Source organism: Microbacterium oxydans, assembly GCF_006540085.1.
Lineage (GTDB): Bacteria > Actinomycetota > Actinomycetes > Actinomycetales > Microbacteriaceae > Microbacterium > Microbacterium oxydans.
The window spans coordinates 55,469-246,421 of record NZ_BJOG01000007.1 but is presented as its reverse complement, the minus strand read 5'-3'; the positions used below and the strand labels follow the sequence as shown (position 1 = coordinate 246,421).

Below are 190,953 nucleotides of genomic sequence, written 5' to 3'. Positions count from 1 at the left end.
CCTGTCTCACGAGGGGGAACGAGGCCGCCGATCTGGGGAACGGCGGCCTCCCACCCCACCAATGCATGACCGGAGAGCGCAGAGCTGCGCGTCGCGCGCGGCGCCGTCTCAGACGAGCAGCCGTGGTCCTGACCACACGCGCGCGACGCGCAGTTCCGCATCCAGCAGCACGGCGTCGCCGAGCATCCCGGGACTGAGTCTTCCCAGGAAGGCGTCGCGCCCGATCGCACGCGCCGGGGTCTCGGTGAGAGCCCGGACGGCTTCCGCCAGGCTCGCCCCTGCCTGCACGGCGCGCTGCAGAGCCACATCCTGCGTCAGCGTGGAGCCGGCGATCGACCCGGTGTCATCGGCTCTCGCGACTCCGTTCTCGACCGTCACGCTCACCGCGCCGAGGTCGTAGTGGCCGTCGGCGCTTCCTGCGGCCGCCATCGCGTCCGTGATCAGCGCCACTCGTCCCGGCGCGGAGTCGAACACCAGCTTGATGACGTGCGGGTCGAGGTGGACGTTGTCGGCGATCGCCTCGAGGACCACACGGTGGTCTGCCGCCGCGGCGAGCACAGGTCCGGGGGCACGGTGATGGATGCCCGGCATCGCGTTGAACGCGTGCGTGAGGATGGAAGCGCCGGCCTCGAACGCCGCGACCGCCATGCTCGCGTCCGCGTCGGTGTGCCCGACCGCAGCCGCCGAACCGGCTGCGACGATCTGCCTGATCGCGTCGAGCCCGCCTGGAAGTTCGGGAGCGATCGTGACCTGGCGGATGGTGCCACGTCCGGCGTCCAGCAGTCGCGCGACGTCGGCGGTCGTCGGATGGCGCAGCAGTGACGGTTCGTGCGCACCGTGGTGACCGGGGTCGAGGAACGGACCCTCGAGGTGCGAGCCCAGGATGTCGGCATCCGTCTCGGTCAGGTCGGCGATCAGCCCGACGCTGCGGGCGAGCGAATCCAGCGACGCCGTGACCAGCGACACGACGGCGCGGGTCGTACCGTGCTCCCGGTGCAGATCGCGGCCGATGCGGATCGCCTCCGCCCCGTCGTCGAACGCCGCGCCGGCGCCGCCGTGGCCGTGGATGTCGACGAATCCCGGGGTGAGCAGAGCACCGGCACCGGCGACGGCCGTCGCGTCGACGACCTCATCCACGGACGCCCACCCCGGACCGGTCCCGCGCTCGGTCACGATGCCGTCGTCGATACGGACCCAGCCGTCCTCGACGATGTCGCCGTGGTCGACGATCCGTGCGGAGTGGATGACCAGCGAACCGGTCGCGGAGGAGTGGGTGCTCAACGTGCGCTCCAGGGGATCTCGTCTGCGGGGTGGAAGTCGACCCCCTCAGCCTTCCACAACGGGGCGAGCGACCCGACGCGCACGCGGAACGACTCCCACGCGCGTTCCGGTGCCTCTCTCGGCGACCAGGCGACCTCGGCCTGTGCGGCCGCGCGAGGAAAGACCAGCTGTTCGACCTCGTCGAGCGTGCGGGTGGTCTCCGACCACAGTGGAGCCTCGATGCCGAGGATCGCGCTGTCCGGCACGTCGAGGACGTCGGTGGGTTCCCACTCGTAGGCGGAGCGCACATCGATGATCGCTGCCCAGGTGAGGCCCAGCGGGAAGTCCTCGGTGTACTTCATGTCGAGATACGTGACGTCCGCCGCCGACATGATCAGGGCGCCGCCGCGCTCGACGAAGTGGGCGGCCTCCTCGGCGTGTGTGCCCCCGGGGGTGGTCTTCCCCCAGTACTGTCCGACCGTGCCCTCGGCGATGTGCGCCGCCGAGCCCATCTCGTGCCAGGCCACCGGGATCCTGCCGGCTTCCACGACGATCGCGGTCGCGCGCTCCGCGAAGAGATCGAAGTCGGCTTGAGGTGTTCCGAGGGACTCGTCGCCGCCGATGTGGATGTAGGGGCCAGGGGTCATCTCGGCGAGCTCACGCACGACGTCGCGCACGAAGTCGTAGGTGCGCTCATCGTGGATGCGCACGCTGGAGTGGCCGACCCCCCACCCCAGGTAGGTCTCACCGGCGACGGGGAGGGGCTGGCCGAGCCGCTCCGACTCCGCGATCAGGTTGTCGTTCAGCACGGGTGCCTCGACGAGCTCGGGGTAGGCGACGCCGATCGCGTGGGTGTGGCCGGGAAGGTCGATCTCGGGGATGACGATCATGTGACGCGAGGCGGCGTATCTCACGATCTCGCGGTAGTCGTCCTTCGTGTAGAAGCCGCCGGGGTCGCCGTCCGCCGAGGTGAGGGATGCCCGCTCGGTCAGCAGGGGCCAGGAGTCGATGTGCACGCGCCACCCCTGGTCGTCGCTGAGGTGCAGGTGCAGGTGGTTGAACTTGAGGGCGCTGGTGCTGTCGATGAACCGCTTGACGTCGTCGACGCCGAAGAAGTGACGCGCCACGTCGAGCATGACTCCGCGCCGCGGGAAGCGGGGGGAATCCGCGACGTCCGCGCCGAGCAGGCCCCAGCCGGACTCGTCCTGGCGCAGCAGCTGCAGCAGTGTCTGCACGCCGTAGAACAGTCCCGCCTCGTCGGCACCCACGACGACAGCCCGCTCGCCGACCTCGAGTGTGTACCCCTCGGGTGCGGAAGAGGTCGCATCGATCAGCAGCTCGATGTCGGCGGGCGCCTCGTCCGCGAGCGACAGGCGGATACCGCTGCGACGCTCGACCGCCTCGATCAGCTGGTCGGCAGCAGGGGAGGAGCCGAGAACACGCGTCGTCGCGGTGATCGGCATCCGTCCTTCGCGCGGGACGGCCGAAACGGGTGCGGGGACCAGAGGGAGAGGATGAGGAAGGACCATGAACAAAACCTACCCGTCGGTGTCGTCGAGGGGAATGGTCGAGATCGAATCGATTCTGCGACGATGGCCGGATCAGCAACGTGCGCGCCGGCTCTGATCGGCTATGCTCGTAACCGTCGCGACTGGCGTCTGGGTGGACTACCACCGGGGAGCGACTGACCACGGAATTCGACCGCGCGCCTGGGCCGATAGGAACACCCCTTTCGAATCCGTCGTCAAAAGGAGCACGTCATGACCGACCGTTACTTCAACGCCCCGCTCTCCGAGGTCGATCCCGAGATCGCCCAGGTGCTCGACCGCGAGCTGAAGCGTCAGCAGACCTTCCTCGAGATGATCGCATCGGAGAACTTCGTGCCCGTCTCGGTGCTGCAGTCGCAGGGCTCCGTGCTCACCAACAAGTACGCAGAGGGCTACCCCGGTCGTCGCTATTACGGCGGCTGCGAAGAGGTCGACGTGGCTGAGGAGCTCGCCATCTCTCGCGCCAAGAGCCTGTTCGGCGCGGAGTTCGCGAACGTCCAGCCGCACTCAGGTGCATCCGCGAACGCCGCTGTGCTGCACGCGATCGCCCGCCCCGGCGACACCCTGCTCGGCCTGTCGCTCGACCAGGGCGGCCACCTCACGCACGGCATGAAGATCAACTTCTCCGGTCGTCTCTACGACATCGTCGCCTACGGGGTCGACCCTGAGACCTCGACGATCGACATGGACGAGGTGCGTCGTCTCGCGATCGAGCACAAGCCCAAGGTGATCATCGCCGGCTGGTCCGCCTACCCGCGCACGATGGACTTCGCGGCGTTCCGTGCGATCGCCGACGAGGTCGGGGCGCTGCTCTGGGTCGACATGGCGCACTTCGCCGGCCTCGTCGCCGCAGGTCTGCACCCGAACCCGGTTCCTCACGCGCACGTGGTCTCGTCGACCGTGCACAAGACCATCGGCGGACCGCGCTCCGGCTTCATCCTCACCAACGACGCCGAGCTCGCCAAGAAGATCAACACCGCGGTGTTCCCTGGACAGCAGGGCGGGCCGCTCATGCACGTGATCGCCGCGAAGGCGACCGCCTTCAAGCTCGCAGGCACGCCGGAGTTCAAGGAGCGCCAGGAGCGCGTGCTCCGCGGTGCGAAGCTCATCGCCGAGCGTCTGTCGCAGCAGGACGTTCAGGACGCCGGCATCGCCGTGCGCTCAGGCGGAACCGACGTGCACCTCGTGCTCGTCGACCTGCGCGACGCCGAGATCGACGGCAAGCAGGCCGAGGACCTCCTGCACGACATCCACATCACGGTGAACCGCAACGCCGTGCCGAACGACCCGCGTCCGCCGATGGTGACCTCGGGTCTGCGCATCGGTACGCCCGCGCTCGCGACCCGCGGCTTCGGTGATGCCGAGTTCACAGAGGTGGCCGACATCATCGCGCTCGCGCTGCTCCCCGGTGCCGATATCGAGGCCCTCCGCGCGCGCGTGGACGCCCTCGCCGCCGCTTTCCCGCTCTACCCCGACCTGCAGCAGTAGCACCTCTCGCTCCTCGCTCCGCGAGTGCACGCGATATCGCCGAGTGCACGGCTCGTTCACGCGAACCGGCCGTGCACTCGCCGAGTACCGGTGCACTCGACGGGCCGAGTGGGGCGAGGGGGCAAGGTGAGCAGGAACAGGACACGACAGGGAAAGAAGGAAGAAGACATGACCGCGAAGATCCTCGATGGGAAGGCGGCCTCTGCGGCGATCCGTGCCGAGCTCACCGAGCGTGTCGCCGAGCTGAAGAGCAAGGGGATCACGCCGGGAATCGCGACGGTGCTCGTGGGTGCCGATCCGGCGTCGCAGCTGTACGTGGGCATGAAGCACCGGCAGTCCGAGGCGATCGGCATGAACTCGATCCAGCGTGAACTGCCCGCCGATGCGACGCAGGCCGACGTCGAGGCCCTGATCGACGAGCTCAACGCCGACCCCGCCTGCCACGGCTACATCGTGCAGCTGCCCCTGCCGAAGCACATCGACACGGACGCGATCCTCGAGCGGATCGACCCGGCGAAGGACGCGGACGGCCTGCACCCGACCAACCTCGGTCGGCTGGTGCTGAACGTCAACAGCCCGATCCACACCCCGCTGCCGTGCACGCCGCGCGGTGTGATCGAGCTGCTGCTGCGCAACGACTACGACCTCAAGGGCAAGCACGTCGTGGTGGTCGGACGCGGGGTGACCATCGGTCGCTCCATCGGCCTGCTGCTGACCCGCCGCGACCTCAACGCCACCGTCACACTCACCCACACCGGCACCGTCGACATGCCGAAGTACCTGCGTGAAGCCGACGTGATCGTCGCCGCCGCCGGGGTGAAGCACCTGATCCGCGCGGAAGACGTCAAGCCCGGAGCCGCCGTGCTCGACGTGGGCGTGACGCGCGAGACCGACCCCGACACCGGCAAGAGCCTCGTGTTCGGCGACGTCGCACCGGATGTGGCCGAGGTCGCGGGGTACATCTCCCCGAACCCGGGCGGCGTCGGCCCCATGACGGTCGCCCTGCTCATGACGAACGTCGTGGAGGCCGCGGAGCGGTCGCTCTGACGACGACCGAACTCGAAACGAGAAGCGCCCATCCTGGAGGATGGGCGCCTCTCGTCTTCGCGGAGCGGGGTCGAATCAGCCCAGCTCGTCGAGCATCCGACGCTGCTCGGCCGTCAGACCGTCTCCGAGCTCGTCACGTGCGGCTCGGGTCTCGGGGGTCTCGGGGACGGGCGCGGCGGCGGAGGGCGCGGTCTTCGTCCCGCCCTTCATCCTCGCCTGCACCGACTCGTAGATCTCGCCGGCCTTCGCCCGCAGGCGATCGTCGATCTGGTCGTAGATCATCCACCCGAACAGCAGCGCCAGGGGCGGCAGCACGAATGCCCAGAACCCGGAAGCGCGCACACCGCTCAGCCAGACCGTGAGCACCCAGATGATGAGTTCGACGAGGTACACCAGCACATACTGCACGATCTTCTCGCCGGTCTTCGTGCGCTCGGCCGCCGATTTCGCCGCCGATCTGCGGAAGGCCCCGGCGAGCAGGGGCTTCACGAACAGGGCGGCGAGAGTCAGGACGACCGATGCCCACAGGGCGTTGAGGCCGACGGAGACGCCCGGCAGCAGCAGACCGATCAGCAACAGGACCGCGACGTTGAACACGTAGAGCGCGGCGAACCGGACGATTCCGTTCTTCATGCGACCAGAATCCCACACCTCAGGGAGCGATCACCCCTGGGTCTGCAGGGTGCTCTCGATCCCGCTGATGCGGGCCTGCTCGTCGAAGCGGAAGCTCGCGGTTCCCGTGGCATCCGACACCGTCGCCCCGGAGAACGCCTCGTCCGTCCAGGTGAGGGTCCACCCCGCGAGACGCGCGAGGTCCCAGACCGCCGTGCGCGCGTCGGGGAGTGCCGTGGCGGAGAGGACACGGGGCAGTGCGATGACCGCATCCGCGACCGTGAGCGGTGCGAGCGGGGCATCGAGGAGGAACACGGCGCGGGTTCCGTTGCCGACCGGGGCGGAGTAGTACGGGGAGCGGCCAGTGAGCTCGACGGCGACACCGCCGATCGTGTGCGCAGCCTGAGCGATCCACGCGTCGTCGCCGGACACGCCGTCGGGGAACGGCACCTCCGCCGTCGTCAGTTCTGTGATCCCGTGCTCGCTGCCATAGGCGTGCAGCTGACCCGCGACGCCCTGCGGGTCGCCGCTCGGATGCGCCCAGGCCCAGAGGAGAGAGCGGGGGCCCGGCGCGATCGTCGCGATCAGGTGGGCGCGGGCGACCAGCTGGCGAGACGGATCCGCGTCGGACGTGAAGGTGATCGTGCCGGCGGCCAGGTCGGCGTCCCAGCGGTGCTCGCCGAGGGCGTCGGCAGCGGCGGACAGGGCGTCCTGACGGAGTGCGACGAAGAGAGCGGCACGATCGGCGAGGGGCTGGAGCGCGGCGAAGGTCATGCCCACAGTCTCGCGGTCGATGCTATGAATCCGCTCGCTCATACGGGGAGCGTCGCGGATTGCGGCCTGCCCATCCGCCACACGCTCGGCACCGCGAGCGTGACGAGCGCGACACCCGCGTAGACCGCCCCTGACGTGATCAGAACGGTCGCCGGATCCGCGTGCGTGATCAGCCAGCCGTAGACCAGGGTTCCGATCGGCATCACGACGAAGCTCCCGAGCATGTCGTAGCTCGACACCCGGGAGAGCTTCTCGCCGGGGATGTTCTCCATCATCGCGAGGTTCCAGCCGGTGCTGAACACCTCGGCGCCGGCACCCGCGATGAAGGCGGCCATGGCGAGCAGGACCACGGCGGGGTGGACGCCCAGCATCGTGACGGGGATCGCGAACGCGGCCATGCCGATCATCCCGTAGCGCAGCGGTCGTCGCAGCGGGAACCACATCAGCAGCAGGGTCATCAGCAGCACCCCGACGCCTTCGGCGCTGACCACCCATCCCCAGCCGGTGATGCCCAGCAGGTCGTTGTTCTTGGCGATGTACGGACCGACGACGCCCCACGCGCCCACATGGATGGCGTTCATGATCATGAACGCCAGCACGATCGTCCACAGCCACGACCGGCTCCAGAACTCCCGCCAGCCGATGCGGAGGTCGTGGAACATCGTGGTGCCGCCCGCGTGAGATGGCGGCGGGAGCTTCACGAGCGCCAGCACCGGGATCGCGATCACCCAGCCGGCGGCCTGCACCACCATCGCCCACGCCGGCCCTGCCGTCGCCACCAGGACGCCCGCGATGATCGGGCCGCCGATGGTCACGGCGGACCGCACGAAGGACAGCATCGCGTTCGCCTGCTGCAGGTGCTCCGGCGTCGTCAGCTGCGGGATGATGCCCTGCATCGCGGGCAGCACGAACGCCGTGGAGGCGCCGTTCACGATCGACAGCACGATGAGCAGGGGGATCGTGGCGGTGCCGGTGAACAGCAGAGCCGCGATCGTGCCGCTCGAGAGGATGTCGACCACGTAGCAGGCCTGGATGATCAGCGCACGGGGGAGACGGTCGGCGATCACTCCACCGAACAGCACGAACACGATGTTGCTGATGGTGAAGGCGGCGAGCACGAACGACAGCGACCTGGCGTCGTTGTCGATCTCGAGGACCGCGAACGCGAGCGCGATCGACGACATCGAGCCGGCGATCATCGTGATGGCGCGCGCCAGGAAGAACCAGCGGAAGTTGCGGTCCTGCATCGCGGCGAGCCCGCGGATCACCTCACGACCTCGCCTCTGTGCACCGGGCTATCCTGCCACGGCCTGTAGCCCTTCGAATCGCGCAAAGGGGTGCATCCAGGACCTGGATACGACGATGCGCGCGATTCGAACGGTCAGTAGCTGGCGCGGTCGGCGGCATCCACGGCGATGAAGCGGGCGGCCAGGGCCTCGGAGGCTCGGGCGAGCAGCGCCACGTCGGCTCCGACCGCCACGAAGTCGGCGCCCGCCGCGAGATAGGCATCGGCGGCCGTGGGGTCGAAGGCGTTCACACCCACGGCCTTGCCCGCAGCCTTGACGGCGGTGAAGACCCTCTCGACAGCGGCCGTGACCTCGGGGTGGGTCTGCTGGCCGAGCAATCCCATCGACGCGGAGAGGTCGGATGGACCGACGAACACCGCGTCCACCCCGTCGACCGCGGCGATGTCGGCGGCGGCTTCGACGCCCGCAGCCGTCTCGATCTGCACCGTCAACGACACGTGCTGCGCGGATTCCTGCAGATACCGGTCGACGCGATTCCAGCGGGCGCTGCGGGCCAGAGCGCTGCCCACTCCGCGCACGCCCTCCGGCGGGTACCGGGTCGCGGCGACGGCGGTGCGTGCCTCTTCAGCGGAGGACACCATCGGGACGATGAGGTTCTGCGCCCCGAGGTCGAGGACCTGCTTGATCGCGACGGTGTCATTCGACGGCACCCGCACGAGGGGAGCGATCGGGTAGGCGGCGACCGCCTGAAGCTGCACCAGCACGGACTCCAGCGTGTTCGCCGAGTGCTCCATGTCGATCAGCAGCCAGTCGAGACCCGACCCCGCGGCGACCTCGGCGAGCAGCGGGCTGCCGGAGCAGACCCACATCCCCACGAGCGATCGGTCGGAGTCGGCCAACTGCTCGCGGAAGGACGGAGCTAGACGAAGCGGCATGCGATTGTTCCCATCGGTCCGTAATCGCACAGCACCTCGTCGCCGCGCGACACCCACATCGGGCGTGTGAACGATCCTGCCAGGATGATCTCGCCCGCTTCGAGACGCGCGCCGTGCTGGTGGAACTTGTTCGCGAGCCATGCCACTCCGGTGGCCGGATGCCCGAGCACCCCGGCGGCGACACCGGTCTCCTCGATCTCTCCGTTGCGGGAGAGCACGCCGGGCACCCAGCGCAGATCGATCTCGTCCGGACGCTTGTGCACCGTGCCGAGCACCATCGCCCCGTAGGCGGCGTTGTCGCTGATGGTGTCGACGATCGTCCGGCCCTCGAGCTCGATGTGCGAGTTCAGCACCTCGAGCGCCGGCACCGCGTAGTCGATCGCCGCGAGAGCGTCCTCGAGAGTGCAGTCCGGCCCCTCGAGCGGCGTCTTCAGCACGAAGGCCAGCTCGACCTCGATGCGCACGTTCGAGAAGTGGTCGACGGGGATCGCGGCGCCGGACTCGTACACGGTGTCGTCGAACATGACGCCGTAGTCCGGTTCGGTGATCCCCGTCGCCTGCTGCATGGCCTTGGAGGTCAGGCCGATCTTGCGCCCCACGAGTCGACGTCCCGCAGCGATCTGCGAGTCCCTCCAGACGCCCTGGATCGCGTAGGAATCCTCGACCGTGGCTTCGGGGTACCGCGCCGTGATGCGCGGGATCACGCTGTGCGCGCGGTCGGCATCGGCGAGTTCTGCGGCGATCGCGGCGATCGTCTCCTCTGGCAGCATCGGATCCTCCTAGAGCTGGTGGCCGAGCTTGTACTCGCCCTGCTTGTACTCGGGCATGTCCTTGTCGTCTTCCGCTCGCGTGTAGGAGAAGCCGTCGGCACCGATGGTCACTGCCATCTCGCTGGAGTCGGTGCGGGCGACCACGGGCTGCGGGTTGCCGTCGAGGTCGAGCACCAGAGACGCATCCGTGTACCAGGACGGGACGACGGGGTTGCCCCACCAGTCGCGGCGCTGGTTGTCGTGCACGTCCCAGGTGATGACCGGGTTGTCGGGGTCGCCGGTGTAGTAGTCCTGCGTGTACACCTCGACGCGGTGCCCGTCGGGGTCGCGCAGGTAGAGGTAGAACGCGTTGCTCACGCCGTGACGGCCGGGACCGCGCTCGATCGAGTCGGAACGGCGCAGAGCTCCGAGCTTGTCGCAGATCGCGAGGATGTTGTGCTTCTCGTGCGTCGCGAAGCACACGTGGTGCATGCGGGGTCCGTCGCCGCCGGTCATGGCCGTGTCGTGCACGGTGGGCTTGCGGCGCATCCAGGCGGCGTAGACCGTGCCCTCCTCGTCCTGGATGTCCTCCGTGACGCGGAAGCCGAGGTCCTGCATGAAGCCGACGGCGCGCGGCACGTCGGGGGTGACCTGGTTGAAGTGGTCGAGCCGCACCAGCTCGCCGGGGATGTGCAGGTCGTACCGCCACGACATCCGCTCGACGTGCTCGGTGGCGTAGAAGAACTCGTACGGGAAGCCGAGGGGGTCGACCACACGCACCGAGTCTCCGATCCCCTTCACGAAGCCGCCCTCCTTGCGGCGCACGTCGCAGCCCAGCTCGGTGTAGAACTCGACGGCGCGGTCGAGGTCCTCCGGCGTGCGGACGCGGTACGAGAACGCGGCGACGGCGGCGATAGGCCCCTTTCGCAAGACGAGGTTGTGGTGGATGAACTCCTCGGTCGAGCGCAGGTAGATCGCCTCGTCGTCCTCCGCGGTCACGTACAGACCCAGGACGTCGACGTAGAACTGGCGCGACGCGGCGAGGTCGGTGACCACGAGCTCCATGTAGGCGCAGCGCAGGATGTCCGGAGGCGAGCTCTGCGGCGTCGCGATGGGGTTGTCCGAGCGGATCGGCGCCTCCTGGGAGACGTAGAAGCCCGAGGAGGTCAGGGTCATGTCGTCGCGGTGTGTCATGTCAGCGTCCTTGCTTACGGTTCCGGTCGCGATATTCCAGGGAATTCGGGCGAGAAGCCTGTCATATCGCGACCGGAGCGGAGGGGTTGTGGTCAGTTCTTGCCGAAGGTCGGGTTGTGCGAGTGCTCAGCGAGCGTGATGTGCACGCTCTGCTGGTCGGTGTAGAAGTCGATGGAGCGATAGCCGCCCTCGTGGCCGAGGCCCGATGCCTTCACACCGCCGAACGGGGTGCGGAGGTCCCGCACGTTGTTGCTGTTCAGCCACACCATGCCGGCCTCGACCGACTGCGCGAAGTTGTGCGCACGCTTGAGGTCGTTGGTCCAGATGTAGGCGGCCAGACCGTACTTCGTGTTGTTCGCGAGCGACAGCGCCTCGGCGTCGGAGTCGAAGGGCGTGATCGCGACGACCGGACCGAAGATCTCCTCCTGGAAGATGCGGGCATCGGGGGAGACATCGGCGAACACGGTCGGTGCGACGAAGTTCCCTTCCTCGAAGCCCTCCGGACGGCCACCGCCGGCGACCAGGCGGCCCTCGCCCTTGCCGATCTCGACGTAGCTCATCACCTTGTCGTAGTGCTCGGGGTGAACGAGCGCTCCGACCTCCGTGGCCGGGTCGTGCGGGTAGCCGACCTTGACGCGCTTCGCCTGCGCCGCGTAGCGCTCCACGAACTCCTCGTAGATCGACCGCTCGACGAGGATGCGCGAACCTGCCGTGCAGCGCTCGCCGTTCAGGGAGAAGACTCCGAAGATGGTCGCGTCGACGGCGGCCTCCAGGTCGGCATCGGCGAAGACCACGGCGGGCGACTTGCCACCGAGCTCCATCGAGAGCCCCTTGAGGAAGGGTGCCGCGTTGCCGAAGATGATCTGTCCCGTACGGCTCTCGCCGGTGAACGAGATGAGCGGCACGTCGGGGTGCTTCACCAGGGCGTCGCCCGCGTCTTCGCCGAGGCCGTTCACGAGGTTGAACACACCCTGGGGGAGGCCGGCCTCCTCGAAGATGCCCGCCCAGAGGGATGCCGACAGCGGCGTGAACTCGGCCGGCTTCAGCACGACCGTGTTGCCGGTGGCGAGGGCGGGACCGAGCTTCCAGGACTCGAGCATGAACGGCGTGTTCCAGGGTGTGATGAGTCCGGCCACGCCGATGGGCTTGCGGTTGACGTAGTTCATCTGCTTGCCCGGCACCTTGAAGGCGTCGTCGGACTGCGCGACGATCAGGTCGGCGAAGAAGCGGAAGTTCTCGGCGGCGCGGCGGGCCTGCCCCAACGCCTGCGTGATCGGCAGGCCGGAGTCGTACGACTCCAGCTCGGCGAGCCGGGCGTCGCGCGACTCCACGATGTCGGCGATCTTGTGCAGCACCCGGGAGCGCTCGCGCGGCAGCATGCGCGGCCAGGGACCTTCGTCGAAGGCGCGCTTGGCTGCGGCCACCGCGAGCTCGATGTCGGCCTTCTTGCCGGCAGCGGCCGTCGTGTAGGTCTTGTTCGTCACCGGGTCGAGCACGTCGAACGTGTCGCCGTCGACGGAATCCACGAAGGCGCCGTCGATGTAGTGCTGGATGCGGTCGGGGAGGTCGGCGGGGATGCGCGAATCGGTCATGAGGTTTCTCCGGTCGTCTGTGCGGAAGTCGTCTGTGATGAAGTCGTCTGAGCTGAGGTCGTCTGGGCGGAACGGGTGTGCAGGGCGTCGAGGAACGCGTCCATGGTGCGCCAGCGGTGGTTGCGCGCGGCGAGTTCGATCTCGAGCGGATCGGCGCCTGCTCGGATGAGGTCGAGGATCTCGGTGTGCTCCTCGACCGAGTGCTGAGCGCGCCCTGGAATCGAGGCGAAGGTCGTCTCGCGGATACCGGAGAGTCGCGACCAGCCGCGGTGTACGAGATCGAGCAGGTGCGGGTTGGGGCACGGCTCGAACAGCACCGAATGGAACTGGCGGTTGAGCTCGGTGAAGGCGTGCGCGTCGAGGTGGTCGAGCATCTGCGCCATCCGGTCGTTGATCCGGGCGGCCTCCTCGAGGGCCTGGTCGTCGAGCAGGGGAGCGGACAGGGCGGTGGCGCAGCCCTCGACGAGGCCGAGCGTCTGCATCGTGTGCGCGTACTCGCTCTCATCCACGAGGGTCACCCGCGCGCCGACGTTGCGCTCGAACGTCACGAGCCCTTCGGCCTCGAGACGGCGGATCGCCTCGCGCACGGGGACGACGCTCATCTGGAGATCGTCGGCGATGGATCCCAGCACCAGCCGGTATCCGGGGCTGAACATGTGTCCCGTGATGCGGGAGCGCAGCCACTCGTACGCGACCTCGGACTTGCTCGCGGCCGTCGTGGTCATCGTGTGCTCCCGTCGGACACGGCCTTCTCGTAGCGTGCCCGCCACTCGGCGTTCAAGGGGAAGAGGCCGTCGACCGGTTGTCCTGCGGCGACCTGCTCGGCGATCCAGGCGTCTTCGATCTCCTGCGCGACGGCGCTCGCCGCGACCTCGGCGGCCAGGGCCGGTGGGATCACGATCACGCCGTCGCTGTCGCCGACGATGATGTCGCCGGGCTGCACGGTCGCGCCGCCGCAGGAGATCGTGACGTCCACGTCCCACGGCACGTGCTTGCGACCGAGCACCGACGGGTGCGCGCCCTGCGAGAACACGGGAAGGCCGATCTCGGCCACCGCGTCGTAATCGCGGACGCCGCCGTCGGTGACGACTCCCGCCGCTCCGCGCACCTTGGCGCGCAGGGCCAGGATGTCGCCGAGCGTGCCCGTCGTGGCATCGCCGCGAGCTTCGATCACGATGACCTCGCCGTCCTCCACGGCGTCGAACGCCCGCTTCTGGGCGTTGTAGCCGCCGCCGTGCGAGGCGAAGAGGTCTTCGCGGAACGGGACGAAGCGCAGCGTCTTCGCGGTGCCGACGATCTTCTGTCCCGGGATGTTGACCGAGACCCCGTCGATGAAGCAGGAGTGGTGTCCGCGCTTGCGGAGCTGCGCCGAGAGCCCGGCCGTCGGCGCCTCCAGCAACTGTGCGCGCAGTTCAGGGGAGAGGCCGGGAGCCTTCTCGACGGGAGGCAGTCCTGCTTCCGCCCGCGAGCCCCATGCCTCGGTGCGCTGCAGGTCGTCCACGGCGGGGAGCGAGCCGATCTCTCCGTCGAACGGAGTCTCGCCCTGGGTCACGGTGGTGACGAGGCGTCCCGAGCTCGGGGCTCCCGGTGCATCCGGTGCGTCCACCTCGACCTCGACGACGTCGCCGGGGACGATGACGGATGAGCCGGCGGGGGTGCCGGTGAGGATCACATCGCCGGGCTCGAGCGTGAAGTGCTGGGAGAGGTCGGCGACGAGTTGGGCGAGCGGGAAGATCAGTCCTGCCGTGGTGTCGTCCTGGCGGAGTCCGCCGTTGACCCAGGTGCGCACGCGCAGCGCCGCGGGGTCGACGGTGCGGGCATCGATCAGCTCGGGGCCGATCGGGGTGTAGCCGTCGCCGCCTTTGGAGCGGACGTTCGAGCCCTTGTCGTTGGCGCGCAGGTCGTACAGGCCGAGGTCGTTCGAGGCGGTCACCCAGCCCACGTGGGACCAGGCGTCGTCGAGGGAGACGCGGCGCGCGGCCGAGCCGATCACGAGCGCGATCTCTCCCTCGAACGCCAGCAGCTCGGTACCGGCCGGCCGCTCGACGGTGCCGCCGGAGACGCCGACGGAGCTGGCCGGCTTGAAGAAGTAGGAGGGGGCGGCGGGGCGCCGGCCGCGCTGATCCGCTCGGGAGGCGTAGCTCAGGTGGATCGCGATGATCTTGCCGGGGCGGTCGATGGGTTCCGTCACGGGGCGCCTCCTCGCGCTGTCAGTGTCCTGCGCGACGCCTTGTGCGTCGTATTCGAAATCATATATTATCGGTTCACCCCTCGGCAAGCACTCCGGATTCACGTCCGTCGCGCGCCGTGACAATGCGGTCACAACCAAAGGAGACACCCCATGAGCGGGCAGTCACAGGCTGGGTTCACGCCCACCGGAACCATCGCGACAGCGGCAGACAGACGTCGTGTCGTGTTCGCCACCGTCGTCGGAACCACTGTCGAGTGGTACGACTTCTTCATCTACGCCACGGCCGTCGGTCTCGTCTTCGGCCAGCTCTTCTTCGCCCCGCTCGGCGAGAACAGCGCCCTGATCGGTTTCGCGACGGTCGGCGTCAGCTTCCTGTTCCGCCCCCTCGGTGCGTTCCTCGCCGGCCACTACGGCGACAAGCTCGGGCGCAAGACCGTGCTGATGTGGACGCTGATCCTGATGGGCGCGGCCACCGCCCTCATCGGCATCCTCCCCACCTACGAGACCATCGGGCTGATGGCGCCGATCCTGCTGGTGCTGCTGCGCATCGTGCAGGGCATCTCGGCGGGCGGCGAGTGGGGCGGCGCGGTGCTGATGGCCGTCGAGCATGCTCCCCGCAAGAAGCGCGGCATCTTCGGAGCGTCCCCGCAGATCGGCGTGCCCCTCGGCCTCCTGCTCGCCTCCGGTGTGATGGCGCTCATGACGGTGATCGCCCCCGGCGACCAGTTCCTCGCGTGGGGCTGGCGCGTGCCGTTCCTGCTGAGCGTCGTGCTGATCCTCGTCGGCTACTACGTGCGTCGCAAGGTCGAGGAGAGCCCCGTGTTCACCGAGCTCGCGGCCCGCAAGGAGAAGGCCAGGATGCCGATCGCGCAGCTGTTCCGCAAGCACCTGCTGCTCGTGATCGTCGCCGCGTTCGTCTTCGCCGGCAACAACGCGGTCGGCTACATGACCACCGGTGGCTACATCCAGGGGTACGCCACGGACCCCGCAGGTCCCATCGGCCTCGAGCGCGGCCCCGTGCTCTGGGCTGTCGCCGGGTCTGCGGTCACCTGGCTGCTCACCACCCTCCTCGCGGGGTGGCTCTCCGACCGCATCGGCCGCCGCACCACGTACATCGTCGGCTGGGTGCTGCAGCTGGTGGGTGTGTTCACGCTGTTCCCGCTGGTCAACACCGGTGAGATCGGGCTGCTGTTCACCGGACTCGCGATCCTCACGATCGGCCTCGGATTCACCTACGGCCCGCAGGCGGCGCTGTACGCCGAGCTGTTCCCCGCGAGCATCCGCTTCTCCGGTGTCTCGATCTCGTACGCGATCGGTGCCATCGCCGGCGGCGCGTTCGCCCCGACGATCGCGACGGCCATCGTGAAGGCGACCGGCTCGACGGGCGCCGTCACCTGGTACCTGGCCGGCATGACCGTGCTGGGCCTCGTCGCGACCCTGCTGCTGCGCGACCGCTCGGGCATCCCGCTCGGACCGGATCACGAGGAGGAGCAGTCCGTCAGCCCGATCTACGGACTCGCGAAGGCCTGAGCCGCGCCGCTCGTCGACCTGCTCCCGTCGCGCTCCCTGTCATCTGCCCTACGGCGACCGACCGGAAGCGCGGCGGGAGTGTTCGTCTGTGCGCGGTCTCGGCGGAGCCGGACGTCAGCCGTCGAGAGCGTCGCGGATGTCCGATGCTGCACGCTGGAGCCGTGCGGCGATCTCGGCGTCGTCGAGGTCTGTGGACACGTGCACCACGGCGATCGCGGCGGGGCGCTGTCCGCGCAGGGCGAGGGGGACGGCGACGGCCTGCACCGTGGGGATGACCTCGTCGTGGCTCGTCGCATAGCCGCGGATGCGGGTCGACTCCACATCGCCGGCGAGGGTCGGCGGCACGACGTCCGGCCATTCAGCCTCGGGGAGCAGCGACAGGATGGCCTTGCCGGGTGCGCCGACCGTGACCGGGTGACGGGCGCCAGGGCGCTGGGCGACGCTTGCGACTGCATGTCGGGGCTCGACGCTCGCGAGGGTGATGCACTCCTCGCCGTCCAGCACGCCGAGGAAGCAGGTCATGCCGAGCTCGTTGGCGATGGCCGTGAGCTCGGGGAGTGCCTCGGCCTGGAGGTCGTGCGCGACGCCGGCGGCGAGTGCGGCCATCCGGGCGCCGAGGCTCACGGCCCCTGCGGCATCGCGCGTGACGAGACCGTGGTCCTCCAGCGTGCGCAGCAGTCGATAGGCGATCGAGCGGTGCACGCCGAGGCGGGACGCGAGCTCGTCGATCGACAGGGGCGTGCGGGCATCGGCCAGCACCTCGAGGATCCGGATGCCGCGGCTCAGAGTCTGCGAAGCGGGAGAGGTGGTGCTGCCGGGCATGGGGGCACTCCCTTGCGATGACGGACGGCGCGGTTTAGGCTGTATTCAATAGTAGAACTCTCTGTTCGAATATAGAACACGCCTGTTCTTCGCGCAACAGCTCCTCACACACGACCCGAAGCGTATGACCCGACGCGCTTGACCCGACGCGCTTGACCCGACGAAGACGTCCGGAAGGAATCGACGACGATGCAGTTCCACCACCACGGCTATGTGTCCGCTGACCCGCGTGTGCAGGACGCCGCCGGCATCGGCTCAGCCCGCCCCACCGACCTCCCTGACGAGATCGACGTGCTCATCGTCGGATCGGGGCCTGCAGGAATGCTGCTGGCCGCCCAGATGGCGCAGTACCCCGAGATCTCCACCCGCATCATCGAGAAGCGCGACGGCCGCCTCCCGCTCGGCCAGGCCGACGGCATCCAGCCGCGCAGCGTCGAGACGTTCCAGGCGTTCGGGTTCGCCGAGCGGATCATCGCCGAGGCCTACAACATCGGCTGGATGAACTTCTGGGGCCCGAACCCCGACAAGCGCGACGAGATCGTCCGCACCTCCCGGACGGCCGACTACGCCTACGACATCTGCGAGTTCCCGCACCTCATCGTGAACCAGGCGCGCGTGCTCGACTACTTCGCCGAAGCCGCGGCCAACGGCCCGGGGCGGATCGTGCCCGACTACGGGATCGAGTTCACCGGGCTCACGGTCCACGACGAGGGGGAGTACCCGGTCGAGGTGGGGATCCGTTACGTCGCCGGTGAGCGCGCGGGCGAAGAACGCACGATCCACGCGAAGTTCGTCGCCGGGTGCGACGGCGCACGCAGCGGTGTGCGACAGGCCATCGGCCGCACGCATGTCGGCGCCTCCGCCGCGCATGCCTGGGGTGTGATGGACGTGCTCGTGAACACCGACTTCCCGGACTGGCGCACCAAGTGCGCCATCAACTCGGAGGCGGGCAACATCCTGCACATCCCGCGCGAGGGTGGATACCTCTCGCGCATGTACATCGACCTCGGCGAGGTCGCGGAGGACGACGACCACCGGGTGCGCCAGACGCCCATCGAGGAGATCATCCGTCGCGCCAACGCGATCCTGCACCCGTACACGCTCGACGTGCGCGAAGTGGCCTGGCACAGCGTGTACGAGGTCGGCCACCGCGTGACCGACGGCTTCGACGACGTCATCGACGGCTCCGGACGCACACCCCGCGTGTTCCTCACCGGCGACGCCTGCCACACGCACAGCGCCAAGGCCGGGCAGGGCATGAACGTCTCCATGCAGGACGGCTTCAACCTCGGATGGAAGCTCGGGTCTGTGCTCACGGGCCGCGCTCCCGAGGCGCTCCTGGCCACGTACGGCGCCGAGCGACGCCCCGTCGCCCAGCAGCTGATCGACTTCGACCGCGAATGGTCGAGCCTGATGGCCCGCAAGCCCGAGGAGATCTCCGACCCCAACGAACTGGCCACGTACTACCTCGCAACGGCCGAGTTCCCGTCCGGGTTCATGACGCAGTACACCTCCTCGATGATCACGGGGACCGCCGCGCACCAGGCGCTGGCGCCCGGCTACCCGCTGGGCAAGCGGTTCAAGTCGGCCGAGGTCGTGCGCGTCGGCGACGGCAATGTGGTGCACCTCGGACACCACGCGAAGGCCGACGGGCGCTGGCGCGTGTACGCGTTCGGCGACCGCACCGGCGAGGCGCTCGCCGCCTGGGCGGAGCAGGCCGCTCCGCTGTTCGCGCGCTTCACTCCGACGAATGCCGACGTGGATGCGATCTTCGACGTCAAGGCCGTCTACCAGCAGCCCTTCGAGGAGGTCGAGGTCACCTCGGCACCCGAGCTGTTCCAGCCGAAGACCGGCCCGCTCGGACTCACCGACTGGGAGAAGGTCTACGCGGCGGGCCCCAGCAAGTGGACGGAGACCGACATCTTCGCAGCGCGTGAGCTTTCGCGCGACGGTGTGGTGGTCGTGGTGCGCCCCGACCAGTACGTGGCGGCGATCCTGCCGCTGGACGACACGGCAGAGCTCTCCGAATTCCTCGAGGGGGCGCTGCTCCCGGCACGATGAGCCGAGGGTCTCGACATGACACGTGTCACGTCGAGGAGATGACACCGCCCTCCGGACTCCTCGTCGGCATCGGACGAGGCTGGAGGCATGGACGACACCTCTAGGGACGGATCGGCGACGCGGGTCATCGCGCGACCGGCTTCCGCTGCCCCGATCGATGACCCCGTGGTGCTGGAGCTCAGCGCCGTGAGACGACACTTCGGCGCAGGGGAGCGCCGTGTACAGGCCGTGGACGGGGTCGACCTGTCCATCCGGCGGGGCGAGGTCGTGGCACTGCTGGGACCGAACGGGGCAGGCAAGACGACCACGCTCGACATGCTGCTGGGCCTCACCGAACCGAGCAGCGGCACCGTCCGCGTGCTCGGGGTGACTCCGGATCGTGCGACCTCCAGCGGTGCGATCGGCGCCGTGCTGCAGACGGGCGGATTGCTGGGCGACCTCACCGTCGGGGAGACCGTGCGCCTCATCGCCTCCCTCTACGGAGACGAGGCGCGGGGGAGGGTCGACGAGGTCATGGCGCGCGCCGACCTCACCGCTCTCGCCCGCCGACGGGTGTCGAAGTGCTCGGGTGGCGAGCAGCAGCGCGTGAAGTTCGCGCTCGCGATGATCTCCGACCCCGACATCCTGGTGCTCGACGAGCCGACGGCGGGGATGGACGTCACGGCCCGCCGCCACTTCTGGGACGTGATGCGTGCGGATGCCGACGCCGGCCGCACGATCGTCTTCGCCACCCACTACCTCGAAGAGGCGGAGCAGTTCGCTCGGCGGACCGTCGTGATGCATCGCGGAACGGTCGTCGCCGACGCCCCCACCGCGCTGCTGCGCGCCAGCCTCGGGGAGCGGACGGTGTCCGCCACGGTCGACGACGACCCGACCGCGCTCGTCGCGACGCTGACGTCGACGGAGGGGATCGCGGCTGTGCGTGTGGACGGTGATCGTCTCAGCCTGCGCGCGACGGACTCCGATGCGGCAGCGCGGATCCTCCTCGCCGGCGGCGCGCACGACCTCGAGATCGCCGCCCCCACCCTCGAAACCGCCTTCACGGCTCTGACGGAGAACTGACATGCTCGTCTCACCCACCATGCTGCGCATCGAAGGCGTCCGCCAGCTGCGCAACCCCTACACTCTCGCGTTCACCCTGGCGATGCCCGTCGCGATGTACCTGCTGTTCGGTGCCGGGATGGGATACGGCTCGCTCTCTGCCGGCCACGGGAACGTCTCGTTCTACGTCATGACCTCGATGGCCGCGTACGGCACCGCTGTCGCGATGAGCTCGCTCACCTCCCTCGCGGCGACCGAGGCGAAGCAGGGGTGGGGACGGCAGCTCGCGATGACCCCGCTCACCACCGCGGGGTATGCGCTGACCAAACTGCTCACTGCCGTGTCCTTCGCCGCGCTCGCCCTGGTCGCGGTGTTCGTGGCAGGGATGATGACCGGTGCTCAGGCCGAGGACGCCTGGCGGTGGGTCGCGACGGCGGGCATCATCCTCGGGATCGGTCTCATGTACGGGCTGTTCGGCCTCGGCGTCGGACTGTTCTTCAGCTCGGACTCGGCCGCGGCGCTCGCTTCCATCTCGATGACGTTCTTCGCGTTCTTCGGCAACGTGTTCATGCCTCTCGACGGCGTGATGCTCGACATCGCCCGGTTCACCCCGCTGTACGGCTTCGTGGCGCTGAGCCGCTGGCCCCTCACCGACGGGGTGCTCACGACGGGGCAGACCGATCCGCTGTGGATGCTGTTCCTCAACGCGGCCGTCTGGCTCGTCCTCTTCGCGCTCCTCGTCGCGATGGGAATGAAGCGCTCGCGGGCGCGGCAGTAGTGGCACGCGGCGACACTAGGTTGGACGGATGACCCCGCACGAGAAGCGCACGACGAGCCGCGCCACGGGAAAGGACCCGTGGGCGCGGTTCGGCTGGCTGATGGCGGTGGTCTGGCTGGTGTTCCTCGTCTACCCCGTGATCGCCCTGCTCGGTTCCGAGGCGCCCCTCGCCTGGGTGGTCGGGGGATGGGTCGCTCTGGTGACGTTCGTCGTGCTGTACGTCACCGGGTTCATGCACGGCATGCGCGGGGGTGGCGGGCTGGGGCGCACTCCCTCGAAGCGGCAGTGGGCCACGTTCGCCGCGCTCATCGTCTGCGCATTGGTCTCGGTGCCGGCCGAAGGCGGATCGGCGCTCAGCTTTCTGCCTTTCATCATGTCGTTCGCGTCCTACGGCCTGACGCGCGTATGGCACTGGATCACGACCATCGCGGCGGTCGCCGTGACGGCGCTCTGCGTGTTCCTGCTCCCGGGCGGGCTGAGCTACCTGTCGGTGCTCGCGATCGTCGCGCTGCTCGGTGTGGTCAACACGGTGTCGACGTGGCTCATCCTGCGTTCGGCCGAGGCGGAGCGGCTCGGTCTGGAGCTCGCGACCAGCGAGGGACGCGAAGCCGTGGCCCGCGATGTGCACGATCTGATCGGGCATTCGCTGACGGTGGTGGGTCTCAAAGCGCAGCTGGTACGGAGGCTCATGGACTCCGACCCGGAACGCGCCAGGGCCGAGCTCGCAGACATCGAGCGGTTGACGGCCGAGGCGATCGCCGGAGTGCGCTCGACGGTCGCGGGCGCGCGGGCGACCACCCTCATCGAGCAGCTCGCTTCCTCGCGGGATTCGCTCCGCGCGGCGGACATCGAGCTGCGGGTCGAGGGGGAGCCGGAGGCGCTGTCGCCGGTGCAGGCCATCACGGCGAGCTGGATCCTCCGCGAGGCGACGACCAACGTCCTGCGGCATTCGGGTGCCCGCACCGTGCGGGTCATCCTGTGGCCGGGACGGCTCGCCGTGGAGGACGACGGAGTGGGCATCGGCGCGGGTATCGCCACCGCAGAGGGCAACGGCATCCGCGGCATGCGGGAGCGCGCGGCGGCTGCGGGGGCGGCGTTCGCCCTCGGCTCGACCGAGAAGGACGGAACCCGCGTGGAGGTGACATGGTGACGGCGCCTGACGATGGGTCCATCCGATTGCTGATCGCCGACGATCAGGCGCTCGTGCGTGGTGCGCTCGGTGCGCTGCTCGACCTCGAGCCCGACCTGACCGTGGTCGGCATGGCCTCGGACGGCGCGGAGGCCGTGCGGCTCGCTGAGGAGCTGCACCCCGACGTGTGCCTGATGGACATCCAGATGCCGGGCATGGACGGTGTGGAGGCGACGCGGCGGATCAGACAGGTGAGCACGAGGACGCGCGTCCTCGTGGTGACCACCTTCGCACGCCCGGGCTATCTGCGCTCCGCGTTGGACTCCGGGGCGAGCGGATTCATCGTGAAGGACACTCCCGCCGAGACGCTCGCCGACGCCGTCCGCCGCGTGCATTCGGGTTTGCGGGTGCTGGATCCGCAGCTCGCCGCCGACGGCCTGTTCGACGGAGCGAATCCGCTGAGCGACCGGGAACGCCAGGTGCTGCGACTCGCCGCCGACGGACGCTCGGCGGCCGCCATCGCCGCCGAGGTGTTCCTGTCGGCCGGCACCGTGCGCAACCACCTGTCCGCTGCCATCGGCAAGACCGGTGCGGCCAATCGTGCGCAGGCGGTGCGCATCGCGCTCGACAAGGGGTGGATCTGACGCCGAGGCTCGCGGCGGCTCCACACCGCGTCTCGGTGTCCTTGCGGTCTCGGCGTCCATGCACGATCGGCGACTGTGCAGTGTCGGTGTCTCTGCGGTGTCGGTGGCCCCGCGTACCGTGGGTGCCGACGGGCGACGGAGCCCGACAGGAGGAGTGCGTGATGGACTGGAAGATCGAACTCATCTTCGTGCCGGTCACCGATGTGGACCGGTCCAAGGAGTTCTACGAGAGGATCGGATTCACCCCCGATCACGACCAGACGCCCGTCGATGGGCTGCGCTTCGTGCAGATGACGCCGCCGGGGTCCGCCTGCTCGATCGCGTTCGGCACCGGGCTGGGCATCGAGCTCGAGCCGGGACAGCAGAACTCGATCCAGGTCGTCGTCCCCGATGCCGACGAGGCGCTCGCGCACCTGCAGGGGCTCGGCGTCGAGGCCCGTGGCGTCCAGGACCTCGACTGGGGACGGTTCGTGTCGTTCGACGATCCCGACGGGAACACCTGGACGCTGCAGGAGCTGCCCGACTACGGCGCCTAGGGGTCCGGCACGGCAGCAGGCCGGCTCGGCTACGACGGATCCGCGACCACTTCGATCTTGAAGCCGGAGGCGTTCTCGAACCAGCCCGCGTAGTGCTGGTCGCCGCCGGCGTGCGGGTAGCGCTCCGCATACAGTGGTCGCCAGCCGTGGCGCTCGGCCTCGGCCATCAGCGCATCCACCGCGGTGCGATCACCGCCCTGGAATGCCAGATGGTTGAGGCCGGCGCGTCGACGGTCGTGCGCGGAGCTCGACAGGTTCGGAGACATCGTGAGCGTGAGATAGCTGCCCCCTGCGGCCCACGACTCGCCGCCGCTCCATTCGCTCGTCAGGGAGAACCCCACGCGCTCGAGGATCCACCGCCACTGCGCGCGCACATCATCGAGGTCGGCGATCCACAGCTCGACGTGATGGAGACCAGGCATCGTCCGATTCTGCCATTCACCTCACGGTCACGGTCCGGTCATCCGGCGGCCGTAGCTTTCGATGCGCCACGTCGTCGAAAGGACCTTCTCGTCATGACCTCCGCCACTCGGCCGAAGCGGGGGCTCCTCGCCCTGCTCGGCACCGGCATCGTTCTCGCCGGTCTCCTCGTCGTTCCCGCCGCTCAGGCGGCGGAAGGGATGCTCACGCTGGACACGCCCCGCATCGGGGTCGACGAGACGGTCACGTTCTCGTTCGACGCCGGCTCGGCGGTCCACGATCGCAACTGGATCGGGATCTATCGTGACGGCGCGGTGCCCGGCGGTCCGGCATCCCTCGACTGGCGATACGTCGCAGACCAGACCGGCCAGGTCACGTGGAACGCCTCGCGTCGGGACGGCTGGACCCGCAACTCGGCGACGATGGGGGCGGGCGAGTACGACGTCTACCTCCTCGAAGACGACGGCTACACGGTGCTGGCCGGGCCGATCGATCTCACCGTCACGGACGAGGAGGCGCAGCCGGTCGCCCCGGCCGCCCCGAAGCCCGAGGTCGGAGGGAAGAGCGGCCTGAACGTGCTCACCTTCAACGTCTGGCACGGGGGCACCCAGGTGGCCGACGGTGCGCGTCAGATCGCCGATGTCATCACGCAGACCGACGCCGACGTGACGTTCCTCCCCGAAGTGGGTCAGGCGCCCGCTCAGGTCGCCGCACTGCTCGGCTACCAGCACCTCACGGCGACCGACACCGGGATCGTCTCGCGCTACCCGATCGTCTCCACCGACACGATCGGCCGCTGGTGGTCGAAGGCGGTTCTCGACGTGAACGGATCGGAGGTCGTGGTGTACGGCGGCCACCTGGAGTACCGCTGGTACACCACGTACCTCCCGCGCGGCTACGGCGGGGAGATCCACGGCGACTGGCCGGCCGGGTGGAACACCTGGAACAAGCTCGACGCCCCGGTGACCGACGTCGAGGCCATCCTGGCGGCGAACGCGCAGTCGGGCCGACCGGCCGCCGCTGCCGAGCTGCTCGCCGACATCGCCGCAGAGCGCACGACTGGACGGATCGCCATCGTGGGCGGCGACTTCAACGAGCCGCCGTCGCAGGACTGGACCGCGGCGACAGCCGAGCTGTTCGACCACAACGGCGTCGTCGTTCCCTGGCAGACGACGCAGACGCTGCTCGACGGGGGACTGGTCGATGCCTTCCGCACCGTGCATCCCGATCCCGCGGCGAATCCGGGCTTCACGTGGCCGTCGGACAATCCTCTGTTCCCCACGTCATCTCTGACCTGGGCTCCCGACGCCGATGAGCGCGACCGCATCGATTACGTCTTCGCCACGCCGGACGAGCGACTGTCGATCGACGGAGCGAGCGTGGTGGGACCGCAGTCGACGATCGTGCGCAATCAGCGTGTCGTCGACGACAGTGCCGATGAGATCCTGACGCCGGATGCCGTCTGGCCCTCCGACCACAAGGCGGTGCTGGCGAACTTCACCGTCTGCGGCGGCGGGTGCACGACGCCTGAGCCCGAGCAGCCGACCGTGACGCTCGCTTCGGCATCGGTCGCCGCGGGCGATGCGATCACGATCTCCGGCGCCGGCTTCCGCGCCGCCACAGCGCTGCGGATCGAGCTGCGTTCGACGCCGGTTCCGCTCGGTGCCGTGACGACGGACGCGACCGGCGGGTTCCGCGTGACCGTGACCGTTCCGGCCGATACGAAACCCGGCGCCCACAGCATCGTGCTCATCGACCCGGACGGCGTGGAGACGACGGCGGCGATCGCCGTCACGGCTGCGCCCGGTGGCACACCTCCCGGCGGCGGCACCCCAGGCGGAGGCACTCCCGGTGGTGCTCCGGGTGGTGCTCCCGCCGACGGGTCGGGGAACGCGGGTTCCGGCCCCGGCACGACGAGCAACGGCGACCTCGCCGCGACAGGAGCCGACAGCGTCCCGTTCCTCCTCGCCGGGGTGCTGCTGCTGGCAGTCGGAGCGGGCCTCGGCATCGCGCGCAGGCGCCGGCGTCTCGGGTGATCGACTGAACGACGCTCGGGTGCGACGAGGGGGTCGGCACGACGTTCGCGTCGTGCCGACCCCCTCGCGTTTCCGACTGTCCCGCGACGTCAGGAGTTCACGCGGATGATCTCCTGCTGGTACGGCGCGATCACATCGCCCGAGACGCGCAGATCGAGAAGCAGGAAGGGCCGTGAGGACGGGTCCTCCTCGACCCAGTTGGCGAGACGGTCGAGATCGGAGAGCGTGCGCACCACGACGCCCTCTGCGCCGACGGCCGCACCGAACGCGGCGAAATCGACCTCGGGGATGCGCATCGGTCCTTCCGCCAGTCCCTTGAGACCGTAGAGGTTGACCTCGGCTCCGTAGGCCGCGTCGTTCCAGACCACCGCCATGCCGCGTCCTCCAGCCGCCCGGACGGCCGACTCCAGATCAGCGATGGCCATCAGCCCGCCGCCGTCGCCGGAGGTGAGTACCACGGTGGACTCGCGGCGCGCGAGAGCGGCCCCGACCACGCTCGGCCAACCGAGCCCGATCGACTGGAAAGCGGTGCCGACCATCATCATGCGGTCGGGGGCGGCGACCGGCCAGTACATGTTCGCCCACCCGATGAAGTGCCCACCGTCCGACACCACGACGCGGTCTTCCGGCAGCAGCTCGGCGATGCGACGAGCGGCGGAGCGCGGGTCGAGACGCCCGTCGGGGGCTAGGTCGTCGCCGCGGTCGTAGGTGCGTGCGGCCGCCACGTCCACGCTCTCGCGCCAGGAATGCGCCGAGCCGGCGTCTCCGATCCGCGCCACGAGCTCTTCCGCGGCGAGACGGGCGTCCGCACGGACGAAGCCTCCGACGTGGGCGTGCGTCGCCGCCGCCGCGATGTCGATCTGGAAGACCCGGGTCCCCGGCGCGAACAGGTCGCCGAAACGCATCGTGAACTGGTTCAAGCCCGCTCCGAAGACGACGGCGACGTCTGCAGATCGCACGAGCTCCATCGCTCCGTCCGCCCCGAAGCCACCGGTCACACCGAGGTCGTACCTGGTGTCGGGGAACACTCCGCGGCCCAAAGCGGAAGAGGCGGTGAGAGCGCCGGTGGCCGCGGCCAGCTCTCCCAGCGCGGTGCTCGCACCGGACAGCCACGCGCCGCGACCGGCGAGCAGGAACGGGCGCTCTGCCCCGGCCAGGGCGGTGGCGATCTCGTCGAGCATCGCATCGGCGAATTCGCCGCGAGGGGCGAGCGGGGCCGGGATCCGGGGTGAGGGGGCCTCCGGCACCTCACCGGCTTCGAGCGCTGCGACGTCATAGGGGATCGCGAGGACGACGGGCACCCGGTACGTGAGGGCGTGCTCGATCGCGATGACCGTGGTGGCGGCGGCGTCGGCCCGTCCGACCGTATAGGTGCGGGCGCCGACGGCCGAGGCGAGGGCGATCTGATCGACGTCCCACGGGCGGGGGCCGGACGTGGGCTCATCGCCGACGACCAGCACCAGAGGCACCCGCGCCTGCACGGCCTCGGCGAGGGCGGTCAGCGTGTTCGTGAAGCCGGCTCCGTACGTCGAGGTGCCTGCGGCGATGCGACCCGAGGTGCGGAAGTGGGCGTCGGCTGCGACCACAGCACCCTGCTCGTGACGGACGGCGGTGAACACCGCATCCGTCTGCGTCTCGATCGCGTCGAGGAAGTAGGCGTTGCCGTTGCCCATCACCCCGAAGACGGCATCGATGTGCTGGGCGAGGGTGAGGGCGACATGGGCGGACACGGAGGGCATGGGAAAGCCTTTCGAGACAGGGACGGAGGAACTGCGGGATCCGTATGTGTCTCGCCTCCGCGTCTTCGCGAAGTGCTTCGTGCCTCTTTTTCAGGCACCGGCCTGGCCGGACCAGCTCAGTCTATCGGCGAGCGGGCCCGCAGAGATGCGGGAGAATGCAGGAATGACTGATGCGGAGATCGAGCGCGAGACACTCACCTGGGACGGCTTCGGGGAGGCGACGCGCGATCTGGCACGAAGCATCCTGGACAGCGGCTTCATGCCGGAGGTCGTCGTCGCCATCGCCCGGGGCGGCCTGCTCCCGGCAGGGGCGATCGCCTACGGGCTGGGCGCGAAGAACTGCGGCGCCATCAACGTCGAGTTCTACACCGGCATCGGCACGGTGCTCGACGCGCCCGAGGTGCTGCCTCCCGAGCTCGACATGGCGTACCTCGATGGCCGCCGCGTGCTGCTGGTCGACGACGTCGCCGACTCCGGACGCACGCTCGCCCTGGCCGTGCAGCTGCTGAAGGACAAGGGCGCCGATGTGCGGTCGGTCACGATCTACACCAAGCCCTCCACGATCATCCAGCCCGACTTCGCATGGAAGGACACCGACCTCTGGATCAACTTCCCGTGGTCGTTCCGCGGCACCGTGCGGGAAGAGGACCTGGGACTCGCCCCGTCGGCCTGAATGCCGTCGGCCTGGACGCGGTCCGTCTGACTCGCGTGGTTCGTCAGCCGCGCAGCAGGGAGCGCAGCGTCTGGATCGTGTCGGCTTCGGCCGGCGACTTGTCGGGCCGATAGCCCTTCACCCGGGCGAAACGCAGCGCGACACCTCCCGGATACCGCGGAGAGCGCTGCACGCCGTCGATGGCGATCTCGACCACGACATCGGGGCGCAGGAACACGGTCGACGCCGTGCGGTGGGTCTCATGCTCGGGGAACTCCTCGGTCTGCCAGCGCAGCAGCTCGTCGGTGAGGCCCTTGAAGGTCTTGCCCACCATGACGAATTCCCCGGCGTCGCCGAACTCGCCGTCGGGGTCGCGCGCACCCAGGTGCAGGTTCGACAGCCATCCCCGGCGGCGGCCCGAACCCCACTCCGCGCCGAGCACGACGAGATCGAAGGTCAGCACGGGCTTGACCTTGACCCAGGACTTGCCCCGACGGCCGGCGGCGTAGGGGGCGTCGAGACCCTTGACCACCACGCCTTCATGGCCGGCGGCGAGGGCTTCGTGCGACAGCTGCTCCGCGGCATCCGGGTCGTCGGTCACGATGCCGGGCATCCGCCAGTCGCCGGCCACGCGCTCGAGCTCGGCGAGGCGGATCGAGAGCGGCTCGTCGATCAGGTCGCGTCCGTCCACGTGCAGCACGTCGAAGAACCATGGCCGCAGCACCAGTTCGCGGGAGGCATCGGCACCGAACCTCGACATCGTCTCCTGGAAGGGCCTGGGCCCACCGTCTTCGTCGAGCGACAGCGTCTCGCCGTCGAGGATGACATCGTCCACGGGGAGAGCGCGCACGATCTCGACGAGTTCCGGTACGCGGTGGGTGATGTCGGCCAGGCTCCGCGTGTAGACGCCGACGTCGTCGCCGTGACGGTGCACCTGGATGCGAGCACCGTCGAGCTTGTACTCCACCGACGCCGTGCCGGTGATCTCGAGTGCAGCCGATGGCGTCGCCGCGGTGGAGGCGAGCATGGGAAGGACAGGGCGACCGACTTCGAGGCCGACCGCGTCCAGCGCGTCTGCGTCTTCGGTGAGGGCGACACGAGCGGTCTCGCCGAGATCGCCGGAGAGCATGGCGGCGCGGCGCACGAGGGAGAGTGGCCGGTCGGACGCTTTCGCGACCGCGTCGAGAAGGACGCCGGACAATGCCCCGGTGCGAAGCTCGCCGAGCATGGCGCGGACGAGGAAGTCCCACTCGGCGGCCGTCGCTCGCGAGCCGAGCTCGCCGAGGATCCCGGTGCGGGCTGCCGCGGAGCCTGATCCGGAGGCGGCGGCGAGGGCGGTGAGTGAGGCATCGACGTCGCTCACCGTGAGGGTGGGATCTTCCGCATGCGTGATCTCGATGGCGGCGAGTCCCCGCCAACCGACGCCGAGCCGTCCCTGGCGCGGAGCGGCCAGCAGGAGCCCCATGACGGCTGGGAGCTCGTCCGCTGCGGAACTCGCCAGCAGCCGTGCGAGGGCATCGATCTTCGTGAGGCGGGACGCCGTGGCGGAGACCTCTTCTGCCGTGGAGACGACCTCGGAGAGCATCATCTCCGTATTGTCGCATCGGCCTCCGACGCTGGAGACGACGCTGCCGAAGAACGGGAACCCGGGCGTCAGCGCCCGCGGAACTCGGGCCTGCGCTTCTCCTGGAACGCCGCGAAGCCCTCGCGATAGTCGTCGGTGTCGCAGAGCGCGGCCTGTGCGGCGTTCTCGATCCCGACCGCATCCCACAGGGCGAGTCGCTCGTCGCGGATGCGGGCGATGAGCTCCTTGCTCGCGAGGAACGCCGCCGTCGCACCGCGAGCGGCGGCGGCGGCCGCGTCGGTCGTGGCCTGCACCACCTCATCATCGGGGAACACGCGGGAGAACAGGCCGGACGCCACGGCCTCGGTGCCGCTCATCAGGCGTCCCGTGTAGATGAGGTCGAGCGTCTTGTGCGCGCCGAGCCGATCGAGGAAGAGCGCGTGTCCGCCGGAGTCCAGCGTCGCACCGAGGGCGGCGAACGGGGAGCCGATCTTCGCCGATTCCGCCACGTAGACCACGTCGGTCGCGATCAGCAGGCCGAGGCCCACGCCGAGGCAGGCGCCGTGGGCGACAGCGAACGTCGGCGCGGGGAACCGCGACATGCGCTGCAGCAGAGGGGTCACCAGACCGCCGAGATAGCCGAGCACATCGTCGTCCCGTGGGTCGACGCCGGAGATGTCACGCCCCGCGCAGAACGCGCGCCCCTCGCCACGGAGCACGAGTGCTCGCACTCCCGCAGCCTCGGCCTCGACATAGGCGGCATCCAGTTCGGCGAGTGCCCTCTCGTCGAGAGCGTTCAGCTTCGATGGCGCGTCCAGCACGATCGTGGCCACGTCGTCGGCGATGGTGAGGTCGATCATGGGCGCTCCTCGATCAGACGTCGTAGTCGACGACCACGCGGTCGCTGGTGGGGTGGGACTGGCAGGTAAGCACGAAGCCGCGCTCGAGCTCGTCGGGCTCCAGGGCGTAGTTCTCGGTCATCGTCACGCTGCCCTCGATCACGCGTGCGCGGCAGGTGCCGCAGACTCCGCCGGCACAGGCGAACGGAGCGTCGGGCCGTACGCGCAGTGCCGCATTGAGCACCGACTCCCTGGCGTCGACGGGGCTCTCCACGGTCGACGAGACGCCGTCGAGAGTGACCTCGATACGCACCGTCTTCTCGCCGGCACGCACCTGCACCGGCCGTGCCGCGCGCACGGGTTCATCACCCGTCGTGAACAGCTCGAAGCGGATGTGGGAGCGGTCGACACCGTGGTCGGCCAGCACCTCGCGACACAGGTCGACGAGAGCGAGAGGGCCGCACAGGAACCATTCGTCGACGGTCGACGGGGGGATGAGGGTCGCCAGGATCGTGCGGAGCTTCTCCTCGTCGATGCGCCCGGAGAGGACGGGAGCGGCCCGCTGTTCACGGGACAGCACATGGTGCAGCACGAGTCGGGTGGGGTAGCGGTCCTTGAGGTCGGCGAGATCTTCCAGGAACATCACGTCGAGCGTGGCGCGGTTCGTGTACAGCAGGGTGAATCGCGACGTGTCCGACCGGGTGAGCACAGTGTGCGCGAGGGCCATCAGCGGCGTGATGCCGGAGCCGGCCGCGATCCCCACCACGTGCCGGTCGTCGAGGTCGGGCAGAGCGGAGGTGAAGGTGCCCTGCGGGCTCATCACGTCGATCTCGAAGCCGGCGTGGAGACCGGTCTGCGCCCACGTGGAGAAGAGACCTCCCTCGTCCCGCTTCACGGCGACGCTCAAGCGCGTGTCCTGACCGTCGCCGCGGTGTTCCGGGGCGCGGCACAGCGAGTAGGAACGCCGGACTTCGACGCCGTCGAGTGTCGTGCGCAGCGCGACGTACTGACCGGGCAGGTGGTCGTACTCGTCGGCGAGGGCGGCGGGAACCGTGAAGGTCACCTCGACAGCGTCGTCGGTGAGCGGGCGCACGTCTTCGACCGTGAGGGTGTGGAACCGGGCGCGCTTGCGGGGTGCGGTCTCGCGGGGCGTCGTCGCCTGCGGGATGGGCGCTGGCGCGGAGGTGAAGAGCGACATGTCAGTGCACCTTGAAGTGGTCGAAGGGTTCGAGGCAGGCGCGGCACTCGAACAGGGCTTTGCATGACGTGGAGCCGAAGTGGGAGACCTCGCGCGTGTCGAGCGACCCGCAGCGGGGGCAGCGCACGCTCAACGCCAGGCGGATGGGGCCGGTCGACACGGCGGCGCGGCCCGAGGGCGGTGCGATGCCGTACTCGGCGAGCTTGCTCTTGCCCGCCTGTGTCATCCAGTCGGTCGTCCAGGCGGGGGAGAGGACCAGGCGCACGAACACCTCGTCGAAGCCGGCGGCGGTGAGAGCCAGGACCACATCGTCGCGGATCGTGTCCATCGCGGGGCAGCCGCTGTAGGTCGGGGTGATGTCGACATGCACCGCGGTGCCGTCGACCTCCACCGCGCGGAGCACACCGAGGTCCTCGATCGTGAGCACAGGAACCTCGGGGTCGGGCACGGAGGCAGCGATCCGCCACGCGGCCTGCGTCGGCGTGAGAGTCACCATGTCGCCCCCGGATGTCTGCGGGCGAGCACCTGCATCTCGGGGAGGATGTGGCCGAGCGGGGTCGCGTGCGCACCGGTGCGCCCGCCGGCCGACGACGACATCACGGCGGGCACCGAGAGCTCCGCTTCCGCGAACACCGTCTCGACCACGCCGTCGAAAGCAGGCCGCAGCGTCGACGGCACCACGGCCGCGTCGCCGAGCCGCGCGATCAGATCGTCGTCGCGGAACAGCTCATCGACGTACGGCCACACGTCGCCGAGTGCGCGGATGATCCTGGCGCGCGACTCCTCCGTGCCTCCGGCGAGACGCAGGATCCACTGCACGGCGTGGTCGCGGTGGTAGTCGACCTCCTTGAGCGACTTCTCCGCGATCGCGGCGAACGTCTCGTCGGTGCTGCCGCGCAGGGCCGAGTACAGCTCGAACATGTACGTGGCCACCACGAACTGGCGAGCGATGGTCTGGGCGAAGTCTCCGTTGGGCTGCTGCACGATCCATGCACAGCGGAAATCGGGTTCGTCGCGGAAGAAGGCCAGATCGTCTTCGCTGCGCCCGTCGAAGGACCCGGCGTAGTGGAGGAACGAGCGCGCATGACCGAGCAGGTCGAGGGCGATGTTGCCCAGGGCCACGTCTTCCTCGAGCTCGGGAGCGCGGGATATCCACGCGCCCAGCTGCTGCGAGAGGATCAGCGCGTCGTCGCCGAGACGAAGTGCGTACTCCGCCACGTCGGCCGATGCGGCGACCGCGCCGGTGCCTGACAGCTCCTGCGCCAGGTCGAGTTCGTCGACCGAGACGTTCCCGTGCACGTCGATGTCCTCGTGCACCGTCTCCGCGTGCACCGTCTCCTCGTGCACCGTGTCCTCGTGCACCGTCTCCTCGTGTGCCGTGCTCACAGGTGCGGCACTCCCTCTGAGGCGGTGTAGTACGCGGCGTGGCGGTAGTTCTTGCCGGCGGGACTCTCGAAGTAGGCGCCCTTGGCGTCGGGGTCGCTCGTGGTGATCGCGTCTGCGGGGGCGACCCAGATCGAGACGCCCTCTCCACGACGCGTGTACAGGTCGCGCGCATTGCGTATCGCCATCTCGGCGTCCGGCGCGTGCAGCGAGCCGACGTGCACGTGGCTCAGCCCGCGGTTCGCTCGGACGAAGACCTCCCACAGCGGCCAGGGCTCGCGCTCGTCGGCGCCGGGCGTCGCCATCACGCCACCGCCTTCGTCTTCAGCGACTGCTTGCGCGCGTACTCGGCCGCGGCCTCGCGCACCCAGGCGCCCTCTTCATGAGCCGTCCGGCGGTGTTCGAGTCGTTCGGCGTTACAGGGCCCGTTGCCGCGCACCACCTCGAAGAACTCGTCCCAGTCGATCTCGCCGATCACGTACTGCCCGCTCTCCTCGTCGAAGTGCAGGTCGGGGTCGGGCAGCGTGACGCCGAGGATCTCGGCCTGGGGCACGAGCATGCCGACGAAGCGCTGGCGCAGCTCATCGTTGGAGAACCGCTTGATCTTCCACTTCATCGACTGCGCCGAGTTGGGGGACTGGTCATCGGGCGGCCCGAACATGGCGAGGCTCGGCCAGTACCAGCGGTTCACCGCATCCTGAGCCATCGCGCGCTGCTCCTCGGTGCCCTGCATCAGGGTGAGCAGGATCTCGAAGCCCTGACGCTGGTGGAACGACTCCTCCTTGCAGACGCGCACCATGGCGCGGCCGTAGGGGCCGTAGGACGCCCGGCACAGCGGCACCTGGTTGCAGATCGCGGCGCCGTCGACGAGCCAGCCGATCGCGCCCATGTCCGCCCAGGTCGGGGTGGGGTAGTTGAAGATCGACGAGTACTTGGCCTTGCCGCTGATGAGCTGGTCCATCATCTCGTCGCGCGTGGTGCCGAGGGTCTGGGCGGCGGAGTACAGGTAGAGGCCGTGACCGGCCTCGTCCTGCACCTTGGCCATCAGGATCGCCTTGCGCTTGAGGCTCGGCGCGCGCGTGATCCAGTTGCCCTCCGGCTGCATGCCGATGATCTCGGAGTGCGCGTGCTGCGAGATCTGCCGCACCAGTGTCTTGCGATAGGCGTCGGGCATCCAGTCGCGGGGTTCGATGCGCTGCTCGTTGGCGATGAGCTCGTCGAACAGGCGCTCCTCATCGGAGATCTCGCCCACCAGGGACAGGTCTGCAGGACTGGTCATCATCGACTCCTCGGCATCGGGCCATCTTTACTGACCGATCGTTTGGTAATTCTGACACAGTGGACTGCCGGATTCAAGACGGCGGGGTCAGCGCGAGCGGGAGATCAGATCGAGGAGGGCGCGGCCGTACGCCTCTGAGGGGTCGGGGTGCTCGAAAGCGAGCAGCTCGCCCCCGATCTTGATCTCGACGCGGAAGGAGTCCTCGAGGCGCACCAGCGAACGGAACGTGCCGCGGAGCAGATCGCGAAGCTGGTCCTCCCGCGGCAGCCATACGGCGTCCGCGAGCGTCACCGCGTCGAGCGCCCACTCCGTCGTGCCGTTGAACGCCAGATCGGTGCCGCTCGGCGTCTGACGGGCCTCGATCGTCATCTCACTCACGGTGAAGACGTCGGCCTCCGCTTCGAGTTCCACGTCGTCGGGGAGATCGAGCTGGAAGCGGTCGCCATCGGCCGGATGCCAGATCAGTCCGGTGTCCCGCAGGGCGACGGCGAGCTCGCGTGTGATCATCCCCTCACGCTAGACGACGGCACTCGCGCGGGGCCCGGCGAACCTGTGCAACGCGACCACGGGTGTCGGAGGTGTGGGGCAGAGTGGGGGGATGACCGCCGACGCCGCTGCAGCATCCCCCGAGGCCGCCGACCTCCGCGAGTCCGCCCGTGCCGCGCTGCGCGAACTCGTCGGACGCCCGGATGCCGATTTCCACGACGGACAGTATGAGGCGATCGAGGCGCTCGTCGAAGGGCGCCGCCGCGCGCTCGTGGTGCAGCGCACCGGGTGGGGCAAGTCCGCTGTCTACTTCGTCGCCACGCTCCTGCTGCGTCGGCAGGGGGCGGGCCCGACCGTGCTCGTGTCTCCGCTGCTCGCCCTCATGCGCGACCAGATCGCCGCCGCCGAACGTGCGGGGGTGCGGGCCGTGGCGATCAACTCCACCAATGCGCACGAGTGGTCGGATGTGCTCGCGCAGCTCGATCGCGATGAGGTCGATGTGCTGCTGGTCTCTCCCGAGAGGCTCAACAACCCCGCCTTCCGTGAGCAGCAGTTGCCGGCGCTCGTCCGGCGCATCGGGATGCTGGTCGTCGATGAGGCGCACTGCATCAGCGACTGGGGGCACGACTTCCGTCCCGACTACCGCCGCCTGCGCGACCTGATCGCCCAGATGCCGCCTGACGTGCCGGTGCTCGCGACCACGGCGACCGCCAACAGCCGTGTCGTGGCCGACGTGGCCGAGCAGCTCGGCAGCCTCCGAGCGGACGACGGGACGGCCGCCGACGCCGATGCGGTTCCGGTGCTCACGATCCGCGGGCCGCTCGCCCGGACGTCGCTGCGACTGGGAGTGCTGCGCCTGCGCGATTCGGCGAGTCGCCTCGCCTGGCTGCTGAGCCACCTCGACGACCTTCCCGGTTCCGGCATCATCTACACATTGACGGTCGCGGCCGCCGTCGACACCGCACGCCTGCTGCGTGAGCACGGCCACGACGTGCGTGCCTACACCGGGCAGACCGACCCCGACGAGCGCGCCGAGTCCGAGGGGATGCTCAAGCGCAACGAGGTCAAGGCTCTCGTCGCCACGAGCGCGCTGGGCATGGGGTTCGACAAGCCCGATCTGGGTTTCGTGCTGCACCTGGGCGCGCCGTCTTCCCCCGTGGCCTACTACCAGCAGGTGGGTCGTGCCGGACGTGCCAGCGAGAGCGCGGACGTGCTGCTGCTCCCCGGCGTCGAGGACCGTGACATCTGGCACTACTTCGCGACAGCTTCGATGCCCGATCGTGAACGAGCCGAGCGGGTGATCGGGGCCCTCGGCGACGTTCCGATCTCGACGCCGGCGCTCGAGGCGATGGTCGACATCCGCCGCACGCCGCTCGAGTTGCTGTTGAAGGTGCTCGACGTCGACGGGGCGGTCCGGCGCGTGCAGGGCGGGTGGGTCGCGACCGGTGCACCCTGGAGCTACGACGCCGAGCGGTATGAGCGCATCGCCGCCGAGCGTGTGGCCGAGCAGCAGCACATGATCGAGTACGAGCAGACCGACGGGTGCCGCATGGAGTTCCTGCAGCGCGCGCTCGACGACGACACGGCCGCTCCGTGCGGGAGGTGCGACAACTGCGCGGGGGAGTGGTTCCCGCGGGAGATCGGCGCCTCCGCGAGCTCGCAGGCCGTGGAATCGCTCGACCGCGTCGGAGTGCCGATCGAGCCTCGTCGTGCCTGGCCGACCGGTGCGGACCGGCTGGACGTGCCGGTCAAGGGGCGCATCCCGGCAGACGAGCAGGCGAGTGAGGGGCGCGCACTCGCGCGTCTCACCGATCTGGGCTGGGGCGGGGCGCTGCGCGAGCTGTTCGCGGCCGGGGCGCCCGATGCCGCGGTGACACCGCAGCTGCTGCAGGCGTGCGTCCGCGTGCTCGCAGGATGGGGGTGGGAGGAGCGCCCCGTGGCGGTGGTCGCGATGCCCTCGCGCTCGCACCCGCTGCTGGTCGACTCGCTCGCGCGCGGACTCGCCGATGTCGGGCGCCTGCCGTATCTCGGGCCGCTCGAACTCGTGGGAGGAGGGCCTTCCGGCGGGCCGGGTGGGAACAGCGTCTTCCGCCTCGCGGGACTCTGGGAGCGCTTCAGCGCTCGGCATCTGGATGTGCCGACCGGGCCGGTGCTGCTCGTCGACGACCTCGTCGACAGCCGGTGGACGATGACCGTCGCGGCGCGTGAGCTCCGTCGTGCCGGGGCGACGGGCGTGCTGCCCTTCGCGCTGGCGCTGCGCGGCTGACAGCCGGCCGTCGGGGTGGCGCTGCGTGGGACAGGTGTCAGTCGTCGGCGGGCGCGATGCGCGGGGGCCAGGCGGTGGCGCCGAGTTCGCGTGAGATGTTGCGTGCCGTCTCCCGCAGTGCGTTGAGGATCGCATCCGACGTCGGCGCTTGCGAGGTGGGCAACACGACGGCGACCGCGGCGACGATGTCGTTCGACGCGTCAGCGACGGGGGCGGCGATCGAGGACTCGCCGAGGACGGCCTCGTCGAACTCCCCGGCCATGCCGCGTTCGGCGATCGACGGCAGCTCCAGCGTCAGGCGCGCCACGTCGGTGACGGTGTCGCCGGTGAGGCTGCGCAGCGGCTGTTCGAAGACGCTCTGCTGGAACCCGAGGTCGTAGGCGAGGAGCACCTTGCCCATCGCCGAGGCGTGGGCGGGGATGGCGACACCGGTCTCGAGCATCTGCTGGCTGTCATCGGGGCGCAGATTGTGGTGGATGACGAGCACATCGGTGAAGTGCGGAGCGCCCAGCCGTACGGACAGGTCGGTGCGGCGTGCGAGCTCCTGCGTCCACCGCATGGCTCTGGCGCGCACGTCGAGGGTGTCGAGGTAGACGTTGCTCAGGCGCAGCAGGGTGGGGCCGAGCATGTAGCGCTGGCCACCCCGCTCTTTCGCGACGAGCCCGTGCGCGCGCAGCGACTTCACGATCCCGTGCACGGTCGACGGCGGCAGGCCGAGGGCTGCAGAGAGGTCGGTGATGCCGAGGTGGCGTGCTCCCTGGAGCAGTTCGAGGATCTTCGCCGCGCGGTCGATCGCCTGGATCACGGGGAGGGCCTCCTTCCGGTGCGTCGTCGAGCCGGTGTCGATGGAGCCGGGCTTCACGATTGATCTTGACAACCCGGCAGGCTCCGAGCATATTCGACATTAACGAATTGCTTTCGGATTTCTGCGAAAGAGTCCGCGAAAGATCAAAGGAGATCGAACGATGAAGAAGCTCATCAACGCCCCGGAAGACGTTCTCGTCGAGTCGCTGAGAGGCGTCGCGCTCGCTCACCCCGAGCTCTCCGTCGACCTGGAGAACCACGTCATCACGCGCGCCACGCCCAAGGCGCAGGGCAAGGTCGCGATCGTCTCCGGCGGAGGCTCCGGCCATGAGCCGTTGCACGGCGGTTTCGTCGGCACCGGGATGCTGGACGCCGCTGTCGCCGGAGAGATCTTCACCTCACCCACCCCCGACCGCGTGCAGGTCGCGACCAAGGCCGTCGATCGCGGAGCGGGTGTGCTCCACATCGTGAAGAACTACACCGGTGACGTGCTGAACTTCGAGATGGCCGCCGAGCTCGCCGCCATGGACGGCATCGAGGTGGGCAGCATCACGGTGGACGACGACGTCGCGGTGCAGGACTCCCTGTACACCGCAGGACGCCGCGGGGTGGGCCTCACCGTGCTGCTCGAGAAGATCCTCGGGGCGGCAGCGGAGGAGGGGCGCGACCTCCCGGCCGTGGTCGAGCTGGCGAAGAAGGTGAACGGACAGGGCCGCTCGATGGGAATGGCCCTCACCAGTTGCACGGTGCCCGCAGCGGGCAAGCCCACCTTCGACCTTCCGGACGATCAGATGGAGATCGGCATAGGGATCCACGGGGAGCCGGGTCGGCATCGCGAACCCCTCGCCCCGGCCTCCGAGATCGCCCGGCAGCTCGTCGAGCCGATCCTGGCCGACATCGACGGCACCGGTCCTGCGATCGTGATGCTCAACGGCATGGGTGCGACCCCGCTGATCGAGCTGTACCTCATGTACGGCGAGGTCGCCGCGCTGCTGGAGAAGGCCGGAGTGCAGGTCGCCAGGAACCTCGTCGGCAACTACATCACCTCGCTCGACATGGCCGGGTGCTCGGTGACCCTGCTCAAAGCCGACGATGAGCTGCTGCGGCTGTGGGATGCCCCGGTGAACACCCCCGGTCTGCGATGGGGCGTCTGATGGCCGCGGTCGACACCACGCTCCTCGCCGACTGGATCGCACGCTTCGGCGCCGCCGTGACGGAGAAGCGCGACTGGCTCACCGAACTCGACTCGGCCATCGGCGACGCCGATCACGGGGCCAACATGGCTCGGGGCATGGGCGCTGTCGGCGAGAAGCTGTCCGCCGGCGCGCCGGCAACGGTGGACGAGCTCCTGAAGACGGTCGGCATGACGCTGGTGAGCTCGGTCGGCGGTGCCAGCGGGCCTCTGTACGGCACGTTCTTCCTCCGCATGGGCATGGCCGCGGGTGCCGTGTCCGATCTCGACGGCGACGCTCTCGCGGCCGCACTGCGGGCAGGACTCGACGGTATCGTCGCGCGCGGCAAGGCCGAGGCGGGGGACAAGACGATGTTCGACGCGATGGCGCCGGCGGTCGACGCGATGGATGCCGCGCTCGCCGCGGGCGCCTCCGTCTCCGACGCCGCCAGAGCCGCTGCGGATGCCGCGGCGGCAGGTCGGGACGCCACCCTCCCTCTCGTCGCCCGGAAGGGCAGGGCGAGCTACCTGGGCGAGCGCAGCGCCGGACACCTCGACCCCGGAGCGGCCTCGACGGCGATCCTCTTCGAGACGCTCGCCGAGACGATCGAGGACAGCGCCAGATGATCGGCATCGTCGCCGTCTCCCACAGTGCACGGCTCGGGGAGGCGGCGCTGGAGCTCGCCCTGCAGATGGTCCACGACGGCGAGGTGCGGGTGCGGGTCGCCGCCGGCGCCGGAGTCGACGCCGAGGGCGTACCGATCCTCGGTACGGACGCTGTCGCGGTGTCCGCCGCCATCGATGAGCTCGCCACGGAGTGCGACGGCGTCCTCGTGCTCATGGATCTGGGCTCAGCCGTGCTCAGCGCGGAACTCGCGGTGGAGCTGCGTTCGAGCGACGTGACCGTCCGGCTCGCTCCCGCACCCTTCGTGGAGGGGCTTCTCGCCGCTGTCGTGTCCGCTGCGGCGGGCGGATCGCTCGACACCGTGGCGGCTGAGGCCTCTACGGCCCTGGCGGCGAAGACCGGCGCCCTCGGTGTCGAGGAGGCGCACGAGGCGGAGACCTCCGATGCTCCGAAGGACGATGACGCGCAGGTGCGACGAGTGCGGGTCCGCAACCCGCAGGGGATCCATGCGCGTCCTGCGGCACTGATCGCGAAGGCGTCGTCCGGCGCGGATGTGCGCGTGCGCCGGCTCCCCGACGGCCCCGACGCGTCGGCGGCGAGCCTGACGCGGCTGCTCGTGCTCGGTGCGCGGCAGGGGGACGAGATCGAGCTGACTGCACGGGGCGATGGGGGAGAGGAGGCGCTGGATCGCCTGGTCGCTCTGTTCGATGACGGCTTCGGGGAGGGGACCGAGGAGACCGGACCCGATGGCGACGCGACTTCGACCGCGATCGCACCCGCACCCGGTCTGCCGACGCGCGCGGATGAACCGAAATCGCGTGCGCAGGAGGAGCCGACGCGAACCGTCGCGCCGGGCGCCGTGCTCCGCGGGCGCGGGGTGAGCTCCGGCCGGGCCGCCGCCCCCGTCGTGCATCTCGCACCGCCGCTTCCCGAACCCGATCCGGACGTGCTGGTGCCCCCCGCCGACCGCGATTCCGAGGTGTCGGCGATCGAGTGGGCCGCCGTCGCGGTCGCCGATCAGCTCCGCACACGCACGGCGCAGGCGACGGGAGAGACCAAGGCCATCCTCGACGCCTCGCGCCTGCTGGCCTCCGACCCCGAGCTGGTGTCCGAGGCGACGGCTCTGGTCCTCTCCAAGGGGCGCACCGCCGCCCGTGCGGTCTGGGAGACCGCCGTCGTCCACGAGAAGGCTCTCGCCGCGCTGGGGGGTCGGATGGCCGAGCGCATCGCCGACATCCGCGATGTACGCGACCGGATCATCGCCGAGATCCTCGAAGTCGACATGCCGGGTGTCCCCGAGCGCGACGATCCCTTCGTGCTGGTGGCCGCCGACCTCGCTCCCGCTGACACCGCTCTGCTCGCCGGGGGCCGATGCGTCGCCCTCGTCACGGTCCAGGGCGGACCGACCTCGCACACGGCGATCATCGCGCGCTCCCTGGGGCTGCCGGCTGTCGTCGGTGTCGTCGACGCCCAGGCGATCCCGGTGGGGACGATGGTCCTCGTGGACGGCGACCGCGGCACGGTGGAGGTCGCCCCGGCGGAATCCCGCGTCGCCGAAGCGCGCGCCTCGGCGACCGCTGTCGACTTCGACGGCGTCGGAGCGCTCTCCGACGGGCAGCGCATACCGCTGCTCGCCAACGTCGGAGGAGCGGCGGACGCGACGGTGGCGGCCTCGGCGCATGCGGAGGGCGTTGGACTCTTCCGCACGGAGTTCTGCTTCCTCGACCGCGCCGAGGCGCCGAGCATCGACGAACAGGTGACCGCCTATCGCGGCGTGCTGTCCGCCTTCCCCGGGCGCAAGGTCGTTGTGCGCACCCTCGACGCGGGGAGCGACAAGCCCCTTCCCTTCGCCAACTCCGACAGCGAGGACAACCCCGCGCTCGGCGTACGCGGGCTGCGGATCGCCCGACGCCGACCGCAACTTCTCGATGATCAGCTGGTCGCCCTCGCGCGAGCGGCTGCGGCGGAAGCGGCGGAGGTCGAGGTGATGGCTCCGATGGTCGCGACGGTCGACGAGGCCAGGGACTTCGCCGAACGCTGTCGGTCCGCGGGGCTCGACAGGGTCGGCATCATGATCGAGACCCCGTCCGCCGCACTGCTCGCCGCGGAGCTGTTCGAGGTCGTCGACTTCGTGAGCCTCGGCACCAACGACCTCGCCCAGTACACGATGGCGGCGGATCGGCTGCTCAGCGATCTGGGCGACCTCAACGATCCGTGGCAGCCTGCAGTGCTGCGACTCATCGCCGCCGTCGGTGCCGCAGGTCGGGCTGCCGGAAAGTCGGTGGGCGTCTGCGGCGAAGCAGGCGGCGACCCCGCGCTCGCTCCGGTCCTGATCGGCCTCGGGGTGACGTCGCTGTCCATGGCGCCGCGATCGCTCGGTCGCGTGGCCGCGCGCCTGCAGGAGTTGTCCGTCGATGACTGCCGACGAGCCGCGGAGGCAGCAGTCGGTGCGAGCTCTGCGGATGCCGCGCGCGCAGCCGTCTCCTCGACTCTCGTCGAGGAGTGAACGAAACGGTCCTGCCACGTCGTATGCGCACCTCGGCATGCGTTTCGTTCCATTCTGATATGGACATGGTCCAGAAGCGTGAGGGCGATGGATCCGGCTCTAGGCTCGTCAGCGAGGGGGCGTCGATCGTGGCGTCGCGAGCAATCGGAGGGTCCATGTCCACACGGTGGTCGTCACGAACTGTCCTGGGAGTGCTCACGGCGGGGGCGATCATCGCCCTGTCGGGGTGCGTGCCCGCACCGCAAGCCACACCGAAGCCGACTCCGGCAACCGAGAGCCCTGCTCCGGCGCCGTACGACGGTCCGACGGTGTTCGTCGGAGACCAGCTCGACTGGTTCCTGACGAGCGCCGACGAGATCGCCGGTCTCCTCCCCGACGTCGGCGACGTGGGGTCGCCGTCACCGTCGCTGATCCAGATCTCCGACGGAGGCGGCCCCGAGCTCTCGCCGGCGATCTGCAACCTCTTCCTCTACGAGCCTTCCCAGGCGTCGATCGGCGCGCGTTCGGTCACGTGGACCAGCTCCCTCCCCGATGGGCGGGACGGCTGGATGCATGTGCTCCAGTTCGCGGACGAGGCGACGGCGCAGGGGCTGATGGACCGGTACGTCGAGGTGGCGAAGCAGTGTGCGGACTTCACCTACGGCAGCGGCGCGTCGACGTTCGATTCGACCACGCTCGACTCCGGGGATGGGATCCGCGCCGTCACCGGAGCATTGGTGCTCGACGACGGACTCGGCGGCGGACACCGGCTCTACCAGGGGTACGCGTCGGTCGGCAACGTCCTCGTGAACTTCTGGCAGCCGTTCACCGGCGACGCCGCCTTCGACGCTGAGCGGGCCGCTGCGTTCCTGAGCGACCAGGCGTCCGACGCTCGGTCGCAGCTGATCGAGGAGTTGACCGCGAACCCGCCGGCGCCCGCAGCGACGCCGCCTGCTGTCGACCCTTCTGCGGCGTGGAGCAGCTGGCAGGTGAGCGCTACCGGGATCGGGCCGATCGTCCTCGGCTCCGACCTCGACGAGGCCATCGCGGCCGTCCCGGGAGCGACGGTGATCAGGCCGGAGTGGGACGGAGGGCAGACGCGGATCGTCAGTCCGGACGGTTCGGCCTCTGTGCTGTTGTGGACCGACGCGGGCGACTCCGTCGTCGATGCCGCATCCATCGGTTCCGCGAACGTCGGGAACGAGCCCCAGGAGGATCCTGCCGCGTTGCCGACGGCAGGCGAGGTGCGGATCGGCGACACCGTCGGCGAGGCCGAGGATGCGTTCCCCGGGGGCACGGCGATCCGTATCGTGTCCTCCGGCGAGTACTTCTATCAGTGGACGACGCGCGAGGGGGCGGCGATCCGGTTCCGCGTCGATCGCGACGCCGGCGACCCGAGTGCCGTGATCACCGGCATCCTGACGGAGGATACGACACTGCGCCGGCTTCCCGACTTCAGTTGAGGGGTTCGTCCACAGGCCGGGATCCCGGAGCAGACGAGGCTGACCTGCTTGACTAACTGAACGATCGGTCGGTTAGTATGAGCGGATCGGGTACCGCAGGTGCAGCGCCCGAACCCGCTCGACGAGGAGGTCGACGATGACGGAAGCGACGGCGCGGACGACGGACGACGCGCGCCCGAACCGCGCGATGATGGAGCGCGACCGCGCCTCGGCTTCGCTGGGCCTCGTGGTCGAATGCGATGACCCCGGCCACGCGGTCGTCTCGATGCGCGTGCGGGACGACATGACCAACGGCTTCCACATCACCCACGGCGGCTTCGTCTTCGCCCTGGCGGACACCGCCTTCGCGATCGCGTGCAACGAAGACGACAGGGTCACCGTGGCCGCCGGCGCGGACATCTCCTTCCTGAAGCCGACCGTATCGGGACAGACCCTCACCGCCACCGCCGTCCGACGGTCGCTCAGCGGACGCTCCGGCATCTACGACGTGACCGTGGTCGACGAACGGGGCGATCCCGTCGCCGAGTTCCGCGGGCGCTCCCGCACCACCAGCCAGACCTTCTGAATGCTCCGGAGAACCTCGTGTCGATGACGACCGCAACACCCTCCCACGTCCACCCGCCCGCATCCGCCGAGCTCGACGCGGAAGAGCGGATGTCGCGCGACGAGATCGCCGCGCTCCAGCTCGGTCGACTCCAGCAGACCGTGCGCCACGCCTACGCGAACGTGCCTCTCTACACGCGCAAGTTCGACGAGGCCGGCGTGCACCCGGACGACATCCGCACGCTCGACGACGTGCGGCTGCTTCCCTTCACGACCAAGGCGGATCTGCGCGAGACCTATCCGTTCGGGATGTTCGCTGTGCCGATGTCCGACGTCGCCCGCATCCACGCCTCCAGCGGCACCACCGGCCGCCCGACGGTCGTCGGCTACACCAGAGGCGATCTCCAGCGGTGGGGCGCGCTGGTCGCGCGTTCGCTGCGAGCCAGCGGCATCCGCCCCGGCATGAAGGTGCACAACGCCTACGGCTACGGACTCTTCACCGGCGGGCTCGGCGCACACGCGGGCATCGAAGCGCTCGGCGCGACGGTCATCCCGATGTCCGGCGGCCAGACCGCACGCCAGGTGCAGCTGATCCTCGACTTCGAGCCCGACGCGATCCTGTGCACGCCCAGCTATCTGCTGACGATCGCCGATGCGATGGCCGCGCAGGGAGTCGACCCGCGCTCCACCTCGTTGAAGGTCGCGGTTCTGGGAGCGGAGCCCTGGTCGAACGAGATGCGTCACGAGCTCGAGCAGCGCCTCGGCATCGACGCGCTCGACATCTACGGTCTCAGCGAGGTGATGGGGCCCGGTGTGGGCAACGAGTGCCTCGAGACCAAGGATGGTCCGCATGTGTGGGAGGACCACTTCCTGCCGGAGATCATCGACGGAGAGAGCGGCGCCGTGCTGCCGGACGGCGAACTCGGGGAACTCGTGTTCACCTCTCTGACCAAGGAGGCGTTCCCGGTCATCCGCTATCGCACCCGCGACCTCACCCGCCTGCTTCCCGGGACGGCCCGGGCCGGGATGCGGCGGATGGAGAAGATCACCGGCCGCAACGACGACATGATCATCCTGCGGGGCGTGAACGTGTTCCCCACGCAGATCGAGGAGCTGGTGCTGGGGATCGAGCAGCTGACCCCGCACTTCATCCTCGAGCTGTCGAAGGCGGGGCGCATGGACACGCTGAAGGTCCGCATCGAGCGGCACCCCGACCTGTCCGTCGAGACCTGCCGCAGCGCCGCGGAGGTGCTGGCGCAGCGGATCAAGATCTTCGTCGGATCGACGGTGGCCGTCCAACTCGAGGAGCCGGGAGCGCTGCCCCGGAGCGAGGGGAAGTACAAGCGGGTGTACGACCTGCGCTGATGCGGGCGATGCGGGGATTGACACGGAGAGCCGTCGCGCCCGCCTCGCGGTCGGTGCTCCCGCCCGCCCGCCGCTTCGAGTGCGAGACTGTGGGGTGATGTCCGAGATGCAGAGCACGCGACGAGGCCGACCGGGGTACGACCAGCAGGGGATCCTCGCCGTCGCCGTCGCCGCGTTCAACGAGTACGGGTACGACGCCACGTCGATCGGGATGCTCGCCGAGCGCCTCGGTCTGTCGAAGTCGGCGATCTACCATCACTTCGGCTCGAAGGACGAGATCCTCGACCTCGCTCTGGACGCGGCGCTGAGCGGCTTGGAAGCCGTGGTGGACGGCCCGATTCCCGACTCGGCTGCCGCTCAGGGGGCATCGAGCGCGGTCGACCGGCTCGAGCAGGTGCTGCGCGGCGCCGTCCGGGTGCTCGTGGAGCAGCTGCCGGCCGTGACGCTGCTGCTGCGGGTGCGGGGCAACACCGAGGTGGAGCGCAGGGCTCTCATCCGTCGCCGGGCGTTCGACCGTCGGATCACCGCTCTCGTGTCTGAGGCGCAGCGCGAGGGGGAGCTGCGGGCCGACATCGACGCGAGTGTGGTGGCGCGTCTGGTGTTCGGGATGATCAACTCGATCGTCGAGTGGTATCGGCCCGGCGGGCGCGAGGGCGCCGACCGTCTCGCAGACGACGTGGTGGCCATCGCCCTGGACGGCTTGCGCACGGACGATGGCGCGGGAGCCGCGGTCGTCTGACCGGGGCTCCCGCGCTCAGCGTCACGCCGCCGCACGCTCCTTCGCCACCAGGGTGAGCACGTCGTACGTGGCCACGATGTCATCGTGCTGGTTCTTCAGCACCGCATCCCACCGCACCTCCCCGTACTCGTCGGTCTCCCTTGGGGTGATCTGCTTCGCGGTCAGCTCGACCCTGATGTCGTCGCCGGGGGAGACGGGCGTGACGAATCGCAGATTCTCCAGCCCGGAGTTCGCCAGCACGGGGCCGGGAGCCGGGTCGACGAACAGTCCCGCAGCCCACGACACCAGCAGGTATCCGTGCGCCACGCGTCCGGGGAAGAACGGGTTCGCGGAGGCAGCGTCCTCGTCCATGTGCGCGTAGAACGTGTCGCCGGTGAACGCCGCGAACGTCTCGATGTCGTCGAGGGTCACCGTGCGCGAGCCGCTGGCCACCTGATCGCCGACGTGCAGTTCGGCCAGCGACTTTCGGAACGGGTGCACGCCGTCGCCCCGCTCGTACGGGCGCGAGCTCGCGCCCTGGTGCCAGACTCCCGTGAGCGCGGTCATCATCTCCGGGGAACCCTGCACCGCGGTGCGCTGCATGTGGTGCAGCACCGCCCGGATGCCGCCGAGCTCCTCACCTCCGCCCGCGCGGCCCGGGCCACCGTGCACGAGGTTCGGGAGTGGAGAGCCGTGCCCCGTCGAGGTGCGGGCGTCGTCCCGGTCGAGGAAGAGGACGCGCCCGTTGTAGGCGGACATGCCGGTGGCGAGGGCGACGGCCACCTCGGGGTCGTGCGTCGCCACGCTCGTCACGAGCGAGCCGCCGCCGCGAGCCACGAGGCTGCTCGCCTCGTCGAGGGTGCGATAGCCGACGATGCTCGACACGGGTCCGAACGCCTCGATCTCGTTCACGGCGGGGCTCGTGGGATCGGGGAAGCGCAGCAGCATCGGCGCCACGAAGGCGCCGTCGGGGGCTGCTCCTTCGGTGCCGTCGGCATGGCGGACGATCGGCGCGTCGGTCGTGCCGATCACCAGTTCGCCGCCTCCGGCCTGCAGGCGGTCGACCTGGCGCAGCACCTCCTCACGCTGCGCGGTGGAGGCGAGCGGGCCCATGGTCACCCCTTCGGCGCGCGGGTCGCCGAGGATCACGCGCGACGACAGCCGCTCGCGGACCGCGGCGATCACGTCGTCGACAGCTTCCGCCGGCACGATCGCCCGGCGGATCGCGGTGCACTTCTGCCCGGCCTTCGTGGTCATCTCGGCGACCAGCTGCTTGACGTACGCATCGAACTCCGGCGTGCCCGAGACGGCATCCGTTCCGAGGACCGACGCGTTGATCGAGTCGGTCTCGCTCGTGAAGCGCACCCCTCCCGTCTGCACGGCATCGTGGGCACGCAGGCTCTCGGCGGTCGACGCGGAGCCGGTGAAGGCGACCAGATCGCCCAGCCGCAGTTCGTCGAAGAGACCCGGCACGCTGCCGGAGACCAGCTGCAGCGACCCGTCGGGGAGGAGCCCCGATTCCACCATCACGCGCACCATGGCCTCGGCGAGGTATCCGGTGGGGGTGGCCGGCTTCACGACGGTGGGGACGCCGGCGAGGAACGCGGGTGCGAACTTCTCGAGAGACCCCCAGACCGGGAAGTTGAAGGCGTTGATCTGCACGGCGACGCCGCGGAGTCGCGTGTAGATGTGGCGGCCGAGGAACGAGCCGTCCTTGGAGAGGTTCTCGACACCCCCGTCGACGTACACTTTCGCGTTGGGCAGCTCGCGCCGGCCCTTGCTGGAGTACGCGAACAGCACGCCGATCCCGCCGTCGATGTCGACCCAGGAGTCCTGCGCTGTGGCACCGGTGCGGCTGGACAGCTCGTACAGCTCGGCCTTGCGCTCGGTGAGGGCGAGGGCGAGCTGCTTGAGCACCACGGCGCGCTGATGGAAGGTGAGCTCTCCCAGCGACGCCTGTCCCACGGTGCGGGCGTGGTCGAGCACGGGCCCCAGATCGAGCCCGTCGGTCGAGACGCGGGCGACGACCTCTCCCGTTGAGGCGTCACGGACATCCGTGGCCTCGGCGTCGGACGACGGCGTCCACCACGCTCCCTCGACGTAGCTGGGGAGGATCTCGATCATTTCTGTTCCCTTCCTGAGGCGTCCCATTCGTAGAAGCCGCGTCCGCTCTTGCGGCCGAGGTGGCCTTCGGCGACCAGGCGTCGCAGCAGGGCCGGAGGTTCGAAGCGCTCACCCAGCTGTGCGGAGAGGTACTCGGCGATGCCCAGGCGCACGTCGAGGCCCACGATGTCGGTGAGCCGCAGCGGACCGACGGGGTGCTTGTATCCGAGCGTCATCGCGGCGTCGATGTCCTCGGCGGAGGCCACACCTTCCTCCAGCATGCGGATCGCCTCGAGCCCGATCGCGACGCCGAGGCGGGACGACGCGAATCCGGGAGCATCGGCCACGACGATCGGTGTCTTGCCGATGGCGGCCACCCAGCCGCGGGCGGCATCGACGAGCGCAGGAGCGGTGCTCGCACCATGGACGATCTCGACGAGGGTGGAGGCGGGCACCGGATTGAAGAAGTGCATGCCCAGCAGCCGCGAGGGGCGATCGAGCACCGCGGCCAGCTCATCGATCGAGATGGACGAGGTGTTCGAGGCGATGGCGGCGTCCGGTGCGATCTGCGCCTCGACCCGACGGAGCGCGTCGACCTTGAGGGCGAGGTCCTCCGGAACGGCTTCGACGACGAGCGTGCACTGCGCGAACAGGGCGGCATCCGTGCCCGTGGTCAGGCGCGCCCGATAGGCCTCGGGGGAGTCGAGGGCCGTGCCGCGTGCGACCGAGGCGTCGATGGACTCGAGCACGCGTGCCGTGGCCGCCTCCGCCGCGTCGGCGTCGCGTTCGACGATGCCAACCCGGGAGCCGGCGAGCAGGAAGGCGTGCGCGATGCCCGCGCCCATACGGCCGCCGCCGAGCACCCCCACCTGTTCGGGCGCGATGAACGTGCTCTCGGTCATCGGTCTCTCCGTTCGAGGAAGTCGGTCATCCGTCGGAACTTCTCCGGGCTCTCGAAGAGCTCGGCCTGGGCTTCCAGATCGGCGGCGGGGTGGTGGTCGCGGGGTGCCCGGAACACCCGCTTGGTCGCGATGGTCGCTGCGGGGTCGTTGCGGGCGATGCGGTCGACGAGGGCGTGGGCGGTCGGCAGCAGGTCCGTCGTCTCGTGGATCGCCGAGACCAGCCCGATGCGCAGCGCCTCCTCTGCCTTCACCGTGCGACCCGTGAGCAGCAGCTCGATCGCCCTGGCGTCGCCGACGATCTCCTTGAGACGCCAGCTCGCGCCGGCCGCTGCGAGGATGCCCAGCCCGGTCTCCGGGTTGCCGATCGCGAGCGTCGGCGTCCCGATGCGGATGTCCGCCGCGTAGGCGAGCTCGGCTCCACCGCCGAGCGCGTAGCCGTCGATCGCCGCGATGACGGGCATCGGCAGTTCGGCGAGTCGGACGAACGCGTGAGCGTTGATCCCGCGCAGCGCGTCGGCGGCACGCCGTTCGCGCAGTTCGGCGATGTCGGCACCCGCCGCGAAGACCCCGCCGGCGCCGGTGAGGATCAGCGGGAGCGGCACGGTCTCCAGCTCGGTGCACAGCGCGTGCAGCGCGTCGATCGTGGCCTGGTCGATCGCGTTGCGCTTGTGCGGCCGATTGAGGGTGGCGACCACGCGGTCGTGACGCCTTTCGACGAGGAGGGGTTCGTCGTGCGCCTGCGTATCGCCGAGGGGAGACCGCGGCATCACACCTTCTCCACGATCAGAGCAGCGCCCTGGCCGACGCCGACGCACATGGTGGCGAGTCCGTAGCGGGAGCCCTCGCGCTCCATGCGTCCGAGGAGCGTGACCAGAAGGCGGGAGCCGGACGAGCCGAGCGGGTGACCGAGCGCGATCGCTCCGCCGTCGGCGTTCACGCGGGATTCGTCCAGCCCGAGGCGTCGGAGGCAGGCGATGGACTGGGTGGCGAACGCTTCGTTGAGCTCGACGGAGCCGATGTCGTCGATGGAGAGCCCGGCGCGCTGCAGCGCCTTCTCCGTGGCGGGCACCGGTCCGAGGCCCATGATCTCGGGCGCGAGTCCTGCGCTGGTGCCGACGACGATCCGCGCCCGCGGTGTCAGCCCGTGCCGCTCGACCGCATCCGCGCTCGCGACCATGATCGCGGAGGCACCGTCGTTGAGCGCGCTGGAGTTTCCGGCGGTGACGACCTGACCGCCCGCGACGACGGGCCGCAGTCGGGCGAGGCCTTCGAGCGTCGTCTCCGGTCGAGGGCCCTCGTCCACGAGCACCTCACCCGAGCCGACGGGGACTCCGACGATCTCCGCCTCGAACCGTCCGTCTGCGATCGCCGCGGCGGCCCGTTGCTGCGAGCGCAGGGCGAACGCGTCCGCCTCTTCGCGTCCGATGCCGTCGACGCGCGCGACCTCCTCCGCGGTCTCCGGCATCGTGTACGTCGCCTTCTCGCGGGCCAGGAGCCGCGGGTTCGGGAATCGCCAGCCGATCGAGGTGTCGAAGGCGGCGCCGGGCTTCGCCCATGCCTTCTCGGGCTTGGCCTGCACCCAGGGTGCGCGGGTCATCGATTCGACGCCGCCGGCGATGATGAGGTCGGCGTCGCCGGCTCGGATCGCCTGAGCGGCGATCGTGACGGCGGACATGCCGGAGGCACACAGTCGATTGACCGTGATGCCGGGGACGCTGTCGGGAAGGCCGGCGAGCAGGACCGCCATCCTGGCGACATTGCGGTTGTCCTCGCCCGCCTGGTTCGCGGCGCCGAGGATGACCTCGTCGATCTCGGCCTGGAGGGGGTCGACGCCTGCGCGTCGCGCGGCCTCGCGGACGACGATCGCTGCGAGGTCGTCGGGACGGACGGAGGCCAGGGCTCCGCCGTAGCGACCGACCGGGGTGCGTACGCCTCCGACGAGGTAGGCCTCGGTCATGCGGAACTCCTGACTGCGTTGTCTCGACGGGTTGCCCGTTGTCCGGACGATCGGCCCGAATTACTGACCGATCGTCCGGTAATTATGTCACAGGTGTGGCCGGCGCCGCGATCGGGGCGGCTTCAGCTGAGCAGGTCCACGCCCTTCGTCTCCTTGACGAGCGAGACGCCGATCAGCGAGATCACGGATGCCACCGCGATGTACACGCCGATCGTCCAGGCCGCGTGGAACTGGTTCATCAGCGCCTCCGCGATCATCGGCGCGAACGCTCCGCCGAGGATCGCACCGAGGGCGTAGCCGATGGAGACGCCCGAATAGCGCACGTTCGCGGGGAACATCTCCGCGTACAGGGCTGCCTGCGGGCCGTAAGAGAGTCCGAGCGCGAACGTCATCACGAACAGTGCCACGAAGTACCAGAGGATGTTCGCGGTGTCGATGAGGAACCACATCGGCACCGCCCAGAGTGCGAGCGCCACGTAGCCGATCTGGAACGTGCGGATGCGGCCGAGCCGGTCGGAGAGGTGTCCGCCCCACAGGGTGAAGATGAGCCACCCGAACGAGGCGAGGGTGGTCGCCAGCAGCACCGGGGGTCGGTCCATGCCGAGGGTGGTGACGGCGTAGGTCGCGAAGAACGCGATGAGCAGGTACCCCGCCGCGTTGTTCGCGATGAAGATGATCGCGGTGAGGACGACCTGCTTGGTGTTCTGACGGAAGAGCCGGCGCAGGGGAGCGGATGCCTCCTTGCGGCGGCGCCGCAGGTCCTCGAACACCGGGCTCTCATCGACCGCGCGTCGGATCACGTAGCCGACCGCGATGAGCACGATCGAGAGCAGGAAGGGGATGCGCCAGCCCCACTCGAGGAAGGCCTCCGGCGACATCGAACTGGTGAGCACCCACAGGGTGGAAGTGGCAAGGATCATGCCGACGGGGACGCCGATCTGCGGGAACGCCCCGAAGAGTCCTCTGCGGCTGTTCGGCGCGTGCTCGACGGCCATCAGGGCGGCTCCGCCCCATTCGCCACCCGCGGAGAATCCCTGCACGATGCGGAGCAGGATCAGCAGGATGGGCGCGGCCACGCCGATCGCGGCATACGTCGGAAGGAGGCCTATCAACGACGTGGACAGGCCCATCATGACGAGGGTGAGCACGAGCATCTTCTTGCGACCGAGCTTGTCGCCGAGGTGGCCCGCGACGATCGCGCCGAGCGGGCGGAAGAGGAAGGAGATGCCGATTGTCGCGAACGAGAGCACCTGGGCGAAGCCGGGGTTCTCCTGTGCGATCGGAGCCAGGAAGAGGGGCGCGAGCACCAGCCCCGCTGCTTGCGCGTAGATGAAGAAGTCGTACCACTCGATCGACGTGCCCACGAGGGTGCCGGCGAGTACGCGCCGTTCTTCGGCGGGCATCCGTGTGGGCGAGGTGCGGTCGGAGACTGCTGACGTCATGCGAACTCCATTGTTCTGCGATTCCGGGGGAGAGCGCTGTACGGCGCTCGGCGACTTTCATAACCGAATGATCGGTCAGTAATTGCCGAGCGTACCGCATCGGGGTCGCGTGGAACGTATGCGTTCGAGGGCATGCGATCGGTCTCGGTCTGATCTCGACACGGTCGCCCTTCTCGCGCCATCGAGTCCGGGAACCCTACGATCAACGCAGGGGGCGCCGGATCGGCGCTGTATGACACATCGGAGGGTTCGCATGGCGCGTTCTGGAATCGCTCGCATCCACGTCGGAGGAATAGCGGTCGCCGCACTTCTCGTGCTCTCCGGCTGCGCGCCGGGGGCCGATCCCGAGCCGACCGCTGCTCCGGAGACGACGTCGCCACCGGAGCCCTATACGGGGCCCGCGATCTTCGTCGGTGAGGAACTGGAAGGATTCCTGTTCACCGCCGACGAGATCGGTTCGCTCCTTCCCGGCTCGACCGACATCGGTGAGCCGTCCTCCGTTCTCGAGCAGATCTCCGATGGCGGCGGCCCGGCGATCGTCCCGGAGGTCTGCGGCGCGCTGTTCGCCGAGCAATCGTTGTGGAGCGTCGGGTCGCGCAACGTGTCGTGGACGACGACGGCCGACTCGGACTATCGCTTCGGGCAGATGCTTGCTCTCCAGTTCGCCGATGAAGCGCATGCACAGGCGCGACTGGACCAGCTCGTCGACGCGGCGGCACAGTGCGCGAGCTTCGACTACAACGGCCCTGCCTCGTTCGAATCCGTCACTCCCGCGGCCTCGGACAACGTGCGCGCACTGGCCGGCACGTTGACGCTGCCGGAGATCGAGGGGGGATGGTCGACGTTCAGCGCCTACGCCACGGTCGGGAACGTTCTCGTGCAGGTATCGCAGTCGCTCGACGGAGAGGCCCGGCCGGATGCCGAAGCCGTCGCGGAGAAGCTCCAGGAGCGAGCGGAACAAGCTCGCGCCGCGTTGATGGACAAGCTCACCGCGAACCCCCCGACGGAGCAACCGGAACCTGCTGAGAATGCCTCGGCCCCCTGGGGTGACTGGATGATCACGGCCGGCGGTGTCGGGCCGATCCGTCTCGGAGACCCCGTCGACGAGGCGATCTCTGCGGCGCGAGCGGCGCAGGTGATCCCCCCGCCCTTCCCGGGAGACCCCTCGAAGCTCGTGAACGACGCGGGCACGAGCTCGATGCTCGTCCAGGCGACCGAAGACGGCGCCGCCGTCGCATCCGTCACCGTCGGCGACGCCCGCTCCGTCTCCGGGACGACTCAGGTCGGCGCGGACCTCCCGGCGATCGACGGACTTCGCGTGGGGGCTCCGGTCGCGGACGCGGTCGCGGCGTACCCGCAGGGCACGACGGTCTCGGTCGTCTCCTCCGAGGAGCATTGGTACGACATGGCGTCGCGCGATGGTCGATTGCTGCGGTTCCATGCCGATCGCGATGTCGAGGAGCCGGGCGCCACGATCATCGGCATCACGGTGGAGGACGCCACGAAGCGTCCGCTCGTGTTCGGCTGACCCGGAGGCGCGGCTCAACCGAGCGCGCAGCGCCTACACCCTCCCGAATGCCCGCAACGGATGCTCGATGAGTTCGGTCACCCGGCGCAGGAAGCCCGCGGCGTAGCCTCCGTCGCATACCCGATGGTCGAACACCAGCGAGATCTGCACGATGCGGCGGGCGACGATCGCTCCGTCCACGACCCACGGGCGCTCGATGATCCGGCCGATCCCGAGGATGGCCACGTCGGGGTGGTTGATGATCGCGGCTGAGCCGTCAACGCCCAGGCCTCCGTAATTGTTGAGCGTGAAGGTCGATCCCCGCAGCCGCTCCGGTGGCATCGCGCCGGAGCGGGCCGTGGTGGTGAGTTCGCGCAGCGCCGAGTCGAGCTGGGTCACGGAGAGGGCATGGGCGCGGGGGACGACCGGGACCAGGAGCCCTCGTTCGGTGTCGGCGGCGATGCCGAGGTTCACTCCGTCGAAGGAGAGGATCTCGTCCCCGTTCTCGCTGAGGCGCGAGGCCAGCACGGGGTACTCCTCGAGGGCGAGCAGGACGAAGCGGGCGAGCAGTGCGGTCACCGACGGCGCCTTGCCTCCCTCCGGAGCCATCCGCGCACGCAGATCCCACAGCTCGGTGGCGTCGACATCCACCCAGACCGTGGCCTCGGGGATCTCGGACCGGCTGCGGGAGAGCTTCGCGCTGACAGCCTTGCGCAGCGGCGACATCCGCTCGCGCGCGCGCACCTCGAGACCGTCGACCGTCTCGCCTGCTTCGGGGCCCACGCCTGTTCCTGGCGTCGTCCGGCCGCTGTCGTGTGCGGAGGCGCCGTCGGCCACTGCGTCGACCGCGCCGTCCACCGCGGCACGCAGCACGTCGGCGCGGGTGATGGCACCATCGGCGCCGGTCGCTGTGATCGAGTGGACGTCGAGACCGAGGTCTCGCGCGAGACGACGCACGAGTGGGGAGCGTACGGCGACGGGGCGCCGCTCGGACGATCCAGCGGGCGAAGTGCCCGCAAGCGTCCCCGATGCGGAGTGGATCGTCGTCGATGCGGGGTGAATCGTCGTCGATGCGACCGGGGGGCGCCGCCGCCCCTTGGTCGCACGAGCGGTGGTGCCGTAGCCGATGAGGACGTTCCCTGAGCCCGCGCGTTCCTCCTCGCGGTACGCCTCGTGCTCGGGCTGGGCCGGTGGAGCGGGAGTCGCCGGTGATTCGGGAGCCGCCGCGGAAGACGGGGAGTCCGCCACCTCGAGCACGGGGGCGCCGACGTCGATCGTGTCCCCGGCGGTGCCGTGCAGAGCCGTGATGACTCCGGCGAACGGCGACGGCAGCTCCACGATGCTCTTCGCGGTCTCGACCTCGGCGATCGGCTGGTCCGTCACGATGGTGTCGCCGACCGCGACGAGCCACTGCACGAGTCCGGCCTCGGTCAGCCCCTCGCCGAGGTCGGGCAGTCGGAACACCCGCGTGCCCGTCTGCGGCTTCACCGGAGTGCTCATGATTCGTCCTCCCAGTGCAGGGTGTCGATCGCATCGAGCACGCGGTCGACGTCCGGCAGGTACCAGTGCTCGAGCTTCGGAGGTGCGTAGGGCGTGTCGAATCCGGTCACCCGTCGCACGGGCGCCGCCAGGTATTCGAAGCAGCGCTCGAACACGCGTGCCTGGATCTCGGAGGCGACGCTCACGTAGCCCGGCGCCTCCGCGATGACCACGGCACGGCCTGTCGACTTCACGGCGGCCGTCACGGTGGCGTCGTCGAACGGCGAGAGGGAGCGGACGTCGACGACCTGCACGCTCCGCCCCTCCGCAGCGGCCACCTCGGCGACCTCCAGTGCGAGCGGCACGGACGAGCCGTACGCGAGGAGCGTCACATCCGTGCCGTCGCGGGCGATACGCGCCGAACCGAGCTCCGTGGTGACTGAGGTGTCGACCTCGCCCTTGCTCCAGTACAGCTTCTTGGGCTCGAGGAAGATCACCGGGTCGGGCGAGGCGATGGCCGCACGCAGCAGGGAGTACGCGTCCTGCGGAGTGGCCGGGCTGACGACCGTGAGGCCGGGGGTGTGGGCGTAGTAGGCCTCGGACGAGTCGCAGTGGTGCTCGACGCCCCCGATGCCGCCCCCGAACGGGATGCGGATCACCAGGGGCATGCGCATGCCACCGCGCGTGCGGTTGCCGAGCTTGGCGACATGGCTCACGACCTGTTCGAACGCGGGGAGGGCGAAGGCGTCGAACTGCATCTCGATCACGGGGCGCAGCCCGTTCATCGCCATCCCCACCGCGGTGCCGACGATCCCGGACTCCGCGAGCGGAGTGTCGAAGCAGCGGTCCTCACCGAAGCGTGCGGTGAGTCCATCCGTGATGCGGAAGACGCCACCGAGGGCTCCCACATCTTCGCCGAAGACCACCACGTCCGGATCCGACTCGATGGCGTCGGCCAGTGCCCTGTTCAAGGCGGCGGCCATGGTCATCGTGGTCGTCGTGGTGACTCCGCTCTCGATGCGCGTGTCGTCCTGTGCGATCGTCATCGGTGGCCTCCGGTCGTGGCGTGCTCGGCGTCGGCGAGACGCGAGCGTTCGATCTCGTCGCGCAGCAGGTGCCACTGCTCGTCGAGCTGCGGGGAGCGGGTCGCGGTCACGAAGCGGAACAGGTCTTCGGGATCGAGGTCTGCGTCGGTGTTCAGCGCTGCCCTCATCGCCGCCGCGATCTCCTCGGCACCCGAGGCGAAGCGCTCCTCGGCGGCGGCGTCGAGCGCCCCTGTCGCAGTGAGATGCGCGCGCAGGCGCAGGAGCGGGTCGCGGGCGAGCCAGGCCTGCACTTCCTCGCGCTCGCGGTAGCGGGTGTCGTCGTCGGCGTTGGTGTGCGCCTGCATGCGATAGGTGTGCGCCTCGACCAGGGAGGGGCCGCCGCCGGCGCGGGCGCGGTCGACGGCTTCCGTGAGCACCGCGAGGACCGCGGCCACGTCGTTGCCGTCGACGCGCTGCCCCGGCATGCCGTAGCCGACCGCCTTGTGTGCCAGGGAGGGGGCAGCGGTCTGCCGGGAGAGGGGCACCGAGATGGCGAACTCGTTGTTCTGCACGAAGAACACGACCGGGACATGGAACACGGCGGCGAAGTTCATCGCCTCGTGGAAGTCGCCCTCGCTCGTGGCACCGTCGCCGCAGAGCGCGAGCACGACGGTGTCCTCACCGCGGTGCTTCGCCGCCTGCGCGAAGCCGACCGCGTGCAGGAGCTGGGTCGCGAGCGGGGTGGCCTGTGGGGCGACGCGGTGCGCGCGCACGTCGTAGCCCGAGTGCCAGTCGCCCTTGAGGAGCACCATCGCCTCAGCGGGAGCGATGCCGCGGGCGATCACCGCGACCGAGTCGCGGTACGTGGGGAAGAGCCAGTCGGTGTCACCGAGCACCATCGCCGCTGCCACCTGGCATGCCTCCTGACCATGTGACGAGGGGTAGACCGCGAGGCGGCCCTGGCGGACGAGCGCGCCCGCCTGGTCGTTGATGCGTCTGCCTTCGACGAGCCCGCGGTAAGCGGCGAGCAGGACGTCGGCGGCGGGGAGCGCGTATGCCTCGTCGGGGAGGGTGGTCCCGTCCTCGTCGATCAGTCGTACCGCGGTGTCTCGCGGGAGCATGTCATGGGGGTGCATCCGTCCGCCTTCCTTGCCGAACTCGATGAGGACAGCATGCCGCGCATGCGACAGTCATCCAAGAACCGCTGCGCAATCATGGACGATTGCGCTCGCCGTGTCAGAATGGCCTCCGAAGTGTCAGTATTTCCCGGAGGAGAGAGGGGTGCCATGGCGGCGCTCGACGACACGGATCGCGCGATCCTCGCTGAGCTGCGGCGGGATGCTCGCGCGTCGATGACCGCGATCGCCGAGTCGGTGCACATCTCCCGCGCCGGAGCGCACGCGCGGATCAAGCGACTCACCGACACCGGGGTGATCACGGGGTACACGGTGCGCACCGACCCCGTACTGCTCGGACACCACGCGAGCGCCTATGTGACGCTCGCGATCGAGCAGGCCACGTGGCAGGAGGTGAGCGCGCGGCTCAGGGTGATCCCCGAGATCGAGCACATGGCTCTGGTCGGGGGCGACTTCGACGTGCTGCTGCTCGTGCGGGCCAACGACGCCCGCGACCTCCGTCGCATCGTGCTGGAGGACATCCAGGCGATCCCGTCGATCCGCTCCACACGGACGATCCTGATCTTCGAGGACTCCGACCTGGTGTGAGGGTTCTCCTGCGACCGGGGTGCGGCGGAGGTTTTCGGTGCGGATGCTGGGGTGGTGTGGAGGGCTGATCGCGGGTCTCTTGGTGTGAAGGAGGAGTGTCTCGAGCGTACTGGAATATCGCCCTGAACAGGGGTAATCGTGCCTCGAAATGTCGGTGGCCCTCTATTGAATCGTCGTATGGAAAGCACCCCGGCAGCGGTTCTCGACGACACGGTCGTCGCTCTCGACGCCGTGCTCCAGTCCGGCGCCATGGGCGCTCTCGATGCAGGAGAGATGATGGACCTGCTGCGGGTCGTGGGCGAGATCCAGCGACGCGTGGAGGCCGTGGTCGTCGAGGCGGTGGCGAGCGTCGATCAGCGTCCTGACAGGTCGGGGGAGCCGGCGTTCTGCGGACGGTACGGCTGCCGCTCGATGAACGAGTTGCTGCAGCGTGTGCTCCGCACCGACGCGGTGGGTGCCGCGCGCCTTGTGAAGGGCGCGCGCTTGGTGCGACGCGATGTCGACCTCTCCTCCGGAGAGTGGCTGCCGGCGCGGTGGCCGGCGCTGCGCGAGGCCCTCCTCGACGGGGCGATCGGCGTGACCGGGTTGCTGGCTGCGACGGGGCCGATCGAGCAGGCCGGTCCGCGCGTGCGCGTCGCCGACCGGTGGGAGGCGGACGCGTATCTGGCGGGAGTCGCTCGTGGCGCGGAGAGCGACGACGGTGCCGAGAACGAGCCCGGTCCGGCACCGACGCCCGAGGATCTGCGGGTGCAAGCTCAGCTGATCGTGCAGTACCTGGACCCGGACGGGGCGGAGCCGGCTGAGGACATCGCGTTGCGGGCTCGCGGGGTGGTGCTGGGGCGCGCCAAGGACGGCGTCATCCCGTTTCGCGGCGCGCTGCTGCCGGAGGTCGCGGGGCAGCTGCAGCGGATCTGGGACGCGTATCTGAACCCGAGGGTCGACGGTCCGCCGCTTCCCGGTGTCCACTTCGTACCGTCCGCGGAGCTCGAGGAATTCGTTGCCGGGAGTCCGCATGCCCCGGTGTCGCCGGATGACGATGTGCTTCCGTCCGGGGACCCTGGCGGGATGATCGACGCGCGCACGCGGGCACAGAAGCAGCACGATGCACTCGCGGCGGCCCTGGGCATCGCGGCCCGACACGACGAGATGCCGCGGCTGGGCGGTGCTGCCCCGACTCTCGTGGTCACGGTCGGTGCCGAGGATTACGCCACGGGGCGGGGCTGGGCGCGGGTCGACGGGGTCGACACGCCTGTCTCGACCCGCGTCGCCGCGCACACGGCGTGCGGCGGTTCGATCCAGCGGGTCGTCTACGGGGCCGGAGGAAGGATCGTCGGGCTCGGGTCGAGCGACCGGATCTTCACTCCGGCGCAGCGCCGCGCGATCTGCGTGCGGGACCGCGAATGCCTCATTCCCGGGTGCCACGTCCCGGCCGCCTGGTGCGAGATCCACCACGTCACGGAGTACGCCCGTGGGGGTTCCACCCACACCGACAACGGGGTGGCGCTCTGCTGGCACCATCACCGCACGTTGGACACCTCAGGTTGGCAGATCCGCATGCGTGGGGGAGCGCCGCAGGTGCGAGGGCCGGCCTGGTGGGACCCGGCGCGGCGATGGCGCACGCCGCGACCGGCGACGGGGACTCGAGCCGATCGCGGGAGGCCTGCTCGCCGCGCACCTGCCAGCGGGCGCATCGTTCGCGCGAGGACATCTTCGGCGCGCTCCGCGACAAGTGCGGCGGGAAGGGGCATCCGAGAATGAGAGGAAGACCGGCGGCCACTCCGCCATCGGTCAGCGCCACGCTCGAAGGAGAGACACCGATGTCCGATTCCGCAGCTTCCGCAGCCGCCGCGCTGCTCGACCGCATCCAGGCGCCGGAAGGCGAGGGCCGTGAGATCCCCGATGCTGCGACCCGCGAGGTCATCGGCCGTGCACCCGTCGCCGCCGTGGACGACCTCGACGACGCGATCGCCCGTGCGAAGGCTGCGCAGCCCGCGTGGGAGGCGCTCGGTCACGAGAAACGGAGCGAACTGCTCCTGGCCGCGGCCGACGCGATCGATGCGAACGCCGAGGGTCTGGCCTACCTCCTGTCGCGGGAGCAGGGGAAGCCGCTCAACGGCCCGAACGCGCGGTTCGAGCTCGGTGCCTGCTCGGCATGGCTGCGCACCAATGCCAGCACCGTGCTCGAGTCGCAGGTGCTCGTCGACGACGAGACGCTGCACGCCGAGCTCGTCTACAAGGCGGCTGGTGTCGTCGGAGCCATCGGGCCGTGGAACTGGCCGCTCATGATCACGATCTGGCAGATCGGGCCGTCGCTGCGGATGGGCAACACGGTCGTCGCGAAGCCCAGCGAGTACACCCCGCTGAGCGTGCTCGCGATGATCGCGGTGATGAACGAGGTGCTGCCGGAGAATGTGCTGCTCGGCGTCTCCGGAGACCGTGAGGTGGGCGCTCGCCTCGCGTCACACCCCGACATCGCCAAGATCATGTTCACCGGCTCGACAGCGACCGGTCGCCGCATCATCGAGAGCTCCGCAGGCAACCTCGCCCGCCTCACGCTGGAGCTGGGCGGCAACGACGCGGGCATCGTGCTTCCCGGCACGGACGCGTCGGCCATCGCCGAAGACCTCTTCTGGGGGGCGTTCATCAACACCGGACAGACCTGCGCAGCCATGAAGCGCCTCTACGTGCACGACTCCGTCTACGACGAGGTCGTGGACGCACTCGCCGCGATCGCCGAGCAGGTGCCGATGGGCAACGGACTCGACGAGGGCAATGTGCTCGGACCGCTGCAGAACCGGCCGCAGTTCGACATCGTCAGCCGCCTGGTCGACGATGCGAAGAGCCGCGGTGCCCGGATCGTCACCGGCGGCGAGCCGGCATCCGACCTCGGCGAGCTGTTCTACCGGCCTACCATCGTCGCCGACATCGACAACGATGCGGCGCTGGTGCAGGAGGAGCAGTTCGGTCCCGCACTCCCCGTCATCCGCTACAGCGACGTCGACGAGGCCTTCACGCTCGCGAACGCCCTCGACGTGGGCCTTGGCGCCTCGGTGTGGGCCAGCGACCCGGAGGAGGCCCGCGCCGTCGCTGCGCGCATGCAGTCCGGCACGGTGTGGATCAACTCGCACGGTGGGCTGCACCCCATGGTGCCGTTCGGCGGTGTGAAGAGCTCGGGCTACGGGCTGGAGTTCGGCGTCGAGGGACTCAAGTCCGTCGCCGTCACCCAGGTCGTCTCCGGACCGGGCCGGAAGGCCTGAGCGTGACCGCGGCGAACAGCGGCGCGGTGCGCTCCGCCATCGTCGTCGGGGCCGGCACCTCGGGCGCCATCGTCGCCCGGCGTCTCGCCGACGCCGGGGTCGCCGTCACGCTCGTCGAGGCCGGCGGCTACGACACGAACCCGGCCATCCACGACCCGTCGCGGGCGGGGGAGCTCTGGCACTCCGCCGAGGACTGGGACTTCTTCACCGTGCCGCAGCCGCACGCGGCCGGTCGACGTCTGCATCTCCCTCGCGGCAAGGTCACCGGCGGCTCGCACGCGCTGAACGCCATGATCTGGGTGCGCGGCGCGGCCTCCGACTACGACGCGTGGGAGGCCGCCGGCGCGACGGGATGGGGCTGGGCCGAGGTCGAGCCGATCTACGACGCGATCGAGAACGACCTGCTGCCCGTGACCGACGATTATGCGCTCTCGCCCATCCAGGCTTCGATCATCGACGCCGCCGTCGAGGAGGGGCTGCCGCGCAACCCGAACTACAACGGGGGCACGCTCGACGGGGTCTCACAGGAGCAGGTCACGATCAAGGACGGCCGTCGGGTCAACACCTGGACGGCCTACGCGCAGCCCGTCGCCGACCGGATGACGATCCTCACCGGCCGCGCCGTCCACTCCGTGATCGTGCGCGACGGGCGCGCGGTCGGCATCCGGCTGGGGGAGGGCGATGAGACCGAGGAAGTGTTCGCGGACGAGATCGTCCTGTCGGCGGGAGCGCTCGGCACGCCCGTCATCCTGCTGCGCTCGGGCATCGGTCCCGCTGACGAGCTGAGTGCGCTCGGCATCCCCGTCGTGCACGACGCCTCCGCTGTGGGCAAGAATCTGCACGACCACCTCCTCTCCCCGGTGATCTTCGCGACCGAGAAGAAGCCCATCGGCCCGCCGCAGTCGGGGGTGTCCGTCACGCAGAGCCACCTGTTCTGGCGCAGCCGCGACGGCCTCGCGCAGCCGGACACGCAGCCCATCCACTTCTCCGTGCCGATGTGGGGCGACCTGGAACCGCGGGGCGACGACGGGTTCACGCTCATGGCGGGCCTGGTGACGCCGTACAGCCGCGGCGAGCTGCGCCTCACCGGTCCCGGCCTCGACGACCTGCCGCACATCGACCTGGCGGCACTGGAGGATCAGCGCGATGCCGACGCCCTCGCCGCCTCCGTGCGCCAGTGCCGCCGCATCGGCGCACAGCCTGCGCTCGCCGAGGAGTGGGGAGCGGTGGAGGTGTACCCCGGGCCGGACGTGACGGACGACGATGTGGAGGACTGGGTGCGCCGCACGGCCATCACCTACCACCACCAGGTCGGTACCTGCCGCATGGGCAGCGACCAGGAGTCCGTGGTCGATCCGCAGCTCCGGGTACGCGGGATCGACGGGCTGCGTGTGGTCGACGCCTCCGTCATGCCGACCGTGCCCACCGGCAACACCAACGCGCCTGCGGCCATGATCGGCGAACGCGGCGCGCGGTTCATCCTCGCAGGCTGAAGGCAGGACGACGGATGCGATCAGCGGGCGGGCGGGACGGAGGGGCGACGGAGCGTCGACAGCAGCGCGTCGAGGCCGTCGTTCAGCCGCCCGTCGCCCGCCGAGTCCGGCATCAGCACCGAGATCATCTGCCACCCCGCATTGCGCGACGCGATCTCGTTCACCGCGGTCTCGATGTCGATGCCGTCGGCGAGCTCGCCGTCGTCCCTGGCCTCGATCAGACACTGGCGGAACAGGTCCCGCCAGTGCAGGTTGTTCACGCGGTGGATCCTGGTGACCTCGTCGTCCTGCGACGCGTGATCCCAGAACGCGATGACCACCTTGGCGTACAGCGGGCCGTTCGGGCTGTAGGGGAGGATCTCCCTGCACATCCGCTCCAGAGCCTCGAGTCCTCGGACGCCCTCGATGCGGGCGTGGATGCGGTCGTTGGCGAGCGAGTACAGACGGAGGAACGCCGCCGTGAGGACGCTCCTCTTGTCGGGGAAGTACCGGGCGATCGCGCCATGCGCGTAGCCGGCCTCCGTGGCGATCTCGCGCATCGTGAGGTTGTCGAAACCGACGCGGATGATCACCTGTGTCGCCGCATCGGCGATGTGGGTCCTGCGTTCCTCATGGTCGACGATCTTGGGCATCGCGCCCCCCTCTCCGGTCCTGCACTCTTACATCCACGATTCTCCATTTGCTGTTTTTAGTCACCAAACGGTGACTAATGTAACCCGATCGTAATCAACAAAGCACTAAGCGCGACTACGATCTTTAAAATCACCAACCGGTGACTAACTCGAAGAGGAGTTCTCATGAACGTCACAAGACTCGCACGTCGCGCCTCCGGCGCCCTCGTGGTGGCCGGGACGCTCGCGCTCGCAGCCTGCACCTCCGCCCCCGCGTCCTCCTCCGGCGGCGACGGCGAGCTGACGACGCTCAAGGTCGCGACCATCGGCCTCGTCTCCGACGGGGCGCTGATACGGGGACAGGAGCGGGGCTTCTTCGAGGAGGAGGGGCTGAAGCTGGAGACCTCGGTGGTCGCCAACCCGCCGGCCGGACTCGCCGCCGCGCAGGGCGGACAGGTCGACATCGCGTACGCCCCCAGCATCCCGCTGCTGAACGCACTCAGCAGCGGCGTCCCGCTGAAGGTCGTCGCACCGGCGGACGGATTCGTCGCCGGAGCGGCTGACGCCGAAGACCCCGCGACCGTCGACGACACCGGTCTGTTCGCCTCCGCCGCCAGCGGCATCTCCTCGGTCGCGGACCTGAAGGGGGCGACCATCGCCATCCCCGCGCGCAAGGCGCAGCTCGAAGTCGTCATCTCCGATGCCCTCGACCGTGCCGGCGTCGATCCCGGCTCGGTGGAATGGGTCGTCCTGGACTTCACCTCGGCGGTCGCCGCGCTGCAGAGCGGCACGGTCGATGCGGCGGGTCTCGTCAGTCCCTTCACCGCGGAGGCGGATGCGGCGGGTGCGGTGCAGCTCGACTCGCCGTCCGTCGGCTTCTTCGAGGAGGGCGCCGTGGGGCTGTGGACCGCGGGGGAGAGCACGATCGCGGCGAAGGCCGATGCCATCGCCGCCTTCCAGCGCGCTGTCGCCAAGAGCAACGCCTACGCGAACGAGCACCCGGAGGACGCGATCCAGGCCGGGATCGACGCCACAGGCTCGACGCTGACGGTCGACGACGTCAAGCTGCCGTTCTGGCCGGCCGAGGTGGCGCCCGTGGATCTCGAACGCGTGAACGACAAGCTCGTCGCCCTCGGCTTCCTCGCGGCTCCGGTCGACCTCGAAGGCGTCGTCCTCGCCGCCGGATGATGCTCATGAACCGCTCTTCTCTCCTCCCGCCGCTCATCGGAGCAGCCGGCGTCGCCTCGGCGCTCGCGCTCTGGGAATGGTCGGCGACCGCCGGGCCGCTCGCCGGGTCACCCCTGCCGGCAGCCACGGCCGCGATCGGCGAGGCGATCCGTCTGCTCGGAACCCCTGCGACGTGGACGGCCCTCGGTGACACGCTCACGATGGCCCTCGTCGGACTCGTCTTGGCGATCGTCGTCGGTGTCGCCCTCGGCGTCGCGATCGGCACGTCCCCGCTCGCGATGCACGCGACGCGGGTGCCGCTGGAGTTCCTGAAACCCATCCCGCCGATCGTGATCCTGCCCGTCGTCGTGCTGGTCATGGGGCCGACGGCGAGCATGGGCATCTTCCTGGTGTTCTTCGGCTGCTTCATCGCGATCGCCGTGCAGGCCTCGGCCGGCGTCTTCGACACCGATCCGGTCGCCAGGGCCACCGGACGCTCGTACGGCATGGGAAGAGCCGAGATCCTCGGCCGGATCGTGCTCCCGAGCGCGCTGCCCTACATCGGCACGGCCGTGCGGGTCGCCGCACCGACATCGCTCGTGGTCGCGGTGGTGGCAGGACTCCTCGGGGGAGGGCCGGGTCTCGGCCAGAGCCTGCTGCTGTCGCAGATCACCGGCAACCAGGCGCAGCTCTTCGCGTACGTGCTGATCCTCGGCGTGCTCGGCCTGTTGATTCAGGGACTCAGCCAGTGGGGCGAGCGCACGCTCCTGCACTGGCATCCGCAATACCGGAAGCAGGTCGTGTGATGACCCTCACCTCGTCGATCCAGACCCGAACCAGGCTCGCTCGACGACGCGGCCAGGACGGACTCCCGCGCGGCGTTCTGCTCGGTGCCGAGATCGCGGTGCCCGTCGCGCTGCTGGCGCTGTGGTGGTTCGCCTCGGCCGGGTCGACCAACGCGTTCTTCCCGCCGCTGCAGACGATCCTGCAACGGCTCTGGCAGCTCGCGCAGACGCCCGCCTTCCTGCTCGACGTCGCCTCGTCCGTGGGCAACCTGGTGGTGTCCTTCCTGCTGGCGACCGTGATCGGTGTGCTCGTGGGGCTGCTGCTGGGCCTCGTCCGTCCGCTGAGCTGGTTCGCCGAGCCGACCATCCACTTCTTCCGTGCGATCCCGCCGGTCGCGCTGGTGCCGATCTTCGTCTCGCTCATCGGTTTCGGCACCGAGACGCGCATCCTCTCCATCACCCTGGCCGCGGTGTTCCCCATCCTGATCTCGACGATCGACGGCGTCCGCGCCGGCGAGCCCACACTCGAGATGGTGAGCCGCGTGTACCGGCTGAGCGCCGGCGAGCGGCTGTTCTCCGTGATGCTCCCCGCTGCGAGTCCGCGCATCCTCTCCGGGATGCAGGTCAGTCTGATCACGGCGTTCGTCGTCATGATCGCGAGCGAGATGCTCGGCTCCTCGACGGGGCTCGGAGCGGCGACCCTGCTCGCGCAGCAGTCCTTCGCCATCCCGGACATGTGGGCCGGGATCCTCGTCCTCGGCGTCATCGGATACACCGCGACCGCCGTGTTCACCCTCTTCCGGCGCCGCGTGCTGCGCTGGTACATCGCCTCCCAGCAACAGGAGAAGAACGCATGACCACCACCACCGTCACCGCGCCGGTGCGCCTGAGCGTGCAGGGCCTCGCGAAGTCGTACGAGACGAAGGCGGGTCCTGTGCCCGTGATCGCCGACCTCACCTTCGACGTGCACGCCGGGGAGGTGTGCTGCATCGTCGGTCCCTCCGGCATCGGCAAGACCACCCTGTTGAAGTGCCTCACCGGGCTGCAGAGCATCACCGCCGGGAGCGCGGCCATCGACGGGACCCCCATCGACGGCCCTCCCGAGGAGATGGCGCTCGTGTTCCAGGAGTACACCCGGTCGCTGATGCCGTGGCTCACGGTCGAGAAGAACGTGCGCCTGCCGTTGAAGCATCTGCGCCTGCCCGCCGCGGAGCGCGAGGAGCGCATCGCTGCCGCCCTCTCCGCCGTCGGACTGTCCGGTGCGGAGTCCAAGTTCCCCTGGCAGCTGTCCGGCGGCATGCAGCAGCGCGTCGCGATCGCGCGGGCGATCGCCTACCGGCCGGAAGTGCTCGTGATGGACGAGCCCTTCGCCTCGGTCGACGCGCAGACGCGCTTCGAGCTGGAGGACCTGTGCCTGCGCATCCGCGAGCAGTTCGGGATGACGATCGTCGTCGTCACCCATGACATCGATGAGGCGGTCTACCTCTCCGACCGTGTGGTGGTGCTCGGCGAACGCCCCGCGAAGGTCACCGAGATCATCGAGATCGACTTCAGCGGTCATCGTGATCAGCTCACGACACGAGCCCTCCCGGTGTTCGCCGAGCTGCGCACCCGCATCTTCGAGCTCATCCGGAAGGCGGGCTGAATGTCCGTGTCGTACGAAGCCCGTGGATACGAACGGTTCCAGGGCCGCGCCGAGGAGTTCACCTCGTCCTCCGAGCCCTGGTGGCCGGAGCCTCGCCGCGCGAGAGTGGGGGCTCCGAACGTGATCGTGATGCTGATCGACGATCTGGGCTTCAGCGACCTCGGGCCCTTCGGCAGCGAGATCGACACCCCGCGCATCGACGCGCTGGCCGCCGACGGCTGGGTCTTCACGAACTACCGCACCGCTCCGATGTGCTCCCCGGCCCGCGCCGCCCTGCTCACGGGCCTGAACCCCCACCGTGCGGGCTTCGGCTTCGTGGCGCACGTCGATCCCGGTTACCCGGGGTTCAGCTGCGAGCTGCCCGCCGACGCCCCGACCCTCGCCGAGTCGCTGCGGGCAGGGGGATACGCGACGTTCATGGTCGGCAAGTGGCACCTGACCCTGGAGTCGAGCCTGCACGACGGAGCCGACCGTCGCACGTGGCCGTTGCAGCGCGGCTTCGACAGGTACTTCGGCAGCATGGACGGCTTCACCTCGCTGCATCACCCGCACCGGCTCGTGCAGGACAACGCAGTGGTCGATCTGCATGAGTACCCCGACGGCTTCTTCCTGACGGACGAGCTCACGGACAGGGCGATCGGCATGATCGACGATCTGCGCGTGAACGACCCCGACAAGCCGTTCTTCCTCTATTACGCGCACACCTCGGTGCACGGCCCCATCCAGGCGAAGGACATCGACATCGCGAAGTACCGCGGTCGGTACGAGGCCGGGTGGAATCGGATGCGCGAGGAGCGATTCGCTCGGCAGCGCGAACGGGGCATCGTGCCGGCGCATGCCGACCTGCCGACGGACGCGATAGCCGACGGTGCGCAGATCCCCGCCTGGGACGACCTCGCCGAAGAGGACCGGCGGCTGTTCGCGAGGCACATGGAGGTGTACGCGGCGGCCGTGGACGAGATCGACCAGAGCGTCGGTCGCCTGCTCGATCGACTCGAACGCAGCGGGGAGCGCGAGAACACCATCGTGGTGATCGCCAGCGACAACGGGGGGACGGCGGAGGGCGGTCCGACCGGCACGCGGAGCTACTTCGCGCAGTTCGGCAGCCACGGCGGCATGCCCGAGGACTGGGTCACCGACGTGCCGCGCGACGTGGACGACATCGGCGGGCCGCGCCTGTTCGGGCAGTACCCCACAGGGTGGGCGCGGGTGTCCAACACCCCGTTCCGCTCGTTCAAGGCCACTACCTACGAGGGGGGAGTCCACGCGCCTCTGCTCGTGTCCTGGCCCGATGCACCGATGCGCGGCGGGCTGCGCGACCAGTTCGTGTTCGTGTCCGACCTCGCGCCCACGCTGCTGGAACTCTGCGGGGTGCCTGCCCTGGCCGAACGCAACGGCGTGCCCGCGCTCGACATGGACGGCGGCAGCATCGTGGATGTGCTCGCGAACCCTCGCGCGGACGGGCGTGAGGTGCAGTACTTCGAGTGCGTGGGGCGGCGAGCGATCGTGGACGGCCGCTGGAAGGCGCTCTCGACCGTGACCCCCACACCGGACGAAGGACCGGCAGGCGGGAGCTGGGAACTGTACGACCTGGAGCTCGATCCCACGGAGACCGTCGACGTCGCGCATGCCCACCCGGAGGTCGTCGCCGCACTCGCAGATCGTTGGCATGCCGAGGCATGGCGGAACACAGTGTTCCCGCTGGACGACGAGGGTGCGCTGTTCCGGGTGCGACCCGACACCGAGGAGCCGTTGTCGGCACCGGTCGACCTGATCCCGTTCCGCCCGCCGCTGGAGAGATTCCGTGCGGCGAAGCTGACGGTGCTGCGCTCGTTCCGGATCGAGGTGGATCTCGAGGCCGGCCACGACGCCGCAGGGGTGATCGTGGCGCACGGCGACCAGGGCGGCGGCTACCTGCTCGCGCTCGACCGCGGCGCCCCGCTGCTCGTGTACAACGCGTACGGACGCATGCACCGCGCGCGAGGTTCCCTGCTCGGCGCCGGTCCGCATCGCCTCGTGGTGCGCATGGACGAACAGCCCGGTCTGCGCTGGAGCGCGAGCGTTGAGGTCGACGGGCGAGACGACGCCCGGATCGACGACGTGTCCATGCTGATCGGGATGTCGCCCTTCACGGGCATCAGCGTCGGCTACGACTTCGGTGGCCCCGTCGACTGGGAGCTGCACGAAGAGCACCGGTCGTATCCGTTCCGCGGCGGTTCGCTGCAGCGCGTGCGCTACGTGCCGGGTGCCCGTTCCGTGCACGATGCCACTGTGCTGCGCGCGGTGGGACGCGCCGTGCTGACGGTCGCCGACTGAGGTCGGCACCGGGTCCGGCTGGCACCGGGTCCGGTCGGCACCGACGTCTGAGGGGGCGTCGGTGCCGACCAGTCACATCGCGAGCTGTGCGACGACGACGAGGACCACCGCGATCACGCCGAAGCCGGTCCCGAACACGGTGAGCGCGAGCAGGAGCGAACCACCGGGAAGGGGCCCCGCCGCCGTCTCTGTGAGCACGGCGGTCGTGCGGCGCTGTCGTCGTCGTGCGGCGATCCAGAGCACGCATGCGGTGCCGACGCCGATCACGCCTGGTGCGATGCCCCAGGCCCCGAACACGGGCGGCAGGACGAGCGGGAAGACCCGCAGCGACAGCAGCGAGCCGATCGCGATCGCGAGGGCGGTGCGTCGCCAGGCGAGTTCGGTGCGCTCCGGTTGCAGTCCGGGGTCGTACCGTCGTTGCGGTTCGATGGCACGTCGCATCATCCGCGCTGACCGATCAACGCCACAGCACGCCGGCGAGCACCAGCAGCCCGACCGTCACGACCACCGCCGCCAGCAGCACGGCGGACAGCGCGCCGGGCAGCGGCCGTGACTGCCGCATCGCGCGTTCCGCCCGCATCCACTCCCACCACGCGAGAGGCGCGACCACGGTACCGGTCGCCATCAGCAGCAGCGAGGCCGCGAGGCGGAACCCCGGATGCAGATCCAGGCCGAGCACCTCGAGCGCGACGCCCCCGGCGATCAGCGCGAGAGCAGTCCTGGTCCACGCCAGGAACGTGCGCTCGTTGGCGAGCGAGAACCGCGGGTCGGGCTCTTCTCCGACGCCGTACACGGAGGAGGGGAAGCGTCGCATCGCCTCATCGTATCGGCGCGACCGCCGCATCCGCGGGTCAGTCCCCGTGCACACGGCGACCGGCGAACCACGTCGACTCGATCGAGGTGTGCACGATCTCGTCGGCGGGCCCGGCGATCGCATCGCGTGCCAGCACCACGAAGTCGGCCGATTTGCCGGGGGAGAGGGATCCGGTCTCGTTTCCGAGGCCCATTGCGGTCGCCGCGTTGATCGTGAAGACCTCCAGCGCCTCCTGCGCCGTGATCGCCTGTTCGGGCCAGAGACGTCCCGGTGCGCGGCCGAGCGGATCGGCTCTGGTCACCAGGCCCTGCAGCCCCTCCAGCGTGTTCGGGGAATCGCTCACCGGCCAGTCGGATCCGCCGGCCACGAGCGCCCCGGCATCGAGGAGCGAGCGGTTGGGCTGCGAGTGCTCCGCCCGATCACCGAGCACGTCGGCCAGCGCCTGCGGGATCACCCCGGGGTACCAGATGAACGGGGAGATGTCGGCCGAGACGTTCAGCTCCGCCAGCCGAGGGACGTCGGACTCGGCGAGGAACTGCCCGTGCGCGATCTGCACGGGCGTGGTGAAGCCTGCTGCGCGCAGCTGCTCCGCGGCGTCGAGGACCAGTCGGGCGGAGCCGTCCCCCGTGCAGTGCACCTTGGCGCCGAGGCCACGCTCGGCCACGGCGCGCAGCCACCTCGTGAGCTCGTCGAGGGTCATGGTCGTCTCGCCGTGGAAGTGTGCGCCGTGCACCGGGTCGGCGGGGTAAGGGTCGAGGAAGGCGGCGGTCCGGGCCGGCGGAACGCCGTCGAGGAAGATCTTGACGAAATCGGGCCGATGGTGCGGGGTGCGGAACTCCTCGCCCCGGTCGAGCAGGGGAGCGCCGATCGGGTCGAACCCGAAGATCTCGTCGTTGATCAGCAGCGATGACACGACCCAGGCGCGCAGGTCGTCCGCGCGGTCGAGGTCGGAGAGCGCGCGGAGGATGTCCACCGAGACCCCTGCATCCTGGAACGCCGTCACGCCGTAGGAGTTGAGGATCTCGACACCTCGTCGGGAGGCCGCGGCGTGCTGCTGCGGTGTGAGCCCGCCCGTGCGGTCGTACGCCTCCTGCACCGGGATCCCCGCGGCTTCGAGCAGGACGCCGGAGGGTGTGCCGTCGTCAGGGTCGAGCAGGGTCACCCCCGACTCGGGGACGTGCTCCGCCGTGATGCCCGCGAGCTCCAGCGCCCGACTGCTCACCCAGCGGTTGTGGCGGGAATCCTCCATGAGCATCACCGGGCGCCCGCCGCTCGCCTCGTCCAGGCGGCGTCGGCTCGCGGTGTTCGCGAGGGAGGGCAGCAGGGTGGTCGCCACCGCGCCGCCGACGATCCAGGCGTCCTGCGGCAGCTCCGCGGCCTTCTCCCGCACGCGGTCGAGCACCTCATCGAGACTCAGCGACGGCGCGAGCGACAACTCGAACAGGTCCGTGCGCCCGGCGAGCGCGTGGTGGTTGTGCACATCGACGAAACCGGGGTACACGGCCGCGTCGCCGACCTCGAGCAGACGGGTCCTGCGGCCCCGGAGCGCTTCGATGTCCGAGCGCGCTCCGACCGCGATGATCCTGCCGTCGCGCACGGCGAAGGCCTCGACCACCGGGTTCGCGCGGTCGGCCGTGCGGATCGCGGAACCGGTGACGATGAGGTCGGCGACGTCGGTCATGTCAGACGGCTCCGAAGGTCGCGGGCTCGAGCTCCGGCGCGTGCAGCGTCGTGGAGAGCAGTCGTCCGTGGGCGCCGAACGTGAAGTGCGTCGGCACCTCCCCGCTCTCGTCGAGGCCGAACAGCACGCCGTGGGAGCGGATCGCGTTCACGTCGCGGTGGTCGGCGATCGTCACGGATGCGCAGGGGATGACCTTCTCGCGCCAGGCGAACACGTAGATGCCGGGGCGGATCTGCCACACGCTGTTCTCATCCGTGTCGGCGAGGCCGCGTTCCGGTCCCGCGAGGCACTGCCACGAGTACCAGTGCGACGACAGGTAGACGTGTTCGTACGCGTGCTCGTCGCTGTACACCCACTCGACCCTGCGACCGATGAGGGTCGTCGTGGGAGCGGCCTCCTCGCCGCTCTGCTCGATGCCCTCGATCACCCCGGGGGCGAAATGGTGCTGCACGCGGGTGCGGCCCTGCTCCGGTGCCGGCAGGATCTCGGAGATCACGGCCAGAGCGCGGCCCTGTCGCAGGTCGAGGATGAGCGAGACGGCCTCGTGCGGCAGGTAGCGGTGGTGGAACTGCACGAAGTAGAGCTGTTCGTCGACCTCGAAGGCCTCGTAGTCGTCGGTGTCCGCCGCGGCCTCGGTGTCGTCCTCCGCTCCCGGCTGGTACTCCCACGAGACGGTCGAGTCGGCGAAGCGATGCACGATGCGGGTGCCGCGACCGTCGACGACGGTGACCTCGGTGCCGCTCAGCGCGGTCGAGTGCGGGGCCTTGTTGGCGTCGAAGCCGGGTGCCAGTCCCTCCAGGGGCAGCCAGGTCGAGGTGTCGGCGGGATTCAGAGTGGTCATGCGATCTCCTTCGATGGATGGTCTGGGGGAGGGGTCAGCGGTCGCTGAACTGCTCCAGGTCGGTGGCGAGGCCTTCGTAGACGGCCGGTCTGGCGCGCTTCAGGTAGGCCCCGTAGCCGATGCCGCCGATCAGGGCGACCACCAGCAGCAGCGGCATCAGCCGGATGGCGAGCTCCTCCGACCCGGCGACGATGTTGAAGTTCACGACGGCGAGGACGGAGATGGCCGCGATGCCGAGGAAGCCGATGCCGGGGGCGATGAACGTGCTCCACCAGCGCGGGTCCTGGCGGCGGCGGAAGTAGACGACGATCGAGATCGCAGCGAGTCCCTGCAGGATGAGCACGCTCAGGGTGCCGAAGCCGAGCATGGCGGGGACGAGCGTGACGATCGGGTCCGCTCCCGCGATGGCGAAGATCACCGCGACGACCGCGGCGAAGCCGGCCTGCACGATCCCGGCCAGCTGCGGCGCGCCGTTGGCACGCGTGCGGGCGAGGGCCTGCGGGAGGATCCTGGCCCGCCCCAGCGAGTACAGGTAGCGCGTCGCCGAGTTGTGGAAGGCGAGCATGGCGGCGAACAGGCTCACCAGGAGCAGGATCATCATCACGGTCGTGAGCGGGCCGCCCAGGTACTGCTGCGACAGCGAGAAGATGAGGTCGCCCGTTGGCAGGTGCTCGAGCGCGGTGGCCTGGGCCTGCGCCACACCGGTCGCGCTCACGACGGCCCAGGTGGTGACACCGAGGATCACGCCGATCGCGATGATCGAGGTGTAGGTCGCCCGCGGGATGGTGCGCAGCGGCTGCTTGGCCTCCTCGCTGAACAGCGCCGTCGCCTCGAAGCCGAGGAAGCCGGTCGCCGCCAGCAGCAGGCCGATGGGCAGCGACCCGGAGAACACGGCCTCGGGGCTGAACGCCGCCACGTCGTAGCCCGTCTGCACGAGCACGGAGATGTCGAACACCACGAGCATCAGCACCTCGAGCACGAGGCAGACCCCCAGGATCTTCGAGCTGAAGTCGACACCCACCCGGGCCAGCACGAAGCAGACGACGATGGACAGCAGACCCCAGACGAGCCAGTGCACGTCGAGGCCGGTGAGGTCGCGGATGATCGTCTGCATGAAGAAGCCGCTGGTGCCGATCGTTCCGACGACGAAGAAGTTGTAGCCGAGGGTGGCGATCAGACCCGCGATGAGGCCACCGGTGCGACCGAGGCCCTTCACCACGAACGCGTAGAAGCCTCCGGCGTTCACGAGCTGCTTCGACATCTGGGCGTAGCCGATCGCGAACAGCAGCAGGATCGCCGCGACCAGGAAGAACGACATGGGCGTGCCACCGCCGTTGCCCAGCGCGATGGCGAGCGAGGCCACCACCACGATGCCCGTGAGCGGGGCGACGGCGGCGAGGACGAGGAAGACGATCCCGGCGACGCCGAGGGCTCCGGGTCGGAGAGAGGTGTGCGTATGCGTCGTGGACGCGGATGTCGGGTCTGCCACGTCGGCTCCTTTGCTGGGTGACGGCCGTGCGGACACGGCATCGACGACGAGGGGAATCGTCGATAGAGCGAGTCTGCTCGTGCTGTCGACGACGCGCTTGACCCTGAGGGAAAGACGATGGTGCCAGCGTGCACAGCCTCCTCCCGAACCTTCGAACGGCCGGGAACAGGGGAGCAGGATGACCGTGATGACACCGCCGTCCTCTCCCGCACCACCGGTGCAGGGACGGCCTGCGAGGGACAGATGGATCTGCAGCTGCACGACAGGACGGCCCTGATCACGGGTGCCGGGAGCGGCATCGGGCGCGCCACGGCCCGCGCGCTCGCGCAGGAGGGGATGCGGGTGGCGTTGCTCGACCGCGACAGCGCCGCTCTGGAGGGCACCGCTGCGCTCGTGCGGGACGCTGTTCCGGAAGCGGCGGAGGCGGTTCTCGTCCTCGCCGACGTGACGGATGAAGAGCAGGTGCGCGCCGGCGTGCTCAGGGCGGTCGACGGTCTCGGCGGGGTGGATCACGTGGTGTGCTGCGCAGGCATCTCCGGCCCGGTCGGCTCGTCGATCGAGGACACCGACCTCGCTGCGTGGAACACCGTGCTCGCCGTCAACGTGACAGGGCCCTTCCTGGTGCTCAAGCACGCGCTCCCCGCGCTGCGGATCGCGGATCGGGGATCCATCGTCCTCCTCGCGAGCGACTCGGCCCTCGTCGCGTCACCAGGGATGGTCCCCTACTGCGCGTCGAAGGCCGCGGTCGTCCAGTTCGGCCGCGCGCTGTCCGTCGATCTCCTCGGCACCGGGATCCGCGTGAACTCGATCGCCCCGTCGATCGTCGACACACCGATGAGTCGCGGCGATCTGGGTGAGGCCGCTCTGGACGATCCCGGGTTCCCCGTGCAGACCGCGGACGAGGTGGCCGCCCACGTGGCCTACCTGCTGTCGCCTCACGCCGCGGCGGTGAACGGCACCACGCTGATCAGCGACTTCGGCTACACCGCCCGCTCGGGATTCCCCGCCTGATACGGACGCATCGGACCAGACCACCGCGCGCACGCGCATCGAGCGAACACCACACAGGAGAAGACATGGGAATCACGGTCGGATCGAGCGTCTCAGGGCGCGTCGTCGTCATCACCGGAGGCGGCACGGGCATCGGCGCGGCCATCGCCGAGCGCTACGCGGCAGAGGGGGCCCACGTCGTGGTGGTGGGTCGGCGAGCGGAGCCGCTGCACGAGGTGGAGCGGGCGGTGGGTGCGGTGCCCGTCATCGCGGATGCCGCGGACACCGCGTCGGCCCAGGCCGCTGTCGCCGAGGTGCTGGCGCGCTTCGGTCGCATCGATGTGCTCGTCGCGAATGCCGGCGGCCACGGGTTCTCCCCGGTCGGCGACACCGACGATGCGAGCTGGGAGGCGGCGATCCGCGCGAACCTCACGACGGCGTTCACGATGGCGCGCGAGGCCCTTCCTGCGCTGATCGAGGCGAAGGGGCAGATCGTGATCGTCTCCTCGCTCGCCGGTCTGTTCGCCGGCCCGTCGGTGGCCGGGTACACGGTGGGCAAGCATGCGCTGATCGGTCTGACCCGCACGTTGGCACGTGACTACGGCCGGCACGGCGTGCGGGTGAACGCGATCTGCCCCGGCTGGGTGCAGACGCCCATGGCCGACGACGAGATGGACGAGTTCGCCTCGCACGCGGGGCTCGGTTCCCGTGAGGAGGCGTATGCGACCGTCACGGCCGACGTGCCGCTGCGTCGCCCGGCGCGCCCCTCCGAGATCGCCTCGGTTGTGCGCTTCCTCGGGTCAGGGGAGTCGTCTTACATCACCGGTGCCGTGATCGTCGCGGACGGCGGTTCGCACGTCGTGGACGTGCCGACCATCGCCTTCGACCACGCCGGGATGTGACCGACCGAGGGTGCGTCAGGGACGGGTCCCGGCCGTTGCGCGGTAGCGGAGACCGTCCACGAGCAGCCCGACCAGGACCTGACTCTGCTCCTCCGACCCCGCGGAGTGGCAGAGGTTCGCTGCGGCGTACAGGAGTTGCGTCGCGTCGACGTCGCTGCGGATCGTCCCCGCCTCGGCTGCGGCGTCGAGAAGACGTTCGAGCGCTCCGCCGAGTTCGGCGGTGAAGTACGACGGCAGTGCCTCGAAGGCGGGATCTCCGGAGTGCAGCGCGGCAGCGAGCCCGCGCTTCGTGGCGACGAACTGCGTGAAGCGCTGCAGCCACAGGGCGAGCGCGTCATCCGGGGAGTGCGCGGCGGCGAGCTCGTCCGCGGCCGCCGCGGTGGCATCGACGGCATGCCGGAAGACGGCGACCACGAGGTCCGACCGCTGCGGGAAGCGGCGGTACAGGGTGCCCACTCCGACGCCTGCGCGCTCGGCGATCAGCCTCGCGGGCGCGTCGACCCCCTCCGTGGCGAAGACCTCGCGTGCGGCATCGGTCAGTGCGTCGGCATTGCGGCGGGCGTCGGCGCGCATGGATCCTCCGGGGGTTGCATAAACGGAACACTGTTCCGTATGCTTCCGGAAAGGCGTTCCACTTCGGTCAACGATAGGGCACCGGACAGCAGAGCGCCATCGATGGAAGGAACACGACATGCACTACCGCACCCTCGGCAGGACCGGGATCCAGGTGAGCCCGTTCGCCCTCGGGGCCATGATGCTCGGCACGGACGGCAGCATCGGGAACGGCGACGAGCGGGACTCCATCCGCATCGTGCATCGAGCCATCGATGCGGGCATCAACATCATCGACACGGCCGACCGATACTCGCAGGGCGGCTCCGAAGAGCTCATCGGCAAGGCGCTCGCCGGCCGTCGCGACGACGTGGTCCTGGCCACGAAGTTCAACGGACCGATGGGCACCGACCCGAACAGGCGCGGCAACTCCCGCCGATGGATCATGCGCGCCGTCGAGGACTCGCTCCGTCGGCTGGGGACCGACTACATCGACCTGTACCAGGCGCACCGTCCTGACGACACCGTCGACCTCGAGGAGACGCTCTCCGCGCTGACCGATCTGGTCCGCAGCGGCAAGGTGCGGGCGATCGGCAGCTCGGACTTCCCCGCCTCGATGCAGGTCGAGGCGCAGTGGACCTCCGAGCGTCGGGGCCTCGAGCGCTTCCGCACCGAGCAGCCGACCTACTCGATCCTGAACCGTGGCATCGAACGGGAAGTGCTGCCCGTCGCGCAGCGCTACGGCATGGGCGCCCTCGTCTGGAGTCCTCTCGCCGGCGGCATGCTGACCGGACGGTTCCGGAGGGGACAGCAGACCGATCTCGCTCGCGCGACCATGTTCCGGCACAACCAGGACGAGCGGCGGATCGACGCCGTGGAGCAGATCGTCGCGCTCTCCGAGGAGACCGGCATCCGGATGACCCACCTCGCGATGGCGTTCGCGATCGCGCATCCCGGTGTCACGAGCGCGCTGATCGGCCCGCGGTCGATGGAGCAGCTGGACGACCTGCTTGCGGGAGTGGACATCGCGCTCACGGACGAGGTGCTCGACCGGATCGACGCGATCGTCCCGCCCGGCACCGATGTCGGACGCCTCGATCAGCAGTACAACCCGCCCGCTGTGCTCGAGCCCGCGCTGCGACGGCGACCGGCGGCGCACCGCTCCGCCGCCTAGGCGACCGGGTGTGAGCTCCGGACCGCTCAGCCGATCCGGAGCTCGAAGCCGTCGTCGACGGCGGCGATCGACACCTGCGTGAGGTCGTCCACGTGCGCGGTCGGGGCGTGGGCGGCGGCGTGCGGGCCGACTCCGATCACTCGCATGCCCGCGGCGTGGGCGGCCTGGATCCCGGCGCCGGAGTCCTCGAACACGAGGCAGTCCGCGGGGTCGACGCCCAGCGTGCGCGCAGCGAGGAGGAAGCCCTCAGGGTCGGGCTTCGACGCGGACACGTTCTCGGCCGTCACGGCGAGGGCGGGCACGGTCAGCCCGGCCTGACGCATCCGCGCGGTCATCAAGGCGACGTTGGCGGAGGTCACGATCGCGTGGGCGAAGGGCTGCAGAGCATCGAGCAGACCGTCGGCGCCGGGGATCATGATGACGCCTTCCACGTCGGACGCCTCGTTCGCGAGCATGACCTCGTTCTCGCGGAGGTTGATCGCGTGGTCGCGCTCGGGCAGCATCATCGCCATGCTTTGGTGACCCTGACGTCCGTGCACCACACTCAGCACCGTCTCGGGGGCGATCCCGTGCGGCTCCGCCCAGGCCAGCCACAGCCGCTCCACCACGGCGGTCGAGTCGACGAGGGTGCCGTCCATGTCGAGGAGGGCGGCGCGGGCGTGGATGGTCTGGGTCATCCTCTCAGGCTAATCCCCACGTCCCGGTGATCGCCGACGGTCGCTCGACCCCCGACACGTGCTCAGCCGCCGAGGTAGGCCCGGTGCAGCAACGCGGGGTCCTCCTGCAACGCCTGCGCCGTGCCCTGGAACGAGACGCGCCCGCCGGCGACGACCACCGCTTCCTCGGCCAACCCGAGAGCGAGCTGGGTGAACTGCTCGACCAGCAGCACCCCGACCCCGGACTCGGCGATGGACTGCACGATCGGCATCAGCCTCAGGAAGACGACGGGGGCGAGGCCGAGCGACATCTCGTCGATCAGCAGGATGCGCGGTTTCGCGGCGAATGCCCTGGCCAGCACGACCATCTGCTGCTCCCCACCCGACAGCAGGGCGGTGGGGGCGTCGATGCGTTTCTCGAGTTCGGGGAACTGCGCCAGGACGGCGTCGAACTCCGAAGGGGTGCGCGCTGTGAGCGAGAGGTTCTCCCGCACGGTCAGCGACGGGAAGACGGCACGGCCCTGCTCGATGTGCACGATGCCGCGGCGCGCCCTCGTGACGCGGGAGAGCCGGTCGATGGGTTCGCCGTCCAGGGTGATCGTCCCCGCGGAGTGAGGGGTCACACCGGAGACGGATTCGATCAGACTCGTCTTCCCCGCACCGTTGGGGCCGACCAGGGCCAGCACCTCGCCGCCGGCGACCCGCAGCGAGACGTCGGAGATGACGGGTCCGGCTCCGCGACTCACCGTCACGGCGTCCAGCACGAGTTCGCTCATGTCAGCAGCTCCGTCTCTCCCATGTAGGCCTTCACCACGTCGGGGTTCGCGAGCACCTCGGCCTGCGGCCCGCTCGCCAGCACCCGACCGAAGTCGAGCACGGTCAGAGTGGGGCACACGGAGCGCACGAGGTCGAGGTCGTGCTCGATGATGATCAGCGCGACGCCGTAGCGCGCCGGCAGGTCTCGCAGACGTGCCGCGAGCGCCAGGTGCTCCTCGTGCGACAGGCCGGCAGCGGGTTCGTCGAGGATCAGCAGACGGGGTCGGGCGGCGACGTTCGCGGCGACCTCCACGAGCCTCCGGGTGCCGACGTCGACGCTCGACAGGCGCGCGCGGGAGGGAGGGCAGCCGAAGAACTCCAGCACCTCGTCGATGTCGGCCTTCGCGAGCCGGCGTCTGGCTACGAACCGCACGTAGCCGCCGACCGTGAGCGCGGGCGGGACCCGATCCTGCTGGAACGTGCGCCGCAGCCCCAATCTCGCGCGACGGGTGGGGGAGAGGCCGGCCAGGTCGCGGTCGCCGAGCAGCACACGTCCTCCGTGCTTCGGCAGGAAGCCGCTGATCGCGTCGACGAAGGTCGACTTCCCTGCGCCGTTGGGCCCGATCAGCCCCATGATCGATGCGGCCGGCACCTGGAACGACACATCGTCCAGTGCCTTGAGTGCGCCGAACTGCACGGTGAGACCCTCCACGGTGAGCACGGGCGCACCACGCAGGTCCGCATCGTCGACCGTGGCCGTTGTCGTCGTCGTGACGGCCGAGGCATCGGCTCCGGCATCGGCCGGCAGGGCGGTGAGCTGCGCGTTCGCGGTTCGCCGGTCCGCGCGGAGGTAGAGCAGGTTGCGAATGCCCTGGCCGAGGTTGGTCCCGCTGGTGAGAGCCTGCACGCCCAGCACGCCGAAGACGACGAAAGCCCAGTCCTGCGGCACACCCCAGCGCTTGAGCAGCTCGGGAACGAGCACCCAGAGCAGCCCGCCGAAGATCGCCATGTCGATCAGGTGGGCGCCGGACATGATCGCCAGCACGTAGAGCGCGAGGGACTGCAGCGGCGTGAAGCTCGACGCGAACGGCAGCTGCACCTGACCGGCCAGCAGCCCACCCGAGATGCCGCCGAGGGCCGCGGAGACGGCGAAGGCGGTCAGCTTGGCCGCCTGCACGCTCTGCCCCGAGGCGGCGGTTCCCCGTTCGGAGAATGCCACGGCCTTCCAGCTCGACCCCCAGCGGCCCCGCTGCAGGAAGAACACTCCGAGGGCGCAGACCGCGAGCACGACGATGGACAGGAAGAAGAACTGGCGGTCGTTCGAGAACATCTCCGGTCGTTCGATGGCCGTGCCGTCCGCCGAGCCGGGGAACTGGATCTGCACCAGCGTGACGTCGGCCGCTGCGGCGAAGCCGAGGGTCACGACCGCCAGGTTCACCCCCCGCAGCCGCAGGGCGGGAAGGCCGACCAGGATGCCGACGAGCCCCGCCGCGACACCGCCGAGGATCAGCCATAGGAGGAATCCTCCCGGCGCCTGCACAACGTTGAGCAGCGACACGATCCAGGCGCCGACGGCTGCGAACGTGAGCTGGCACAGGGCGATCATCCCTGCGGAGCCGGTCACGATGCCGAGGCCGAGGATGGCGATGGCGGCGGTGACCGCGCTGATGGCGAGGAAGACGAAGTACCCGGGCAGGGCCGAGCTGAGGATCGCACCGACCCCGATGCCGACGAGGGCGACGGCGAACGGCCAGGTGACGCGGAACCAGGGGCGGTCAACGAGCGGCATCCCACACCTCCTTGCGCTGCGTCCAGAGCAGCAGGACGACGATGAACAGGAACGGGAGGAAGTTGCGCACCAGCGCGACCTCGCCGATCTGGGCGACGAGTCCGCCGAGCACGCCGAGGATGAGTCCGCCGGCGACGGCGAGGTCGAGACGGCGGAAGCCGCCGAGGAGCGCGGCCGCGGCGGCGGGCACGATGAGCATCGACAGGCTCGTCGCGTCGTTGGACTGCGACGGCGCCACGATGATGATCGCGATCGCGCTGATCACACCCGTGACGAACCACACCGCGATGGAGAGCGGCCGCGAGCGGATGCCGAGCAGTTCGGCCGTCGTGGGGCGCTCGGAGAGGGCGCGCAGCTGCGTTCCGACTCTGGTGCGACGCAGGACGATGCGCACGGCGATGGCCGTCACGATCGCCATCGCGACGGTTGCGACCGTGACCTGGCTGACGACGACGCCGCCGGTCGTGAAAGCGGGCCCGGCGATGATCGGCGCGAACGGCTGCGGTTTGTTGCCGAACAGGATGAACGACATCGAGATCAGCAGCAGCAGCGGGCCGACGGTCATCGCCGAGCGGGTCGTGGTCGACGCTTCGGACAGCCACGTCGCAGCGATGAAGCCGATCGCCGCGGCCAGCAGCCCTGCCACGAGCACCCCGAGCACGGAGCCGACCCAGATGGGCAGCCCCAGTTCGCGCACGAACCACACGGCTGTGAAGCCGCCGAACATGCCGGTCGCGGCCTGGGCGAAGTTCACGACCCGCACGAGCCGGGACATGAGCGTCAGGCATACGCCGAGAACCGCGTAGAGACCGCCGGCGGCGAGCCCCGCGATGGCACCTTGCAGCATGGGCGTCCTTTCTGTTCCGAGGGGGAGGGGGAAGGTGCCTGCCGCCGGTAATGCGCCCGGCGGCAGGCGGTCTGGTGGACTACTCGCCGATGCGGAGCCAGTCGTCGGCGACCTGCTCCCAGGCGTGGGTGCCGGACTTGAGGATGATCGGCCAGCCCGCGGTGTTCTGCGTGCCGAACGCGTAGGGCGTGCCGACCATCGGGTTCTCGATCGGCTCCATGTTCTTCAGCGCCTCGGAGACGCTCTCACGGGTGATGTCGCCGTCGATGCCCTTGAGCACCTCGATGAAGTAGGTCGCCGCGAGGTAGCCGCCCTGACTGAACGACGTCAGCGGGATGTCGTTGTCCTCCATCAGGGTGCGCCAGTCGGCGTTGATCTCGCTGTCGTCCGTGAACGGGTAGAACTCGGCGGGAACGTAGATGCCGGCTCCCGCATCGTCCACGGCCTCGGCGAAGTTCTCGCTGTAGACGCTCGTCAGGTACAGCCAGGTGACGTCGTCCCAGCCCTGGGCGTTCGCGGCCTTGACCTGACCGATCGCGTCCGGCTCGACGGGGTTGATCGCGAGGGCCTTGCAGCCGGCCTCGCGCGCCTTGACGATGTACGGGGTGTAGTCGGATGCGCCGTACGGAACGGTGTCGTCGACGTACTTCGGCTCCTTGCCGGTGATCTCCGACCACTTGTCGATGGCGGCCTGGTAGGTCGGCCGGGTGGAGCCGGCGATCTCCAGCAGGATGCAGATGTCGTCGAGCCCGAGCACCTCGGATCCGTACTGCAGCGTGAGGGTCATGTCGTTGAACGGGCCGACGTTCGCCGGCGAGATGTTCTCGCTGTCGAAGCAGCCGGTGTCGACGCCGATTCCCGGCATCGACAGGATGCTCTCCTGCTCGTAGTACTTGGCGTTGATCTCGCACTCGATCAGGCTCGCGGAGCCGACCAGCGCGACGGCGCCGTCGCTGCCGACCAGTTCCCTGGCCGAGGCGGTCGCCGTGGCGGGGTCGCCCTTGTCATCGAGGGTCTTGTAGTCGATCTTGCGGCCGTCCAGTCCTCCGGCGTCGTTGAAGGCGTCGAAGACCGCGGCCGCCGCCTGGGAGGCCTCGGGGAAGGTGGCCGGCCCGCTGATGGTGTTGATGGACCCGACCACGATCGGGGCTCCGTCGCCCCCACCGGATCCGCCGTCTCCTCCGGCGCAGCCGGCCAGGGCGAGGGCTGCCACGGCGATGAGTGCCGCGGCGCCTGATGCGCGCTTGTTCATGTGGTTCCTGCCTCTCGTGTTCGGATCGTGCTGTGCGTGCCGTTCGTGTCGTGCAGTGATGGGGTGGCGTCGCTCAGTCGCGCAGCGCGCGGGACACGAGCTCGGTGTCGGTGAACTGCTCGAAGGCCACGACCTTGCCGTCCGCCAGGCGCCACACATGGGCCACCCGTGCGGCGAAGAAGCGGCCGGTGCGCCGATAGGTGCCGGAGTAGGTGCCGATGCCCACGACCGCATCGCCGGCGTCGAGGACCTCGTCGATGGCCACGGTGTAGTCGTCCCAGTCCTCCTGGATGCGCTGGAACACGTTGGCGGCCACCGCGTCGGGGCCGATGTAGGTTCCCGCGTAGGGGAAGCCGGCGGCCTCGGTCCACTGCACATCGGGTGCGAACGGCGCGAGCATCCCGTCGAGGTCGCCGCGGTCGCTCGCCGCGTAGTGTTCGCGGATGATGTCGGCATTGCCCATGGTGTCTCCTGTTCTCGCTGTCGATCAGACGGGCTGCGCGTCGGGATAGGCGACCGAGCCGAGCGGGTAGATGTGCCCGCCGGCCCTGGAGTGCTCGGAGTCGCCATCGCCGTTCAGCCCGAGGAAGATCCCGGTCGTCATCAGCTGGTAGCCGAGGTCGTGCAGCCACACGCTCGCGACGGCGATGCGGAACTCGCGGAAGCAGAACAGGTACAGGCCGTCGGCGAACTTCCAGACGGTCGACAGGTCCATGTCGCCGTGACCGCGCTGCACGCCCTCGAGGCACTGCCACGCGTACCGCTGGCTCGACACGTACACGTGCTCGTACAGGTGGTACGGGCTGTAACGGTAGATGTTGCGCTTGCCGATCAGGTCGCGGCTGGGGCCGGGGACCTCGCCGGTGGCCGGTCCCGCATCCGTCGTGGCCGCCCAGAAGTCCTGTCCGACCTGCGGAGTGCCCTCGACGGCCTCGGCGGCGATGCGGGAGCGGATGACGGTCGCCCGATGCGTGGAGGAGGAGACCACGACCGTCAGTGCCTCGCGCTCCCGGCTCTCGAACGGGATGTTGATGAACACGACGTCCTCGCGCACACGGACGGCGTCATACGGGTCCGTGCCGCCGAACCCGAAGCCCTCCCAGGTGACGGTCTCCTCGTCGAAGCGCAGCGAGAGCGTGCCGCCGTCGTCGAGGGTCAGCGTCAAGGAGGTTCCGGCGAGCAGCGTGCTCGGCAGGCGGAAGGTGTCGATCCCGGCGGCGAACTCATCGTAGGTTCGCCATTCATCCAGTGCCGGGTCGGTCGTGATGTCGGTCATGCGGGTCCAGACGTCGCACACGGCAGGGCCTCTTCGCCCCGGGCACCGCGTCGTCGCGATGCGCTTGCCTCATGCTCGGTCCGACGCCCTCAGGGGCTCAAGGTCGCGAGGCCCATCGCGCGCCGAGAGTCAACCGGCGTGCCGTCCAGGGCAAGCGGTCATGACGGCGATTCCGCGCGCATCGATCACCGGTCCCGCACGGTGAGTCCTCGGGTCGCGCTCAGTGTGCGGCGCGGTACTCGCTGGGGGAGATCCCGAATGCCGACTTGAATGCGCGACTGAAGTGCGCCGCGTCGACGAAGCCCCAGCGGGCGGCGATCGCGGCCACGGGTCGGTCGGCGAGCATCGGGTCGAGCAGATCGCGGCGGCACTGTTCGAGACGGCGCGTGCGGATCCACGTCGACACGGTCACACCCTGCTCCTGGAACAGGCCGTGCAGGTGACGGCTCGAGATGAAGTGTGCCGAGGCGATCGATGCGGGACCGAGGTCGGTCGACGCGAGGTTCCGGTCGATGTGGGAGCGGATGCGCTGCACGAGCGCGCGATGCGGATCCGCCGAGACACCGTCGAGCCCGAGCTCGCGGGTGAAGACCGTGGAGACTAGGTCGAGGGCGCTGTGCGCGAGGCGTGCCCCGGTGGCACCGGCGAGCTGGTCGAGGTTCCCGGCGAGTTGGGTGAGGTACGGCACGACCATGCCGCCCAGACCCTCCTGCCCGGAGATGCGCACGGCGGTGAGCTGGCCGACCACGTCGGGGGGAAGGCTCAGGAGGTGCTTCGGGAACATGACGACCATCGTGCGGAACCCCTCGTCGAAGACGAGCGAGTACGGCCGATCGGTGTCGTACACCGCGAGATCCCCGGCCTGGAGCACGGCCTCCCGATCGTCCTGGATCAACAGGCCGGTGCCGGCGAGCATCAGGCTGAGCTTGAAGTAGGACCGGTCGCTCCTGGCGATCAGCTCCGGGGTGCGCTCGACGATGTGCGATGTGGCGCGCACTTCGGTCACGTGGACCTCGTCGACGGACGCACCACGGATGACGCCGCGGAAGTGGTCGGGCCCTGCCGTGGAGACCTGCAGCGGGACGAAGGACTCGGAGACGGCGGCTCTGAAATCACTGATGTTGCGCGCGACGAGAGTCGATACCGATTCGGCGGGGGCAGCGGGTGCACCGTTCATGACTGATCACCTCGGGTGGTGGAACGACGACGTTGTATACGATCCGTTCCGTGATGGTACCACCGGCCGCGCCGGATCTGCGCTCCTTCTATGATGTGGACCGGGAAGGACGAGGATGAACGCGCTGGCGAGCAGAGTCGTGCAGGTGCTGAGACAGGTGCGCGGCCCGGAGACGTCCGCCGCGGTCTTCGAGGCGACGGCACTCATCGTCGGTGCCGGCTTCTTCGTCGCGGGGTTCGCGATCGGCCTGCCGGTGTTCTGGGGTCACGACCTGGCGATCAGCGGCAGCGGGTCGATCGGCGTCTTCGCCGCATGCGGCGGAGCCATCACCGCGGTGATCGCGTTCACGCTCGGCCGGCTCGCGGTGCGACCGGAACGGCCCGACCCGCAGGCGGTCCGCGACGGCTTCAGCGTGCCGGGTGATCGGCTGCGCTGGTACGACCTCACCGCCATCGCGTTCGCCCACGCGGCGATCGCCTGCCTCGGCTGGCTCGGCATCGCCGAACTCCTCGAGCGGAGCTTCACGGACGCCCCGGTGTTCCCGCTCCCCGGAGCGATCCTGGTGGCCGTGGCCTTCGCCCTGACCGGATACGTCTGCTTCCTCAGCGCGGTCGCTCTCAACCCCATGGTGCTCTCGCTGGTGCTCGCCGTGTTCCTCGTGGTCGGAGCGTTCGCCAGCATGCTCGCCTCGAGCGATGTGCACTGGTGGCGTGACAACCTCTCCGCGCTCGGGATGAGCACCAACAGCGCGTCCGTCGCCTTCAACGTGACGCTGGTCATCGCCGGGATCATGGTCACGACCATCTCCCGGTACGCCACAGCCGGCCTGCCGGCCGAGACCCCTGAGGAGCGTCGCGGCCGGTTCATGGTGCGCGGCGGGCTCATCCTGATGGGGATCTTCCTCGCGTGCGTCGGGCTCTTCCCCGTCGACGAGTTCTTCCTCCTGCACAACACGGTCGCGACGGGCATGACGGTCGTCTTCGGGATCATCGTCGTCGGGCTGCCGTGGTTCCTGCCGACCATCCCGCGCGTGTTCGTGGCGTTCGGCTGGATCTACGTTCTGGTGATCATCCTGCTCGCCGCCTTCTTCGCGGTCGGCTACTACAACCTCACCGCGGTCGAGCTGATCGCCGCGGTGCTGATCTTCAGCTGGATCATCGTCTTCCTGCGCACGGCCGGGTCGGTCTCAGCGCCCACTCCCGATGCGCGGGCCGACCGGTCCCCGGTCGACGCCTAGTCCCGGATCGGCTCGACGCCTCGTCCCGGATCGGGTCGACTCCTAGTCCCAGATCGGGTCGTCGGGGTCGGGGGAGTCCGTGCCGTCCGCGTCGGTCATGATGCGGGCTCCGTCGATCCACGCGGTCAGGGACGCGTCGTGCAGCATGTGCGGTCGCGGTGCGCCGAGGAGGTCGGGGTCCATCACGACGCTCAGCGGCTCATCGCTCGCGAACACGACGACGTTGCCGAGAGGCCCCTCGTCATCTTCCGGCTCGGCGTCCAGGACGACGGCGACATTCTGGAACACCGACCGCAGCGTCGCCGCCTGTCGCCGCGAATACTCGAACGGGTGCCCGTCGAGGAGGTTCACCGCCACGACGGCGCCTGCTGCGGAGCGGGCGGCGACCCGACGGTAGAACTCCTGGCTGGCCACACGGTGTCGGATGACCGCGGCGTCCCACAGGTCGACGACGGTGAAGCGTGCATCCACCCAATCGGTGGCGACGGCGCTGCCACCGGACGTGACGACGCCGAGCGCGGGAGAGGAGGATGGCGGCCCCGCGGGCTTTCCTCCATCCGGGAGCTCCGCGTCTGCGACCGCCCGCGCGTCCCCGAAGACGACGCGCAGATCAGCGCCGGGCGGGAGGGGCAGCGCGGCGATCACCGCGGTATACAGCGCGGGTTCGAACTCGACCACGAGCTGCGGGGATCCGGGGCGCGTGGCCTCGACATAGCGTGCCAGCGTGAGCGCTCCGGCTCCCAGGTGCACGGTGAACAGCGGTGCACCGGGCTCAGCCGCGGCATCGATCGCTCTCGCGATGTGCTGCGTGTACGCGTACTCGAGTGTGGTCGGGTCGGTCATCGAGACCACCGACTGCGCGATCCCGTCGACACTGAGCTCGTAGTGCCCTGGGCGCCTTCTCGACTCCATCAGCTTCGCCCTGCGGTTGTCGAGCATGAGCGAGAACACCCGGCGATTCCTTGGCACCCGTCGATTTTAGATCGGGCGGAGCCGAACGACGATCCGGCCACCTGCCGCGGTCCGACGGCGGCGGTCGTCCTGGCGTCACCGGGCGCGGCTACCCTGGAGGGAACATGGCACATCTTCTCGGGGCTGAAGCCCTCCACCTCGAATATCCGACAAGGGTCGTCTTCGACTCCGTGACCCTCGGCATCGAGGAGGGCGATCGCATCGGCATCGTCGGCCGCAACGGAGACGGAAAGTCGAGCCTCCTCGGCATGCTGGCCGGCATCAAGGAGCCGAACTCCGGACGCGTCACGGTGCGTGGCGGAACGCGCATCGGGGTGCTCGATCAGGCCGACAATCTTCCGGACGACCTCACGATCAGCGCCGCGGTCGTCGGCGACACCCCGGAGTACGAGTGGGCGGGCGACGCGCGGGTGCGGGATGTCATCGAGGGGCTGCTCACCGATCTGCCGTGGGACGCCGAGATCGGCTCTCTCAGCGGTGGACAGCGTCGCCGGGTATCGCTCGCCAGGCTCCTGACCGGTGACTGGGATGTCATCGCGCTGGACGAGCCGACCAACCACCTCGACGTCGAGGCGATCACGTGGCTCGCCGGGCACCTCAAGAGGCGCTGGTCGTCGAACTCGGGCGCCCTCATGGTCGTGACCCACGACCGGTGGTTCCTCGACGAGGTCTGCACCGAGACCTGGGAGGTGCACGACCGCATCGTCGAGCCCTTCGAGGGCGGCTACGCGGCCTACATCCTGCAGCGTGTCGAACGCGACCGCATGGCGGCCGCCACCGAGGCAAAGCGCCAGAACCTCGCCAAGAAGGAGCTCGCCTGGCTCCGTCGTGGCGCCCCGGCCCGCACCGCGAAGCCGAAGTTCCGCATCGATGCGGCCAACGAGCTCATCGCCGACGTTCCCGAGATCCGCGACAAGGTGTCGCTGCAGTCGCTCGCGGTCTCACGCCTCGGCAAGGACGTGGTCGATCTGCTCGACGTCGGGGTGACCTACCCGACGGCCGACGGCGGCGAGAAGGTCGTGCTGCGCGACATCGAATGGCGCATCGCACCGGGTGAGCGCACCGGCATCCTCGGCGTGAACGGCGCGGGGAAGTCGACCCTGCTCGGCCTCATCTCCGGCACCGTCGAACCCACCGTCGGTCGGGTCAAGCGCGGCACGACCGTGAAGGTGCAGACCCTCACGCAGCGGCTCGACGAGCTCACCCAGCACTGGAACGACCCGGTGCGCGTGATCATCTCCGGCCTGCGCACCTCCTACACGATGGGCGCGGGCTCGAAGGCGCAGGACCTCACGCCGGGGCAGCTCCTCGAGCGCCTCGGGTTCGACTCCGCTCAGCTCTCCACCCCGGTCAAGGACCTCTCCGGTGGACAGCAGCGCCGTCTGCAACTGCTCCTCGTGCTCCTCGACCAGCCGAACGTGCTGATCCTCGACGAGCCGACCAACGACCTCGACACCGACATGCTCGCCGCGATCGAGGATCTCCTCGACTCGTGGTCCGGCACCCTCCTCGTCGTCAGCCACGACCGGTACTTCCTGGAGCGCGTCACCGATCAGCAGTATGCGATCCTGGACGGCCATCTGCGCCACCTCCCCGGCGGGGTCGACGAGTACCTCCGCCTGCGCGAACTGCAGTCGTCCGCGGGCTCGAAGCAGACCGCGACGGCGGCAGCGACGGCAACCTCAGCGGCGGCGACGAAGGGCCTGGACGGAGCGGCGCTGCGCGCGGCGCAGAAGGAGATCTCCGCGCTCGAGCGCCGCATCCAGAAGCTCACCCAGCAGGTGAACGCCGCCAAGACCGCGCTGGCCGATCACGACCAGTCCGACTATGCGGGGCTGGGCGATCGCATGAAGAAGATCAGCGAGCAGCAGGCCGAGATCGAAGAGCTCGAGCTGCGCTGGTTCGAACTCACCGAGGAGATCGGCTGACGGAGGAATATCCTTCTCTCACCGCTGTTGGGAGGTAGGGATGGAAGGCCTCGAAGTAACAGTCCTGCTCGGACTCACGATTCTCGTCGGAACCCTGATCGCCCCGCGCGTGCGTCTCGCGCTGCCCCTCGTCCTCGTCATCTTCGGACTGCTGCTGGGCTTCGTGCCGCAGCTTCGCGAAGTGCAGCTGCCCCCGGAGACGGTGCTGCTGCTGTTCCTCCCGGTGATGCTCTTCTGGGAGAGCCTCACCACGTCCCTGCGGTCGATCCGCCGCGACTTCCGCTACATCCTGCCCATGAGCACGGTGCTGGTGGTCGCCTCGGCGTTCGCGGTCGCTGGCATCGGTGTGCTGTTCGGGATGCCGTGGGAGATCGCCCTCATCCTGGGCGCTGCGGTCGCCCCACCGGATGCCACCGCCGTCGCGGCCCTCGGGCGTCTGCTGCCGCGCCGCATGTTCATGAAGTTGAAGGCCGAGAGCCTGACCAATGACGGCACGGCCCTGGTGCTGTACGCGATCGCGGTGTCGCTCGCGCTCGGCGGCCAGATCACCCCGCTGTCGGTGACGCTCGACGTGCTGATCTCCTACGTCGGTGGAATCGCCGCCGGCGTGGTCATCGCGGCTCTCGGCTACCTCCTGCTGCGGCGCACCTCGTCGACGATCGTGATCAACGTCACGCTGCTGCTGATCCCGTTCACCGCATTCCTCGCCGCCGAGATGGTGCACGCCTCCGGAGTGCTGGCGGTCGTGGTGGCGGGGCTCATCGTCGCTTACGTCTCTCCGCGGGTGACCACCGCCTCGTCGCGACGCCAGGCGGATGCGGCGTGGCCGTTCGGTGTCTTCCTGCTCAACGGCGCCCTGTTCGTGCTGATCGGTCTCGAGGTGCAGTACGTCGCGCACGAGATCTCGGCCGCCGCGATCGGGCGCCTGGTGCTCATCACTCTCGCAGTCTGGGCGACGCTGCTGGTGGTGCGCTATGTGTTCCAGCTGCTGAACGTGGTGTTCCAGCGGCAGAGCGGTCCGCGTCCGGCGCCCGGCGCGAGAGCACGGGCCAGGGCCGTCTCCACCGTCGCCGGCATGCGCGGTGCCGTCTCCCTCGCCATCGCTCTCTCCGTCCCGACGAGCATCACCCAGGGCGGCGCGATCAACGGTCGCGACGAGATCGTGTTCGTGACGGCGGGTGTCATCCTGCTGAGTCTGCTCGTGCAGGGTCCGCTGCTGCCCGCCATCGTGCGATGGGCGCGGTTCCCCGTCGACCACGCCGAGGACGAGGAGTACGAGCTCGCAGAGCGGGCGATCTCCGGTGCCGCCCTCGCCGCCCTCGACGACCTGGCCGCCGAGCACGGTGTGGGCCAGGAGGTCCTGGATCGCGTGCGATCGGAGGGGTATCAGATGCTCGAGTTCGCCAACGCCCGGTCGCTGGCCCGCGAGCAGGCCCTCGTCGACGCGGAGGCCGACGTGCTGGACGAGATGCTCGGCGAGCCCGACCCGCTCAGCGCGGGAACCGCCGACGTCGGTGGCGACCCGGCGCCCGGAGGCGGCGTCTCGCAGGTCGTGGAGGGAGAGGCCACGGACGGCACCGTACTGCAGATCATCGCGACCTCCGCCGACGTCGATCTGGCACAGCGTTCGCCCTTGGTCCGACACGAGGAGCACACGCGCCTGAAGCTCGCCCTGCTCGACCGCAAGCGCGAGGTCCTGCTCGGACTGCGCGGCGCCGGCACCATCGACGACATCGTGGTGCGTCGCATCTCCGCCCGCCTCGACCTCGAGCAGGTGCGCCTGCAGGGGATCGAGGACTACGACTGAGCGTCCGGGCGGCCGAGAGCCGGACCCACCGATGAGAACGAGGAGTCCCATGCCCACGACGATGAAAGCCCTCATCCTCGATCGATTCGGTGACGAGACGGAACTGCATGAACACTCGGTTCCGGTCCCCACGGTCGGGGACAGCGACGTGCTCATCCGCATCCATGTCGCAGGGCTAGGGTCGTGGGACCGAGAGGAGCGCGAGGGTCACTATGAAGGCGCATTCGGCGTGCCGTCGACCTTCCCCTACATCCTCGGGTGGGAAGGGTCGGGGACCGTCGAGGCGGTCGGGGCCGAGGTGACGCGCTTCGCCCCGGGCGACCGGGTGTACGCCGCCTCGACCCCCGTCCCGAGAGGCGGGTTCTACGCCGAGTACGCCGTGGTCGACCAGGAACACGTCGCTCCGGTGCCCGCCCGTCTGACCGACGAGCAGGCAGGAGTGCTGGCCTGGGACGCGCTCACGGCCACGAGCGGACTCGACACCATCGATGCGAGTCCCGGTGATGCCGTGATGATCTTCGGCGCGAGCGGAGGGATCGGCCATCTCGCGGTGCAGCTCGCCAAGCATCGAGGGCTTCGTGTCCTCGCCGTGGCCTCGGGACAGGACGGAGTCGCGCTCGCGAGCAGACTCGGAGCCGACGCGGTCGTCGACGGTCGGAGTGACGACGTGCCGGCGGCCATCGCGCGCTTCGCACCGGACGGGCTCGACGGGGCGCTGGTCACGGCGGGAGGAACGGCGGCCGAGGAGGCACTGAGCGCAGTCGCACCCACCGGCCGCATCGCGTGGGCGCACGGCGTGAACCCGCCGCCGTCAGCGCAGCTCGTCGATCGGGTGTCCTTCTACGACGGCGATCGCAGCCGCGCCGCACTGCAGCGTCTCAACGAGGTCATCGAGTCGAGTCACATCTCACCGCATGTGTCCCGCGTCTTCGACGCCGATGAGATCGCGACGGCGCACCGGGCGCTCGGAGAGCACTACGTGGGCAAGCTGGCCCTGAGGGTGCCGCGGCCCTGACCACGCCTCGCTGTGACGCCGTGTGACACTCGATTCCGCGTGCGCCGCGCGGCCTGCCTAACGTATTCGAGTCCCCCAAGAGAGGAACTCCTTCACATGTCACGCCGCACCACTTCCATCCTGGCCGCGCTCGCCGCGGTCCCGCTCTTCGTCGCGCTCGCCGGGTGCGCCACGGGGTCGTCCGATGCCGGATCCGGCAGCGAGGGGTCCTCCGAGAACGAGGTCGTCAAGATCGGCGTCGTCGGCAAGGGCGACGAGCAGTGGCCGGCCTTCGTCGACGCCGCCGCCGAAGAGGGGATCACGGTCGAGCTGGTCGACTTCGGCTCCTACGAGCAGCCGAACCCCGCGCTCACCGAGGGGGAGATCGACCTCAATCAGTTCCAGCACATCGTGTACCTCGCCGAGTACAACAACGCCTCGGGTTCCGACCTCACCCCGATCGGCTCGACCGCGATCTACCCGCTCGGTCTGTACTCGAAGAAGTACGACGACGTCGACAGCATCCCCGAGGGCGAGACCGTCGCCGTCCCCGATGACGCCTCCAACCAGGCGCGTGCGCTGAACGTGCTGCAGCAGGCCGGCCTCGTCGAGCTCAAGAGCGGCGGCACGCCGTACTCCGACCTCGCCGACATCGACACCGACAAGTCCAAGGTCGAGGTCAAGGCGCTCGAGGCCGCGCTCATCCCGACCTCGCTGCCCGACGTCGCCGCTGCGATCATCAACAACGACTTCGTGCAGGACGCCGGCCTCACGTTCGAAGACGCGATCGCCCAGGACGACCCCGAAGATCCCAGCGCGCTGCCGTACGTGAACATCTTCGCCGCTCGTGCGGAGGACGCCGACAACGAGACCTACCTCAAGCTCGTCGAGATCTTCCAGACGAACGAGGCCGTCCAGAAGGGTCTTCTCGAGTCGTCGGGCGGCACCGCCGTGGCGCTGCAGACGCCGGTGGATGACCTGGTCGCCTCGCTCGCGAAGGTCCAGAAGGACGCCGACGCGAAGAAGTAGGACGCGGGAGATCCACCCCGTCCGATGAGGGAGAATCGGGTGGCGCGAAAACGCGTCACCCGATTCTTCGTTCCCGAAGCAGACCGGAGCACCACATGCCGATCGTCACCCTGACGAACGTGTCCAAGACGTACCCGCCCCGCACCCGTGACGGCGCGGAGGTCGTGGCCGTCGACGACGTCTCCCTCTCGATCGAGAAGGGCGACGTCTTCGGGATCATCGGCTATTCCGGGGCGGGCAAGTCGACCCTCGTGCGCCTGATCAATGCACTGGAGCCGGCCACCAGCGGCACCATCACGGTAGACGGCGTGGACATCACGGCGCTGAAGGAGAGCGAGCTGCGCAAGGTCCGCGGCGGGATCGGCATGATCTTCCAGCAGTTCAACCTGTTCTCCTCGCGGAGCGTCAGGTCCAACATCGCGTATCCGCTCAAGCTCGCCGGCTGGTCGAAGGCCGATATCGAGACACGTGTGGCGGAACTGCTCTCGTTCGTCGGTCTCTCCGACAAGGCGAAGGCCTATCCCGAACAGCTCTCCGGCGGCCAGAAGCAGCGCGTAGGCATCGCCCGTGCCCTCGCCACCGGGCCCGCGATCCTCCTCGCCGACGAGGCCACCAGCGCCCTCGACCCGCAGACCACCCACGAGGTGCTCGATCTGCTGAAGCGCGTCAATCGCGAGCAGGGTGTCACGATCGTCGTCATCACGCACGAGATGGATGTGATCCAGACCATCGCGACCAAGGTGGCGGTGATGGAGAACGGTCGCGTGATCGAGCACGGCGATGTCTTCGACGTCTTCTCCGCGCCGCAGAACCCGGCGTCGCAGCGTTTCGTCGGAACGGTCGTCAAGGGCGTGCCGTCACCCGCAGAGCTGGCGGTGCTCCGCGAGCGCCATCAGGGCCGCCTGGTCACGTTCTCGTTCCGCGACGGCGACTCCTCGCAGGCGCAGGTCTTCCTCGATCTCGCCGGTGCCGGCCTCGACTTCGAGCTCGTCTACGGCGGCATCAACGACATCCGCGGACGGGCCTTCGGGCACCTGACACTCGCGATCCGCGGTGACGCCGCGGCGATCGATCGCGCCCTCGCGAGCATCGCCCGACGTGTCGAAGTGACCGAGATCGCCGGAGAGGAGGCACGCTGATGGAACGCCTGAACGAACTGTGGCCGGAATTCTGGGCGGCTGCCCTCGAGACGCTCTACATGACGTCCTTCGCGCTCGTGCTGGGTGGCGTGCTCGGTCTCGCTATCGGCATCATCCTGTACGTGACGCGGCCGGGCGGCCTCGCGCAGAACAAGCCGGTCTCGCTGTTCGCGAACCTCGTGGTGAACTTCTTCCGCCCCATCCCGTTCATCATCTTCCTCGTGGTCGCGCAGCCGCTGGCCCGTGCCGTGGTCGGTGTGGGCATCGGCACGACGGCGGGTGCCTTCATCATCGGTCTCGCCGCGGCCTTCGCGATCGGACGGATCGTCGAACAGCATCTGATCTCGGTCTCGCCCGGCGTGATCGAGGCGGCGCGTGCGATGGGTGCGGGGCCCTGGCGCATCCTGTTCACGGTGGCGATCCCGGAGTCGCTCGGACCGCTCATCCTGGGCTACACGTTCATCGTGGTCGCGCTCATCGACATGACGGCGATGGCAGGACTCGTCGGTGGCGGTGGCCTCGGCGCATTCGCCCAGATCTATGGTTTCCGGCAGTTCGAGCCGCTCGTGATGTGGGCGGCGATCGTCCTCATCGTCGTGTTCGTGCATCTCGTGCAGATGCTCGGAACCCGCCTGGCCCGAAAGGTCATGCGCCGCTGACGCGAGCCTACGGATTCTCACCACGAGGCGCGTGCTGCAGCGCCCGCCTCGTGGTGAAGACCCGCTCCGCGCCGCTCAGCGGATCGACGAAGCGCAGCTCGCGAGCGAGCAGCTGCAGCGGGCGGTCGAAGTCGTCCGGCACATCGTCGAGCAGCTCGGGGTAGAACCGGTCGTTGAGGATGCCCATGCCGAGGGCGGCGAGGTGCACGCGCAGCTGATGCATCTTCCCGCTGTGCGGGCGGAGCAGGGTGTGCACCACACGGTCATCGGCGCCGATCAGTTCGATCAGCGTCTCGGCGTTCGGCTCCCTGGTGTCGTCGACCTGCACCCGCACCTGGGCACGCGGCTTCTCGATGTGGTTGCGGTAGACGAGCGGGAACGAGGGGAGTTCGCCGTGCGCGGGCAGCGCGGACACCGCCTCGTAGACCTTCAGCACCTGCCGGTTCTCGAACATCAGCTGGTAGGCGCCGCGGGTGGCGGGTCGCGTCGAGAACATCAGCAGTCCGGCGGTCGCGCGGTCCAGACGGTGGATGGGCGCCAGGTCCGGGTTGTCGAGGAGGTTGCGCAGCCGCACCAGTGCCGAGTTCTGCAGGAACTTGCCGCCGGGAGTCGTTGGCAGGAAGTGCGGCTTGTCCACGACGACGAGATGCTCGTCCTGGTGCAGGATCTCGATCTCGAACGGGATCCGCGTCTCGATGGCGGGCTCGCGGTAGTACCAGATGAACTCGACACTCCCGAGCGGGGCATCGCGGGGGACTGCAGAGCCGTCGGCGCGAACGATGTCGCCGCGATCGAACCGCTCGAGCAGCCGCTCGGGATCGAGGTGGAAGAACCTCTCGATCATGTAGGCAGCGACCGTGGGCCACGAGCCGGTGAGGGGCACGTGCAGCCGTGTGGCTCCCACGCCGTCGCGCACGGGCAGGGGAGAGGGCATGCCCATCAGTTGCGGCCGGTCACGAGTCGAAGCTCAGGCTCAGCTTGCGCAGCAGCCCCGCGAGGCGGTCGCGGTCGGAGCGGGAGAGCGCCTGCAGCAGATCGGCCTCCACATCCACCAGACGCGTGATGGCGGCGTCCACGCGGATGCGCCCGTCATCGGTGAGCGTCACCAGCACGCTGCGACCGTCGCCGGGGTCGGCCTCGCGTCGCACGAACCGACGCCCGACCAGGCGATCGATCCGGTTGGTCATGGTGCCGCTCGAGACCAGGGTCTGCTGGAGCAGTTGCTTGGGGGAGAGTTGGAACGGCGCCCCCGCTCTCCGCAGCGCGGAGAGCACGTCCCACTCCCAGTGCTCCAGATCGCTCCGTCGGAACACATCGCGGCGGGCGCGATCGAGGTGCCGCGACAACCGGTCCATCCGCGACAGGACCTCGAGCGGGGAGAAGTCGAGGTCGGGACGCTGGGTGTTCCACGCGCCGACGATCCGGTCGACCTCATCCACCTCGCTCATCCGCCCATTATCGCGCGCGCGGCGACGAGATCAGGACGCGGTCGGGAGCGTGACCGTCATGAACGTGCTGTACGGATCGAGCGCGTAGCCGCCGAACGGGCCGCACTCGCGGAATCCCGCCGCGGCGTACAGCGCACGTGCCGGGATGAAGAAGTCCGCGCTCCCGGTCTCGAGCGAGAGGCGGCTGATGCCCCTGGACTCGGCGTCCGCCAGGAGGAACGCGAGCATGGCGCGGCCGAGGCCCTGTCCGCGCAGGGCGGGGTCCGTGCGCATCGACTTGATCTCCTCGTGTCCCTCCTCGACCGTCGCCAGGGCACCGGTGGCCACGGGGGCATCGTCGAGGTGCGCGGCGAAGAGCCGCACTCCCGGAGCCAGCAACCGCTCGAACACCAGGGCGTGGCGGCTCTCCGCAGGAGCGGTGTGCTCCAACTCCGCATGGTGGGCGACCAGGAACTCGGCCAGGGCGGGGCTCGCGGCCTGCACCCGTTCGATCACGATGCTCATGTCGTCAGCATTGCAGATCGGTATTTCACGCGGATGACGGGCCGCGGTGTCAGCGGAACCGGGGCCGGAGCATGGCAGACTTGTCCCCGCGGTGCCTTCATGGGCGGCGCGGTCCGCCGTGGTGTAATGGCAGCACGACAGCCTTTGGAGCTGTGAGGTCTAGGTTCGAGTCCTGGCGGCGGAGCATGACTGGGAACAATCTCGCGATCATCGTCCTCGCCGCAGGGCAGGGCACTCGCATGAAGTCGCGTCTGCCGAAGGTGCTGCACCCGATCAGCGGACGTCCACTCGTCGGGCACGTGCTCACCACAGCGCAGCGGTTGCAGGCGACGCACGTCGAGGTCGTCGTGCGGCATGAGCGGGACCAGGTGGTGGCCGCCCTCGCCGCCGATTATCCCGACGCGGTCTTCGTCGACCAGGACGACATCCCCGGAACGGGTCGTGCGGTGCAGGTGGCCGTCGATGCGCTGCCCGCCGACTTCGAGGGCGACGTGCTCGTACTCTCCGGCGACTGCCCCCTCGCCGATGCCGACACCCTCTCGGCCTTCCTCGCTGAGCACCGGGCGTCCGGGGCGCCTGCCACACTCATGACCGCGCTGGTGGAGGATCCCACCGGCTACGGTCGCGTGGTGCGCGATGCCGATGGCGGGGTCGACCGCATCGTGGAGCAGAAGGATGCGAGCCCGGAAGAGGCGGCCGTCCGTGAGATCAACGCCGGCATGTACGTGTTCCGCGCCGCGACGCTGCGTACCTACCTGCCGCAGCTGAGCCTCGACAACGCTCAGCGCGAGATGTACCTGACCGACGTGCCTGGACTGCTCCGCCGCGATGGCGACCGCGTCGCGGCGTCGGTCGTGTCGGACGTCACGGTCACCTACGGCGTGAACGACCGCACGCAGCTCGCGCTCGTCGGGCGCCTGCTCAACCAGCGGATCGTGCGCCGGTGGCAGCTCGAGGGCGTCACCGTGATCGACCCCGCCACCACGTGGATCGACGACGACGCGACACTCTCGCCCGACGTCACGATCCTCCCGAACACGCAGATCCTGCGGGCAACGGCCATCGCCTCCGGAGCCGTCATCGGCCCCGATACGACGCTCGTGGACTGCGAGGTCGGTGAGGATGCGGTCGTCCGCCGCACGGATGCGACGCTGGCCGTCATCGGCGCCGAGGCGACGGTCGGTCCGTTCTCCTTCCTCCGCCCCGGCACTGTGCTGGGCGCCAAGGGCAAGATCGGCGCGTACGTCGAGACCAAGAACGCCGAGATCGGCGAGGGCAGCAAGGTGCCGCACCTGTCGTACGTGGGCGATGCGACGATCGGTCGCGGAGTGAACCTCGGTGCGAGCACGATCACCGCCAACTACGACGACGTGAACAAGCACCGCACCGAGATCGGCGACGAGGTGCACACCGGGTCGCACACGGTGCTCGTCGCGCCCGTTAGGCTGGGAGCCGGTGCGAAGACCGGTGCAGGCGCCGTCGTCCGCAAGGACGTCCCCGCCGGCGCTCTGGCCATGAGCGTCGCCCCCCAGCGCAACATCGAGGGCTGGGTCGAGAAGAACAGAGCAGGGACGGGCGCGGCGGATGCTGCGTCCCGGGAGAATTCGGCGGAATAGGCGGACATGGCGCGCAAGAAGAAGACGGTCGATCTGGATCGCGACAATGGCGTGGCCCCCGGGATCATCGCCAAGACCAAGAAGCGGCTCGTCGTCGCCGGCGGTCGTTCGCACCCTGCCCTCACGGCGGCGGTCGCCGAGGCGCTGGGCACCGAGATCGCCCCGGTCGAGCACCGCACGTTCGCGTCGGGTGAGATCTACGCGCGCTTCGAGGTCTCCATCCGTGGAGTGGATCTCTTCCTGATCCAGACGTTCGGCGAGCCGGTCAACGAGTGGCTCATGGAGACTCTCATCATGATCGACGCGGCCAAGCGCGCGTCGGCGAAGCGCATCACCGTCGTCGCGCCGTACTATCCGTATTCGCGTCAGGACAAGAAGGGTCGCGGTCGCGAGCCGATCAGCGCCCGTCTCGTGGCCGACCTGCTGAAGACCGCCGGCGCCGACCGCGTCATGAGCGTCGACCTGCACGCAGCCCAGATCCAGGGCTTCTTCGACGGTCCCGTCGACCACCTGTTCGCCAAGCCCGTGCTGCTCGACTACTTCGAGCGCACCCTCTCGCCGGAGGACCGCGAGATCCTCACGGTGGTATCGCCCGACATGGGCCGCGTGCGCGTGGCCGACACGTGGTCGGACAGCCTCGGCGCTCCGCTCGCGATCATCCACAAGCGTCGCGACCCGAAGGTCGCCAACCAGGTCTCCGTGCACGAGATCGTCGGTGCCGTCGAGGGTCGCACCTGCCTCCTCGTCGACGACATGATCGACACCGGTGGCACGATCGTCAAGGCTGCGCAGGCTCTCAAGGCGAACGGGGCGCACCGCGTGATCGTCGCCGCGACCCACGCGATCTTCAGCGACCCGGCGTCGGATCGACTGCAGGACTCGTCCATCGACGAGGTCGTCATCACCGACACGATCCCGCTCACCGAGTCGCGCCAGTGGGACAAGCTCACCATCCTCCCGATCGCCCCGCTCCTGGCCCGCGCGATCCATGAGGTGTTCGAGGACGGCTCCGTCACCAGCATGTTCGGCGGAGACGCGTAACACGTTACGTCAGCCCGTTCATAGGCGCGATGCCTAGCGTGAGGGGTCGACGACCACGTCGACCGACACCGAGCCGGGAGGACCACCATGATCCGCACGACCGTACCGACCTCTGTCCGCAAGGGATCCGCACTCCTCGGGATCGCAGGTCTCTTCGTCCTCGCCGGATGCTCCGGCGCTGCCGATGCCGAGGGCTCTTCCGGAGCCGACAGCACTCCCGATACGGGTGCCTCCGCATCGTCTTCGGGAGGTGACGCCACGGCGACCTACACCGACGGCACCTACACGGCCGAGGGCTCGTACCAGACCCCCGAGACGGTGGAGAAGATCTCCGTCACGCTGACGCTCGCCGACGGCGTCGTCACCGATGTCGAGGTCACGGGTGATCCGCAGGCGCCCGAGAGCAAGCGCTACCAGGGCGAGTTCATCGACGGCATCGCCGCCGAGGTCGACGGCAAGCCGATCGACGAGCTGAACGTCACCCGTGTCGCGGGCTCGTCGCTCACCAGCGGCGGATTCAACGACGCCGTCGAGTCGATCAAGGAGCAGGCTGCCGCGTAGGCGCCTGAAAGCCGCATGGCCACCTGGAGCTTCGAGGCCATCGGAACGCACTGGGAGATCGAGACGACCGACCCGCTCCCGGCTGCCGCGAAGGCGGCGGTGACGGCGGAGATCGAGCGCTTCGACCGCGAATGGTCCCGGTTCCGTGCAGACTCCGAGGTCGTGCGCCTCGGGAGACTCGGTGGCGTTCTCGCCTCCGCCGACGCCGCCCCCATGCTCGACGCGTATCGCGAGCTCTCCGCGGCGACCGCCGGTGCGGTGAACCCCCTCGTCGCCGCGAGCCTGGATGCGCTCGGCTATGACGCGGCCTACACGCTGATCGCCGGGCAGCCGCTCCCGGCGCCGGAAGAGTGGGATCGGCATCTCTCATGGGATGGTGGCGAGGTCAGGGCTTCGGCTCCGGCTCTGCTCGACGTCGGCGCCCTCGGGAAGGGTCGCCTCGTCGATCTCGTGTCCACGGTGCTGGAGCGTGTGCCCGGCGATCTCGTGATCGATGCCGGTGGCGACATCCGGGTGCGCGGGGCCGGTGTGCGCATCGCCCTCGAGCACCCCTATGACGCGACGAAGGCGATCGGCGTCATCGAGGTGAAGGACCAGGCCCTGTGCGCCTCGGCCATCAACCGTCGGGCGTGGGGGAGCGGGCTCCACCACGTCCTGGATGCGCGCACCGGCACCCCGGTGCGCACCTGGGCGGCGACCTGGGCCGTGGCGCCCCACGCTATGAGGGCCGACGCTGTGGCGACCGCCCTCTTCTTCGACGGCGGCCCTGAGATCGCTGCGGCCTGGGGAACCGAGTGGGTGCGGATGAGCACCGACGGACGGGTGCAGCGTTCCCCCGGATTTCCGGCCGAACTGTTCCTCACCGTCCAGAACCAGGGAAGAGTGGAATCGTGATCACCTCATTCACCGCTGCGCGTCAGCGGGTCCTCGCCGTGCTGGGCTCGCTGTCGATGTACCGTCTGGTCCTGTTCGCGCTGATCGCCCTCGCCGTCATCGCCTTCGTGCTCTCGCTGTTCGGCGTCATCGTCTCGCCGACCCCGCTCGAGCTCGTGGCGTCCTTCCTCGTGCTCGCGCTCGTCATCTCGGTCGTCGACGCTGTCGCGCAGCGCATCCTGCGGCTGCCCTGGCGCATCGAATCCTCGGTCGTGACCGCCCTCATCCTGTTGTTCGTGCTCCGCCCCGGCGTGGAGCCGAGCGCACTCGTCGGCCTCGCGATCGCCGGTGCCGTCGCGAGCGTGTCGAAGTATCTGATCGCCTGGCGGGGCCGGCACATCTTCAACCCGGCCGCGTTCGGCGCCGCCGTCGTCTCGATCCTCGGGGCGTTCGGGGCCTTCGAGTGGTTGGGCACCTCGTCGGCGTGGTGGGTGGGCACGCCCGTGCTCACGATCCCGGTCGCGGTGCTCGGTCTCCTGGTGCTGTGGCGCACCGAGAAGATCCGCGTCGTGCTGGTGTTCCTGATCGTCGCGGTCGCCACCTCCGTGGTGCGGCAGGCAGTCCAGGCCGTGGAGTTCGATGTCGCCTTCGACGTCGTGACAGCCCTGCAGTTCGCCGTGCTGCAGTCGCCGTTCCTCTTCCTCGGGGCCTTCATGCTCTCGGAGCCGCTCACTCTTCCGCCGCGGCGTCGGCAGCAGCTCGTGGTGGCCGTCGTCGTCGGTCTGCTCGCGGGGTGGCCCCTCTCCGTGGCCGGCCTGTTCACCCTCGGACAGGAGCGCGCGCTGCTCATCGGCAACCTGGTCGCGTTCGCCTTCGCACTGCGCGGGTCGGTGCGGCTCGTGCTCGAACGACGTGAGTTCGTCACCCCGACCGCGCAGGAGCTGACCTTCCGCGCCAAGGGCCGTGTGCGTTTCCTCCCTGGTCAGTATCTCGAGCTCGACGTGCCGCACCACCGCCCCGACGCGCGCGGCACCCGCCGGGAGTTCAGCATCGTGTCGGCGCCGGCCGACCTGCCCACGCTGCGCATCGCCTACAAGAACGGCGACCAGAAGCACCCCTCCAGCTACAAGCGGGCTCTCGCGGCCGCCGAGCCGGGGGCGACCTTCGCCGTGACCGGGACCTGGGGCGACTTCATCCTCCCTCGCGGTGACCAGCCCGTGCTCATGGTCGCGGCAGGTATCGGCGTGACGCCGTTCGTGTCGCAGCTGCGGCAGCTGCAGGCGACCGGGCAACAGCGCGACGTGGTGCTCGTGTACGTGGCATCCGAGGCCTCGGAGCTCGCCTTCCGCGAAGAGCTCGCGGCGACGGGCGTGCGCACCGTCGTGTTCACCCGCGACGAGCCGGCCGCCCTGCCCTCGCACTGGTCCTGGGCTCAGGGGGCGCGTCTGGACGCCGATACCCTCGAGCGTGCCGTTCCCGACCTGCCCGCGCGCCACGCGTTCATCTCGGGACCACCCCGCCTGATCGCCGATCTCGCGCCCGCACTGCAGAAGGCCCGCAGCCTCACCACGGACGCCTTCGCCGGCTACTGATCCCGCCGGCGCAGGAAGTCCTCTCTCGCGCGGCTCAGCATCGTGGCGGGCTCAGTGTCGTGGCGGGCTCAGTGTCGTGGCGGGCTCAGTATGGTGGTGGGCGCTGTGCTCGTGGCGGGCGCTGTGCTGCGGGTCAGGCGTCCGTAGCGGCGGTGTCGGGGGAGGCTGCCGGATTCGTCGGGATGCGGACGCTGAAGGTGGTGTTCCCTGGCTCGCTGTCCACCGTGATGGAGCCGTGGTGGCCCTCGACGATGGCCTTCACGATCGCGAGGCCGAGCCCCGTCCCGCCGGTCTGGCGCGCACGGGAGCTGTCTCCGCGGGCGAAGCGGGCGAACAGCTCGTCTCGGATGGCCGGATCGATCCCCGGACCGTCGTCGTGCACGCGCAGCACCGCCTCATCGCCCTCCTGCGCGACGCTCAGTGTCACCGTCGTGCCGGCCGGCGTGTGCGTGCGGGCGTTCGCGAGCAGGTTGGCCACGACCTGGTGCATGCGTCCCGCATCTCCCAGGATCGTGACGGGCTCGTCGGGCACGTCGATCTTCCAGTGGTGGTCCACGGCCGTGGGGCGCGCATCCGACAGCCCTTCCAGCGCCAGCTGGGTGAGGTCGACCGTGCCGTAGACGAGCTCCCGGCCTTCGTCGAGGCGGGCGAGCAGCAGCAGGTCCTCGACGAGCCTGGTCATCCGCAGCGACTGCGCCTGGATGCGCTCGAGCGAAGAGGTGGTGCTCTCGATGACCTCCGGTCGCTCGGACGGTTCCTTCGTCTGGCGGAGAGCTCGCAGCGAGAGCTCGGAGTAGCCGCGGATCGAGGCGAGCGGTGTGCGCAGCTCGTGGCTGGCATCGGCGACGAACCGCCGCATCCGCTCCTCGTTCTTCTGCCGGGACGCGAGCGAGGTGTTCACGTGATCGAGGAGCTTGTTCAACGACGCCCCGACCAGCCCGGTCTCGGTGCGCGGATCGGCCTCGGAGGCGGGGACGCGCTCCGTGATGGTCACCTCGCCGCGATCGAGCTGCTGGTTGGCGACCCTGGTCGCGGTGGTCGCGACGGCGCGCAGCGGGCGCAGGCTCACGCGGATCGTGATCGCCGTGGTGAGGGCCAGCAGGATCAGGCCGCCGATCGTGGCGAGCGCGATCACCGTGAGGAGCTGCGTGAGCTGGTTCTGGATCTCGTCGCGGGGGAGGCCGGTCACCACGATGACCCCGTTGTTCGTCGGCAGCGCCATCACCCGGTACGAGCCCACGTCGCTGATGGAGACTGAGGCGACCGATGAGTCCTTCAGCGCGCCGGCGATCTCCGCCAGCTGGGCCCCGCTGAGGGTCTGCAGCGACCCGGCGAGGGGGTCGCCGTCCGTGGTCTTGGCGACGACGCCGCTGAAGCCGGTCACGGGGCTCGAGACCACGAAGAGCACACCCACCGGCGGTGCGGAGCTGTTCGCGAGCACGTTCTGCGCGGTGGCGGACGACGGGGGGAACGCCTCGGTCACCCGGACGAGCTGGTGCGCATTATTGGAGAGCTTCTGGTCGAGCTGATCCTCCATGGTCTTGCCCAGCGTCGCGCTGGTGATGATGGCGACGATGATGAGGATCAGCGAGACGAACCCGATCACGGCGGTCATCAGCCGTGTCTGCAGGCTCATCGGCCGTCTCATCGTCGTCGCCGAGCTCACTGAGGGGCCTTGATCATGTAGCCGACGCCGCGGACGGTGTGCAGCAGCGGCGTGCGTCCGGCGTCGATCTTCTTGCGCAGGTACGAGATGTACAGCTCGACGACCGATGACTTGCCGCCGAAGTCGTAGCTCCACACCCGGTCGAGGATCTGCGCCTTCGAGAGCACCCGGCGCTCGTTGCGCATCAGGTAGCGCAACAGCTCGAACTCGGTCGCGGTGAGCTCGATCTCGGTGCCGTCGCGCACGACCTCGTGGCTGTCCTCGTTGAGGGTGAGGTCGGCGACGCGCAGGATCGACTGGCCGTCGTCAGCGGTGGCGTGGCCGGTGCGGCGGATGATCGCCCGCAGGCGCGCGATCACCTCTTCCAGGCTGAAGGGCTTGGTGACGTAGTCGTCGCCGCCGGCGGTGAGTCCTGCGACGCGGTCGCCCACGGCATCCTTGGCGGTGAGGAAGAGCACGGGGACGAGGTTGCCGGCATCCCGGAGCCGCTTGAGCACCGACATGCCGTCGAGGTCGGGCATCATGATGTCGAGCACGAGGGCATCGGGTTCGAACTCGCGCGCGACCTGGAGGGCCTCCATGCCGGAGGAGGCGGTGCGCACCTCCCAGCCCTCCATGCGCAGGGCCATCGCGAGCAGGTCGGTAAGCATCTGCTCGTCGTCGACGGCGAGGATGCGCAAGGGGGAGCCGTCGGGACGGCGCAGTTCGGGCAGGTCGCTGGTCATGTCCCTATTCTGCGGAATCTCCTATGCGATTTCTATGGAGAACGCTATGCGTTGTCTGAGAGTACTTCAGAGAGGCGTTCATCGGGCAGGGCGAGGAAGTCGATGCCGTCCTGCAGCGCGAGTCGGTCCGACAGCTCGCCGACCGTTCCGGGGAGGTGGCCCGCCGCCCGCACGCCGAGGCGCTTCGGGCCGGACACGGCGTGGTAGACCGCGAACTGCCCGCGTGGATCGACGGCGGGGTCGAGCACGGCCGCGCTCACGTGCACGGGCAGCTGCAGCCGCCGGGCCGCGATCGCCGCGTCGAAGTAGTCGAGCACTGGCCGGACCTCCGGGTGTTCGCGGAGGTGCAGGCGCACGGCCTCACCACTCCCGGTGCATCTCCGTGACAGGCGCACGTCATGGTTGCCGAAGCTCGGGACATCGAGCGCGGCGCGACGGAACCTCCCGTCCCACGGCAGGGCGAGCGCGCCGATGCCGCCGCCGAAGCTACCGCCGCTGAAGTCGAGCGCTCCCGCTGCGGATGGGGCCATCTCGAGGAGCACGGTCGCCGCTCGCCAGATGTCGGCGGCGCTGAAGCGGTGCGAGTAGGTGTCGCGGTGTTCGATCCCTGCCAGCACGTGCTCGTCGGGCGATGCGGGGAACCGGCTGCTCGTGCCGATATGGGTTCCGGGGGCGACCGGGAAGATCGCGGCGGCGTCGGAGGCGACGCGTTCGATGTCGGGGCCGGTGCGACCGCCGTAACCGTGGCCGACGACGAGGCCTCGGCGGGTCACGTCGGCAGCGTGCGGAAGCATCACGAACGCGACGGCCGCCTCGCCGGCGGAGGAGCGGAAGCGGATCTCGGCGACGCGATGCGTCGGGGTCTCGGGGTGCTCCTGGACGACCTCCCAGGCCACGCTGCCCGTGCCGAACTCCTCGAAGGAGGCCCTCCAGAAATCGTCGAAATCCGACGGTTCCACGGGGGGATCGAGTGGGGTCAGGAGCGTGCTCAGCGAGTACTCCGTCATCTCCTCAGGCGGGGTCTCGGGCGGGGAATGCGTCACCGCGTGCATCCTTTCGGGTGGGCTGCCTCGTCGACGCTACCGGTGTCGACGGGGCATGTGGGCTCGGGTGATCGGTGCGGCGCATGCATTGACATCATCGCATAGGGATTGCATTATGTGCATCATGGATGCAACTCCTGGCGACGGTGCCGAACACAATCCCCTGATGTGGAGCCGACGCTCCGTGCTGCGAATGCTCGTGATCGCCGGCGTGCTCCCCCCGGTGCTCGGCTCGCCGGGCGGCATGGCCCCCGCGGCGGCCACCGAACTCACCACCGCGGGCGGGGTGTATGCCGATGCTCTGCGGCGACTGGACAAACCGAACCTCGCCTTCACACAGGTCGCTCAGCTGGTGGGACAGAACCATCGCATGACCTTCCTGCAGGCGACGTGGGACGGCGGCGCGACGATCGTGCGCGACCTCGAGGTCAAGCACAACGGCGGATGGCTGCAGATCACCGACCCCGCCCACCGCTTCGACGAGCAGTGGCTCGTGCTGGAGGGCACGCTGCCGGCCGGGAGCGCTCCGGAGCTGTACGGCCCGCTCGCGCCGAGCTGGCTGGGCTTCACCTCGTTCCAGGTGCTCGGGCCGCAGGCGATCGAACTGACCACCAGCACAGACGACGTCGACCTGGTGGTCCGCTGGCGGCTGGAGGGAGCGCAGCCCGAGGCGCACTACGTGCTCACGGCCAAGACCGCAGGCGACTACATCGTCGGTTACCAGAGCCAGGACACCCGGTCGATCGACGACCTCGACGAGGTGCTCTGCGGGTCCTATCAGCACGCCCTCTCGGTGCTCGACGGCTCGGCGCCGCTGGGGGCGTGGGAGCTCTTCGCACCGATGGCGCTGACGCAGTACGCGATCGGCGACGTCGCCGTCACCTCGGGTGTCTATCTGCCGTCGGAGGTCGCCGAGTTCGTGCACGAGCGGCAGCTGATGTCGGACCGACAGCCGTACGGCATGAGTCTGCGCAACGACAGCCTCGACATCGTGCCGTCCATGTACGCACCCCAGCCGGGGCTGCGGACGGCGATGACGGTCGGTCAGCAGCGTGGGTTCGCCTTCGGCCTCGCCGCGCGCGCCGACACGCTGTACGGCACCTACACGCAGCTGTGCCGAAACGAGTACGGCCTCACGGCGTACCGGCACAACGTCTACGACCGGTCGCTCACCGACGCCGTGCACGCCATGGCCGAGCTGATCGCCGTCGAGCCCAGCGGCGACGACTCCATCGACTACGTGCCGTCGTACTCGGGGTGGTGGAACCGTGCCAAGGGGTTCGTCGACGTCGAGAACGAGGATGCCGTCCGCGCGGCGGCGAGCGGCGTCGTGCTCTCTGCGCACTACCTGACGGGAACCGCGGACAGCACCCTCTACGACCGCCGTGCCAGGCCGCTCGTCGAGTATCAGCTCTCCCGCAAGGGCATCGGGCATACGCCGATGATCGGCAGCCCGGTCTACAACGACAAGACGCAGTACCGGATCGGTCGGATCCCCACCGACGCCGTGAACCTCGCGTCGCTGTATCAGCTCACCCACGGGCGCAACGCCGGCATCCAGCGGCTCGCGGTGCAGGCGACCAAAGCGGGTGTGGTCGGGCAGAGCAGAGCCCCGTTCTCGAACGCGCTGGCGACGTACCGGGTGACGGGGGATCCGGCCTATCTCGCGGAAGCCACCTTGATCGCGCGGCGGTACTCGCAGGAGCAGATCCTGACGCCCTATCGCAGCAACGGCCAGCCGCCCGGTGGCTTCGCCTACAGCTTCTCGAAGTACTGGGTCGACCTGCTGGAGATGTTCGAGGCCACGGGGGAGTCCGAGTTCCTCGACGGCGCGTACCGCGAGGTGCAGCGCTTCATCACGCAGACGGCCGTGCGCCCCGTGCCGGACACGACGGTCACGGTGCCGGTCGGTTCCGTGATCAGGCAGCAGTACGACTGGGAGTCGCGCTCGTCCCTCCCGTCGTATCCCACCACCGACGTGCCGACCGAGACGGTGCCGGCCTGGTACGTGTCCCCGTCGGGGCTCACGTTCGAGGCATTGTCGTCGTTCAAGCTCGGTGTCAGCACGCTGGCGAACCCGGGTGGCGGCTACGTGTTCAACCCGTGCTGGGCCGGAGCACTGCTGCGCCTGGCACACCACACCGGAGACGAGCTGCTCGCCGACATCGCGCACAACATGGTGATCGGTCGCTTCACCACGTACCCCGGTTACTACGGGCGGCAGTTCCAGGTCGCGCACATGAAACCCGACTTCGCGACAAGCGGCCCGGTGGGCATCACGGGGTACTACTTCCACCACGCACCGGCCCAGCTCGGACTCGCGATGGACTACCTGATCAGCGAGAGCTTCTATCGGAGCGCGGGGGCGATCGAGTTCCCGCACGTGTTCGAGGCCGATTTCGCGTACTTCAAGTTCTTCGCCTACGGCCATACCCCGGGAACGTTCTTCGGTGAAGACGGGGTCTGGCCGTACCTTCCCGCGGGGCTCATCGCGGTCGACAACCCTCTGGTCAACTGGATCGGCGGTGTCGGCAACGGCGCCCTGTACATCAGCCTGACCAACTCCGCCGGGACCGCGCAGCAGGTGGTCGTCGACCTCTCCAGCGACCTCACCGGGGTGCCCCGGAACTCCTCGACGCCCGTGGAGCTGGTGACGGCGAACGGCACTCGATCGACCGGAGCGGCGAGCAGCGGACGGGTCACCGTGACGGTCCCCGCGCGCGGGCTGGTGGCCCTCGTGGTGCGCGACGTCGACGTGCAGCGTCCCGAACTGCCGTTCGACGACATCGTCGATCACGGGCCGGACAGCTTCCACGAGGTCGACTCCGACCCGGCGACCGAGTACGGCGTCGCGCGAGGGATGCTCCTGGTGCGCCCCGACGGTCAGGGGTACGACGCGTACGTGCAGATCGACACGGAACAGCAGGCGACGCTGTCGTACCGGATCGGCGGGAACGCGGTGCAGCAGGCGCCCCAGAAGGCGTACCCGTTCGAATGGACGATCCCGGTCGACGACCTGACCGACACCTTCCGGTACACGATCACCTCCGGCGGAGTGACTACGCCCGAGGTCACGCTGAAGCTGCCCGCACGGATCAGCGGTGCGAACCCGGGTCTCGCGGGAGATGTCATCGCGCAGGCGACGGGCACCGCCGGCGACCGTGTGCCGCTGACGATCGAAGTGCGCAACGCGACGGACGATCCGATCACCGGCACGGTCGCGATCACACTCCCGTCCGGGTGGCAGCTCGACGGCGCGGTCCCGGCCGTCTCCGTCCCGGCGCAGGGCTCAGCCCGCGTGGAATCGGCCGCGGTGATCGCCACCGCCGCACCGCTCGGTGAGGTCGAGGTGAAGGCGAAGCTCACGGTCACGGGCGAGGACCCCGTCACGCTCAGACCGGCCGCGATCGAGGTGATCGACCGGCGCCGACTGGTGTCGCTCACCTCCGATGTCGAGATCGTGAGCGGGCCGGGCGCCGTCGCGAAGCTGACCGCACTCGTCATCAACACCGGGGTGACGCCCCTGCAGGGCACGCTCGCCCTCTACGGGCTCACGGGGTGGAGCGTCGGACAGCAGAGCACGACGATCACCGTGCCACCGCGATCGGATCTGACCCATACCTGGACGGTGACGGCCGGCTCCGGTGTCGCACCCGGATCGTCGACGCGCTTCGAGGCACGCCTCGATCAGAGCCTCAGGAGGGGAGTGGTCGTGCGCGTCGCCGACGAGGGCGTGATCGCCCACACGCAGTCGCCGTGGCCGGGGTACCTCGAGGCGGGGAACTGGTACCCCAGCGGACTCTCCGGCTGGAACGGCACCCGCACGCGGTACAGCGATTCCGACTCGGTGGGCAGCACTGTGACGTGGAACGTCGACCTCCCGCAGGCAGGGCTCTACCGTGTCTCGGTCTGGTACCCGACGAACCCCACGACCACGACGTCGGCGGCCTACGTCGTGGAGCATCAGAACGGCAGCTCCGAGGTGATCGTGGACCAGACCCAGGGCGCAGCCGCCTGGCGCTCGCTGGGCTCGTTCCGCTACGCGGCCGGTGCGACGGGCACGGTGCGACTCGAGGTGCGCAACACCAGCATCCACCGGGTCAGCGCCGCGCAGTTCGTCCGTATCGGCGACTGACTCCCCGGTTCGAATCGCGCAAATGGTCGCATCCGCCAGGCGGATGCGACCATTTGCGCGATTCTGAGGAGAGTTGACGACTCAGTGGCGCACGTACTCCTTGATCGCGTCCTCGTCGACCGCGACGCCGAGGCCCGGGCCGGTCGGGACGACGAAGCCGCCGTCGGCGCGCACCTCGAGGGGCGTCGTGAGCAGACGGTTGGCGACCGGGAGCGTGAACGGCTGGTACTCGAACGCGAGGAGCGAGGCGGCGCTCGCCGCGACGTGAACGCCGGCGGCCATCGCGATGCCGAAGGCCGCCGAGTGGTGAGGGGCGACCTGCACGTGGAAGGCGTCGGCGACCGCCGAGATCGCGAGGCCCTCGGTGATGCCGGTACGGCCGATGTCGGGCTGCGTGAGGCCGACCGCGCGGCGGGTGAGCCAGTCGGTGAACTCGAAGCGGCTGCGCATCGCCTCGCCGACCGCGATCGGCGTCGCGAGCGCGGAAGCGAGGTCTCGGTGGCCCTCCACGTCTTCCGGAGCGAGTGGCGCCTCGAAGAACCAGGCCCTGCGGTCGTCGAGCTCCCGGCCGAGAGCACGGGCCTCGCCGAGGCGGTAGGTCCAGTGCGCGTCGAGCGCGACGTCGAGGTCGGGGTGAACGCCGCGGACCGCATCGTAGGTGGCGAGGTCGGTGCGGATGTCGACGCCGAGGTGCAGCTTGATGCGCCGCACGCCCCCTTCGACGAGCTCGGCCGTCTTCTCCGCGCGCTCGACGTCGTCTACGCCGCGGATGCCCGAGACGTACGTGGGCAGCACCTCGTGGAAGCGTCCGCCGGCGAGCTCCGAGACCGAGAGCCCGGTCGCGTGACCCCAGAGGTCCCACAGGGCGATGTCGACGGCTGCCATGGCGTCGGCCTGATGGCCGGTGAGGTGCCCGCGCTCGCGCATCGACTCGGTCATCCGGTGCCAGAGCGTGCGCACCGAACGCGGGTCCTCGCCGAGGATGAGCGGGGCCAGCAGGTTGTCCACGATCGCCGCGACCACGACCGGGGCGACCGGAGCGAGCGCTTCGCCCCACCCGATCAGCCCCTCGTCGGTCTCGATCTTCACCAGCAGGGTCTCGTAACCGGGCGAGTACAGGCTCCGCCACGGTGGGCGGATCACATAGCCGCGGTGGTCGATGGCGGTGTCGCCCGCGTAGGAGTTGTTCGCCTCCTCCTTCGAGAGGTAGAGGGGAAAGGTCTGGACGCGCGTGATTCTCACAGGGGTCTCCAAAGACATCGATGGGCGAGCGGCCGGCGGCTGGTGCCGCGGTCAGGGGTAGGGAGCGTCGCGGCCGGGCGTCAGAGCGCGGCGAACGCGGATGCGGTGCGGGAAGGGCTGTATCCGAGGGCGACGGAGATCTCGTCGGCGGCTTCGATCAGCTGCAGCGCGAGCTCCTGATGCGGGGCGTGCAGATCCAACACGGACAGCGGGCCGCTCGCCGAGATGCCGGCCACGATCTCGCCCGCACGGTTGCGGATCGGGGCGGCGATGCAGGCGCGTCCGAAGGCGAGTTCCTCGATCTCGGTCGAGTAGCCGCGGCTGCGCGTCTCATCGAGCGCGAGCTGCATGGCCTCGCGGTCGACGATCGTGTGCGGGGTGAAGCGCTGCGGTGCCTGTGCGAAGTACTCGTCCACCTGCGCGTCGGTCATGCCGGAGAGCAGTGCCTTGCCGATGCCGGTGGCGTGCAGGGGACCCGTGCGGCCCGCCATGTCGAACGACTTCGGTGCGAGCGCCCCCTCGAAGTTGCACAGGTACATGAAGGTGAAGCCGCTGAGCTCGGCGACGTTCACACCGATCTCGATCCGGCGGGCGAGGTTCTGCGCGATCTGCCGCGCTGCGCGGAAGATGGGGGAGCCGTTGAGGGCGATCGTGCCGAGCGAGACGGCGGCCGGACCCAGGCGGTACAGGCCGGTGCGCGGGTCCTGGACCACGAACTTCATGCGGTCCAGCGCCGACATCATCCGCGAGACCGTGGACTGGCCCAGCCCGGTGAGGGTGCAGAGCTCCGAGACCCGCAGTTCGCCCGACTCCTCGGTGAAGCAGGCGAGCAACGACATCGCCCGTTCGACGGTCTGGGTGCCGCCCACCGATTCCGATGCCATGGTCACTCCTCCTCAGTACTGTCGCCGCGTGGGCGACGTCGCGGCTGGTCACCGCTGCCAGTCATCCTATTCAGAGAAATGGCTTCGAGCAACACAAATGTGGGTGTCGTATGCATTTTGTGGATTTCGCATCCGCATTGTGGTTAACTGGCCGCACGTCGACGTTGACGACTGTGACGACGACGCGCAGGGCCCCGCGGGGGTCGTCTCTACTGGAAAGTGACTGCAATGCAACAAGCCATACTCGAGCGGCCCGCAGAGAGCGAGCAGAAGGCCGTCGAGCCACGCTCCGGGCGACGCTCCACGCTGGGCGCGAAGGATCGCACCTTCGGTTTCATGATCGCACTTCCCGCGGTCCTCCTGTTCCTCGTGATCGCGATCTTCCCTCTCGTGTCGAGCATCTTCACGAGCCTGTTCGATCAATCCCTCCTGCGTCCGGAGCGCACGTTCGTCGGTCTCGACAACTACGCGGCCGTCTGGGACGAGTTCTTCGCGCGGCTCGGCACGACCCTCGTCTTCGCGTCGCTCTCCACGATCTTCCCGCTCGTGCTCGGCGTGGCCCTGGCGCTGCTGCTGAACGCCCGCATGCGCGGACGGAACATCCTGCGCGGGGCCCTCATGCTTCCCTGGCTGCTCCCCGGTGTGGTCGTCTCCTTCCTCTGGGCGTGGATCTTCAACGACAGCTACGGCGTCGTCAACCACGTGCTCTCGGTGTTCGGCCTTCCCGAGGTCAGCATGCTGGGCACCCCGACCGGCGCCATGGCGGCCGTGGTCATCGCCAAGACGTGGCACTCGTTCCCCTGGATCATGGTCGTGGCCCTCGCGGTGCTGCAGACCCTTCCGAGCGAGCAGATCGAGGCCGCCACCATCGACGGTGCGACTCGCGCGCAGCGGTTCCGCCACATCTCCCTGCCGCACATCGCAGGCCCCGTGACCCTCGTCGCCGTCCTGGAGTTCATCTATAACTTCGGCAACTTCGACACGATCTTCGTCATGACCGGTGGAGGGCCGGGCAACTCGACCACGACGCTCGCGGTCAGCCTCTACGATCTCGCCTTCGGCAGCTACGAGCTGGGCAAGGCCTCAGCCATGGGCACGCTCTGGCTGGTCCTGCTGGCCATCATCACCACCGGATACCTGTTCCTCAACCGACGGCTGGAGAAGTGATGCGCCGTAGTCGCGATGTGGGGGAGTCGATCATCCGCCCCCACCTGTCCATCCCGGGACGTGTCCTGCTCCTGCTGCTGGCGCTGTTCGGCCTGCTCCCGGTGTACTGGCTCACGGCCACCGCTTTCACGAAGAAGGAGGACGTCTTCTCCCTCGACCGTCCGTTCTTCCCTGTGGATCCGACCTTCGAGAACTTCATCGGCTTCTTCCAGAACGACCTGCTGCTGAAGAACCTCCTCAACAGCATCATCGTCTCCACCGGAACCGCTCTGCTCGCCGTCCTGGTCGGCGGACTGATGGCGTACTCCCTGTCGAAGTTCCGCTACCGCGGTCGCAACGCCGTCATGTTCATGTTCCTCATCGGTCAGCTGATCCCCGGTGCGCTGCTGCTCATCTCGCTTTACCTGATGCTGAGCTCGGCAGGGCTGCTGTACACCTATACGGCACTGATCATCTCGTTCACGACGTTCACGCTGCCGCTCGCGGTGTTCCTGCTGAAGGGCATCATCGACGCACTGCCGGACGACATCATCGAGGCGGCCAAGGTCGACGGACTCTCGCGCACGGGGACGATGTTCCGCATCGTGTTCCCGCTCGTGGTCCCCGGACTCATCACCGCCGGGATGTTCGCCTTCATGCGGGGCTGGAGCGATCTCCTCTTCGCCCTCACGCTCGCAGGACCCGACAAGCAGACGCTGCCGGCGGGTCTCACCCAGGCGTTCATCCGCGAGGGCACGGCGGACTGGCCGGCGCTCATGGCGGCGTCCCTGATCACCTCCCTCCCACTCGTCCTCATCTTCATCCTCCTGCAGCGCTACTTCGTCTCCGGCCTCGCCGCCGGGGCGGTCAAGGGATAGCGCCGCACCGCAGCACCGCTCGTCACCCCTCATCCCGAAGGAGCAGTCTCCATGAACATCTCGAACTCGCAGCTGAGCCGCCGAGCCTTCCTCGGAGGCGGAACCGTCCTGGCGGCGTTCGGCGCACTCGCGCTCGCCGGCTGTGCGACCCCCGCCGCCCCCGGCTCCGGAGCCGGAGCCACGGCCGCAGGAGCCACCAAGGCCAAGACCATCAACTTCTACGGCAACTCGCTCGGCGAAGAGGCTCTGAAGTCGGCGTGGCAGGGCATCCTCGACGGCTTCTCGAAGCAGGAGGGCGTCAAGGTCGCCCCGGTCATCTACCCCTACGATCAGGCCGCCACGCAGCTGGCTCTGACCGGACGCTCCGGCAACCTCATGGGCGTCGGGCAGTCGGGCGGGTGGCAGGTGCTGACCCCCATGAACGTGCTCGCCGACCTCTCCGACCTCGCGAAGGGGCTGGGCATCCCGCAGGGTGTGCTCGACTCCTACACGATGGACGGCAAGCTGCTCGTGCTCCCGCTCACGGCTGCCGGTATCGGCATCATCACCAACGGCGAGATCGCGAAGAGCGTCGGCATCAAGTCGGGCATGACCGTGGAGCAGTTCGCCACGGCGCTCGAGAAGATCAAGAAGCAGGACTCGTCGCTGATCCCCTACGCCGCCGTCACGAAGAACCCCGACCTGAAGGACGCGGTCCCGTGGATGTGGGGCTTCGGCAGCGACGTGGTCACCGACGACCTGAAGTGCACCCTGGGAGATGCCGAGAGCGTCAAGGCCGTCACCTGGTACAAGTCCCTGCAGGATGCCGGTCTGACGCAGACGAACGTGGCACGCAGCGATGCCCGCATCCTGTTCGCGAGCGGTCGGGCGGCCCTGTACGACGATGCCCCGCTCGCGTCGACCTTCGTCAAGACGAACGGTGCGGCGCAGAACATCATCGACAACATCGGGGCCATCTCGCGCCCGACCGCCGGTGGCAAGGACTCGTTCAACCGGGCTTGGGGCAGTGGTGTCTTCGCGACCGCGGGGGAGGGCGAGCTCACGAGCCGCGACTTCATCCTCTACGCCGCGACGAACGTCGAAGCGGCGACCGCGCTCTACGAGAACTCCGCGGTGGCACCTGCCGCCAAGAGCGTCGCCGACAAGATCCCGGCCCTCGCGGCGGACAAGTTCCAGGGCGCGTTCCGCACCGAGGTCTCCGAGCATGCACGCGGTGCCGCGTGGGACCGCGTCGCGGTGACCGCGCAGATCGACGCCGCGATCGGCGCGGGTGTCGCGACGATCCTCGCCGGGCAGGTCGAGGTGCAGGCCGGCCTCAACGCGCTGAAGAAGGAAGTCCAGGGGCTGCTCGACGCCAACTCCTGATCGAGAGCTGCTGGAGATACGAAGAAGGCCGCGTCCCCGGAAAGGGACGCGGCCTTCTTCGTAGAGGTGAGCGGGTCAGAGCCAGCGTTCGCGCAGCACCGGCTTGAGCCAGGCCGCGGGGGAGGAGATCGACAGGCCGCCGTCGACCGCGATCGACGTGCCGGTGACGAAGGACGCGGCATCGGAGGCGAGGAACGCCACGACGGACGCGACCTCCTCCGGACGGCCGATGCGTCCGAGCGGGTAGCCCTCGCTCTCGCCGGTGTCCTGCGCGGAGATGCTGCCCGGCTGCACGGCGTTCACGCGGATGCCTCGGGGGCCGTAGTCCAGCGCCAGCTGCCGTACGAGGCCGTCCACTCCGGCCTTGGCGGCTGCGTAGGCGGCCAAGGCCGGGGCGGCGAGCGACGAGTTCACGGAGGTCACCGCGACGATCGACGATCCGGCGGAGAGACGGGGAAGAGCCGCGCGCGCCACGAAGAACGCCGAGTCGAGCGTGGCCCCCAGGGCGCCGCGCCAGTCTTCGTCGCTCGTGGTCTCGGCGCGGGCGATCGGCATGCGTCCGGCGGCGAGCACGACGACATCGAGTCGGCCGAGAGCCTGCTCCGCATCCGCGACGGCGCGATCGGCGGCCTCCGGCCGACTGCAGTCCGCGACGAGATACCGCGCGAAGACGGCGTCGTCGCTGTCATCGATCCCCACGCCGACGACGGTGTCCCCGCCGTCGGCGAAGGCGCGGGCGATCGCGAGACCGATGTCGGAGCTGCCGCCGATCAGCAGCACGCCGCGGCCGGTCACACGCGCACCGTGGTGGCGATGGGGGGAAGGGCGAGCTCGTCGATCACGAGCTTCACGGACGCACGGCTGCCGGAGTCGAGGCGCGACGCGGGGTAGCGGACCGTCGCGTGGTCGATGATGCCGCGCGCGACGAGAACCTCCTTGTGCACCGCCCATGCGATGCCGCCCTGCAGACCGATGAGCACGAGAGGGAGCATACGACGGAACTCGGCTCTGGCCTCGTCGACGCGCCCCTCCAGGAACCTGTCGAGCACCGGGCCGAGCAGGTCGGGGAACTCGCAGGCGGGCATCGTGCCGACGGCGCCCCTGGCGTACTCCTCCAGGCAGAACTGCGCGTTCTGTCCGCCGAGCACGGCGAAGTCGGGGTCATCGATCGCCGAGACCACGGCCCCGACCTTGGGTGCCGTCGGGGGAGCTTCCACCTTGACCGAGTCGACGCCGTCGAGCCGGGCGATCTCGGCGATCAGAGCCGGAGCCATCACCACGCCGGTCACGCCGGGAGCGTCCTGCACCATGACGGAGAGCGAGGTGGCCGCGGCCACGTCGCCGTAGAAGTCGACGAGCGTCGCTGCCGGCGGCTTCACCATGAACGGCGGAAGCACCATGAGCGCGTCGGCGCCCCCTTCCTCCGCGAGGAGCGCCTGCTCGATCGAGGTCGCGGTGGACGTGCCGTTGACGCCGGCGATCACCGGGATCCGGCCGTCGACCACCCGGACGACATCGTCCAGGATCGTCCGACGTTCCTCCGTCGTCAGTGCGAAGCCCTCGCTCGCCATGCCGAAGACGGCGACACCGTCGACCCCGGAGGCGAGCTGGAACTCGACCAGCCGACGCAGACCGGCACGGTCGAGGGCGCCCGATTCGTCGAAGGGTGTTGCCAGGATGGGCATCAAGCCATGGAGTGTCGGAGCCATCAGCTGTTTCCCGCCTTCATCATCGTCTGTCCACATTTCTCGCAAGTGTTATGCATATTGTGAGATAGTCTGCCACATAACGGTTACGAGCTACCAGCGAAGGACGCCCCCGGATGTCGCACACCCTGCCCTCCCGAACCGTCGAGATCCTCTCCGACGCCCGATACGTCCAGGCCGAGTCTCCGCGGTGGGACGGTCGCGACGGCAGCCTCGCCTGGATCGACATGGCCACGGGTTCGCTGCACCGCGGGCGTATCGACGGCGGGCGAGTGATCCCCGGGTCCGCGGTCGTCGTCGGCGCGCAGATCGGTGCCCCGATCCCGCTCGCGCAGCCGGGGCAGGGCTGGCTGGTCGGAGTCGATCGTCGCGTCGTGCACGTGAGCGACGACGGAGCCGTCTGCCCACTCACGGATGACATCGCCGCACCGGGGGACTACATGAACGACGGCGGCGGTGATCCGGTCGGTCGCTTCTGGGTGGGCAGCCAGTCGATGCCCCGCGACCCGCACTGCACGCTGTGGAGCATCGACCCCGATGGTGAGCCGACTGCTCGCCTGGAAGGGGTCACGGTGTCCAACGGTCTCGCCTTCGACAGCACGGGATCCACGCTGTTCTACATCGACACTCTGCCGGACCGCAGCATCGAGGCCTTCGACGTGGCGCCGGACGGGGAGCTGTCGAATCGCCGCACGGTGTGCCGGGTCGAGGGCGGCAACCCCGACGGCATGGCGATCGACCTCGAGGGCATGCTCTGGGTCGCGGTCTGGGACGCCTCCGAGGTGCGCCGCTACTCTCCCGACGGTCAGCTCGTGGAGACCATCGTCCTTCCGGCGAAGCGTCCGACCGCCGTAGCCCTCGTTGACCGGTTGCTCGTGATCACCACCGCGAGCATCGGCCTGGCAGAACCAGCTGACGCCGACGGTGCGCTTCTCGGCGTGCAGGTCGAGGTCGGAGGGGTCCCCGCATACCCGTGGCGAGGTGCGGTGCCGACGGCCCGCATCGCAGGGGAGGGCGCGCTGTGAGCGCCGTCGACAACGACCAGCTGCGGGAACGGTTGCGCCGCACGCGGCTCGTCGCGATCCTCCGCGGAACCGACGTCGATGCGACGGTCGCCGCGGCACGGACCCTCCTGGAAGCCGGCGTGCGCACGCTCGAGATCGCGCTCACCCTCCCCGACGCGGAGGAGGCGATCGCGCAGGTGGTGCACGACGCTCCGGTCGACGCGCTGATCGGCGCCGGCACCGTGCTCGACGAGGCGGATGTCGATCGCGCCGTATCCGCCGGCGCGCAGTTCATGGTCACCCCGACGCTCAGCGCATCTGTGCCCTACGCCGTCAGCTGCGGCATCGGCGTCCTGCCCGGTGTCTACACGCCGACGGAGGTCCAGCGCGGTCACGACCTCGGCAGCGCGGCGGTGAAGCTGTTCCCCGCGTCGGCGCTCGGTCCCGGCTTCATCCGCGCCGTGCGTGATCCGTTCCCGCACGCGCGGATCATCCCCGTGGGAGGTGTGAGCGTCGACACCGTCGGCGACTTTCTCGCGGCCGGTGCCTTCGGCGTCGGGGTCGGTGGACCTCTGGTCGGCGATGCGGCGACCTCAGGCGGCGACCTCGACGCTCTCGCTGTCCGCGCCAGGGCATTCGTGGAGGCCGTGCGGGCGGTGTGATCCGCGCTCCATAGCGTTCTCATCACCGGACCCTCGATTCCGCTTATGCGCGATTCCTAACGTCGATCTCGCCCCGCGATGGCCGCGGTGGAAGGAGAGAGATGTACGGAACATATCTGCGGCGCGAACTCGCCGGACGCAGGAAGCAGACCCTGATCGTCGCGATCGGGCTGGCGATCGCGATCGCACTGGTGATCGTGGTCAACGCCCTCACCGAGGGGGTGCGGGACGCCCAGGCGCAGGCTCTCGCGTCCGTCTACGGAGTCGGCACCGACCTCACGGTCACGGGCGCTGCCGCCGAGCCGGGCCAGGGGGAGGGGCCGCGCTTCGACTTCGATGCGGATGCCGGTGAGAGCGATGGTGAGACCACCACGCTCGCACAGTCCACGCTGCGAACCGACTTCCTGCGCGGCACCCTCGACTCGTCCGTGCTCGACACCGTCGCCGCGACCGACGGCGTCTCGGCGGCATCCGGGGCGCTGAGCCTCACGAACTCCACGTTCTCCGGCGAGGTGCCCAGCGGTGGATTCGCGCCGCAGGACGGCGAGCAGCCCGCCGCGCCGGAGGAAGGGCAGACGCCACCGGATGGCGCAGCGGGCGGCGGGGGCTCTTTCGGGGTGGACTCCTTCTCCGTGCTCGGCATCGATCCAGCTGCCACCGCCGTGGGACCGATGGCCTCGGCCACGGTCACGGACGGTCGCGGCCTCGACGCCGATGACGCCGAGGCACTGGTCGCCATGGTCGACAGCACGTACGCCTCCACGAACGGGATCACGGTCGGAGACACCATCGACGTGGCCGGCTCCGATGTGGAGGTCGTCGGGATCCTCGGATCCACGTCCGACAGTGCGGACACGGCGGCGAACGTGTATCTGCCGCTGCGCACAGCGCAGACGCTCGCCGGAGTCGACGACGTGATCTCCACCGTGTACGTCCAGGCCGATTCGGCCGCTTCGATCGATGCGGTCCAGTCCGCGCTCGCCGAAGAGCTCCCTGACGCCACCGTCACGTCGCAGTCCGAGCTCGCCTCGACGGTGTCGGGTTCCCTCTCCAGCGCCACGACGCTGATCACGAACCTCGGCACCTGGCTCTCCGTCATCGTCCTCGCCGTCGCTCTGCTGCTCTCCGTGCTGCTCACCCTCTCGGGCGTGGGCCGTCGCACCAGGGAGTTCGGAACCCTCAAGGCGATCGGCTGGTCGAACGGGCGGGTCGTTCGCCAGGTCGCGGGCGAGTCGATGGTGCAGGGACTCATCGGGGGAGCCGCGGGCCTCGTCCTGGGTGTCATCGGCATCGTGCTCATCAACGTCCTGCGTCCCACCGTCGCTGCGAGCGGGGGAAGTCAAGCAGGTCCTGGCGGCATGGGCGGTGGCCCGACCGGAGGCGGGGCGGTGTTCCAGGGACAGCAGACGGCGGACATCGTGCTCCAGGCACCTTTCACGCCGGGGGTGCTGCTGGCCGCCGTCGGACTCGCCGTGCTCGGCGGTGTCGTCGCCGGAGCGTTCGGCGGCTGGAGGGCCGCCCGTCTCCGTCCCGCCGAGGCGCTGCGCTCGGTCGCATGATCAGGTCTCGGGCGAACGATGAGCGACCGAACCCGACATCCCCGCAGAAGGACACCCCAGAGAAGGAGAAGACCATGATCACGGCAGACCTCGCACCGACGGCGCCGACAGACGGGAGGGAGCAACCGCTCTACCGTGTCACGGGCGTCACCCGGACGTACACGCAGAAGGGGCGCATCGTGAAAGTGCTGACGGGCGTGGACCTCGACATCATGTCCGGCGAGTTCGTCACGATCCAGGGCCCCACCGGAGGGGGCAAGTCGACCCTGCTGCAACTGCTCGGCGCCCTCGACACACCCTCCACCGGATCGCTTCTGCTGGACGGCAGCGAACTCGCGTCCGCTTCGAGCGCCGAGCTCACCTGGATCAGGGCGGAGGAGATCGGCTTCGTGTTCCAGGGGTTCAACCTGATCCCGACTCTCACCGCCACCGAGAACGTCGACATGGCGCTCGAGCCGCTGGGGGTCGACAGGGCCGAGCGACGCGCCAGGGTCGCGGAGGCTCTTGCCCACGTCGGTCTCGACGACAGAGGTGACCATCTGCCGGCGGAGCTCTCCGGAGGGCAGCAGCAGCGGGTCGCCATCGCGCGTGCCCTCGTCAAGAAGCCGCGAGTGCTGCTCGCCGACGAGCCGACGGGCAACCTCGATGAGAGCATGCGGGACGAGATCCTGGCGCTGCTCGAATCGCTGTGCGCCGAGGGGATCACGGTCATCGTGGTGACCCACGACTCGGCGGTGGCGCGGCGAGCGACCCGGCGTCTCCGTCTCGCGAAGGGCACGGTGCGCGACATCACGAGGGAGGGGCTCGCTGCGGCGCCGTGAGCGGCGAGCCGTCGTGACCCGCGGGGGTCATGATGCACGAAGGGCCGGGTACCTCGCGGTACCCGGCCCTTCGTCGACGGGACGTCAGTGCGTGTCTTCCGCCTCGATCTCGGTGCGGTCACCCGACCACAGCGTGTGGAAGGTGCCCGGCTTGTCGATGCGCTTGTAGGTGTGCGCGCCGAAGAAGTCGCGCTGTCCCTGCACGAGAGCGGCAGGCAGGCGATCGGCGCGGATGCCGTCGTAGTACGACAGCGACGACGAGAACGCCGGAGCCGGGATGCCCGCCTGCGCTGCGGTCACCACGACGCGACGCCACGACGACTGCGCCCGGGTGAACGCCTCGGCGAAGTAGGGTGCGGTCATCAGCACGGGGAGGTCGGGGGTCGCCGCGTAGGCATCGGCGATGCGGTTGAGGAACTGCGCACGGATGATGCAGCCGCCGCGCCAGATCTTGGAGATCGCGCCGAGGTCGATGTTCCAGCCGTACTCGGCCGCGCCGGCGCGGATCTCGTCGAAGCCCTGCGAGTAGGCGACGATCTTCGACGCATACAGTGCCAGGCGCACGTCCTCGATGAACTGCTCGGTGTCTTCGGCCGAGACCGTGAACTCCTCGTCGGGGCCGGGAAGGCCGCCGGCGACGGCGCGCTGCTCGGGGTGCGATGACAGCGAGCGGGCGAACGTGGCCTCGGCGATGCCCGACACCGGTACGCCGAGCGACAGCGCGGTCTGCACGGTCCAGGCGCCGGTGCCCTTGGCTCCCGCCTGGTCGAGGATCACGTCGACGAGCGGCTTGCCGGTCTCGGCGTCCACCTGGCGGAGCACCTCGGCCGTGATCTCGATCAGGTACGACTCGAGCTCGCCCCTGTTCCACTCGGCGAAGATCTCGGCGATCTCGGCGGGCGACTTGCCGGTGCCGCGGCGGATGAGGTCGTAGGCCTCGGCGATGAGCTGCATGTCGGCGTACTCGATGCCGTTGTGCACCATCTTGACGAAATGACCGGCGCCGTCGTGGCCGACGTGGGTGACGCAGGGCTCGCCTTCGGCGATCGCCGCGATGGACTTGAGGATCGGCCCGAGGGTGACCCACGACTCGTCCGAGCCGCCCGGCATGATCGAGGGTCCGGTGAGGGCGCCCTCCTCGCCGCCGGAGATGCCGGCGCCGACGAAGTTGATGCCGGTCTCGCGGACGGCCTTCTCGCGACGGATGGTGTCGGGGAAATAGGCGTTGCCGCCGTCGACGATGATGTCGCCCGGTTCGAACACCTCGACCAGCGAGTCGATCACCGCATCGGTCGGACCCCCGGCCTTGACCATGATGATCGCGGTGCGCGGCTTCTGCAGCGAGTCGGCGAACTCCTGGTAGGTGCGGGCCGGTACGAAGCCGGCCTCGGGGTGCTCGTCGAGGAGCGTCTGGGTCTTCTCGTAGCTGCGGTTGAAGATCGCCACCGTGTTGCCCTCGCGGCTGGCGAGGTTGCGGGCGAGGTTCGAGCCCATGACGGCGAGTCCGACGACTCCGATGTTCGCTGATGCTTCGGGCACAGAAGGCTCCTCGAGATCGTGAAGAAGGGGTGGTTTCAGAGTATCGCTGTCCGGGAGGTCAGTGGCGACCTGTGTCGTGAGAGGCGATGTCGTGAGAGGCGATGTCGCGGGAGGCGATGAAGCGCCGCGACACCGCGATGTCGCGGTCTCCGAGCCCGGCGGCGACGAGTTCGTCGAAAGCCGCACGCAGGGTGGGGAGCAGTACGGGCGCGGTGCCGGTGGCCTCGGCGATGTCGGCGGCGAAGCCGAGGTCCTTCACCATGTACTGCGCGATGCCGCTGGGGGAGTCGTCACCGGTGACGAGCTTCTCGCGGCGACTGTCGAGCAGGCGCGATCCGGCGTATCCGCCCGAGAGCAGCGACCAGAGCGCATCGAGGTCGAGTCCCGAGCGCTCGGCGAGCACCGTGGCTTCACCGAGCGCCATGATCGTGGCGGAGACCACGAGCTGGTTGCAGGCCTTGGCGACCTCGCCCGCGCCCAGCGGGCCGAGCAGCACAGGGTTGCCGCAGGGGGCGAGCACCTCGGCGGCGATCGCCGCGTCCTCCTGGTCCCCTCCGAGCATGATCGAGAGGGTTCCGGCGATCGCACCGTCCTCACCGCCGGAGACAGGGCAGTCGACGACTCGCACCCGTCCCTGCGTCTGTGCGCCCACCCGCTCCGCGAGCGCGCGCACGGCCGGCGCCGACGACGTGGACCCGATCAGGATGAGCAGGTCGCCGGCGTCGGCCAGCAACCCGTCCGGCCCGTCGAGCATGGCTTCGAAAGGGGGGAGGTCGGGCAGCATCATGAGAAGGACGTCTACTCTGGAGGCGAGTTCGCGTGGCGTCTCCGCCCAGGAGGCACCGGCAGCCAGCAGTTCCGGCTGAGGGCGGCGGGCATGGATGACGAGCCGACCGTGCGCGGCGAGCAGATGGTCCGCCATCGGGCGACCCATCGCGCCGAGGCCGACCACGCCGACGGTGGCAGGTGTGTTGCTCATGCGCACACCGTAGCAACAATCCAACAGATAGAACAGTGTCCAACAGGATGGAACTGGGCTAAGGTGAGTGATTCAGACTTCCCGAGGAGGGGACCAAGATGACGGGGACCGAGAAGAAGCTGCGTGCCGTCGTGGCGGTGCCGCTGCGGGAAGAGCTGTGCCGACTGATCGAGGAGCTCGAGCCGCGCCTCGAGGTGCTCCGCGACCACGATCTGATGCCGCCGATGCGGGGTCCTGCCGACTGGTCGGGTGATCCTCAGTACACGCGCACGCCGGAGCAACAGCAGGCCTTCGATGCGCTGGTCGATTCCGCAGACGTGCTCTTCGGGATCCCCGATGTCGACGCGGGGGCTCTGGCTCGCACGGTGGCTGCGAACCCGCGGCTGCGCTGGGTCATGACGACCGCGGCCGGGGGTGGAGCCTCGGTCAAGGCTGCCGGCCTCGACCGTTCCCAGCTCGACCGTGTGGTCTTCACCACCAGCGCCGGCGTGCACGGCGGCCCGCTCGCGGAGTTCGCGGTGTTCGGGGTCATGGCCGGTGCGAAGAACCTCCCGCGCCTCCTCGCCGACCAGGGAACGCGCACCTGGCCGGATCGCTGGGAGATGCGTCAGCTCGACGAGATGACGGTCCTGGTCGTCGGTCTCGGCGGCATCGGCTCGGAATGCGCACGGCGCTTCCATGCGCTCGGCGCGCGGGTGTGGGGCACGACGCGCTCGGGTGAGCCGGTGGCGGGTGTGGATCGTCTCGTGCCGTTGGGCGAGCTGACCGAGGCCGTGGCCGGTGTCGACGCGATCGTCGTCACCCTTCCCGGCACGGCGCAGACGCACCATCTGATCGGCGCCGACGTGCTCGAGGCCGTCAAGCCCGGTGCGATCATCGCCAACGTGGGCCGCGGCACCGTTATCGACGAGGTCGCGCTGCTCGGCGCGCTCGACGATGGTCGCGTGGCCTTCGCCGCCCTCGACGTGTTCGAGCAGGAGCCGCTCGATGCCGCCTCGCCGCTGTGGGGGCACCCGAACGTGCTGGTGAGCCCGCACACCGCAGCCCTCAGCTCCAAGGAGGAGGAGCGGATCGCTCGACGCTTCGCGGAGAACGCGGCACGCCTGCTGGACGGCGAGCCGCTGGCCGCCGTGGTCGATACGGTCGAGTTCTACTGATCGACCTGCAGGTCTTCACCGCCTGAGGGATCCCGAGCGCGAAAGGCGCGGCCATGGATGACGACACCCGCGAGGGGCGAGACCCCGCACCCGCCGTGACCCGCAGCATCCGCCTGCTCGGGATCCTCGCCGAGGCCGGTGGCCCGCGCACGCTCACCGAGCTGGCCGGGGACCTGGGACTGGCGAAGTCGTCGACCGCGAACCTCTGTCTCGCGCTCGAGGCCGGCGGCATGGTCGACCGCACGCCGCAGGGTTACCGCCTCGGCGTGCGCACCGCCGAACTGGGTGGCGCGTTCGCCGCGCAGTTCAACCAGGTGCGGGAGTTCTACAGCGTGTGCGAGGCCTCGCCGCAGCTCGCCTCCGAACTGGTGCAGGTCGCTATGCTCGACGGCACGGACGCGTTGTACCTCGCCCGTCACGAGGGCTCGCGCTCGCTCCGTCTCGGCACCCCGCTCGGGTCTCGTCTCCCGGCCCCGCTGTCGGCGACCGGACGCGCGCTCCTCGCCGCGATGAGCGACGACGAGGTGACCGAACTCCTCGGTGCTGACGCCGTCTTCCCGCAGCTCACCGAGCGCAGCGCGACCACCATGTCGGGGCTTCTCGAGGTGCTCGCCACAGCCCGCCGCAGAGGCTGGGCGCTGGACGCGGAGGAATCCTTCCGCGGCATCGTCGGCGTGGCCGTGCCCCTGGAGGGGTGGGCGCCGACCGATCCGCCGCTCGCGCTCGGTGTCGCGATCCGTGCGGCCGAGGCCGACTACGAGCGGATCGAGCGTGTGGGCGAGGCACTGCGGGAGGCCGCCGCCGCGCTCACGAATCCGTTCAGCGCTGCCGTCCGACGCTGACCTCCCCGGACGCGCCGCCGCCCTCCTGAGGGGTGGCGATTCTTCGTGCGCGAGAAAGCGGGCCACAACCCGTCCAAAGGGTTGAACGGAATTCAACAGGCTGGTACAGTCGTCATCACGCCGCAGGCGAAGCCGATCGAAGGAGATGGCCGTGACAGACCCCCGCACCTCAGCCCGAGCAGCGTCGGACGACCCGGAATACGCGGCGAATCTGCGCCGCGCGACGCTCGCGTCGAGCATCGGCAGCGCGCTGGAGTACTTCGACTTCGCGCTCTACGGCCTCTCGACCGCCCTGATCTTCAACGTCCTGTTCTTCCCCCAGGACGACCCGGCCATGGCGACGGTCGCCGCGTTCGCGACCTTCGGCGTCGGATTCCTGGCGCGTCCCTTCGGTGGACTGTTCTTCGGTGTCCTGGGCGACAAGCTGGGACGCAAGTGGGTGCTGGTCGCGACCATCGTGCTGATGGGTGGAGCCTCCACGGCGATCGGGTTGCTTCCCACGTACGCCGCGATCGGCGTGTGGGCGCCGATCCTGCTGGTGCTGATGCGACTGCTGCAGGGCTTCGGTGCCGGTGCAGAGCAGGCAGGGGCGACCGTGCTGATGGCCGAGTACGCGCCGGTGAAGCGCCGCGGCTTCTTCTCGGCTCTTCCGTTCGTCGGCATCCAGGCGGGCACGCTGCTCGCCGCGGTCGTCTTCGGCCTGATCACCCTGCTCCCCGAGGACCAGCTGCTGAGCTGGGGATGGCGCGTGCCGTTCCTCGCCTCCTTCGCGCTGATCCTGCTGGCGCTGTTCATCCGGATGCGGCTGCGGGAGACGCCGACGTTCGTCGAACTCGAGAAGCACGAGCAGATCGCCGATCGTCCGATCCGGGAGATCTTCACGCATGGTCTCCCCGGCGTGATCGTGGGCGTCGGGCTGCGCATGGCGGAGAACGGCGGCTCGTACATGTTCCAGACGCTCGGCCTCGCCTTCTTCGTGACGGTGGTCGGCGACACCGCCGACAAGAGCCTGCTCACCTGGGGCGTCACCCTCGGCTCGCTGATCGGCGTCTTCTCCGTGCCGTTCACAGGGCACCTGTCCGACCGCTTCGGCCGCCGCACGGTGTACCGGTTCGGTGCGGTCTTCATGCTCGTCTACACGTTCCCCGCATGGTGGCTCCTGTCGCTCGGGAACTACGCCATCGCGATCGGCGTGATCGCGATCGGCATCGGCGTGGCGGTGAACAGCATGCTCGGACCGCAGTGCGCCATGCTCCCCGAACTCTTCGGAAACCGTCACCGGTACCTCGGCGTCGCCATGGCCCGCGAGATATCCGCCGTGCTCGCCGGCGGCCTCGCCGGTGTCCTCGGCGCGTACCTGATCGCGGTCAGCGACGGCAACTGGGTGCTGCTGGCCATCTACATGGCGGTGCTCGCTCTCATCACGACCGCATCGACGTTCCTCGCTCCCGAGACCCTCCGTCGCGACCTCACCCGCGTCGACGACGCGATCAAGGTCTCGCGCGCCGAGGCCGGCGACGACGTGTTCGCCACCACCGTCTCGATCAAGGCCGTGGGGCGATGACGGCATTGCCTGCGGGACTGGCCGCCTTCGATCTCACGGGGAGGACGGCGCTGGTCACCGGGTCGAGCCAGGGCATCGGGAAGACGCTCGCCGCGGGGCTGGCCGGAGCCGGAGCGACCGTCGTCGTGCACGGGCGCGATGCGGCGAAGGCGCACGCGTCGGCGAGGGAGATCTCCCGCACGACCGGGGCCGACGTGCACAGCGTCGTCTTCGACGTGACCGATGCTGCAGCGGTCGACGAGGGGATGAACGCGGTCGAACGGCTGGTCGGCGCCCCTGACATCCTCGTCAACAACGCCGGTGTCCAACGACGCGCGCCCATCGCCGAGTTCGCGGACGCGGACTGGGATGCACTCGTGCAGACCAACCTGTCCAGCGTCTTCCACCTGTCACGTCGGGTCTCCGCCGGGATGATCGCGCGCGGTTCGGGCAAGATCATCCAGATCGGCAGTGTCCAATCTCAGCTCGCCCGTCCCTCGATAGCGGCGTATGCGGCGACCAAGGGCGCGATCGTGATGTTCACGAAGGGCCTGTGCGCCGACCTCGCCCCGCACGGCATCCAGGCCAACGCGATCGCCCCCGGGTACTTCGCCACCGAGCTCACGAAGGCGCTCGTCGCCGACGAGCAGTTCTCGGACTGGGTGCGCGGACGGACCCCCGCCGGTCGGTGGGGAGACACCGAGGATCTCGTCGGCGCTCTGCTGTTCCTTGCGAGCTCCGCGAGCGACTTCGTCAACGGGCAGACGCTGTTCGTCGACGGCGGCATGACGGCGGTCGTCTGATGCGCATCGGTCGCGTCGCCGCACCCTGTGGCCCCGTGTGGGTGCGGGACGGCACCCACGGCCCGGTGCCGATCACCGACCCCTTCGCGGCCTTCGCCGTCGGGACCGAGCCGGGAGACATCGGCGAGACCGTCGAGGGGACCGTCATCGCGCCGGTCGATCCGGTCGTCATCATCGGCATCGCCCAGAACGGCCCTGACCACGCCTCGCCGGTGCAGGCGTGGCTCAAGAGCCCGCGCACCGTGGTCGGCAGCGGGGTGACGGTGACGCTGCGCCGCGACGCCGGTGCACAGGTGGCTGAGGGCGAGATCGCCGTCGTGATCGGACGCCCGACCGCAGGGCTGACGGCGCAGAACGCGCAGGAGTACGTCCTCGGCGTCACCGCCGTGAACGACCTCTCCAGTCCCGAGCGTGCCGAGGTCGACCCGCGCAACTTCGAGTCGAAGTCGGGGGAGGGCTACACCCCGCTCGGTCCCTGGATCGACACCGACGCAGGCATCGACGATGTGACGCTCGAGGTGGAGATCGACGGTCGCCGCGTCGCCGCCACCGGGAGCGCTCAGCTGCCGATGTCGATCCGGGAATGCCTCGCGTATGTGGCCGCGTGGTCACCGCTGGGTCCCGGGGACGTCATCATGACCGGCGCGCCGCACTCCCAGGCGGTCGTGGCGCCAGGACAGACCGTGACCGTCGATGTGGCGGGCATCCGATTGGTCACGCCCTTCGTGTGACCGGGGAAGGAGCGTGGTGGAGAACCTCGCTGTGGTGGCGCATGCCGCCGACGATCTGCGGATCGAAGACATCGGTGCGCCGATGGCCCGACCGGACGAGGCCGTGGTCGACGTGGCCTTCGGGGGCGTCTGCGGGTCAGACCTCCACTACTGGCGGCACGGAGCCGCCGGGGCCTCCGTGCTGCGGGAGCCGATGATCCTCGGGCACGAGGTGTCCGGTGTCGTGACGGTCGCCGCAGCCGACGGCTCGGGGCCGGCAGTCGGCACGCCCGTGGCCGTCCGCCCGCTCACCGCGCACGGGGACGGGCGCACACCCTGGCCGGCCGAGCATCCCAACCTCGCACCGGCATCGACGTATCTCGGGTCGGCGATGCACCTGCCTCACACTCAGGGGGCCTTCGCCCGTCGCGTGGCGCTCCCCGCGCGGATGCTGCACGCTCTCCCCACCGGCCTCGATCTGCGCACGGCGGCGTTGGCCGAACCTGCCGCGGTCGCCTGGCACGGTGTGCGGCGAGCCGGCGACGTCCGAGGTCGCAGCGTCGTGGTCATCGGCGCCGGACCCATCGGCCAACTCGTCGCGGCCGTCGCCCAGCGGGAGGGGGCCAGCTCCGTGACGGTCACCGATCTGCAGCAGCTGCCGCGGGAGGTCGCCGAAGCGCGTGGCATCCTGTCGATCGACGCCAGGGCGGAGAGCGAGATCTCCGAGCTGCACGCCGATGTCGTGATCGAATCCAGCGGCACCGTCCCCGGTCTCGCGGCCGCCGTCTCCGCCGCCGTCCGCGGGGGCGTGGTGGTGATGCTGGGGCTGCAGCGCGGGGGCGACGTGCCGGCGCCGATGGCCACCGCGATCACGCGCGAACTCACCCTGCGCGGATCGTTCCGCTTCGGGGCGGAGTTCGACGAGGTCATCGCCGCTCTCGCCGACGGCAGCCTCGACGTGCGCGGTATCATCAGCCACGTGCTGCCGGTCGACGATGCGCTCGAGGCGTTCGCACGGGCCGCCGACCCTGCGAGCTCCTGCAAGGTGCTCATCGACTTCGGAAGAGGCGCATGAGCGTGCGCATCGTGGTGATGGGTCCGAGTGGCTCCGGCAAGTCGACGGTGGGCGCGTGCCTGGCCGACTCTCTCGGAGCGCGGTTCATCGACGGCGATGACCTGCATCCGCCGGAGAACGTCGGCAAGATGGCCGCTGGAGTTCCGCTGGACGATGCGGATCGACAGCCCTGGCTCCGCCTCGTCGGGAAGACCCTCCAGGCGGAGGAGCGCGTCGTCGTCGCGTGCTCAGCCCTTCGACGCGTCTATCGCGACCTCATCAGAGACGAGGCGCCGGAGGCATTCTTCGCCGAACTGGCGATCGGTCGCGACGTCCTCGAGGAGCGGATGCGCCTGCGCGTGGATCACTTCATGCCGGCCGCACTGCTGGATTCCCAGCTGCAGACCCTCGAGTCGCTCGATGCAGACGAAGAGGGCATAAGCATCGATGCGGAGGCGGATGTGCGGACCGCGTCCGCGCTGATCGCCGCGGCGGTGGGGCAGCGCTAGCGCCGCTGTCGCTCGTCAGTCCTTGCGGTAACCCGAGCGGCCCATCGCGAACAGCGCGATGAACGAGGTGACGGCCGCGCACACGGTCATGGCGCCGATCAGCCAGAGGAGTGCGTGCGAGAGGAAGGCGCCGTCGAGCATGGGGGTTCTCCGTGTTCTGCAGAAAAAGGACCGGTGTCCTCAGCCTATCGGGTCATCCGGTACCATTGAGGCTGTACCTCGGCGAGGGATGCTTCTGCGCGTGCGCGAACATCCGTTATCGACGCGGCGAAGCAAGCCCGGTGGCTTTCCTCCTGCGTCAGCGAGTTCGAAAATTCCAAGACCACCGCGCGGCGCCTTCGCTGCGTGCCCCGAAGGAGAACCCATGTCTGAAGACACCAAGGTCCAGGCCGAGCTCCGTGAGAGCTTCGGCAAGGGCTTCGCCCGCCGCCTCCGCGCCGCCGGCAAGATCCCCGCCGTCATCTACGGTCACGGCACGGAGCCGGTGCACGTCGCACTCCCCGGCCACCAGGTCTCGCTCATCCTGCGCCGCGCGAACGCGCTGCTCGAGCTCGACATCGAGGGCAAGTCCCAGCTCGCTCTGGTCAAGGACGTGCAGAAGGACCCGGTGCACCAGATCATCGAGCACATCGACCTGCTCGTCGTGAAGAAGGGCGAGAAGGTCGCCATCGACGTCCCGATCATCGTCACGGGCGAGTCCGCTCCCGGTACGATCGCGAACCTCGACGCCACCACCGTGTCGATCGAGGCCGAGGCCACGCACATCCCCCAGAACATCGAGGTCTCGGTCGAGGGCCTGGAAGAGGGCGCGCACATCACCGCCGCCGACGTGCAGCTCCCCAAGGGCTCCACGCTGCTCTCCGACCCCGAGGTGCTCGTCGTCGCGATCTCCGTGCCCGCCGCACCCGCGGAAGAGGACGAGGCGGAGACCGAAGGCGAGTCCGCCGATGAGGCGACCGAAGAGGCCGCCGCGGAGTGATCTCCGACTGATTCATCACAGAGGGGACGCGATCCGATCGCGTCCCCTCTGTCGTATCCTGACCGGGATGCTGCAGCCCCGGACAGGGAGAGGACGAGGACATGCCATCGACCTGGCTCGTGGTGGGGCTCGGCAACCCCGGCCCGCGGTATGAGAGCACTCGGCACAACATCGGACAGATGGTCGTCGATGAGCTCGCCTCGCGGCGTTCCGAGGCGTTCCGCGAGCACAAGGGGGGAGCGCGCGTCGTCGAGACCTGGCTGCGCCCTGGCGCGGACAAGCTGGTGCTCGCCAAGCCCAACACGTTCATGAACGTCTCGGGCACGCCGGTGGCAGCTCTGGCGCGGTTCTACTCGGTCCCCACCGAGCAGGTGGTCGTCGTGCACGACGAGCTCGACATCCCGTTCGACACCGTCAAGCTCAAGACGGGCGGCGGGCACGGAGGGCACAACGGTGTGCGCGACGTCGCCAGAGCGCTGGGCACGGCGGATTTCCCGCGCGTGCGAGTCGGCATCGGTCGTCCGATCGGGCGTCAGGATCCTGCGGACTGGGTGCTGGCACCCTTCGGCAAGGAAGAGCGGCCGAACCTGCCGATCCTCGTCTCGGATGCCGCCGATGCGGTCGAGCTGCTGGTCGACGAAGGACTCCTGGCGGCGCAGCAGAAACACCACGCGCCGCGCTGACGCGGCAGCTGCCTACCGGCAGTGCGGTCAGGCTGAGAAGTTCGACATCCCCGCAGCGGCGCCGGTCGTGAGAGCCACCACCAGTGCGATGAAAAAGATCACCGACGCCAGGACCGCCACCACGAGAGCGGCGATTCCTGCACCCCGGCCACGCTTCTTGGCGATCGCGATGATGCCGAGGACGATCGCGGCGACGCCGACGAGGGTCCCGAGCCAGAACGAGAGCTCCGCCCAGAGCACCTGATCCCGGACCGGGGTCAGCACCCGGAGGTCATCGGCGGTGACCGATGCGCCGTTGGGCAGGTACCGACCGATCTCGAACGCGCTGACGCTGACGACGATCGCCGGCACGACCGCCGCGACGAGAGCGAAGACCAGGGCGAGCGTCCCGAAGAGCCGCGAGGACGAGGGAGCCGGCGCGGTGGGCACCTGGTAGGCGCCGGAGGGAGCCGTGTAGCCGCCGACGGGCACCTGGTAGGCGCCGGGAGGGGCTGCGGGGTAGCCGGGGGCCGGGGCCGCGGGATAGCCGGCCGGTGCTGCCGGGGGATACGCGGGAGCCGCGGGAGGATACGTCGGAGCCGCCGGAGGATATGCGGGTGCGGCCGGCGGCGGGAACGCGCCGGCCGGGAAGTCCGTTGCCGGAGGCGCCGGCACCGCGGGCGGCACAGGCGGATCGGAGGGCACGGCGCCGGACGGGGGAGGCAGCTGCGGATCGGTCACGACCCCCATCCTAAGGCGAGCGTCAGACGCGCCGGAGCAGACCCACCCGGTCGTACACGTTCGAGAGCGTCTCGTCGGCGACGGCGTCGGCGCGTGCGGCGTTCTCGGCGAGGATGCGGTCGAGCTCCGCGGGGTCGTCGAGCAGCTCCAGAGCGCGCGCGCGCACCGGCTCGAACTCGTTCACGACGACCTCGGCGAGACCCTTCTTGAAATCGCCGTAGCCACGACCGGCGTACTCGTCCTCGATCGCCGGGATCTGGCGTCCGGTCAGCGCCGCGTAGATGGTCAGCAGATTCGAGACACCGGGCTTGTTCTCGCGGTCGAAGCGCACCGAGCCCTCGTTGTCGGTCACCGCGCGCATGACCTTCTTCGCCGACTTGGCCGGGTCGTCGAGCATCCACAGCACGCCGGCGTCGCTCTCGGCCGACTTCGACATCTTGGACGTCGGGTTCTGCAGGTCGTAGATGCGCGCCGTCTCCTTCTGGATGACCGGCATCGGAACGGTGAAGGTCTCTCCGAACCGCGAGTTGAAGCGCTCGGCGAGATCGCGCGTGAGCTCCACATGCTGCTTCTGGTCATCGCCGACCGGCACCACGTCGGTCTGGTAGAGCAGGATGTCGGCGGCCATGAGCACCGGATACGTGAACAGTCCCACGCTCGTCGAGTCGGCTCCGTAGCGCGACGACTTGTCCTTGAACTGCGTCATCCGCCCGGCCTCTCCGAAGCCGGTGATGGTGCTCAGGATCCACGCCAGCTCGGCATGCGCGCGCACATGGGACTGCACGTACAGGGTCGACAGCGACGGCTCGATGCCCGCGGCGATGTACTGCGCAGCGGTGCGGCGCGTCTTCTCGCGGAGCTCTGCCGGGTCCTGGGCCACCGTGATCGCGTGCAGGTCGACGACCGAGAAGTAGGCGTCGTAGGAGGTCTGCAGGTCCCGCCACTGGAGCAGCGCGCCGATGTAGTTGCCGATCTGGAGGGAGTCGGCGGAGGGCTGCATTCCGGAGTAAAGGCGAGGTCTCGTCACGGGATCAATCCTATGCGGTTCGTGCGGTGCCCCTACGATGGGCGCATGGCCTCCGCATCTCCCCGTCAACGGTCGCGGAAGGATCGGGCCCTCTACGTCGAGGTGCTGATCCGGGCTCCCCTGGACGAGGTGTGGCGGCTCACCCAGGACCCGGCCTCGCACGTGCGATGGGATGCGCGTTTCACGGACATCGCGCCGCAGCGCACCAGGGCGGACGGAGCACAGGAGTTCCGATACGAGCTCGATCTCCGGCTGCACACCATCCGCGGGACCGGCATCTCGCTGGCGACGAAGGAGAGCGCTGCGGGGGAGCGCACCTCCGCGTTGCTTTTCGATACCGAAGACGCGTTCTCGCCCCTGGGCACAGGGCGCGGATACTGGCGGTACGTGCCGACAGAGGACGGCGTGCGGTTCCTCACGGGCTACGACTACGCCCCAGGATGGGGCTGGATCGGACGAGCGCTCGATCCGCTCATCACCCGACGCTTCGTCTGGTGGCTGACCGCCAGGAGCTTCGACCGTCTCCGGCTGTGGGCAGAGGCGGGGATCCCGCCCGAGCAGACGAGTGGATGGAGGTCGTTGCGCCGAGGCCGACGTCCCCGTGCCCGCAATTGCCTCTCGCGCCCGCCCCGACATGGCGGACGCACCATCATGCAGGACGCGCCCGAGTCGCTCGAGGCCATCGGATGAGCGCGGGGCGGGGGATCTTCGAGCGTGCGCTGGGAGACGACTTCGCCCGGCTCCACCCCCAGCTGCAGCGACGATTCGGGGTCGGGGTGGATGCGGGATACGGCTGCATCGGACGCGGCGTGATGTCAGAGGTGCGTCGCGGACCGTGGTGGACGTTGCCTTTCCTGCTGGTCGGCACCTTCCGCAACATCCTGTTCCCCGAGCGCGGGAGCGAGGTGCCCTTCCGTATCGACAACCACGCGTATATCGACGACTTCGGGCGCGAGACCGTGACCTTCGTGCGGACCATGGATGTGCGGCCGGGGCGACGCCGCCGGTTCGACGCGACCATGATCTACAGCGACGCCCGCCGGAGGGTCGTCGACTACCTGGGCACCCATCAGCACCTCGCCGTCGACCTCGACCTGGAGGTGACCGACGACGGCGCACTCCTGCTCACCTCGGGCGCACAGCGCTTCTACGAGGGGCGGTTCGCCTTCCGGTTCCCGATGCTGTTCAGCGGTCGCGCCAGACTCCTCGAGCGCTACGACGATGAGCAGAAGCGGTACCTCATCGACCTGGAGATCCACAACGACGTCTTCGGGTTCCTGTTCGGCTACCGAGGCGCCTTCACGTGCGAGTTCGTCGAGGGGCCGGCACCGGCGACCGTGAAGCCCTACCGCGAGGAGGTGAGGGAGTGACCGCTCGCGGTGCGGCCTTCCTGGAGGCGCTGGGCGAGGAAGCCGAGCGGCTCCACCCCGAGATCCTCGCGCAGATGCGTGTCCACGCGGATCCGGGGCGACCGGACCTCGACAGCGCCGACGGCGTGTTCACCGTCGCCGGCAGCAGGTTCGGCCGGCTCTCCGTTCTCGCTCGCCCCGTCGTCGGGCCCGGTCTGCTCGTCACCCGGCTCGCGAGGCATGTGCCGTTCCGGATCGAGACCGCATCGGCACGCACATCCTCGGGCCGGGGCGTGCTCGCCACCGTCCGCGAGTTCCGCTTCCCCGGTGCGACGCAGTATGTCAGGGATCGGCTCTTCGCGACGGGGCATCCTGGGCTGGTCCAGAACGCACTGGGCGATCGAGGCCGGGTCGAGATGCTCGAGCATTGTTCGGTGACGTCGGACGGCGCGCTGCGGATGCGCACTCGTGCCGTCCGCCTGCGGTTCGGGCGGTTGCGCGTCCCGCTGCGTGGACCTCTTCGCGTCGACGTCGATCTCGTCGACGGCTGGGACGAGGTCCACGGTCGTCGCACGATCGACATGCAGGCAGTGAGCCCCCTGGTGGGAACAGTGCTGGAGTATCGCGGCTGGTACCGCTACGCGCCCGGCAACGGCCACGCCGTCACGGATGGCGACGGCGTGGCCGGCTCCGATCAGCAGCGGTAGTCGACGACCACCGGCGCGTGGTCGCTCCAGCGCTGGTCGTAGGCGGCGGCGCGCGCGACGTGATAGGTCTCCACGCGCTCCGCAAGAGCGGGCGTCGCCAAGTGGTAGTCGATGCGCCACCCGGAATCGTTGTCGAACGCCTGCCCACGCATCGACCACCAGGTGTAGGGGCCGTCGACCTCCCCGTGGAATGCCCGGCCGACGTCGATCCAGCCGAGGCCGGTGCCGACGGTGCCGTCGACACCCGAGACCTCCGTACCCGCCTCCCCGAGGAACCGGTCGAAGTAGGCGCGCTCGCGGGGCAGGAAGCCCGCCTTCTTGCGATTGCCGCGCCAGTTCTTGATGTCGAGCTCACGGTGGCCGACGTTGAGGTCACCGGTGACGAGCGCCAGCGCACCTTCGGTGTTGAGTTCGCCGAGACGGGTGCCGAAGGCGTCGAGGAACTTCCACTTCTCATCCTGCTTGGGCGTGTCGGCCTCTCCGGAGTGCACGTACGCGCTCACGACGGTGAGGGGGCGGTCGCCGATCAGGTAGTCGGCCTCGATCCAGCGGCCCTTGGAGTCGAAGTCGTCGGGGCCGAAATCGGTGCGCCAGGCGAGCGCGGGCGTGCGGCTGGCGATGGCGACGCCTGCCCGTCCCTTCGCTGTGGCCTCGTCGTGCACGAACGACCACCCGGGAAGCGCGGCCTCCAGATGCTCGTCCTGCCCGCGGACCTCCTGGAGCGTGAGGATGTCGACGCCCGCCTCGTCCAACCAGGAGCTCATCCCGTTGCGAGCCGCCGCTCGGATTCCGTTGACATTGACCGAGGCGATACGCAGATGAGGCATGGTCCCCAGCCTAACGAGGGTCGCCGACATCCCGTCCGGAGCGGTGGTTCAACTCGGCCAGCAGGCGTCGAGCGAGCGGCGTGCTCATGTCCGCCGGCGGGGGAGGGGAGGCCTCGAGGTCGTGAAGTTCATCCTCCGCATCGCGCAATGCCCGTCCCGCGGCCCACGCCCGATACCAGGGCGCGTCGAGTCGGGCCGCACGGGCGTCACGTACGCGGATGCGGGCGGCGGTCAGGAGGGTCTGGTACTCGGCCACGCGGCGTTCCGCTTCGGTCTGCTCCAGGAGGGGTTGATCGCGATCCTGTGCGGCGACCGCGATCCAGGACGAGGCGACCAGCATGACCACGCCGTTGATGCGGAACCAGAGCAGGAGACCGATGAAGATGGCGAACGTGGCGAGCAGCGGGTTGGAGGGCGTGTAGCTGAGGAGGAAGCCGGCACCGAACTGCAGGATCGTCATCGCTCCACCGCCCAGGAGAGCGCCGGGCCAGATCGTCCCCCAGTGCAGTGAGGTGCCGGTGAGGAAGCGGACCATCGCCGCCAGCGCGCCCGACATCAGTGCGAACGACACGATGACCGCGCCGATGCGGATCAGGATGACGCCGTTGGAACCGGAGTCCCAGCCCAGGAGGCCGAGGAGCCAGCTCAGGACGGCGGCGCTCGCGGAGCTGAGGATCGATCCGGCCACCAGCGAGGCTCCGAAGATCACCGCGGCGAGGAGGTCGCGCGCCTTCAGGATCACGTAGCTGCGGCGATCGGGCGGCAGGCCGAAGATGTCTCTGGTCGCGCGCCGCGAGAAGGTGACCCAGCCGATCGCCGTCCAGATCACGGTGCCCAGGGCGATCAGACCGGTGATGCTCAGCACACCGGTCGTGCTCGAGGCGATCTCCTGCACCTGCTCCGGTGTGATCACCCCGCCCTCGGGCTGGATGAGGTTCGGTATGTAGCTGTTGATCATCGCGATCAGACCGTTCACCGCGTCTTCACTGCCACCGAGCCAGAGACCGGCGATCGCGAAGGCGAGGTAGATGGCCGCGAAGATCGCGAACAGCGCCTGGTAGCTCACACCCGCGGCGAGGAGGAACCCGTTGTGCTGGAGGAAGTGCCGCCACACGCGAACGGGGAACAGCCCGAGGGTGCGCTGAGTGAGCGCTGAGGCGCGTTCGACAGCGGCATCGAGACGACCGGACTCGGTCGTGGAGCCATCGGGATCAGCCACGGTCCCACCCTATCCAAGCGTCGTGTTCATCCCCGCCTCCGCCTTCTCCACATGCGCTGTCTCAGGCAGAAACGCGAGGACAGGCGGCTCCGGAACGGAACCGCCTGTCCTCGCGTGATCGCCTGATACGGCTCGTGCGGGCGAAGCCCGGTCAGGGGCGGCCGCGCAGGACAGCCTGCTTGACCTCGGCGATGGCCTTGGTGACCTCGATGCCGCGGGGGCACGCCTCGGAGCAGTTGAAGGTCGTGCGGCAGCGCCAGACGCCTTCCTTGTCGTTGAGGATGTCGAGACGCACGGCGGCGTTGTCGTCGCGCGAGTCGAAGATGAAGCGGTGTGCGTTGACGATCGCCGCCGGGCCGAAGTACTGCCCGTCGGTCCAGAACACGGGGCACGACGAGGTGCACGCGGCGCACAGGATGCACTTGGTGGTGTCGTCGAAGATCTCGCGGTCGGCGATGGACTGCGTGCGCTCCTTGCCCTTCTCCGGAACGGAGTTCGCGACGAGGAACGGCTGCACCTCGCGGTACGAGGCGAAGAACGGCTCCATGTCGACGACGAGGTCCTTCTCCAGCGGCAGACCCTTGATGGCCTCGACGTAGATCGGCTTCGAGATGTCGAGGTCCTTGATCAGCGTCTTGCAGGCCAGACGGTTGCGTCCGTTGATGCGCATGGCGTCGGAGCCGCAGATGCCGTGGGCACAGGAGCGGCGGAAGGTCAGCGAGCCGTCGACCTCCCACTTGATCTTGTGCAGGGCGTCCAGCACGCGGTCGGTGGAGTAGAGCTCCACGTCGTAGTCGACCCAGTGCGGCTCGGAGTCGACCTCGGGGTTGAACCGGCGGATGTTGAAGGTGACGATGAAGGACTGGATGCCGGTCTCTTCGGTGGTGTCGGCAGGTGCCTCTGCGATGGCGGTCGACATGCTCAGTACTTCCTCTCCATCGGCGGGTAGTTGAACTCGCCCTGCTCGTTCTTCGTGAAGACGACGGGCTTCCAGTCGAGCTTGATGTGATCGCTCGGCGTGGACGAGTGCGGGTCGCCGGTCAGGTAGGCCATGGTGTGCTTCATGTACTTCTCGTCGTCGCGCGTCGGGAAGTCGTCGCGCATGTGTCCGCCGCGGCTCTCCTGGCGGTTCTGCGCGGCGTAGACCACGACCTCGGCGATGTCGAGCAGGAAGCCCAGCTCGACGGCCTCGAGCAGATCGGTGTTGAACCGCTTGCCCTTGTCGTCGACGTGGACGTTGAGGTAGCGATCGCGCAGTTCCTTGATGACGCCGAGCACGTGCTCGAGCGACTCGTGCGTGCGGAACACCTGCGCGCCCTTGTCCATCTCGTCCTGCAGCGTCTTGCGCAGCACCGCGATGCGTTCGGTGCCCTGGTTGTTGCGCAGACCCTCGATCATGCCGGACACGAAACCGGCCGGGTCCTCCGGCAGCGGCACGAACTCGGCGGTCTTCACATACTCGACGGCCTTGCGACCCGCGCGCTTGCCGAACACATTGATGTCGAGCAGCGAGTTGGTGCCGAGGCGGTTGGCGCCGTGCACCGAGACGCAGGCACATTCGCCGGCGGCGTACAGGCCGGGTACGACGGTGTCGTTGTCGGCGAGTACTTCGGCGTCGTTGTTCGTCGGGATGCCGCCCATCGCGTAGTGCGCGGTCGGCATCACGGGGACCGGCTCGACGACGGGGTCGACGCCCAGGTAGGTGCGGGCGAACTCGGTGATGTCCGGCAGCTTGGTCTCGAGCACCTCGGCACCGAGGTGCGTGCAGTCCAGCAGCACGTAGTCCTTGTGGGGACCGGCGCCGCGGCCCTCCGCGACCTCCTGGACCATGCAGCGCGCGACGATGTCACGTGGGGCGAGGTCCTTGATCGTCGGGGCGTAGCGCTCCATGAAGCGCTCGCCCGAGGCGTTGCGGAGGATGGCGCCTTCTCCTCGCGCTCCCTCGGTGAGGAGGATGCCGAGTCCGGCGAGGCCGGTCGGATGGAACTGGAAGAACTCCAGGTCCTCGAGCGGGAGGCCCTTGCGCCATACGATGCCGACGCCGTCGCCCGTGAGGGTGTGCGCGTTCGAGGTGGTCTTGAAGATCTTGCCGAAGCCGCCGGTCGCGAAGATCACGGCCTTGGCCTGGAAGACGTGCAGCTCGCCCGTGGCGAGGTCGTAGGCGACGACACCGGAGACCTGCGTCTTGCCGTCGGCGTCCTTCACCGTGAGGAGGTCGAGCACGTAGAACTCGTTGAAGAAGTTGATGCCGAGCTTCACGCAGTTCTGGAACAGCGTCTGCAGGATCATGTGGCCGGTGCGGTCGGCGGCGTAGCACGCGCGGCGGACCGGGGTCTTGCCGTGCTCGGCCGTGTGACCGCCGAAACGGCGCTGGTCGATCTTGCCCTCGGGGGTGCGGTTGAAGGGGAGGCCCATGTTCTCGAGGTCGATGACCGCGTCGATGGCCTCCTTCGCGAGGATCTCGGCTGCGTCCTGGTCGACGAGGTAGTCGCCGCCCTTGACGGTGTCGAAGGTGTGCCACTCCCAGGAGTCCTCCTCGACGTTCGCGAGGGCCGCCGCCATGCCGCCCTGCGCCGCACCGGTGTGCGATCGCGTCGGGTAGAGCTTGGAGATCACGGCGGTCTTCGCGCCGGGGCCGGCCTCGATGGCGGCGCGCATGCCCGCCCCACCGGCTCCCACGATCACGATGTCGAACTGGTGGTAGTGCACGCCGTCTCGGACGACGGAATCCTGCGTCTCGGTAGTCACTTCTCGTATGCCTTCTTCTAGTACCCGACGATCGCGGCGCATTCGGACCAGAGGACGCTGTCCTCGGTCACACCCAGGCACGGGTCGAACGTGAAGACCACGAGCGTGCCGAGGATGATGAGCAGGCCGGCGGCCAGCCCGAGCGCCCAGACCAGCGACTTGCGCGCCGTGCTGTTCGTCACGTAGTCGTTGACGATCGTGCGCATGCCGTTGGCGCCGTGGATGAGGGCGAGCCACAGCATGAGCACGTCCCACCACTGCCAGAACGGCGTGGCGAACTTGCCCGCGATGAACGCGAAGTCCAGTGCGTGGATGCCTTCGCCGACCATGAGGTTGACGAACAGGTGGCCGAAGATCAGCACGACGAGCACGACGCCCGAGACGCGCATGAAGATCCAGCCCCACTTCTCGAGGTTGACCCCGCGGCGGCGGCGGGCCGGAGCGGCGGCGACGGTCTGTGCGGACATCAGTGTCCCCCTCCGAATCCGGCGAACGCGAGCATCAGATGGCGGGGCACGAAGCCGGCCATGATGATGCCCCACACCAGCAGGACGCCCCAGAACAGCTGACGCTGGTACTTGGCGCCCTTCGACCAGAAGTCGACGGCGATGATGCGCAGACCGTTCATCGCGTGGAACACGATGCCGGCCACGAGCACGACCTCGCCGAGGGCCATGATGGGGTTCTTGTACGTGCCGATGACGGCGTTGTACGCCTCCGGCGACACCCTGATCAGCGCCGTGTCGAGCACGTGCACCAACAGGAAGAAGAAGATGGCGACTCCGGTGATGCGGTGAAGCACCCACGACCACATGCCTTCGCGACCCCGATAGAGGGTGCCGCGGGGGGTCTTTGACGTGGTTTCCGAAATCGACGGTGTCAAGCGGGCGCTTGTGGACACGGTCGTCCTCCCTGGATCGATGTGAACCGGTCGCGTGCGCTCAGGCACGCCCGATCGCTGTCCATCCTATTCCTGTCAGATCACTGGGAGCGACGAAGGGGAGCCTAAGTGTCTCGATGTCGAGATGTTCCGTGGGGCTACCCTGGGCAGGGTGAGCGCACCAATCAAGGATTTCTACGCAGTGATTCCCGCCGGCGGCATCGGCAGCAGGCTCTGGCCGTTGTCCCGAGCCGACGCTCCGAAGTTCCTGCACGATCTGACCGGCTCGGGGCATTCGCTGCTGCGCGACACCTGGGATCGGCTCATTCCGCTCGCGGGGGAGGATCGGATCGCGGTGGTCACCGGGCGTGCGCACCGTGCCGCCGTCGAGGCCGAATTGCCCGGCATCCCGGATCTGAACGTCTTCCTGGAGTCGGAGCCACGAGAGTCCGCGGCTGCGATCGGACTCGCCGCGGCGATCCTGCACCGCCGGAATCCCGACGTGGTGATCGGCTCGTTCAGTGCGGACCATGTGATCCGGGGAACGCGCGTGTTCGAGTTCGCCGTCCGCGACGCCGTCGAGGTCGCGCGGGAGGGGTACATCTGCACGATCGGCATCACCCCGACGGAGCCGGCTATCGGGTTCGGATACATCAAGATGGGCCCGGAGCTCGTGGTCGACGGTGCACGGGAGGCCGCTCTGGTGGCGAGCTTTGTCGAGAAGCCCGACCTCGAGACGGCGAAGGAGTACATCGCCGATCGCGGCTACCTCTGGAACGCCGGCATGTTCATCGCCAAGGCCAGCGTGCTGCTGGACGAGCTCGCTGCGAACGAACCGGAGCTGCACGCCGGTCTGCTCGAGCTCGCCGAGGCCTGGGACGATCGCGAACGTCGAGGGCCGGCTGTCGATCGGATCTGGCCGCGCCTGAAGAAGATCGCCATCGACTACGCGGTCGCCGAGCCCGCCGCGCGACGTGGACGCCTCGCCGTCGTCCCCGGTCACTTCGACTGGGACGATGTGGGTGACTTCGCCTCGCTCACCAAGCTCATCACCAACGGCCGCAAGAACGACCTCGCGGTGCTCGGGCCCAAGGCGCGCGTGCTCGCAGACGGCGCGAGCGGGATTCTGGTCAGCCAGACGACTCGCGTCATCAGCCTGGTCGGGGTGCAGGACATCGTCGTGGTCGACACCCCTGACGCCCTGCTCGTCACCACGGTGCAGCACGCGCAGCGGGTCAAGGGCGTCGTCGAGTCGCTCAAGCTCACGGGACGCGGTGACGTGCTCTGACACGTGCTCCGATGAGCAGGTGCTCACGCTCATCGGCTGTCTTGATTTCAGCTTGGTAACCATTGGCCAGCACGTGCGGCGCCGGTGTGCACAAAAACCGAAACACTAGGTAACTTTGATCGATCCGCGATGGCCGCGGTTTCGTTGAGGGAGGCATCAGTTGACCATCTCCACCACCAAGAAGCTGCTCGGCGTCACCGTCGCCGCTGGCGTCGTCTTCGCACTCGCCGGTTGCGGCCAGGCACCGACCGACAAGCCCGCCGGCTCCGGCGAGCCGGTTGCCTCGGACTTCCTGCCCTGCCTCGTCTCCGACGCCGGCGGCTGGAACGACAAGTCGTTCAACCAGTCCGCCAAGGAGGGCATGGACAGCGCCGCCGAGGAGCTGGACATCAAGCCGCTCGAATTCGAGTCGGCCAATGACAACGACTACGCGCCGAACCTGGAGACCGCCGTCTCCGAGGGCTGCTCGCTGATCGTCTCCGTCGGCTTCAAGCTGTCGGCCGCCACGGTCGAGTCCGCGCTCGCGAACCCCGAGATCGACTACGCGATCATCGACGACTGGGCCGACAACGACTTCGACGGCAACGTCGACGCTCCGAACATCAAGCCGCTGGTCTTCGACACGGCTCAGGCCGCCTACCTCGGTGGCTACGCCGCCGCGGCATGGTCCGCGCAGAGCGGTGTGAACAAGGTCGGCACCTTCGGCGGAATGCAGATCCCGTCGGTCGCCGTGTTCATGGACGGCTACCAGCTCGGCGTCGAGAAGTACAACGAGGACAAGTCGGCCGCTGTCGAGGTCTTCGGTTGGGACGAGGCCACGCAGAAGGGCTCCTTCACCGGTGGCTTCGACGCGAACGACACCGCCAAGCAGACCGCGCAGGGCGTGCTCGACCAGGGCGTCGACGTGATCCTCCCCGTCGGCGGTCCCGTGTACCAGAGTGCCGCGGCCGCGATCGCGGACAGCGGCAAGGACACCCTGATGCTCGGTGTCGACAGCGACCTCGCCGTCGCCGACCCGCAGGTCGCCGACATCACGCTCGTCTCGATCATGAAGGCGATCGACGTGGCTGTGAAGGACGCGACCCTCGCCGCTGCGAAGGGCGAGTTCGACCCGGCTCCCTACGTGGGCACGCTCGAGAACGAGGGCGTGAAGCTCTCCGGCTTCGGCGACTTCGAGTCGCAGCTTCCCGACGGCCTGATGGACGAGCTCAAGACCCTGCAGGAGCAGATCGTCTCGGGTGACATCAAGGTGGAGTCCCCGAACTCCCCGACGGCCAAGTAGATCCGTCGCAGTTCCCGCACGGGGCGAGTGGTGAGCAGTACGCCACTCGCCCCGTGCCGTGGGCGGACGACGAATCCGTCCACGACTCCTCTGGATAATCTTCTGGATACTCTTCTGGATAAGGTGCAGATATGAAGCTCGAACTTCGCGGCATCACCAAGCGCTTCGGCACCCTCGTCGCCAACGATCACATCGATCTCGTTGTCGAACCGGGGGAGATCCATGCGCTGCTCGGTGAGAACGGCGCAGGCAAGTCCACCCTCATGAATGTGCTCTACGGCCTGTACCAGGCCGATGAGGGCGAGATCCTCCTCAACGATGAGGTGCAGCGCTTCCGCGGTCCCGGAGACGCGATGGCTGCGGGGATCGGCATGGTCCACCAGCACTTCATGCTCGTCCCCGTGTTCACGGTGGCGGAGAACGTGATGCTCGGTCACGAGCAGACCAAGGCCCTCGGCAGGCTCGACATCGCGAAGGCGCGAGAGCACGTGCGCTCGGTCGCCGCCCGCTTCGGCTTCGACATCGACCCGGACGCCCTCGTCGGCGACCTCCCCGTGGGCGTGCAGCAGCGTGTCGAGATCATCAAGGCGCTCTCCCGCGATGCCAAGGTGCTGGTGTTCGACGAGCCGACGGCCGTGCTCACCCCACAGGAGACCGACGAGCTGATGGGCATCATGCGTCAGCTGCGTGACGAGGGCACGGCGATCGTCTTCATCACCCACAAGCTTCGTGAGGTCCGCGAGGTCGCGGACAAGATCACCATCGTCCGCCTCGGCCGCGTCGTCGGCGAGGCTTCGCCGACGGCGACCAACGCCGAGCTCGCCTCGCTCATGGTGGGACGAGCCGTCGAGCTCACCGTGCACAAGGAACCGCCCCGCCTGGGCGAGGGCGGTTTCGAGGTCAAGAACCTCCGCGTGCTGACTCCCGCGGGCGCGATCGTCGTCGACGGTGTCGACTTCGCCGTCCGCCCAGGGGAGGTGCTCGCGATCGCCGGCGTCCAGGGCAACGGGCAGACCGAGCTCGTCGAGGCGATCGTCGGTCTCGCCGCCCGCGTCGAGGGCAGCATCGAACTGGATGGCAACGAACTGGTCGGCAAGAGCGTGCGGGCGATCCTCGACGCCGGTGTCGGCTTCGTGCCGGAGGACCGCACCGAGGACGGCCTGGTCGCCGGGTTCTCGGTCGCGGAGAACCTGATCCTCGATCGTTCGGACGACCCCGCGTTCAGTCGGGCCGGGACCCTGCGCCGCGGGGTGCTCGACGAGTTCGCCCGCGCGCGCATCAAGGAGTACGACATCCGTACCCAGGGGCCGGAGACGCCGGCGGGCACGCTGTCCGGCGGAAACCAGCAGAAGGTCGTGATCGCCAGGGAGATGAGCCGAGAGCTTCGTCTTCTCGTCGCGGCACAGCCCACCCGTGGTGTCGACGTCGGCTCGATCGAGTTCATCCACAAGCGCATCATCGAGACGCGAGACGCCGGTGTGCCGGTGATCGTCGTCTCCACGGAGCTCGACGAGGTCGCAGCTCTCGCCGACCGGATCGCGGTCATGTACCGCGGCACGATCGTCGGCATCGTCCCCGGCGACACGCCTCGGGAGACGCTCGGACTCATGATGGCCGGAGCGGCCGAAGGGGAGGTGGCCGCGTGAGCGGAGCGACACCCGGCGCAGGAGACGTGACCAAGGGGATCCCGCCGCAGGAGCTCGCCACGAGCACCGGCACGGTTCCGCGCGACCCCAGCGATGTCCCCCCGCCTCCGCGCGGCAACGTGATCCTCAAGGAGATCCTCCGGGGGAGTGCCGTCACGACGATCCTCGCGATCGTCCTGGCCCTCATCGTCGGCGGCATCCTGATCGCCCTGACGAACGAAGACGTGCAGGCGGCCTCCGTCTACTTCTTCGCGCAGCCCGGCGACACCTTCGTCGCCGCCTGGAACGCGGTGTACAACGGGTACGAGGCGCTGTTCCGCGGGGCGATCTTCAACGCCCGCGGAGCCGACTTCGCCGCGCAGATCCGTCCCCTGACGAACACGCTCGGCTTCGCGGCACCGCTCATCGCGGCCGGTCTCGGCGTCGCACTCGCGTTCCGCGTCGGTCTGTTCAACATCGGTGCCCGCGGCCAGATGCTCATCGGTGTCGCCGTCGCGGCCCTGCTGACGTTCTCGCTCGACCTGCCGATCTGGCTGCACATCCCGGTCACGCTCATCGCGGGAATCGCGGGCGGTGCACTCTGGGGTGCGATCGCGGGGCTCATCAAGGCGCGCACCGGTGCGCACGAGGTGATCCTCACCATCATGCTCAACTACATCGCCTACTACCTGCTGCTGTGGATGATCCGCACCCCCGGACTCCTCCAGAAGCCGGGGACCAACCAGGCCCTGGGTTCCGCGACTCCGGAGAGCGCGCAGTTCCCGACCCTGCTCGGTCCGCAGTTCCCGCTGCTCGACCTCGGTTTCGTGATCGTGATCGTCGCCACGCTGTTCGTGTGGTGGCTCATCGAGCGCTCGTCCCTCGGCATGCGCATGCGCGCAGTGGGTGAGAACCCGCATGCGGCTCGTGCGGCGGGCATCAGCGTGCAGCGCATCTACGTCTACGCGATGCTCTTCGCCGGCGGTCTGGCCGGCCTCGCCGGCATGAACCAGATCCAGGGCGCCGTCACCACGGGTGTGACGGAGACCATCGACGCCGGCATCGGCTTCGACGCGATCACGGTCGCGCTCCTCGGACGCAGCCGCGCCTGGGGCACGTTCGCGGCCGGCATCCTGTTCGGTGCGCTCAAGGCGGGTTCGTTCTCGATGCAGGCGCAGAACATCCCGGTCGACATCGTGCTCGTCGTGCAGTCGCTCGTGGTGCTCTTCATCGCCGCGCCGCCGCTGCTGCGCACGGTGTTCTTCCTCCCGAAGACCGACATCGAGAAGGCGGCGAGGCTCAGAGCCAAGGCCGCGAAGAAGGCGGTGGCGGCATGATGTCCCTCGTGCAGACCCAGGCCGCGGACGGCACAGTGCAGCTCGCGACCGTCAAGGAACGGCACCTCAAGGCGCCGATCGTGCTCGCCGGAGCCACCGTGCTCCTGGCCCTGCTGTTCCTGCTCGTGCCGCGCGACGGCATCAGCACGTTCCGGCTCTCCGACCAGTCGTCGGCACTCGCCCTGCCCGACGTCGCCCTGCCGACCGCCTCGACCTTCTGGGTCGTCTTCGGCATCCTGGTGGTCCTGACCGTCGGAGCGTTCCTCCGCGCCTGGACCTATCGCAAGCCGTCGCTGTGGCTCGTGGTGGCCTACGGCGTGCTCGCCGTGTTCGCCTTCCTGGTCTGGGCTGCGGCAGGCGGGCTCGTCCCCGTCACCAGCCTGCTGTTCGGCGCGGTGTCGCTCTCGGTGCCGCTGGTGTTCGGCGCGCTGGGTGGTGTCATCGGCGAGCGTGCCGGTGTGGTCAACGTCGCGATCGAGGGCCAGCTGCTGCTGGGCGCCTTCTCCGCCGCGCTGCTCTCCAGCATCACCGGCAACCCGTTCGTCGGCCTTGTCGGCGCGATGATCGGCGGCGTCCTCGTGGCGAGCGTCCTCGCCGCGTTCGCGATCAAGTACCTCGTCGAGCAGGTCATCGTCGGTGTCGTGCTCAACGTGCTCGTCACCGGCCTCACCGGGTTCCTCTACGGCGCCCTGCTGGCCCCGAACGAGGCGACGCTGAACGCCCCGGTGCGGTTCCCGCGCTTCGAGATCCCGCTGCTCAGCGACATCCCCATCATCGGCCCCGTGCTCTTCAACCAGACGTTCATCGGGTACCTGATGTTCATCACCGTCGCGGTGGTGGCATGGGGCCTGTACCGCACGCGCTGGGGTCTGCGGCTGCGTGCCGTCGGCGAGCACCCGCAGGCGGCCGACACGGTGGGCATCAAGGTCAACCCGACGCGATTCTGGAACGTGCTGCTGGCCGGCGCGATCGCGGGCATGGGTGGTGCGTACTTCACACTCGTCTCGGTACCGCAGTTCGGCAAGGACATGACGGCGGGGCTCGGCTTCATCGCCCTCGCCGCGGTGATCTTCGGTCGCTGGGATCCGATCCGTGCGACCCTCGCCGCCCTGCTGTTCGGCTTCGCCACCAACCTGCAGAACCTGCTGTCGATCCTGAAGACGCCGATCCCCGGCGAGTTCATGCTGATGCTGCCGTACGTCGTGACGCTGCTCGCGGTCGCCGGGTTCGCCGGCCAGATCAAGGCGCCTGCCGCCGACGGCAAGCCCTACATCAAGTCGTAGCCCTGCCGGGAAGAGAGAAGCATCGCAATGACGGACATCGACTGGGATGAACTGCGCCAGGTCGCGACCGACGCCATGACCAAGGCCTACGCGCCCTACTCGCGCTATCGCGTGGGGGCTGCGGCCCTCGTGGGCGACGGTCGGATCGTGGCCGGCTGCAACGTCGAGAACGCCTCGTACGGTGTGACGCTGTGCGCGGAGTGCGCTCTGGTGGGCGACCTGCACATGTCGGGCGGCGGCCAGCTCGTCGCCTTCGTGTGCGTGAACAACGAGGGGCAGACGATCATGCCGTGCGGGCGCTGTCGCCAGCTGCTGTTCGAGCATGCGATGCCCGGGATGCTGCTGGAGACCGTCTCCGGCATCCGCACGATCGACGAGGTGCTGCCCGATGCGTTCGGGCCGCGCGACCTGGAGGAAGCACGATGACCGCTGGACAGGCTCAGGGAGCCATCGAACCGTTCGATGCGATCGATGTGATCCGCGCCAAGCGCGACGGCGGTGCGGTGCCCGAGCCCGCGCTGCGCTGGATGGTCGACGCCTACACGCGGGGCTACGTGTCGGACGCGCAGATGGCATCGTTCGCGATGGCGATCTTCCAGCGCGGCATGGAGCGCGACGAGATCCGGGTGCTGACGGATGCGATGATCGCGTCGGGGGAGCGGATGAGCTTCGCCTCGCTCGGCAAGCGCACCGTCGACAAGCACTCCACAGGCGGTGTGGGTGACAAGATCACGCTGCCGCTCGCGCCTCTGGTGGCATCCTTCGGTGTGGCGGTGCCGCAGCTGAGCGGTCGCGGTCTCGGACACACCGGCGGCACGCTCGACAAGCTCGAGTCGATCCCCGGCTGGCGCGCGGCTCTCAGCAACGAGGAGATGTTCGCGCAGATGCAGGGCGACGTGGGCGCTGTCATCTGCGCCGCCGGCTCCGGGCTCGCTCCCGCCGACAAGAAGCTCTACGCGCTCCGCGACGTCACCGGCACCGTGGAGGCGATCCCGCTGATCGCCTCCAGCATCATGTCGAAGAAGATCGCGGAGGGGACGGATGCCCTCGTGCTCGACGTGAAGTTCGGATCCGGTGCGTTCATGCAGGACATCGACCGCGCTCGCGAGCTGGCGCGCACGATGGTCGCCCTCGGCACCGACTCCGGCGTCGCGACGACCGCCCTGCTGACCGACATGAACGTCCCGCTCGGCCTCGCGATCGGAAACGCGAACGAGGTGCGGGAGTCGGTGGAGATCCTCGCCGGTGGCGGACCCTCCGACGTGCGGGAGCTGACCATCGCCCTGGCGCGCGAGATGCTGGCCCTCGCCGGACAGCCGGACGCCGACGTGGAGGCCGCGCTCGACGACGGGCGTGCCATGGACACCTGGAAGGCGATGATCCGCGCGCAGGACGGCGATCCGGATGCCGAGCTGCCGACGGCACGGGAGACGCACCAGGTGCTGGCACCGGCCGACGGCGTCGTCACGCGCATGGACGCCCTTCCGTTCGGCGTCGCCGCCTGGCGTCTCGGCGCGGGTCGCGCCAGGGCGCAGGATCCCGTGATCTTCGAAGCGGGAATCGATCTGCACGCGAAGCCCGGCGATCGCGTCGTCGCCGGTCAGCCGCTGTTCACCCTCTCCGCCGCAGACGATGCTCGTTTCGGCCGGGCGCTCGATGCGCTCGATGGCTCGTGGGAGATCGGGGACGAGGCGCCGGTCACCGGTCCCATCGTCCGCGAGCGCATCACCGCGTGACGTCGGACCGCTAGCCTGATCTGAGCACATCCGCGACCGAGAGGATCACCATGTCGATCGATGCGAACGGCGACGTCACGCTTCAGGGCGTCTCCCTGCGGAGCCTGCCCAAGGTGTCGCTGCACGACCACCTCGACGGTGCGGTACGGCCCGCCACGATCATCGAGCTCGCGGATGAGATCGGACTGGACGTTCCCGAGTCGAAGCCTGCTGCTCTGGGTTCGTGGTTCGCGAAGCAGAGCGACTCGGGTTCTCTGGTCGAGTACCTCAAGACGTTCGACCTCACCACCGCCGTGATGCAGACCCAGGAGGGGCTCACCCGCGTCGCGCGCGAGTTCGTGCAGGATCTCGCCGCCGACGGAGTGATCTACGGCGAGGTGCGCTGGGCACCAGAGCAGCATCTGGCTCGCGGTCTCACGCTCGAGCAGACCGTGGAAGCCGTGCAGCAGGGCATCGAAGAGGGAGAAGACCTCGCCGACCGCTCCGGACGCAGCATCCGGGTCGGGCAGCTCATCACCGCGATGCGCCACACCGACCGCGCCCTCGAGATCGCCGAGCTCGCGGTCGACTTCCGCGGTCGCGGTGCGGTGGGCTTCGACATCGCGGGACCGGAGGACGGATTCCCGCCGTCGAACCACCGCAAGGCGTTCGACTACCTCGCCGAGAACTTCTTCCCCGTCACCGTGCATGCGGGCGAGGCGGCCGGCCTGGCCTCGATCCGCTCGGCGCTGCTGGACGGGCGCGCCCTGCGCCTCGGCCACGGCGTGCGCATCGCGGAGGACCTCCAAGTCATCACGCAGGAGGGCGACGAGGTGCAGGTGCAGTTCGGCGACCTCGCTCGCTGGGTGCGCGACCGTGAGATCCCGCTCGAGCTCTCGCCGTCGTCGAACCTGCAGACCGGGGCGATCGCCGCGTGGGGCGACACGATGGTGGATCACCCGTTCGACCTGCTCTACCAGCTCGGGTTCGCGGTGACCGTGAACGTCGACAACCGCACCATGAGCGCCACGTCTCTCACGCGGGAACTCGCCCGGCTGGTCGAGACGTTCGAGTACGACCTCGACGACCTCGAGACGTTCCAGTTCAATGCGGCTGCTGCGGCGTTCCTGCCCGTCGAGGAGCGCGAGGAGCTCGTGGAGATGATCGCCGAAGGCTTCGACGCCTGATCATGGCTTCCGGGGGGAAGAAGCGGGCCGCACGAACCGCCGTCATCGTCGGCACCATCGCGGCGGCGGTCGTGGTCGGAGGAGGCATCGCCGCCTTCGCCTGGATGAACCGCACGCCGGAGAACACCGTCCCGAAGGCGCAGTCCACGACGATCGAGCATCCGCTGACTCCCGCGGAGCAGATCGTCGCCGATGCGGACGACCCGCGCGCCTGCGCTGTCACGTTCTCGGGCGAGGGTGCGCCCACCGATCCGATGCTGCAGTTCCAGGACGACCTCTACCAGGGATTGCCGATCCCGCAGCTCGACGGCAGGGTGTTCGCCGGCTGGTACGCGAGCGCGGCGGATGCCGGGGCGCTCACCGTCGCCGCGCGTGTGAACGGCGCAGACCCCGTGGTGTGCGCCGATCAACAGGTCGAGCTCTTCGCGGCCTGGCGGACGCCGGAGGAGAACGCGGCCGAGAACGTGCGGGTGCCCATCCTGATGTACCACCAGTTCACGGCGAACCCGGAGGGGGAGAAGGGCTGGTTGCGGGGCAACTACGCCTACATCGGCGACTTCGACGCGCAGATGAACCACATCGCGACGACGGGGTTCTACCTGCCGACGTGGGACGAGCTCAGCGCCTTCATCGACGGTCGGCTCTCGCTTCCCGCCAAGAGCGTGATCATCACCGATGACGACGCCGACCAGTCGTGGTTCGATCTTGCGGTGCCGGTCGTCGACAGGTACAAGCTGCTCAGCACGTCGTTCATGATCACGGCCTACCGGCAGGATCCGGCGCCCTCGATCTACGTGCAGCGTCGCTCGCACACGCACGACATGCACCAGGCCGGAGACAACGGCAAGGGCCGGATGGTCAACTGGACGGCCGATCAGATCGCGGCCGACCTCACCACGTCGGCCGGCGTGCTCGGCGTGGGGCAGGTCGTCGCGTATCCGTTCGGGCACTACAACGACACCGCCAAGCAGGGAGTCGCCCAGGCCGGATTCGAGATGGGGCGCACCATCGAACCCGGATACGTGACGATCGGCACCGACAAGCTCGCTCTCCCCGTCGTGCGCATCGACTACGGCATGGGGCTCGACGCACTGGTCTCGCGCATCGGCTGAGGGCGGAGCACGCGGCAGGATGGTGCCATGCCCTCCTCCTCAGAGTCCGCCTCCGTCGTCATCGTCGGGCCGGCGTCGTGGAACACGATCGTCGTGCTCGACCGGCTGCCGGAGCCGGTACCGCACATGCAGTTCGCCGAGAGCGCCTGGGAGACGGTCGGAGGCACGAGCGCGGGCAAGGCGCTCAGCCTGACCGCGCTGGGCAGGTCTGTCCGGCTCCACGCCACCGCCGGGGTGGACAGGGAGGGCGTACACGTCCGAGAGGCCCTACGTGCCGCGGGGGTGCCGGTGGACTGGCATGACGGTGTCACGGAGCGGCATCTCAATCTGATGACGCGCGCGGGTGAGCGGGTCTCGCTCTACCTGGCCACGCCGGGGGAGACGACGGGTGAACACGACCGGCTCGCGCACGGGGAGATGGCGGCAGCCGACGCCGTCGTGCTCGACCTTGCGGCCGAACCCCTGCGTCTGCTGCCCCTGGCCCGGTCGACCGGTACGCCGATCTGGGTCGACGTGCACGACTACGACGGGTCGGCGGACTACCATCGGCCTTTCCTCGCCGCCGCCGACGCGGTGTTCTGCAACGCCGACAGACTCGACGACCCGATCGGGTTCCTCCGATCACTCATCGCGGAGAAAACCCGTCTTGCCGTCTGCACCCTGGGCGCGGACGGTGCCGTCGCGGTCGACGAAGACGGCACCGTCCACCGGGTTCCTGCAGAATCCGTCGATGTCGTCGACACGAACGGGGCGGGAGATGCCTTCCTGGCTGGGGTGCTCGATGCACGGCTCGACGGAGCCGACGTCCCCACCGCCCTCCGGGCGGGAGCCCGGTCAGCGGCGACGGCGCTGCGAACGCGACACCTGCATCCGTTGCTCGACTCCGTGCTCGACCCCGTGCTCGACCCCGTGCTCGACCTCGGGTTCGAGCCTGTGGGGGAGTGAGGCTCAGGGGGCGAGCGGGGCGAGGAAGTCTCCGGCGAGACGCGTGACCTCCGCATGCATGTCGTCGCTCGAGATGGTCGGGGTGCCGTCGCCGTCCTGTGGACCGTAGTCGCCGAAGGAGGCGTGAGATGCGCCCTCGATCTCGACCAGGTCGGCATCGCCGGGCAGCTCGGGCCGGGCATCCGCGATCTTCTGGGGCGTGGACAGCCCGTCCTCGCTCCCCGCGAGGCTCAGAACGGGCAGGTCGCTTCCGGAGAGGTCGTTCGCGCAGTAGGACGCGAACAGCACCAGCGCGTCGGCATCGGACGCGAGCTGACAGGCACGCACCCCGCCCAGTGAGTGGCCGCCGACGCTCCATACGTCGATTCCGGGGGCCGCGGAGGTGAACGCGTCGAGACCGCGCGGGTCGAAGAATGCCAGGTTGAGCCATGGGCGCGTGATCACGACGGTGACCCCGTCCTCGGCCAGGCCCTGCAGGATGGCCGCGTATGCCCACGGGTCGACCTTGGCTCCGGGGATGAACACGAGGCCGAGGTCCGAGTCTCCGTCCGCGGGAGCGAGCACGATGCCCTGGTCGGCGTCGGTCACCGTGATCGCCGGGTTCTCGCGCACGGCCGCGAGCGGTTCCGGCTCCGCGGACATGACGCCGATCTGGCTCCAGGCGAGTACACCGCCGACGGCGAGCACGAGCACGATGGCGATGCTCCACAGCACGCGCCTCAGGATCCGGTGGGACTTCTTCTTCACGGGACAACGCTACTCCGCGCGGTGACCCGGTGATGCACGACGGCGCTCTCGCGACGGCGACCCGCGACGGCGGCTGCGCTCAGGCCGGCACCTCGAGTGCGCCCTTCTCCCGTCGCACGGCCGTGCGGTAGGCGTCCTTGTTCACGTAGTAGGCCATCCGGTCGAGGCCCAGGTAGTGGTAGCCGCCGGTGACATCCGGCCACGGGGTCTCGGTCACGCGTCGGCGGAAGCGTGCGGCGCGCGTCGGCTCCTCCTCGGCGGCGCTCAGATAGGCCGCCAGCAACTCGGCCTGCTCGTAGCGGCCCTGCCAGCCGATGCCGGAGGCTTCGATCATGCCCATCACGTAGAGACCGTTGAACGACGACGGGAACACGTTCAGGAACAGTCGCGGCGAACCGCCTCGCCAGTGCAGGTGCTCCCTGTCGACGAACGGATAGTCGAGGGTGTACCCGGTGGCCAGCAGCACGAGGTCGTAGTCGTCGGCGCCGCCGTCGCGGAAGTGCACGGTCGGCCCGTCGAACCGGTCGACGTCGGCGCGGATCCGCAGATCGCCCTGCCCGAGGTGGTTCAGGATCAGGGTGTTCACGATCGGGTGCGACTCGTAGATGCGGTAGTCGGGCTTCGGGAATCCGAAGCGCACGGGGTCGCCCGTGAAGGCGCGCAGCACGCGGCTGTCGAGCGCCTGCTTGATCCTGGCGGGCAGCGGGCGGCCCTGGTTCAGGGTGTCGCTGGGTCTTCCGAACAGGTAGCGCGGCACGAAGTAGTAGCCGCGCCGCACGCTCATGTCGACGGACACCGCATGATGCACGGCGTCCACCGCGATGTCGCAGCCGGAGTTGCCCGCGCCGATCAGCAGCACCCGTCTGGACTTCAGCTGCTCCGGCGACTTGTAAGCGCTCGTGTGCAGCAGTTCGCCCGTGAACTCGCCGGAGAAGGAGGGAACGTTCGGCCGGGCGAGCGTTCCGTTCGCCAGCACGACACCCGTGTACCACCGGGTCTCGACGCCGTCGGGGCCGGTGCTCGTGAGATCCCATCCGCCATCGCGCGGTTCGAGCCGCGTCACGCGCGTGTCGAACCGGAACAGAGCGGTGAGGTCGAAGTGGGCGGCGTAGTCCTCGAAGTACTCCTTGAGAACGCGGTGACCCGGGTAGTCGACCGAGGAGCGCATGGGGAACTCGGTGAACTCCGTCGTGGTCCGCGAGGAGATGAGGTGAGCCGACTCGTACATCGTGCTGCGGGGATTGTCGATGTCCCACAGGCCGCCGACGCCGTGCGAGGCCTCATACCCGTCCACGCCGATCCCGCGCTTCTGCAGCGCTCGTGCGGCGGCGAGGCCCGATGGTCCCGCACCGATCACGGCATATCCGTTCATGTGGCTCCCGCACCTCGCTGTCCTCCCGCACGCCGTCGTGTCGAGAAACGCCCCCGCCCACCGATGGTATCGGCAGACGGGGGCGTCTCTGAGCGAGGGGTCAGACAGCTCCCAGACGCTGTTGCCTGGCCGCGACGGCGTCCCGGATCAGCGGGAACAGCGGGTGCTCCGGGTCGAGGCCTGTCGTGGTGGTGGTGAACGCGGCAGGGTCCTCGGCACGGAGCAGCTGCTGCAGCTCGACAGACTGCTCGTCGGCGGGATCGTCGAACTCGAGCGCTGCGGACACGGCGGCGACCAAGGCGTCGGTGGGCAACCCCCGCTCTGCGGCCATGGCCGCCGGGCCAACGAAGCGCTCATGCCGTGAGATCTTCCGCAGCGGCTGACGTCCGACGCGCTGCACGGTGTCGACGAGCGCGGGGTTGCGGAAGCGCTCCAGGATCGTCGCGCGGTAGTCGGCGAGGTCTGCCGGGTCGAGCCCGTGCTCGGCGACCAGGACGGCCGACGTCTCCTCGAGCGCCGCCGAGACGCTCGAGGAGATGTCCGAGTCGGCGAGGGCGTCCGAGATGCGCTCGATGCCCGCACGCGCCCCGAAGTACGCGGTCGCCGCATGGCCGGTGTTCACCGTGAACAGCTTGCGTTCGATGTACGGCGCCAGGTCGTCGACGAAGTGCGCGCCGGGGATGTTCGGCAGCGCGCCCTCGAAGGGTCCCGACTCGATGGCCCACTCGAAGTAGGGCTCGACCGTCACGTCGACCCCCGATCCCTCCGGCTGCGCCGGGACGATGCGGTCGACGGCCGTGTTGGCGAAGACCGCGCGCGCGAGCAGCGTCTCTGCATCCGCGCCCGCTGCGGCGACGATCTCCCGCCGCAGCAGCTCCGTTGCCCCGATCGCGTTCTCGCACGCCATCACCTGCAGCGGCGCGGAGTCCGGACTGCGCAGGGCGAGCCCGGCGACGATCGACGGCGCCACGAACCGCAGCACCGTCGGGCCCACCGCGGTCGTGACGACATCCGCGGTGGCGACCTCCTCGGCCACCGCGGCCGGATGCGTCCTGCTGTTGACCGCGCGGAACCCGGTCACGACGTGATCGGTCCCTCCGGGGCCGGCCTCGTGCACCGTGTACGAGTCGACCTCGTTGATCGCGTCGACGAGCGCATCGGCGACGTCCGAGAAGACCACCTCGTACCCGCCGTCGCTCAGCAGCAGACCGACGAACCCGCGCCCGATGTTGCCCGCCCCGAAGTGGACCGCCTTCATCCTTCGTTCACCTCCGAGAGGAGGGCGTAGAGCTCCTCGGCGGTCTGTGCCGCCGACAGCCTGGCGACATCGTCCTCCTCGGAGAACAGGATGGCGATGCGGGAGAGGATCTCCAGGTGCTCGTCCCCGACGCCGGCGATGCCGATCACGAAGGTCGCGGGCTCGCCGGACCAGTCGACGCCCCCGTCATAGCGGACGACCGACAGTGCGGAGGCGAGGATCGTGTCCTTCGCCTCGTTCGTGCCGTGCGGTATGGCGAGGCCGTTGCCCATGAAGGTCGACACCGTCTCCTCACGCTGCCGCATCGCGTCGACGTAGGCCGGGGTGACCGCACCGGCGGCGACGAGGATGTCCGTCGCCTCCTGCAGAGCCTCGTCTCGTGTCGCACCACCGGGGTGGATGCGGACCTGATCCTGGGTGAGGACGCTCATTCTGTTTCCTTTCGCTGCTCGCGCACCATCTCGACGACTTCTTCGTAGCGGGGTGAGTTCATGAAGTTGTCCACGGAGACGTGGACGGAGTTCGGCGACTTCGCCTCGGCGCGCTCGGTGAGCTGCTGCTGGGTGATGACGACGTCAGCCGTTCCGTCGAGGTTCGCGATCGCCTGGTTGGTGACCGTGATGTCCTCGATGCCGGCCTTCTTGAGCTTGTTGCGCAGCACGCTCGCGCCCATGGCGGACGAGCCCATCCCGGCGTCGCAGGCGAACACGATCCGCTCGATCGGTGCGGAGATCACGGTCGCGCTCGTGGCGGCCGTGGCTTCCGGAGCCGCGGATGCCGTCGACGTGCGCAGCGCGTCCATCGCGGCGGACGACTTGCCCTTGTTGGCCTCGGTCTGTGCGATCGCGGCGCCGAAGGTGTCGCTCTCGGCCTCGAGGTCGCGCTTGCGGGAGGCCCGCAGGATCACGCCGGTGATGAGGAAGGTCACGGTCGCTGCGACGATGACCGAGAGGTAGACGACCAGGAGGTTGCCGACTCCCGGGCCGATGGCCGCAGCCGTCACGGCGATGATGCTTCCCGGTGCTGCAGGGAAGGCGAGACCCCCGCCGAGGACCATGTTCGTGGTGACCCCGGCTGCACCACCCGCGATGAGGGCGAGGATCGTGGTCGGCTTGCTGAGAGCGTAGGGGAAGTAGATCTCGTGGATGCCACCGAAGAACTGGATGATCGCCGCGCCGGGAGCGGATGCCTTCGCCGCACCGACCCCGAAGAAGGTGAAGGCGAGGAGCAGACCGAGGCCGGGCCCGGGGTTCGCCTCGATGAGGAACAGGATCGACTTGCCGGTCTCGGTCGCCTGCTCGATGCCGAGCGGGGTGAACACGCCGTGGTTGATGGCGTTGTTCAGGAACAGCACCTTCGCGGGCTCGACGATGATCGATACGAGCGGGAGCAGCTGCAGCGAGACCAGCCAGTCGACGGCCGTGCCGAGCGCGGCGCTGATGCCGAGCATCACGGGGCCGAAGGCGAAGAAGCCGAAGATCGCGAGCAGCATGCCGAGGATACCGGCGGAGAAGTTGTTGACCAGCATCTCGAAGCCGGGCTTGATCTTGCCGTCCCACAGCCGGTCGACCTGCTTCATGACCCAGGCGGCGAGGGGGCCCATGATCATGGCACCGAGGAACATCGGGATGTTCGTGCCGACGATCACGCCGACGGTGGCGATCGAGGCGACGACGCCTCCGCGCTCGCCGTAGACCATGCGGCCGGCGGTGTTCGCGATCAGCAGCGGCAGCAGGTACGTCACCATCGGGCCGACCAGTCCGACGTAGGCGAGGATGTTGCCGTCCGCGCCTTCGGCCACGGCGGTCATCGCGCCCTGCCAGCCGATGATGACGGAGTCGCCGCCACCGCCGAGGATCTCGGACACGCCTGCCCAGTGCCAGCCGAACGGGCTCTCCGCGCCGAAGAACCCCTTCGGGATGAACAGCATCGTGATGAAGCCCCAGGCGATGAAGGCGGCGATGTTGGGCATGATCATGCCCGAGAGGAATGTGCCGAAGCGCTGCACTCCTACGCGCAGGCCGCCGGGTCTGGTGGCGGCAGGTGACGTCGTCGTCATGATGTCGTCTCTTTCTTGTGGAGGGGGAGTTCCGCGGCGAGGGCTGCCACGGCGTTTCGGGCGGAGGAGGCATCGTCGGCGGCCAGGGCGGCCATGGCGAGACTCCGCGCCTCGGACGGGGTGCGCTCGGACAGCGCATGACGGACATCGGCCAGGGCGGAAGGCGCCATCGACAGGCTCGTCGCGCCGAGACCGACCAGCACCACGGCGAGCAGCGGATCGGCGGCGGCTTCGCCGCAGATCCCGACGGGTTTGCCGAGTCGGGCACCTGCATCGCCGACCTCGCGGACGAGGCGGAGGACGGCAGGGTGCCAGGGGTCCTGGAACCCTGCGACCGAGCCGAGCATCCGGTCGGCAGCCATCGTGTACTGCGTGAGGTCGTTGGTGCCGATCGAGGCGAAGTCGGCGTGCGCGAGCACGCGATCGGCGAGCAGAGCGCTCGCCGGGATCTCGACCATCACTCCCGCGGTCTTCAGCCCGTACTCGCGTGCGAGTCCCGTGAAGTAGACGGTCTCCTCGACCGTTGCGACCATGGGAGCCATCACCCAGAGATCGGCCTCGGTCACGGCGGCGGCCTCGGCGAGTGCGGTGAGCTGCTCCCGCAGGATGTCCTCGCTGGCGCGCAGCGCCCGCAGACCCCTGAGCCCGAGCGCCGGGTTCTCCTCGTGTGCATCGTTGAGGAAGGCCAGAGGCTTGTCAGCGCCGGCATCGAGCATCCGCACCACGACCTTCCGGCCGGGGAAGGCCGCGAGCAGCTCGCGGTACGACTCGCGCTGCTGAGCGATGGTGGGCGCCTGGGCGGAGGAGAGGAACAGGAACTCGGTACGGAACAGCCCGACGCCCTCGGCCCCCCGAGCGACCGCGTCGGCCGCATCTGCAGGCTTCCCCAGATTCGCGAGCAGCGCGACAGGCGTGCCGTCGGCGAGAGCGCCGGGAGTGAGTGGGGCCGCGTCGGCCGACCGCCGAGCGGCAGCGCGCTCGGTGGCGCGAGCCTTCTCGTCCTCCGTCGGTTCGCGCGTGACCACGCCGCTGGCCGCATCGACGATCACGGTCTCGCCGGTGGTCAGCATCTCGCCGTCGGCGACGCCCACGATCGCGACGATGCCCTTCTCCCTGGCGAGGATCGCCGTGTGCGAGGTCGGGCCGCCGTCGGTGGTGATCAGTGCCAGGACCTGATCCAGATCGAGGAGTGCGGTGTCCGCCGGCGCGAGGTCGCGGGCGACCAGCACGAACGGGTGTCCCGGGTTCGGGACACCCGGGGCGTCGACGCCGCGAAGATGCGCGAGCACTCGCTGCGCGATGTCGTCCAGGTCCGCGGCGCGTTCGCCGAGGTAGCCGCCGACCGCCTCGAGCGTGGCGCGGAACCCGGCGAATGCGTCGTGCACGGCCCACTCGGCCGTCGCCCCCGCGTCGATCCGTGTGTCGACCTCGTCCTGGAGCGTCGGGTCCTCGGCGATCATGGCCTGCGCCTCGAGGACCTCCTGCGCGGATCCTCCGGCTGCCTCGCCGCGCTCGTTCAGTGCCTTTGCCACGACCGAGACGGCGTCGCGGACCCTCGCTCGTTCGGCGTCAGCCCCCGCGGTGCTCGGCGTGTTCTCCGGGGCCGGCATCGCCTCGGCCATGCGGACGATCGGCCCCTGGGCGACCCCGAGACCGATGCCCACTCCGCGCAGCTCGCTCATCCGGCGGCGTCCTGGTCGTGGTCGGTGGTGAGGAGCTCGGTGAGGGTGTCGAGCACGTTCTCCGCGCCGTCGCCGTCCGCCGTGAGCGTGACGTAGTCGCCGTGCTCGATCGCGAGGGCGATGACGCCGAGGATGCTCGCCGCGTTGACGGGTTTTCCGGAATCCTTGGCGATCGTCACGGCGATGCCGGAGTCCTTCGCCGCCTGCGCGAACAGCTTGGCTGGACGGGCGTGGAGTCCATGGGAGGAGCCGATCCGGACGGTGCGGGTGGCGGTCATGATGTTCCTTTCGGGGTTTCGCCGGCGGCGAGGAGCGAACGGGCGAGGACGAGCGTGCGCGAGCCGTCGAGATCGGAGAAGACGTCGTCCGGGAGGATGGCGACCGGCGCGTTCGAGTTCTCGCGGATGGCGTCGAGGCGGTCGGCCAGGTGCGGGCCGACCAGGATCAGGTCGTGGTCGGAATCCGAGGCGGAGCCCTCGGTCCCGGCGGATGCGTCCCAGGCCAGACCGGCCGTCTCCGCGGCACGGCGGAGCCGTTGCGCGACGAACGTGCTCGATGCTCCCGCACCGCACACCACGAGGATCCTCATCGATGCCCACCTACTTCCTGAGAACAGTCTGGGAACCAGGAAGGGGTGCGCGCCAACACGATCCTTTCCGCCCCCGCGGAACGGCGCCTTCCGCCCCGAGGCGCCGGCCACCTGACATCATGGAGAGCACGTCGAGACGGTGCAGTCAGCACGCGGGAGGGGAGGATCATGTCGCGCCAGCGTCAGGACCAGCTCCTCGCCGCGCTGCTGCGTCAGGAGGGCTGGGCTACGGCCGCGAGCCTCGCCGACCTCATGGGGGTCACCCCGCGCAGCATCCGTTCCTACGTCGCGGCGCTGAACGCTCGCACGCCCGGAGCCGCCGTGATCGAGTCGGGTCCCGCGGGGTATCGCGCCGGATCCGGTGCACGGGGTGCGATGCGCATGCGTCAGGGCGGGGAATCGGCCCCTCGCGATCGCCTGCACACGCTGGTGCGACTCCTGCTCGATGAGCCGGCTGGCATCGATGTCTTCGACACCGCGGAGGATCTGCACGTCAGCGAGGCGACGCTCGAAGCGGATCTGGTGCGCGTGCGCGGCCTGCTCGACGGCACCGACCTGACGCTCGAGCGCGAGCGCGAGATCGTGCGTCTGCGCGGCAATGAGACAGCGCAGCGCCGTCTGCTCAGCAGGCTCGCCCACGACGAGATGGATGATGCCTCGTTCCATCCCGAGACGTTCCGGCGCGCGCTGTCCGGATCGGCGGTGGACGCCGGCGCGGTCGGTCCCTTCAAATCGGCCCTGGTGCGCGAGTTGGGTGAGCTCGGCTACTACGTGAACGAGCTCGCGATCTCCGACGTGCTGCTGCACATCGCGATCGCCGCGGAGCGGGTCGCTGCGGGACACACGCTCGAATCTGCACCGGCGGGCACGCGCGAGGAGATCCCGCGCGTGGGGGCGGTCATCGCCCGCCTGGCCTTCGAGCACTTCTCGGTGGTCCTCGGCGATGGCGACAGCGGCCACCTCGCCTCCCTCGTGCTGACGCGCATCGTCGCGCCGGGGGAGGCGACGACACGCGAGGTCGCCCGCAGCGGCGTCGACCCGATGGTCGAGGCCGCCGTCCGTGCGGAGATCACGCGTGCGGCCGAGGACTTCGAGGTCGACCTCGTCGATGAGACCTTCGTCCTGCGTCTCGCCCTGCACGTGCAGAATCTGCTGCGGCGGGCGGAGGAGAGCGCCCTCACGCGGAACCCGCTCACCCGGTCGTTGAAGGCGACGTACCCGATGATCTTCGAGGTGGCCGTGTCGATCGCGAGCGGCCTGCACGACCGCGTCGGCACGCCGATCCACGACGACGAGATCGCCTACATCGCCATGCACGTGGGCGGCCGTCTCGAACGCAGCCGCAAGGCGGAATCCATCCTCACCGCCACGATCGTGTGCCCGGGGTATCACGAGCTGCACGAACTGCTCCGCTCCAGCGTCGACCGTTCCCTCGGGACGGCCATCGAGGTCACCACCGTCGTCACCAATGTCGATCCGGACTGGTCGTCGTTCGATACCGATCTGGTGCTCAGCACCATCGAACCGGGATCCTCCGGCGACCGCTTCGTACGCATCCAGCCGTTCCTGACCGATGCCGACGTCGACCGCATCCAGCAGGCTGCGGCGCGGGTGCGGCGGGGACGGCGTCTCACCCGCCTCCGCGGTGAGCTCGCCCGCTACTTCCTCGCGGACGCCTACGTGTTCCCCCTGCCGGATGAGGGGGAGGAGGCGATCATCCGGCGTCTGGGCGGTCTTCTGGTGCAGGCGGGCCTGATCGGCGAGGACTACATCGAGAACACCATCGTGCGGGAGCGGATGTCGTCGACCGCCTTCACGGATGCGCTCGCCGTGCCGCACGCGCTCCAGATGACCGCCACTCGCACGGCCATCGCCATCGGCGTCGCGGACGGCTCAGCGGCCTGGGGCGGAGGGCGAGTGCAGGTCGTCGCCCTCGCGGCGTTCAGCGAGAGCGACCGTGCGGCTTTCCAGACCGTGTTCGAGCAGCTCGTCGAGGTGTTCAGCGAGCGCGAGAGCGTGCAGCGGATCGTCCGGAAGGGGACGACTTTCGAGGCGTTCCTCGACGAGCTCGTCGCCGTGATCGACGGGTGAGGGTCGCGGTCAGCCGCGGGGAGCGAGAACCTCCGCGAGCTGATCGAGGACGGCCTCGGACGTCGGAGACGGTGCGGTCTCGATCTCGACCGGATCTCCTGTCGCGATCCCGAGGTCCATCACGGCCAGCACGCTGCTCAGGTCGACGGTCGTGCCGTCGGCCGTGCGGAGGGTGACCGGAGACCCGTGCGACTGCGCGAGTCGCACGAGCTCGGCCACCGGACGAGCGTGCACGCCGTTGTGCGCGCTGACGATGATGCGTCGGATCGGCATGCTCAGGAGCGTTCGTCGAGCAGGGTGCGCACCCCGGCTTCGAGTTCGGCGACGGCCTCTCGCGCGCGCTCGGCGGAGTCCGCCTTCGCGTCGATGTAGACCTTCAGCTTCGGCTCGGTGCCGCTGGGACGCACGATCACGCGGGACCCGTCCGTCAGCCGGTAGCGGAGCACGTCACCGGACGGCTGCCCCTGGCCCGCCTGCAGCAGATCCTCGGCCGAGGCGATCGACCGACCGGCGATGTGTGTCGGCGGAAGCGTGCGCAGGGCGAGCATCACGGTACCGATGATCGAGAGGTCTTCGACGCGCACCGACACCTGACCGCTGGCGAAGTGCCCGTACGTCTCGCCGAGTTCGTCCAGCAGGTCGCTGAGCGTCGCTCCACGGTCGCGCGCCTCTGCCGCGAGGCCGAGGACCGCGACGGCGGCCGACACGCCGTCCTTGTCGCGCACGGTCTCCGGGTTCACGAGGTAACCCAGAGCCTCTTCGAAACCGAAGACGATGCCAGGGGCGCGTGAGATCCATTTGAAGCCCGTGAGCGTCTCGTGGAAGTCGAGTCCGTGGTGGGTCGCGACGGCGCCGAGGCCGGGGGAGGAGACGAGTGAGCAGGCGAGTGATGCCCCTGGCGTGCCCGCCGCAGCACGTGCCGCCCTCGCGCCGAGCAGGAGTCCGACCTCGTTGCCGGTGAGGCGACGCCAGCCGTCCGCTGCCGAGTCGTCGGGGATCGCGACGGCCAGGCGGTCGGCGTCGGGGTCGTTGGCGAGGATGAAGTCCGCCTTGACGCGCCGAGCCCTCGCGAAGGCGAGATCCATGGCACCGGGCTCCTCCGGGTTCGGGAAGGACACGGTGCGGAAGGTGGCGTCGGGCGTGAGCTGCTCGTCGACGACGAACGGCTGCGGGTATCCGGCGTCCTTGACGATGCGGGACAGCGTCTCCCAGCCCACGCCGTGCATCGCCGTGTACACCCAGCGCATCCCGGTGGTGCCGGCGGGGGCGGGGGCGACGGCGGCGGTCGCTGCGATGTATGCCTCGACGACGTCCTCGCCTGCGACCTCGTATTCCGTGGAGCGCGGCAGTGCCGTCACCGGTCCGGCGTCCGCCATCCGCTGGATGTGCGCGGCGATCTCCGCATCGGCCGGAGCGACGATCTGCGATCCCTGATCCGCGCCGCCCAGGTACACCTTGTACCCGTTGTCGTTCGGCGGGTTGTGGCTCGCGGTCACCATCACGCCGGCATCGGCTCCCAGGTGGCGCACGGCGAACGCGAGGACGGGGGTGGGGAGCAGACGGGGGAGCAGGACCGCCCGCAGTCCGGCTCCGGCGAACAGCTCGGCGGAGTCGGTCGCGAACACGCGGGAGTTGCGACGCCCGTCGTATCCGATCACCACCGTCGGCGTCTGGCCGTTCGACTTCTGACCGTTCGACTTCTCGCGCAGGTAGGCGGCGAATCCCGCCGCGGCCTGCGCGACCAGCACCCGGTTCATCCGGTTGCTCCCGGCGCCGAGCTCGCCGCGCAGACCGGCGGTGCCGAAGGCGAGACGCGTGCGGAAACGGTCGTCGAGGTCGGCGATCGCGTCCGCATCCCCGGCGGCGGCCCGGGTGATCACACCGGCCAGTTCGTCGCGGGTCTCGTGGTCGGGGTCCTGGCGCAACCAGGCGCGGGCCTGCGCGAGCCGCTCCTCGCTCACAGGGCCTCGACCACCCTGGCCAGAAGCGCGGAGATCACGGGCTCCGCCTCCCGTCCGGCCTCGATCACCTCGGCATGGCTGAGCGGGGTCTGCTGGATTCCCGCGGCGAGGTTGGTGATCAGGGAGAACCCGAGGATCTCCATGCCGGCCTCGCGCGCGGCGATCGCCTCGAGCGCAGTCGACATGCCGACGATGTGGCCGCCGATGTGCTTGGCCATCTGCACCTCTGCCGGGGTCTCATAGTGCGGGCCGCGGAACTGCGTGTAGACGCCTTCGTCGAGTGAGGGGTCGATCGAGCGGGCGACGTCCCGAAGACGTTTCGAGTACAGGTCGGTGAGGTCGACGAACGTGGCGCCCTCGAGCGGCGAATCGGCCGTGAGGTTGATGTGATCGCTGATCAGCACGGGCTGGCCAGGGGTCCAGGTCTCGCGGATGCCGCCGGCTCCGTTGGTCAGCACCATGATCTTGGCGCCCGTCGCGGCTGCCGTGCGGACGCTGTGCACGACGCGGCGTACGCCGTGGGCCTCGTAGTAGTGGGTGCGCGCGCCGATGACGAGGACGTTCTTGCCGCCGGGGGTGCGGATGCTGCGCAGTGTGCCGACGTGGCCTTCGAGCGCGGGCTTCGAGAAGCCGGTGACCTCGGTCGCGGGGATCGTGGCGACGGTCTCGCCGATGATGTCGGCCGCCTTGCCCCAGCCGCTGCCGAGGGTGAGGGCGATGTCGTGGTTCTCGACGCCGGTCAGACGGGCGATGTCGGCTGCGGCCTGCGCGGCCACCTCGAACGGGTTCGCGGTCGGGTCGTCGAGGGGGTTGCTGTGCGTTTCGGGCATGGATCCACTCTAGGAAGGTGCAGGCTCGGGTGCCAGGATTGCGCGAGAATGGATTCCATGTCTTCCACCACTTTCGAGCGCACTCAGCGCGTCGCCGTGCTCGGCGGCGGTCCCGGCGGCTACGAGGCGGCCCTCGCGGCCGCCCAGTTGGGTGCCGAGGTCACCCTGGTCGAACGGGTGGGAGTCGGCGGATCAGCCGTGCTCACCGACGTCGTGCCTTCGAAGAGCCTGATCGCCACCGCCGATGCGGCCGTCGCCATCTCCGAGGCCAGCGACCTCGGCGTGAACTTCTATGCCAAGGGCGACCACTCCCGCCCCCTCAAGCCCGAGATCGCGATCAACCTCGCCGCCGTGAACAAGCGCCTCCTCGCGCTCGCCGGCCAGCAGTCCGAGGACATGCGCGCGACGCTCCTCGAGGCCGGTGTGCGCATCCTGTCCGGCCACGGACGCCTCGAAGGGCCCACGGCGATCATCGTCTCGACCGGCCAGGGCGGCACCGACTTCGACCGGGTCGAGGCCGACACCATCGTCGTGGCCGTCGGCGCCTCGCCGCGCGAGCTGGACTCCGCGAAGCCCGACGGCAAGCGCATCCTGACGTGGACGCAGCTGTACGACATGAAGGCGCTCCCCGAGCACCTCATCGTGGTCGGATCCGGTGTCACCGGAGCGGAGTTCGCCTCCGCGTACATGAACCTGGGCGCCAAGGTGACCCTGATCTCGAGCCGTGAGCAGGTGCTCCCCGGCGAGGATAAGGACGCGGCTGCGGTGCTGGAGAAGGTCTTCAAGCGCGGGGGAATGCAGGTGCTCTCCAAGTCGCGCGCCGACAAGGTGGAGGTCACGGACGACGGCGTCACCGTCACGCTGTCCGATGGGCGCACGGTCGAGGGCAGCCACTGCCTCATGGCCGTCGGGTCCATCCCGAACACCGCAGGCATCGGTCTCGAGGAAGCCGGCGTCGAGCTCGACGAATCCGGGCACGTCCGGGTGAACAAGGTCGCTCGTACCTCGGTCCCCAACGTGTACGCCGTCGGCGACTGCACGAACTTCTTCCCGTTGGCCTCCGTCGCGTCGATGCAGGGGCGCACCGCGGTGTTCCACGCCCTCGGCGACATCGTGATCCCGTTGGAGCTGATCAAGATCACCTCCAACATCTTCACCGCGCCCGAGATCGCCACGGTCGGCTACGGCGTCAAGGACGTCGAGGATGGCGTCGCGGACGGCATGGTCTACAAGCTGCCTCTCGCGGCGAACCCGCGCGCGAAGATGATGGGCATCAAGGACGGCTTCGTGAAGCTCATCGCGCGGAAGGGCTCCGGTACGGTGATCGGCGGTGTGATCGTCGCTCCGAAGGCCTCGGAGCTGATCTACCCGATCGCGGTCGCCGTCGAGCGCCGCCTCACGGTCGATCAGGTCTCGCGGGTCTTCGCCGCCTACCCCTCGCTGTCCAGCAGCATCACCGACGCGAGCAGGGCGATGCACCTCGTGAACATCTCCTGACGCCCGTAGGCACAGCAAAGGCGCCCCACTTCGGTGGGGCGCCTTTCGCGTGTCAGCGGGAGGATCAGCTGATGGTGAGCAGCTGGTGTCCCGCGGAGACCGTGGCGCCGGCATCGGCGTTGATGTTGCCGACGACGCCGTCCTTGTGCGCCTGCAGCGGCTGCTCCATCTTCATGGCCTCGAGCACGACGACCAGATCGCCCTTGACGACCTGCTGTCCGTCGGCGACCGCGATCTTCACGACCGTGGCCTGCATGGGGGACTTGACGGCATCCCCCGAGGCTCCGGCGTTGGCCGTTGTGGCATGGCTGCGGCGCGACGGGGGAACCGCGGCGGGGCGCCCAGCGGTGCCTGCGGCGACGGCGACGCGGTCCGGCAGGCTCACCTCGAGGCGCTTGCCGGAGACCTCGACGACGACCGTGTGCCGGGCTTCGGAGGCAGCCGGCGCCTCGAGCTCTCCGTCCCACGCCGGGATGTCGTTGACGAACTCGGTCTCGATCCAGCGCGTGAAGATGCCGAACTCGCCGCTCTCCGCTGTGAACGCAGGATCGCGCACGACCTTGCGGTGGAACGGGATGACGGTGGGAAGGCCGGCGACCTCGAACTCGTCGAGGGCACGGCGCGAGCGCTCGAGGGCCTCTGCCCTGTCCTTGCCGGTCACGATGATCTTGGCGAGCAGCGAGTCGAAGGCACCGGAGACCGAGTCGCCCGCAGTGACACCGGAATCCAGACGGATGCCGGGGCCTCCGAAGGTCTTGAAGACGTGGATCGGGCCCGGCTGGGGCAGGAATCCGCGACCGGGGTCCTCGCCGTTGATGCGGAACTCGATCGAGTGGCCCTGCGGCTTCGGGTCGTCGTAGTCGATGGTGCCGCCGGCCGCGATACGGAACTGCTCTCGTACCAGGTCGATGCCGGTGACCTCCTCGGAGACCGGGTGCTCGACCTGCAGACGTGTGTTCACCTCGAGGAAGGAGACGGTTCCGTCGGCTCCGATGAGGAACTCGCAGGTACCGGCGCCGACGTAGCCGACCTCCTTGAGGATGGCCTTGGAGGCGGCGTAGAGGAGGTCGTTCTGCTCCTGCGTGAGGAACGGAGCCGGCGCCTCCTCGACGAGCTTCTGATGGCGGCGCTGCAGCGAGCAGTCACGCGTCGAGATCACGACGACGTTGCCTTCGGCATCGGCCAGGCACTGGGTCTCGACGTGACGCGGCTTGTCGAGGTACTTCTCGACGAAGCACTCGCCGCGGCCGAAGGCGGCGACGGCCTCGCGCGTGGCGGACTCGAAGAGCTCGGCCACCTCGTCGAGCTCACGCGCGACCTTGAGGCCGCGTCCGCCGCCGCCGTAGGCGGCCTTGATGGCGATCGGGAGGCCGAACTCCTTCGCGAAGGCGATGACCTCGTCTGCGCCCTCGACCGGTCCCGGCGTTCCGGGGGCGAGGGGTGCGCCGACCTTCTCGGCCACGTGACGCGCGGTCACCTTGTCACCGAGGGCCTCGATGGCTTCGGGGGAGGGGCCGATCCAGGTCATCCCCGCGTCGATGATGGCGCGGGCGAACTCGGCGTTCTCGGCGAGGAAGCCGTAGCCGGGGTGCACGGCGTCGGCGCCGGCACGGCGGGCGATCGAGAGGATCTTCTCGATCTGGAGGTAGGTCTCGGCGCTCGTCGAGCCGCCGAGCGCGTAGGCCTCGTCTGCGAGGCGGGTGTGCAGGGCATCACGATCCTGGTCGGCGTAGACGGCGACGGAGGCGATCCCGGAGTCACGGGCGGCGCGGATGATGCGGACGGCGATCTCGCCGCGGTTGGCGATGAGCACCTTGGCGATAGCAGGCATGCTTGCCAGCCTAGCGAGAACGACCGCGATCCCTTTGACGACTCCCCACAAGAAAGTCGGGAAAACGTGGATGGGAGTCTACGACCAGAGGTCGGTCCAGCGAACGCCGAGCTCCGCGGCGAGACGGCGGACGGTGGACAGGGACATGCCGACGACCGTGGACGGGTCGCCCTCCACGCGGGTGATGAAGGCTCCTCCCAGGCTGTCCACGGTGAAGGCCCCCGCCACGAGCAGCGGTTCGCCTGAGGCGACGTACGCGGCGATCTCGGCGTCGGTCACGTCGGAGGCGAACGTCACAGCGGCTTCGGCGACGGCGGTGGCTTCCGTGGGCTCGGCACCGGGGGCGACCCGGAAGACGGAGTGGCCGGAGTGCAGGATGCCCGTGGCTCCGCGCATCTCTCGCCAGCGCCTGGTCGCTTCCTCCGGAGTGTACGGCTTGCCGTAGACGCGCCCGTCCAGCGCGAACATCGAGTCACCGCCGATGACCAGGCCGTCGAACCCTCCGTCCTCGACGAGGCTGTGTGCCACGGCGGAGGCCTTCGCGCGGGCGAGCAGCAGCACCAACTCCTCGGGCGCCAGGGGCTCGCCCCTTTCCGCCTCCGCAGCGGCGGCGACGGCGTCCTCGTCGACGTCCGGCGACACCGTGAGCGGCTCGATGCCCGCCTGACGCAGCAGCATGAGTCGGGCGGGAGAGGTCGAGGCGAGGCAGACGCGCATGTCCACCACCGTATCCTCGAAGGATGACTTCCTCCCCAGCCGACGTGCTCGAACTCGACATCACCGGCATCGCTCACGGGGGCACGTTCATCGCGCGGCACGAGGGACGAGTGGTGTTCGTGTCCGACGCGATCCCCGGTGAGCGCGTCCGTGCCCGACTGATCGCTCCGCAGGAGGGGGCCGATGCCGACACCCGCAGTTTCTGGCGGGCCGAGACGATCGAGGTGTTGGAAGCGTCGGAGCACCGCCGTCCCCACATCTGGGCGGAGGCCGACGTGTCGCGCGATCCCGCTGATCGTCCAGGAGGAGCTGATCTCGGGCACATCGATCTCGATCACCAGCGTGAGCTCAAGAGGCGCGTGCTGACCGAGGCCCTCGACCGCTTCGCGGGGAAGGGTCTCGTCGCGCCCGAGATCGAGGCCGTGGAGTCCGGAGACGGTCGAGGATGGCGCACGAGGGTGACGCTGCACGTCGACGACGCGGGAGTGGTGGGGCCGTATGCCTCACGCAGTCACCGTGTCGTGCCGGTGACGTCGTACCCGCTGGCGCGGCCGGCGATCGCCGCGGCAGCGCTCGCGCTGCAGGGGGAGGCTCCCGGTCGCATCGAGCTCGTGGAGCCCGCCGACGGCACCGTGCGCGTGATCCGTCGTGAGGAGACCGAGCGCGCCCCGCGCGTGCAGAGGGGCTTCCGCAAGCGCCCGGCGCCCGAGGTGATCCAGGAGATGGTCAACGACCGCCGCTTCGACGTCGACTCCACGGGCTTCTGGCAGGTGCATCCGCGCGCCGCCTCGGTGCTCGATGCCGCGGTCTACGGCATCCTCGACGGTCACGTCGACGAGGAGAAGACCCATTTCGACCTGTACGGCGGGGTCGGGCTGTTCGCGGCGACCCTGGCCGACCTCGGGGGCACGGACATCGTGACGGTCGAGTCGAGTGCACGTGCCACTCAGCATGCTGCGGCGAACCTCGCCCCTCTCGAGATCGACGCGGTGACAGCCCGAGTCGATCGGTTCCTCGCCACGCGCAAGGGCGGCGGTCGGGCCGGGGCCGTCGTGCTCGATCCGCCGCGGGCCGGAGCGGGGCGTCAGGTGGTCGAGGCGATCCACGGGCTCGCCCCCGACGCCATCGCCTACGTCGCCTGCGACCCGGTGGCGCTCGCACGCGATCTCGGCACGTTCCGCACGCTCGGGTGGAATGTCGACCGTCTCCGCGGCTTCGATCTGTTCCCGCACTCCCACCACTTCGAGGTCGTGGCACTGCTCACACGATGAGCGATCCACGGCCTTCCGAGGGGACTCAGTAGGCTGAGGGGATGAGCACGGTCGCACTCATCGACGATCACGAGTCCGTTCGCCTCGGTCTCGAGGCCGCGTGCGAGCGGGATTCGCAGACCGTGGTCTTCTCCGGGAGCACCGTGGTGTCGTACATCGACTGGCGGAAGGCGACGGGGGCCGCGCCGGCCGATGTGGTCGTGCTCGACCTCACGCTGGGAGACGGCACGACCGTTACTGAGAACGTGACCGCCCTCGTGAACGACGGCGCCAGCGTGGTGATCCACAGTGTGGCGGATCGTCCTGCAGCCGTGCGGGAAGCCCTCTCCGCCGGTGCGGCGGGAGTGGTGAGCAAGTCGTCAGCACTCGACGACGTGCTGGACGCGATCCGCACGGTCGCACAGGGCGAGGCCCTCAACAACGTGGAGTGGGCGAGCGCTGTCGACGGAGACCGCGCGTTCGCCGACGCGCAGCTCGCCACCCGCGAACGGGAGGTCCTCCGCCTGTACGCGACGGGTCTGCCGTTGAAGGCCGTGGCCGAGAAGCTGGGCGTCGCGTACTCGACCGCCAAGGAGAACATCACCCGCATCCGCGTGAAGTACGTCGAGGTCGGGCGCCCGGCGCCCACGAAGGTCGACCTGCTCCGGCGAGCGATGGAAGACGGGATCGTCACAGCCGACGAGGCACTCGGTGGCCGCTGAGCCGCTGAGCATCCGCGACGCCTGGAGCAAGATTCCGTCTCCGGGCAGCACGGAGACAGCATACGAGCGCTTCACCGGCAAGCGCATGGAGCGGATCCTCGCCATCGTGGTCGCGATCGGCTCGGCTGTGCTCGGCGCCCAAGCGCTGGTCTCCGCGATGGCATCCCTGTCGGACGCGGACCCCGCGCATGTGGTCGCGTTGTGTGTGGTGTTCGTGCCCCTGCTCGCGATGCTGGTGGCGTGCCTGATCGGACGCGGGGTGCGCACCTTCTCCGGCATCTTCGCCGTGGTGTACGTGCTGGTGCTCGCCGCGTGGCCGACGATCGTCGACCCCTCCGACAAGGGGGCCGGAGAGCAGCCGTGGATCTTCTTCCTCGTCAACGTCGGTGTCGTCGCGGCCATGCTCGCCTTCCCCCTTGCGCTGCAGTTCGTCTGGGCGGCGGGAGTGCCGTTCGTGTACGGCTATGTCCGTCTCGTCCAGGGCGAGTTCTCGCGCGATTTCTGGGTGACGACCGCCTTCGACGTCTCGTTCACCCTCATCCTCGGCGTGGTGATCGTCTCACTCGGCTGGATGTTCCGCTCGGTCGCCGCCGGGGTGGACGAGGCCAGGGGGCAGGCGGTCGCGTCGTACTCCACTGCTGCGGCAGCGGCGGCGGCCGAGGAGGAGAGGGCGGCGATGTCCGCCCTGATGCACGACAGCGTGCTGGCCGCTCTGATCGCCGCGGAGCGTGCCGAGGGCGAACGCGCCAGGGAGCTGGCCGTGGCGATGGCGCGAGAGGCTCTCACGCGCCTCGCGAACACCGAGGCCGCCGTCGCACAGGAGGGGAGCGACGAACCGGTCGGAACGGTGCAGATCGTTGTCGAGCTGCGTCGGGCGCTGTCCGAGCTCGGCGCCGATGCGATCGTGGAGGAGCGCGGAGGCATCGGACTCATCCCCGGACGTGCTGCCCGCGCGCTGGTGCTCGCGGCACGACAGGCGATCGGCAACGCGGTCTCGCATGCCGGCGGGCGCGGACTCCACATCATCGTCGAAGGGCACGGGGACGAGGGCATCGGCGTGACCATCTCCGACACCGGACCCGGATTCGACGTCGAGTCGATCGGCGTCGACCGACTCGGGATCCGTGCGTCGATCTTCGCGCGCATGGCGGGGGTGGCCGGCACCGCCGACATCCTCTCCGACGGGCACGGGACCACTGTCGTCCTGGGGTGGGAGCGCTCGTGAACCGCACCGTGCGGAGTGTCGCCACCTCCCTCGCCGTCGGCTTCGCCCTGTACTTCGTCGCCAGGGGGATCTGGTGGATCGAGCAGCCGACCGCACCGCTGGTGATGGTGCTCGCGATCGGGTTGTACCTCGTGGTCGTGAACGTCGCGATCCTCGGACACGGCGCCGTCGTCAGGATGCCGATGTGGTCGGCGATCCTGGCGCTGGTGGCGAGTGCGCTCATCCCCATCCTCGTCACCTCGTCGCTCGACCCGGCGGATCGGACGGCTCCCTTCGCCACGTGGTACATCGGGGCGCTCGGACTGCTCGGCGTCGTCTGCGTCGTCCGGAGGCGCGCTCTGATCGGTGTTCTCGTTCTCGGGGTGCTCGTCGTCACCGCGTCGGCCTATCTGGGATTCGTCGTCGCCCTCAACCTCGGACTCGTCGGCTCCATCATGTGGGTGGTGGTCGCTGGGCTCCTGGTGATGTTCTGGGACCGCGCCGTGCGTGACACGGAGCGCCTCGCCGAGATCCAGCAGGCCGTGTCCGCGTGGCATGCGACGCAGCGGGTGCGTCAGCGGGAGCGGCGCCTGCGCACGCAGTTCGCGCTGGCCGTCGCCGGTCCCGTCCTCAGCAGAGTGGTGGCCGCGCGGGGTGTGCTGGACGAGCAGGAGCGGATGGACGCCCGCCTCGCCGAGGGCAGGCTGCGCGACGAGTTGCGCGGAGCCGATCTCCTCAACGATGCCGTGCGCAACGCGATCGAGGCGGCACGACGCCGGGGGGTGGTGGTCACGGTCTTCGATGAGGGCGGTTTCGACGGGATCGACGAGACACGGCGAGAACTGATCAGGGACGAGCTGGCCGTCGTGCTCAGTCGCGCGCAGACCGCTCGTCTGATCATCCGCTCGGCGCGTGATCCCCGTGTCGCCGTCACGGTGGTCGGCCGCGCCGGCTCACGGGCGTCCGGCGACGATGACGCCGTCGACCTCTGGCACGAGATTCCGCGCTGACAGGCGGGCACAGGGCTGACGGGCGTGGTCAGGGCTGGCAGGCGGGGACAGCGGACGAACGCATGCGTCCTCGGCTCCGGCCTGGGGAGATGACCGGAGTCGAGGATGGTGAGAGTGGGAGAGGGGCGGCGAATCCGCCTGCCCCTCTCCGTGCGGACAGTTACCCGAAAACCGTCCGCTGGTGGCCGATCAGCGTCTGTCTACCCTGGGACAGAGAGACCAGCCGAACGCGAAGCGTCCCCCTCAGTCTGATGGTTCGCGCGAACATTGTCTGTAGGTATTTTGGGGGACACGATTTCACCCCCGATAGGCCATCATTGGACGATGGCAACGCGTCGTGGCACCAACCTTCCGCGCATGGGCGACTTCAATCAGTCCGTGATCCTGGAGGCCATCCGGCAGTCCGGCGAAGGGCTCAGCAGGATCGAGCTGTCGACGGCGACGCGCCTCTCGGCGCAGACGGTCACGAACATCACCCGCAGACTCCTCGATGACGGCTTCATCAGGGAAGCGGGTCGAACGATCAACGGACCAGGCAAGCCGCGGGTCACCCTGCGGCTCGTCGCGGACAGCCGCTTCGCCGTGGGGGTCCATCTGGATCCCGCGCTGATGACTTTCGTGCTGTTGGATCTGGCCGGCGCGGTCGTCCGTCGTCTGAGCGTGCGAACCCCTGCCGAGGATCCCCACCGCATCGTCGAGGCCATGGCGTCGACGATCGATGCGTTGATCGTCGGTTCGGGCGTCGACCGCTCCCGGATCGCCGGGGTGGGGGTCGCGGCTCCCGGCCCGCTCGACGCGGAGCTGGGGACGGTGATCGACCCGCCTAAGCTCGCAGGCTGGCACCGTGTGCCGTTGCGGGCAGTGCTCGCGGAGGCGACGGGGTTGCCCGTGGTCGTGGAGAAGGACACGACCTCGGCTGCGGTGGGCGAGCTCTGGACGAGGCGGGAATCGGCGGACGACTCCTTCGTCTTCGTCTATCTGGGGATCGGTATCGGCGCGGCCATCGCACGTGATGGAGAGGCGGTCCGGGGGAGCACACGCAACATCGGCGAGATCGGCCACATCATCGTCGACCCCGACGGACCGTCCTGCGCGTGCGGGGCCCGCGGATGCGTCGAGGTGGTGTGCACCCCGCAGGCGATCATCGAGCAGGCGGAGAGGGCAGGGGTATTCGACGACGAGCATCAGACGAGCGACGCCGCGGCAGTCGACCAGCGATTCGGGCAGCTGTGCGAGCGAGCGGCTGCCGGGGACGAAGCCGCGGGGGAGGTGCTTCGGCGCTCCTCCGCCCACATCACGGTGCTGACGGCGGTGCTCACGAACATGCTCGACGTCGACCGCGTCGTCTTCGGTGGGCCGTTCTGGTCGCGGCTCGCTGATGTGTACCTGGCAGAGATCCCCGACCTGCTCGATCGGGCCAGCGCCACCAGGGCGATACGCACCCTTCCCGTCGACGGCACGGTGGTGGGCGACGATGTCGGTGCGGTGGGAGCGGCGTGCGTCGTCCTCGACTCGGTCCTGAGCCCGCGTGCCTCCGACCTCCTGCTCGACAGCTGAGTGCTCGACAACTGAGTGCGCGGGGTCACCTTTGCGAGCATAAGTCGAATCGATATAGTATTTGAGTTTCGTCCTTCGGACAGATCAGCGGAGTCCGCCTTCTGCTGTGCGCACGGCACCGTCGCACGCCGCGGAGCACGCAGGTCTTCACGAGGGGGGATCCGTCCGGCTCTCGAAGAGGGGCGGACGAGGCGGCGACGGGGACGCGGCCGCGCAGGGCGCTGGGGGTCCTGCGACGATCGTCGACGTGGTTCGTGAAGCGGAGGGTTCGCGGACCACGCCGACGGCGTTCTTTCCGTGTTCCGAGCGGCGTCAGCCGGAGAAACGGCCCCACGGTATGTCGCGACGGAGCGGGCGACGCAACGGACGCTGCGTCCTGGCCCAGGCGGAGACGGCGGGCTCGTCGGCCACGGCTGCGGCCTCCTCGGTCGCGTACGCCTCGCTGATCACCGCGATGAGAGCGGCGAGCTCCTCCTCGGTGGCCGCGCCCCGGGTGATGTCGAGCAGCGGCGCGTCCGAGGAGGGGCCGCCCTGCGGGTTGTGCTCGGTCACAGGGGGATGTTCCCGTGCTTCTTCGGGGGCAGCTCCGCGCGCTTTCCGCGCAGGGCGCGCAGGGCCTTCGCGATCGAGACGCGGGTGTTGGCCGGTTCGATGATGCCGTCGAGCTCCCCGCGCTCAGCTGCCAGGAAAGGAGACGCCACGTTGTAGGTGTACTCGTTCGCGAGCCGGGTACGCACGGCGGCGACGTCCTCGCCGGCCTCCTCCGCCTTCTTGATCTCACCGCGGTACAGGATGTTGACCGCCCCCTGACCGCCCATGACCGCGATCTCGGCGGTCGGCCACGCGAGGTTCACATCCGCGCCGAGCTGCTTCGAGCCCATCACGATGTACGCACCCCCGTAGGCCTTGCGCAGGATGACGGTGACGAGGGGCACGGTGGCCTCCGCGTAGGCGTAGAGCAGCTTCGCACCGCGGCGGATGACGCCGGTCCACTCCTGGTCCGTGCCGGGAAGGTAGCCGGGCACGTCGACCAGCGTGACGATCGGGATCGAGAAGGCATCGCAGAATCGCACGAAGCGACTGGCCTTCTCGCCTGCCTCGATGTTCAGGGTGCCGGCCATCTGCGACGGCTGGTTGGCGATGATGCCGACCGAGCGACCTTCGACACGACCGAAGCCGATCACGATGTTGGGCGCGAACAGCGGCTGCACCTCGAGGAAATCGCCCTCGTCGACGACGTGCTCGATCACCGTGTGGATGTCGTAGGGCTGGTTGGTCGAGTCGGGGACGATCGTGTTGAGCACGCGATCGGCGTCTGTCGTCTCGAACTCGAACGCGCTCTCGTACGACGGGAGTTCCGCCATGTTGTTGTCCGGGAGGAAGCTCAGGAGCGTGCGCGCGTAATCGATGGCGTCGTCCTCGTCTTCCGCGAGGTAGTGCGCGACACCGGATCGGGTGTTGTGGGTGTAGGCGCCGCCCAACTCCTCCATCCCCACGTCTTCGCCGGTCACGGTCTTGATCACATCGGGACCCGTGACGAACATCTGGCTGGTCTTGTCGACCATGATGACGAAGTCGGTCAGAGCGGGGGAGTACACCGCACCACCCGCGGCCGGGCCCATGATGATGGAGATCTGCGGGATGACACCGGAAGCGCGGGTGTTCAGGCGGAAGATCTCACCGTACTTGCCGAGCGCGACGACGCCCTCCTGGATGCGCGCGCCGCCGGAGTCGAGGATGCCGATGCAGGGCATCCCTCCGGCGAGGGCGAACTCCATGATCTTCACGATCTTCTCGCCGGCGACCTCGCCGAGCGAGCCGCCGAAGGTGGAGAAGTCCTGCGAGTACACCGCGACGGTGCGCCCGTTGATGGTGCCGACGCCGGTGACGACGGAGTCGCCGTAGGGGCGGGAGCGATCCATGCCGAAGGCCGTGGTGCGGTGGCGTACATACTCGTCGAACTCGACGAAGCTTCCCGGATCCACGAGCAGCTCGACGCGCTCGCGGGCGGTCATCTTGCCCTTCGCGTGCTGCTTCTCCTTCGCCTTCGCTTCCGCGTCGACGACGGCTTCCGTGTAGCGAGCGCGCAGGTCCGCGATCTTGCCGGCGGTGGTAGAGAGGTCGGGCTTGTCCGTCACGGATTCCACCCTATCGTCGGCTCGCCCCCCGCTGTTGGATGCTCGCCACAACGGCTCAGCGGATCCTTTGGCGACCTGCGCTCAGCGCTCTTCGCGCTCGTCGCCGGGGTTCGAGGGCAGGGAGTGGTCGCCGGTGCCGGCCTCGAGCTCTTCGGACGGGCTCTCTCGTCGGCGACCTGCACGTCCGCCGACACGGTGCCCGACCCACTCCGCGCCTCGTGTCACGGTGCCGGCGGCACCCACCACCGCGTTCCCGGCGTAGCGGGCGCCCCGGAGCATCCGCAGCTCGAGCTTCTCGGCCCCGGGGACAGGCTCCAGATCGAGCGGCAGGTCGATCGGCGCAGAGCCGAAGGCCTTGTGCGAAGTGGTCAGCACGCGGCGGCCGAGGATGTTGTTCCCCGCGCCTCCGATCGCGGCGCCGATGCCGAACGGGAGAGCCTTGCCGATGACCGACGCGCCTCCCTTCGCCGCGAACTGCTTCACGAACATGCTCTTGAGCTGGTCGACGAGGGGGCCGACTGCGGCACGGGGCAGGGATTTCGTGACGAGCTCACCCCAGTACGAGGACCTGCTGCCGCCGCGCCCAGCGACCTGGCCGGCGAGCTGTCCGACGAGGTCGACGCCCTCCTTGCCGAGCATCAGCGTCATCACCAGGGCGCGGGCGCGATCCGGGTTCGCCACGGCGATCCCGTGCACCTCGGCGACCGACTGGGCGAACAGGGCGGTGGACTCCACGAAACCCACGGTCTCGACCCCGGAGAGGGCGAGGGTGACACCGGTGCCGATGCCCGGCACGACGGCGGTCGCTCCCACCGCCGCACCTCCGGTCGTCACGGCCGCGAGGTAGCGCCGCTCGAGGATGCGGATGAGTTCCGCGGGTGAAGCCTGGGGATTGCGCAGCCGGATGCTGCGGATGTGCGCGAGGACGAGTGGGCGCTGGATCGCCAGCACGCGATCGAGACCACGCACCATCATCGGGTGCTCCGCCGAGCCGGCGGGGGGAACGCCCTTGTCCCACGGAGCGTCGTCCGGGAGCGAATGGATCTTGTGCACCTTGGGGGCCATGCAGAGATCCTAGGGAGACAGCCCGCGAAAACGCCGAAAGCCCGGTCCCGCGAGGGGGACCGGGCTTTCGTGTCGTTCGATCAGACGAAGAGGTTCGCGCGCTCCAGGTCTTCGGCGAAGTCGACCTCGACCGCGTACAGGTCGGAGACGTCCATCGGCTCGAGCAGCAGGCCGTCCTCGGCGATCGCGAGTTCGAGGCCGCGCTCGAAGTAGTCCTGGTCCTCCACCCGCTGCAGCTGGCGCATGAAGGCCTTCTTCTGCGCGGAGGAGATGTAGTTGATGCCCACAGCCTCGCCCAGTCCGCCCTTGACGGTCTTGGACAGTTCGTTAATGAAGCCCTCGGCGGTGACCGTGTACTTCACCTCTTCGTCGCTGACCTTGGAGGTGTTCACCGTGACGAAGGACTGGTCGCGCTCGATGTATTCGAGAGCCCGACCGAGGATCATCGGGTCGAAGACGACATCGCCGTTCATCCACAGCACACCGCCGCGACCGGTGGCACCGAGGGCGCGCAGCAGGCTCTTGGAGGTGTTGGTCTCGTCGTAGCGCTCGTTGTGGACGTAGTTCACGTGCGGGAAGGCATCGATGATGGTCTCGGCGCGGTAGCCCACCACGGTCGTGATTCGGGCGTCGGAGCCGAATGCGGCCCGGATGTTGTCGTGCTGCTGGCCCATGATCGTGCGGCCGTCGCTCAGTTCGGTGAGCGGCTTCGGCAGCGCGCGGCCGAGGCGCGAGCCCATTCCGGCGGCGAGGATGACGGTCTGAAGAGTCACGAGTGCTCCTAAAGGAAGTTGTGTTCACGGTCGATTAACCGACCAGACACTTCGTCGTGCCGCGTTCATGGTATCGATTCCGCCTGGGAACCTCAGAGCCTGGAGGGCCCCGTTGTCATTTCGTGATCGACTACACACGTGATGCACAGGCTTGCGACCATCCTGCAATCGCTGTGAAGTCACAGCATCCGAGGGCAGTTTATTGCGCGGCGGCCTTGGCGCACAGCCGCCCGTTGATACCGTAGGACGGTGACTGCCTCCCCTGACGACCGCACCGCCCAGGTGGACCTGACCGAGACCGCGCAAGAGAAGACGTCGGCGAAGCGCCCGCCGGTGAAGAAATCGAGTTCCGACGAGGCATCGGCGGCCGGGACGACGGCGAAGCGACCTGCAGTGAAGAAGCCGGCCGTGAAGAAGCCGGCCGCGAAGCGTCCGACCACGAGCGGAACCACGACTGCCGCGAAGACGTCGACCGCGAAGACATCGACCGCGAAGGCTGCGGCGGAGAAAGCCGCACCGACTGCCGACATCGTCGTGGAGCCTTTGGTCAAGGCGTTGCCCGACCAGAACGGAACGCCCGCCGCTGCCGCGCGCAGCGGCGCAGCCAGTCGCACCACCGCAGCGAAGAACACGGCACCGAAGTCGACGACGAAGACGGCTGCCAAGACGACGACGGCCAAGGCGACGGCGGCGAAGACCACGGCGGCGAAGACCACGGCCGCGAAGACAGCTGCCGCGAAGACCACGGCCGCGAAGGCAGCTGCCGCGAAGACAGCTGCCGCGAAGGCGACGGCTGCGAAGTCGACTGCTGCGAAGTCGACGGCTGCGAAGTCCACCGCCGCGAAAGCTTCGGCGGCGAAGACGGTCGCGGCGAAAGCGGCCGCGTCCAAGGCTGCAGCGACGAAGTCCACTGCTCGCGCGGCCGCAGCCAAGTCCACGGCGGCGAAGACAGCGGCGGCGAAGGCCGCGGCAGCGAAGAATGCTGCAGCGAAAAAGGCCGCCGATGAGGCGGAGAAGGCGGCGGCGGACGCGGCGAAGAACGTCCCGGAGCCTCCGAGCCCCGAAGCGGCTCCGGTGGACCCGATGCGTGCCACCGAGACAGCCGCAGTATCGGTGCTGCCGGTCGAAGTCACCTCGGCGCCGGAGCCCGTGGCTGAGCCTGCTCCGGAGCATGATGCGATCGCCGGCGCCGAACCCGAACCCGAGCCGGTGGCCGAGCCCGTCGTTGCACCCGCCCTCGCGGCAGAGGTCGCCGGCGCCGAACCGGTCGAGGCCGAGCCGATCGTCGAGGAGCCGACCGAGTCGGGAACGTCCGCGTCGGTCGAGGTCGTCGAGGCTGAAGGGGGTTCGGACGACGCGGCTTCCGAGGTCGTGGATCCCGTGGACGGACTCTCCGGGGGCGAAGCGATCACCATCCGCGGCCTCGTCAAGCAGTTCGGAGACAACCGCGCCGTCGACGGCATAGACCTGACCGTGCCGGCTGGATCCTTCTACGGGGTGGTCGGCCCCAACGGGGCGGGAAAGACCACGACTCTCTCGATCGTCGCCGGGCTCCTGCGCGCAGACGAGGGCAGCGTCGTGATCTGTGGCATCGACCAGGCGAAGCAGCCGCTGGCCGCGAAGAAGCTGATGGGCGTGCTGCCGGACAGGTTGCGCACGTTCGACCGCCTCACCGGTCGTCAGCTGCTGTACTACTACGGGCTGCTGCGCGGCCTTGCGGCTGATGTGATCGAGAAGCGCGCGGCAGATCTCGCTCGGGCGTTCGACCTCGGCGATGCGCTCAGCCGCGTCGTCTCGGACTACTCGGCGGGCATGACGAAGAAGATCATGCTGGCAGGGGCGATGATCCATTCCCCGCGCGTGCTCGTGCTCGATGAGCCGTTCGAATCGGTCGATCCCGTCTCCTCGGCGGTGATCCTCGACATCCTCCGTGCGTATGTGTCGCACGGTGGCACGGTGATCCTCTCCAGTCACGGCATGGATCTGGTGGAGCGCGTCTGCTCCCGCGTGGCCATCATCGTCGGAGGGGAAGTGCTGGCCGAGGGGACCGTCGACGACGTGCGCGCAGGGCAGACGCTCGAGGCGCGCTTCGTCGAGCTCGCCGGCTCCAGCGGAGAGGTGGAGGGGCTCGAGTGGCTGCACACGTTCTCCGACTGAGGCTCGCGCTTCTGATCGGAACTCTGCGCGGCGACCGTCGGGTCCGTTCGATCATCTCGTTCGTCGCTGTCGTCGCGATCACGTCCGTGGTGTGCATCGCGGTCTTCAGCCTGTCGTCCGCTCCGGTGCCGGTCGCCCGTGCGGTCACCGTCCTCGGTGGCGCTGCCCTTCTCGTCGGTTTCCTCGTCGGACCGCTCCTCGTCGGGGCAGTCGACCAACTCGATCCTCGCCGCTTCGCGGTCTTCGGCGTCGATGAGCGGCAGATGCCGTGGGTACTCACGCTGGCCGCATTCGTGAGCGTGCCCAGCCTCGCGCTCCTCGCCGTCTACATCAGCGTCTGCATCGTCGCGATCGATGCCGGGACGCCATGGCCTCTCGCGATCCTGATGACGGTCGTCGGCGTCGTCACGACGATGCTGGTCTCGCGGATCGGAATGGCGCTCAACGCCCTGCTCCTTCCCGAGCGTCGATCACGAGAGCTCACCGCGCTGTTCGCGCTCGCCCTGATCGTGATCGCGTTCCCCGTGGCTGTGTTCTTCGGATCCCTTCGCTGGGACGGCCTGGTGCCCCCCTCGCTGGCGACCCTTTCCAGCGTCTTCGGCTTCAGTCCGTTCGCGGCAGCGCCGGCATTCCTCTTCGACTCCGCGGCAGGGGCGACTGCTTCGGCGTGGGTCACCGGGATCATCGCGCTCCTCACCGTCGTGCTCCTCGGGATCGCGTGGGCATGGCTCGTCCGGCGACTCCTCACGACGACCGAGCGCCCGGTCGCCTCGCGGGAGCGCACCGGGCTCGGCTGGTTCGGGCTGCTGCCGTCGAACGCCTTCGGGGCGATCGCCTCGCGAAGCCTCGTGTACTGGCTCCGCGACCGTCGCTACATCATGAACATCATCGTGGTCCCGGTCGCCGGTGTGCTCACGGTGCTGCCGCTCATCGTCGCCGGTGTCCCGGTGGAGATCGCCGCGCTGGTCCCCGTTCCGGTGATGGCACTGTTCTTCGGATGGTTGCCGCACAACGACGTCGCCTACGATTCGACGGCCCTGTGGACGCACGTGGCGAGTGGCGTCCGGGGGCTGCCCGATCGTCTCGGTCGCCTCGTGCCGGTGCTGCTCGTCGCCATTCCGGTGCTCGCGATCGCTGTGCCGCTGAGCCTCCTCCTGGTGGGGAACTGGAGTCTCCTGCTGCCCATGGGCGGTGTGGCCGCCAGCCTCCTCTTCAGTGCACTCGGCATCTCGAGCATCGTCTCCGTCGTTGCGCCCTACGCGGTCTCACGGCCCGGAGACAGCCCGTTCCAGCAGCCGCAACGGCCGACATCCCGCGGGATCTACGGACCGGCCGCGACGTTCCTCGGGGCGATCGTGCTGAGCGCGCCCACCATCTGGCTGTTCGCTGCCACGATCCTCGAGGGGTCGGCGTATGCACCGGCCACCTTCTGGGTCGGGCTCCTCGTCGGCCTCGGGGTGCTGGTGCTGGGCGCCGTCATCGGCGGCCGCATCTTCGAGCGCAGCGGAGAGCGTCTCATGGAGTTCGTCGAGACGGCATGACGACCACCCGCGAGGCTTTCGACGCGGCTAGACTCTCGGGATGAGTACTCCGCTGGACAGCCCCGATCAGGGCGGCGTGGCAACGCTTGATCGCGAACTGGAAGAGCTCCTCCGCGAGGAGAACCTCGAACCGGGCGACCATGAGCGCTTCTCGCATTATGTGAAGAAGGACAAGATCCTCGAATCCGCGATCACCGGCAAGCCGGTGCGCGCGCTGTGCGGCAAGAAGTGGACCCCGGGGCGCGACCCGGAGAAGTTCCCGATCTGCCCCACGTGCAAGGAGATCTACGAGTCGATGATCGGCTGACCTCAGTCGGCTTCGACGTACACGGTGGGGATCGCAGGGTCGGATTTGCTCAGCGCGAGAGCCCGCACCGGCAGTTCTTCGCGCACCCGAAGGTGATGAGCGCGAGCGGCCGCGGTACCCGCGACCCCCTCGTACGACGTATCGATGTCGCCGGCCTCGACGAAGGTGACCTGCAGCGGTCGGCCGTCGGGGTGGTCGGCTGCCGTGTCGAGCTGCTCGAAGCTGTCCGAGACGACGACCGTCTCCGCCGTGGCGACTCCGTCCGCAAGGGTGCGGAACGCCGACTTGCGTCCGCCGTGTGACGCCTTGTCCGCCGATGCCTTGGCGACGCCGACCCACGACCCGGCGGCATCCTGGCGCGCCACGAGCTTGTAGACCATGCTCGCTGTCGGGTATCCGGAGCCGGTCACGACCGATGTGCCCACCCCGTACGCATCGACCGGCGAAGCGGCGAGAGCGGCGATCGCGTACTCGTCGAGATCGCTGGTCACCGTGATGCGCGTCGATGTGGCACCGAGCTCGTCCAGCTGCGCCCGGACATCGGCGGCGACGATCGGGAGGTCGCCCGAGTCGATCCGCACACCACCGAGCTCCGTTCCGGCGACGCGGATGGCGGTCTCGACGCCGGTGCGGATGTCATACGTGTCGACGAGCAGGGTCGTGCCGGAGCCCAGACTCTCGACCTGGGACCGGAACGCCTCCTCCTCGGTGTCGTGCAGCAGCGTCCAGGAGTGCGCGGCCGTGCCCATGGTGGGGATGCCCCAGCTTCGTCCCGCCTCGAGATTGCTCGTGGCGCCGAAGCCCGCGATGTACGCAGCGCGCGCCGCCGCGACCGCGGAACGCTCGGCGGCCCGACGGGAGCCCATCTCGGCCAGTGGACGCTCGCCGGCGGCGATGCTCATGCGCGACGCGGCAGTGGCGACGGCGGAGTCGTGGTTGAGCACGCTCAGCGCGAGCGTCTCGAGCACGACCGCATCCGCGAACGTTCCCTCCACGGTGAGGATGGGGGAGCCGGGGAAGTACAGCTCGCCTTCGCGATAGCCCCGGATCGAGCCCGTGAACCGGTAGTCCTCGAGGTGCTTCAGCGACGCCGGGTCGACGACCGCCTCGTCGCGCAGGAAGCGCAGCTCGTCCTCGCCGAAGCGGAAGTCGCGGAGGAGGCCGAGAAGCCGGCCAGTGCCGGCGACCACACCGAAACGGCGGCCACCGGAGAGGCGTCGGGAGAACAGCTCGAACACGCTGGGGCGGAAAGCAGTGCCGTCCCGAAGGGAGGCGGCGAGCATCGTCAGCTCATAGCGGTCGGTGAGCAGCGCCGTCGACGTGGTCATGCGCTCAGTTTAGTGAGCGCCCCGATGCGCGCGGCGGGCCACGCGCAGGTAGGCTGGGGAGTCATGAACGACGCGCCGATCGGGATCTTCGACTCCGGTGTCGGCGGGCTCACGGTGGCGCGGGCCATCCGCGCCCAGCTGCCCCGAGAGTCGTTCGTCTACATCGGCGACACCGCGCACTCGCCGTACGGGCCGAAGCCCATAGCCGATGTGCGCCGCTACTCGCTCGAAGTGCTCGACACGCTCGTCGACCAGGGCGTGAAGATGCTGGTGATCGCGTGCAACACCGCCTCCGCGGCCATGCTGCGCGATGCTCGGGAGCGCTACGACATCCCCGTGGTCGAAGTGATCGGTCCCGCGGTGCGCCGTGCCGTGTCGACGACCCGCAACGGTCGCGTCGGCGTGATCGGCACGGTCGGCACGATCGGCTCGCGCGCCTACCAGGACATGCTCGAGGTGAACGAGCGGCTGCAGGTCTTCACCGCCGCATGCCCGCGCTTCGTCGAGTTCGTCGAAGCCGGTATCACCGGCACGCCCGAGGTGCTCGCGGTGGCCGAGGAGTACCTCGCCCCCCTCCGCGATGCAGACGTCGACACTCTCGTGCTGGGCTGCACGCACTATCCCTTCCTCCGTGGTGCCATCAGCTACGTCATGGGTGAGGGCGTCACGCTCGTCTCCAGCGACGATGAGACCGCCGGCGACGTCTATCGCCAGCTCGTCCGCGGTGACCTGCTCGCTTCACCGGATGCGACCGCAAGCTACGTGTACGAGGCCACGGGGGCCGCGACCGACGACTTCACCGCGCTGGCCAACCGACTGATGGGGCACGAGGTGCGCGATGTGCAGCTCGTGCAGACCGGCGTCATCACCCTCCCCGACACCGCCTTCGACTAATCCCGATCGTCTCGCTCCGACGCGATCAGCCATCCCGACCTGAGAGAAGCACATGTCCGAAATCGTCCGCGTCGACGGCCGCTCCACCGATCAGCTGCGCGAGATCACCATCGAGCGCGGCTGGAGTGCTCACGCCGAGGGATCGGCATTGATCAGCTTCGGCGGCACCAAGGTGCTGTGCACCGCGTCCTTCACCAACGGCGTGCCGCGGTGGCTGACCGGCAAGGGCAAGGGATGGGTCACCGCCGAGTACTCCATGCTGCCGCGCGCCACGAACAGCAGGAACGACCGCGAGAGCGTCAAGGGTCGCATCGGCGGACGCACACACGAGATCTCCCGGCTGATCGGCCGCGCGCTCCGTGCGGTCGTCGACACGAAGGCCCTCGGCGAGAACACCATCGTCATCGACTGCGATGTGCTCCAGGCGGATGGCGGCACCCGTACGGCAGCCATCACCGGTGCCTACGTGGCGCTCGCGGACGCGATCGAATGGGGCCGGGAGAAGAAGTTCATCGGCAAGAACTCCACCCCGCTGCTCGATTCGGTCGCCGCGGTGTCCGTGGGCATCATCGACGGCGAGCCCATGCTCGATCTGGCATATGTCGAGGATGTGCGCGCGGAGACCGACATGAACGTCGTGGTCACCGGCCGTGGACTCTTCGTGGAGGTGCAGGGGACTGCGGAGGGAGCGCCGTTCGACAAGCGCGAACTCGACGCGCTCCTCGAGTTGGGGCTGGGCGGATGCGCCGATCTGAAGGACGCGCAGCTGGCCGCACTGGCGGGGGAGTGACGATGCAGGTCGTGCTCGCGACGCACAATCCGCACAAGGTCGCGGAGTTCCAGCAGATTGTGGAGCGGACACGTCCTGATCTCGAGATCATCGGTTACGACGGCCCTGAACCCGTCGAAGACGGCGTGACATTCGCCGAGAATGCGCTGATCAAGGCGCGGGCGGCCGCAGCGCACACGGGGCTTGCGGCCCTCGCCGACGACTCCGGCATCTGCGTCGACGTCCTCGGCGGCTCTCCGGGGGTCTTCTCCGCGTACTGGGCCGGGCAGAAGAAGGATGCGACCGCGAACCTCGAACTGCTGCTGGACCAGCTGCGCGACATCGCCGACCCGCACCGCGCCGCGCACTTCACCTCCACCATCGCCCTCGTGCTGCCGGACGGCCGCGAGCAGGTCGTGGAGGGGCGGTGGCCGGGTCGCCTGGCGCACGCGGCGTCGGGAACGGGCGGCTTCGGCTACGACCCGATCTTCGTGCCGGATGGCCAGCCTGCAGGGGAGGAGCGCTCGGTGGGCGACTTCTCCTCCGCGGAGAAGCAGGAGCAGTCGCATCGTGCACGCGCCTTCGCCGAGCTCGTTCCGCTCCTCGCAGCACTCTGACGCGTCGGCCGCGGAAAAGTGCTGCTGAAGCTGAGAATCGTTACCCTTCCCGACTAGCCGCAAGACGCCTTCCCAGGCTGTTTCCCGGTCTAGCCTGGTGGCATGCACAATCACGCACCCGCGCCCGGCGGCATCCGTTCGGCCAGCAGCAGACGCCTGCTCGCGATCTCTCTTTCCCTCACGGCGACGGTGATGGTCGTGCAGGTCGTGGGCGCGCTGCTCTCCGGGTCGCTCGCGCTGCTCGCAGACGCCGCGCACATGTTCACGGATGCATCCGGCCTCGTCATCGCCTTGATCGCCGCGACAGTGGCAGCGCGCCCGGCGGATGACCGTCGCACCTTCGGGTATCAGCGTGCCGAGGTCTTCGGTGCGCTGATCAACGCGATCATCCTCATCGCCCTGGCGACGTGGGTCGCGATCGAGGGCGTAGGGCGTCTGATGAATCCGGGGGAGGTCGAGGTCGCCGGCGGACTCATGCTGGTCGTCGCGGTCGTCGGTCTCCTGGCGAACGCCGTCTCGATGTGGCTGCTGAGCCGCGCGCAGCGCACCAGCATCAACGTGCGAGGGGCCTACCTGGAGGTGATGGGCGATCTGATCGGGTCGGCTGCCGTGATCGTGGCCGCTGTCGTCATCCTCCTCACCGGCTGGATGCCCGCGGATGCGATCGCGTCCCTCTTCATCGCGGCGATGATCATCCCCCGGGCCATAGCGCTGCTTCGGGAGGTGTTCTCCGTGCTCGCAGAGTCGGCCCCGAAGGGCACGGCGGTGAGCGAGATCCGTACGCACCTGCTCGGATACGACGGCGTCGTCGGTGTGCACGATGTGCACGTGTGGCAGCTGACTCGCGGAGCGCCCGTGTTCACCGCCCACGTCAGCGTGGAGCCGGCGCTCTTCGCCGACGGACGCTCGTCGCAACTGCTGACCGAGATGCAGGCGTGTCTCGCCGACCACTTCGACGTCGAGCATTCGACCTTCCAGATCGAGCCCGCCGAGCAGTCCGACTGCGAACCGCACCACGCCTGATCCGGCGCCGTGATCTCGGGTCAGGTTTCAGGAATCGACGGGACCTCGACGGGGGTCTCGACAGTGATCTCCAGAGGACTCTTGTCCGGGCGGAGGCCTCGCCAACGGGCATGGCGGAGCACTCCGTCGGGCGTCCAGTTCGCGAACTCGACCTCGCCGACGACTTCGGGGCGCACCCAGAGCGCGTCGGAGGCATCAGGGGCGGGGACGCCGTCGAGGGGGGCATCGTCCACGCGAAGAGGGGTGAGCCGTGCGAGGAGGTCGCGCAGGATCCGATCGGTGAATCCGGTGCCCACACGGCCGACGTAGCGGAGCCGTCGCCGTCCCGATGAGGTGTCCGGAACGGCGAGAAGCAGCGATCCGAGCGTGCTCTCCCTGTCGCCTTTGCCCGGTCGGATACCCACGATCACGGCTTCCTGCATCCGGGTGTGCTTGAGCTTCAACCACGAGGGTGAGCGCTGCCCCGGACGGTAGCGCGATCGCGGGTCCTTGACGACGACGCCCTCGAGACCGAACTCCCGGCTCGCGATGAGTGCCGCGTCGACGTCGTCGAACACGGGAGGGACCTGCACGGGAGCGTCGAGGCCGGCGATCACATCCTCGAGAAGTGTCCGTCTCTCCCGGAGCGGCAGGCCCGTGAGGTCGTGCCCATCGAGGCGGAGCAGGTCGAACAGCATGTAGACGATGGGAGTGCGGATCACCTCGCGCTCGATCTCGCGGGGGCGGGTGAGGTGCATCCGGTTCTGGAGGAGCGAGAAGCTCGGTCGGCTGTTGGCGTCGAACGCCACGATCTCCCCATCGACCACCGCGTCCTTCACCGGGAGGAAGGGGGCGCCGTCGGCGGTGAGCTCGGGGTAGCGGGCGGTGATGTCGGTGCCTCGACGCGCGTGCAGGAGCATCCGTCCGTCCACCCACGTGCCCACCGCGCGGATGCCGTCCCACTTGACCTCGACCCAGGAGGGATCGCTCAGCGCGCGCGCGGTTCCGGGGGTGCCGTTCTCGGCGAGCATCGGCGCCACCGATGCCACGGATGCCACGGATGCCGCGGATGGCGGGGCGGCGGGTGCGGCTGAGCTCCGGGGATATCGGTGGGAGCTCCGCGTCTTCGCGGGTTGCGGCAGCGGAGCCGTCATGGACGGGCGGAGCGTGGCGAGCGGATCGACTCCCGCGGCGGCGCGCTCGAGCACCTCGTCGAGGTCGAGCTGGGCGAGATGCGGATCGGCGAGCTCGTCCCAGGTGCGAGGAGCGGCGACCCACGGCCGCGCACGGCCGCGGAGCGAGTAGGGGGAGATGGTGGTCTTCTTGCCGTTGTTCTGACTCCAGTCGAGGAAGACCTTGCCACCCCTGACCGCCTTCGCCATGACGCTGGTCGCAAGATCGGGGTGGTCGTTCTCGATCATGCGGGCGAGTTCTTTCACGACGGCGGAGACCTCGTCGCTCGTCTGCTCGCCGGGGAGTGAGGCATAGAGGTGGATGCCCTTGCTGCCACTGGTGACCGGCAGTGGATCGAGACCCATGTCCGACAGGATTCCACGGGCGATGCGGGCGACCTCGGCGCACTGCGGCAGTCCGACTCCCTCACCGGGGTCGAGGTCGAGGACGAGCCGATCAGGGTTTCCGGGAAGGCCTTCGGAGGAGAACCGCCACTGCGGCACATGCAGCTCGATCGCGGCGACCTGCGCGAGCCAGACGAGGGTGGGGACGTCTTCGACGAGCGGATACTCCTTGGGCCCGTCCGAGTGCTGGATCGCCTGCCGCGGGATCCACGACGGTGCCCCCGGTTCGAGCTGCTTCGTGAAGAACGCGTCAGCCGGCGCCTGCGCTGTTCCGACACCTTCCACCCATCGCTTGCGGGTG

General features: G+C 69.1%; 176 protein-coding genes, 1 tRNA gene and 1 riboswitch (1 of these 178 running past the window's edge). Of the genes, 89 read left to right on the top strand and 88 right to left on the bottom strand.

What is annotated here, in order from left to right; translation table 11 throughout:
* Window positions 1–108: 108 nt before the first annotated feature.
* Both nagA and MOX01_RS14315 read right to left on the bottom strand, forming a co-directional pair.
* Window positions 109–1,281: an N-acetylglucosamine-6-phosphate deacetylase gene (gene nagA / locus MOX01_RS14320; protein ID WP_141370261.1), complete on the bottom strand. Its 1,173-nt coding sequence runs from the start codon at window positions 1,279–1,281 to the stop codon at window positions 109–111.
* The gene (locus MOX01_RS14315; protein ID WP_141370259.1) at window positions 1,278–2,789 is read right to left on the bottom strand and encodes a beta-N-acetylhexosaminidase; all 1,512 of its coding nucleotides are present in this window, start codon (window positions 2,787–2,789) and stop codon (window positions 1,278–1,280) included. Before MOX01_RS14315 ends, nagA begins: the two co-directional genes overlap by 4 nt.
* A gap of 108 nt (window positions 2,790–2,897) precedes the next feature.
* Window positions 2,898–2,982: riboswitch (ZMP/ZTP riboswitch) on the top strand.
* A 38-nt stretch (window positions 2,983–3,020) separates the two neighbouring features.
* Here MOX01_RS14315 and glyA point away from each other — a divergent pair.
* Together glyA and MOX01_RS14305 are read left to right on the top strand one after the other, a co-directional pair.
* Window positions 3,021–4,295 carry a serine hydroxymethyltransferase gene (gene glyA, locus MOX01_RS14310; RefSeq protein ID WP_046748839.1) on the top strand — a complete coding sequence of 425 codons (1,275 nt, stop codon included), beginning with the start codon at window positions 3,021–3,023 and terminating at the stop codon, window positions 4,293–4,295.
* Between the two features lie 168 nt (window positions 4,296–4,463).
* Window positions 4,464–5,342 (top strand): bifunctional methylenetetrahydrofolate dehydrogenase/methenyltetrahydrofolate cyclohydrolase, encoded by an 879-nt coding sequence (locus MOX01_RS14305; RefSeq protein ID WP_046748840.1) that lies wholly within the window; start codon window positions 4,464–4,466, stop codon window positions 5,340–5,342.
* A gap of 75 nt (window positions 5,343–5,417) precedes the next feature.
* On the opposite strand, the gene MOX01_RS14300 is transcribed toward MOX01_RS14305, so the two are convergent.
* From MOX01_RS14300 to MOX01_RS14260, 9 genes are all read right to left on the bottom strand, one after another.
* Window positions 5,418–5,975 (bottom strand): hypothetical protein, encoded by a 558-nt coding sequence (locus tag MOX01_RS14300; RefSeq protein WP_058632501.1) that lies wholly within the window; start codon window positions 5,973–5,975, stop codon window positions 5,418–5,420.
* 30 nt (window positions 5,976–6,005) lie between these two features.
* Complete coding sequence (locus tag MOX01_RS14295) at window positions 6,006–6,728, bottom strand: DUF6882 domain-containing protein (RefSeq protein ID WP_046748842.1); 723 nt, start codon at window positions 6,726–6,728, stop codon at window positions 6,006–6,008.
* A gap of 38 nt (window positions 6,729–6,766) precedes the next feature.
* Window positions 6,767–7,996 carry an MFS transporter gene (locus MOX01_RS14290; RefSeq protein ID WP_141370257.1) on the bottom strand — a complete coding sequence of 410 codons (1,230 nt, stop codon included), beginning with the start codon at window positions 7,994–7,996 and terminating at the stop codon, window positions 6,767–6,769.
* Window positions 7,997–8,109: 113 nt separating this feature from the next.
* Complete coding sequence (locus tag MOX01_RS14285; protein WP_046748843.1) at window positions 8,110–8,910, bottom strand: HpcH/HpaI aldolase family protein; 801 nt, start codon at window positions 8,908–8,910, stop codon at window positions 8,110–8,112.
* Window positions 8,895–9,680: a 2-keto-4-pentenoate hydratase gene (locus tag MOX01_RS14280; RefSeq protein ID WP_127011907.1), complete on the bottom strand. Its 786-nt coding sequence runs from the start codon at window positions 9,678–9,680 to the stop codon at window positions 8,895–8,897. Before MOX01_RS14280 ends, MOX01_RS14285 begins: the two co-directional genes overlap by 16 nt.
* A 9-nt stretch (window positions 9,681–9,689) precedes the next feature.
* Window positions 9,690–10,853: a 3,4-dihydroxyphenylacetate 2,3-dioxygenase gene (gene hpaD, locus MOX01_RS14275; protein ID WP_046748845.1), complete on the bottom strand. Its 1,164-nt coding sequence runs from the start codon at window positions 10,851–10,853 to the stop codon at window positions 9,690–9,692.
* 92 nt (window positions 10,854–10,945) lie between these two features.
* The gene (hpaE, locus tag MOX01_RS14270; RefSeq protein WP_141370255.1) at window positions 10,946–12,445 is read right to left on the bottom strand and encodes a 5-carboxymethyl-2-hydroxymuconate semialdehyde dehydrogenase; all 1,500 of its coding nucleotides are present in this window, start codon (window positions 12,443–12,445) and stop codon (window positions 10,946–10,948) included.
* Complete coding sequence (locus MOX01_RS14265; protein ID WP_058632498.1) at window positions 12,442–13,170, bottom strand: GntR family transcriptional regulator; 729 nt, start codon at window positions 13,168–13,170, stop codon at window positions 12,442–12,444. Before MOX01_RS14265 ends, hpaE begins: the two co-directional genes overlap by 4 nt.
* Complete coding sequence (locus tag MOX01_RS14260) at window positions 13,167–14,636, bottom strand: fumarylacetoacetate hydrolase family protein (RefSeq protein ID WP_141370253.1); 1,470 nt, start codon at window positions 14,634–14,636, stop codon at window positions 13,167–13,169. The genes MOX01_RS14265 and MOX01_RS14260 overlap by 4 nt, the downstream gene beginning before the upstream one ends.
* Before the next feature lie 150 nt (window positions 14,637–14,786).
* Here MOX01_RS14260 and MOX01_RS14255 point away from each other — a divergent pair, with 150 nt between their 5' ends.
* Window positions 14,787–16,166 carry an MFS transporter gene (locus MOX01_RS14255; RefSeq protein ID WP_046748849.1) on the top strand — a complete coding sequence of 460 codons (1,380 nt, stop codon included), beginning with the start codon at window positions 14,787–14,789 and terminating at the stop codon, window positions 16,164–16,166.
* Between the two features lie 114 nt (window positions 16,167–16,280).
* Here MOX01_RS14255 and MOX01_RS14250 read toward each other — a convergent pair whose 3' ends face one another.
* Entirely contained in the window at window positions 16,281–16,988 is a 708-nt protein-coding gene (locus MOX01_RS14250; RefSeq protein ID WP_141370252.1) for an IclR family transcriptional regulator, read from the bottom strand.
* A 189-nt stretch (window positions 16,989–17,177) separates the two neighbouring features.
* Between MOX01_RS14250 and MOX01_RS14245 the strand changes: the two genes are divergently transcribed.
* The 6 genes from MOX01_RS14245 (at window position 17,178) to MOX01_RS14220 (ending at window position 23,177) form a co-directional block, all read left to right on the top strand.
* Window positions 17,178–19,049 carry an FAD-dependent monooxygenase gene (locus tag MOX01_RS14245; RefSeq protein WP_141370250.1) on the top strand — a complete coding sequence of 624 codons (1,872 nt, stop codon included), beginning with the start codon at window positions 17,178–17,180 and terminating at the stop codon, window positions 19,047–19,049.
* 87 nt (window positions 19,050–19,136) lie between these two features.
* Entirely contained in the window at window positions 19,137–20,111 is a 975-nt protein-coding gene (locus MOX01_RS14240; protein ID WP_141370249.1) for an ABC transporter ATP-binding protein, read from the top strand.
* 1 nt (window position 20,112) lies between these two features.
* On the top strand, window positions 20,113–20,868 hold the full coding sequence (locus tag MOX01_RS14235) for an ABC transporter permease (protein ID WP_141370247.1): 756 nt from the start codon (window positions 20,113–20,115) through the stop codon (window positions 20,866–20,868).
* 28 nt (window positions 20,869–20,896) lie between these two features.
* Window positions 20,897–22,018 carry a sensor histidine kinase gene (locus MOX01_RS14230; RefSeq protein ID WP_061017889.1) on the top strand — a complete coding sequence of 374 codons (1,122 nt, stop codon included), beginning with the start codon at window positions 20,897–20,899 and terminating at the stop codon, window positions 22,016–22,018.
* Complete coding sequence (locus MOX01_RS14225) at window positions 22,012–22,641, top strand: response regulator transcription factor (protein WP_061017891.1); 630 nt, start codon at window positions 22,012–22,014, stop codon at window positions 22,639–22,641. Before MOX01_RS14230 ends, MOX01_RS14225 begins: the two co-directional genes overlap by 7 nt.
* Before the next feature lie 161 nt (window positions 22,642–22,802).
* Window positions 22,803–23,177, top strand: coding sequence for a VOC family protein (locus tag MOX01_RS14220; RefSeq protein WP_058632490.1), 375 nt, complete (start codon window positions 22,803–22,805; stop codon window positions 23,175–23,177).
* A gap of 29 nt (window positions 23,178–23,206) precedes the next feature.
* On the opposite strand, the gene MOX01_RS14215 is transcribed toward MOX01_RS14220, so the two are convergent.
* Window positions 23,207–23,599, bottom strand: a complete 393-nt coding sequence (locus tag MOX01_RS14215; RefSeq protein WP_061017892.1) for a VOC family protein — start codon at window positions 23,597–23,599, stop codon at window positions 23,207–23,209.
* A 93-nt stretch (window positions 23,600–23,692) separates the two neighbouring features.
* On the opposite strand from MOX01_RS14215, the gene MOX01_RS14210 reads away from it, so the two are divergent.
* The gene (locus MOX01_RS14210) at window positions 23,693–25,633 is read left to right on the top strand and encodes an endonuclease/exonuclease/phosphatase family protein (RefSeq protein WP_170224278.1); all 1,941 of its coding nucleotides are present in this window, start codon (window positions 23,693–23,695) and stop codon (window positions 25,631–25,633) included.
* 89 nt (window positions 25,634–25,722) lie between these two features.
* Here MOX01_RS14210 and MOX01_RS14205 read toward each other — a convergent pair whose 3' ends face one another.
* On the bottom strand, window positions 25,723–27,372 hold the full coding sequence (locus MOX01_RS14205) for a thiamine pyrophosphate-binding protein (RefSeq protein ID WP_141370243.1): 1,650 nt from the start codon (window positions 27,370–27,372) through the stop codon (window positions 25,723–25,725).
* Between the two features lie 163 nt (window positions 27,373–27,535).
* Between MOX01_RS14205 and MOX01_RS14200 the strand changes: the two genes are divergently transcribed.
* Entirely contained in the window at window positions 27,536–28,045 is a 510-nt protein-coding gene (locus MOX01_RS14200) for a phosphoribosyltransferase (RefSeq protein WP_046748858.1), read from the top strand.
* Window positions 28,046–28,088: 43 nt separating this feature from the next.
* Here the strand turns inward: MOX01_RS14200 and MOX01_RS14195 are convergent, their stop codons facing one another.
* From MOX01_RS14195 to MOX01_RS14160, 8 genes are all read right to left on the bottom strand, one after another.
* Window positions 28,089–29,612, bottom strand: a complete 1,524-nt coding sequence (locus MOX01_RS14195; RefSeq protein ID WP_141370241.1) for an ATP-dependent DNA ligase — start codon at window positions 29,610–29,612, stop codon at window positions 28,089–28,091.
* A gap of 65 nt (window positions 29,613–29,677) precedes the next feature.
* Window positions 29,678–30,448 (bottom strand): enoyl-CoA hydratase/isomerase family protein, encoded by a 771-nt coding sequence (locus MOX01_RS14190; RefSeq protein ID WP_058632487.1) that lies wholly within the window; start codon window positions 30,446–30,448, stop codon window positions 29,678–29,680.
* 13 nt (window positions 30,449–30,461) lie between these two features.
* The gene (paaE, locus tag MOX01_RS14185) at window positions 30,462–31,625 is read right to left on the bottom strand and encodes a 1,2-phenylacetyl-CoA epoxidase subunit PaaE (protein WP_113680093.1); all 1,164 of its coding nucleotides are present in this window, start codon (window positions 31,623–31,625) and stop codon (window positions 30,462–30,464) included.
* 1 nt (window position 31,626) lies between these two features.
* Entirely contained in the window at window positions 31,627–32,121 is a 495-nt protein-coding gene (gene paaD, locus MOX01_RS14180) for a 1,2-phenylacetyl-CoA epoxidase subunit PaaD (protein ID WP_046748862.1), read from the bottom strand.
* A complete protein-coding gene (paaC, locus tag MOX01_RS14175; RefSeq protein ID WP_371861865.1) occupies window positions 32,115–33,011 on the bottom strand; it encodes a 1,2-phenylacetyl-CoA epoxidase subunit PaaC in 897 nt (298 codons plus the stop codon). Before paaC ends, paaD begins: the two co-directional genes overlap by 7 nt.
* The gene (gene paaB, locus MOX01_RS14170; protein ID WP_141370239.1) at window positions 33,008–33,313 is read right to left on the bottom strand and encodes a 1,2-phenylacetyl-CoA epoxidase subunit PaaB; all 306 of its coding nucleotides are present in this window, start codon (window positions 33,311–33,313) and stop codon (window positions 33,008–33,010) included. Before paaB ends, paaC begins: the two co-directional genes overlap by 4 nt.
* Window positions 33,313–34,287 carry a 1,2-phenylacetyl-CoA epoxidase subunit PaaA gene (gene paaA / locus MOX01_RS14165; RefSeq protein WP_141370237.1) on the bottom strand — a complete coding sequence of 325 codons (975 nt, stop codon included), beginning with the start codon at window positions 34,285–34,287 and terminating at the stop codon, window positions 33,313–33,315. The genes paaB and paaA overlap by 1 nt, the downstream gene beginning before the upstream one ends.
* Window positions 34,288–34,374: 87 nt before the next feature.
* Window positions 34,375–34,794, bottom strand: a complete 420-nt coding sequence (locus MOX01_RS14160; protein WP_141370235.1) for a pilus assembly protein CpaE — start codon at window positions 34,792–34,794, stop codon at window positions 34,375–34,377.
* Window positions 34,795–34,885: 91 nt separating this feature from the next.
* Between MOX01_RS14160 and MOX01_RS14155 the strand changes: the two genes are divergently transcribed.
* Window positions 34,886–37,039, top strand: coding sequence for a RecQ family ATP-dependent DNA helicase (locus tag MOX01_RS14155; protein WP_141370233.1), 2,154 nt, complete (start codon window positions 34,886–34,888; stop codon window positions 37,037–37,039).
* 37 nt (window positions 37,040–37,076) lie between these two features.
* On the opposite strand, the gene MOX01_RS14150 is transcribed toward MOX01_RS14155, so the two are convergent.
* Complete coding sequence (locus MOX01_RS14150) at window positions 37,077–37,916, bottom strand: IclR family transcriptional regulator (protein WP_230977941.1); 840 nt, start codon at window positions 37,914–37,916, stop codon at window positions 37,077–37,079.
* Between the two features lie 88 nt (window positions 37,917–38,004).
* Between MOX01_RS14150 and dhaK the strand changes: the two genes are divergently transcribed.
* From dhaK to MOX01_RS14115, 7 genes are all read left to right on the top strand, one after another.
* Window positions 38,005–38,997 carry a dihydroxyacetone kinase subunit DhaK gene (gene dhaK, locus MOX01_RS14145; RefSeq protein ID WP_058632482.1) on the top strand — a complete coding sequence of 331 codons (993 nt, stop codon included), beginning with the start codon at window positions 38,005–38,007 and terminating at the stop codon, window positions 38,995–38,997.
* On the top strand, window positions 38,997–39,641 hold the full coding sequence (dhaL, locus tag MOX01_RS14140; protein WP_061017936.1) for a dihydroxyacetone kinase subunit DhaL: 645 nt from the start codon (window positions 38,997–38,999) through the stop codon (window positions 39,639–39,641). Before dhaK ends, dhaL begins: the two co-directional genes overlap by 1 nt.
* Window positions 39,638–42,145: a phosphoenolpyruvate--protein phosphotransferase gene (gene ptsP, locus MOX01_RS14135; RefSeq protein ID WP_141370231.1), complete on the top strand. Its 2,508-nt coding sequence runs from the start codon at window positions 39,638–39,640 to the stop codon at window positions 42,143–42,145. Before dhaL ends, ptsP (MOX01_RS14135) begins: the two co-directional genes overlap by 4 nt.
* Window positions 42,146–42,300: 155 nt before the next feature.
* Entirely contained in the window at window positions 42,301–43,587 is a 1,287-nt protein-coding gene (locus MOX01_RS14130; RefSeq protein ID WP_141370229.1) for a hypothetical protein, read from the top strand.
* Between the two features lie 136 nt (window positions 43,588–43,723).
* Window positions 43,724–44,152 (top strand): hydroxyphenylacetyl-CoA thioesterase PaaI, encoded by a 429-nt coding sequence (gene paaI / locus MOX01_RS14125; protein WP_141370227.1) that lies wholly within the window; start codon window positions 43,724–43,726, stop codon window positions 44,150–44,152.
* 23 nt (window positions 44,153–44,175) lie between these two features.
* On the top strand, window positions 44,176–45,495 hold the full coding sequence (paaK, locus tag MOX01_RS14120; RefSeq protein WP_141370225.1) for a phenylacetate--CoA ligase PaaK: 1,320 nt from the start codon (window positions 44,176–44,178) through the stop codon (window positions 45,493–45,495).
* A gap of 97 nt (window positions 45,496–45,592) precedes the next feature.
* Complete coding sequence (locus tag MOX01_RS14115; protein ID WP_061017921.1) at window positions 45,593–46,234, top strand: TetR/AcrR family transcriptional regulator; 642 nt, start codon at window positions 45,593–45,595, stop codon at window positions 46,232–46,234.
* A 21-nt stretch (window positions 46,235–46,255) separates the two neighbouring features.
* Here the strand turns inward: MOX01_RS14115 and paaZ are convergent, their stop codons facing one another.
* The 5 genes from paaZ to MOX01_RS14090 all read right to left on the bottom strand — a co-directional run bounded on the left by paaZ (window position 46,256) and on the right by MOX01_RS14090 (window position 52,617).
* The gene (gene paaZ, locus MOX01_RS14110; RefSeq protein WP_141370223.1) at window positions 46,256–48,337 is read right to left on the bottom strand and encodes a phenylacetic acid degradation bifunctional protein PaaZ; all 2,082 of its coding nucleotides are present in this window, start codon (window positions 48,335–48,337) and stop codon (window positions 46,256–46,258) included.
* The gene (locus tag MOX01_RS14105) at window positions 48,334–49,218 is read right to left on the bottom strand and encodes a 3-hydroxyacyl-CoA dehydrogenase family protein (protein ID WP_058632478.1); all 885 of its coding nucleotides are present in this window, start codon (window positions 49,216–49,218) and stop codon (window positions 48,334–48,336) included. Before MOX01_RS14105 ends, paaZ begins: the two co-directional genes overlap by 4 nt.
* Window positions 49,215–49,985: an enoyl-CoA hydratase/isomerase family protein gene (locus MOX01_RS14100; RefSeq protein WP_141370221.1), complete on the bottom strand. Its 771-nt coding sequence runs from the start codon at window positions 49,983–49,985 to the stop codon at window positions 49,215–49,217. The genes MOX01_RS14105 and MOX01_RS14100 overlap by 4 nt, the downstream gene beginning before the upstream one ends.
* The gene (locus tag MOX01_RS14095; RefSeq protein WP_141370219.1) at window positions 49,985–51,175 is read right to left on the bottom strand and encodes an acetyl-CoA C-acyltransferase; all 1,191 of its coding nucleotides are present in this window, start codon (window positions 51,173–51,175) and stop codon (window positions 49,985–49,987) included. The genes MOX01_RS14100 and MOX01_RS14095 overlap by 1 nt, the downstream gene beginning before the upstream one ends.
* Before the next feature lie 122 nt (window positions 51,176–51,297).
* Complete coding sequence (locus MOX01_RS14090) at window positions 51,298–52,617, bottom strand: MFS transporter (protein ID WP_058632475.1); 1,320 nt, start codon at window positions 52,615–52,617, stop codon at window positions 51,298–51,300.
* Between the two features lie 253 nt (window positions 52,618–52,870).
* Here MOX01_RS14090 and MOX01_RS14085 point away from each other — a divergent pair, with 253 nt between their 5' ends.
* Window positions 52,871–54,145 carry a sensor domain-containing protein gene (locus tag MOX01_RS14085; protein ID WP_170224276.1) on the top strand — a complete coding sequence of 425 codons (1,275 nt, stop codon included), beginning with the start codon at window positions 52,871–52,873 and terminating at the stop codon, window positions 54,143–54,145.
* Window positions 54,146–54,178: 33 nt separating this feature from the next.
* Here MOX01_RS14085 and MOX01_RS14080 read toward each other — a convergent pair whose 3' ends face one another.
* The 3 genes from MOX01_RS14080 to MOX01_RS14070 are packed head-to-tail and all read right to left on the bottom strand — an operon-like array spanning window position 54,179 to window position 57,764.
* A complete protein-coding gene (locus MOX01_RS14080; protein WP_141370215.1) occupies window positions 54,179–55,624 on the bottom strand; it encodes a dihydrolipoamide acetyltransferase family protein in 1,446 nt (481 codons plus the stop codon).
* Entirely contained in the window at window positions 55,621–56,649 is a 1,029-nt protein-coding gene (locus MOX01_RS14075) for an alpha-ketoacid dehydrogenase subunit beta (RefSeq protein ID WP_141370213.1), read from the bottom strand. Before MOX01_RS14075 ends, MOX01_RS14080 begins: the two co-directional genes overlap by 4 nt.
* Window positions 56,646–57,764: a thiamine pyrophosphate-dependent enzyme gene (locus MOX01_RS14070; protein ID WP_141370211.1), complete on the bottom strand. Its 1,119-nt coding sequence runs from the start codon at window positions 57,762–57,764 to the stop codon at window positions 56,646–56,648. The genes MOX01_RS14075 and MOX01_RS14070 overlap by 4 nt, the downstream gene beginning before the upstream one ends.
* Before the next feature lie 150 nt (window positions 57,765–57,914).
* Between MOX01_RS14070 and MOX01_RS14065 the strand changes: the two genes are divergently transcribed.
* The 4 genes from MOX01_RS14065 (at window position 57,915) to MOX01_RS14050 (ending at window position 63,102) form a co-directional block, all read left to right on the top strand.
* Window positions 57,915–58,352, top strand: a complete 438-nt coding sequence (locus tag MOX01_RS14065) for an Lrp/AsnC family transcriptional regulator (RefSeq protein WP_141370209.1) — start codon at window positions 57,915–57,917, stop codon at window positions 58,350–58,352.
* Between the two features lie 177 nt (window positions 58,353–58,529).
* Window positions 58,530–60,110 carry an HNH endonuclease signature motif containing protein gene (locus MOX01_RS14060; protein WP_141370207.1) on the top strand — a complete coding sequence of 527 codons (1,581 nt, stop codon included), beginning with the start codon at window positions 58,530–58,532 and terminating at the stop codon, window positions 60,108–60,110.
* A 59-nt stretch (window positions 60,111–60,169) separates the two neighbouring features.
* Window positions 60,170–61,609: an aldehyde dehydrogenase family protein gene (locus MOX01_RS14055; RefSeq protein ID WP_141370205.1), complete on the top strand. Its 1,440-nt coding sequence runs from the start codon at window positions 60,170–60,172 to the stop codon at window positions 61,607–61,609.
* A 26-nt stretch (window positions 61,610–61,635) separates the two neighbouring features.
* On the top strand, window positions 61,636–63,102 hold the full coding sequence (locus MOX01_RS14050) for a GMC family oxidoreductase (RefSeq protein ID WP_046749065.1): 1,467 nt from the start codon (window positions 61,636–61,638) through the stop codon (window positions 63,100–63,102).
* A 20-nt stretch (window positions 63,103–63,122) separates the two neighbouring features.
* Here the strand turns inward: MOX01_RS14050 and MOX01_RS14045 are convergent, their stop codons facing one another.
* Entirely contained in the window at window positions 63,123–63,734 is a 612-nt protein-coding gene (locus MOX01_RS14045) for a TetR/AcrR family transcriptional regulator (RefSeq protein WP_046748880.1), read from the bottom strand.
* Window positions 63,735–63,899: 165 nt separating this feature from the next.
* On the opposite strand from MOX01_RS14045, the gene MOX01_RS14040 reads away from it, so the two are divergent.
* From MOX01_RS14040 to MOX01_RS14020, 5 genes are read left to right on the top strand one after another with little or no spacing between them, the layout of a single operon-like run.
* A complete protein-coding gene (locus MOX01_RS14040; RefSeq protein ID WP_141370203.1) occupies window positions 63,900–64,901 on the top strand; it encodes an ABC transporter substrate-binding protein in 1,002 nt (333 codons plus the stop codon).
* Window positions 64,902–64,906: 5 nt separating this feature from the next.
* Window positions 64,907–65,686, top strand: a complete 780-nt coding sequence (locus tag MOX01_RS14035; RefSeq protein ID WP_141370201.1) for an ABC transporter permease — start codon at window positions 64,907–64,909, stop codon at window positions 65,684–65,686.
* Window positions 65,686–66,522: an ABC transporter permease gene (locus tag MOX01_RS14030; protein WP_141370199.1), complete on the top strand. Its 837-nt coding sequence runs from the start codon at window positions 65,686–65,688 to the stop codon at window positions 66,520–66,522. Before MOX01_RS14035 ends, MOX01_RS14030 begins: the two co-directional genes overlap by 1 nt.
* Window positions 66,519–67,310, top strand: coding sequence for an ABC transporter ATP-binding protein (locus tag MOX01_RS14025; RefSeq protein WP_141370197.1), 792 nt, complete (start codon window positions 66,519–66,521; stop codon window positions 67,308–67,310). Before MOX01_RS14030 ends, MOX01_RS14025 begins: the two co-directional genes overlap by 4 nt.
* Window positions 67,311–69,626, top strand: a complete 2,316-nt coding sequence (locus tag MOX01_RS14020; protein ID WP_141370195.1) for an arylsulfatase — start codon at window positions 67,311–67,313, stop codon at window positions 69,624–69,626.
* A 72-nt stretch (window positions 69,627–69,698) separates the two neighbouring features.
* On the opposite strand, the gene MOX01_RS14015 is transcribed toward MOX01_RS14020, so the two are convergent.
* From MOX01_RS14015 to MOX01_RS13995, 5 genes are read right to left on the bottom strand one after another with little or no spacing between them, the layout of a single operon-like run.
* Window positions 69,699–70,070: a DUF202 domain-containing protein gene (locus MOX01_RS14015; protein WP_227751372.1), complete on the bottom strand. Its 372-nt coding sequence runs from the start codon at window positions 70,068–70,070 to the stop codon at window positions 69,699–69,701.
* Between the two features lie 13 nt (window positions 70,071–70,083).
* Window positions 70,084–70,440 (bottom strand): YidH family protein, encoded by a 357-nt coding sequence (locus MOX01_RS14010; protein WP_058632465.1) that lies wholly within the window; start codon window positions 70,438–70,440, stop codon window positions 70,084–70,086.
* Window positions 70,441–70,477: 37 nt separating this feature from the next.
* Window positions 70,478–72,121 carry an amidohydrolase gene (locus tag MOX01_RS14005; protein WP_141370193.1) on the bottom strand — a complete coding sequence of 548 codons (1,644 nt, stop codon included), beginning with the start codon at window positions 72,119–72,121 and terminating at the stop codon, window positions 70,478–70,480.
* Window position 72,122: 1 nt separating this feature from the next.
* Window positions 72,123–72,962, bottom strand: a complete 840-nt coding sequence (locus MOX01_RS14000) for a molybdenum cofactor biosynthesis F family protein (RefSeq protein ID WP_141370191.1) — start codon at window positions 72,960–72,962, stop codon at window positions 72,123–72,125.
* A gap of 34 nt (window positions 72,963–72,996) precedes the next feature.
* Window positions 72,997–74,451 carry an APC family permease gene (locus MOX01_RS13995; protein WP_046748886.1) on the bottom strand — a complete coding sequence of 485 codons (1,455 nt, stop codon included), beginning with the start codon at window positions 74,449–74,451 and terminating at the stop codon, window positions 72,997–72,999.
* 117 nt (window positions 74,452–74,568) lie between these two features.
* On the opposite strand from MOX01_RS13995, the gene MOX01_RS13990 reads away from it, so the two are divergent.
* Both MOX01_RS13990 and MOX01_RS13985 read left to right on the top strand, forming a co-directional pair.
* Window positions 74,569–75,462, top strand: a complete 894-nt coding sequence (locus tag MOX01_RS13990) for an SDR family NAD(P)-dependent oxidoreductase (protein WP_227751371.1) — start codon at window positions 74,569–74,571, stop codon at window positions 75,460–75,462.
* Between the two features lie 65 nt (window positions 75,463–75,527).
* The gene (locus MOX01_RS13985) at window positions 75,528–76,343 is read left to right on the top strand and encodes an SDR family NAD(P)-dependent oxidoreductase (RefSeq protein ID WP_045262180.1); all 816 of its coding nucleotides are present in this window, start codon (window positions 75,528–75,530) and stop codon (window positions 76,341–76,343) included.
* A gap of 15 nt (window positions 76,344–76,358) precedes the next feature.
* On the opposite strand, the gene MOX01_RS13980 is transcribed toward MOX01_RS13985, so the two are convergent.
* Window positions 76,359–76,916, bottom strand: coding sequence for a TetR/AcrR family transcriptional regulator (locus MOX01_RS13980; RefSeq protein WP_141370189.1), 558 nt, complete (start codon window positions 76,914–76,916; stop codon window positions 76,359–76,361).
* A 118-nt stretch (window positions 76,917–77,034) separates the two neighbouring features.
* On the opposite strand from MOX01_RS13980, the gene MOX01_RS13975 reads away from it, so the two are divergent.
* Window positions 77,035–78,069, top strand: a complete 1,035-nt coding sequence (locus tag MOX01_RS13975; protein ID WP_141370187.1) for an aldo/keto reductase — start codon at window positions 77,035–77,037, stop codon at window positions 78,067–78,069.
* Between the two features lie 26 nt (window positions 78,070–78,095).
* Here MOX01_RS13975 and MOX01_RS13970 read toward each other — a convergent pair whose 3' ends face one another.
* The 8 genes from MOX01_RS13970 to MOX01_RS13935 form a co-directional block, all read right to left on the bottom strand.
* Entirely contained in the window at window positions 78,096–78,746 is a 651-nt protein-coding gene (locus tag MOX01_RS13970; protein WP_141370185.1) for an HAD-IA family hydrolase, read from the bottom strand.
* Between the two features lie 62 nt (window positions 78,747–78,808).
* Window positions 78,809–79,501, bottom strand: coding sequence for an ABC transporter ATP-binding protein (locus MOX01_RS13965; protein WP_061017206.1), 693 nt, complete (start codon window positions 79,499–79,501; stop codon window positions 78,809–78,811).
* A complete protein-coding gene (locus MOX01_RS13960; RefSeq protein WP_141370183.1) occupies window positions 79,498–81,270 on the bottom strand; it encodes a branched-chain amino acid ABC transporter ATP-binding protein/permease in 1,773 nt (590 codons plus the stop codon). The genes MOX01_RS13965 and MOX01_RS13960 overlap by 4 nt, the downstream gene beginning before the upstream one ends.
* Window positions 81,257–82,117, bottom strand: coding sequence for a branched-chain amino acid ABC transporter permease (locus MOX01_RS13955; RefSeq protein WP_141370181.1), 861 nt, complete (start codon window positions 82,115–82,117; stop codon window positions 81,257–81,259). The genes MOX01_RS13960 and MOX01_RS13955 overlap by 14 nt, the downstream gene beginning before the upstream one ends.
* Before the next feature lie 79 nt (window positions 82,118–82,196).
* Window positions 82,197–83,369 (bottom strand): ABC transporter substrate-binding protein, encoded by a 1,173-nt coding sequence (locus MOX01_RS13950; RefSeq protein WP_046748894.1) that lies wholly within the window; start codon window positions 83,367–83,369, stop codon window positions 82,197–82,199.
* A gap of 73 nt (window positions 83,370–83,442) precedes the next feature.
* Entirely contained in the window at window positions 83,443–83,832 is a 390-nt protein-coding gene (locus MOX01_RS13945; RefSeq protein WP_058632455.1) for a nuclear transport factor 2 family protein, read from the bottom strand.
* Between the two features lie 24 nt (window positions 83,833–83,856).
* A complete protein-coding gene (locus tag MOX01_RS13940) occupies window positions 83,857–84,645 on the bottom strand; it encodes a MoaF C-terminal domain-containing protein (protein WP_141370179.1) in 789 nt (262 codons plus the stop codon).
* A gap of 220 nt (window positions 84,646–84,865) precedes the next feature.
* A complete protein-coding gene (locus MOX01_RS13935; protein ID WP_141370177.1) occupies window positions 84,866–85,822 on the bottom strand; it encodes an AraC-like ligand-binding domain-containing protein in 957 nt (318 codons plus the stop codon).
* A gap of 115 nt (window positions 85,823–85,937) precedes the next feature.
* On the opposite strand from MOX01_RS13935, the gene MOX01_RS13930 reads away from it, so the two are divergent.
* Window positions 85,938–87,059 carry a DUF998 domain-containing protein gene (locus tag MOX01_RS13930; RefSeq protein WP_141370175.1) on the top strand — a complete coding sequence of 374 codons (1,122 nt, stop codon included), beginning with the start codon at window positions 85,938–85,940 and terminating at the stop codon, window positions 87,057–87,059.
* A 42-nt stretch (window positions 87,060–87,101) separates the two neighbouring features.
* Here MOX01_RS13930 and MOX01_RS13925 read toward each other — a convergent pair whose 3' ends face one another.
* On the bottom strand, window positions 87,102–88,028 hold the full coding sequence (locus MOX01_RS13925; RefSeq protein ID WP_141370174.1) for a spermidine synthase: 927 nt from the start codon (window positions 88,026–88,028) through the stop codon (window positions 87,102–87,104).
* Window positions 88,029–88,135: 107 nt separating this feature from the next.
* Between MOX01_RS13925 and MOX01_RS13920 the strand changes: the two genes are divergently transcribed.
* The 6 genes from MOX01_RS13920 (at window position 88,136) to MOX01_RS13895 (ending at window position 95,587) form a co-directional block, all read left to right on the top strand.
* Window positions 88,136–89,959, top strand: coding sequence for an ABC-F family ATP-binding cassette domain-containing protein (locus MOX01_RS13920; RefSeq protein WP_127011935.1), 1,824 nt, complete (start codon window positions 88,136–88,138; stop codon window positions 89,957–89,959).
* Between the two features lie 40 nt (window positions 89,960–89,999).
* Window positions 90,000–91,766 carry a Na+/H+ antiporter gene (locus tag MOX01_RS13915; RefSeq protein WP_061017218.1) on the top strand — a complete coding sequence of 589 codons (1,767 nt, stop codon included), beginning with the start codon at window positions 90,000–90,002 and terminating at the stop codon, window positions 91,764–91,766.
* A gap of 49 nt (window positions 91,767–91,815) precedes the next feature.
* On the top strand, window positions 91,816–92,781 hold the full coding sequence (locus tag MOX01_RS13910; protein WP_141370172.1) for a quinone oxidoreductase family protein: 966 nt from the start codon (window positions 91,816–91,818) through the stop codon (window positions 92,779–92,781).
* A 96-nt stretch (window positions 92,782–92,877) separates the two neighbouring features.
* On the top strand, window positions 92,878–93,789 hold the full coding sequence (locus MOX01_RS13905) for a MetQ/NlpA family ABC transporter substrate-binding protein (protein ID WP_046748902.1): 912 nt from the start codon (window positions 92,878–92,880) through the stop codon (window positions 93,787–93,789).
* Between the two features lie 95 nt (window positions 93,790–93,884).
* On the top strand, window positions 93,885–94,928 hold the full coding sequence (locus tag MOX01_RS13900) for a methionine ABC transporter ATP-binding protein (protein ID WP_127011937.1): 1,044 nt from the start codon (window positions 93,885–93,887) through the stop codon (window positions 94,926–94,928).
* Window positions 94,928–95,587, top strand: a complete 660-nt coding sequence (locus tag MOX01_RS13895) for a methionine ABC transporter permease (RefSeq protein WP_046748904.1) — start codon at window positions 94,928–94,930, stop codon at window positions 95,585–95,587. The genes MOX01_RS13900 and MOX01_RS13895 overlap by 1 nt, the downstream gene beginning before the upstream one ends.
* Before the next feature lie 7 nt (window positions 95,588–95,594).
* Here MOX01_RS13895 and MOX01_RS13890 read toward each other — a convergent pair whose 3' ends face one another.
* From MOX01_RS13890 to MOX01_RS13880, 3 genes are read right to left on the bottom strand one after another with little or no spacing between them, the layout of a single operon-like run.
* On the bottom strand, window positions 95,595–96,521 hold the full coding sequence (locus MOX01_RS13890; RefSeq protein ID WP_211368770.1) for a pseudouridine synthase: 927 nt from the start codon (window positions 96,519–96,521) through the stop codon (window positions 95,595–95,597).
* 19 nt (window positions 96,522–96,540) lie between these two features.
* Window positions 96,541–97,035 carry a MarR family winged helix-turn-helix transcriptional regulator gene (locus MOX01_RS13885; RefSeq protein WP_029260528.1) on the bottom strand — a complete coding sequence of 165 codons (495 nt, stop codon included), beginning with the start codon at window positions 97,033–97,035 and terminating at the stop codon, window positions 96,541–96,543.
* Between the two features lie 30 nt (window positions 97,036–97,065).
* Window positions 97,066–97,539 (bottom strand): GNAT family N-acetyltransferase, encoded by a 474-nt coding sequence (locus MOX01_RS13880; protein WP_058632447.1) that lies wholly within the window; start codon window positions 97,537–97,539, stop codon window positions 97,066–97,068.
* A gap of 112 nt (window positions 97,540–97,651) precedes the next feature.
* On the opposite strand from MOX01_RS13880, the gene MOX01_RS13875 reads away from it, so the two are divergent.
* From MOX01_RS13875 to MOX01_RS13850, 6 genes are all read left to right on the top strand, one after another.
* Window positions 97,652–97,723 (top strand) — tRNA-Gln (locus tag MOX01_RS13875).
* Between the two features lies 1 nt (window position 97,724).
* Window positions 97,725–99,155, top strand: a complete 1,431-nt coding sequence (gene glmU / locus MOX01_RS13870; protein WP_046748907.1) for a bifunctional UDP-N-acetylglucosamine diphosphorylase/glucosamine-1-phosphate N-acetyltransferase GlmU — start codon at window positions 97,725–97,727, stop codon at window positions 99,153–99,155.
* Between the two features lie 6 nt (window positions 99,156–99,161).
* A complete protein-coding gene (locus MOX01_RS13865; RefSeq protein WP_046748908.1) occupies window positions 99,162–100,196 on the top strand; it encodes a ribose-phosphate diphosphokinase in 1,035 nt (344 codons plus the stop codon).
* An 87-nt stretch (window positions 100,197–100,283) separates the two neighbouring features.
* The gene (locus tag MOX01_RS13860; protein ID WP_046748909.1) at window positions 100,284–100,757 is read left to right on the top strand and encodes an FMN-binding protein; all 474 of its coding nucleotides are present in this window, start codon (window positions 100,284–100,286) and stop codon (window positions 100,755–100,757) included.
* Between the two features lie 15 nt (window positions 100,758–100,772).
* Window positions 100,773–101,651: an FAD:protein FMN transferase gene (locus MOX01_RS13855; RefSeq protein WP_061017224.1), complete on the top strand. Its 879-nt coding sequence runs from the start codon at window positions 100,773–100,775 to the stop codon at window positions 101,649–101,651.
* Window positions 101,648–103,222, top strand: coding sequence for a flavodoxin reductase (locus MOX01_RS13850; RefSeq protein ID WP_061017227.1), 1,575 nt, complete (start codon window positions 101,648–101,650; stop codon window positions 103,220–103,222). Before MOX01_RS13855 ends, MOX01_RS13850 begins: the two co-directional genes overlap by 4 nt.
* 133 nt (window positions 103,223–103,355) lie before the next feature.
* Here MOX01_RS13850 and MOX01_RS13845 read toward each other — a convergent pair whose 3' ends face one another.
* From MOX01_RS13845 to MOX01_RS13835, 3 genes are read right to left on the bottom strand one after another with little or no spacing between them, the layout of a single operon-like run.
* Window positions 103,356–104,858 (bottom strand): sensor histidine kinase, encoded by a 1,503-nt coding sequence (locus MOX01_RS13845; RefSeq protein WP_113681294.1) that lies wholly within the window; start codon window positions 104,856–104,858, stop codon window positions 103,356–103,358.
* Window positions 104,859–104,884: 26 nt separating this feature from the next.
* Complete coding sequence (locus MOX01_RS13840) at window positions 104,885–105,613, bottom strand: response regulator transcription factor (RefSeq protein WP_045262204.1); 729 nt, start codon at window positions 105,611–105,613, stop codon at window positions 104,885–104,887.
* 44 nt (window positions 105,614–105,657) lie between these two features.
* Window positions 105,658–106,656 carry an acetylxylan esterase gene (locus MOX01_RS13835; protein WP_211368768.1) on the bottom strand — a complete coding sequence of 333 codons (999 nt, stop codon included), beginning with the start codon at window positions 106,654–106,656 and terminating at the stop codon, window positions 105,658–105,660.
* A gap of 124 nt (window positions 106,657–106,780) precedes the next feature.
* On the opposite strand from MOX01_RS13835, the gene MOX01_RS13830 reads away from it, so the two are divergent.
* Entirely contained in the window at window positions 106,781–110,791 is a 4,011-nt protein-coding gene (locus tag MOX01_RS13830; protein WP_141370168.1) for a golvesin C-terminal-like domain-containing protein, read from the top strand.
* Window positions 110,792–110,872: 81 nt separating this feature from the next.
* Here the strand turns inward: MOX01_RS13830 and MOX01_RS13825 are convergent, their stop codons facing one another.
* Window positions 110,873–112,033 carry a mandelate racemase/muconate lactonizing enzyme family protein gene (locus MOX01_RS13825; protein ID WP_141370166.1) on the bottom strand — a complete coding sequence of 387 codons (1,161 nt, stop codon included), beginning with the start codon at window positions 112,031–112,033 and terminating at the stop codon, window positions 110,873–110,875.
* An 80-nt stretch (window positions 112,034–112,113) separates the two neighbouring features.
* Complete coding sequence (locus MOX01_RS13820; RefSeq protein WP_046748916.1) at window positions 112,114–112,917, bottom strand: IclR family transcriptional regulator; 804 nt, start codon at window positions 112,915–112,917, stop codon at window positions 112,114–112,116.
* Between the two features lie 228 nt (window positions 112,918–113,145).
* Between MOX01_RS13820 and MOX01_RS13815 the strand changes: the two genes are divergently transcribed.
* Genes MOX01_RS13815 through MOX01_RS13805 form a run of 3 tightly spaced genes read left to right on the top strand, consistent with a single transcriptional unit; the run spans window position 113,146 to window position 116,306 of the window.
* A complete protein-coding gene (locus tag MOX01_RS13815) occupies window positions 113,146–114,084 on the top strand; it encodes a carbohydrate ABC transporter permease (RefSeq protein ID WP_045262209.1) in 939 nt (312 codons plus the stop codon).
* Window positions 114,084–114,941, top strand: coding sequence for a carbohydrate ABC transporter permease (locus MOX01_RS13810; RefSeq protein ID WP_052674532.1), 858 nt, complete (start codon window positions 114,084–114,086; stop codon window positions 114,939–114,941). Before MOX01_RS13815 ends, MOX01_RS13810 begins: the two co-directional genes overlap by 1 nt.
* Before the next feature lie 51 nt (window positions 114,942–114,992).
* Window positions 114,993–116,306 carry a type 2 periplasmic-binding domain-containing protein gene (locus MOX01_RS13805; RefSeq protein ID WP_141370164.1) on the top strand — a complete coding sequence of 438 codons (1,314 nt, stop codon included), beginning with the start codon at window positions 114,993–114,995 and terminating at the stop codon, window positions 116,304–116,306.
* A 75-nt stretch (window positions 116,307–116,381) separates the two neighbouring features.
* On the opposite strand, the gene MOX01_RS13800 is transcribed toward MOX01_RS13805, so the two are convergent.
* Together MOX01_RS13800 and MOX01_RS13795 are read right to left on the bottom strand one after the other, a co-directional pair.
* Window positions 116,382–117,101 (bottom strand): SDR family NAD(P)-dependent oxidoreductase, encoded by a 720-nt coding sequence (locus tag MOX01_RS13800; RefSeq protein ID WP_046748917.1) that lies wholly within the window; start codon window positions 117,099–117,101, stop codon window positions 116,382–116,384.
* Complete coding sequence (locus MOX01_RS13795) at window positions 117,098–117,991, bottom strand: dihydrodipicolinate synthase family protein (RefSeq protein WP_230977940.1); 894 nt, start codon at window positions 117,989–117,991, stop codon at window positions 117,098–117,100. The genes MOX01_RS13800 and MOX01_RS13795 overlap by 4 nt, the downstream gene beginning before the upstream one ends.
* 137 nt (window positions 117,992–118,128) lie before the next feature.
* On the opposite strand from MOX01_RS13795, the gene MOX01_RS13790 reads away from it, so the two are divergent.
* From MOX01_RS13790 to MOX01_RS13775, 4 genes are all read left to right on the top strand, one after another.
* Entirely contained in the window at window positions 118,129–119,037 is a 909-nt protein-coding gene (locus MOX01_RS13790) for an SMP-30/gluconolactonase/LRE family protein (RefSeq protein WP_141370160.1), read from the top strand.
* On the top strand, window positions 119,034–119,678 hold the full coding sequence (locus MOX01_RS13785; RefSeq protein WP_206549501.1) for a bifunctional 4-hydroxy-2-oxoglutarate aldolase/2-dehydro-3-deoxy-phosphogluconate aldolase: 645 nt from the start codon (window positions 119,034–119,036) through the stop codon (window positions 119,676–119,678). Before MOX01_RS13790 ends, MOX01_RS13785 begins: the two co-directional genes overlap by 4 nt.
* 101 nt (window positions 119,679–119,779) lie before the next feature.
* Window positions 119,780–121,237: an ABC transporter permease gene (locus MOX01_RS13780; protein ID WP_141370158.1), complete on the top strand. Its 1,458-nt coding sequence runs from the start codon at window positions 119,780–119,782 to the stop codon at window positions 121,235–121,237.
* Window positions 121,238–121,311: 74 nt separating this feature from the next.
* Window positions 121,312–122,058, top strand: coding sequence for an ABC transporter ATP-binding protein (locus MOX01_RS13775; protein ID WP_141370156.1), 747 nt, complete (start codon window positions 121,312–121,314; stop codon window positions 122,056–122,058).
* An 84-nt stretch (window positions 122,059–122,142) separates the two neighbouring features.
* Here the strand turns inward: MOX01_RS13775 and gnd are convergent, their stop codons facing one another.
* Window positions 122,143–123,597, bottom strand: coding sequence for an NADP-dependent phosphogluconate dehydrogenase (gnd, locus tag MOX01_RS13770; protein ID WP_058632437.1), 1,455 nt, complete (start codon window positions 123,595–123,597; stop codon window positions 122,143–122,145).
* 58 nt (window positions 123,598–123,655) lie between these two features.
* On the bottom strand, window positions 123,656–124,576 hold the full coding sequence (locus tag MOX01_RS13765) for an NAD(P)-dependent oxidoreductase (RefSeq protein ID WP_061015233.1): 921 nt from the start codon (window positions 124,574–124,576) through the stop codon (window positions 123,656–123,658).
* A 98-nt stretch (window positions 124,577–124,674) separates the two neighbouring features.
* Here MOX01_RS13765 and MOX01_RS13760 point away from each other — a divergent pair, with 98 nt between their 5' ends.
* The 7 genes from MOX01_RS13760 to MOX01_RS13730 all read left to right on the top strand — a co-directional run bounded on the left by MOX01_RS13760 (window position 124,675) and on the right by MOX01_RS13730 (window position 131,194).
* On the top strand, window positions 124,675–125,733 hold the full coding sequence (locus MOX01_RS13760; protein ID WP_058632435.1) for a D-2-hydroxyacid dehydrogenase: 1,059 nt from the start codon (window positions 124,675–124,677) through the stop codon (window positions 125,731–125,733).
* 53 nt (window positions 125,734–125,786) lie between these two features.
* Window positions 125,787–126,575, top strand: coding sequence for an IclR family transcriptional regulator (locus tag MOX01_RS13755; protein WP_046748923.1), 789 nt, complete (start codon window positions 125,787–125,789; stop codon window positions 126,573–126,575).
* 145 nt (window positions 126,576–126,720) lie between these two features.
* Window positions 126,721–128,139, top strand: coding sequence for an MFS transporter (locus MOX01_RS13750; RefSeq protein ID WP_046748924.1), 1,419 nt, complete (start codon window positions 126,721–126,723; stop codon window positions 128,137–128,139).
* Complete coding sequence (locus MOX01_RS13745; protein ID WP_141370154.1) at window positions 128,136–128,921, top strand: SDR family oxidoreductase; 786 nt, start codon at window positions 128,136–128,138, stop codon at window positions 128,919–128,921. The genes MOX01_RS13750 and MOX01_RS13745 overlap by 4 nt, the downstream gene beginning before the upstream one ends.
* Entirely contained in the window at window positions 128,921–129,652 is a 732-nt protein-coding gene (locus MOX01_RS13740; RefSeq protein ID WP_141370152.1) for a fumarylacetoacetate hydrolase family protein, read from the top strand. Before MOX01_RS13745 ends, MOX01_RS13740 begins: the two co-directional genes overlap by 1 nt.
* A 16-nt stretch (window positions 129,653–129,668) precedes the next feature.
* Window positions 129,669–130,706, top strand: a complete 1,038-nt coding sequence (locus MOX01_RS13735; RefSeq protein WP_141370150.1) for an alcohol dehydrogenase catalytic domain-containing protein — start codon at window positions 129,669–129,671, stop codon at window positions 130,704–130,706.
* The gene (locus tag MOX01_RS13730; RefSeq protein ID WP_141370148.1) at window positions 130,703–131,194 is read left to right on the top strand and encodes a gluconokinase; all 492 of its coding nucleotides are present in this window, start codon (window positions 130,703–130,705) and stop codon (window positions 131,192–131,194) included. The genes MOX01_RS13735 and MOX01_RS13730 overlap by 4 nt, the downstream gene beginning before the upstream one ends.
* A 15-nt stretch (window positions 131,195–131,209) precedes the next feature.
* On the opposite strand, the gene MOX01_RS19505 is transcribed toward MOX01_RS13730, so the two are convergent.
* The gene (locus MOX01_RS19505; protein WP_017828452.1) at window positions 131,210–131,335 is read right to left on the bottom strand and encodes a hypothetical protein; all 126 of its coding nucleotides are present in this window, start codon (window positions 131,333–131,335) and stop codon (window positions 131,210–131,212) included.
* A gap of 223 nt (window positions 131,336–131,558) precedes the next feature.
* Between MOX01_RS19505 and MOX01_RS13725 the strand changes: the two genes are divergently transcribed.
* Complete coding sequence (locus MOX01_RS13725) at window positions 131,559–132,173, top strand: 50S ribosomal protein L25/general stress protein Ctc (RefSeq protein ID WP_046748929.1); 615 nt, start codon at window positions 131,559–131,561, stop codon at window positions 132,171–132,173.
* Window positions 132,174–132,274: 101 nt separating this feature from the next.
* Complete coding sequence (gene pth, locus MOX01_RS13720) at window positions 132,275–132,856, top strand: aminoacyl-tRNA hydrolase (RefSeq protein ID WP_046748930.1); 582 nt, start codon at window positions 132,275–132,277, stop codon at window positions 132,854–132,856.
* A gap of 27 nt (window positions 132,857–132,883) precedes the next feature.
* Here pth and MOX01_RS19415 read toward each other — a convergent pair whose 3' ends face one another.
* Complete coding sequence (locus MOX01_RS19415) at window positions 132,884–133,585, bottom strand: hypothetical protein (protein WP_371861864.1); 702 nt, start codon at window positions 133,583–133,585, stop codon at window positions 132,884–132,886.
* A gap of 13 nt (window positions 133,586–133,598) precedes the next feature.
* Entirely contained in the window at window positions 133,599–134,603 is a 1,005-nt protein-coding gene (gene trpS, locus MOX01_RS13710) for a tryptophan--tRNA ligase (RefSeq protein ID WP_082108702.1), read from the bottom strand.
* A 45-nt stretch (window positions 134,604–134,648) separates the two neighbouring features.
* Between trpS and MOX01_RS13705 the strand changes: the two genes are divergently transcribed.
* From MOX01_RS13705 to MOX01_RS13695, 3 genes are read left to right on the top strand one after another with little or no spacing between them, the layout of a single operon-like run.
* The gene (locus tag MOX01_RS13705) at window positions 134,649–135,293 is read left to right on the top strand and encodes an SRPBCC family protein (RefSeq protein WP_141370146.1); all 645 of its coding nucleotides are present in this window, start codon (window positions 134,649–134,651) and stop codon (window positions 135,291–135,293) included.
* Complete coding sequence (locus tag MOX01_RS13700) at window positions 135,290–135,973, top strand: DUF4166 domain-containing protein (protein WP_113681699.1); 684 nt, start codon at window positions 135,290–135,292, stop codon at window positions 135,971–135,973. Before MOX01_RS13705 ends, MOX01_RS13700 begins: the two co-directional genes overlap by 4 nt.
* Window positions 135,970–136,659 carry a DUF4166 domain-containing protein gene (locus tag MOX01_RS13695; protein ID WP_141370144.1) on the top strand — a complete coding sequence of 230 codons (690 nt, stop codon included), beginning with the start codon at window positions 135,970–135,972 and terminating at the stop codon, window positions 136,657–136,659. The genes MOX01_RS13700 and MOX01_RS13695 overlap by 4 nt, the downstream gene beginning before the upstream one ends.
* On the opposite strand, the gene MOX01_RS13690 is transcribed toward MOX01_RS13695, so the two are convergent.
* The 6 genes from MOX01_RS13690 to sdhC form a co-directional block, all read right to left on the bottom strand.
* Window positions 136,647–137,486 carry an exodeoxyribonuclease III gene (locus MOX01_RS13690; RefSeq protein WP_174799788.1) on the bottom strand — a complete coding sequence of 280 codons (840 nt, stop codon included), beginning with the start codon at window positions 137,484–137,486 and terminating at the stop codon, window positions 136,647–136,649. The genes MOX01_RS13695 and MOX01_RS13690 overlap by 13 nt on opposite strands.
* Window positions 137,487–137,496: 10 nt before the next feature.
* Complete coding sequence (locus tag MOX01_RS13685) at window positions 137,497–138,705, bottom strand: YihY/virulence factor BrkB family protein (RefSeq protein WP_058631792.1); 1,209 nt, start codon at window positions 138,703–138,705, stop codon at window positions 137,497–137,499.
* A 151-nt stretch (window positions 138,706–138,856) separates the two neighbouring features.
* Entirely contained in the window at window positions 138,857–139,624 is a 768-nt protein-coding gene (locus MOX01_RS13680; protein WP_058631793.1) for a succinate dehydrogenase iron-sulfur subunit, read from the bottom strand.
* A gap of 2 nt (window positions 139,625–139,626) precedes the next feature.
* The gene (gene sdhA, locus MOX01_RS13675) at window positions 139,627–141,453 is read right to left on the bottom strand and encodes a succinate dehydrogenase flavoprotein subunit (RefSeq protein WP_046748937.1); all 1,827 of its coding nucleotides are present in this window, start codon (window positions 141,451–141,453) and stop codon (window positions 139,627–139,629) included.
* 17 nt (window positions 141,454–141,470) lie between these two features.
* The gene (locus MOX01_RS13670) at window positions 141,471–141,920 is read right to left on the bottom strand and encodes a succinate dehydrogenase hydrophobic membrane anchor subunit (RefSeq protein ID WP_058631794.1); all 450 of its coding nucleotides are present in this window, start codon (window positions 141,918–141,920) and stop codon (window positions 141,471–141,473) included.
* Complete coding sequence (gene sdhC, locus MOX01_RS13665; protein ID WP_072591539.1) at window positions 141,920–142,354, bottom strand: succinate dehydrogenase, cytochrome b556 subunit; 435 nt, start codon at window positions 142,352–142,354, stop codon at window positions 141,920–141,922. The genes MOX01_RS13670 and sdhC overlap by 1 nt, the downstream gene beginning before the upstream one ends.
* Window positions 142,355–142,505: 151 nt before the next feature.
* Between sdhC and MOX01_RS13660 the strand changes: the two genes are divergently transcribed.
* From MOX01_RS13660 to MOX01_RS13615, 10 genes are all read left to right on the top strand, one after another.
* Complete coding sequence (locus tag MOX01_RS13660; RefSeq protein ID WP_113681701.1) at window positions 142,506–143,621, top strand: mannose-1-phosphate guanylyltransferase; 1,116 nt, start codon at window positions 142,506–142,508, stop codon at window positions 143,619–143,621.
* Between the two features lie 160 nt (window positions 143,622–143,781).
* Window positions 143,782–144,903, top strand: coding sequence for a BMP family lipoprotein (locus tag MOX01_RS13655; RefSeq protein WP_058631796.1), 1,122 nt, complete (start codon window positions 143,782–143,784; stop codon window positions 144,901–144,903).
* 131 nt (window positions 144,904–145,034) lie between these two features.
* The gene (locus tag MOX01_RS13650; protein WP_046748941.1) at window positions 145,035–146,549 is read left to right on the top strand and encodes an ABC transporter ATP-binding protein; all 1,515 of its coding nucleotides are present in this window, start codon (window positions 145,035–145,037) and stop codon (window positions 146,547–146,549) included.
* Window positions 146,546–147,865 carry an ABC transporter permease gene (locus MOX01_RS13645; RefSeq protein ID WP_046748942.1) on the top strand — a complete coding sequence of 440 codons (1,320 nt, stop codon included), beginning with the start codon at window positions 146,546–146,548 and terminating at the stop codon, window positions 147,863–147,865. Before MOX01_RS13650 ends, MOX01_RS13645 begins: the two co-directional genes overlap by 4 nt.
* Window positions 147,865–149,148, top strand: coding sequence for an ABC transporter permease (locus tag MOX01_RS13640; protein ID WP_371861866.1), 1,284 nt, complete (start codon window positions 147,865–147,867; stop codon window positions 149,146–149,148). The genes MOX01_RS13645 and MOX01_RS13640 overlap by 1 nt, the downstream gene beginning before the upstream one ends.
* Before the next feature lie 27 nt (window positions 149,149–149,175).
* On the top strand, window positions 149,176–149,574 hold the full coding sequence (locus MOX01_RS13635) for a cytidine deaminase (RefSeq protein ID WP_017828470.1): 399 nt from the start codon (window positions 149,176–149,178) through the stop codon (window positions 149,572–149,574).
* Window positions 149,571–150,884: a thymidine phosphorylase gene (locus MOX01_RS13630; RefSeq protein WP_046748944.1), complete on the top strand. Its 1,314-nt coding sequence runs from the start codon at window positions 149,571–149,573 to the stop codon at window positions 150,882–150,884. Before MOX01_RS13635 ends, MOX01_RS13630 begins: the two co-directional genes overlap by 4 nt.
* 50 nt (window positions 150,885–150,934) lie before the next feature.
* Window positions 150,935–152,050, top strand: a complete 1,116-nt coding sequence (locus MOX01_RS13625) for an adenosine deaminase (RefSeq protein WP_046748945.1) — start codon at window positions 150,935–150,937, stop codon at window positions 152,048–152,050.
* A gap of 2 nt (window positions 152,051–152,052) precedes the next feature.
* Window positions 152,053–153,162, top strand: a complete 1,110-nt coding sequence (locus MOX01_RS13620) for a polysaccharide deacetylase family protein (RefSeq protein ID WP_141370140.1) — start codon at window positions 152,053–152,055, stop codon at window positions 153,160–153,162.
* A 27-nt stretch (window positions 153,163–153,189) separates the two neighbouring features.
* Window positions 153,190–154,107 (top strand): carbohydrate kinase family protein, encoded by a 918-nt coding sequence (locus MOX01_RS13615; protein ID WP_141370138.1) that lies wholly within the window; start codon window positions 153,190–153,192, stop codon window positions 154,105–154,107.
* Between the two features lie 3 nt (window positions 154,108–154,110).
* Here the strand turns inward: MOX01_RS13615 and MOX01_RS13610 are convergent, their stop codons facing one another.
* The 8 genes from MOX01_RS13610 to MOX01_RS13575 form a co-directional block, all read right to left on the bottom strand.
* Window positions 154,111–154,854 (bottom strand): alpha/beta hydrolase, encoded by a 744-nt coding sequence (locus MOX01_RS13610; protein ID WP_046748948.1) that lies wholly within the window; start codon window positions 154,852–154,854, stop codon window positions 154,111–154,113.
* Window positions 154,855–154,933: 79 nt separating this feature from the next.
* Window positions 154,934–156,226, bottom strand: a complete 1,293-nt coding sequence (locus MOX01_RS13605; protein WP_058631801.1) for a flavin-containing monooxygenase — start codon at window positions 156,224–156,226, stop codon at window positions 154,934–154,936.
* A 100-nt stretch (window positions 156,227–156,326) separates the two neighbouring features.
* Complete coding sequence (locus MOX01_RS13600) at window positions 156,327–157,484, bottom strand: mannitol-1-phosphate 5-dehydrogenase (protein ID WP_046748950.1); 1,158 nt, start codon at window positions 157,482–157,484, stop codon at window positions 156,327–156,329.
* A complete protein-coding gene (locus tag MOX01_RS13595; RefSeq protein ID WP_046748951.1) occupies window positions 157,481–157,915 on the bottom strand; it encodes a PTS mannitol transporter subunit IIA in 435 nt (144 codons plus the stop codon). The genes MOX01_RS13600 and MOX01_RS13595 overlap by 4 nt, the downstream gene beginning before the upstream one ends.
* Window positions 157,912–159,543, bottom strand: coding sequence for a PTS mannitol transporter subunit IIBC (locus MOX01_RS13590; protein ID WP_058631802.1), 1,632 nt, complete (start codon window positions 159,541–159,543; stop codon window positions 157,912–157,914). The genes MOX01_RS13595 and MOX01_RS13590 overlap by 4 nt, the downstream gene beginning before the upstream one ends.
* Window positions 159,540–161,225 (bottom strand): phosphoenolpyruvate--protein phosphotransferase, encoded by a 1,686-nt coding sequence (gene ptsP, locus MOX01_RS13585; RefSeq protein WP_141370136.1) that lies wholly within the window; start codon window positions 161,223–161,225, stop codon window positions 159,540–159,542. Before ptsP (MOX01_RS13585) ends, MOX01_RS13590 begins: the two co-directional genes overlap by 4 nt.
* Window positions 161,222–161,503 carry an HPr family phosphocarrier protein gene (locus MOX01_RS13580; RefSeq protein WP_046748954.1) on the bottom strand — a complete coding sequence of 94 codons (282 nt, stop codon included), beginning with the start codon at window positions 161,501–161,503 and terminating at the stop codon, window positions 161,222–161,224. The genes ptsP (MOX01_RS13585) and MOX01_RS13580 overlap by 4 nt, the downstream gene beginning before the upstream one ends.
* Complete coding sequence (locus MOX01_RS13575) at window positions 161,500–161,814, bottom strand: PTS sugar transporter subunit IIB (RefSeq protein ID WP_061016628.1); 315 nt, start codon at window positions 161,812–161,814, stop codon at window positions 161,500–161,502. Before MOX01_RS13575 ends, MOX01_RS13580 begins: the two co-directional genes overlap by 4 nt.
* A 168-nt stretch (window positions 161,815–161,982) precedes the next feature.
* Here MOX01_RS13575 and MOX01_RS13570 point away from each other — a divergent pair, with 168 nt between their 5' ends.
* Window positions 161,983–163,905: a BglG family transcription antiterminator gene (locus MOX01_RS13570; RefSeq protein ID WP_046748956.1), complete on the top strand. Its 1,923-nt coding sequence runs from the start codon at window positions 161,983–161,985 to the stop codon at window positions 163,903–163,905.
* A gap of 9 nt (window positions 163,906–163,914) precedes the next feature.
* Here MOX01_RS13570 and MOX01_RS13565 read toward each other — a convergent pair whose 3' ends face one another.
* The 3 genes from MOX01_RS13565 to MOX01_RS13555 are packed head-to-tail and all read right to left on the bottom strand — an operon-like array spanning window position 163,915 to window position 166,696.
* The gene (locus MOX01_RS13565; RefSeq protein ID WP_046748957.1) at window positions 163,915–164,178 is read right to left on the bottom strand and encodes an HPr family phosphocarrier protein; all 264 of its coding nucleotides are present in this window, start codon (window positions 164,176–164,178) and stop codon (window positions 163,915–163,917) included.
* Window positions 164,179–164,180: 2 nt separating this feature from the next.
* Window positions 164,181–165,866 (bottom strand): phospho-sugar mutase, encoded by a 1,686-nt coding sequence (locus MOX01_RS13560; protein WP_061018811.1) that lies wholly within the window; start codon window positions 165,864–165,866, stop codon window positions 164,181–164,183.
* Window positions 165,863–166,696: a purine-nucleoside phosphorylase gene (locus tag MOX01_RS13555; protein WP_046748959.1), complete on the bottom strand. Its 834-nt coding sequence runs from the start codon at window positions 166,694–166,696 to the stop codon at window positions 165,863–165,865. Before MOX01_RS13555 ends, MOX01_RS13560 begins: the two co-directional genes overlap by 4 nt.
* 48 nt (window positions 166,697–166,744) lie before the next feature.
* On the opposite strand from MOX01_RS13555, the gene MOX01_RS13550 reads away from it, so the two are divergent.
* A complete protein-coding gene (locus MOX01_RS13550) occupies window positions 166,745–168,193 on the top strand; it encodes an NAD(P)H-quinone dehydrogenase (protein ID WP_046748960.1) in 1,449 nt (482 codons plus the stop codon).
* Between the two features lie 64 nt (window positions 168,194–168,257).
* Here the strand turns inward: MOX01_RS13550 and MOX01_RS13545 are convergent, their stop codons facing one another.
* Both MOX01_RS13545 and MOX01_RS13540 read right to left on the bottom strand, forming a co-directional pair.
* Entirely contained in the window at window positions 168,258–170,024 is a 1,767-nt protein-coding gene (locus MOX01_RS13545; protein WP_046748961.1) for an acetyl/propionyl/methylcrotonyl-CoA carboxylase subunit alpha, read from the bottom strand.
* Window positions 170,025–170,102: 78 nt separating this feature from the next.
* The gene (locus MOX01_RS13540; protein WP_046749078.1) at window positions 170,103–170,741 is read right to left on the bottom strand and encodes a Maf family protein; all 639 of its coding nucleotides are present in this window, start codon (window positions 170,739–170,741) and stop codon (window positions 170,103–170,105) included.
* 23 nt (window positions 170,742–170,764) lie between these two features.
* Between MOX01_RS13540 and MOX01_RS13535 the strand changes: the two genes are divergently transcribed.
* The 5 genes from MOX01_RS13535 (at window position 170,765) to MOX01_RS13515 (ending at window position 176,484) form a co-directional block, all read left to right on the top strand.
* On the top strand, window positions 170,765–172,012 hold the full coding sequence (locus tag MOX01_RS13535; RefSeq protein ID WP_141370134.1) for a class I SAM-dependent RNA methyltransferase: 1,248 nt from the start codon (window positions 170,765–170,767) through the stop codon (window positions 172,010–172,012).
* A 41-nt stretch (window positions 172,013–172,053) separates the two neighbouring features.
* Complete coding sequence (locus MOX01_RS13530; RefSeq protein WP_046748963.1) at window positions 172,054–172,713, top strand: response regulator transcription factor; 660 nt, start codon at window positions 172,054–172,056, stop codon at window positions 172,711–172,713.
* A complete protein-coding gene (locus tag MOX01_RS13525) occupies window positions 172,703–173,938 on the top strand; it encodes a sensor histidine kinase (RefSeq protein WP_058631808.1) in 1,236 nt (411 codons plus the stop codon). Before MOX01_RS13530 ends, MOX01_RS13525 begins: the two co-directional genes overlap by 11 nt.
* Window positions 173,935–174,927 (top strand): hypothetical protein, encoded by a 993-nt coding sequence (locus MOX01_RS13520; RefSeq protein WP_230977937.1) that lies wholly within the window; start codon window positions 173,935–173,937, stop codon window positions 174,925–174,927. Before MOX01_RS13525 ends, MOX01_RS13520 begins: the two co-directional genes overlap by 4 nt.
* Before the next feature lie 357 nt (window positions 174,928–175,284).
* Window positions 175,285–176,484: an ROK family transcriptional regulator gene (locus MOX01_RS13515; RefSeq protein WP_141370271.1), complete on the top strand. Its 1,200-nt coding sequence runs from the start codon at window positions 175,285–175,287 to the stop codon at window positions 176,482–176,484.
* A 312-nt stretch (window positions 176,485–176,796) separates the two neighbouring features.
* Here the strand turns inward: MOX01_RS13515 and MOX01_RS13510 are convergent, their stop codons facing one another.
* The 5 genes from MOX01_RS13510 to MOX01_RS13490 form a co-directional block, all read right to left on the bottom strand.
* Window positions 176,797–177,036 (bottom strand): acyl-CoA carboxylase subunit epsilon, encoded by a 240-nt coding sequence (locus MOX01_RS13510; protein ID WP_061018231.1) that lies wholly within the window; start codon window positions 177,034–177,036, stop codon window positions 176,797–176,799.
* Complete coding sequence (locus MOX01_RS13505; protein WP_371861863.1) at window positions 177,033–178,622, bottom strand: acyl-CoA carboxylase subunit beta; 1,590 nt, start codon at window positions 178,620–178,622, stop codon at window positions 177,033–177,035. Before MOX01_RS13505 ends, MOX01_RS13510 begins: the two co-directional genes overlap by 4 nt.
* Before the next feature lie 81 nt (window positions 178,623–178,703).
* Window positions 178,704–179,687 (bottom strand): hypothetical protein, encoded by a 984-nt coding sequence (locus MOX01_RS13500; RefSeq protein WP_141370130.1) that lies wholly within the window; start codon window positions 179,685–179,687, stop codon window positions 178,704–178,706.
* 80 nt (window positions 179,688–179,767) lie between these two features.
* Window positions 179,768–180,460 (bottom strand): phosphocholine cytidylyltransferase family protein, encoded by a 693-nt coding sequence (locus MOX01_RS13495; RefSeq protein ID WP_046748968.1) that lies wholly within the window; start codon window positions 180,458–180,460, stop codon window positions 179,768–179,770.
* Window positions 180,461–180,639: 179 nt separating this feature from the next.
* Complete coding sequence (locus MOX01_RS13490) at window positions 180,640–181,554, bottom strand: hypothetical protein (RefSeq protein WP_141370128.1); 915 nt, start codon at window positions 181,552–181,554, stop codon at window positions 180,640–180,642.
* Here MOX01_RS13490 and MOX01_RS13485 point away from each other — a divergent pair.
* Genes MOX01_RS13485 through MOX01_RS13475 form a run of 3 tightly spaced genes read left to right on the top strand, consistent with a single transcriptional unit; the run spans window position 181,544 to window position 184,465 of the window.
* Entirely contained in the window at window positions 181,544–182,617 is a 1,074-nt protein-coding gene (locus MOX01_RS13485; RefSeq protein ID WP_141370126.1) for an ABC transporter ATP-binding protein, read from the top strand. The genes MOX01_RS13490 and MOX01_RS13485 overlap by 11 nt on opposite strands.
* Window positions 182,593–184,158, top strand: a complete 1,566-nt coding sequence (locus MOX01_RS13480; protein WP_141370124.1) for a hypothetical protein — start codon at window positions 182,593–182,595, stop codon at window positions 184,156–184,158. Before MOX01_RS13485 ends, MOX01_RS13480 begins: the two co-directional genes overlap by 25 nt.
* A gap of 40 nt (window positions 184,159–184,198) precedes the next feature.
* On the top strand, window positions 184,199–184,465 hold the full coding sequence (locus MOX01_RS13475) for a DUF3039 domain-containing protein (RefSeq protein WP_026049764.1): 267 nt from the start codon (window positions 184,199–184,201) through the stop codon (window positions 184,463–184,465).
* 2 nt (window positions 184,466–184,467) lie between these two features.
* On the opposite strand, the gene MOX01_RS13470 is transcribed toward MOX01_RS13475, so the two are convergent.
* Window positions 184,468–185,793 (bottom strand): nicotinate phosphoribosyltransferase, encoded by a 1,326-nt coding sequence (locus MOX01_RS13470; protein ID WP_141370122.1) that lies wholly within the window; start codon window positions 185,791–185,793, stop codon window positions 184,468–184,470.
* 63 nt (window positions 185,794–185,856) lie between these two features.
* Between MOX01_RS13470 and murI the strand changes: the two genes are divergently transcribed.
* From murI to MOX01_RS13450, 4 genes are all read left to right on the top strand, one after another.
* Window positions 185,857–186,687: a glutamate racemase gene (murI, locus tag MOX01_RS13465; protein WP_061018239.1), complete on the top strand. Its 831-nt coding sequence runs from the start codon at window positions 185,857–185,859 to the stop codon at window positions 186,685–186,687.
* 52 nt (window positions 186,688–186,739) lie between these two features.
* Window positions 186,740–187,477: a ribonuclease PH gene (gene rph, locus MOX01_RS13460; RefSeq protein WP_046748972.1), complete on the top strand. Its 738-nt coding sequence runs from the start codon at window positions 186,740–186,742 to the stop codon at window positions 187,475–187,477.
* Window positions 187,478–187,479: 2 nt separating this feature from the next.
* Complete coding sequence (gene rdgB / locus MOX01_RS13455) at window positions 187,480–188,073, top strand: RdgB/HAM1 family non-canonical purine NTP pyrophosphatase (RefSeq protein WP_046748973.1); 594 nt, start codon at window positions 187,480–187,482, stop codon at window positions 188,071–188,073.
* Between the two features lie 102 nt (window positions 188,074–188,175).
* The gene (locus MOX01_RS13450; protein WP_141370121.1) at window positions 188,176–189,096 is read left to right on the top strand and encodes a cation diffusion facilitator family transporter; all 921 of its coding nucleotides are present in this window, start codon (window positions 188,176–188,178) and stop codon (window positions 189,094–189,096) included.
* Window positions 189,097–189,116: 20 nt separating this feature from the next.
* Here MOX01_RS13450 and ligD read toward each other — a convergent pair whose 3' ends face one another.
* Window positions 189,117–190,953, bottom strand: partial view of a non-homologous end-joining DNA ligase gene (gene ligD / locus MOX01_RS13445; RefSeq protein ID WP_141370119.1) — the 3' portion only. 164 nt of this gene lie beyond the right edge of the window; 1,837 of the gene's 2,001 nt are visible here — the last part of the coding sequence; the start codon falls outside the window, past its right edge — the gene reads right to left on this strand; the stop codon is at window positions 189,117–189,119.

Bases quoted from the DNA above. Each gene is read 5' to 3' on its own strand.
- MOX01_RS13975 (WP_141370187.1), top strand. From the start codon at position 77,035: ATGCACTACCGCACCCTCGGCAGGACCGGGATCCAGGTGAGCCCGTTC.
- MOX01_RS13730 (WP_141370148.1), top strand. From the start codon at position 130,703: ATGAGCGTGCGCATCGTGGTGATGGGTCCGAGTGGCTCCGGCAAGTCG.
- MOX01_RS14040 (WP_141370203.1), top strand. From the start codon at position 63,900: ATGAACGTCACAAGACTCGCACGTCGCGCCTCCGGCGCCCTCGTGGTG.
- MOX01_RS13980 (WP_141370189.1), bottom strand. From the start codon at position 76,916: ATGCGCGCCGACGCCCGCCGCAATGCCGACGCACTGACCGATGCCGCA.
- MOX01_RS13855 (WP_061017224.1), top strand. From the start codon at position 100,773: ATGGCCACCTGGAGCTTCGAGGCCATCGGAACGCACTGGGAGATCGAG.
- paaB (WP_141370239.1), bottom strand. From the start codon at position 33,313: ATGGCGACGCCCGGCGCCGACGAGCGCGAGCCCTGGCCGCTGTGGGAG.
- MOX01_RS14020 (WP_141370195.1), top strand. From the start codon at position 67,311: ATGTCCGTGTCGTACGAAGCCCGTGGATACGAACGGTTCCAGGGCCGC.
- MOX01_RS13725 (WP_046748929.1), top strand. From the start codon at position 131,559: ATGTCTGAAGACACCAAGGTCCAGGCCGAGCTCCGTGAGAGCTTCGGC.
- MOX01_RS14250 (WP_141370252.1), bottom strand. From the start codon at position 16,988: ATGCCCGGCAGCACCACCTCTCCCGCTTCGCAGACTCTGAGCCGCGGC.
- MOX01_RS13755 (WP_046748923.1), top strand. From the start codon at position 125,787: ATGGATGACGACACCCGCGAGGGGCGAGACCCCGCACCCGCCGTGACC.
- MOX01_RS14005 (WP_141370193.1), bottom strand. From the start codon at position 72,121: ATGACCGACGTCGCCGACCTCATCGTCACCGGTTCCGCGATCCGCACG.
- MOX01_RS13705 (WP_141370146.1), top strand. From the start codon at position 134,649: ATGGCCTCCGCATCTCCCCGTCAACGGTCGCGGAAGGATCGGGCCCTC.
- MOX01_RS13630 (WP_046748944.1), top strand. From the start codon at position 149,571: ATGACCGCTGGACAGGCTCAGGGAGCCATCGAACCGTTCGATGCGATC.
- MOX01_RS14065 (WP_141370209.1), top strand. From the start codon at position 57,915: ATGGCGGCGCTCGACGACACGGATCGCGCGATCCTCGCTGAGCTGCGG.
- MOX01_RS19415 (WP_371861864.1), bottom strand. From the start codon at position 133,585: ATGGGGGTCGTGACCGATCCGCAGCTGCCTCCCCCGTCCGGCGCCGTG.
- MOX01_RS13580 (WP_046748954.1), bottom strand. From the start codon at position 161,503: ATGACCGCCACCCGCACCGTCCGGATCGGCTCCTCCCATGGACTCCAC.
- MOX01_RS13595 (WP_046748951.1), bottom strand. From the start codon at position 157,915: ATGAGCGTCCTCACCCAGGATCAGGTCCGCATCCACCCCGGTGGTGCG.
- MOX01_RS13535 (WP_141370134.1), top strand. From the start codon at position 170,765: ATGACTTCCTCCCCAGCCGACGTGCTCGAACTCGACATCACCGGCATC.
- MOX01_RS14245 (WP_141370250.1), top strand. From the start codon at position 17,178: ATGCAGTTCCACCACCACGGCTATGTGTCCGCTGACCCGCGTGTGCAG.
- MOX01_RS14205 (WP_141370243.1), bottom strand. From the start codon at position 27,372: ATGCCCTCCGTGTCCGCCCATGTCGCCCTCACCCTCGCCCAGCACATC.
- MOX01_RS13945 (WP_058632455.1), bottom strand. From the start codon at position 83,832: ATGGGCAATGCCGACATCATCCGCGAACACTACGCGGCGAGCGACCGC.
- hpaD (WP_046748845.1), bottom strand. From the start codon at position 10,853: ATGACACACCGCGACGACATGACCCTGACCTCCTCGGGCTTCTACGTC.
- MOX01_RS14315 (WP_141370259.1), bottom strand. From the start codon at position 2,789: ATGGTCCTTCCTCATCCTCTCCCTCTGGTCCCCGCACCCGTTTCGGCC.
- MOX01_RS13905 (WP_046748902.1), top strand. From the start codon at position 92,878: ATGTCACGCCGCACCACTTCCATCCTGGCCGCGCTCGCCGCGGTCCCG.
- MOX01_RS13830 (WP_141370168.1), top strand. From the start codon at position 106,781: ATGGATGCAACTCCTGGCGACGGTGCCGAACACAATCCCCTGATGTGG.
- MOX01_RS13910 (WP_141370172.1), top strand. From the start codon at position 91,816: ATGCCCACGACGATGAAAGCCCTCATCCTCGATCGATTCGGTGACGAG.
- MOX01_RS14055 (WP_141370205.1), top strand. From the start codon at position 60,170: ATGTCCGATTCCGCAGCTTCCGCAGCCGCCGCGCTGCTCGACCGCATC.
- MOX01_RS14025 (WP_141370197.1), top strand. From the start codon at position 66,519: ATGACCACCACCACCGTCACCGCGCCGGTGCGCCTGAGCGTGCAGGGC.
- MOX01_RS13515 (WP_141370271.1), top strand. From the start codon at position 175,285: ATGGGCGACTTCAATCAGTCCGTGATCCTGGAGGCCATCCGGCAGTCC.
- MOX01_RS14000 (WP_141370191.1), bottom strand. From the start codon at position 72,962: ATGACCACTCTGAATCCCGCCGACACCTCGACCTGGCTGCCCCTGGAG.
- dhaL (WP_061017936.1), top strand. From the start codon at position 38,997: ATGGCCGCGGTCGACACCACGCTCCTCGCCGACTGGATCGCACGCTTC.
- MOX01_RS13960 (WP_141370183.1), bottom strand. From the start codon at position 81,270: ATGCCGCTCGTTGACCGCCCCTGGTTCCGCGTCACCTGGCCGTTCGCC.
- MOX01_RS14220 (WP_058632490.1), top strand. From the start codon at position 22,803: ATGGACTGGAAGATCGAACTCATCTTCGTGCCGGTCACCGATGTGGAC.
- MOX01_RS13880 (WP_058632447.1), bottom strand. From the start codon at position 97,539: ATGAGCATCGTGATCGAACGGGTGCAGGCCGCGAGCCCCGCCCTGGCC.
- MOX01_RS13470 (WP_141370122.1), bottom strand. From the start codon at position 185,793: ATGACCACGTCGACGGCGCTGCTCACCGACCGCTATGAGCTGACGATG.
- MOX01_RS13790 (WP_141370160.1), top strand. From the start codon at position 118,129: ATGTCGCACACCCTGCCCTCCCGAACCGTCGAGATCCTCTCCGACGCC.
- MOX01_RS13740 (WP_141370152.1), top strand. From the start codon at position 128,921: ATGCGCATCGGTCGCGTCGCCGCACCCTGTGGCCCCGTGTGGGTGCGG.
- MOX01_RS13600 (WP_046748950.1), bottom strand. From the start codon at position 157,484: ATGAAGGCGGTCCACTTCGGGGCGGGCAACATCGGGCGCGGGTTCGTC.
- hpaE (WP_141370255.1), bottom strand. From the start codon at position 12,445: ATGACCGATTCGCGCATCCCCGCCGACCTCCCCGACCGCATCCAGCAC.
- MOX01_RS14190 (WP_058632487.1), bottom strand. From the start codon at position 30,448: ATGATCGACCTCACCATCGCCGACGACGTGGCCACGATCGTGCTGGAC.
- MOX01_RS13640 (WP_371861866.1), top strand. From the start codon at position 147,865: ATGTCCCTCGTGCAGACCCAGGCCGCGGACGGCACAGTGCAGCTCGCG.
- MOX01_RS13545 (WP_046748961.1), bottom strand. From the start codon at position 170,024: ATGCCTGCTATCGCCAAGGTGCTCATCGCCAACCGCGGCGAGATCGCC.
- MOX01_RS13915 (WP_061017218.1), top strand. From the start codon at position 90,000: ATGGAAGGCCTCGAAGTAACAGTCCTGCTCGGACTCACGATTCTCGTC.
- MOX01_RS13775 (WP_141370156.1), top strand. From the start codon at position 121,312: ATGATCACGGCAGACCTCGCACCGACGGCGCCGACAGACGGGAGGGAG.
- MOX01_RS13795 (WP_230977940.1), bottom strand. From the start codon at position 117,991: ATGCCCATCCTGGCAACACCCTTCGACGAATCGGGCGCCCTCGACCGT.
- MOX01_RS13680 (WP_058631793.1), bottom strand. From the start codon at position 139,624: ATGTCGACCGCCATCGCAGAGGCACCTGCCGACACCACCGAAGAGACC.
- MOX01_RS13500 (WP_141370130.1), bottom strand. From the start codon at position 179,687: ATGGCCCCCAAGGTGCACAAGATCCATTCGCTCCCGGACGACGCTCCG.
- MOX01_RS14195 (WP_141370241.1), bottom strand. From the start codon at position 29,612: ATGATGCTCTCCGAGGTCGTCTCCACGGCAGAAGAGGTCTCCGCCACG.
- MOX01_RS13625 (WP_046748945.1), top strand. From the start codon at position 150,935: ATGTCGATCGATGCGAACGGCGACGTCACGCTTCAGGGCGTCTCCCTG.
- MOX01_RS14235 (WP_141370247.1), top strand. From the start codon at position 20,113: ATGCTCGTCTCACCCACCATGCTGCGCATCGAAGGCGTCCGCCAGCTG.
- MOX01_RS13845 (WP_113681294.1), bottom strand. From the start codon at position 104,858: ATGAGCCTGCAGACACGGCTGATGACCGCCGTGATCGGGTTCGTCTCG.
- MOX01_RS13805 (WP_141370164.1), top strand. From the start codon at position 114,993: ATGAACATCTCGAACTCGCAGCTGAGCCGCCGAGCCTTCCTCGGAGGC.
- MOX01_RS14210 (WP_170224278.1), top strand. From the start codon at position 23,693: ATGACCTCCGCCACTCGGCCGAAGCGGGGGCTCCTCGCCCTGCTCGGC.
- MOX01_RS13750 (WP_046748924.1), top strand. From the start codon at position 126,721: ATGGCCGTGACAGACCCCCGCACCTCAGCCCGAGCAGCGTCGGACGAC.
- MOX01_RS14130 (WP_141370229.1), top strand. From the start codon at position 42,301: ATGTCCACACGGTGGTCGTCACGAACTGTCCTGGGAGTGCTCACGGCG.
- dhaK (WP_058632482.1), top strand. From the start codon at position 38,005: ATGAAGAAGCTCATCAACGCCCCGGAAGACGTTCTCGTCGAGTCGCTG.
- glyA (WP_046748839.1), top strand. From the start codon at position 3,021: ATGACCGACCGTTACTTCAACGCCCCGCTCTCCGAGGTCGATCCCGAG.
- MOX01_RS13635 (WP_017828470.1), top strand. From the start codon at position 149,176: ATGACGGACATCGACTGGGATGAACTGCGCCAGGTCGCGACCGACGCC.
- MOX01_RS14075 (WP_141370213.1), bottom strand. From the start codon at position 56,649: ATGACGATCGCACAGGACGACACGCGCATCGAGAGCGGAGTCACCACG.
- MOX01_RS13670 (WP_058631794.1), bottom strand. From the start codon at position 141,920: ATGTCCGCACAGACCGTCGCCGCCGCTCCGGCCCGCCGCCGCCGCGGG.
- MOX01_RS14010 (WP_058632465.1), bottom strand. From the start codon at position 70,440: ATGCGACGCTTCCCCTCCTCCGTGTACGGCGTCGGAGAAGAGCCCGAC.
- MOX01_RS13780 (WP_141370158.1), top strand. From the start codon at position 119,780: ATGTACGGAACATATCTGCGGCGCGAACTCGCCGGACGCAGGAAGCAG.
- MOX01_RS13590 (WP_058631802.1), bottom strand. From the start codon at position 159,543: ATGACGACGACGTCACCTGCCGCCACCAGACCCGGCGGCCTGCGCGTA.
- MOX01_RS13540 (WP_046749078.1), bottom strand. From the start codon at position 170,741: ATGCGCGTCTGCCTCGCCTCGACCTCTCCCGCCCGACTCATGCTGCTG.
- MOX01_RS14230 (WP_061017889.1), top strand. From the start codon at position 20,897: ATGACCCCGCACGAGAAGCGCACGACGAGCCGCGCCACGGGAAAGGAC.
- MOX01_RS13895 (WP_046748904.1), top strand. From the start codon at position 94,928: ATGGAACGCCTGAACGAACTGTGGCCGGAATTCTGGGCGGCTGCCCTC.
- paaZ (WP_141370223.1), bottom strand. From the start codon at position 48,337: ATGATCGAGATCCTCCCCAGCTACGTCGAGGGAGCGTGGTGGACGCCG.
- MOX01_RS19505 (WP_017828452.1), bottom strand. From the start codon at position 131,335: ATGCTCGACGGCGCCTTCCTCTCGCACGCACTCCTCTGGCTGATCGGC.
- MOX01_RS13920 (WP_127011935.1), top strand. From the start codon at position 88,136: ATGGCACATCTTCTCGGGGCTGAAGCCCTCCACCTCGAATATCCGACA.
- MOX01_RS14225 (WP_061017891.1), top strand. From the start codon at position 22,012: ATGGTGACGGCGCCTGACGATGGGTCCATCCGATTGCTGATCGCCGAC.
- MOX01_RS13865 (WP_046748908.1), top strand. From the start codon at position 99,162: ATGGCGCGCAAGAAGAAGACGGTCGATCTGGATCGCGACAATGGCGTG.
- MOX01_RS14105 (WP_058632478.1), bottom strand. From the start codon at position 49,218: ATGACCGAGAGCACGTTCATCGCGCCCGAACAGGTGGGGGTGCTCGGC.
- MOX01_RS13820 (WP_046748916.1), bottom strand. From the start codon at position 112,917: ATGGCATCGGAATCGGTGGGCGGCACCCAGACCGTCGAACGGGCGATG.
- MOX01_RS14070 (WP_141370211.1), bottom strand. From the start codon at position 57,764: ATGCACCCCCATGACATGCTCCCGCGAGACACCGCGGTACGACTGATC.
- MOX01_RS14095 (WP_141370219.1), bottom strand. From the start codon at position 51,175: ATGACCGAGGCCTACCTCGTCGGAGGCGTACGCACCCCGGTCGGTCGC.
- MOX01_RS13760 (WP_058632435.1), top strand. From the start codon at position 124,675: ATGACGGGGACCGAGAAGAAGCTGCGTGCCGTCGTGGCGGTGCCGCTG.
- MOX01_RS13485 (WP_141370126.1), top strand. From the start codon at position 181,544: ATGCGTGCCACCGAGACAGCCGCAGTATCGGTGCTGCCGGTCGAAGTC.
- MOX01_RS13530 (WP_046748963.1), top strand. From the start codon at position 172,054: ATGAGCACGGTCGCACTCATCGACGATCACGAGTCCGTTCGCCTCGGT.
- MOX01_RS14215 (WP_061017892.1), bottom strand. From the start codon at position 23,599: ATGCCTGGTCTCCATCACGTCGAGCTGTGGATCGCCGACCTCGATGAT.
- MOX01_RS14305 (WP_046748840.1), top strand. From the start codon at position 4,464: ATGACCGCGAAGATCCTCGATGGGAAGGCGGCCTCTGCGGCGATCCGT.
- MOX01_RS13970 (WP_141370185.1), bottom strand. From the start codon at position 78,746: ATGACCCAGACCATCCACGCCCGCGCCGCCCTCCTCGACATGGACGGC.
- MOX01_RS13990 (WP_227751371.1), top strand. From the start codon at position 74,569: ATGGTGCCAGCGTGCACAGCCTCCTCCCGAACCTTCGAACGGCCGGGA.
- MOX01_RS13840 (WP_045262204.1), bottom strand. From the start codon at position 105,613: ATGACCAGCGACCTGCCCGAACTGCGCCGTCCCGACGGCTCCCCCTTG.
- MOX01_RS13570 (WP_046748956.1), top strand. From the start codon at position 161,983: ATGTCGCGCCAGCGTCAGGACCAGCTCCTCGCCGCGCTGCTGCGTCAG.
- MOX01_RS13885 (WP_029260528.1), bottom strand. From the start codon at position 97,035: ATGAGCGAGGTGGATGAGGTCGACCGGATCGTCGGCGCGTGGAACACC.
- pth (WP_046748930.1), top strand. From the start codon at position 132,275: ATGCCATCGACCTGGCTCGTGGTGGGGCTCGGCAACCCCGGCCCGCGG.
- MOX01_RS14035 (WP_141370201.1), top strand. From the start codon at position 64,907: ATGAACCGCTCTTCTCTCCTCCCGCCGCTCATCGGAGCAGCCGGCGTC.
- MOX01_RS13955 (WP_141370181.1), bottom strand. From the start codon at position 82,117: ATGCTGCAAGGTGCCATCGCGGGGCTCGCCGCCGGCGGTCTCTACGCG.
- MOX01_RS13900 (WP_127011937.1), top strand. From the start codon at position 93,885: ATGCCGATCGTCACCCTGACGAACGTGTCCAAGACGTACCCGCCCCGC.
- paaE (WP_113680093.1), bottom strand. From the start codon at position 31,625: ATGTCGCTCTTCACCTCCGCGCCAGCGCCCATCCCGCAGGCGACGACG.
- MOX01_RS13985 (WP_045262180.1), top strand. From the start codon at position 75,528: ATGGGAATCACGGTCGGATCGAGCGTCTCAGGGCGCGTCGTCGTCATC.
- MOX01_RS13550 (WP_046748960.1), top strand. From the start codon at position 166,745: ATGGATTCCATGTCTTCCACCACTTTCGAGCGCACTCAGCGCGTCGCC.
- MOX01_RS13765 (WP_061015233.1), bottom strand. From the start codon at position 124,576: ATGAGCAACACACCTGCCACCGTCGGCGTGGTCGGCCTCGGCGCGATG.
- MOX01_RS13555 (WP_046748959.1), bottom strand. From the start codon at position 166,696: ATGCCCGAAACGCACAGCAACCCCCTCGACGACCCGACCGCGAACCCG.
- paaK (WP_141370225.1), top strand. From the start codon at position 44,176: ATGACGACCGCAACACCCTCCCACGTCCACCCGCCCGCATCCGCCGAG.
- murI (WP_061018239.1), top strand. From the start codon at position 185,857: ATGAACGACGCGCCGATCGGGATCTTCGACTCCGGTGTCGGCGGGCTC.
- MOX01_RS14300 (WP_058632501.1), bottom strand. From the start codon at position 5,975: ATGAAGAACGGAATCGTCCGGTTCGCCGCGCTCTACGTGTTCAACGTC.
- MOX01_RS13890 (WP_211368770.1), bottom strand. From the start codon at position 96,521: ATGCCCTCTCCCCTGCCCGTGCGCGACGGCGTGGGAGCCACACGGCTG.
- MOX01_RS13475 (WP_026049764.1), top strand. From the start codon at position 184,199: ATGAGTACTCCGCTGGACAGCCCCGATCAGGGCGGCGTGGCAACGCTT.
- paaA (WP_141370237.1), bottom strand. From the start codon at position 34,287: ATGACCAGTCCTGCAGACCTGTCCCTGGTGGGCGAGATCTCCGATGAG.
- ptsP (WP_141370231.1), top strand. From the start codon at position 39,638: ATGATCGGCATCGTCGCCGTCTCCCACAGTGCACGGCTCGGGGAGGCG.
- MOX01_RS13860 (WP_046748909.1), top strand. From the start codon at position 100,284: ATGATCCGCACGACCGTACCGACCTCTGTCCGCAAGGGATCCGCACTC.
- ptsP (WP_141370136.1), bottom strand. From the start codon at position 161,225: ATGAGCGAGCTGCGCGGAGTGGGCATCGGTCTCGGGGTCGCCCAGGGG.
- MOX01_RS14060 (WP_141370207.1), top strand. From the start codon at position 58,530: ATGGAAAGCACCCCGGCAGCGGTTCTCGACGACACGGTCGTCGCTCTC.
- MOX01_RS13690 (WP_174799788.1), bottom strand. From the start codon at position 137,486: ATGCCTCATCTGCGTATCGCCTCGGTCAATGTCAACGGAATCCGAGCG.
- MOX01_RS14080 (WP_141370215.1), bottom strand. From the start codon at position 55,624: ATGAGCACTCCGGTGAAGCCGCAGACGGGCACGCGGGTGTTCCGACTG.
- MOX01_RS14030 (WP_141370199.1), top strand. From the start codon at position 65,686: ATGACCCTCACCTCGTCGATCCAGACCCGAACCAGGCTCGCTCGACGA.
- MOX01_RS14200 (WP_046748858.1), top strand. From the start codon at position 27,536: ATGACTGATGCGGAGATCGAGCGCGAGACACTCACCTGGGACGGCTTC.
- glmU (WP_046748907.1), top strand. From the start codon at position 97,725: ATGACTGGGAACAATCTCGCGATCATCGTCCTCGCCGCAGGGCAGGGC.
- MOX01_RS14295 (WP_046748842.1), bottom strand. From the start codon at position 6,728: ATGACCTTCGCCGCGCTCCAGCCCCTCGCCGATCGTGCCGCTCTCTTC.
- MOX01_RS14100 (WP_141370221.1), bottom strand. From the start codon at position 49,985: ATGCCGCGGTCTCCCCTCGGCGATACGCAGGCGCACGACGAACCCCTC.
- rdgB (WP_046748973.1), top strand. From the start codon at position 187,480: ATGCAGGTCGTGCTCGCGACGCACAATCCGCACAAGGTCGCGGAGTTC.
- MOX01_RS14255 (WP_046748849.1), top strand. From the start codon at position 14,787: ATGAGCGGGCAGTCACAGGCTGGGTTCACGCCCACCGGAACCATCGCG.
- MOX01_RS13815 (WP_045262209.1), top strand. From the start codon at position 113,146: ATGCAACAAGCCATACTCGAGCGGCCCGCAGAGAGCGAGCAGAAGGCC.
- MOX01_RS14090 (WP_058632475.1), bottom strand. From the start codon at position 52,617: ATGACGTCAGCAGTCTCCGACCGCACCTCGCCCACACGGATGCCCGCC.
- MOX01_RS14115 (WP_061017921.1), top strand. From the start codon at position 45,593: ATGTCCGAGATGCAGAGCACGCGACGAGGCCGACCGGGGTACGACCAG.
- MOX01_RS14160 (WP_141370235.1), bottom strand. From the start codon at position 34,794: ATGATCACACGCGAGCTCGCCGTCGCCCTGCGGGACACCGGACTGATC.
- MOX01_RS14280 (WP_127011907.1), bottom strand. From the start codon at position 9,680: ATGCTGCCAGAGGAGACGATCGCCGCGATCGCCGCAGAACTCGCCGAT.
- MOX01_RS13810 (WP_052674532.1), top strand. From the start codon at position 114,084: ATGCGCCGTAGTCGCGATGTGGGGGAGTCGATCATCCGCCCCCACCTG.
- MOX01_RS13930 (WP_141370175.1), top strand. From the start codon at position 85,938: ATGAACGCGCTGGCGAGCAGAGTCGTGCAGGTGCTGAGACAGGTGCGC.
- MOX01_RS14285 (WP_046748843.1), bottom strand. From the start codon at position 8,910: ATGCCGCTTCGTCTAGCTCCGTCCTTCCGCGAGCAGTTGGCCGACTCC.
- MOX01_RS14045 (WP_046748880.1), bottom strand. From the start codon at position 63,734: ATGCCCAAGATCGTCGACCATGAGGAACGCAGGACCCACATCGCCGAT.
- MOX01_RS13940 (WP_141370179.1), bottom strand. From the start codon at position 84,645: ATGACCGACATCACGACCGACCCGGCACTGGATGAATGGCGAACCTAC.
- MOX01_RS13450 (WP_141370121.1), top strand. From the start codon at position 188,176: ATGCACAATCACGCACCCGCGCCCGGCGGCATCCGTTCGGCCAGCAGC.
- MOX01_RS13575 (WP_061016628.1), bottom strand. From the start codon at position 161,814: ATGAGGATCCTCGTGGTGTGCGGTGCGGGAGCATCGAGCACGTTCGTC.
- MOX01_RS13700 (WP_113681699.1), top strand. From the start codon at position 135,290: ATGAGCGCGGGGCGGGGGATCTTCGAGCGTGCGCTGGGAGACGACTTC.
- MOX01_RS13950 (WP_046748894.1), bottom strand. From the start codon at position 83,369: ATGAACAAGCGCGCATCAGGCGCCGCGGCACTCATCGCCGTGGCAGCC.
- MOX01_RS14240 (WP_141370249.1), top strand. From the start codon at position 19,137: ATGGACGACACCTCTAGGGACGGATCGGCGACGCGGGTCATCGCGCGA.
- paaD (WP_046748862.1), bottom strand. From the start codon at position 32,121: ATGGTGACTCTCACGCCGACGCAGGCCGCGTGGCGGATCGCTGCCTCC.
- MOX01_RS13965 (WP_061017206.1), bottom strand. From the start codon at position 79,501: ATGAGCGAACTCGTGCTGGACGCCGTGACGGTGAGTCGCGGAGCCGGA.
- MOX01_RS13565 (WP_046748957.1), bottom strand. From the start codon at position 164,178: ATGCCGATCCGACGCATCATCGTCAGCGCGCACAACGGCGTGCACGCT.
- MOX01_RS13745 (WP_141370154.1), top strand. From the start codon at position 128,136: ATGACGGCATTGCCTGCGGGACTGGCCGCCTTCGATCTCACGGGGAGG.
- MOX01_RS14265 (WP_058632498.1), bottom strand. From the start codon at position 13,170: ATGACCACGACGGCCGCGAGCAAGTCCGAGGTCGCGTACGAGTGGCTG.
- paaI (WP_141370227.1), top strand. From the start codon at position 43,724: ATGACGGAAGCGACGGCGCGGACGACGGACGACGCGCGCCCGAACCGC.
- MOX01_RS14015 (WP_227751372.1), bottom strand. From the start codon at position 70,070: ATGATGCGACGTGCCATCGAACCGCAACGACGGTACGACCCCGGACTG.
- MOX01_RS14085 (WP_170224276.1), top strand. From the start codon at position 52,871: ATGGCGCGTTCTGGAATCGCTCGCATCCACGTCGGAGGAATAGCGGTC.
- MOX01_RS13935 (WP_141370177.1), bottom strand. From the start codon at position 85,822: ATGAACGGTGCACCCGCTGCCCCCGCCGAATCGGTATCGACTCTCGTC.
- MOX01_RS13650 (WP_046748941.1), top strand. From the start codon at position 145,035: ATGAAGCTCGAACTTCGCGGCATCACCAAGCGCTTCGGCACCCTCGTC.
- rph (WP_046748972.1), top strand. From the start codon at position 186,740: ATGTCCGAAATCGTCCGCGTCGACGGCCGCTCCACCGATCAGCTGCGC.
- MOX01_RS13615 (WP_141370138.1), top strand. From the start codon at position 153,190: ATGCCCTCCTCCTCAGAGTCCGCCTCCGTCGTCATCGTCGGGCCGGCG.
- MOX01_RS13620 (WP_141370140.1), top strand. From the start codon at position 152,053: ATGGCTTCCGGGGGGAAGAAGCGGGCCGCACGAACCGCCGTCATCGTC.
- MOX01_RS14155 (WP_141370233.1), top strand. From the start codon at position 34,886: ATGACCGCCGACGCCGCTGCAGCATCCCCCGAGGCCGCCGACCTCCGC.
- MOX01_RS13605 (WP_058631801.1), bottom strand. From the start codon at position 156,226: ATGAACGGATATGCCGTGATCGGTGCGGGACCATCGGGCCTCGCCGCC.